The sequence below is a fragment of the Dyella jiangningensis genome, from assembly GCF_003264855.1.
Taxonomy (GTDB): domain Bacteria; phylum Pseudomonadota; class Gammaproteobacteria; order Xanthomonadales; family Rhodanobacteraceae; genus Dyella; species Dyella jiangningensis_C.
On sequence record NZ_NFZS01000006.1, the window covers coordinates 1 to 219621 of the forward strand.

Sequence of the window (219621 nt, forward strand, 5' to 3'; positions counted from 1 at the left end):
GCTCGGCCACCTCCGTAACGGGGTAGCCACGCTCGCTAACCTGCTTAACCGCTTCAGCCTTAAACTCGTCAGTGAAACGCTTGCTGGTCATAGATCCTCCGATCCTCAATAGACACTATCAGGTGTCTACGGAATCGGGGGCGTACCAACAGCTCGTCGTATGCTCTATCTCTTGGGTCTACCATATCTGTTGAAACATCAACCGTTTCTGACCAGCTTCGCTCACTCCAGCCTCCCCTAAACCCCTTAAAACGAATCTCTGGTACGGCAGCGCCGCCTTGTGGGAACATCTTTTGGAGCATCGATTTTTTCAGCGCCGCTAGCTTGTCATGCTTGCGCTGATGCAGCCCAATCAGCCGATCCAGCTCTCGGAAATATTCACCGATTTGGGTTTGCTCGCTGGCATCGCGTGGAAGCGTCACCGGCGTGCCCTTAGCTTGCTCAACTGTGTAATGGGCAATGGTGCCGATGTGGCTGATGCTTTTGAGGTATCGGCGAAAAGGGTCAGAAGAGAGAAACGTGTAGAGATAGTGGCTATTCACTGCGTCGCGAATTTTAAACCAAAGAAGATCTGCGTCCTTAAAATATAGAGGCTCATCGTTCTTGACTAAAAAGGGAATACCGATCGAGCCGCCACCAGTGACCAACAGGTCGCCTTTTTTAATGCGCCCTACCTTCGCGGAAAGCTCTTCGTAAAGCTCAATGGAAATGAAAGCCTTTGTATTGTCGTCGCCTTTAAAGTGAGAAACGACATCGCTAGATCGGAAGAACGGAACTCCCGATTTGGTCCATTCATTTTTATGGACGCGTGCGGCGGATGTAATTGGAAATAGCTCCCCAAACTCCTTTTTATCCCAATCTCCACTGAACTTTCCAAACCGGATTCTTGGCGTCCTGCTATCGGTTTGCTCTGTCATTTCAGCTCCCCGCCAGCAAGGTTTTCAATTCCGCGAGGCCTTTAAGGTCGAACTCGTTGGCATCCAATTCCCCGATCATGCCCGCTAGCTCGGTTTCGGTTTGCTGGATGTAACGGGCGTTGTCAGCGTAGGTGATTTGGTACTTTTGCACGATGGCGTCAAGCTTGCGAATCAGGCCTTCGATCTGCTCATCGGGCAGGCTGTGGAGCTCATCGTGGAAAGGGATGATCCACTTGCGTTCGAGCAGTTCGAGGACCTGCGCGTCACTCAAGCCCTCGATCGTTGCCTTGGTCTTGAGATGCAGTGCGGCGGCACTTTTTTTGATCGCCGCTTTCAGGGTTTTCTCCTCGGCGAGCCAGTCGGCAGCCTTGATGATCCTTGCCTCGTAGGAGTCGGGATCGAAGTCGCCTGATTTCTTCGCCTCGGCAAGCAGGAGCTTCGCCTCCTTGGCGACGGCGGCATTGACGAATTTGTCGCCCGCGTCGTTGACTGTGTCGTTGCCCTTGTCTTCTTCGCTCAGGCTCTCCAAGGTTTCCTCTATCGAAGCGGTGATTTCGCTGAGTCGGGCTTCCTTTTCGCGCAGCGCATCCAGCTCCTTCTTGTGAAGGGTCAACTGCACCAGCTCGAAAGGCATGATTCGACCTTTCCAGCCCTCTTGAACCTCAACGTCTTTGCCATCCTTCTTTTTGGTGACCAGATTGGGATCCACAACGCGGGAGGCATCGAAGCCTTCAGTCTGAAGGATTTCCAGATCGATGGCGATGGGTTGCCAGTGATCGTCTAGGATTTGGTAGGCGTGATAGCGGTCGATGAGCGGCAGCGGAGCGAGGCGGGCAAACAGCGCTTCGCTGATGAGCGCTTCCTGTCGGGGAATCTGCAAGGTGAGGATCTGCTCCAGCAATACGCCGCGCAGCCAGGGCGTGAAATCCACAAAGGCGGCGGTGAATGTTTTGCCGTAGTTCTTCACCTCGGGATGTTCGCGGATGACCTGGGCGAGGTCCTCCACCTGTGGCTGGGCGTAAGGCGTGCCGTTGTCGGTAAATAGGGCGGCGCGCAAGCTGGGAAACGCTTTCCAGAAATCCCCCAGCGCATCCAGCTCGCTCAGCGGGATGCCACCAAACATGGAGGCGTAGAGATCCCAGCTTTCTGCGGGCTCGGACGAATCCACATAGCGCGGGATGTTGAGGTTGTAGTCATTGGCCTGCAGCTCGGTCTTAGGCACGAGGCGGCTGAAGCGCGGCACGGTAACGCGGACGGTCACGGTATCAGCGATTTTCTTGATGTCGGACGCGCGCAGTCTGTTGTTTTTCCCCTCCTTGGTGAAACCCTTGGACGCATCCACGATGAGGACATCGCTGCTTTCGCGCTTCTGCCGGAGCACAAGGATGACGGTGGGGATGCCGGTGCCGAAGAAGATGTTGGCCGGCAGGCCGATGATCGTTTCGAGGTGGTCGTTCTCGATGAGATTTTTGCGGATTGCGCCTTCCTCACCGCCCCGGAACAGGACGCCGTGGGGCAAGACGATGGCCATGATGCCGTCTGGCTTGAGATGATAGAGATCGTGCAGGAGAAAGGCGTAATCCGCCTTGGACTTGGGCGCGAGGCCGAAGCGTGCGTAGCGAGGATCGCTGCCTTTGTATTGCGGGTCCCACTTTTGCGAGTAGGGAGGATTCGAGACGACAGCGTCGAGGTACAGCGGGTTGTAGGTATTTACCGGGTCTTGATCATCGAAATACGGCCAATCGTCTTCCAAGGTGTCGGCATTGCGGGTGACGATGTTGCTTGGAAGGATGCCGCGCATGACGAGGTTCATGCGCGTGAGGTTGTATGTGTTTTCCTTCAGCTCTTGGGCGAAGTATTTGATGTTGTCTTTATCCGCCATGTGCTTGGCGATGGACTGGCCGATATTGAGAAGTAGCGAGCCGGAGCCGCTGGTGGAGTCGTAAATCTGGATGGTTTCCCTGTCCCTCACATGGTGCGCGATGATCTCGGACATGAGCACGGAAACCTCGTGCGGCGTGTAGAACTCGCCCGCCTTTTTGCCCGCATTGGCGGCAAACATGCCAATGAGATATTCGTAGATGAAGCCAAGCACGTCGTAGCCCTGCCTGCCATCCATGGGTATGTCTTTGATGAGCTGGAGCAAGTCGCTGATGGCCTTGGTCTGCTTCGCGGCGGTATCGCCGAGCTTGCTCAAGCCGGTTTCAAGCGTCTTAAAGATGCCCTCGAAGAGCCGCTTGTGGTTTGGATGAATCAGGCGACTGAAGGCAGAGAGCGCGTCGCGCACGTGGGAAACATCGAAATCGCCCTTCTCTTCGATCCAGGTAGAAAACAGATGCGAGTAGGAGATGAAGTAGCCAATATGGCCTTTGATGTGATCAACGGTTTCCGCGTCGTCCTCTGAGAGTGCGCGGAGTTCCGCGTCACTGAAGTCCTCGTCCTTCGCGAAGCGCACCAATTTGTCGGACAGGTATTTGTAGAAGATGAACCCGAGGATGTAATCCTTATATTCGTTGGCCTCGATTTTGGAGCGCATCTGGTTGGCCGATTCCCAGATTTTGGCGGCGAGTTGTTGCTTATTCATGGTGACCGGTCATTAGTTTTTTATCACTCGGATTGGGCGAGATTCGCAGCCTCGGATGGGGTCTTAGACACGAGGGGCGGACGTTCAAACCTAGGCGGAAAAGTATCACACCCAAAACGGGCCTCAATGGACCCGCACTCCCACAGCCGGCAACTTAATGAGGCAAGAATTCCGCCGAAAGAGAAGGATTCAGAGACCTTTTTCGCCATAGGTCATAGTTCCGAACCTCACCCAAACTGCACCGCTCATAGACTCACCTAGCATTGGAATTTGAAGCCTTCCGCATGCCTGCGAAGCAAACTCAAATACTTCCCAGAAGTGGTGGGCCCACCAGGATTCGAACCTGGAACCAAGGGATTATGAGTCCCCTGCTCTAACCGTTGAGCTATAGGCCCATTGCCTGCCGGCGTTGCGCCGGCGTGGGGCGGTCATGGTAGCGGGAGCGGGGGTGGGCGTCGACCGGATGGGCGGGCCGAAGAGGCCGGTGTCGATCCCGCGCACGCTCATCCGTCGCATACATGAAGGCGGCCATGCTGGCCGCCCCTTGCCGCCAAGGAGCAGTCATGTCTTACATCGATGGTTTCGTGATCGCCGTGCCCACGGCCAACCGCGAGAAGTTCGTCGGACACGCCGGTACGCTCGACGCCGTTTTCCTGGAGTTTGGCGCCACCCGCGTGGTGGAGTGCTGGGGTGATGACGTGCCCGAGGGCAAGCTCACAGACTTCCGCCGCGCCGTGCAGGCGAAGCCGGATGAAACGGTGGTGTTCTCCTGGATCGAATGGCCCGACAAGGCCACCCGCGATGCCGGCATGGAGAAGGTGATGAAGGACCCGCGCATGGATGTCGCCAACGAGATGCCTTTCGACGGCAAGCGCATGATCTTCGGCGGCTTCGTGCCGGTGGTGAGCCTGCCGGGCTAGGCAAGCCCCTGGTCTGGCCGCCAAGGCCCGATGTCCGAGACCTCATGGTCTGGTCGCACCGGCCAGGCCATGGCTTGCCGCATCGGCTCTCTTCAGCCTGGTGGGCTCGAAGGGGTCCGCTCTGGGTCAATGGCGCATGGCAACCTGGCGGCTGCGGCGGTCATACGGGAAGCACGACGCCTGCCGATCCGGCGAAGGTCACTTCCAGGCTTCTTCGCTGCGTTGCTCGAAGTGGTCGTATGCGGTCACCAGGCCACCGAGGACTTCAGCGGTCGTTTCGAACAAGGCCTGTGCCTTCGGGTCGGTGACCTTGCCAACGTCCGAGCGGACGTGGCTGATCGACTGTTCCAGCATCGACTTGATCTTCTGCGTGTGGTGTCTCGGGTCGCTTTCGGGATAGTTGCTGGTGTTGCTCATCGTCCATCTCCTTACTGTCTGTCGAACGGAAATACACACCCTGCCCTTCAGTGGCGAAGGCGTGGCATGGGCTCGGCAAACCAGAGGAAACGAAGGGCATCGCCAGAGGCGTTGCCGAGTTCAATCACTGGCGTCGGCGCAGTAGTCGATCATCGAGAGGATGCTCAGGCGTTATAGAGAGCGGTGATCGTGCACTGCGAGGAGGCGTCGCTTCCCAACCGGCCCCGACCGTGAAACACGTCCTCCATTGAAGATGTGAGACTCGCGTGGCGCGCGTCTATGGGGCGTGACCTGGCGGTGAGCGCCACGGAAATCCATCGGCTTTTCGGTAATGGCCCGAATCACCACCCAGGTTTTTCGCAGAGCGAAGCACTGCCGTTTCGCGAACTGCCGGCGCGATCTCGCCCGGCTTGGCCGCTGTGAGCCGAAATAACCAAATCACGGGGATGATTGACACTCATCACGGGCGACTACTGCGCTCGCTCGGGCGAATGGTGATCTCCATGGATCAATGCGGAGCCGGCCACGGAACGGGGCGCCCAGGTCTCCAGTAGAACTACGTAGCCGGGTTCCGATCAACTACGGATGCCTGGCATCCGCCGCAAGGGCAAGCTGCGGTCATTTCAGACGCACAGGAGCGGCCACTGATGACCTCGCGTCTTCTCTTGGCGGCCATGGTTGCCGCGATCGCAACAGGGGCCATGCCGGTCCCGGCAAGTCCGGATACGTCGAAGAGCGCGGGGATCTCGTCCACGCCCAAGGAGTTGCAACACCGGAACATCGAGCGCCGCGCTGTCGAGGCGATCCTGTGGGGCATGCCAGCCGTCAATTTCCAGTTGATGCTCGATGCCTTCAAGGCCATGGGTGGCGGACCCAATCAGGTCGCGTACTGGTCCCGGCCGGTGAACTGGAAAGACCAGACGCTGACGCCGAATCCGGACACGATCTATTTCACGCCGTTCTATGACACGCACGACGGCCCGGTAGTGCTGGAGATCCCGGCGGCGGCGGACGGCTCCATTACCGGCAGCGCCGATGATGGCTGGCAGAACCCGCTGGAAGATGTTGGGCCGGCGGGCGTCGACAAGGGCAAGGGCGGCAAGTACCTGATCCTTCCTCCCGGCTACAAGGACAAGGTGCCCGACGGTTATATCCCGATGCCATCGCATACGTACCAGGGCTTCGCGCTGCTCCGGTCGAACCTGAAGAGTGGCAGCGACGCCGACATCGCCAGCGCCGTCGCCTACGGCAAACGCATCCGGTTCTATCCCCTGCCCCGCGATGGTGCGGCGCCGGTGGAAACGCGGTTTGTCGATGCCTACGACAAGCCTTACGAGGCGACCATTCCCTATGACTCGCGCTTCTTCGACGCGCTCGACCGCTTCGTGCAGGCCGAACCGTGGTTGCCTCGCGACAAGGCCATGATCGATCCGCTGGCCGCCATCGGCATCCGGAAGGGCGGTACCGGTGATGCCCTGGCCGCGAACAAGCCCCTCTTCGACAAGGCGGCCGCTGAAGCCAAAGCCCTCATCGCGCTGTGGACGGAAGACGTGTTCGTTCCACCGTTCTATGACGGGACCCACTGGGCCCTGCCGGCTTCTGCAAAGTTCGTGGAAGGCATGAGCACGGACTTCGCCGATCCGGACAGCTATCCGATCGACAGTCGGGCGGTTGCCTATTCCCTCGCCTATTTCTCGGCCAAGCATCTTGGCGCGGGACAGTTCTACCTGATGACCATCAAGGACAAGGAGGGCCGCCGGATGGGCCACGGAAAGAGCTATCGACTGCACGTGCCCGCGAACCCGCCGGTCAAGCTCTATTGGTCCGCGACGGCTTACGACGGGGACACGCACGCGCTCATCCGCGACACCCGCTGGTCCAGCCGGGGATCGAACACGCCAGGGCTGCAGAAGAATGCGGATGGTTCGGTGGATCTCTATTTCGGGCCGAGCGCGCCGGCGGGCAAGACAAGCAATTGGGTGCCGACCCATGGCGATGGCAACTTCGAGGTGCTGTTCCGCTTTTACGGTCCGGAGAAGTCGTTCTTCGCGAAGACCTGGAAGCTGCCGAACATCGAGGTCCAGCCGTGAGACGCGGCACGAGATGACGTCGAGCCTCTACTCCGGCGCGGAAGTTTGGCGGTACAGGCTCACAAGGGTGCCTCCGAGCTAAGGCAGCATCCCGGAACAGGTAGCACGCACTCCACGCATAGCACTGTGGATTTTCGACATCCCCAAGCCCCGTTCAACGTGCTGAGGTGAAGACATGATCCGCCCTACCGCCCTTGCTCTCGCGCTGGCCATGAGCGCAACCGCCATCGCGCAGTCGAACGATCCTGCCAAAGCAGTTCCTGTCAGTCCTGACAACTTCGCTCGCGCGGAAAGCGACATGTACTTCGCCGAGGCCATCAAGCTGGCGGGCGGCATCGGCCGGTTCGATCACCGCCGCGAGGTGATGAACGTCAACAAGCAGACGGTAGTCCGCGCCAACCGCGACACGCTGTATTCGGCGGCCGTGTTCGACCTGGACGCAGGCCCGGTCACCATCACGCTTCCGGATGCCGGCAAGCGATTCATGTCCCTTATGGCCGTCAACGAGGATGAATACGCCATCGCGGTGGACTACGGCGCCGGGAATCACACCTATACCAAGGATCAGATAGGAACGCGCTACGTGCTGATCGCCGCGCGAACCTTCGTGGATCCCGGCGACCCCGGCGATCTGGGGAAAGCCCATGCCCTGCAGGACGCCATCAAGGTGCAACAGGCGAACAAGGGAAGCTTCGAGGCTCCGCGTTGGGACCCGGTGAGCCAGAAGAAAGTGCGTGAGGCGCTCATCGCGTTGGCGGGAACGCTGCCTGATACCAAAGGCATGTTCGGCACCAGGAAGGACACGGACCCCGTTCGCCACCTGATCGGCGCGGCATCCGGCTGGGGCGGCAACCCCGACAAGGATGCCACCTACCTCACCGTGACGCCGCCGAAGAACGATGGCAAGACCGTGTATCGATTGACGGTGAGAGACGTACCCGTCGACGGCTTCTGGTCGATCAGCATGTACAACAGCAAGGGTTATTTCGAACCCAACACGTACAACGCCTATGCCATCAACAACCTCAGCGGCAAGAAGAACGCGGACGGATCCGTGACGGTGCAATTCGGCGGGTGCGACGGAAAGATTCCCAACTGCCTGCCGACCACGCCCGGCTGGAACTATTGGGTGCGCCTCTATCGCCCGCGTGCGGAGATCCTCGATGGCTCGTGGAAATTCCCCGAGCCGATACCGGCACCTTAGGCACATGGAAGCGTCACCGGCAAAGGCCGTCGATGCCATCACCTGCAAATGTCTCGAAGCGGTCGTGGTAGCTGGGCGGATTGGACGTCGCTCTGGCGGGCGCAACCGCCGTGGGGATGTGGGGATGTCGGCTTGCCGGCGCGGGTGACGTAGACTTTCCACCGACGCGCCGGGTGATGGCGCTTTGTGGATGAAGGATGCGTCATGCGCGAGCTGATCGAGCGGTACCTGGCTGCCTATAACCGCATGGACGTCGACGGCATGCTGGCGACGATGCATCGCGAAGTGGTGTTTGAGAACTACACGGCGGGCGTGATGAGCGTGCGTACCCAGGGGGCCGATGAATTGCGGCACCTGGCGCAGAGTTCGAGCTACCTGTTTTCCGCGCGGCGGCAGTTGATCCTGGCTTATGAGGAGCGGGATGGCACGGCGACGGCGCACATCCTGTTCGACGGCACGTTTGCGGTGGACCTGCCCAACGGGGTGCGGGCCGGGCAGTCGATTACGTTGAATGGGCGCAGCGAGTTTCGGGAGCGGGACGGGTTGCTGGTTTATATCGGGGATTACAGTGAGTGAGGTTTTGGGCCTGTTTTAAGGGCCGAACTTGGGGTTCGCGATAAGCGGTGACCGGGGCGCTGGGCCCCGGCCTGCGCCGGGGCGACGGGCTAAAAACTCTGGGGCGTTTCGTTAGGGGTGGAGGCTGGCGGCTTTGGGGTCGGCGGTGAGGTGGTGGGTGTCTGTTCGGCGCAGCAGGGCGTTGCGCCAGTGTTGTTGCTGCGCGCTGGTGGATTCGATGAGCCACTGCGGTTTGTTGGCGACCCAGGCGGCGACGGCCACGCCGTCTTCGTAGAGCACGCGGGTGCCGGTGACGGCGGGGAGTTTGTTGCCGGCCAGCACGGTGCCCACGAGGTTGAGCGGGTCTGAGCCGCTGACGAGTACGAGTTCGCCTTGCGGCTCTTGCTGGCGGATGGCGCGCAGGCGGCCGATGGCTTCGGGCAGGGCGAACTGTTCGCCGACCAGGCCTTCCACGAAGCGGCCGCCGCGGATTTCGCCGCGGGCTTCCAGGCGGTGGTAGACGCGCAGCAGTTCGCGCCAGCTGGGGAGCCAGGGGGCTTCGCGTTCGAGCAGCTTCCAGAAGACGACGCCGTAGCGGCGTAGGAGGGTGCGGGCGATGTGTTCGAGGGTTTCGGGGTCGGGCTTTCCGGCGCTGGCTGGGGGTTTCGCAAGACCCGCACCCTCATCCGGCCCTTCGGGCCACCTTCTCCCGGGGGAGAAGGAAGAGCTGGGGCGCACTAGCGACCAGCGACCTGCGTCTTCGACGCCGGTGAGCATGTGGCGGCGGAGGCGGCGGTGGCGGTGGGCGTCGCGTTTGGCGGCGGGCACCAGCAAGGCGCGCAGGCCGGCGAAGCTGTCGGCGGTGATGCGGCCGGCGGCGACGAGTTCGCCCAGGGCGTCTTCCAGTTCGGTACGCAGCAGGTGCGTGGCGTGCATGAGTTCGTCGAAGAACAGGGCGCCTTCGTCACGCAGGGTGTCGAGCACGGCCTGGGCGCGTGAGGACACGGGGGTGTCCTGCACTTCTCCCGCGTTGGCGGCGGTGCTGGCCCATACCGGGACGCTGCGGCGCGGCAGCAGCACGATGGGCGTGGCGCGCACGGGGCCGCCGCCACTGCCGGTGCCGGTGCGCAGACGGCTCCAGCTGATGCGGCCGGCGCGGCACAGGTCGTCCAGCCAGGTGATGGAGTAGTCGTTGATGCGCGCGGGCAGCACTTCGGTTTCCCACGCGCCGGCGGCGGCCTCGTAGCCTTCGAGCTGGGTGAGCACGGCGGGCAGCGCGTCGGGGCCGCTGAGGCGTGCGCCGGGTGCGGCGTGCTGCCATTCGAACAGGAAGCGCATGAGGTCGCGGCGGCTGACCGGCTCGATCTCGCGGCGCAGGCGACCGATGGTATAGCGGTGGATGCGCGCGAGCAGATGGCGCTCGCACCACTCGATGTCCTGCGTGCCGGGCGTGAAGTGGCCCTGCATCACGTAGCCTTCCGACTGCAGGCGCAGCAGGGTGAGGCCGATGTCGGACGCGGGTACGTGCAGCGACGCGGCGAGCTGCGGCACGGTGACAGGGCCGAGGCCGGTCAGGCGGCCGCGGACGAGTTCGAGCAGGGCGTCTTCGCGGGTCCAGGGTTGGGCGGCGTATTCGGCGGGGGCGGTGATGGGTGGATGGAGGGCGGCGTCCGGGTGGACGGATTGCCATTGGGGGAGTTTTTCGGCTGATGTCCATACGTCGGACTGAGGCAAGAGTGGCCCCTCACCCCGGCCCTCTCCTCGCTCCTCAAAGCCGCGGCCGTCCATGGCCGCTCCCCGCGTACCCCGGAGGGGAGAGGGAGCTAGGAGCGTCGCACGGTGATTCTTGGCGAGGGACTTGAGCCAGTCGTTCCAGCCTTCGTGGGTGTCGGCTTCGTGTTGGGTGATGCCGCCGAGGATGCCCAGGGCTTCGTGCATTTCGTCGGCGCTGCGCACTTGCGGCCACGCTTCTTCGCGGACGGAGGCGATGGCGTCTTCGTCGAGGCGGCCGAGGTCGTCGGCGCTGTCGGCGTCGGTCCAGCGGCGGGATTGCACGGCCTGGGTGCGGCGTTCTTCCAGCGGTGCGTCGTCGAGGTAGGCGTACGGCGCGGCGTTGAGCACTTCGCCGGCCAGCGGGCTGGGGGCGGCGAGATCGCGGGCGACGACGCGGATGGAGCCTTCTTCCAGCCCGCGCAGGATGTGCAGCAGACCGTCGACGTCCATCGCTTCGCGCAGGCAGTCGTGCAGGGTCTGGTTGACCAGCGGGTGATCGGGAATCTCGCGTTCGCCGGCAAGGTTTTCCGCGCAGGCCACCTGGTCGGGGAAGACGGTGGCGAGCAGGTCTTCGCTCTTCATGCGCTGCAGTTGCGGTGGCACCTTGCGGCCGCCCTGGAAGCGCGGCAGGGCGAGCGCGGTGGTGGCGTTCCAGCGCCAGCGCACGGGAAACAGCGGCGCATCGAGCAGCGCCTGCACCAGCACGTCTTCGGCGGAATTGGAGTGCAGGTAACGCGCCACTTCTTCCAGCGGGAAGCTGTGACTGGTGGACAACGACAGCACGATGGCGTCTTCGGTGGCGGCGGCCTGCAGTTCGAAGTTGAACTGGCGACAGAAGCGCTTGCGCAGCGCGAGACCCCAAGCGCGATTGATGCGGCTGCCCCACGGCGTATGGATGATGAGCTGGGTGCCGCCGGATTCGTCGAAGAAACGCTCGAACACGATGGTGTCCTGCGTGGGCAGCACGCCGAGCGCGGCCTTGGCGCCGGCCATATAGTCGGCCAGCTGCTGCGCGGCGGCTTCGTTGAGGCCCAGCGTGTGCATCAGCCAGTGCATGACGGCGGGCACGCCGCCTTCGTCGAGGCGCGTGGCGATCTCTTCGCGCAGGCGCGATACGCCGTGCGATAACTCGTTGGAGCGGCCCGGCGCTTCGCCCAGCCAGAACGGGATGTTCGGCGGCACGCCCTGCGCATCTTCCACGCGCAGGCGATCGCGCTCCACGCGGATGATGCGGTAGCTGGTGTTGCCCAGCTGGAACACGTCGCCGGCCAGGCTTTCCACGGCGAAGTCTTCGTTGACCGTGCCGATGATGGTGGCCTGCGGTTCGAGCACGACGAGGTAATCGGCCGTGTCGGGGATGGCGCCGCCCGACGTGATGGCAGTGAGTCGTGCATTGCGGCGCGCACGCAGTTGCTTGTGCACGGCGTCGCGATGGATGTACGCGCTGCGCGGACCATGCCGCGTGGTGAAGCCATCGGCCAGCATGCGTACGGATTCGTCGAACTGCTGGCGCGTGAGGTTGCGATAGGGATAGGCGCGACGCAGCGTGTCGTACAGCGCGTCTTCGCTCCATTCCTGGCAGGCCACTTCGGCGACGATCTGCTGCGCGAGCACGTCGAGCGGTTGCGGCGGCTGGATCAAGGTGTCGAGTTCGCCGCGACGCACGCAGTCGAGCAGCGCGGTGCATTCCACGAGATCGTCGCGCGTGGTCGGGAACAGGCGCGCTTTCGGCGTGCCGTTCACCGCGTGGCCGGAGCGGCCCGCGCGCTGCAGGAAGGCGGCGATGGAACGCGGCGAGCCCATCTGGCAGACGAGGTCCACATCGCCGATGTCGATGCCGAGCTCCAGCGATGCCGTGGCCACCAGCACCTTGAGGTCGCCGCGCTTGAGGCGCTGCTCGGCGTCGAGGCGCTGCTCCTTGGCGAGGCTGCCGTGGTGCGCAGCAACGGTCTCCTTGCCCATGCGTTCGGAGAGATGTCGCGCCACTCGCTCGGCGAGGCGACGCGTGTTGACGAACACGAGCGTGGTGCGATGCGTTTCGACGAGATGCGCCAGCTGGTTGTAGACCAGCTCCCAGCAGTCGTTGGACATCACCGATTCGAGCGGCACCGGAGGGACGACGATGGCGAGGTCGCGCTCGCGCGTGTGGCCGACGTCGATGATGTTGACGGTGTCTTTTTCGATTTCCTTCTCCCTGGGGAGAAGGTGGCCCGAAGGGTCGGATGAGGGTGCGGGGCTTGTGGCTTCGTTGATAAGAGCGGGGGTTCGCTTTGAACTAACACCATCGCGAGAGTGGCCCCTCACCCCGACCCTCTCCCCGGGGGGGAGAGGGAGTTGAGCGTGTGCGCCCACGAGAAACTTGGCGACTTCTTCAATCGGCTTCTGCGTCGCCGACAAGCCAATGCGCAGCAGCCTGCGCTGGCACAGCGACTCCAACCGCTCCAGCGACAGCGCCAGGTGCGCGCCACGCTTGCTCGACGCCAGCGCGTGGATTTCATCCACGATCACCGTGCGCGTACCCGACAGCATGCGGCGGCCCGATTCGGAGCCGAGCAGGATGTAGAGCGATTCGGGCGTGGTCACCAGGATGTGCGGGGCCTGCTTGCGCATGCTGTTGCGCTCGGCCTGCGGGGTGTCGCCGGTGCGTACGGCCGTGCGGATGTCCACGTCGGGCAGGCCCATCGCGGCGAGTTGCGCACGGATGCCTTCGAGCGGGGCTTCCAGGTTGATGCGGATGTCGTTGGACAGCGCCTTCAGCGGCGACACGTAGACGATGGAGGTGACGTCTTCTAGCGTGCCACCGTTTTCCACGCCTTCGCGCACCAGCGTATCAATGGCGGCGAGAAAGGCGGTGAGCGTCTTGCCCGAACCTGTCGGGGCGGCCACGAGCGTATGACGGCCCGCCCGAATGGACGGCCAGGCGGCTTTTTGCGGCGCCGTGGGCTCGCTGAACGCGCCCTGGAACCAGGCCGCGACGGCGGGATGAAAATCGTGCAGTGGCATGGGCTTAGGCGTGGCCGGCAGGCGGCTTCAGAGTAACCCGAGATGGGGGCGGCGGGGTCGTTTGGCAACGCGCAGGCGAAAAGTTCTACTTTCGTTAACCACCTTCTTTCGATGACAATAGCGTGACGCCGCCGTACGCCTTGGTATGTTCTTGCGGCGTACTTTGCTTGCCGTTGCCTTCCTATCATTTCCGGGGAATTTCCAATGACCGCCGCCAGCCCGACGCGCTTCGCCGTGCTTGCCCTTTCCATTGCCAGCGCCCTCGCCATGGGTGCTGCCTCCTCCGCCCACGCACAGGACGCGACGGCACAACAGAATACGGCCGCCAAGCCCAGCAAGGCTGTTGAACTGGCCACCGTGAACGTGACGGCTGAAAAGCGCGTCGAGAATCTGCAGAAGGTGCCGATCTCGATGACCGTGCTGACGCCGGCGCAGCTCGACAACTACGGCCAGTCCGGCGACACCGTGCTTCAGCTCGCCAGCCGCGCGCCGAGCGTGTACGCCGAAACCTCGTACGGCCGTGAGTTCCCGCGCTTCTACATCCGCGGCCTCGGCAACAGCGACTTCGACCTCAATGCATCGCAGCCGGTGTCGATGGTGTACGACGACATCGTGCAGGAAAACCCGATCCTCAAGGGTTTCCCGCTGTTCGACCTGCAGCAGGTGGAAGTGCTGCGTGGCCCGCAGGGCACCATGTTCGGCCGCAACTCGCCGGCCGGCGTGATCAAGTTCGATTCGGTGAAGCCGAGCCAGGACACCAGCGGCTACGCGCGCGTGTCGTACGGCACCAAGGGCACGGCGAATGCCGAGGCCGCGCTGGGCGGTTCGCTGGGCGGCCACTGGTCGGGTCGCGTGTCGGCGCTGGCGCAGCATCGCGACGGCTGGATCGACAACGGCTACACCGGCGAGAAGGATGCGCTGGGTGCCTATAACGACCGCGCCATCCGCCTGCAGGCGATGTACGACAACGATGGTTTCAACGCGCTGCTCAACGCACACGCGCGCTGGCTCGACGGCAGCGCGATGGTGAACCGCGCGAACGCAATCCCGCTGGGCAGCGACAGCCTGGTGCCGGGCTTCCAGCGCGACACGGTGTACCAGGACGGCCGCAACCGCCAGCATCTGTTCTCGTGGGGCAGCAATGCGCACCTCACCTGGAACCTGGGCGACTACACCTTCACCTCGATCACCGGCTTCGAGAAGGCCACCACGTACAGCCTGGGCGACGTGGACGGCGGCATCGCCATCCCGCTGAATCCGAGCCAGGACAAGTACGTCACGCCGTTCCCGTCCGAGACGGCCGACGCGCTGCCGCATGACAACCAGATCACGCAGGAATTCCGCCTGGCCAGCAATCCGCAGGACCAGCTGAACTGGCAGGTGGGCGCGTACTACTTCTACGAAGACATCGCGATCGTCAATTACGACTACGCCACGCTCAACAACCACGCGATGGACGGCTATGCGCAGCAGAGCCAGACCACGCGCGCCTGGGCGGGCTTCGGTTCGGTGGACTATCGCCTCACCGACAGTTTCGACGTGCGCGCCGGTGCGCGTTACTCGCACGACTCGCGCGATTTCCATGTGGACCGCCTCCTCTCGCCGATCGGCGGCGGCCCGCTGTCGCTGAGCGCCAACCCGCATGACGCGCGCTGGAGCGGCGACCTCACCGGCACCTGGACGCTCAACCCGAACGTCAACGTGTACGGCCGCATCGCCAACGGCTTCCGCGCACCCAGCGTGCAGGGCCGCGTGCTGTTCGCCGACTTCATCTCGCAGGCCAAGCCCGAGACGATCACCTCGTACGAGCTGGGCGTGAAGACCACCGGCATGGACAACCGCCTGCGTTTCAACGCGGACGTCTACAACTACATCATGCACAACGAGCAGCTCACCGCGGTGGGCGGCGACATCAACGTCACGCGCCTGATCAACGCGAAGAAGACCGAAGGCTACGGCGCCGAGTTCGATCTGGAGGCCTACCTCACGCCGAACTTCATCCTCACCGCCGGCGGCAGCTACAACCACACCGAGCTGAAGGATCCGAACCTGGCCGTGGCGGTGTGTGGCTCGGGCTGCACGGTGACCGACCCGCTCAATGCGCAGGGCAACGCGCTGGTGGACGGCAACCCGCTGCCGAACGCCCCGAAGTGGATCGGCAACCTCACGGCACGCTACGGCATCCCGTACGGCGAGAGCGGGGAGTTCTTCATCTACACCGACTGGAGCTACCGCAGCGAGGTGAACTTCTTCCTGTACCAGTCGGAAGAGTTCCGCAGCAAGCCGGTGCTCGAGGGTGGCCTGCGCGTGGGCTACAACTGGGATTTCGGCAAGCGCGAAATCGCCCTGTACGGCCGCAACATCACCAACAAGCAGTACATCACCGGTGCGATCGACTTCAACAACCGCACCGCGTTCGTCAACGACCCGCGCATCCTCGGCGTGGAGTTCCGCGCCGACTTCTAAGGTCCGGCGGACGATCGACCTCGAAGGGAGCGGCCTGGCCGCTCCCTTTTTTGGCGCTGCATGCGCCATGGCGCGCCGGCTTGATGCAGAATCCGGATCTTTCACCACGAGGCCAGCGTGTGAACCACCCGGGCGACCACCGCAACGAGCAGCTTCTCACCATGCCCGACGGGCAGCCGCTGTTCGTGCGGGATTGGCCGCATGCACGCGCGCATGATGCGGTGCTGATCGTGCATGGGCTGGGTGAGCACAGCGGCCGCTACGAGCGGCTGGCCCAGTGGTTCCACACCCGCGGCTACGCCGTGCGCAGCTACGACCAGCGCGGCCACGGCCGCACGCCCGGCACGCGCGGCGCCTTGAGCCATGCCGACGACCTGCTGGAAGACCTGGCCACCGTCTACAACGGCTACGCCGCCACCCTGCCCCGCCCGCCGCTACTGCTCGGCCACAGCATGGGCGGCCTGGTGGCTGCGCGCACCGTGCTGGATCGGCGCGTACGTCCGCCGGCGCTGGTGCTGTCGTCGCCGGCGTTGAGGACGTGGGAATCGAAGTTCATGCAGCGGTTGGCCGGGGTATTGGCCAAGGTGGCACCGAACCTGCCACTGCCGAACGGGCTGCCGTTCGACAAGCTTTCGCACGATACCCAGATCGAGCCCGCCTACCGCGGCGACCCGCTGCGCCATGGCTGGATCACGCCACGGCTGGCCGATTTCATCTTCCGCGCCGGTGACGCATGCATTGGCGACGCCACCCGCCTGGCCGTACCCACGCTGTTGCTGGTCGCCGGTTCGGACAAGCTGGTCGACCCCTCCGGCAGCCGCGATTTCTCCGCCGCCGCCTGGGCCGGCAACCACCTCACCACGCGTTATTTCGATGCGCTGTACCACGAGCTGTTCAACGAGGCGGAGCCGGCGAGAAGCCAGGTGTTGAAGCAGCTGGGGGATTGGTTGCAGAAGCGGGCGTAACGCGCGCCGTCTCTACCCTGTTGGAGCACACCCAGTGCGCGAAAAGCCTGCGGAGAGGTACGACGAATCTCCGCGATCGCGCACAGGGTGCGCTCCTACAAAAAAGCAGGATTGGGCGCGTGGGGTATCTCTGCCGTTGTGGGGGCGCACCCTGTGCGCGACAAACCTGCGAAACGGCAGCGACGAATCTTCGCGGTCGCCCACAGGGTGAGCTCCCACAAGCATTCGCTACGGCTTCGCCAAAACACTGCCCTTCACCTGTAGGAGCGCACCCAGTGCGCGAAAAGCCTACGGAGCGGCAACGGCGAACCTCTGCGATCGCGCACTGGGTGCGCTCCTACAAAGGGACCGCTCCGCCCGCGCCAAATGAATCCTCTTTTCTGTGGGAGCGCACCCTGTGCGCGACAAACCTACGAAGCGGTGACGACGAGGCGCCGCGATCGCGCACTGGGTGCGCTCCTACAAGAGAACCGCACTGCCCGCTCCACGACACCTTGTCTCTCCTTGTAGGAGCGCACCCAGTGCGCGAAGAGCCTATCCCCCAAGGGGCCTCGCGGAGCGGTGACGATGAGGCGCTGCAGTCGCGCACAGGGTGCGCTCCCACATGGTGGCGGCGTGTACACAGATCTCTCTGTAGGAGCGCACCCAGTGCGCGAAAAGCCTACAGAGCGGCCACGACGAGCCCACGATCGCGCACTGGGTGCGCTCCTACAAAGGAATGCGCAACCTACGCCACGGCGCAGAAAGAACACGGCGCGCTACAACCACTCCCGCTTGCCGGTGAACACGATGGTGAGCCACTCCACCCGGATATCACTGCCGAGGCGGTGGGCGATCTGGCTGCGGACTTCGTCGATCGATTCCATGGTGCCCAGCGGGCGCGAAGGATCGACCAGGATGTGGATGTCGATGAAGCGCATGCGGCCGATCTTGGCGACGTAGCTGCTGAAGTCGAGGTAGCCGCGCTCGTGCACCATGGCCTGCATCACCGCGCGCACGCGCTGGTCGAGCGCATCGGGGGCCAGTTGCAGTACTTCGCGCAGCGCCTGCCACAGGCTGCCCAGGGGCAGCGGCAGCAGCACGACGACGAGCAGCAGCAGGATGGCGGAGTCGATGTAGCGCGTCCAATGATCGAGCGTGCCGCCCTCGATGACCGCCGCCAACGCAAAGCCGATCAACACCGCGATGCTGATGCAGCCGCCGATCAGCCAGCCGCGCGCATCGAGTTGCACCAGCACCGAGCCCAGCTGCTTCGACTGGCGGTTCATCTGGTAGGCCATGCCCATGCTGACCACGCTCATCACCACCGCCCATGCGGCGCCGAGGCCGAAGGCGATTTCGTGGCCGCCGGTCAGCAGGTCGTGCAGGGCGGTGAAGGCGGCGTAGCTGCAGATGGCGGTGAGTACGGTGGCGTTGAACACCACCATCAGCGGTTCGAGGTGCCAGTAGCCGAACTGGAAACGCCGGCTGCCTTCGCTGGAGACCAGGCGCGACACCAGCAGCGATCCGCCGGTGAGCACGACGTCGACCAGCGAGTAGAAACCGTCGAACGCGATCGCCTGCGAACGCATCAGCAGGCCCACGGCGACACAGGCAACGCCAACGACGAAGGTGACGGCAATCGACAGGCGCAGCTGGCGTTGTTCGCGAGTGGTATCCATACGAAAGCCAGTCCCCAGGAGGTCAACGGAAACCACGGATGCACCGCCGAACACCGGCGCGATCGCCGGCGGCTTCGTGGCGAATTATATGGTGCAGTCCGCCGTCGCCGCTCCGTGAAAGTATGGCGCGGACGCGGCCTGCTCCTTCACGTTTTGCTTCCACAAAGCGCGCCAGCATGCTCGACGCCTCTGTGCCATCGCCCGGGTGTTGCCATGTCGAACAAGCCCAGTTCGCGGTCACGTCGCGACTTTTTGCGTCAGTCAATGGTGGCCGTGCCCGCGGTCACCTTGCTGGGCGGCTCGACCCTCGCGCAGCCACCGAATGCAGCGGCATCGGCAGCGGGATCGGCTTACTCGCCACGCTATTTCACCGCCGCGGAATGGGACTTCCTGCAGTCGGCGGTCGATCGGCTGATCCCGCACAACGAGGACGGACCCGGCGCGGTGGAAGCGGGCGTGCCCGAGTTCATCGACCGTCAGATGGAAGACAGTTACGGCCACGGCGGCTACTGGTACATGCAGGGACCGTTCGCCCCCGACGCTCCGCCGACGCTGGGCTACCAACTGCGCTTTACGCCACGCGACCTGTACCGCACCGCCATCGCCGACGTCGAGAGCTGGTGCCAGAAGCAGCACGGCAAGAAGTTCTCGGCGCTCTCGCCGGACGAACGCGACGGCGTGCTGCACCAGTTGGAGAAGGGCGAGATCAAGCTGGAGCAGGTGCCGTCCGCGGCGTTCTTCACCCAACTGCTGACCAATACCAAGGAAGGCTATTTCGCCGACCCTATGTATGGCGGCAACAAGCACATGGGCGGCTGGAAGATGATCGGCTTCCCCGGCGCACGCGCCGACTATGCCGACTGGATCGAACAGCCGGGCAAGACCTACCCGCTGGGACCGGTATCCATCGACGGGGAGCAGTCATGATCCGCATGAAACCGGTCGACGTGGTGATCGTCGGTTTCGGCTGGACCGGCGCGATCATGGGCATCGAGCTGGCCGAGGCGGGATTGGACGTGCTCGCGCTGGAACGCGGCGTGTTCCGCGACACCTCGCCGGACTTCACCTATCCGCACAACGCCGACGAACTGGCCTACGGCATTCGCGGCAAGCTGTTCCAGCCGCTGGCCAACGAGACCATCACCATCCGCCACGGCGTCAACGACACCGCGCAGCCTTATCGCCAGTATGGCTCGTTCCTGTTCGGGCACAACGTCGGCGGCGCCGGCCTGCACTGGAATGGCCAGCATTACCGGCCCTCGCCGGAAGACCTCGTGCTGGAAAGCCACATGCGCCAGCGCTATGGCGCGAAGTTCATGCCGGACGACATGCAGATCCAGGATTGGGGCGTGACCTACGACGAACTGGAGCCCTTCCTCGAACAGTTCGAGTACGTGTGCGGCACCTCGGGTCGCGCGGGCAACCTCAATGGCGAGATCCGCGATGGCGGCAACCCGTTCGAGGGTCCGCGCAAGCGCGAGTATCCGAATCCACCGGTGGCCGATAACTATGCCGCACGGCTGTTTTCCGATGCGGCGCGATCGCTCGGCCACAAGCCGTTTCCGCAGCCGTCGTCGAACGCGTCGCAGCCCTACACCAACCCCTACGGCGTGCGCCTGGGGCCGTGCAACCTCTGCGGTTACTGCGAGCGCTTCTGCTGCTTCATGTATTCCAAGGCGTCGCCACAGACGACCATCCTGCCGGTGCTGATGCGCAAGCCCAACTTCTCGCTGCGCACGCAGAGCCACGTGACGCGCGTGAACCTGGACAGCACGCGCAAGCGCGCCACCGGCGTCACCTACATCGACGCGCAGGGCCGCGAGGTGGAGCAGCCGGCCAACCTGGTGATCGTCGCGGCCTTCCAGATGCACAACGTGCGGCTGATGCTGCTGTCGGGCATCGGCACACCGTACGACCCGGCCACCGGCAAGGGCGTGATCGGCAAGAACTACGCGTACCAGATGATGAGCAACATCAATCTTTTCTACGACAAGGACGTGCAGATCAATCCGTTCATCGCCGCAGGCTCCGGCGGCAACGCGATCATCGACGACTTCAACTCCGACCATTTCGACCACGGGCCGCACGGTTTCGTGGGCGGCGGCTACATCCTCGGCGGCCAGACCGGTGGCCGACCGATCCAGCAGCTGTCGCTGCCGCCGGGCACGCCGGCCTGGGGCGACAAGTGGAAGCGCGCCGCCAAGGAAGCCTACCTGCACACCACCAGCGTGCAGACGCATGGCTCGGTGATGTCCTATCGCGATCGCTACCTGGATCTTGACCCGACCTACAAGGATCGCTTCGGCCAGCCGTTGTTGCGCATGACCTTCGACTGGCACGACAACGAATACAAGATGACGCGGTTCCTTACCGACCGCGCGCAGGACATCGCCAATGCGATGAAGGCCCGCCAGACCTCGCAGACCATCCGCAAGCAAGGCGACCATTACGACGTGCGCCAGTACCAGACCACGCACACCACCGGCGGCGTCATCCAGGGAGCCTCGCCGGAAACCAGCGCGCTCAACTCGTTCCAGCAAAGCTGGGACGTGCCGAACGTGTTCGTCACCGGCGCCTCGGCGTTTCCGCAGAACATCGGCTACAACCCGACCGGCCTCATCGGCGGCCTCACCTATCGATCGGTGAAGGCGATCCGCGAGACCTATCTCAAGAACCCCGGCCCCCTGGTGCAGGCATGAACGCCGCGGCCCGCCGTCGGCGTGGTGGCAGTGGCGTGCTGCGCGTCATCCTGGTGCTGATCGTGCTGGTGGTGCTGGCATGGTTTGCCACGGTGGTTTTCCAGGGTGGCGGCGGCAACGCATCGGCCGCTGCACCGGCACCCAACGACGAACTGCTGAAGCAGGGCGAGTACGTTGCACGCCTCGGCGATTGCGCGGCCTGCCATACCGCCCCTGGCGGCAAGCCGTATGCCGGCGGGCTCGCCATCGCCTCGCCGATCGGCACCATCTACAGCACCAACATCACGCCGGACGCCAAGACCGGCATCGGCAACTACAGCTATGGCCAGTTCGAGCGGGCCGTACGGCGCGGCATCAACGCCGCCGGCCATACGCTGTACCCGGCGATGCCGTATCCCTCGTACGCCAAGGTGAGCGATGGTGACATCCAGGCGCTGTATGCGTATTTCATGCATCGCGTGGCGCCGGTGGAACAGGTCAACCATCGCGAGGACATCCCCTGGCCGCTCTCGATGCGCTGGCCGCTCACCTATTGGCGCTGGCTGTTTGCGCCGAAAGTGGCGCCGGTGGAAACGGCAGCGACGGGCGATGCCGCGCTTGCACGCGGGCAGTACCTGGTGGAAGGCCTGGGCCACTGCGGCGCCTGCCACACGCCACGCGCCTTCACGCTGCAGGAAAAGGCGTTGACGCCCGACGACAGCACCTACCTCAGCGGCGGCGTGAACGACAACTGGGTGGCGCCGAGCCTGCGCGGCGAGGTGGCCAGCGGCCTGGGCAGCGTCGACCAGGAGGAGCTGGTCGCATTGCTGAAGAATGGCCGCTCCGCGCGCAGCGCGATCTTCGGCGGCATGAGCGACGTGGTCCAGCACAGCACGCAGTTCATGAGCAATGAAGATCTCGCTGCGATCGCGCACTTCCTCAAGTCGCTGCCGCCCAAGCGTGCGGAAACGGCGCTGACCTATGACCAGGCAACCCGCACCGCGCTTTACGCCGGCAACACCGACAAGCCGGGTGCGCGGTTGTACGTCGACAACTGTGCGGCCTGCCATCGCACCGACGGCCACGGCTATGGCGAGGTGTATCCGGCATTGGCGGGCAACCCCGCGGTCAATGCGACCGACCCGACCTCGCTGGCGCGACTGGTGCTGCACGGCGGCACCATGCCTTCCGGCCGCGAGGCACCCACGCAATTCACCATGCCCGCCTTCCGCGATCGCCTGAGCGACCAGCAGATCGCAGAGGTGCTGACCTACGTGCGTTCCAGCTGGGGCAACCGCGGCGGCACCGTCACCGCGTCGAAGGTTTCCGACCTGCGCAGGTTGCCCGCGCACCAGCAGAACCTGATGACGGGTTACGACCCGCGCGTAGGTGAGCAGCCGACCCAGCCCTGACGGCCGGGCGCTGCGTCAGCGTTGCGCCACTGCGGCGGTGCCCTCCACGCTGCCGGACCAACCGCCGCCCAGCGCACGGAACATGGCGACTGCCGCGCGCGCATCGTCGGCATGCACGCGGGCAAGCTGGTCGCGCGAGCTCAGCAACTGGCGATCCTCATCCAGCACTTCGATCAGGCTGACGGCACCGCCCTTGTACGCATCCTGCGCGGCGTCGCGTGCCTGTTGGTGCGCGGCCACTTCGTCGGTGAGTTCGCGGTGCTGCGATTCCAGCTCGGCGAGCGAGACGATGGCATTCTCCACGTCTTCGGTAGCGCGCAGCATCGACTGCCGGTATTGCGCCAGCGCTTCGACGTTGGCGCCCTTGGCCTGCGCTACCTCGGCGTCGACGCGGCCGAAATCGAACAGGCGCCAATGCAGGCCGAGCACCGCCTGCGGCTGGAACGCGGCGGACGAGAACAGCGAACCGCTGTGCAGCGTCTCGAAGCCGAGCAGTGCACCCAGCGATACCTTGGGGTAGTACTCGGCCGTGGCCACGCCGATGCGTGCGTTCGACGCGGCGAGCTTGCGCTCGGCGGCGATCACGTCGGGGCGGCGGCTCAACAGCATCTGCGGGCCGCCCTCCGCACCGACGGCCGGCACGGCGTACGTTGCGCCCGGTGCCTGCAATTCGCCCGCGTAAGTGCCCGGCGCCGCGCCCATCAGCACGTCGAGACGATTGAGCTGTTGCGCGAGCGTGATGCGCAACGGCGGCAAGGTGGCCCTTGCCTGCAGCAGCAGCGCCTGGGCCTGCGCGAGTTCGCGCGAGGTGGCGAGGCCGCCGGCAAGGCGAACCTTCACCAGCTCCACCAGCTGCGCCTCGGTATCGATCTGCTGTTGCGCGAGGCGCAGGCGTTCCTGTGCGCCACGCGCCTGGAAATAGCTGTCGGCCGCCTCGGCGGCGACCATCACGCGCACGCCATCCTGATTCGCCTCGGCCGCTTCAGCCTCGGCTTGCGCGGCTTCGGCGCCACGATGCAGGCCACCGACCAGATCCAGCTCCCAGCTGGCGCCCACGCCGATGTTCTCCAGCGTCTGCGTGCGCTTGTAGCCCGGCGTATGACTGGCGAGCTCGCCGAGCGGACTCTGGGTGGACTGGTACTGCTGCACCACCTGCGCATCGAGGCTGCCTTGCGGCTTGAGTTGCGCGCCAGCTTCACGGGCGGCGGCACGCGCCTGGTCGACGCGCGCGATGGCCGCGGCGAGATCCAGGTTCTGCGTCATCACGCGACCGATGATGAGGCTGAGTTCGGGATCGTCGAAGCCGCTCCACCAGGTGTCGAGTGCGGGCGCGGGACGCGTCACGTCCCGCGTTTCCAGCAGTGCCTGGCTCGCATAACCCGCATGGGCTTTCACGTCGGGGCGAACGTAGTCGGGACCGACCATGCAACCGGCAAGCCCCACCATGGCAGCGGCCATCGCCGCCAGGCGAAGGGTGAAACGACGCGACGTCCGCGACCACGGCGAACGGGCGACCGAAGAAGACGACAGCGTGGTGTTCATGAGGATGTCCTGAGCCACAGGCTCGGCTAACAAGGGAAAGGGGGAAACGTCGGGTTCAGTGCGAATCCGCGGACGGGCCGACCGGCGGCGCTACCTTGCGCATCAGCGGCACCAGCACGGTGGCGACGACGAAACAGACCATGATCACGAGGAAGGCATCGGCGTAGGACTGCGTCTGCGCCTCGCGATAGGCGAGCTGCCACAGCTGATGAAGCGCGCTGTTGGCCGCTTCCGTCGTGTTCGATCCCAGTTCGGCAATATGGCCACCGGCCTGCGTCAGCCACTGGTTCATCGCCTCGTTGTCGACATTGAGATGTTCGGCCAGGCGATAGAAATGCAGATTGGTGCGGTCGTTGAGCACGGTGGCGCACACCGCGATGCCGATCGCGCCGCCCAGGTTGCGCATCAGGTTGAACAGGCCGGATGCAAGCTTGAGTCGCGCCGGCGCCAGGCCACCCAGCGTCAATGTCACCGTCGGCGGTACCGCGAGCTGTTGCGCCATGCCGCGCAGTGCCTGTGGCAGCAGCAGTTCATGGCCTCCCCAGTCGTGCGTGATCGGCGTGAAATCCCACATCGAGACCGCAAACAACGCCAGGCCCGCCATCATGATCCAGCGCAGGTCGTAGCGCTGAGCAAGGAACGAGTACAGCGGAATGGTGAGGATCTGGAACACGCCGGTGGAGAAGATGGCTTCACCGATTTCCAGCGCGCTGTAACCGCGCACGCGTCCGAGGAACAACGGCGTGAGGTAGATGGTGGCGAACAGGCCGATGCCGGTGACGAAGGAGAACAGACAGCCCAGCGCGAAGTTGCGGTCGCCCAGCGCACGAAGGTCGACGACGGGGTGATCGTAGGTCAGGCTTCGAAACACGAACCCGATGCCCGCCAGACCCGACAGCCAAGCTGTGGTGGTGATGGTCTGGTCGCTGAACCAGTTCCAGCGCGGGCCCTCTTCCAGCGTGTATTCCAGGCAACCAAGGAAGATGGCGAGCAGCACCATGCCCAGGTAGTCGGCATGACGCAGCAGCGAGTAGTCATGTGAATCGATGTTCACCAGCAGCGGCACGGCGATGGCGACGAACAGGCCAGGCACCAGGTTGACGTAGAACAGCCAGTGCCATGACGCGTGGTCGGTGATCCAGCCACCCAGCGTCGGGCCCAAGGTGGGTGCCAGCGAGGCGATCGCGCCGATGGTGGCCGCGGCAATCACACGCTGCTTGTTGTGGAAGAACACGAACGCGGTGGTGAACACCATCGGGATCATCGAGCCGCCGAGAAAGCCCTGCAGCGCGCGGAACGCGATCATGCTCTGGATATCCCACGCGATGCCGCACAGCAGGCTGGCGATGGTGAATCCAAGCGCGGAGAACGCGAACAGCCAGCGAGTTGAGAGTACTTTCGACAACCAGCCCGACAGCGGAATCACCACGATCTCGGCGATAAGGTAGCTGGTCTGCACCCACGCCGTTTCGTCCGTGCCGGCGGAGAGACCGCCGCCGATATCGCGCAAGGAAGCCGAGACGATCTGGATGTCCAGCAGCGCTATGAACATGCCCACGCACATGCTGGCGAAGGCGAACACCTTTTGTGTCATGCCGAGCGTGGCCGGATCGACCGGCCCCGCAAACCGCATGGCGGAGGCCGTGGTGTTCATGGCGCGCTGCTCTCGTGACCGGTGCGGGTATCCACTTCCGCCACCACCGACAGGCCGGGGCGCAACACGCCCAGCGCATCGTCATGGCTGTCGAGAATTACACGCACCGGCACGCGCTGCACGATCTTCGTGAAGTTGCCGGTGGCGTTCTCCGGCGGCAGCACGCTGAACTGCGCACCGGTCGCCGGTGCCAGGCTGCCGAGATGACCATGAAATACGCGCCCGGGCATCACGTCGGCGCGCACGTTCACCGCCTGCCCCGACTGCATGCGGGCGAGCTGATCCTCCTTGAAGTTCGCATCCACCCACAGGCCATGCGCAGGCACCACCGACAACAACTGCGAGCCGGCCGCGGCATACGCGCCCACGCGCGCGCGGCGGTTGCCGATGACACCGTCGAAGGGCGCGCGCAATTCGGTATAGCCCTCGTTGAGGCGCGCGATATCGAGTTCCGCCTTGGCCTGCTCCAGCGCAGCGCGCGCCTGCAGCTTTTGCGATTCGATCACGTCGATCTGTCGCTGCGCGGCCATCAGTGCAGCCTGCGCCTTGGTCGAAGCAGCCTTGGCGGTCTTGAAGGTGGCGTCGGCGCGCTGCGCGCTTTCGGTGGAGACGGCGGAGCGGCTGGAAAGATCGCGATAGCGTGCCTCGTCCTGCTGCGAGCGCAAGGTTTCCGCATCCGCAGCGAGCACGCCGGCCTGCGCCTGGTGGATCACTTCCTGCTGCAGGCGCTCGTTGGCGTCGAGGTTGGTCAGCAACGCCTGCTCCGCGGCCACCGCGCCTTCGGCCTTGGCGACGGCGGCGCGATAGTCGCGATCGTCGATCTTCACCAGCAGGTCGCCGGCATGCACGAACTGGTTGTCGGTGACGGCGAGCTGGGCGATATAGCCGGACACCTTCGGACCGACCACGGTGATGTCACCGCCGACATAGGCGTCATCGGTGTCTTCGATGAAGCGGCCGACGCTCCACCAATGCACACCGTAGATCACGGCCGCGACGACCGCCGCACCGGCCAGGGCGCGTACGATGCGCTTTCGCTTGTTGCGCGGTTCGGCGATGGGAATGGCAGGCGTGTCCGCCCGCTCGACGACGATGCTGCTCATGAGACGAACTCCAGGGAGAGGTGGGAGGATTCAGTGCCGGTCCGCGGCGAGATGCGCGTTCCTGAAATCAACATTGATGCGCGTGCGCTCATCGGCGGACGGGCCGGCCACGATGCTGTGGCGGCCGCGCGTGATGCGCTCGCCGGTGCGCAGATCGACCTGCGCCAGCTCCACCGGTTCACCCGTGGTCGTATCGGTGAGCAGGATGCTCGGCCCTTCCGGTGCGAAGTGGCGGTTGCCCCAGGCCATCAGCGCGAGCAGCACGGGGCGAAAGTCGCGACCTTGCTCGGTGAGCACGTATTCGTAGCGTTTCGGACGCGCGCAATACGGACGACGCTGCAGCAGGCCTGCCTGCACCAGGTCGCGCAGGCGCCGGCTGAGAATGTTCGGCGCGATGCCCAGGCTCTGCACGAAATCGTCGAAGCGGCGGATGCCATAGAACGCATCGCGCAGGATCAACATGCTCCACCCGTCACCGGCCCGCTCCAGGCCGCGGGCGACGGGACACTGCATGCTTTCGAAGCTTTTGCGTTGCATGACGGGAGCCTCGCTCCGCGCTTTAGATGATGACTATCATATAAATCGAAACTTGCAGAATGCAAGCGACTTTTTGTGACGCTGGCGTCAAGGTCGGGCGCGGGCATGCAGCCGGCTTCAGCCGCCAGGATCGGCGGCAGCCCGTATGGCGAACGGGGGGAGCGGTTTTAGCTGGCGGGGATCAGCGCCAGCGCGGCCTTGCGCCCCGCGGCGAGGATGTCGTCCGACACGTCGGTATCGGCCACCGCGCGTGCCATCGCCAGCGTGCCGACCAGCGTGGAGAACAGCGCCATCGCCGTCGCGCGCCGCTGTTTGGGCTTGAGCGTCCTGGGCAAGGCATCGGCCAGCAGCGCCACCATGTGCTCGACGCCACGCGTGAATTCCTCGCGCACCACGTCGGCGCCGCGTGCAATCTCGGGTGACAGCGCGGCGGCCACGCAACCTTCGGCCATGGCATCGCGATGCCGCGCACTGAGGTAGCTGTTGATCACCGCCTCCACGCCGCCGCGCTCGGGGTCGTGCAGCACTTTTTCCAGCCGCTCGTAGGTGTTGCTCCAGGCCTGGCTGACTGCTTCGCGGGCCAGGTCGTCCTTGGACTCGAAGTGGTTATAGAAGCCGCCCTGCGTGAGACCGATGTCGCCCATGAGGTTGGCGACGCCCACCGCGGCGATGCCTTCGCCGCGAAAGCGTGCCGCCGCGGTGTCGATGATCCGCTGCCGCGTGGCTTCCTTGTGACCTTTGCTGTAGCGCATGGCTCTTTTCCTGCCGACCTCTGGCCGGCCATTGAAAACCGTCTTGCCGATCATATCAAATGACGACCATCATCCAAAACCGGTCAACCGGCCCCTCCCGTCACAAAGGTCACCCCTCATGAACATCCAAGGCTCCATCGCCCTCGTCACCGGCGCCAACCGCGGCCTCGGGCTCGCCTACGCCAAGGCGCTGCTCGCCGCCGGCGCGCGCAAGGTCTACGCCGGTGCGCGCGATCCATCCACCGTCACCCTGCCCGGTGTGATTCCGGTCAAGCTCGATGTCACCTCTCCGCAGGATGTCGCGGCGGCCGCGGCGCTATGCGGCGACGTCGATCTCGTGATCAACAACGCCGGCATCAGCGGCGGCGCGTTCCTGCTGGACGCCACCGACGGCGAGGCCACGCTGCGCCGCCTGCTGGAGACCAACCTGCACGGCATCCACGCCATCGCCGTCGCGTTCGCTCCGGTGCTCAAGGCCAACGGCGGTGGCGCGCTGGTGAACATGCTCTCCGCGTTGAGCTGGCTGAGCCTGGAGTCGACGAGCGCCTATTCGGTGTCCAAGGCGGCCGCGTGGGCGCTGACCAACAGCCTGCGCAATGAATTGCGTGCGCAGGGTACGCAGGTACTGGGCGTGCATGCGGGCTACATCGACACCGACATGGTCAGCCACATCGATGCGCCCAAGAGCAGCCCGACGGACATCGCCGCGCGGACCCTGGAGGCCCTGGCCAAGGGCGAGTCCGAAGTACTGGCCGACGAGACCTCCCGCCAGGTGAAGGCCGGCTTCGGCGCCACGCCCGCGGTCTACCTCGGCGCGGCCTGATAGACGGCCATCCGGCGGCCCCGAAACGTACCCGCGGCTCGGGGCCGCCAAGCCATTCGTCATCGAATGGTCAAAAAATCCGCGTGCGTTGCAGCGCACCACTGGACGAATGCGCTCAAGGGAGTCACCCTTACCGTCTCCCCCGCTCCAGGATCGTCCATGAGAACGCCAACCCGTGCCGCCGCCACGCTGCTTGCTGATCTTGGCGGCACCAACGTGCGATTCGCGTTGGCTGATCCGGGTCGCGCCAACCCGCTGATGGACGACAGCGTGCGTCGCTACCGCGTCAAGGACCACGCATCGCTGGCCGAAGCCATCCGCCAGTATTTCGAAGACACCGGCCACACTGCACCGCGCGCGGTGATCGCAGCCGCCGGTCGCGTGAGCGAAGGCGAGACGGTCAAGGTCACCAACAATCCCTGGCAGGTCGCCGCGCATTCGCTGCAGGCCGAGTTGGGCATGGAGTCGGTGCACCTCGTCAACGATTTCGCCGCACAGGCCATGGCAGTGCCGCTGCTCGCGCACGACCAGCTTTCCTCGGTGGGTCCGCAGGCGCTGCCGCACCTTGGCCAGCGTGAACAGCAGACGTTCGTGGTGATGGGCCCGGGCACGGGTCTTGGCGTTGCCGGCCTGATGCGTCGCGAAGGCCACTGGATCGTGCTGGAAACCGAAGGCGGCCACGCCGGTTTCGCCGCGCACACCGCGGAAGACGTGGAGATCCTGCATCGCCTCAATGATCGCTTCGGCCGCGTGTCCAACGAACGCATGATCTGCGGCAACGGCCTGGTGAACCTCTATCTCGCGCTGGCCGACATGGCCGGCCAGCCGGCCGAGGAATACACGCCCGAAGACATCACCGCGCGCGCCGAAGCGGGCAGCGATCCGCTGTGCGTGCGCACGGTGGAAACGCTGGCCGGCATCTTCGGCAGCGTCGCCGGCGATCTCGTGCTCAGCCTCGGCGGCTGGGACGGCGTGTACCTCACCGGCGGCGTGCTGCCGATCCTGCTGCCGTGGATCAAGCGCGGCGGCTTCCGCGAACGCTTCGAGTCGAAGGGCCGGTTCCGCGAAACGATGGAACAGGTGCCGACGATTGCGATGATGCATCCGGAACCGGGCCTGCTCGGCGCCGCCGCACTCGCCGTGCTCGACGCCGGCAAGCCGCTGGTTCCGGGCGCCTGAGGCGACCGCCAGCCGGGGTTTGCACTCAACGGTACTGCCGCGTGAGGGCGAACGTGGCGTCGCCGTTCGTGCGCTCGATAAAGTAATCGAGCATCACGCTGTCGGCCGCCTGCGCTGCCGGCGTCAGGCGTTCCACATCGATCGCGTGCACGCCGCAACCAATGCGCTCCGTAAGAGCTGGCTGGTCGGCACTGCAGGTCGGCTGGACGATGCGACCCTCGAAAGTGAGCCGACCACTCGTACCTTGCGCCCCTGCCGTGCCGATGCATGCGGCACATGCCACAAGAGCAAGCAGACGTTTGCGTGTCATGACGTTTCTCCGACGAAATGAAGGTGCGTCGTACGGGCCATCCGTCGAGGTCGCTGGTGGCGACATGTCGTTTCCGGCGAATGCGCCCGGTCGACGAAGACAGCGTGCGCCGTCCGCATCGCGCTGTCTGTCAGGCCCGCGATGCGCCTACATCACGATGTGCTGCGAATCACATGGACGAGGAAGCGCCTGCACGGGTGCTACTCTGTGCGTCCTGATTCGATCGAGCCAATCGCCATGCCACGCGGTGACACAGCCTTCCTGTTCGATCTCGACGGCACGCTGGTCGACAGCGTCTATCAGCACGTATTGGCCTGGAAGGAAGCGCTCGACCGCGAAGGCGTGGAGCTGTCGGTGTGGCGCATCCATCGCAAGATCGGCATGAGCGGTGGCCTGTTCACCAACATCCTGCTGCGCGAAACCGGCCTGGAGATCACCGAGGAACGCCTGACGCGCCTGCGCACCTGGCACGCCGAGGCGTACAACCGCCAGGCGATGCAGGGCTCGGTACGACCATTGCCCGGTGCGCGCGAACTGCTCGCCTTCCTTACCGAGGAAGACATTCCCTGGGCCATCGCCACCAGCGGGCGCATGCAGACGGCAGCGCACAATCTGGAAGCACTCGGTGTCGATCCATCGAAGGTGCCGGTGGTGACGCGCGACCAGGTGCGTTATGCCAAGCCCGATCCCGATCTGTTCGTCACCGCCGCGCAACGCCTCGGCGTGGACATCCATTACAGCCTCGTGGTCGGCGACAGCATCTGGGACATGCTCGCTGCGCAGCGCGCACGCGCGCTCGGCATCGGCCTGCTTTCCGGCGGCTATGGACAGGAAGAACTGGAAGATGCCGGCGCATTCCGCGTGTATGAAGACCCGGCCGATCTGCTCAAGCACATCGACGAAGTCGCCGCGCGACGTTAGCGCGAAGTAAAAATGCACGCGGTGACGCGTTGTCAGACGTGCATGTCAGGCGCGATTCATCGCCACGCGAGCGGTTGTTGCTAGTCTCGAAGACCTCTACCGATCGGAGGCCGACATGCGCCGATACCTCGCCATGCTTCCTCTCGCCCTGCTCGCCGCGTGCTCGCCCGCCTCGCCACCGCCCGACCAGAAACCGCCCAAGCCGCAAGCCGCACAGAGCGTTCCCGACAACGCGACGCTGGGCTCGACTGAATGGTACGCGTGGGTCGACGAACGCCTGCATATCACCGACGACGGCCACGGACCCGATCGCGGTTCTCCTGAATGGAACCGCGCGGTACAGCACAAGCTGGGGCAGGAGGCGCCGCAGTCACCGCCTGGTTCACCGCAGTGGCAACAAGCGGTGGATGCGTTGTTGAGGACCAGGCCGGCGATGTGAGGTTGCGGGGTGTGTCGTCGTGGCAAGGTGGCTGACGTGATATGCGCACGAATGGCGCCTGCGCCGTGTGCGTTTCTCGCTCTTTTGTAGGAGCGCACCCAGTGCGCGACCGCAGCGGTCATCATCGACACCAATCGCGCACTGGGTGCGCTCCTACAGGGAAGCGAGCCCGCTCTTGGCTCCGGCTCTTGGCTCCGGCTCTTGACCTCCACTCCCCTATGCCACGAGCAGGCGGGAGGTGGAACAGCCCGCAGGGTGGCTGGCATGGATGCCGGCCAGTGGATCGTCAGTGCAGGACGCCCTGTCGATCCACCCCGCCTCCCGTCTGCGACCCCGCAGGGGCGCGGCATCGGGGTGGCCTCTCTTTTGGTTAGGCGGTGTCAATCTAGAAGTGCATCATCGATGGCCTGAGCGAGGTCATCGCGCCCCAGTGCCCGCATGAGCATCTCCGCCGGACAGTGATAGTCGAGGGTGGCTCGTGGACGCAGGTTCATCTCCCGCGCGATGGCATCGAGCTTGCGCTGGCTGGAGCGACCCAGCAACCGCCCCAACTGCCTTGCGCTCTCGCCACGGGCCTTGCCCACCATGATCGCACCTCGCTCTTCGGCGCTCAGATGGCTGTAGTGCTGTCCCATGCATCACCTCGTCGTGGGGTGTTGCACTTGATGTTAGAGACCGCCTTACTTTTCTCTGGCCAAACAGAGAAAAGTGACCCGGGCCGCGGCAGCGGGCCGGAAGCCCGCCGCCCCACTGGACTCCTTCCGGTCACAGGCGAGCAAGCTGGCGGTATCGCGACAACCGAAGGCTGTCGCTATTGGGTCCCGGCCTGCGCCGGGATGACGAACATGAAGACCGAGGCGAAAGGCTGTCGCGCACTGGGTGCGCTCCTACATTGGAGGGGCAGTGGGGCCGCCAGGAAAACCAGAGGTTTTGGCTTGATCGTCTTCCCGGAAGAAGACGAAAAAACTTCCATCAACCTGGCGCCAGCAACGCATCCAGGTCCGCTTGATCAAAGCTGAGCCTCTCGCGCGTACCACCACCTTCCAGCACCGCTTCCGCCAACTCCGCCTTGCGCGCCTTCAGCTCCTCGATGCGCTCCTCCACCGTGCCGCCGGTGATCAGGCGGAACACGAACACCGGCTTGTCCTGGCCGATGCGATGTGCGCGATCGGATGCCTGCGCTTCCGCCGCGGGGTTCCACCATGGGTCGTAGTGGATGACGGTGTCGGCGGCGGTGAGGTTGAGGCCCACGCCGCCGGCCTTCAGCGACAGCAGGAACAGCGGTACCTCGCCCTCCTGGAACTGGCGCACCGGCTCGGCGCGATCGCGCGTTTCGCCGGTGAGCGTGACGTAGCGGATGCGGCGGCGATCCAGCTCGTGCGCGATGAGCTTGAGCATTTCGGTGAACTGCGAGAACAGCAGCACCTTGCGGCCTTCGGCGAGCAATGCCGGCAGCATGTCCATCAGCAATTCGAACTTGGCCGAGTCGCGCACGCCGCGCGCGGCTTCCAGTTTCACCAGGCGTGGATCGCAGCAGACCTGGCGCAGTTTCAACAGCGCATCGAGCACCACGATGCCGCTGTGCGCGATGCCGCGTTGCGCGATCACCTCGCGCAGTTCGTCCGCCAGCGACAGGCGCAGGCTTTCGTAGAGTTCGCGCTGGCGGCCTTCCAGCACCACGCGGCGCGTGATCTCGGTCTTGGGCGGCAGCTCGTTCGCCACCTGCGACTTCGTGCGGCGCAGGATGAAGGGTGCGAGGCGACGATTGAGGCGATCCTGGCATTCGGTGTCGCGATGACGCTCGATCGGAATGCGGTAATGGCGGCGGAACGCGCCCTCATCGCCCAACAACCCGGGCACGGCGAGATCGACCTGCGACCACAGTTCGCCCAGGTGGTTTTCCAGCGGCGTGCCGGTGAGGCAGATGCAGCGCGGCGCGCGCAGGCTCAGCACGGCGCGGCGCGCCTGCGTGCGCGGATTCTTCACCTGCTGCGCTTCGTCCAGCACGATCAACGCGAACGGCTGCTTGCGCAGCGTCACCACGTCGCGCGGCAGCAGCGCGTAGCTGGTGAGCACGATGTCCTGCGCACCCAGCTGCGAGAAGTCGCCGCCGCGCTGCGGACCGTGCAGCGCGAGCACGCGCAGCGACGGCGCGAAGCGCGCGATCTCCGCCTGCCAGTTCGGAATGAGGCTGGTGGGCACCACCACCAGGGCCGGCTCGGTGAGCACGCCGCGCTCCTTGAGCGCCAGCAGGTGCGTGATGAGCTGCAGCGTCTTGCCCAGGCCCATGTCATCCGCAAGCACGCCGCCGACGCCGGCCTCGGCCAGCGCGTTCAACCAGCGCAGGCCTTCGCGCTGGTACGGACGAAGTTCGACGGTGAGGCCGTCGGGCACGGCATCGCTGGCGCGTTCGGCGGCATCGCGCAGGCGCGCGGTGAAACCGCGCAGCACCTCGGGTGCGACCAGTTCGCCGCCGCTGGGCAGCGCCTCGACCAGCTCTTCGAGTCGACCGGCCTGCACGCGCGGCAGATGCAGCTTGTTGCGCGGACGTTCGAGGTATTCGGCCAGCGGCGCCAGCAGGCCGCGCAATTCCTTCAGGCGCACCGGCACGCGGCGGCGTTCGTCCACCGGGGCGTACCACACGGCGTCCTCGGGCTCGTTCGGCACCGGGCTCAGGTTCAACTGGTGATCGGCCAGCGCCTGCGCCACGGCGGGCAGCAGGTTGTGGCGCTTGCCTTCCAGTTCGATGCCGATTTCCAGGTCGAAGGCGTGGTCGTCGGCGTCTTCCACGGCATTGCCGTACCAGCGCACCGGGCCTTCCAGCACTTCGAACGGGAAGCTGGGCGCATAGTCGAGCACGAAGCCTTCGGCCTCCAGCTTCGGACGCAAGGCGAGCCAGCGTGCCGGCGTATTCACTTCCAGCGCGCCCGCGTAACCCTTGCCCGGGAACAGCCACGCATCGTCGGGCAGCGTGTCGGCGAGATCCCAGGGCAGGCCTTCGGTGTCCACGCCCGGCGTGAGGCCGGCGCGTTCGAGCTGCTCCATGGCCGAGAGTTCTTCGGCGCGGCGGCGGGTAATTTCCACCAGGTGGCCATTGCGCACGCGCCGCACCAGCGGCTCGCCACCGCGACCGGGCAGGCGTTCGCCGGCGTAATCGAAGGCCAGGCGCGCATAGGCCAGCGGCGGCGTACCCGCGGCCAGGCGCGCGTGACGGGTCAGCGCGTGCAGGGTGAGTACGGGCTTGGGCGCCAACTCGGCGCGGCGCATTTCACCGAGTACCTGCGGCAGCGGCAGGCGGTGCGAAAGGCGGCTTTGCGGCAACGCGTTGCGAAGGATCTGGCTGTATTCGTGTTTCAGCGGCGGCAGGTCCAGCCACTGGGTCTCTTCCAGCGGCGCTTCCAGATGGCCGAGCTCGGCGCGTTCGGCGTCCAGGTACCACAACGCATCGATGCGCAGTACACGATGGTTGGTCGGCAGGCACGGCTGCAGGCGTTGGCTGCCATCGTTCTCCAGGTGCCACTGCCAGTTGAGCTGGTGCCCCTTGCCGCGCGACAGGCGCAGGCCAGCCAGGCCCCCGAGGAAACAGGGCGCGGTGTCGAGGATCTCCGCCAGCAGTGCATCGCCGACGTGGCCGGCCAGCCGCGCGTAGCTGCGGCTCTTGCGCAGACTCTGCGGCAGGCCGAGCACGGTGGCGGCCAGCCGTTGCTCGTGCGGCTCCAGCGGCTGCTGGCCCAGATGCTTGCTGTCCAGCGGGGAGGGACGCACGAAGCGACCCTGTTCGGCCACGGCCAGAAGCACGGGCGCGACATCCACGTGCGCGTAGGACGCCCCCTCCTCCGGAACCACCTCGAGGAAGAAGCCCAGCACGCCGCGCTCCTGCGCCGCGCCAGTCGCTGACGACGCCAGCAACTTGCGCCAGACGCCGGGCAGCGTCGCGTCGCCGCTGTCGCTGCGTTGCTGGTTCTGACGGTCGTGCCGTTTATCGTCCGGTGACTGCATGCGCGGTCCGAAGGGGCGACCAAAAGATTCAGCTTAGCAAGGCTCTTGCACGTGTGCGCGTCTCAACGCCCGGTTTTTTCATACCGGGCGTTCAGATACGGAAGAGACAGCTGGAACGGGACTTACGCGGAAGGCGTGAACAGGCCCTTGGGGTATTCCGGCTTCTGCTCGCGACTCATGAGCATCTTGAGCCCCTCGGCCGGCGTGACCTCGCCGTGCAGCACGGCGCGCACGCCGCTGCTGATGGGGAGATCCAGACCATGCTTGGTGGCCAGACGCATCACTTCGTCGGCGGTGAGCACGCTCTCGACCACCTGGCCGATCTCGCGCACCGCTTCGTCGATGGCCTTGCCGCGTCCCAGCGCAAGGCCGAGACGGCGGTTGCGCGACAGGTCGCCGGTACAGGTGAGCACCAGGTCGCCGAGGCCGGCGAGGCCCATCAGCGTCTCGGGACGAGCACCGAGGGCCACGCCCAGACGAAGCATTTCGTTCATGCCACGCGTGATGAGACCGGCGCGGGCGTTGAGACCCAGCCCCATGCCGTCGGCGACGCCCGTAGCGACCGCGAGCACGTTCTTCATCGCGCCGCCCAGTTCCGCGCCCAGCACGTCGCTGCCGGAATACGCGCGGAAGTTCGGTGCGTGCAGCAGAAGCGCCATTTCATGCGCGAAGGCATCGTCGTCCGAATGCACGGTGACGGCGCTGGGCATGCCGGCAGCCACTTCCTTGGCGAAGGACGGACCGGTCACCACCGCGGCAGCACGGCCGGGGAAGCGTTCGTCCACCAGCTCGTGCAGGAAGCGGCCCGTGCCCGGCTCGAAGCCCTTGGTCGCCCAGGCGATGCGGGCGTTCGGCTCCAGGTACGGCGCGATCTCCTCCAGCATGGAGGCGAAGGCATGGCTGGGCACCACGATCAGCACGACCTCGGCGCCGCGCAGGGCGGCGGCGAGGTCGGCTTCGTAGGTCAGCTCGGAAGGCAGCTCGACGTCGGGCAGGTAGCGCTGGTTGCAACGGCTCTGCGCCATCGCGGCCAGCGCGGAGGCATCGCGCCCCCACAGCCGGGTCGGCACCTGGTTGCGGGCGGCCAGGGCCGCCAGCGCGGTGCCCCACGAACCGGCACCCAGGACGGCAAGGGTCGTACGCTCAACCATGAGCTTGGCCCTTGCGGATCAGCTGTTGAGCGTCGGGGCGGCGCTGCCGCTGAGGATGCGGCGCTGCTGTTCGGCGTACAGCGCGTCGAAGTTGATCGGCTGCAGCAGGAACGGCGGGAAGCCGCCCTCCAGCACCAGCGAGGACAGCATCTGGCGCGCGTACGGGAACAGCAGGTTCGGGCAGTAGCTGTTGAGGATGCCCGCGAGGTCTTCCTCGGCGAAACCGGCGATGCCGAATACGCCCGCCTGGTGCACTTCGGCCAGATAGGCCGTGCGCTCGCCCAGGGTGCAGGTCAGGGTCAGGCTGAGCACCACTTCATAGAGGTCATTGCCCAGGTCCACCGACTTCTGGCCGAGATTCAGCTGCACCTGCGGCTGCTGCTCGGTCTCGCCCACTTCCTGGAAGATCTGCGGGGCATTGGGGGCCTCGAAGGAGACGTCCTTCACGTAGATCTTCTGCAGCACGAGCTGCGGCGCGTTGGCCTGGCCGTTGGCGGTGGCGTCTGCCATGGGTATTTCCTCTTCGAAAAAGTGTGCGGTGCGTGAAAACGCAAAGAGTTGGATTGTTCCACACATCCCCGCGGGCCGCCATGCGGCCAGGCGCCCCAAGTGGCAAAACTTGCGCACAGCGCTGTTTCTGGGCGAGAATACGCGGCTCGACCATGCCGACCCGACCCATCGGGCACGCCCGCCACGCGATGCGGACCTCACGGCAGACGCGAAACGCTCCATCTCCAGCATCGCGTGGCGCTTGCGCCGCTGGGCCGATGCCGCCCTGGCTAACGGGTGGCAAACGCGCCCCTGGGCGCCTAACAGGAGGTCATCATGGCCCGTATTTGCCAAGTCACCGGAAAGGGTGTGCGGACTGGTAACAACGTCTCGCACGCTAACAACAAGACCCGTCGCCGCTGGTTGCCGAACCTGCATGAGCGCCGCTTCTGGGTCCCGAGCGAGAATCGCTGGGTGAAGCTGCGCGTTTCCAACCATGCCCTGCGCACGATCGACAAGAACGGCATCGAAGCCGTCCTCGCCGACCTGCGTGCCCGCGGCGAAAAGATCTGAGGATTGAGCCATGGCTAACAGCAAGCAAGACAAGATCCGCCTGATCTCTTCGGCCGGCACCGGCCACTTCTACACCACGCAGAAGAACAAGAAGAACACGCCGGAAAAGTTCGAGTTCAAGAAGTACGATCCGGTCGTTCGCAAGCACGTGATCTATAAGGAAGGCAAGATCAAGTGAGCAACGGTCCACGCGCATAGCGCGTGGCTTACCGTTGCTCACCCCTGCGAAGGCAGGGGTCCAGCGACTTTGCCTTACCCACAAAGAACCCGCCGCAAGGCGGGTTTTTTGTTGCCTGCACTGCCGCGGCCGTCATCGTGGCATAGCGACATATCCGGCACGAAGATCACCTGCGGCACGCAGTGATGATCGGCGATGAACGGGCATGCGATGTCTCGTGGAAATGCGCCATGACTTCACGTTCGTCATTCCGGCGCAGGCCGGAGGCGCTCTATAACAGCCGAAGGCTGGTCATCCAGTAGCCGACACAGCCGCTTGTCGCGTTGCCTCTCATGAGAGCTACAGGGAAGCCAAGCGACACCGACTACTGGTGCCACTGGATTCCGGCCTGCGCCGGAATGACGGGCAAAAGCTTGCCGCATATCGCGAGGCCACCGCATGATGACTCCATGCCACCCGCCCTGTTCCCTTCCCTGCTGGATGCCGCGGACTGGGCGCAACTCGCGCCACCGGTGCGGCGCGTGCACGGCGAGGGCGAGGTGCTTGAGGCCAGCGGCACGGCACAGGTCGATGGCGATACGCACGCCCTCGCACGCCTGCTGCGCCGGATCCTGACGCTGCCCGAGCCCGGTGCCGACCAGGCCATTGCCATCACCATCGAACGCGACGGGCAACGGGAAACCTGGACCCGCCGCTTCGCCCGCGGCCAGATGCGCTCCGTCCTGCAACCCGGCAGTGCGATGGCGCTGCGCGAACGGCTGGGCCCGGTGTCATTGCACTTCTCGCTGCGTCGCGACGGTGACGCGATCGACTGGCAGCTGCGGCGCATCACCTTGCTGGGCGTGCCCTTGCCGCGCGCACTTTGCGGCCATGTGCTGTCGCGCAGTGGCGCGCACGAGGGTCGCTATGCCTTCGACATCGACACACGCCTGCCAGGCATTGGCCGCCTGATCGCCTATCGCGGCTGGCTGGAGATCGACCATGTCCGCTGATGCAGGCCATCCCGTCATCGTGTTCGACGGTGTCTGCGTACTCTGCAGCCGCTGGGTGGATTTCATCCTGCGCCATGATCGCGACGGCCGCTTCCGATTGGCCGCCATGCAGGGCGTGGGAGGTCGCGCCTTGCTGGCAGCACATGGCCTGTCGCCGGACGATCCCTCATCGTTCCTGCTGGTGGAGGATGGCGTGGGTTACAGCAACACCGACGCGATCGCGCGAGTGCTGCGGCAGCTCGGGGGGCGCTGGCGCCTCGCCGGTTCCCTGATGCGCGTCATGCCCCGGGCCGTGCGTGATCCGCTTTACCGCTGGGTGGCGCGCCATCGTTATCGCCTGTTTGGCAAGCGCGACCAATGCCGGCTGCCCGCACCGGACGAGGCCTGGCGTTTCATCGACTGACGGTTTCCAGCCCCGTACGCAGCGCAAATCCATCGAAGCCTTCGATGATCTGTTCCAGCGTGAGCAGGCCCATGCAGGGCATCGCGCCTTTGGCGTCCACCAATCCATCGGCCATGCGGCGGGCCAGCACGATGGCCGGCGTCACCGGCACCTGCGGACCATCGCCCGCGTCGGCATCGAGCCACCATCGAAGATGCAATGGTGCGCCTTCGCGATCTTCGCCGCGCAATTCCACCGCCATGCCGCCGACGTCGGAGCCGAACGCCACGAAGCGCTCGCTGAGGCGTCGCAAGGCCGGCGCGTGGCGGGCAAGGTCGCGGATCACACCGAGCCGCACCAGCACGGCCAGGCTCCAGGTCGCCCATTGCAGCAGCGGCAGCTCCAGCCCCGCACGGAACAGCACGGTGCGCACCTGCCGATAGCGCGCCGGAAACAGTTCCAGATCGGGAACGTCGCACACGCCGACGCGTCGCCGGCCAAACGGAAAATGCTGGCGCCGGCTGTCCATCCAGCCATGCGCTTCATCCCAGCCGCCATTACGCCACACGCGAATGGGACGGCCGCAATAACCCAGGATCGACGCCACCGTGGCATCGCCACGTGGCGTGCGGTTGCCGGGGTTGATGGCATGCTCGATCGCTTCGAGCGAGGCGAAACGAGGCAGCAAGGCATCGACCACCGCCGCGCTGAGCGCGGGCACGCTGGAGGCACCGCTGACCAGCAGGCAGCCCGCGCGCCACGCCTGTGCATCGAGCTGCTCGAAACCACTGACGAAGCCGCGTCCATCCGCCAGATCGATGTAGTGGCTGCCGCAAGCCATGCAGGCTTCCGCGACGCGATAGTCCTGCCCCTGGAACGGGCCGGCGGCATGGATCACCAACTGCGGACGCAAGGCCGCCAGCGCGTGCGGGAAGTTCGCATGCCCGGCGTCGAGCGTGGCCACCTGCAGGCGGGCATCGCCGATGGATGCATACAGCGCTTCCAGCGACTCCGCACGGCGCGCCGCCAGGATCAGCTCGAAGCGCGCATCGTGGGCGAGCCGTCGCGCGATGCGCGAACCGAACACGCCGGTCGCGCCAATCACCACCACCCGAAGACTCATCCGCGTGCGCGCTCCCGTCGTTGGCTTTTCCGATTAAAGCCGAGCCGCGCGCGGATGGGAAACACCGTGCACAAAAAAGCCCGCCTTGCGGCGGGCTTCTTCGTTCTCATCGCATCACACCGATCAGGCGTTGGCGACCGAGTAGCTCTTCAGACGCGCGGCGAATTCCTGCAGCGCGCGGATACCGCTCTGCTCGGCCTCGGCGATCCACTGCTGCAGGCCCTTGAGTGCCTGGTCGGCACCACGCTGCTCCATCAGGGCGGCGAGGCGAGCGCGGAAATCGCACACGGTGTTGAGCGTCGGGCGCTTGGCCAGCACGGCCTGCATGCGATCGCGACCTTCGCTGTCCAGCCAGCGGCCGCCATCGGCCAGCGCACGGCGCATGCGGCGCGGCACGGACTTGATGTTCTCGCCGGCGTGCTGCGCTTCGTCACGCAGGGTCGGCATGATCACGTTGCGGTAGTAGTCGGTCATCGCGGCGAAGCGATGGGTCAGCACGCCCTTGAGCGTCTCGGCATCCGGCAGGTGCACGTTCGGGCGGACGTCGAGCGTCGGCGCCACGCGCAGCACCTTGGCCAGGCCCACGGCGCGCAGCGCGCAGATGGCGGCCCAGCCGATGTCGAACTCCCACTTGCGCAGCGCGAACTTGGCCGAGCTCGGGAAGGCGTGGTGGTTGTTGTGCAGCTCTTCGCCGCCGATCCAGAAGCCCCACGGGATGAGGTTGGTCGCGGTGTCGGCGCTTTCGAAGTTGCGGTAGCCCCACCAGTGGCCGATGCCGTTGACGAAGCCGGCGGCCCAGAACGGGATCCAGATCATCTGCAGCGCCCACAGCGCGGCACCGATGACGCCGAACAGGGCCAGGTTGATGATGAGCATCAGCGCCGGGCCCCAGTACGGATGGCCGGCGTAGAGCTTGCGCTCGATCCAGTCGTCCGGCGTGCCGCGGCCGTACTTCTCGAGGTCTTCCTTCACTTCGCTGGCGTCGCGGTAGAGCGACACGCCATCCCAGAACACCTTCTTGATGCCGTAGATCTGCGGGCTGTGCGGATCTTCCTCGGTCTCGACCTTGGCGTGGTGCTTGCGGTGCACCGCCACCCACTCCTTGGTGACCATGCCCGTGGTGAGCCAGCCCCAGAAACGGAAGAAGTGCGAGATCGACCAGTGCAGGTCCACACCGCGATGGGTCTGGCAGCGATGCAGGTACAGCGTCACCGTGAAGATGGTGAGCTGGGTCATGATCAGCATGTAGATCGTCATGCTGAGCCAACCGGCATGCGTCAGGCCGTTGGACAAGAAATTGAGAACTGCATCGAGCATCGGGAAAACACCCAGGTGTATGAAATTTCAGTCTAAACGAGGGGTTTCCGTACCCGCCAGCATGGACGTCGCAAATTATTGTCGCATCTCGCGGAAGCAGCGAGGTTAATGTGCTGTGTCACGCAAATGACGGCCTCACCCCGTTGTGTGAAGGTGGGGGCGCCGTGACAATCATGCAATGACCGCGCCGACCGCCGTACTGGAACTGGATCACATCACCCGACACCGAGCCGGGCGCCCTGCCGTTTCCGGTCTCACGCTACGGCTGGACTCGGGACAGGTACTGGGTTTGCTGGGCGTCAACGGGGCCGGCAAGTCCACCACGTTGGCGATGATCGCCGGTGCACTGGCACCGGACAGTGGTGGCATCAAGCTGAATGGAAAGGACTTTCTGGAGCAGCCGGAACTGGCGCGCCGCGTCATCGGCTGGCTGCCGGAACGTGCCCCTCTGTGGCCAGAACTGACCGTCAGCGAACACCTGGAGGCACATGGTCGCCTGCGTGGCATGCGCGGCGCCGAACTTGCCCAGGCATACCGGCGGATCGTCGAGCGGCTGGAGCTGGGAACACTGGCGCGGCGGCTGGCGGGCGTGCTTTCCCAGGGCCAGCGCCAGCGGCTGGGATTGGCTTGCGCCCTGCTGCATGGCCCGCAGCTGCTGGTGCTGGACGAACCGGCCAATGCACTCGATCCGGTGCAGGTGGCGGCGCTGCGCGAGGTGATCCGCGAGCAGGCCGCGGCCGGCACCGCGATCATTCTCTCCACCCATCTGCTGACCGAAGTCACCGCCGCGTGCGACCGCGTGGCGATCCTGCACGAAGGCCAGCTGCGCTACGACAGCGCGCTCGATGGCGCCGACCACAAGGCGCTGGAACAGACCTTTTTCGACATCGCCATGCGCGGCAACGGGAGCAACGACAGGATGCAGGCTGCATGAGCGTGATCGCCGTGACGCGGCTGGAGCTGCGCCGCCTGTTCGTCCGCCCGCTCGCCTGGGTACTCGCCGCGCTGACGCTGGCGCAGCTGGCGTGGCGCTTCACCCTGCTGCTGGGCGGTTTCCTGGCGGGACAGATCAAGCTTGCCGCACTGCCTGGCGGCCCCGGTTACACCGACCTGGTGGGCGTGCCCATGCTGAGCAGCATCCTCACCGGCGGCGTGCTTCCCTTCGGCGTGGTGGAACTGGCGCTGATCATCGTGCCGCTGCTCACCATGTCCTCGATCGCCGGCGAACGCAGCAACGGCACGCTGCCGCTGTGGTTCGCCGCCGGCCTGCCCGCCTCGCGCATCGTGCTGGGCAAATACCTGGCGCTGATGCTGTGGCTGGTGCTGTGGCTGGCCCTCGCGCTGGCCATGCCGCTGAGCCTGGCGCACGGCGTCACGCTGGACTGGGGCAAGCTCGCCGCCGCGTCGCTGGGCCTGCTGCTGACCCTGGCCGCGCTCGCGGCGATCGGCGTGGCGTGTTCGGCCTATGCCTCGCATGCCTCCATTGCGGCGACCGTGGCGCTGACGCTGGGGCTCGCGCTGGCCGGCGTGGACATCGCGGCGCAGAAAGCCGGCGCCACCAATGGCGTATCCGGCTGGCTGGCGCTGAGCAGCCATCTCGAAGCCATGCTGCGTGGACTGGTCTCCACCGCCGACATCGCCTGGTTCCTGATCGTGATCGTGGTGGCGCTCGCGCTCGCCACGCAGCGGCTCGCCGCCGACAAGGAGCGTGGCTGATGACGCGCTTCTTCCGGCATTTGAACGGATGGCTATTCGCGCTCGCGCTACTGCTCGCGGCAGGCGCGCTCGGCTACCTCACCTCGCGCTACGACCACGTCGCGGACTGGACCTACGGCGGACGCGCCAGCCTGTCATCGGAAAGCCGCGCCGTGCTGGCGACGCTGAAAGGCCCGGTGGAGATCGTCAGCTACGCCAATCCCCAAGGCGATCTGCGCAACACGGTCGCCAACTTCATGCAGCGCTACCGCCGCGTGAAGCCGGACCTGACGCTGCGCTTCGTGGATCCGCAACAGGATCCGGCCGCGATGCGCGAGCTGGGCATCACCGTGGACGGCGCGCTGATCCTGCATTACCAGGGCCGTGAGCAGCGCCTGGACGAACTCTCCGAACGCAGCCTCACCAATGCGCTGGAACGCCTCGCGCGCGGCGGCGAGCGCATCGTCGCCTTCGTCTCGGGCGACGGCGAGCGTCGCCCCGACGACAAGGGCAACGCCGACCTCGGCATGTTCGTGTCGCAGCTCGAAGGCCGCGGCATGCGCGCGGTGCCGCTGAACTTCGCGCAGGTCACCGCCGTGCCGCAGCACACCGACCTGGTGGTGCTGGCGAGCCCCGAGCTCGCGCTGCCCGAAGGCGCGGTGAAGGCGCTCACCGATTACGTCGCCAACGGCGGCAACCTGCTGTGGCTGAGCGAGCCGACCAACGACGACCTGCATCTGGAACCGCTGGCCGATGCGCTCGGCATCCGCGTCCTGCCGGGCGTGCTGGTGGATGGCCAGGGCGCCGCGCTGGGGCTGAAGGACCCACGCATGCTCGCACTGGGTGACTATCCCAAGCATGCGATCACCCGCGGCTTCACGCTCACCACGCTGTTTCCGCAGGCGTCCGCGCTGGCGCTGGCTGCGCGCACCGACTGGCAGGTGGCGCCGTTCCTGCGCTCCAGCGCGCAGAGCTGGACCGAGTTCAAGCCGATCGACAACGCGCAGGCATCGACCATTGCCTATGACGCGAATGCGGGCGAATTGAAAGGTCCGCTCGACTTCGGCTTCGCGCTGAGCCGCCTGTCGCCCAGCCCCGACAAGGCCGAGCAGCGCGTGGTGGTGATCGGCGACGGCGACTTCCTCTCCAACACCTTCCTCGGCAACGGCGGCAATCGCGCGCTGGGCGAACGCATCTTCGACTGGCTGCTCGGCGACGACGCGCTGGTGCAGTTGCCGCCACGCGGCGCGCCGGATCGCGTGCTGCAGATCTCGCAGGCACAGCTCAGCACGGTGACACTCGGCTTTCTGGTGGTGCTGCCGCTGCTGCTGCTCGTGCTGGGTGGCTGGATCGTATGGCGGCGCCGCCGCGCATGAAGCGCGCGACGCGGCAGCGAGTGGTCATGCTGGCCGTTGCGATCGCGCTCGTCGCGCTCGCCGGCTGGCAATGGCGGCGCGATCGGGACGACGCCCCGGGCACCTTGCTCAAGCTCCCTCCCTCCGACATCACGCAGGTGGAACTTCGCATCGGCAACGGCCCGGCGGAGCATTTTTCCAAGCGCGAGGGCCACTGGTGGCGCGTCGATGGCACGGCGGCCCGCGCCGATGACGGCCGCCTCGCCGAGCTGGCCGATACCGCCGCCGCCAGCGTACTGAGCTGGCGACCGCTCAGCGACTTCGATCCGACGCGCATCGGCCTTGCGCCGCCGGTCGCCGTGCTGAGCCTCGACGGCCAGCGCCTGGAGTTCGGCGAAACCTCGGTGACCGGGCCGCAACGCTATGTGCGGGTTAACGATCGCGTGGCGCTGGTTTCCGTGCGCTATACGCCGCGACCCGCCACGCAGGAAGCGACCAAGGCGCGCTAGCCTCACGCCGGCGTCGCGTCCTCCGCATCACCATGCCCTTTTGCGTCCGCCGGGAGCACTTGCACGGTGCAGGGTCCTCCCCATATCAAGGCGCATCCCCTGGCAGGAGCGACAACATGAGTCAGCAGGCAATCGGCGTCATCGGCATGGCGGTGATGGGCAGCAACCTCGCCCTCAACATCGAGAGCCGCGGGCATGCGGTGTCCATCTTCAATCGTCACCGCGAGCGCACCGACGAGGTGATGGCGCAGAATCCCGGCAAACGCCTGGTTCCCAGCTACACGCTGGAGGACTTCGTCGCCTCGCTGGAAAAGCCCCGCCGCATCCTGCTGATGGTGAAGGCGGGCGAGCCCACCGATGCCACGCTGGCCCAGTTGAAGCCACTGCTCGACAAGGGCGACGTGGTGATCGACGGCGGCAACACCTTCTTCAAGGACACCATGCGTCGCGAAAGCGAAATGCACGCCGCCGGATTGCACTTCATCGGTACCGGCGTGTCCGGTGGCGAGGAAGGTGCGCTGCACGGTCCCTCGATCATGCCGGGCGGCCAGCGCGACGCCTACGACCTCGTCGCCCCCATCCTCACCGAGATCGCGGCGCGCGCGCCGGACGGCGAACCGTGCGTGGCCTACATGGGGCCGGACGGCGCCGGCCACTACGTGAAGATGGTGCACAACGGCATCGAATACGGCGACATGCAGCTGATCGCCGAAAGCTACGCGGTGCTCAGCCATGTACTGGGTCTGTCGAACGACGAGCTGGCCGAGGTCTACGCCGACTGGAACAAGGGCGAGCTGGACAGCTACCTCATCAGCATCACCGCCGACATCTTCACCAAGAAGGATCCGGAAACGCGCAAGGCGATGGTCGACATCATTCTCGACCGCGCAGCGCAGAAAGGCACCGGCAAATGGACCAGCCAGAGCGCGCTGGATCTCGGCGTGCCCTTGCCGCTGATCACCGAATCGGTGTTCGCGCGACTGCTTTCCGCGCTGAAGGACGAACGCGTCGCCGCCAGCAAGGTGCTGCCCGGCCCCGGCCCGCAGCATTTCAGCGGCGACCGCAAGGCCTTCATTGAAGCCGTGCGGCGCGCACTCTATTTCAGCAAGATCGTCTCGTACGCGCAGGGTTTCGCGCAGCTTCGTTCGGCCTCCGACGAATACCAGTGGGACCTGCCGTACGGCACCATCGCGCGCATCTTCCGCGCTGGCTGCATCATCCGCGCACGCTTCCTGCAGAAGATCACCGATGCCTACGAGCGTGATGCGCAGCTGAAGAACCTGCTGCTCGATTCGTACTTCCGCGATATCGCCGCGCAGTACCAGGGCGCGTTGCGTGAAGTGGTGGCCGCCGCGGTGAATGCGGGCGTGCCGGTGCCGTGCTTCTCCTCCGCCATCGCGTACTACGACGGCTATCGCGCCGAACATCTGCCGGCGAACCTGTTGCAGGCGCAGCGCGATTACTTCGGTGCGCATACGTTCGAGCGCGTGGACAAGCCTGGAAGTTTCCATAACGACTGGAGCTGACCCTCTGCTTTTCTGTAGGAGCGCACCCTGTGCGCGATTGGCGTACATCGGCGCCGTGATCGCGCACTGGGTGCGCTCCTACAGTGACGGTTCCTGACCGAGACACTCCGTGCCCGAACTCCCCGAAGTCGAAACCACCCGCCGCGGCATTGCTCCCCACCTGATCGGCCGCAATGTCACCGGCGTGACATTGCGACGGCCCGATCTGCGCTGGCCGATACCACCGGAGATCACCGATCTCCTGCCCGGCCAGCGCATCCTCGACGTGGAGCGGCGCGCGAAATACCTGCTGCTGCATACGAAGGTGGGAAGCGCGCTATTGCACTTGGGCATGACGGGCGTGCTGCGCGTGCTGCCGCCGGATGCCCTGGTCGGCAAGCATGACCACGTCGATATCGCGCTGGAGCCCACTCGCAGCGAAGGCCCACGCGTACTGCGTTTCACCGATGCGCGTCGCTTCGGCTGCCTGCTGTGGCAGCCGCCGGGCGAGACGCACGACTTGCTGGCTGGGCTCGGACCCGAGCCGCTTACCGACGACTTCGACGGCGACCTGCTCTGGCGTCTGTCGCGCGGACGCACCGCTGCCGTGAAACTGTTCCTGATGGATAACGCCATCGTCGTCGGTGTCGGGAACATCTACGCCAGCGAAGCGTTGTTTGCGGCGGGCATCGATCCGCGCAAGCCCGCCGGCTCAGTGTCGCGGGCCCGCTATGCACGCCTCGCCGCGGAGGTGAAGCGCATCCTCGCCTGGGCGATCGAACGCGGCGGCACCACGCTGCGCGACTTCATCAATCCGGATGGCGCGCCGGGCTATTTCTTCCGCGAGTTGCAGGTGTACGGGTGCGAAGGCGAGCCGTGCCGCGTGTGCAAAACACCGATACGGCAGGTGGTGTTGGGCCAGCGATCGACGTTCTGGTGCCCGAGATGTCAGAAATGAGATGGATGTGCTCCCTCTCCCCTTGGGGAGAGGGCTGGGGTGAGAGGCTGCACTAGCCACGAACTATATGGTTGGACTGGCTCCAAAGCCGATAGGCCCTGGCAGGCCACATCGCGCACTGGGTGCGCTCCTACAGAAGGGCGTCGTGAGGCGCTCAGTCCGGCCAGCGGAATTCCACGAAGGTGTTGTTGAAGTCCGGCTCTTCGTCGCCACCGCCCAGGTGCGCCACCAGGCCACCATGCAGGCCTTCGGCGTCGAGCGACTGGCCTTCGACGAAATGCGCGCCCAGCGCTTCCAGTTCCACCAGGCGCTCGCACAGCATGCCGGCGCGATCGATATCCCGCTCGGGGATGTTGCGAATGCTGATGTCGGGGCGACCGAACTTGCGCATGCCGCGCGTATGCACCCAGTGTCGCCCCGCCTGCTCTTCGCCGTCGCAAAGGATCAACAGGTGGTTGCGGATGGGCGCGCCGTCGCGCACGACATAGCGCTGGCGCCAGGTGTTCGCGTCGAACAGGGTGAGGATCTGCGGATCGAGGATGGCGGTGCCGCCCACGTCCAGTAGCGCCGCCAGCACGCCCAGCGTATCGCGCAGGTAGCCCGTGTCGCCGGCATCGGGCAGGCGCCCGCGCACGACCAGCACTTCCGGGGCATCGAGCGCAAGCTTGTACGCCTCGGGCGCGTCTTCCTTGAACATGCGGCCCACGGCGCCCTTCAGCGGATAGCCTTCCCACTGGCGCAGCGCGCCGTGGTGGTGGCTGGTGAGCTCCATGCCTTCGGGCAGGCCTTCGCTGCCGTAGTCGATGGACGGTGCGCGACCGGCCTGGAACTTACCGAACACATAGAACTGCAGCAGGATTTCCTCGCTACCCGGCTGCCAGTGCGGGCGTTGCCAGGCGAGAAATGGGATCTTGGACATACCGTTCCTTAGATGCGTGCGAAGGGCTCAATGCCCCTCGCCCAGCGGCAGCACCGTCTGCTGCAACTCTATCCTGCCGCGCCCTTCCGTAATGTTCTTGAACTCGGCGCGGCTCACCGAGACATAGCGGTCGTTGCCGCCGATCTCAACCTGCGGGCCTTCGGTGACCGCACGGCCCTGGTCGTCCACGCGCACCACCATGGTGGCCTTGCGACCGGTGTGGCAGATAGTCTTGATCTCTTCGAGGTTGTCCGCCCAGGCCAGCAGGTAGCGGCTGCCCTCGAACAGCTCGCCGCGGAAATCCGTGCGCAGGCCATAGGCGAGCACCGGGATGTTCAACTTGTCCACCACATCGCTGAGCTGCCAGACCTGCGTCTTGCTGAGGAACTGCGCCTCGTCGACGAACACGCAGTGCAGCGGGCCACGCTCGTCGATGTCCGCCTGCACCAGGGCCAGCAGGTTCTCATCCGACGCGAACCGGCGCGCGTTGGCTTTCAGCCCGATGCGCGAAGCCACCACGCCCTCGCCGAAGCGGTTATCCAGCGCCGGCGTGAGGATGAGCGTGCGCATGCCCCGCTCGTGGTAGTTGTAGGCGCTCTGCAGCAGCGTGGTGGTCTTGCCGGCATTCATTGCCGAGTAATAGAAGTAGAGCTTGGCCATGGATCGCCCCGGAAAACGAGCGCACATAGTACTGCGCCACCCGCTCCTATAGCCCTTGGCTACTTGCCCGGAGGTGAACCGGGAGGCGCCACGTTCTGCAGGTTGCCCACCTCCACCGTGGGCTTGGATTCCACCTGGACCTTCCATTGCAGGTCCTTCATCCTGGTGTAGCTGTCGATGTTCCAGACCGACGAGCGATAGAACTGATCCAGGGTCATCCAGGACGGAGCGTTGGCGTTGTATGCGCTGGTGACACCAGCGCCCTGGATGGTGCCCCAGCCGATGGAACCCACCCTGCTGCCGGTGACGTTCCTTCGTACGTACTCCAGTTCCATCTCCAGGCGATGGAGCGCCACCTTGTCGTCGTACTCGACCAGGATCTCCTGACCCACGCGAAGCGCCTGTGCACGCTCGGCTTCGCTCAGCTGGCTCCAGTAGTACTCGCGCTGCGCAATGAAGCGGTTGTAGCCGCGGCTGGAAGCAAGATCCATCCATGCATAGGCGCGGGGGCGGTCGACCGGCGTACCCACGCCCTCCCAGTACATGTTGGCCACCGCCGCCTGTGAGGGTTTGTCCGCAAAGGCGCCGGCGCGCATGAACATCCTCAGTGCGCGCGCCTTGTCGCCATGCTTGTAGGCGGCCATCGCCAGGTCCCGATAGCGCAGGTCCGGGTGTTGGTTGACGATCATGGGATTGGCCATCATCTCGTCGAACCTTTGAAGCTCCTTCAACGCCCGGGGATCGGTGGCGGCACGATCGAGCAACGCCGCGGCATCAGGCGCGGCTTCCTGCGCGAATACCGCCGCGCTTGCGCCAAGCCACCAACCGAGCACCCACGCTGTCGTTCTTGTCGCCATACCGTCCGCTCCCTGACGAATCCCGTCATCGATGCACCGGGATGCGGCCATTCGGCGCGACACCCGCCCGGCCCATCATAGACTGGCGATGGTGGACCATTTCGGCATTGGGGCAGCACGCCTGTTTCTTCGCGATCACCTGGCAGGCGGCGTCGCCACGTTCTGCGCGTCACCCACCTCGACCGTTGGCCTGGACTCGACCCGCACCTGCCATTGGAGGTCCTTGAACTTGGCGTACTCGTTGATCTTCCAGACCGAGGGCCGATAAAACTCGGTGAGGCTCGCCATGGAAGGACCCATCATGTCGAATCCACCGTTCGCGCCAGACGCGCCGCCGCGCCCCCCAGGCCTCGACATACCCGTGCTACCGCCACCCGTGAATATCGTCGAGCCGCCAAAGCCCATGACCTTGCCGTTTCCCTTGAAGCCGACGTGGCTGCCGATGGGGTTTCGCCGTATGAATTCGAGTTCCATCTCAAGACGGTGCAACGCGATCTTGTCGTCGTATTCGGCATAGACGTCCTCGCCCACGCGCAGTGCCTGTGCACGCTCGGCCTCGGTCAGCTGGCTCCAGTAGTACTCGCGTTTCGCGATGAAGCGGACGTAGCCACGGGAAGCGGCAAGATCCATCCAGGCATAGGCCCGAGGACGATCCACCGAGGTGCCGATGCCATCCCAGTACATGTGGGCCACGGCTGCCTGCGAGGGTTTGTCGGCATAGCTGGCGGCGCGCATGAACATCTTGAACGCGCGTTCCCTGGCTCCATTCTTGTAAGCCTCCATCGCCAGCTCACGGTAGTAGATGTCCCGATGCTGCGTGGCCACGCCCGGCATGCTCATCATCTCTTCGAATTTATCCAGCTCCCTGAGCTCCTTGGGATTGGTGACCGGCTGACCTGTGGGCGCCTCTTGCGCAAACGCCGCGTGAGCCGCGCCGACCAGCAGCCCGAGAAGCATTGCCATCGCTTTTCCAGTCATGTCGCTCGCTCCCTGACGAATCCCTTCATCGATGCGCCGGCAGCCGTCCGTCCGGCGTCACGCCCATGCAGCCCAGTCTTGGCTGACCTGGATGGAGCGCCTCGACCTTTGGACCACACGCCCCGATGTCATTCGCGATCACTTGGCAGGCGGCGTCGCCACGTTCTGCAAATCACCCACGTCGACCGTCGGCTTGGACTCGACGCGCTCCTGCCATTGGATGTCCTTGAACCTGGCGTAATCGTTGACCTTCCATATAGACGGGCGATACAGCTCGCTCAGGTTCGCTATCGGAAGGCCCAGATCCTGTTCACTGCCCGATGTAGACGTGGCGTTACCACCGGGACGAGGCAGCCCCGTGCTGGCGCGACCCGTGTTCATCGTGTGGGTAAAGCCATAAACCTTGCCCGTCCCCACGAAGCCGACGTGACTGCCGACGACATTTCTTCGCGTGAATTCGAGCTCCATCTGCAGGCGATGGAGCGCGATCTTGTCATCGTATTCGGCATAGATGTCCTGGCCTACGCGCAGCGCCTGCGCACGCTCGGCTTCGGTCAGCTGGCTCCAGTAGTACTCGCGTTTCGCGAGGAAGCGGTCGTAGCCGCGGGTCGCGGCAAGATCCATCCATGCGTAGGCGCGAGGACGGTCGACTGCAGTACCCACGCCCTCCCAATACATATCCGCGATAGCCGCCTGCGAAGGCTTGTCGGCATAGCTGGCAGCACGCATGAACATCTTCAACGCGCGTTCCTTGTCGCCGTTCTTGTAGGCCTCCATCGCCAGCTCACGATAGAGGATGTCCTTGTGCTGCCTGGCCACGCCCGGCACGTCCATCATTTCTTCGAATTTGGCCAGTTCCCTGAGGTCCTTGGGGTCGGTAACCGGTTTACTCGTTGGCGCCTCCTGCGCTAGCGCCGCATGGCCCGCGCCGACCAGCAGCCCGAGAACCACCACCATCGTTGTTTTTGCAACCATGTCACTCACTCCTTGTGGATTCCGTGTGTCACAGCACGCGATACGTCAGCTCGCCGGGTGCGTCTTTTCGGACGAGGTCCGGATCGGCTCAAGATCGCCCACAGCAACATGCGCCTTCATCATCTGGACTTGCCACTGCAGGTCCTTCATCTGCAGGTATTGCGCTGTGTTGAGGCGTATTGCATCGCTGATCGAACTCATGTCCCGGCTGGCAGCCGTGCTTCCCAGCAGGCCTGCAACGCTTTCGCCGCCGGCGGCGCGACTGGCACTGTCGGCATGGATCACCACGCCATAGCCCGCCCATCCCAGATGACTTCCCGTGACCTGCGAGCGGATGCTGCCGAGCTCCCGCGTCAGGCGGCGCGCGCCAACGTCATCGCCATAATCAGCCTCCAGGGACTGGCGCAGGTCGCGTGTCCGATCACGCTCGTCATCGCTCAATTGCGCCCAGTAGAGATCGCGCTGGTGCTGCAGCTCGGGATAACCGCGACTGGCGGCAAGATCCATCCATGCATAGGCCAGCGCGCGATCATGCGGAGCCCCGTCGCCGGTCCAGTACATCAGGGCAACGACGGCCTGCGAGGCCTTGTCGACGTAGCGCGATGCCAGGAGGAAGTTCTCTAAAGCCTCGCGCCTGCGGCCTCCGCGATAGGCGTTCATCCCCAGGTCGCGAAAACGCAAGTCGGAATGCGCATCGACGAAGGGACCGGTAGCCATGTCGGCCAGCACCGCGCCGCTGCGCTTGAGATCGCCGGACGACACGGCAGCGTGTTGCGCCCAAGCCGACTCGGCGCCAACGGCGGCGACGAACAGCATCGAAAGCATCGCAAGCCTGCGCATCTCACGCTCCTGTGAGGCGGGCGGCGGCCGGTATCGCCGGCATCCCTGACCCGACCGGCCGAGCATACAACGGGCGGATGTGTCGGCCGGGTGGACGGCCTCTGCTACCATCGTGCGCCGCTCTCGCCTCTGCGCACACCATGCTCAATCCCCAACAATTGGCCGCCGTCGAACATTGCGACGGTCCGCTGCTGGTATTGGCCGGCGCCGGCTCGGGCAAGACCAGCGTGATCACGCAGAAGATCGCGTACCTGATCGCCCGCAAGAAGCTCGCCCCGTCCAAGATCGCCGCGATCACCTTCACCAACAAGGCGGCGAAGGAAATGCGCGAACGCGTGGCCAAGCTGATCACCAGCGAAGACGCCGCCGCGCTCACCGTGTGTACGTTCCACGCGCTGGGCCTGAAGTTCCTGCAGATGGAGCACCAGCGCGCGGGCCTGCGCAAAGGCTTCTCGGTGCTCGATGCGGACGACAGCGAAGGCATCATCAAGGAGCTCGCGCCCAAGGGTGTCAAGCCCGACGTGCTGTTCGGCATCCGCAACCTGGTGAGCCGCGCCAAGAACGCCGGCCTGTCGCCGGAAGAAGCGCTGGCCGCCGCGCGCAGCCCGCGCGAGCTGGATGCTGCCACCATCTACGACCTCTACCAGCAGCGACTCTCCGCGTTCAACGCGGTGGACTTCGACGACCTGATCCGCCTGCCGCTGCGTATCCTCGAAAGCGACGAGGAATGCCGTACAGCGTGGCGTGAGCGACTGCGTTACCTGCTGGTGGACGAATACCAGGACACCAACGACGCGCAGTACCGCCTGCTCAAGGCGCTGGCCGGCGAGCGCGGCCGCTTTACCTGCGTGGGCGACGACGACCAGTCGATCTACGCATGGCGCGGCGCCAATCCCGAGAATATCGACCAGCTCGGCAAGGACTGGCCCGCGCTGCGCGTGATCAAGCTCGAACAAAACTACCGCTGCGGCAAGCGCATCCTGCGCGCCGCCAACAAGCTGATCGCGAACAACCCGCACCTGCACGAAAAGAAACTGTGGAGCGAGCATCCGGAAGGTGCGCAGATCCGCGTGCTGGAGTGCAAGGAAAACGAGCACGAGGCGGAACGCGTCGCCGCGATCGCGGTGACGCTGGCGGAAAAGCACAAAGCGCGCTGGCACGACATCGCCATTCTTTATCGCGGCAATTTCCAGGCGCGCCCGCTGGAAAAGGCACTGCGGCTTGCACGCGTGCCGTACCACCTCACCGGTGCGTTGAGCTTCCTCGATCGCGCGGAAGTGAAGGACCTGCTCTGCTATTTGCGCCTGCTCACCAATCCCAGCGATGACGCCGCGTTCCTGCGCGTGGTGAACGTACCCAAGCGCGAGATCGGTTCGACCACGCTGGAGAAACTCGGCCAGATCGCGCAGACCAGGCACGCGTCACTGCTCGACGCCGCCCGCAGCGATGCGGTGCTGCGCCAGCTCACGCCGCGTCCGGCCGCGGCGCTTGCTTCGTTCACCAACCTCATGGACGAGTTGCGCAGCGCCTCGCTGCACAACAGCGCGGCCGACCTGGTGGAGATGGTGCTCAAGCGCACCGGCTACGCCGAGCAGATCGCCGCCAGCACCACCGATCCCGCACTGCGCGAACGTCGCCTGGGCAACCTGCGCGAACTGGCGGACTGGTTCCGCGCGATGCAACGCGGCAACAACACGGCCGGCGATCTCGCCGCGCAGCTCGCCCTGCTCAGTCACGCCGATCGCGACGAGCCCGGCAACGCGGTGCGCATGATGACGTTGCATGCGGCGAAGGGACTGGAGTTCCGCTTCGTCTTCATTGTCGGCTGCGAGGAAGGCACGCTGCCGCACGATGGCGCGATCGATGAAGGGCGCATCGACGAAGAACGCCGCCTGATGTACGTGGGCATCACCCGCGCCAAGGAAATGCTCACGCTGTCGTGGTCGTCCAAGACCAAGCGCTACGGCGAGGTCCACAGCAACCAGCCGAGCCGGTTCCTGCATGAACTGCCGCAGGACGACCTGCATTGGCAGGGCAAGGATCCGGAAGCGGACAAGGAAGTGGTGCGCGAAACGGCCGAGTCGCACATGGCGAAGATCGCGGCGATGCTGGCAGGCAACTAGCCCGCCAGCCTTTCAATCGCTCAGATCAACCGCTCGGCCTCCAGCTCGGCCTTGAGATACGCGTAATAGATCGGCCCGGCGATCAGTCCCGGCAGGCCGAACGCCGCTTCCATCAGCAGCATCGCCACCAGCAGCTCCCACGCACGGGCACGGATCTGGCTGCCCACGATGCGTGCGTTGAGGAAGTACTCGAGCTTGTGGATGAGGATGAGGAAGCCCAGCGCGGCGACACCGACGCCGAGCGAGATGGACAAGCCGGCAATGGTGATGGCGGTGTTGGAGATGAGGTTGCCGATCACCGGCAGCAGGCCGACGATGAAGGTGACCACCACCAGCGTCTTGGCCAGCGGCACATGGATGTCCATCAGCGGCAGCACGCCGAGCAGGAAGATCGCGGTGAACACCGTGTTGATCAGCGAGATCTTGATCTGCGCGAACACGATGTTGTGGAACGCCTCGGCCAGCCGCTGGCAACGCAGGCCCAGGGCCGCGGCGAGCGGACCGACCTGGTGCGCGGGACGCGTGCGGCTCAACGCGACGATGGCGCCCAGCACCATGCCGATGAGGATGTGCACGAACACGCGTGCCGCTTCCTTGCCCACCGTCTGCAGGCTCACCGAATGCTTGCGGGTGAGCTCCAGCGCCATCACGCGCAGGTCGTCCACGCTATCGGGTAGCCAGCCCACGATGGTCGCCGGCAGCTGCTCGCGCGCCTTCTCCACCAGCGGCATCAACTGCTGCTGCCAGAGCACTTCGGGGTTGCCGATCTCGTTGCGAAGGAAGCTCACCGCACTGAGGATCAGCAGCACCAGCAGGCCGACCACGATGGTGCCGAGCAGGGCCACCACCAGCACGCGTGCACGATCACCGGGAACGCGCTTGCCCAGCAGCGGCGCGGTGGACTGCACCAGTTCGTAGACGAGCAGGCCGGCAAACAGGGCCGGCAACAGGCGCAACCCGAGCACCAGCACCAGGGCGGCGGCGGCCAACATATAGCTGGCCGTGCGGATCGCCGTCGAAGGAGGGCGCACGAGGGACGGGGCGGTTTCCATGCAAATTCATGCGAAGGGTGGGGATGCCTCCGAGTCTGTCAGCCGGGCGCGGTGTTAGCCAGCCCTTGGGCCTGCCCCTATCGCCAGGTGACCCGCGCCGGGCGCTGTTGGCGCGAGTCACAAGGAAGAACGAGGCCGCGTATGTCGACAGACAACCGGGGTAATGACGCGCGGGTAATGACGCGGACGTGCGCGCAACCAGCGATAGGGAACACGCTCTGAGGAACGACATGTGGCTGTCGTAAACTTCCCCGATCCTGATCGTTCAGTCTCACAGGGAATCCCTTTCATGTCCGTTCGTTTGCCGGCGGCGCTTGCCGCCTTGATCCTGCTTGCCGGTTGTTCGAGCACGCCCAGCAAGGCGCCCGCCCCTGCCATGCCTGCACCGACGCCCGCCGCACCCGCTGCGCCCAAGACGTCCGCCGACGACAACCTCAATGCGGTGGCCTGGAGCCAGACCGCGATCGAGCATGACCTGATCTACCTGCAGACCTACCGCGACGCCCAGGCGCGCCTGCTCGCCGCCAAGGCCGATGCGAACTGGGACGCGCTGCCCAAGGGCGATCGCGTGGCGCCGGCCAAGGGCCTGCAGCCGGCCGTGGTGCTCGACATCGACGAGACCGTGCTCGACAACTCGCCCTACCAGGCGCGTCTGGTCAAAAGCGGCGGCGAATACAACGAGGCCGACTGGGCGGCGTGGTGCAAGGAACAGCGCGCCCGCGCGTTGCCGGGCGTGGTGGCGTTTACCCAGTTCGCGGCCAAGCACGGCATCGCGGTGATCTACATCTCCAACCGCGCCAAGGACCTGGACCAGGACACGCTGGCCAACCTGCGCAAGGAAGGCTTGCCGGTGTCGGGGCCTGAAGCCTTCCTGGGCCTGGGCACCTTCGTCGAGGACTGCGACCAGGTGGGCACCGAGAAGGGCTGCCGTCGCCAGCTGATCAGCCACAAATATCGCGTGTTGATGCAATTTGGCGACCAGATCGGCGATTTTGTGACCGTATTGGCCAACAACGCCGAGGGTCGCCAGAAGGCCATGGCGCCGTACATGGACTGGATCGGCACCCGCTGGTTCACCCTGCCGAACCCGACCTATGGCGCATGGGACCCGGCTTTGTTTAATAATGACTGGACGGCGCCGCGCGATGAACGCCGCCGCCAGAAGATCCAGTCGCTGCGTTTCGATTGACTATCGAAGCAAGTAAATCAGTAACTTACGCAGCATAAGCTAAAGTATTGCTTTAACTTTAACGGGGAGATAAGATCCTCCCCGCCAACACCTGCTGACCTTGATAATTCCGCAGGCAAGGCCATTTCCCTTCCGGCTCTGCCGGATTACCCCGTGAGGCCCAACGCCCGCGGGGTTTTCTTTTTGGGCGACTGAAAAGCGCTTGAACGAGCTCTCAGCTCCGCGCTCCGGCCCTTGTTAGGGCGAAGCCGCGCCCCTTACCCTCCGCCGACCGCCCGGACCTTGCAGGTCGACCGGCGCCACTTATCAGAGATTCCATGCGTCGCTCATCCGTCTTCTATGCCGTTGGCGCGTTCGTCGTCCTGCTGGTGTTGGCCACCGCGGCCGCCCTGTTCATGACCGTGCACAAGCCGGGCCCGGCACCGGTGATGGCCGGCGGCGAAACGCCGGAAGCCTCCGTGCAGCAGTCGGTGGCCCTGATCAAGACGGGTGACTTCGCCGGCTTCTGGAAGCACGCCCTGCCCCCGGCCGACTACGACACGCTGCGCACCGACTGGACCCGCCCGCGCCCCGACGATCACCCGATCTCATCGGAAGACCGCGCGGACTTCATCAAGAACATGCAGCAGCTCACCGAGCCCGATGCGGAAACCAAGCTCTACGCCCTGGCGCGCCCCAAGCTGGCCCAGCTGCAGGCGCAGTACAGCGATCAGGTGCCGGTGATGATCGGCGTCATGCAGGCCATTGCCGCTACCGGCGTGGCGCAGAGCAAGGAGCTCACCAACCCGCAGAAGCAGCAGGCCACCGAGGTGATCAACGTGCTGGCGCCCTGGGCGCAGCAGGTACCGTGGTTCGACCAGGCCCGCGCGAAGCAGGCGATCGTCGTGGCGGTGGCCACCGCGCGCAAGCTGGACATCAAGACGCCCGAGCAGCTGCGCACGATGGACTTCGACACGGCCATGCAGAAGTACAGCGCAGGCTTCATCGGCATCAAGCAGGTCCTGGCCATCTACGGCCTGTCGATCGACGACGTGCTCGACTCGGTGAAGGTCACCACGCTGGAGGATCGCAACGGCCACGCCCGCGTGCGCGTCGACTACGTGCTGCTGGGCAAGCCGCTGTCGACCGAGTCGGACCTGATCCAACAGGGCGGCCGCTGGTACAGCGCCGACGTGCTGCAGAACGTGCGCGAGTCGCACGACCGCCTGCTGGCCGCGCCCGCTCCGGGCAGCAGCGCGCCGGAACCGGCGCCCATGCCGGCACCGGCGACCACCTCCGCGTCCCGCGCGAAACCGTCGGCGACCAACGCACCCGCGCAAGCCGTGGCCACCAAGCACTGAGTCGGTGGGCCGGTTTAACCGGCTCACCGGTTACAATCAGGGGATGCTTAAGGATGCTCTGATCTATTCAATGCGGGTGTCACCGACGCTGTCTGCCCGCAGATGTGCGTTGCGGTGGCGAAGGCAGGCTGGTCGCCTGTCGAGGCAGCGCGGCGCGCAGCTGCGGGCAGACAGCGCCGGCCCTGCGGGTGATGTCCAGAAAGCCCGCACGCCGCGATGCGCGGCTTGCCCAGGCAGCCAGCCTGCACTGCGCCACGCCCCGCACCCTGCGGGCTTTCTGGACATCATGCCACCCACATTGAATAGATCAGAGCATCCTTGATATGTCGACCACGGACACTCCCGCCCGTAGCCGCGCGCCCTGGTGGTTCAACCTGGCCGGGCAACTGCTCGAACCCTGGGTGCGCATCCGCCGCGATCCCGCCGAACCCGCCGCCTTGCTGCAGGCGGGCACGCCGGTTTGCTATGTGATCGAGCGCGATGGCCTTTCCGATGCCCTGATCCTCGATCGCGCCTGCCGCGAGGCGGGCCTGCCGTCGCCCATGCAGCCGCTGTCGGGCACGCGCCGCAGGCGCTCGGTGTTCGCGCTCGCGCGCCGCGATGGCTGGCTGTTCGGGCGCAATCGCCAGCGCTCGCCCCAGGAGCCGCTCGGCCAGCTGGTGCGTTCGCTGGAAGGCGATGCGGAACGCGACATCCAGATCGTGCCCGTTTCCATCTATGTCGGCCGCGCACCCACCCGCGAATCGGGCTGGTTCAGCGTGCTGTTCTCCGAAAACTGGATCGTGGTGGGCCGCTTCCGCCGCATGCTGGCGCTCCTGCTCAACGGCCGCGACACCGTGGTGCACTTCTCCACGCCGGTGTCCTTGCGCACGGTGGTGAACGAAGCCGGCGACATCCGCCCCGAACGCCTCACCCGCAAGATCGCCCGCGTGCTGCGCACGCACTTCCGCCGCATCCGCGCGGCGGTGATCGGCCCCGACCTCTCGCATCGCCGCACCGTGGTCGATGCGGTGCTGAACGCCGAGCCGGTGCGCAATGCCATCGCCGCCGTCGCCGCGAAGGAAAACATCAGCCACGCCAAGGCCTGGCGTCGCGCGCACGACATGGTGATGGAGATCGCCGCCGACTATTCGCACCCGGTGGTGCGCTCGGTGTCGTTCCTGCTCTCCAACTTCTGGAACAAGCTGTACGACGGCATCGCCATGCACCACTTCGAGAAGGCCCGCGCCGCCGCGCCCGGCCACGAAGTGGTGTACGTGCCCTGCCATCGCAGCCATGCCGACTACCTGCTGCTGTCCTACCAGCTGCACATGTCCGGCGTGGTCGTGCCGCACATCGCGGCCGGCGTGAACCTCAACCTGCCTGGCATCGGCCCGATCCTGCGTCGCGGCGGCGCGTTCTTCCTGCGCCGCAGCTTCAAGGGCAACGCGCTGTACTCGGTAGTGTTCAACGAATACCTCGCGCAGCTGATCGACCGTGGCGTGCCGATCGAATACTTCATCGAAGGTGGCCGCTCGCGCACCGGCCGCCTGCTGGCGCCGCGCGCCGGCATGCTGGTGATGACGGTGCGCGCCTTCCTGCGTGCGCCGCGCCGTCCGGTACTGTTCCAGCCCGTATACATCGGCTACGAGAAGCTGATGGAGGGCAAGAGCTACGCCGGCGAACTTTCCGGCAAGCCCAAGGAGAAGGAATCGCTGCTCGGCCTGCTGCGTGGCCTGAAGGTGCTGCGCCAGCGCTATGGCCATGTCGCGCTCAACTTCGGCGAGCCGATCGAGCTCAACCCGCTGCTCGACGCCGCCAGCCCCGACTGGCGTGCCGCCACCGCTGATCCCGACGCGAAGCCCGAGTGGCTGGGCCGCGTGGTGGATGATCTGGCCGAACGCATCCAGGTCAACATCAACCGCGCCGCGGACGTGAACCCGATCAACCTGCTGGCGCTGGCCCTGCTCGCCACACCCAAGCACGCGATGGCGGAAAACGACCTGCTGTCGCAGCTGGAACTGATGAAGGCGCTGCTGGAAGAGCAGCCCTTCTCCGATCGCATCACGCTCACCTCGATGGACCCGGCCGGCATCATCGCCTACGGCGAGCAGATGGGCTGGATCCGCCGCGTGCGTCATCCGCTGGGCGACGTGCTGGTCACCGAAGGCGAGCAGGCGGTACTGCTCAGCTACTTCCGCAACAACGTGCTGCACCTCACCGCTACCGCGGCGTGGGTGGCGTGCTGCTTCCTCAACAACCGCCGCATGTCGCGCGCCTCGGTGCTGCGCCTGGGCCGCATCATCTATCCGTTCATCCAGGGCGAGCTGTTCCTGCCGTGGGACAAGGACGGCTTCTGCGAACAGCTGCAGGCGACCATCGACTTCTTCGTGCGCCGCGGCCTGCTCGAGGCCACCGGCGACGGCCGCGTGCTGGAGCGCGGTCCGGGCCAGGACGATGCCGCCTACCAGCTGCGCATCATCGCGCGCAGCCTGATCCAGGCCTTCGAGCGCTACTACATCACCATCGCCGCGCTGGTGAAGAATGGCCCGCACACGCTCACCTCGGCGGAACTGGAAAACGCCTGCACGCTCACCGCGCAGCGCCTTAGCCTGCTCAACGAGTTGTCGGCGCCGGAGTTCTTCGACAAGGCGCTGTTCCGCGGCTTCATCCAGAAGCTGCGCGAAAGCCGCATCGTATGGACCGACGACGCGGGCAAGCTCGACTACGACAGCGCGCTGGAAGACATGGTGCGCGACGCACGCGTGATCCTCGCCCGCGAAGTGCGCCACTCGATCCTCAAGATCACCCCGGGCGGCGACGGCGACAAGGACGCCGGCGGCAAGCCGGTGCCCGCCGACGCCTCCAGCGAGGCCCTGCACGAGCGGCACGTGGCGGCAGAGCACCATGCCCATGCGCCCACCGAAGCAACACCGGTGGAAACCGCGCCGGCGGCGCAAGAGGAAACACCAGGCGACATCGCCGGCAAGCAGTGACGGTTGTCGGGAGGGGTGACGAAAGTCACCCCTCTTCGTATCGGCCACTCCCCTAAGATGGCTGCTTCCATCCGGGGAGCTCACCATGACCACACGCGTTGCCTTCGCGATCGCCGCCGCGCTCGCTCTGCCTGCCGCCCTCGCGGCCGAGGCGCCCGCCGCCAACCACGACGTCACCGTGCTGCACTGCGCGCGCATGGTCGATCCCGCGGCCGGCAAGCTGCTGGGCGAGACCACCGTGGTGATCGAGGGCAATCGGGTCAAGGAGATCAAGAGCGGCAACGCCGACGACAAACCTTATCGCGACGCCGCCAGTGCTGCCGGTGGCCGCTTCACCCAGGTCAGCCTGGCCGATGCCACCTGCATGCCCGGCCTGATCGACTCGCACACGCATCTGTCGTTCGAGACCAGCCCCACCAGCTATTCCGACCAGTTCCGCTGGAACGTCGCCGACTACGCCGTACGCTCCACCGTATTCGCGCGCCGCACGCTGATGGCTGGCTTTACGTCCGTTCGCAACCTGGGCGACGGCAACAACGAGACCATCGCGCTGCGCAACGCGATCAACGCCGGCATCGTGCCAGGCCCGCGCATCTTCACGGCAGGCAAGCCCATCGGCACCACCGGCGGCCACGCCGACCCCACCGACGGCTACCGTTCGGACCTGGCCGGCAACCCGGGCGCGAAGGACGGCGTGATCGACAGCGTCGAAGACGCCTACAAGGCCGTGCGCCAGCACTACAAGGATGGCGTCGACGTCATCAAGATCATGCCCTCCGGCGGCGTGCTGGATGAAAGCAGCAGCGCCGACAACGCGCAGATGACCATCGAAGAGATCAAGGCCGTGGTCACCGCCGCGCACGACTACGGTTTCACCGTTGCCGCGCACGCACATGGCGCCGAAGCGATCCGCCGTGCAGTGCTGGCCGGCGTCGACTCCATCGAGCACGGCACCTTCATGAACGACGAGGACATGAAGCTGATGAAGGAACACGGCACCTGGTACGTGCCCACCATCATCGCCGGCAAGTACGTGCAGGAAATGGCCGCCAAGCCGGGCTATTACCCGCCGCAGGTCGCCGCCAAGGCGATGCAGGTGGGCCCGATCATCCAGGCCACCGCGGGCAAGGCCTACAAGGCAGGCGTCAAGATCGCCTTCGGCACGGACGCGGCGGTGTACCCGCACGGCCAGAACGCCAAGGAATTCGAATACATGGTGCAGGCCGGCATGCCGCCGATGTATGTACTGCAGGCCGCGACCACGCATGCCGCCGAGCTGCTGCACAAGAAGGACGAACTGGGCCAGATCGCCGTGGGCCGCCGCGCCGACGTGATCGCGGTACCCGGCAACCCCATCGATGACATCACGGCGATGCAGAAGGTGTCGTTCGTGATGAAGGATGGCGTGGTCTACAAGCAGGATGGAAAGGTGGCGATGTAACGCCAGCACCCTGGTTCCTCGCCCATCCGGGGTGAGGGGTCGGTGCTCGTAGTGTCCCTGCCTACCTGCCGCTGTAGGAGCGCACCCTGTGCGCGACCGCCGTTCGCGCCGGTCTTCATTTCTCGTCGTCCCGGCGTAGGTCGGGACCCAGCAGCGACAGTCTTCGGTTGTCGCGATACCACCAGATTGCTCGCCTGCGACCGAAGAGAGTCCCCGTGGGACGGCGGACTCCCGCTCGTCTGCCGACGAGCGGGTTACTTCTCTTTGCGTGGCCACGCACGCGCAGGAGCGCGTGCGAACGGCGAAGCCGGCCCGAAGGGCGGAGGGCAGGACGCCCGGAGTAAAAGAGAAGTAACCAAGAGAAAGGCCACCCCGATGCCGCGCCCCTGCGGGGCGCAGCCGTGAGGTGGGGTGGATCGACAGGGCGTCCTGCCCTGACGATCCACTGGCCGGCATCCATGCCGGCCACCCTTCGGGCTATTCCACCTCCCGCCTGCGCGCGGCATAGGGGTGGGAAGGTCAAAGGCCAGAGCTGAAGAGCGAGTCTCTTCTCTGTAGGAGCGCACCCAGTACGCGATCGGCATCGACGATGATCGCTGCGGTCGCGCACTGGGTGCGCTCCTACAACGAAACGGCGACCACATCTCTTCAACGCGATGTGCCGCGCAGCGGCACGAGCCGTCACCCAACCCCTGTGTGGCGGTGAGGGGTGGACGATCAGGCCCCGCAGGGGTGCCCGACAGGACGTCGGGCACTTTTCGTCCGGGCAGGAGCCCGGTCGAAAAGCCCGGCCGCCCCTCACGGACTGGCTGGGCGCAGCCCAGGCAGCGCCTCGCGGGGTGCCGTTCTCTTTGGCATTGCCACCTTTACGGTGGTTACTTTCTGACGCGAAGCTAATCCCTGTGGGACTTGGGCAAGCAAGAGAAAGTGACCCGGGCCGCGGCAGCGGTCCGGAAGCCCGCGGCAGGCGAGCAACCTCGCCAAACCGCGACCAAACCAACGGATGACCCGCTTTGCTGAAAACCTCCTGGTGGAGTCGTTTCGTCACCGCCCGTTATCGACAGGCATGGGTGGTGGTCAACCCACTTGACCAGCCTGCGGCTGTCGAAAGCGCCTCACGAAAATGACGAATAGGAAAGACCACCGCGAAAGGCGATCGCGCACTGGGTGCGCTCCTACAAGGGAAGGCAGCTATGGCGCAAAGGTCCACAGTCTTCCGGCCGAAGCCCACGTCCGTGAACCCCCCGATCCGCTACCATTGCCGAATGAACGAACAGCCCCAGACCACCCACTTCGGCTTCCGCGACGTCCCCGTCGCCGAAAAACAGAAGCTCGTCGGCCAGGTATTCACCTCGGTCGCCAGCAGCTACGACCTGATGAACGATCTGATGTCGTTCGGCATCCATCGCCTGTGGAAGCGCCACTTCGTGGCGGTCAGCGGCGTGCGCCGGGGTGACCGGGTGCTGGATCTGGCCGGTGGCACGGGCGACATCGCCGCGCTGCTCAAGCCGGTGGTGGGCACCGAAGGCGAGATCGTGGTGGGCGACATCAATGCCGCCATGCTCAGCGTCGGCCGCGACCGGCTCACCGATCGCGGGCTGGTTTCGGGACTGCGCTGGTCACAGCTCAATGCCGAATGCCTGCCGTTCCCCGACAACAGCTTCGACGCGGTGACCATGGCCTTCGGCCTGCGCAACGTCACCGACAAGGACAAGGCGCTCGCCGATATCTGCCGCGTGCTCAAGCCCGGCGGCCGCGCCCTGGTGCTGGAGTTCTCGCGCGTGCAGAGCGATCTCTTCAGCAAGCTCTACGACTTCCATTCCTTCAAGGTGCTGCCCAAGCTCGGCCAGCTGTTCGCCGGCGATGCCGACAGCTACCAGTACCTGGCCGAATCGATCCGCAAGCACCCCGACCAGGAAGCCCTCAAGGGCATGATGGAACGTGCCGGCTTCGGTCGCGTGGACGTACGCAACCTGACCAACGGCATCGTCGCCATCCATCGCGGTTACAAGTTCTGACCTTCGCCGCGTGACGGTCGACGGCCGACTGGACAGCCTTTGCTGCTTTCCGGGAGCATGGTCGGGTCACCGCGCCCAGGGAAGGTCATGAGCACCAACGCTTCGCAACTTGAACGACTGACGTTTTTCTCCGACGCCGTATTCGCCATCGCGATCACGCTGCTGATCATCGAGGTGCACGTGCCGCACCTGGAAACGCGCGACGACCAGGCCTATTGGCTGGCGCTGCATGCGTTGCAGCCGAGCTTCATGGGTTTCGTGCTCAGCTTCCTGGTGATCGGCGCCTTGTGGGTGGCGCATCACCGGGTGTTCGGGATGCTGGACGACTACAGTCCGTCCATCATGTGGCCGAACATGCTCCTGCTGATGGTGGTGGCCTTCATGCCCTTCGCCACGGCGCTGATGAGCTCCAATGCGCTGGCTCGCGTGCCCGAGCTGTTCTACGCGAGCACCTTGCTGGTCGCCGGCCTGCTGCAGCGCCTGTTGTTCGCGCGGGCTTTGCAAGCGCCGTTTGTCAAACCGGGGATTTCACCGGAGGATGTCGCCGCGACGCGCTGGCGATCGCTGGGCCTGCCGACCGCGGCGGCGATGTCCCTGGTGGCGGCGTGGTTCGTGCCGGGATGGAACAATTTTCTGCTGCTGGGCATTCCCCTGCTGGTGCGCGCGTATGCTGGGCTCGGTCGCCGCCGTGCCTTGCGCCTGCAGGCTGTCCCGGCGGCATCCTGAGGCACCGGACACGTCAATGCCCCGCTATCGCTCGCTTGCCGCCTTCGGCTCCCTGCTTGGCTGGTTCGGCTTGGTGCTGCAGCTGTGGTACTCGATCCGCATCACCGAGGCCAGGGGCGAAGGCGCACTCGCGGGCGTATGGCTGTACCTGGGCTTCTACACCATTCTCACCAACATGCTGGTGGCCAAGGCCCTCGCTGCCGCCGCGCTCGGGCCGGGACATGGTCCGGTGGTGCGCTTCTTTCTGCGGCCGGGCGTCCAGACGGCCATCGCGATGAGCATCACCATCGTGAGCCTGATCTACAACCTGATGTTGCGCCAGCTGTGGCATCCGACTGGCGGCTTGTTGCTGGCCGACCTGATCGTGCACGACATCATGCCGCCGCTGTACCTCTTGTACTGGTGGATCGCCGTGCCCAAGCAGGGTTTGCAGTGGCCGCAGGTACTGGTGTGGCAGAGCTATCCGGCCGGCTATTTCTTCTACGTCATGCTGCGCGGTGCGGTGGACGGCTGGTATCCCTACCCGTTCTTCGACGTGAAGGCGCTGGGCTATCCGTGCGTGCTGCTCAACGCCATCGCCGTACTGATGGCGTTCGTGGCGGTGGGAATCGTGCTGGTGGCGCTCGGACGGTGGCAGGCGCGTCGCCAACTGGCGGCCGGGCTGCGCACGGCATGATCACGCCGTGCGGAAATCCTCGGTGAGCTCGCCGTAGCGCAAGGTCTCCTGCTCGTACTTTTCCTCGCGCCAGCTTTCCTGCAGCGAGGCGTCATACCAGCGGCGCATCGACGGCAGTGCAAGCAACCGCCGTGCGTAGGCCGCTGCCGGACCGGGCAGCACCAGGCCATAGGTCTGCACGCGAAACGCGACCGGCGCGAAGAAGGCATCCACGGCCGTAAACGTGTCGCCGGCCAGGAACGGGCCGCCAAACCGATCCAGCCCTTCCGACCAGAGTTCGCCGATGCGATCGATGTCGGCCTTCAAGGGTGCCCCGATCTCGTGGAGACGCATTCGGATGCCGCAGATCATGCCGCACTGCGTGCGCAGTGCCGCAAAACCGGAATGCATTTCCGCCGACGCGCTGCGTGCCCAGGCGCGCGCCACACGATGGGACGGCCAGACGGCCGGATGGTCTTCGGCGAGATACTCGACGATGGCCAGCGAATCCCACACCACCGCGTCGCCGTCGTGCAGGCAAGGCACGCGGCCGCTGGGTGAAAAGCTCCGGAAGGCGTTACCCATCGGCCCCTGGCCGAACGGCACCAGCTTTTCCTCGAACGGAATACCCAGCTCGCTCATCAGCACCCAGGGGCGCAACGACCACGACGAATAGCTCTTGTTGGCGATGTAGAGCGTGGACACGGTGCCGCTCCTTCGGATCAGGTATCGAGGATGAGGAGCGTACCCCGACTTCCCTGCTCCACACTGTGAGGCACGCCTGCCGGCACGACGCACAGTTCGCCACTGCAGAGATGTACTTCCTCGCCGTCCAGCCTCAAGCGCAGCTCGCCATCGAGCACCAGCAGGCCTTCCGCGTAGTCATGGCTTTCCTCGGGATAGGCCGCGCCATCCATGCGCAGCACTTTCAGCCGCGCATCGCCGAACTGCGCAAGCACGCGCGACGACCATGCCTGAGGCAGCTGGCTGGCGACCTCGATGAGATGGCAGGATTTCGTCATGTCAGCTCTGTTTCGCGGCAGCGCCCACCACCGACGGCGGCGCCGCGCGACGACGCGCGTTGGCCAGCACCACGCCGCCCACCGTGATCGCGCCACCCAGCAAGGTCAGCAGGGTCGGGCGCTCGCCCAGCCACACCCAACCGATCAGCACCGCGATCGGCGGCGAGAAGTAGATGAAGCTGCTCACCTGCGAGGCCGACGCCCGATGCAGGGCCGCATTCCACGCGATGTAGCCGATGAAGGTGGGCGCGATGCCCAGCCACAGCAGCGCGCCGATATGCGAGGCCGGCGCAGTCGCCAGTGCATGCGGCAAGCCCAGCCCGAACGGCAGCGTGCCAAGGGTGCCGGCGAAGAAGGTGAAGGCGGTGACGCCGATCATGCTGTTGCGGGTGAAGAAGGGCTTCTGTCCCACGAAAAAGATCGCCGAGGCCAGCACGCTCACCAGCACCAGCGCCGCCATCGGCTCGATCTTCACGTCCTTGCCGCTGGTAAGGACGACCAGGACCACGCCCACGAGCGCGACCGCCAGGCCGACCAGCGTACGTGGCGAGAGGCGCTCGCGCAGCCAGATCGCCGACAGCGCCGCCGTGGTGGCCGGCACCAGCGAAATGAGGATGGCCGCCGTACCGCTGGCGACGCGGGTTTCGGCCGTGTTGAGGCACAAGTGGTACACGCTCAGACCGATTACCCCCAGGACGGCCAGCGACAGCCAGTCGCGCCTGGCGGGCAGTGGCACGCGCTTGACCGCAAGCAGCACGGCAAAGCAAAACGAACCGATGGCGAGGCGCGCCAGCGCCACCTCGCCGGGGCTGAAGGAGGCCAGCGCGTAGGCAATCGCGGCATAGGCCGACGACCAGGTCAGCAAGGCGACGCCGATATAGGCAAGGGCACGCCCGTCCAGGCGTTCCTGGGTCTGCATGGGAAGGATTCCGGTGGGAGAAACGTGCGCATCGTAAGGCGGACCATGCTGCGCATGAATGATGAATCAGCGTACGATGCCGATGTTTCGCCAACGATCAAAATGTCCATGAACGCAGCGACCTTTGAATCGAAACCGATCTGGGATGCCACCGACTGGCTGTTGCTGGAGGCCCTGCAGCAGGACGCGCGGCTTGGCTACGCCGAACTGGGCCGCAAGGTGAAGCTTTCCGCGCCCGCCGTGGCCGAGCGCGTGAAGCGCATGGAAGAGGCCGGGGTGATCGCCGGCTATCGGGCCGTGGTCAATCCTCGCAAGCTGGGCTACGAAATCGACGCGATGATCCGCCTGCGTTGCGACGGCGGCATCTGCGCGCGCGTGGGCATGCTGGTGGCCGACATCCCCGAGGTGCTGGACTGCCGCCGTCTGGCCGGCGAGGACTCCGCCCTGCTTCGCGTGGTGGCGATGTCCATCCCCCATCTGGAAGCCGTGCTGGATCGGTTGCTCAAGATCCACTCGAGCATCAGCACTACGACGCTGGTGGTGCTGCAGACGCCCCACGAAAACCGACCCCTCACGCGCGTCATGTGGAACGCAGCGCGGACTTTCCTGGACGATTGATCGCCGCCGCGGGAGCAAGCGGGCCAGCCATCACATTGCTTGTGTGAATCCGATCACACATCCAGACACTGTGCACGCCGAAAGGCACAGTTATTGCCTTGCTTGTCGATGCAGGAGGTCGCCAGCCAGAGGTCGTTTGGCGCGCCAACCTCAGGCTGCGCAACCTCTTGCGCAAGTGGCTGCGCTTCAATTGGGTTAGGATGTTGTGTGCATTGGGGGGCAAGCCGACGACTCGGGGGCCCCATCTGTTCGGTCGGCAGGAGCGGCGATCGTGAAGGGACGCTCCATCCAGCGGGGGTTGGATATGCAAAAGGGAACACGGATGGCGTTCTGGCTGCGCCAGATTGCAGCGGCCGTCTGCTATGCCTTACTCGTCTCGCTCGCCCGGGAACTGTCGTTCTCGCACTGGGTGCTGCTGGCCGGACTACATGTTGCCACGCTCTTGCTCACGCCCTATCGCTATTGGGCAGCATTGGTCGTTGGCGACATGCTGTCACTCGGCTACATCAGCGTCACTTGCGTAGATCAGCTCGGCCTGACCTGGTCGATCTGTAACGTGCTGCTGTCCAGCGCATGGATCACGCCCATCGTGTACGCGTGCCGCGAGTATTGGCGCGTGTTCCCCACGCGCACGACCATCAACATGGGTGTTCTCCTGTTCGGCACCTTGCTGGTCGCCCTCGTGAAGACCGGCGGCAGTCTCTTGCTGGTATCAACCGCCAAACTTCCTCCTGATTACCCGCCACTGCATTACGGTTTCCTTGCTGGCCAGTGGCTGTTGGGTAGCTACGTGGGCATCCTGACCGTACTGCCGTTCGTGCTGGTCGTGCGCGAGGTGCTGCAGGAGAGCAGTTGGCGAGAGCTGGGCGTTCGCTTCATCAAGAGCCATCTTGCACTTGAATGCGTCTTCGTATTGATCCCGACCCTAGCCTTCCTGATCGCCTTGGGACTCAACGCGTCATCTACAGGAAATACGCGTCAACTCGCGCAGATGATGATGTTCCTGCCCGTACTGTGGCTGACGCTGCGCTATGGCTGGCAGGGCGCAGCCGTGGGCGGCACGCTTGCAAGCCTGGCGGTTGTGGCCCTGATGCCTCGCCTGTTCGACCACGACACTTTGAACGCGCAGGTGTTCATCGCGTTCATCATCTCGACCATGCTGATCGTTGGTGCGCGTATTGGTGCGCTCAATCAGCAGGCGCAGCAGGAACGCACCGACTTGCGCCTCGCGCTGGCCCTCGCCCAACGCAACGTGCACATGGGCGAGGTGCAGCTGCACATGACCTCGCAGGCGCTGGAGCAAGTCCGCGAATCCGTGCATTCGGTCTACAACATGATGTTGGGTCGACTGCGAAATGTTGCACCGGTCATCGACGACCGCAGCTATCGCCGACAGGCCTTGGTGGCGCAGGACCAGCTCTACCGGCTCGCCGACAGCTTGTGCCCAGTGACCCGCGAGCGCGGCCTGCCGGCTGTCTTGCGTGAGGGCCCGATTGCCCGCGTGCTGGATGAATCAGGCATGTCGTACTGGTGCGACCTACGCGGTCCGGTGAGTCTGCTGTCCGCAACGATTCAGCTGGCCATTTACCGATTGGTCTGCGAAGCCATTGCAGACGGTTGCACGCGTCGCGACATCAGCGACATTCGCGTTCAAGTGCGTTGCGGACACCAGAATGATCGCCGCTGGACCGTGGTCAGGGTGAACCTGAGTGCTCACGCAGGGCGCTTGGACAACGTGCGATGGGACGAACTGCTGCCTCGCGTGTTGCGTACCGCCACCGGCCTGGGCTGGCCGGCCATTGAAGATCGAGCGGCGACCTTCGAAGGACGCGCCCGCGAACATCTGATCAGCAACGGGCGTTGCATCAGCGTCTTGCTGTATGACCCCGAGCAGCCCTAGCAGCGCTTAGCGCTGCCAGGGATCCGCTCGCTTCAATCAGTTAACGCGGGTGCTGCACTGAATCGGATCGCAAGTCGACGTCGCCATCAGCTGCACCGTGCCGTCGGTCTGCGGGGTCGCGGTGACCTGGACGGCGGTGTCGGTGTAGACGGTGGTCGGCGAGGTCGCTGGTTGGGCCGTCGGAGCCACGGCAGCGGGCTGCTGCGGGGTCGAAACCAGCTGCGAGAAGGCGCCGATCGGCAGGGTGATGAACTGGCCGTTGGCGGTGCCCACGGCGCCGATCACGTTGCCGTTGGCGTCATTCACCTGGATGTACTTCACGCCGCCCATGGTGAACACATAGGCGTGCCAGTTCGGGCTTGGACTTACATCCGTGGTGTTCGGCCACGCCTGGCCAAGGCCGGAAGCCGCCGGCTGAGCAGCCAGGGCCGGGCCTGCGGCGCCGGCAAAGAGCAACGCCGCAAGCGCGACACTACGCAGACGTGTGTTTGACATGGTCATTCCCCTTTCTCGATTTTGGCGGTAACGCCCCTTGTGGCGCCTTGGGACTGTAGCACCAGGCTGCATCCCGGTAAGGAATATGGTCCCGAATCCAGCGGCTTAATGCGCACGACCGCACGGATGGCACACGCCACAGGTGCCTCGACCAGTACTTTTGTCACGGTCGCCTCGTGGCCGCGTTACGCATACTCCAAGGCGAGTTATATCGATTCAGCCGTCGCCCTGGGGAGCACAATGCGTCGCTTTATGTCCCTGCTGCTGGCCAGCAGCGTTGCCCTTTCGCCGTTCACCCCCTCGCTGGCCAAGGACGTGCCAGCCGACAAGAAGGAGGCCAGCAAGGACGAGGAGGTCAAGGCCCCCACCACCGAAAACGCGGTGCGAACGAAACACAGCGTGAGCGTCGGCGGCCGTTCGGTGGCCTATACGGCTACGGCGGGCAACCTGATCATCCGCGACGACAAGGGCGAGCCGCAGGCCAGCGTGTTCTACGTGGCCTACACCGTGGACAGCGGCAAATCGGAGAAGCGCCCGGTCACCTTCCTCTACAACGGCGGCCCGGGTTCGTCGTCGATGTGGCTGCACATGGGTTCGTTCGGGCCGGTGCGCATCGAAACCGCCAGCCCCGCCGCCACGGAGCCAGCACCGTACAAGCTGGTGCCCAACGGCGACAGCCTGCTGGACAAGACCGACCTGGTCTTCATCGACGCGGTGGGCGCCGGCTACTCGCGCCCCGTGGGCAAGGCGGAAGGCAAGGATTTCTGGGGCGTGGACCAGGACGTGTCGGCCTTCAGCCGCGCCATCCAGCGCTACGTCACCATCAACAACCGCTGGAACTCGCCCAAGTTCCTGTATGGCGAGAGCTACGGCACCACGCGCTCGGGCGCGCTGGTGGATGCGCTGCAGAACAAGGGCATGGCGTTCAACGGCGTGATCCTGATGTCCTCGATCCTCAACTACGGCGTGCGCATGCCGGGCTACGACGAGATGTACATCGGTTACCTGCCGAGCTATGCGGCCGCCGCGTGGTACCACAACAAGCTCGCCAGCAAGCCGGCCGACCTCAAGACCTATCTCGAGCAGGTGCGCACGTTTGCGCGCGGCCCGTATGCCACCGCACTGGCCAAGGGACAGGACCTGCCGGCCAGCGAAGCCGATGCTGTGGCGCGCCAGCTCGCTGCACTTACCGGCCTTTCGCCGCAGTACGTGAAGGAAGCGAACCTGCGCATCGAACCCGCGCGCTTCCGCAAGGAACTGTTGCGCAACGACCGCCGTACCATCGGCCGCTTCGACGCCCGCTTCGAAGGCGTGGACGAGGATGCAGCCGGCGAAGTGCCGGGCTATGACGCGTCCGATACCGGCATCAGCGGTGCCTTCATCACCGCGTTCCACGACTACATCAGCAGCCAGCTCAACTATCACTCCGACCTCGACTATCGCCCGACCTTCGGCGACATCGGCAAGGACTGGGACTGGAAACACCAGGCGGCCGGCATCAAGCGTCCGCTGCAGACCGCGTACGTGGCCGGTGACCTCGCGCACGCGATGCGCACCAATCCGCATCTGCAGGTGCTGTCGGTGAACGGCTATTACGACTTCGCCACGCCGTTCTTCATCACCGAGTACGACCTTTCGCACATGAACCTGGAACCGTCGCTGCGCGGCAACGTGCACTTCCTGTACTACCCCTCGGGCCACATGGTCTATCTCAACACCGAGGCGTTGCGGCAGCTCAAGGGCGACCTCGCCCGCTACTACGACGACACCAACCACTCCTGATTCCACGCCGTACCGGAGACGCTTTCCATGCGCCACATGCCACTCGCTTCGCTTGCCCTCGCCACGCTGCTGGCCCTGGGCAGCCTGCCGCTGCACGCCGCCGACGAAACCAAGGACGCGCCCAAGGCGCAGTCGGACAAGGGCGACAAGGACAAGGACAAGAACGAAAAGTCGGACGAACAGCCCACACCCGCCGATCGCACGGTGGTGACCAAGCACAGTGTGCGCGTGGGCAACCGCACCATCAGCTACCAGGCCACCGCCGGCCGCATGCTGATCCGCGACGACAAGGGCAAGCCGACGGTGAGCTTCTTCTACGTCGCGTACACCGCCGATGGCGGCAAGGGCGGCAAGCGCCCGGTGACGTTCTTCTACAACGGTGGCCCGGGATCTTCTTCGATGTGGCTGCACATGGGTTCGTACGGTCCCGTGCGCGTGGCGAACGACGGCGACAAGCCCATTCCGCCGGCGCCTTACCGCTTCGTGCCCAACGAATACAGCCTGCTCGACAAGAGCGACCTGGTGTTCATCGATGCGCCCGGCACGGGCTATTCGCAACTCGTGGGCAAGACCGAAGGCAAGGACGTGTGGGGCGTGGATCAGGACGCCGATGCGTTCACGCGCTTCATCTCCCGCTGGGTCAGCACCAACAACCGCTGGAACTCGCCGAAGTTCCTGTTCGGCGAGAGCTACGGCACCACGCGCTCGGCAGTGCTGGTGAAGTCGCTGCAGGAAAAGGGCATGGAGTTCAACGGCGTCGTGCTGATGTCGTCCATCCTCGATTTCACGGTGGCGGCGCCCGGCATCGACCACGGCTACATCGTGAACCTGCCCACCGAGGCGGCGATCGCGTGGTACCACAACAAGGTGCCAAACAAGCCGGCCGACATCGGTGCGTTCCTCGCCGAGGTGCGCCGCTTTGCCTCGGGCGAGTACACGCTGGCCTTGTCCAAGGGCGACAACCTCGACCCGGCCGAAGCCGATCGCGTCGCCAACCAGATGAGCCGTTATCTCGGCCTCTCCCCGCAGTACATCAAGGAAGCGAACCTGCGCATTGGCCCGAGCCGCTTCCGCAAGGAACTGCTGCGCGACCAGCGCCTGACGGTTGGCCGTCTGGACGGCCGTTTCCAGGGCATCGATCCGGATGCCGCCGGTGAAACGCCCGATGGCGACACGGCCAGCGACGCGATCACGGGCGCGTTCGTGGCGACGTTCAACCAGTACGTGGCTACCGAACTGAAGTTCACCGAGGATCGCCCTTACCTGCCCAACAACTACGCCGCCATCGGCAAGAACTGGGACTGGAAGCGCAAGAAGAACGGCGGCTGGCTGCAGGCGACCTACGTGGGTGACGACCTGGGCGATGCCATGCGCCGCAACCCGCACCTGAAGGTGTTCTCGGCCAACGGCTACTACGACCTGGCCACGCCGTTCTACGCGACCGAGTTTGATCTCTCGCACCTGGGCCTCGAACCGGCCGAGCGCAAGAACATCACCTACGGCTTCTATCCGTCGGGCCACATGATCTACATCGACCAGCAGTCGCTGCAGCAGAGCAAGGCGGACCTGTCGCGCTTCTACGACGACGCGGCACCGTGAGCCAGCTGCCGCCCGACAACGACGCGGCAGAACAGCCGCAAGACCCGTCGCGACGCCGCCTGCTGGGCGGCCTCGCGGCAGCGGGCGCCGCGCTCGCCGTCGGCGGCGCGCCGACCCTCGCCGGTGCTGCGAGCAAAGCCGCCGCCAGCCATACCCCGCTGGATGTCGCGCTACGCAAGCACATCCAGCGCGTGGTGGTGATCTATGCCGAGAACCGCAGCTTCAACAACCTGTTCGCGGATTTTCCCGGTGTCGAGAAGCCGCTGAGCGCGCTCAAGCCGGCCGACTACCAGCAGCGCGATCGCGACGGTTCGTTGCTGAAGACATTGCCGCCGGTATGGCATGGCCTCGCGCCGCACAAGCAGGTGGTGAACCATCGCAGCTACCAGGTGATGGAAGACGATCTGAAGGGCCTGCCGAATGCACCCTGGGTGCTGCGTACGGGCGGTGGCGAGCCCTTGCCGCACGGCGTGGTGACGCGCGACCTGGTGCATCGCTTCTACGACAACCAGCTGCAGATCAATGGTGGCCGCAACGACGGCTTCGTCGCCTGGGGCGACACCGGCGCGATGGTCATGGGCTACTACGGCGACAGCGCCTCGAACCTGCGCCTGTGGCAGCTCGCGCGCCAGTACACGCTGTGCGACAACTTCTTCATGGGCGCCTTCGGGGGCTCGTTCCTCAACCACCAGTACCTGGTGGCGGCGCAACCGCCGTATTACCCGGGCGCGGATCAAAGTCCCGCACGCTTCAACATCGCGGTGACCCAAAGCGGTGAAGCCACCGACATCCGCCTGAAGCTCGCCGAGGATTCGCCACGCAGCGCGATGGACGGCAAGCCGAAGTTCGCTTCGCGCAGCTCGCTCACGCCGGATTTCTACGCGGTGAACACCATGTCGCCGCCGTACGCGCCCAGCGCCACGCAATCGGGTCACGATCCGATGCTGGCGGACGAGGAAAGTCCGAACACGGTGCCACCGCAGGAACACAAGACCGTGGGCGACGTGCTTTCCGCCGCAGGTGTCGAATGGGCATGGTATGCGGGCGCGTGGCAGCTGGCGCTGGAAGGCAAGGGTGACGGCGACGAGAAGCAGTTTCCGCAGCGGCCGAATTTCCAGTACCACCACCAGCCGCTCAACTACTTCAAGAGTTTCGCGCCAGGCACCGAGGCGCGGGCGAAGCACCTGCGCGATGCGGGCGTGGGCGAGACCGCGCAGACCAACCGTTTCCTCGCCGACATCGCTGCCGACAAGCTGCCCGCCGTGAGCTTCTACAAGCCGCAAGGCGATCTCAACATGCACGCCGGCTACTCCGACGTGGATGCGGGCGACCGGCACATCATGGCGATCGTCGACGCACTGCAGAAGTCGCCGTCGTGGCTGCACACGCTGGTGGTCATCACGGTCGATGAAAACGGCGGCTGGTGGGACCACGTGGCGCCGCCCAAAGGCGACCGCTGGGGGCCGGGCTCGCGCATCCCCGCGATCATCGTGTCGCCGTTCGCGAAGAAGGGGCACGTGGACCATACGATCTACGACACCGGCTCCATCGCGCGTTTCCTCACGCGGCGTTTCGATCTGGAGAAGCTGCCCGGCCTCGCGCTGCGCGAGCAGGCCATGGTGGCGGCTGGTGGGCCGGCGCCGGGGGATTTGACGAACGCGCTGACGTTCGAAGATTGAGGCAAGGATGAATCGCGCACTGGGTGCGCTCCTACATTGAAGCTGCCCTGTAGGAGCACACCCAGTGCGCGATCACTCTGGCGACACACCTCAACCGAACGATCCGCTCACATACCCGGTGCCATACTCCCGCGCACTTGTTCAGGGAGAAAGAACCATGCGCCACACCCGCCTGCTCGTCGCTGTCTGCGCCCTGGCGGTCGCCGCGTCAGCCCACGCCCAGATCGGCGCCGGCTACCTGGCCACCCAGATGGACGTTGCCGTCAAGAATTTCGACATCGCCGACAAGAACCACGACGGCGTGCTGACCAAGGAAGAGGCCGAGAAGGGCCCGGTGCCGTTCATTCGCGCGCATTTCGACGAGATCGACAAGGCCAAACGCGGCGCGGTGTCCAAGCAGGACGTCTTCGACTACATCCGCTCGATGCAGAAGAAGCCCGCCACAGCACCGGCGCCAGCCAGCTCCAGCCACTGACCTTGCCGGCGGACGAACGGTCCGCAGCCCGGGGAGTGACCATTCGCACCCTCGGGCCGGCGCCCGGCGGTGGCATACTCCGCGCGCCTGCTGATGGAGCTCTCCCATGCGTCTTCTCCACGCCCTCGCTGTCGGCGCCCTGGTGCTGCCGCTCAGCGCCTTTGCGGCCGACCCTCATTCCTATGCCCAGCCCGACCAGGTGCGCGTCACCCACCTGGATCTCGACCTGAAGTTCGACTTTCCCCACAAGCAGCTCGATGGCACCGCCACGCTGAAGCTGGACTGGAAGGATCCGAAGGCGCAGTCGCTGGTGCTGGACACGCGCGACCTGAAGATCGCCAGCGTGGAAGGCGTCGATGGCGCCGGCAAGGCGAGCGCGCTGAAGTACGCACTGGCGCCGAGCGACAAGGAACTGGGCAGCAAGCTGACCATCACCACGCCGCAACATCCGGCGCAGGTGCGCATCGTCTACTCCACCGTACCGACCGCCTCGGGCCTGCAGTGGCTGACGCCGGAACAGACGGCGGACAAGAAACTGCCCTTCATGTTCTCGCAGTCCGAATCCATCCACGCGCGCTCGTGGGTGCCGCTGCAGGATTCGCCGGCGATCCGCTTCACCTACAACGCCCATGTCACCGCACCGAAGGACGTGCGCGTGGTGATGAGCGCGATCAACGATGCCAGGCATCCGCTCAATGGCGATTACTCGTTCGAGCAGCCGCATCCGATTCCGTCGTACCTGCTCGCCATCGGCGCGGGCGACATCGCGGCGAAGGAAACCGGCCCGCGTTCGGCCGTCTATGCGGAACCCAGCGTGGTCGGCAAGGCCGCGAAGGAATTCGAGGACACCGAGAAGCTGATCAAGGCCGCCGAAGCGCTGTATGGTCCCTACGCGTGGGGCCGCTACGACCTGCTGGTGCTGCCGCCGTCGTTCCCGTTCGGCGGCATGGAAAACCCGAACATGACCTTCGCCACGCCGACCCTGCTGGTGGGCGACAAGAGCCTGGTGTCGGTGATCTCGCATGAGCTGGCCCACTCGTGGTCGGGCAACCTGGTGACCAGCGCCGCGTGGCGCGACATATGGCTCAACGAGGGCTTCACCACCTACGTGCAGGGCCGCATCACCGAGGCGGTGTACGGCAAGGCGCTGGCCGACGAGGAAGCGCTGATCTCGGCGCGCGGCCTGGAGAAGTCCATCAAGGACAAGTCCATTCCGGAGAATGCACAGCGACTCGCGCCCAAGCCCGGCATCGGCGCGGACGATTCCATCTCCGCCGTGCCCTATGACAAGGGCAGCTGGTTCCTGCGCACGCTTGAACAACGTTTTGGCCGCGACACCTTCGATGCCTACCTGAAGGGCTACTTCGCGCACTTCGCGTTCCAGAGCATCACCACCGAGCAGATGCTGGACTACCTGAAGGCGAACCTGTTCGACAAGAACCCGGGCAAGATGAGCTGGGAGGAAGTGCAGCAGTGGGTGTACGAGCCGGGCGTCCCGAAGGATGCGCCGCTGCCCGATTCACCGCGCTTCAACGCGATCGACAAGGAGCGCGCCTCGTTCCTCGCCGGCTCGCTCGCCGCGGACAAGCTCGACGCCAAGCGCTGGAACACGCAGGAGTGGATGTACTTCCTCGACGGCCTGCCGGACGTGACGCCGCTCGACCGGATCAAGCAGATCGACGCTGCGTGGCACCTCACCGGCACGCCCAATGCCGAGATCGGCATGCGCTGGTACAGCCACGCCATTGCCGCCGGCGACAAGGACGTGTGGAGCGCCGCCGCGGAGCACATGACACGCATTGGCCGCCTGTACCTCACCATGCCGCTGTACAAGGCTTTCGCGAAGACGCCGGAAGGCCTGACCTATGCCGAACAGGTGTATGCCAAGGCCAAGGCCGGCTATCACCCGATGACGCAGCAGGCGGTGGAGTCGGTGTTCGCCAAGGCGAAGAAGAACGCCAGCAAGTAAGCGCCGCGCGCGCCTCCTTGCAAAAGGAGGCGCGCGCCGCCATCGACGGTTGCGACCTTTTCACACGAGCTCCCCATGAAGCCGATTTCTCCCCCGCCCAAGACTGCCGCCCCCGCACGACCGCTGTGGCAGCGGCTGCTGATGCGCCGGCTCAAGTTTCTCGCCTATGTGGCGCTGGTGCTGGTCGTGGGTCTGGGCGGCTCCTATCTGTTCGCGCCGCAATGGCTGATGAGCGCCGACATCAAGCGCCAGATGATGACCGCGCATGTCGAGAAGCATTCGGTGCAGGTCGGCGACACCAAGTGGGTGTACTTCGAAGGCGGCCAGGGCCCCACCCTCGTGCTGCTGCACGGCTTCGCCGCCAGCAAGGAAGTCTGGCTCAAGCAGATGGAACTGCTCACGCCGCATTTCCACGTGATCGCGCCGGACCTGCCGGGCTGGGGTGAGTCGACCCGCGTGGACGGTGCCAGCTACAACATCGATGCGCAGGTGGCGAGGCTGCAGGGCTTCGTGGACACGCTGGGCATGCAGAAGGTGGTGCTGATTGGCCACTCGATGGGCGGCGCCATCGCCGGCGTCTACGCCGCGGAACATCCCGACCACGTGGCCGAGCTGGCCCTGCTCGATTCGTTCGGCCTCAAGGCCAACGAAAACGACTTCGCACGTCTCGCGCTGGCCGGCAAGAATCCGTTCGTGTTCGACAACCGCGAGGAGTTCGCCAAGGCGACCGCGTGGGCCTTCGCCAAGCCGCTGGATATTCCCGGCCGTTTCGAGGACGTGCTGATCAAGCGCAACCAGGCCAGCCGCGCGTTCATCGACCGCACCTTCAACGAGCTGCGCGAACCGTCGCAGTACCTGTCGGTGCAGAACCGCCTCGATCGCCTGGGCATGCCGGTGCTGGGCCTGTGGTGCCATGACGACAAGATCACCGACATCTCGGCCATGGACAGCCTGCGCAACGGCCTGAAGTCGGCCCAGGCGATCAGCACCAGCACGCTGAACGGCTGCAACCACATGCCGATCCTCGAGAAGCCCGAGGAAACCGCCCGCATTCTCACCGGTTTCGTCATTTCACACTGACGCTGTGCGTCACGTCCGGACGGCCGTCGTCTAGGCCGTCCGGCTGCGTTTGCCCCGTCCATCGCCTGGTGTAGGCTTGCCCAAGGGGAAATCTGGGATGCACCTATGCGTTGGCTGCTTGGCGTAGTCACCGCCTCGGCGCTGCTGGCCGCTCGGGCCGTGTCGGCGGGGGAATGGTCGATCCATGTCCAGGACGATGCCCATCGTCCTGTCGGCGATGCCGTGGCCACGCTCGTGCCCGATACGCCCACGCCCGCACCCGCGGCAGCGAGCTCAACCAAGATCATCGACCAGAAGAACGAAACCTTCGTTCCGTACGTGCAGGTGCTGCGCCCCGGCGACGCCGTCGTGTTCCGCAACAGCGACGCCACGCGCCATCACGTCTATTCGTTCTCGACGCTGAAATCGTTCGAGCTGGTGCTGGCGCCCGGCCAGAAGTCCGATCCGCTCACGTTCGACAAGCCCGGCATTGCTGCGGTGGGCTGCAATATCCACGACCACATGGTGACCTACCTCTACGTCTCCGACGCGCCGGCCATCGGCATCTCGGGGCCCGATGGCGTGATCGCCTTTTCGTCGCTTCCGCCAGGGCGCTACACCTTGCATGTGTGGCACCCGCAACTCCATCCGGGCCGCGCGGAACTCACGCAGGTGGTCCAGATCAGCGACAGCGCGCCGCCTGCCCCACTCAGCGTGAGCTTGTCGCTGCTGCCGGATCCGCGCACGCGCATGGACCGCGAGCACATGGAGTACTGACGGCCTATGCCTGCGCTCGGGTTCCGCATGCGGCTCACCCTGTTCGTCGTGACGACCATCGTCGCGATCCAGCTGGTGACAGCCGCGCTGGTCACCCAGATCACGCGCCACCAGCTGATTGCCGAAGGCAAGCATCAGTTGGCCGTTTCAGCCGATGCCTTCGTCAGCCAGCTCGACGATATTTCCGCCCGCGTGGCGGAAAGCGTGCAGATCCTGGCGCTCGATTACGCCTTGCGCGCCGCCATCGCCCAGCACGACCAGGACACCGTGCTGTCGGTGTTGCGCAACCACGGCCGGCGCGTGGACGCCTCGCGCATGCTGATGGTGGGGCTGGACGGCGCCATCCAGGCCGATACCGCCGGCACCGCCACACTCCAGCGCTTTCCGTTTCCCGACATGCTGGACCGCGCCTTCAGCCAGCGCACCGCCGCCGTGGTGGCGCTGGACGGCAAGGCGTACTGGATGGTGGTGGTGCCCATCTACGCGCCACAGCCGGTGGCGCTGGTCGCTGCGGGCATACCGATCGACGACGCTTTCCTCGCGCGCATGCTGCGCCGCTCCACGCTGCCCACCGACATCCAGCTCATCGCGCCTTCGGGCGCTTCGCACTGGCAGTCACTGGCCCGCAGCAGTACGCGCGCCGATCTGCTCGGAGGCCTGGCAGAGCAGCCGCTGGATGGCGAACCCACGCTGGAACGCGTGGATGGCCGCGAGTATCTCGTGCTGTCGAGGCCACTGAGCCTGCAGCCGCACAGCACGCCGGTGCGGGCGCTCATCGCCTATTCGCTGGATGACGCGTTGCGGCCTTATCGCTCGGTGCTCTCGACCTGGTTCGTGCTGCTCGCGCTCGGACTGCTGGTCGGCCTGGCGGGTGCCTGGCTGATCGCACGCGGCATCTCGCGCCCGGTGGAAGCGCTGGCTGCATCCGTGCGCCGCATCGAGCGCGGCGATTACAGCCTCCCACCGCCCATCGAGCGCAGCGATGAACTGGGCCAGCTTGGCGGTGCCTTCGCCGCCATGACGCAAGCGATCCGCCAGCGCGAGGAGCGCATCCGCTTCCAGGCGCTGCATGACGCCGTGACTGAGCTGCCCAACCGCAACGCCGCCGAGGCCACCATCCAGCAAAGTCTGCAGGAGCAGACCGGTGGCGCGCTGCTGATGGTGGGCCTCACGCGCATGCCCGAAATCATCAAGACGGTAGGCCATGCGCTGGGCGACAGGCTCATGCGCGATGCAGCGCTGCGCATCGTCGCCGCCACGCAAGGCTTCGTGGCGCGCGCCTCGGACACCGCGTTCCTGGTCTGGCTGCCGGGCGTCGATCGCGGCGGCGTGGTCGCTCAGGCGCTGCATCTGCTGGAAGTACTCAACAAGCCCTATCAGGAGCCGGACATTTCGGTGGATGCGACGCCTGCCGTGGGCATCGCGGAGTTTCCCTTCCATGCGCATACCGCCAGCGCACTGCTGCAACGGGCGGAGGTGGCGCTGCTTGCGGCCTTGCGCACGCCCGAGGCGGTGGCGTTCTACGACGCGGGCAACGACCCGCATCGACCGGAGCGTCTCTCGTTGATGGGCGACCTGCGCGCGGCGATCTCGCGCAACGAGGTCGCGTTGCACTACCAACCCAAGCTCAACCTGCGTCATGGCACGGTGGAAAGCGGCGAAGCGCTGTTGCGCTGGCGTCATCCACGGCTGGGGCCGGTGGCACCGGATGCCTTCATCACGCTCGCGGAGGAGACCGGCAACATCCACCGCGTGACGCGTTGGGCGCTCGCCCATGCGGTGGCGCAGCTGCAGCGCTGGTCCACGGACGGGCTGCACGTCCAGGTGGCCGTCAACCTCTCGGCACGCGACCTGCACGACCAGGACCTGCCGCGCCGCATCGCCGACCTGCTCGCCCTCCACCGCGTGCAGCCGCGCTGGCTGCGGGTGGAGGTGACCGAAAGCGCGGTGATCGGCGAGCCGACCGTGGCCATCCAGGTGCTGAGCGAGCTGTCGGACCTGGGCCTGTGCATCGCCATCGACGACTTCGGCGTGGGCGAATCCTCGCTGGCTTACCTGCGCCGCCTGCCGGTGCACGAACTGAAGATCGACAAGATGTTCGTGCAACGGCTCGGCACGGACATCGAAGACCGCCTGATCGTGCGTTCGATCATCGAACTGGCCCATCGCCTGGGTTACAGCGTGACGGCCGAAGGCGTCGAAGACGAAGCGGCACTGGCCTATCTCGTCGAAGCGGGCTGCGACTACGCCCAAGGCCACTACATCGCTGCCGCCATGCCGGCGGATCGCTTTGCCAGCTTCGTCGCGGAATACACGGCAGGGTCGACCTCATGAGGCACCGCGTTCGCGCGGCGCTCATGCTCATCGCGTGCATGGGCGCATCGGTGAACGCGCAGGACATCGCCGTGCACGCCTACGTCGACGCGCGCCTGGTGGCGGCACCGGATACGCCGAGCTGGACGCAAGGCGGCGTGGGCAAGACGCGCTACGGCTCGGGCGACGATGGCCTGCAGTTCGGCGGTGCCGCCGTCGCCGTCGCATGGCAGGCGACGCCGTCGTGGCTCGCCTTCGCGGACGTCCAATTCCAGACCACCGATCGCCACACGCTCGACGTCATCGAAAGCTACTTCCGCTATCGGCCCGTCTCCACCACGCCATGGCGCGCATCCGTGAAGCTTGGCGTTTTCATGCCGCCCGTTTCGCTGGAGAACGATGCCGTGGGCTGGACCAGCCCGTGGACTCTCACGCCGTCGGCCATCAACAGCTGGGTCGGCGAAGAGCTGCGCGCGAAGGGTGTGCAAGGCCAGCTGGAATGGCGCGGAGAACGACAGACGTGGGAGATGTCAGGCGCGCTGTTCAAAGGCAACGATCCGACCGGCACGCTGCTTGCCGATCGCGGCTGGTCGGTCAGCGACCTCACCTACGGGCTGGGCAGCACGCTGCGCGTGCCCGATGCCTACGCGCGTGTCTTCGGCGATCCCGATCACACGCGCTACCACCCGTTCCAGGAGATCGACGGCCGCTGGAGCTGGTACGGCAACCTTGCCTGGCAGGCGCCCGGGGTCGGCCGGGTGCAGCTCATGCGCTACGACAACCGGGCCGATCCCGCGGCGCACACGGTGTACGAAGGCTCGGCCGACGTGTTCGCCTGGCACACCGCTTTCTGGAGCTTCGGCGCGCGCGCCGATACCGGTGCAGTGACCTGGATCGTGCAGGCCATGGATGGAAATACGCGGATCGACCCCGCGCCCGGTTTCGGCGTGGAGACACGCTTCCGGTCGGCCTTCCTGCTCGCAGGATGGAATCGCGGCGCATGGCGCCCTGCACTGCGCGTGGAGCACTTCAGTACCGCCAAGCGCATCAATGGCTCGACTACGGGACGCGGCGAAAGCGGCAACGCCGTGACGGCCGCGCTCAACTGGCGCCCACGCGAGTGGTTGCGCATCACCGGCGAAGTGTTGCGGGTGATCGGCGATCGCTCGGAACTGAAGGCGCTCGGCCTGCCGACGCACGTCAACGCGACACAGGCGCAGTTGAGCGCACGCTTGCTTTACTGAGCGCGGTTTGCTGCCTGGAAGCAAACCGTATCGACAGTCAAGCCTTGAAGCCCGGATTCACCGGCGCGGCAGGCAGCCCGAGGGCTAGCGCTTGTGGTCGGCGTCTCGTTGCTCAAGCTTGATATCGCTCGCCTTTCCCTCAGGCGAGCAGGGAACGCACACAGGCCGGACACGACGAGTCTGCTCAGTCGGCGACGTCGGCGACCAGCCGATCCAGCTCAGTTTTCAGCCACGCACCGTTCAAGCGTAGCCAGTCGCGCTGTTCGCGCCAGTCGGGGAAGAGGTTTTCCACCTGCGCCCAGAAGCGCGGCGCGTGGCTACGCACCTTGAGGTGGCACAGCTCGTGCGCCAGCACGTATTTGAGTGCATTCGGCGGCGCGAGCGCGAGGGCGAGATCGAGGTTGATGCGGTCGCGTGTGTCGAGGCTGCCCCACAGGCTTTTCATCGGGCGCACGCGCAGCGCGGTGGGCGCGAGCCCGAGCATCGGCACGTAGCCGGCGAGCCAGCGCGAAACATCGCGACGGATCTGGCCTTCGAAATACGAAGCGAGCAGGCCGCGCGCCACCGGCAAGGCGCGCGTGTGCGGACGCGGTATCACCAGCGTGAGCGTGCCCTCGCCTGCATCCACGCGCGGATACGGGCCATCGGCCCAATCCAGTTGCACGGTTTCGCCGCGAAAGGGAAATTCGGTGGTCACCCCCACGCGCAATGGCGGCAGCGGCTTGACGATGAGGTGAAGCTCATCAAGCTTGCGTTCCAGCCAGTCGGCGTGATGGCGAAGAAAAGCGCTGACCTGTGACGGATGCGTGCCGTGCGGATACGACACGCGTGCGCCCTTGGGCGTCACGGTGAGCCGAAGGCGACGCGCGCGCGGATGCGCGGCCTTGAGCACGCGGATGGTACTTCCACTTGCGGTGGCCAATTCCAGCCAATCGCCTTCGAGATGCTGCGTCATATCCCCGCCTTACTGCGACTACGTGGCGTCCAGGCCGCTAGTGTCCCCTACCAAATGTGGGGGGAGCATGCAGGCTTCGCAAGACGAGTCGGTGACCGTTCGGGCGGGCTGATGTCCCTTTCCCGTCTCAGCAAGAAAGGGATTGGGCGGGGGCTTAGCCTTCGGCGGGACGGGGCAGCCCGAACCACTCTTCGAGCTTGCCCAGCAAGCGTTCCAGCTCCAGGGTCAGCAGGGCGAAGGTGGCGTCTGCCTCGGCGGCGGCGTCCGGGTGGCTGTCGCCCAGTTCGTCGGTGACCACGTCCAGAAACTTCAGCTTGCGGACGATCAGGTCCTCGCCCAGCACGAAGCTCATGCGCTCATCGAAGGTGAGACCCAGCTGGAACACCTGCTTGCCGTTGCGCAGGTGCTCCTTGACCTCTTCGCTGTCCAGGTCCTGGCGACGGCACTTGGCGATGGCGCCGGTGGCGCTGGCGGGGTCGCGCAGTTCCACCTCGTCGCCGAGGGCCAGGCCGGCCGGCAGGTTGCCGGTGGCCAGCCAGTCGGTCATCAGCACGCGCGGGCCTTCCTCCGGCGCCAGCGGCACCGCGGGGAAGCTGCCCAAGGCCTCGCGGATCTGGGTCAAGGCGTTTTCGGCCGACTTGCGGCTGGATGTGTCCAGCACCAGCCAGCCCAGCTTCTTGTCCACGTAGGCGCGCATGCGCGAGCTGCGGATGAAGGCGCGTGGCACCAGCTCGTTGAGCACGTCTTCCTTGAGGCGCTTGCGCTCGCGGCCGCCGACCTTGCGGCCTTCTTCTTCGGCGATCTTCTGCACGCGGCGGGCAAGTTCGTCGTTCACCACCGAACCGGGCAGGAGCTTGTCTTCGCTGCCCACGGTGACCATGGTGCAGGCGTTGACGGCATGGGTGAGCGGCGCTTCGTCACCACGACCCACCGGCGGCACGAAGCCCTTGGTGCCCATTTCCATCGGGCCGCAGGGACGCAGGCGATGGTCGCCCAGCGCTTCGTCGAGGCGGTTCAGGTCTTCGGCAACGGCGGGGGAAAAGCGGAACAGCGTGAGATTGCGAAAAAACATTCGGTATCCGGGTTGAGGCTACAGCGCGGAGGCGTTTGCGCCGTCATCCCGGCGGAGGCCGGGATCCAACGACGGGGCACCTATCGATGCGACACCGTCGGACCTCACACTGTGAGGCGCTGGATTCCGACCCTGTGCCGGAATGACGACCATGAAAGATGCAGGTAGGGTCAGCGGCTGACCGCGGCGACGGCGTTCACCACCGTGTCGAGGTTGGCGCGGTTGAGCGCCGCCACGCAGATGCGGCCGGTGCCGACCGCGTAGATGGCGTATTCCTCGCGCAGCCGGTCCACCTGAGCCTTGGTGAGGCCGGAATAGGAGAACATGCCCGCCTGCTCCTGGATGAAGGCGAACTGCGGCGCACCCGCCGCGGCCAGCTTCTCCACCATGCCGGCGCGCATCGCGTGGATGCGCTCGCGCATCTCGGCCAGCTCCTGCTCCCACATCGCCTTCAGCTCGGTGCTGTTGAGCACGCCCGACACCAGCGCGCCGCCATGCGTGGAGGGGCTGGAGTAGTTGGAGCGGATGGTGCGCTTCACCAGCGACAGCACGCGCGCGGCTTCGTCACGATCCTTGCCCACCACCGACAGCGCACCCACGCGCTCGCCATACAGCGAGAACGACTTGGAGTACGAGTTGGCGACGATGAATGCCTCGATGCCGGACGCGGCGAACAGGCGCACGGCGGTGGCATCGGCATCGATGCCGACGTCGAAGCCCTGGTAAGCCATGTCGATGAAGGGCAGCAGCTTGCGCTCCTTCACCAGCTCCACCACCTGTTGCCACTGCTCTGCGTTGAGATCCACGCCGGTCGGGTTGTGGCAGCACGCGTGCAGCAGCACCACGGTGCCCGGCTCCAGCTTGCCGAGGTCGGCGAGCATGCCGGGGAAATCCAGGCCGTGCGTGGCGGCGTCGTAGTAGGCATACGTCAGCACTTCGAAGCCGGCCGAGCCGAACACCACGCGGTGGTTTTCCCAGCTCGGGTTGCTGATGGCGATCTTCGCGATGGGCAGTACCTGCTTCAGCAGGTCGGCGCCGATGCGCAGCGCACCGCTGCCGCCGATGGTCTGCGCGGTGGCCACGCGGCCGGCGGCCAGCAGCGGCGAATCTTCGCCGAACACCAGCTTCTGGGTGGCGACGTTGTAGGTGGCCAGGCCGTCGATCGGCAGGTAGCCGCGCGGTTTGGCTTCCAGCGCCAGCGCCTGCTCCACTTCGCGCACGGCGCGCAGCAGCGGGATGCGGCCCTGTTCGTCGTAATAGATGCCCACGCCCAGGTTGACCTTGCCCGGGCGGGTATCGGCCACGTAGGCCTCGGAAAGTCCCAGGATCGGATCGCCAGGGACCATTTCAACAGCTGCAAAGTGCGACACGGCGTTACTCGACTGGTAGGTGGGGGGGTCACGGCTCTTCCGGCGATCCGGCGAGCCACTGATGCGCTTCGGCGCGGGCGACACCTTCGCGCGCGCCAAGCGCGGCGAAGTCGAACAGGTTGCGATCGGCAAGCTGGGACGGCGACACGTTGCCCAGCGCGCGGAAAATATTCTCGGCGCGGCCGGGCTGGGTCTTCTCCCAGTCCTCCATCATGCGCTTGACCGCCTTGCGCTGCAGGTTTTCCTGCGAGCCGCAGAGATTGCACGGGATGATCGGGAACGCGCGCGCCTCGGCGTATTCCGCGATATCCGCTTCCTTGCAGTACGCCAGCGGGCGGATCACCACATGGCGGCCATCGTCCGAGCGCAGCTTCGGCGGCATCGCCTTGAGCTGCGCCTGGTAGAACAGGTTGAGGAAGAACGTGCCCAGGATGTCGTCCCGATGATGGCCCAGCGCAATCTTGGTGATGCCGTTGGCCGCCGCCCAGTGGTACAGCGCGCCGCGCCGCAGGCGCGAGCACAGGCTGCACATGGTCTTGCCTTCGGGAATGACCCGGGTCACCGTGCTGTAGGTGTCCTGCTCGATGATGTGGAACGGCACGCCGCGCGCGGTGAGATATTCGGGCAGCACGTGCTCGGGAAAGCCCGGCTGCTTCTGGTCCAGGTTCACCGCGATCAGCTCGAAGCGCACCGGCGCCTTGGCCTGCAGTGAAAGCAGGATGTCCAGCAGCGTGTACGAATCCTTGCCGCCCGACAGGCACACCATCACCTTGTCGCCGCCTTCGATCATGTTGAAGTCGGCCACGGCCTGGCCCACCTGATGACGCAGGCGCTTGGCCAGCTTGGCGGCCTCGTAGTGCTGCTTGCGGATGGCGTCGGGCTGGGCGGCGGACATGACGGTATCGGGCGGAACGGCCCCCCATTGTAGCGGCCTGGGCGCCTCGGGTCCGGCAGGAGTAGACTTCCAGGCTGTCTTTCCAGCACGCGCCCGCCGTCATGCAGGTCCAGGACCAAGCCGAAATCGCCCACCTGCTGGCCGAACTGCGCGTCGAGCACCGCGATCTCGACGTCGCCATCGAGCACCTCGCCTCGTCGATGAGCCGCGACGAACTGCAGATCACCCGCCTGAAGAAGCGCAAGCTGCTGCTGAAAGACCATATCGCCCGGCTGGAAAGCCGGCTGATCCCCGACCTGGACGCCTGAAGGCTCGCCGACACGCCAACAGGCGACCCGAAGGGCCGCCTGTTGGCAAACGAGCTTGGCAACGCGCCCCGAAGGATCGCAAGTAAAGGAAAGAGGGGTGACGCGGTTCGCCGAATCCCGGGGTGTCATGCCTTCCTGGCAGGTCTGCGACGAATTCCCTAGCACCGCGACACGAGCGAAAGTCTAGGCGGGAGTTCCCTGTCATCCCATCAGAGAAGTCTGAGAAGCACGGCCGCTGCCCAGGCGACGGACGCGCGCCATTGTCGTCCCACCAACGCGGCTGCTTAAATCACTGCTCCCCGAACGCCGGAGCCATCATGCCCACGCTCACCCCGCTTCGCCTGGAAGATGACCACGTCGTGCTCGAACCGCTCGAAGCGGCCCACGCACCGGCACTGGAAGCCGCGGCAGCCGATGGCGAGCTCTGGAACCTGTGGTTCACCAGCGCGCCGGCACCGGGCGAAGCGGCGGACTACATCGCCAAGGCACTGAAGGGCCAGGCCACCGGCGCCATGCTGCCCTTTGCGGTGCGGGAAAAAACCAGCGGTGACATCGTCGGCACCACGCGCTACTACGACTTCGTGCCGGAACTGCCGCGCGTGGCGATCGGCTACACCTGGTACGCCAAGCGCTGGCAGAAGAGCCACCTCAACACGGCCTGCAAGCGCCTGCTGTTCAAGCACGCCTTCGAGACGCTCGACTGCGTGGCGGTGGAACTGCATACCGACCACCGCAACCTGGACTCCCAACGCGCCATCGAGCGCCTCGGCGCCCAGCGCGAAGGGGTGCTGCGCAATCATAAGCGCCGCCCCGATGGCGGGCTGCGCCACACCGTGTGCTACAGCGTGATCGACAGCGAATGGCCGGACGTGGCTCGGTGGCTGGCGATGCGACTGGAACGGCTGGCGGGCTGAAGACCCCTGTTCGTCTCTGTAGGAGCGCACCCAGTGCGCGATGGATGTTCGCGACGACCATCAACTGTGCGACAACGGCTGCTCTGCGGTCGCGCACTGGGTGCGCTCCTACACCGGTAGGGAAACGGGGCTTACAGCAGGCGTCCGATCAACCGATCCAGCCGCACGCGCCGCAACCGCTTCAGCAGCTTGCGTACTTCCGGCGGATAACTGCGCGCCCCCTCCAGATCGCGGTAATGATCCAGGCGCGTCGCATGGCGGCGCAGCGCCTGCCATTCCGCTTCATGCTGTTCGTGCAGTCGCCGTGACGGATCGCGCAGCAGCAGGCCGTTTTCCAGGTCGAGCGCCCACGCACGCGGATTGAGGTTGTTGCCGGTGAGCACGGCCCATTCCTCGTCCACGAACAGGCCCTTGAGGTGGTAGCTGTTGTTCCCGTCGCGCCATAACCACAGGTTGAGCTGGCCGCTGTCGATGGCGCCCTGGTGTCGTCGTGCGAACTGCCGCAGGTTGCTCTCATAGAGATACGGCAACAGGCCGATGCGGCTGAATGGCTGGTCGGGCGGGATGTAGAAATCGTTGGCGGTCTTGTCGCCCACCATGATGTCGAGGCGACAACCACGGCGCAGCAACTGGCCGATCGCCGCGCGCACGGGACGCGGCAGGTTGAAGTAGGGCGTCAGCAGGATCACGCGATGACGTGCCTCGCGCAGCAGCGCCAGCAAGGCATCGTTGAGCGGATTCTCGCCACGCCCGAATCCCGCGAGCGGAATCACCGTGATGGCGCCCTCGCCCGACACCTCGCTCGCACCTTCGTAGCGCGCCTGCTGCAACGACTGGCGCAGGCGGCGGATGGGCTCCTGCATGTCGCGCGGCCGGGGTAACGGCAGGCGATCGAAGCGCGGCACGGCATCGCTGTCGCGGAACTGGCGCGCGACGAAATCCACCATGCTGTCGGCCAGCGCGCGATGGCGAAGCAGGTGATAGCGATCCAGCCGGTAGCGCTCGTGCTTCGCGAGATAGACGTCATTGAGGCTCGCGCCGCTGTAGAGCACGGCATCGTCGATGATGAAGCCCTTCAGGTGCAGCACGCCGAACAGCTCGCGCGTCTGCACCGGCACGCCGCGCACGACGACACCCTCGCCCAGGCGCTGCGCGTAGTCGCGATACATCGCTGCATTGCCTTGGCTGGCGCCTTTGCCGATCAGCCCGCGGCGCGCGCGATGCCAGTCGACGTAGACCTCGATGCTCAATGACGGGTGGGCGGCACGTGCGGCGTACAGCGCATCGAGCACTTCACGACCGGCATCGTCGTCCTGCAGATACAGCGCTACCAGCACGATCCGCCGTTGCGCCTGGGCGATCAGCGCCAGCAGGGTTGCGCGAAAAGCCGCCGGCCCGCTCAGCGTGGTGATGGCCGCAGGCGGCACGGCGAAGTTCGGATGGCCGGACAGATCCAGGCCGCGACGGCGTCGCAGGGACAACAATCGGCGGGCAAGGCCGCGCGGCGAAGGCAGGGATCGATTCATGGGGCGCCATGTTAACCCGGCGCCCCGGAGCGAGCGCGCGGTGTGCGCACCCTTCTATGTTCGCCGTGACGGCACCGTCGTTTTCATGAAACGGCGCATGAAGCGCATCAGTCTTCCTTGTCCAGCACGCGCCGCGGCTTCACGTCGATGCTCGCCGTCATGCCCGCCGCCAGCACCACGTCCTTGGGCACGCTGGCTTCGTCGATCGCGATGCGCACCGGCACGCGCTGCGCGAGGCGCACCCAGTTGAAGGTGGGATTCACGTCGGCGAGCAGATCCTTGCCGGTCGGGTTGTCGCGATCGGTGATGCCGCGCGCCACGCCGATGATGCGCCCCTTGAAGTGCGTGCCGCCGCTCATGAGGCGGATGTCCACCGGATCGCCTACGCGCAGGTGCGGCAGCTTGGTTTCCTCGAAATAGCCGTAGACGCAGTAGCTGTGGCGATCGATCAGCGCGAGGCGCGGCGTACCGGTGGCGGCATAGTCGCCCACGCGCACGTCGAGGTTGGTCACGTAGCCGTCGACCGGCGCACGCACTTCGGTGCGCTCCAGGTCGAGCTTCGCCCGGTCCACCGCCACCTGTGCCTGCACCACGGCGGCCTCGGCCTGCTCGCGGGATGCATTGGCCTGGTGACCGCTGGCCTGCGCCTGTTCCCAAATGGCGCGTGCGGTCAGCGCGGCAGACTTGGCGTCAGTGCGCTCTTCTTTCGGCACGACTTCGGCCAACTGCTCGCGGCGCGTCGCCTGTTCCTGGCGCATGTCGTACTCGGCCTTGCGCGCCGCGGCGCTGGCGAGCACGGCGTCGATGTTCGCACCGGCGGCGCGTGCCGCCGCCTTGGCCGCATTGAGGTTGGCGTCCGCCTGCTGCAAGGCAATCTGGAAGCGCTGCGGGTCGATCTCGAACAGCACGTCGCCTTTCTTCACCTCGGCGTTGTCGATCACCGACACGCGCGTCACGAGGCCAGATACATCGGGCGCGATGCGCACCACTTCCGCGCGCACGCGACCATCGCGCGTCCAGGGCGAGTACATGTAGTGGCGCCATAGGGCATGGCCCAGCAACAGCGCCACGATGACGACGACGGCGGTGATGGCGAATCGGAGCAGGGCTTGGGGCTGGATTTTCATGAAGGTCACTCAGGGATACAGCAGCAGGCCGACGGCGCCGAACAGCACGAAGAACACGGCCACGCGAAACAAGGATGGATGCCAGACATAGCGGTACAGGCCATAGCGGCCGACGATGGTGTCGATCACCCACAGCACCAGCAGGCAGCCGAGGTAGACCAGCAGGATGCTGGGCACCAGCGCGTCGGCCAGGGCGATTTCACGTGGCATGGGGAATCTCCGTTGCCTTCACGATGTAGGGACCGAGCGCGGATTCGTCGTCGCGCAGCGCGGTGCGCAGTTGCAGCAGGTGCGCCAGCGCCGGCTGGCAGGTGGCGCGCATCTGCGGCAGCGTCTGCATGGTCAGGGTGATGGCGTGGTCGACCGCGCGGTCCGCCTCCTGCCAGCGCTGCCGGTCGGGGGCGTCGTAGAGGCGCGCCAGGGCGTCCACCGCGCGCTGCATGGCTTCGCACAACGGCGGCGGCAAATCGGCGTGCCGGATGTCCTGGCGCAGTTCGATGATCGCGCGACCGCTGTCGTGGACGGCCAAACCCCAGGCCAGCAGGCTGCGCGACTCCGCGCTGTTGGGCTGGGTGAACTGGACGATCTGGTGGAACAGGTCGCGGTTCGTGCTTTCGAAGCGGTACAGCAGGCCTTCCATCGGCGCGGTGGCGGCGAACGAAACCTGCCGCCGCAGTTGCTGCAGCTGGCGGCGACGAAGCCATTCGGTGCCGATCACCGTCGGGATGATCATGAACGCCACACCGCACATCATCAGGCCGAACAGCGAGGCGATGGCGTCATTGAAGAAGTGCTCCGGGCTGTACACCATCGGATTTTTCAGCGCGAGGATGTAGACGTAGCCCAGCGTGTAGCCCGCACCGATGCCGGGCAAGGTCGCATTGCGCGTGGTGAGATACGGACCAATCAACAACAGCGGCATGGTGGTCAAGACCATCATGGTGAAGCCATCGCTGCCCGGCAGCAGCCAGAACACCACGAAGTACGCCGCGATCATGCCCACCGCGTAACCGATCCAGGTATTGGCGGTGGCCGCCAGCGGCGTCGGCGACGTGGCCATCAGGCCGCTGAAGATGGTAGCCAGCAGCATCGCGCTGGGCCCGAAAGGCCAACCCGACCATAGCCAGAACACGCTCAGCGCGATCATGGTGAGGAAGGTGCGCACCACGCCGATCAGCGGCGCGGCGTAGTCGTTGGCGCGCCGGAAGTCCACGCGCTCCGCGCTTCCCTTCAGGCGTCCCTGCGTTTCACGCAGCGCGGCTTCCAGGGCGGCGAAATCGCGCAGCTCGCTCACGAAGCGATAAAGCAGCACGGTGCCGCTGTCGAACTCCAGCAGGAGTTCGGGATCCTGTCGCAATCCTTCGCGCAAGGTGCTCGCCAGCGACGGCAGCTCCGCCTCGCACGCCTCCAGCCGCGTGGCCAACGAACGCGGCGCCGCGCTCTCCGCGGCCGGCGGCGACAGCGCCTTGCCGACCGGTGCATACAGCTCGATGAGCGCACTCGCAGTGCGCGGATGGTTGTTGCGCTGCAGGCGGTTGATCAGGTGATGCAACGACTGGAAGCTGGTGGCCGCCGCCATGTAGCGCAGGTTGAGCAGCTGCATGCGACTGCTGCGTGCGCGTGCTTCCGGGTCTTCGAAGATCACCGAGGCACGCAGGTCTTCCAGCTGCACGGCGGCGCGCACGAAGTGCAGGTGCGCCTCTTCCATCTTCGCCCGCGGGATCGCGCCACCCAGGCTGCCACGAGCGAACTCAATGAAGTGCGCGTAGTGCGAGCGCGCCGCGCTTCGCAATACCTGGCGCAGTCGCTCGGGCAGCACCATGTCGCTGACCAGGCCCGCCACGATGATGCCGAGCATCACCTCGCTCACGCGCATCATGGCCGAATCGAACACGTTGTACGGGTTGGTGATGGCCGGCAGTGCCACGATGGCGGCCGTGTAACCGGCCAGCACGAAACCGTAGGACATGAAGTTGCGGTACAGCACCGCGCCACCCGCGCAAATGCCCACCCACAGCGCGAGCGCGGTCAGGAACAGTTCGCGCTGCTGCGGGAATGCCGACATCAGCAGCAAGCCCACCAGGCTGCCGGCGCAGGTGCCAATGGCGCGATAGAAGCTCTTGGCCAGCACCATGCCGCTATGTGGATGCATCACGATGGAGACCGTGATCATCGTGGTCGAGGGCTGCTCCAGCTGGAACAGCATCGACAGCCATGCGGCTATGTAGAACGCCAGCATGCACTTGAACACGAAGATCCACGCCTGGCGCTCGGTCGCGAGGAACTCGCCCAGCCATGGCAGCGAGCGTTTCGTGGCAACGTCGGAAGGCACGGCCGCCATGGCTACTGCCGCTCCAGTTGCGTGAGGAACTTCTTGAGCAGGCGTTCCAGTTGCGCCATGTCGCGCGGCTGCATGTCGCCCACCTGGCGCTCCAGCAATTCGCACACGTCGGGCAGGAACCCTTCGATCATCGCTACGCCATCCGGCGTCAGCGAAAGGGCCACCTTGCGACGATCCTCGTCGCTGGCGTTGCGCGCAATCAGCCCCTTCTCGCACAGCTCGTTGGTGAGCCGCGTGATGTTCGCCAGCTTCTCCCCTGCCGCATCCGCCAGCTCGGTGGGATGCATGGTGTAGCCCTCCGTGCCGTACAGCATCATCAGGAGGTTGTATTCCGGGTGATTGATGCCGTAGGGCCGCAGCATGGCATTGGCGTCGTCGTGCACGCGTTTATAGATGTGCTTGATCAGGCGCACGAGCACGGCCGGATCCCGCGGAAACGCAGGATGCCGCTGGCGCGTGATCGCCAGTCGCTGTTCGGTAGGAAGGAAGCTGTTCATGGGCCCGCGGCCTAAATAGTACATATATGTAATATATACATGTGTATTTTAGGCTCGCGCAGCGAGGACGCGCAAGAGCGTCATCCTGCAGACGTGAAAAAGGCGCCACGAGGGCGCCTTTCAAGCGGAGATCGACTTCCGTAGGAGCGCACCCAGTGCGCGAAAAGCCAACGGAGCGGTGACGGCACGGCTCTGCGTTCGCGCACTGGGTGCGCTCCTACGACGAAGCCAGATGGGTCAGTTGCCCTTGACCGGATACGTCTCGAAACCGCCCGGTGTCGCCTGATTGGGCTGCTGCTGGTTGGGGTTGGCCGGATTCGCCTGGCGATTGGCCGGAGCCAGCTGTGCGTTGCCGCACTGGTAGGCGCCCCACGGCTGCGAGCCGTCGGTCGGTTCGCCCAGCGGCTTGATGGTGTCGGCGTGCATCTTGGCCGCTTCATTGCGCGCCATGACTTCCAGTTCGTCGCGCACCTTGATGTCGTTGCGATTGACTGGGCCGACGTGGTCCATCACCGAAACGGTGACCTTGCCCAGTTCGCGGCACGACGAGAGATCGCCGCTCCAGGCCGTGCGTACGCCCTTGCCGGCATCGTCCAGCGTGATGCCGTAGGTGCAGGCGCCGAGCAACGCGATGGGAACGAGCAACAACAGGGTCTTGCGCATGGATGACTCCGCGACTTGAAAAGTAGAAGGCCGGGCGCTGTCCGCCCGGCCTCCATCCTAACCCGGGGACGTGAACAGGTCCCCCTATGGCATCAAGGATTACTTGGCCGGCACCGCCTTGCCGTCACCGTCGATCACCTCGATCTCGCCCAGTTTGAGCGCGCGCACGGGCTGCTCGATCTTCTTGAGATCGCCGACGATCACCCAGGTCAGCGCGGAAGGCTTGATGATTTCCTTCAGCGCCTGCTCGGCATCGGACTGATGGATCGCCTCGGTGCGTGCCTTGAGCGTCTGCACGTAATCGTCCGGACGGCCGTACTGCACGATCTCGGTCATCGCGCCGAGTACTTCCGAGCTGGTCTCGAAGCTGCCCGGCAGGCCGCGCACGTTGGAGTCCTTGATCTTGTCCACCTCCTGCTCGGTCAGCGGACGCGCGCCCACCACTTCGCTGGCTTCCTTGAACACCTCGTTGGCGGACTCGGCGGTCTTGTCGGTCTGCACCGGGGCATACATCAGGAACGGACGCTGGCCGACCGCATCGCGCATGAAGCTGAAGGCGCCATAGGCCCAGCGCTTGTCTTCGCGCAGGTTCATGTTGAGGCGCGAGGTGAAGCTGCCGCCGAACGCACCATTGGCCACATCGATCGCCAGCTCGTTCGGCGCCTTGCTCGAGGGCGCGAGCAGACCGGCCAGGATCAGCGATTGCGGCGCATCCGGCTTGTCGATGAGGAACACGCGCGGCTTGGCCTGGACGGCCACCGTGGCGATGTTCTTCTTCGGCAGCGGGCTGGACGGCGCCGTCCAGTCGCCGAAGGCGGCATCGAGCTGCGGGATGATCTGCTGCAGCGTGGTATCGCCGGCGACGAGGATCTTCACGTTGTCCGGGCGCAGCCAGTCACGCTGGAACGCCGCGAGGTCGGATGCCTGCATCGACTTGATCGCCGCCTCCGTGCCCGAACCGGTGAACGGGATGCCGTAAGCGTGGTTGGCGCCGTACAGCAGCGGCGGCAAGGTGCGCAGCGCCAGCGCGGTGGGCTGCGTCTTCTCCTGCGCGATGCCGGCCAGCCACTGCCCGCGCACGCGCTCGATGTCCTCGCTCTTGAAGGCCGGGTTGCGCACGATGTCGGCGAACAGCGCCAGCGATGGCTGCAACTGGTCGTTCAACGCATTGAGCGCCGCCGAGCACGAGTCGAGGCCGCAGCCGATGCGCGTGATCGCGCCCAGGCGCTGCTTGCGCTTGGCCACTTCCACCGAGTCGAGATCCTTGGTGCTCTCGTTCATCAGCGTGGTGGTGAAGCTGGCGGTGCCGAGCTTGCGACCCTGGTCGGCGGCGTAGCCCGCATTGAACAGCAACTGCACGTGCGTCACCGGCACCGTGTGGCGCTGCGCCAGCACGACTTCGATGCCGTTCTTGAGCTTGCCGCGCTCCAGCGCCGGGAAACTCAGGTCAGGGAAGGTGGCGACCTTGGGCACGCCCTGGCTGCGGTCGAGCTGGCTCTTGGCCACGCTGAAGTCCTGCTTGGCAGGCATCTTCGGCGCCGGCTTGCCATCAACCGGGCCGAGCGCAACCACCTTGGCGTCTTCCTGCTCGCCGTTGAAGTCGTCACCGGCAGGCAGCACGGTGAGCAGGTAGTCGCCGTGGCTCAGCCACTTGTCGGAAGCAGCCTTGACGCTGGCCTGCGTGGCGGCGTCGGCGCGCTGCAGGTCCTTCTTGTAGGCGCCCGGATCACCGCGATAGACCTGACCCTCGGCCAGGATCACCGCCTTGCCGCCGAAGCCACCGACCTTCTCCAGCCCGCGCACGAAGCCGGCGCGGTTGCCGATCTTGGCGCGCTCCAGTTCGTCGGCGTTGGGACCGTCGGCGAGGAATTTCTTCAGCTCGTCGTTGATCGCCGCCTCGACCTTGGCCGGGTCCACGCCATCCTTCACGTCGGCCTGGATCTGGAACTGGCTGGCCAACGCAAACGGCGAAATGCTCGCCGAGACGTCATCGACCAGCTTGTCCTGGTAAACCAGGCGCTGGTACAGGCGTGAGGTCTTGCCGCCGCCGAGCACGGTGGAGGCAAGGTCGAGCTGGATCGCGTCGTCCGTGCCCAGCTGCGGCACCACCCAGGTGCGGTAGATGCGCGGCTGCGCCACGTGATCGTGCTGAATGCCACGCGTGGACTTGGTGAGCGGCGTGATCCACGCCTGCTGGCGCGGCACCGGCGGGCCGGCCGGGATGTCGCCGAAATACTTCTCGGCCTTGGCCTTCGCCTCCGCGACGGTGATGTCGCCGGCCAGCACGAGGGTGGTGTTGGCGGCGCCGTAATAGTCGTGGAACCACTGCTTCACGTCGGCCAGCGAAGCCGCGTTGAGGTCGGCCATCGAACCGATGGTGTCGTGCTGGTACGGATGGTTGCCCGGATACGTGTTGGACAGGATGTTCTGGTCCACGCGGCCGTACGGGCGGTTCTCACCCTGGCGCTTCTCGTTCTGCACCACGCCGCGCTGCGTGTCGAGCTCCTTCTGGCCGATGGCGCCCAGCAGGTGGCCCATGCGATCCGATTCCATCCACAGCGCCATATCCAGTGCGGTGGTCGGTACCGTTTCGAAGTAATTGGTGCGGTCGAACCAGGTGGTGCCGTTCATGTCCGTGGCACCGGCCAGCTCGAACGGCTGGAAGTAGGTGCCCTTGTGGTTCTCCGAGCCGGAGAACATCAGGTGCTCGAACAGATGCGCGAAGCCGGTCTTGCCCTTGGGCTCGTCAGCCGAACCCACGTGATACCAGATGCTCACCGCCACTACGGGCGCCTTGTGGTCCTCATGCACCACCACGGTCAGGCCGTTGGGCAAGGTGAAGCGGGTATAGGCGATGTCGGGGACGGCGGCGGCGGACGATTCCACCGCGGCATGGGGAGCAGCGATCGCCGGCAGGCCGGCGGAGACGCTGAGCAACCCTGCGACGAGCAGGGCGAGGGGCTTTCTTGCCATCACGACACTCCTGTTGTTTCGACTTGTGAACGCCGGAGGCTAGCCACGGCTCCGGGGCTTTGGCAAATGACCAATGGCAGGGGTTTTAGTGCCCGGACCGTTGTCCGGACGACTGTCCGTCCGGCTGTCCGGCCGCGCCCGGTCGCTGTCCGCGGACAGCCATCGTGCGCAGAAGGCTTTGCGAAATTTCCAACAAACACAGTCACTTGGAGGTGAATGAAGGGTTGGCACGGCGCTTGCCATATCTACCGTGCAGGACTTACCCACTTTCATCGGAGACATGATCATGAAATTCGAAGCCTTGATGCTGCGCGGCCTGTTCGTTGCCTGCCTGCTGGTTTGTGGACTCGTGCTGGGTGCCATGGTGAACGCTTCGCCGGACGCCATCCGTCTCGCCGCTGCCGGCAGCGCCGGTCAGCTGATCGCTACCCCGGTTGCCTGCGCGCTCCCGCCCGATGGCGTGGTCTGCCCGCGCGCCAACAACGGCTGAGCAGGGACGCTCACCGTTTGGCGGGTCACCGGAGAGACCCGATAATGGCTGGATGCTGCACGTCATACTTTTCCGACCAGAAATACCGCCGAACACCGGCAACGTGATCAGGCTGTGCGCCAACACCGGCGCCACGTTGCACCTGATCCGCCCCCTGGGATTCGAGCTGGACGATGCCCGCCTGCGCCGCGCAGGCCTGGACTACCACGAATACGCGCAACTGGCCGTGCATGACGACCTCGCCAGCTGCCTCGAGGGCATCGGCCAGCCACGTGTGTTCGCCTTCTCCACCCGCGGCCGTATCGCCCATGTCGATGCCCGCTTCGCCGACGGCGACGCCCTCCTGTTCGGCTGCGAAACCGCCGGCCTGCCCGGCGAGGTGCTCGACGCCATCCCCGAAGCGCAACGCCTGCGCCTGCCGATGCGGCCGAACAGCCGCAGCCTGAATCTCTCCAACACCGTCGCCGTGGCGGTGTATGAGGCCTGGCGGCAGCTGGGTTTCACCGGCGCCGCCTGACCGCTTCCCCTGTAGGAGCGCACCCAGTGCGCGAAAAGCCAATGGAGCGGTGATGCGGAAAGGTGATATTCCCGGGACAACGTTTCATGGCCCCGCCCTGGTGCCGTGATCGCGCACTGGGTGCGCTCCTACAACCGGCACATCACGGATGGGCCAACCGCCCTCACCCGCTACAATCGCGGCATGACCGCCTCTCCCCGCTCCCTGCTGCCCCGCCCGCTGCGCGCCCTCGCCGGCCGCGCGCTGGAAACCGCGCTCAACCACACGCTCTCGCTCGATCCGGAAACCGTCGCGCGACTGCCCGCACTGGATGGCCGCAGCGTGCAGCTGCATCTGCGCGGCCCCGAGCTGGCCTTGTCGGTGACCGTGGAAGGTGATCGCCTGAAGGTCGGCCCCGCCAAGGACGACAATCATCTCCGCGTCGCTGCCACTCCGGGCAGTCTGCTCGGCATGCTGATGAAGCGCGATGACGAAGGCGTGGCGCCCGGCAAGGTGGAGATCGCCGGCGACGCCGACCTCGCGCGTCGCCTGGAAAAACTCGCCGGCAAGTTCGCCCCGGATTTTGAGGAAGCCTTCGCGCGGACGTTCGGCGACGTGCTCGGCGTGCCGCTCGCCAAGGCCGTACGCAACGGCCTCGCGCATGCGAAGGAAACGGCCAGCCACCTCACCACCGACACCGCCGACTGGCTGCGCGACGAAATCCGCGTTGCCGCGGCACCGGGCGAAGTGGAAGGCTTCCTCGACGGCGTGGACGACCTGCGCGAGCGCAGCGAACGCCTGGAAGCGCGCCTTGCCCGCCTGGAGCAGCGCCTGAAGAAAGGACCCGCCGCGTGACGATGCCTTTGAAGGTCGTGCCGCGCGTGATGCGCGTCGCCTCCGTGCTGCTTGCCTATCGCCTGGACGAACTGGTCGACGCCGCCCATCTGTTCCGCCCGCTGAAGCTGGTGCGCCCGCTGGTGGCGAAGCCGCGCGTGAACGTCGACGGCCTGTCGCGCGGCGCGCGCCTGCGCCTGGCGCTTACCGACCTGGGCCCGATCTTCGTGAAGGCAGGCCAGGTGCTGTCGACGCGACGCGACCTGGTGCCGGCCGACATTGCCGACGAGCTCGCGCAGCTGCAGGACCAGGTGCCGCCGTTTCCCGGCGCCGAGGCGCGCGCCATCGTCGAGCAGGAACTGAAGGCACCGATCACCACGCTCTACGCCGCCTTCGACGAAACCCCGCTCGCCTCCGCCTCCATCGCGCAGGTGCACGCCGCGACGCTGCACGACGGCAGCGCCGCGGTGGTGAAGGTGTTACGCCCGGGCATCGACAAGCAGATCGCGCGCGACGTGAAGCTGCTGCGCTCGCTGGGCGAACTGGCCCAGCGCTGGCACCCCAACGCCGACAAGATCCGCCCGCTCGACGTGGTGGCCGAAGTCGAGAAGATGCTGGAAAACGAGCTGGACCTGCAGCGCGAAGGCGCCAGTGCCAGCCTGCTTCGGCGCAATTTCCAAAGCGGCGTGGACATGTACGTGCCGGCCGTGCACTGGGATCTCACCGCCGCCCGCGTGCTGACGCTGGAGCGCGTCTACGGCGTGAGCTGCGACGACATCGCCGCGCTCGATGCCGCCGGCGTGGACCGCAAGGCGCTTGCGGTGAAGGGCGTGCGACTGTTCTACGAACAGGTGTTCCGCGACAACTTCTTCCACGCCGACGCACACCCCGGCAACATCTGGGTCGACACTGCGCGCCCAGGCGAGCCGCGCTTCATCGCGCTGGATTTCGGCATCATGGGTTCGCTGCCGGAAGAGGACCAGTACTGGCTGGCGCAGAATTTCATCGCACTGTTCGAGCGCGACTACGCGCGCATCGCGCAGCTGCACGTCGATGCCGGCTGGATGCCTTCCACCGTGCGCCTGGACGAACTGACCGCCGCCGTGCGCACGGTGTGCGAGCCGTATTTCACGCGCCCGCTGTCGCAGATCTCGCTGGCCGAGCTGGTGGTCAAGCTGTTCCAGACGGCGCGACGCTACGAGCTGACACTGCAGCCTCAGTTGATCCTGCTGCAGAAGACCCTGCTCAACATCGAAGGCGTGGGCCGCATGCTCGATCCGCAGATCGACATCTGGGCCGTGGCGCACCCGGTGCTCAAGCGCATCCTGCGCGAGCGCTACAGCCCGCTCCGCACGCTGCGCGAAATGCGCCGCCGGCTGCCCGAATGGTTCCACGCCGCGCCGCAGTTTCCGGAACTGATGCGCGACGCGTTGCGCCAGGTCGCCAAGGGCGAGCGGCAGCAGGTCGCTGATCCGAATGCATTGGCGCAGCGACGCGAGGAAGCACTGCGTACGCGTCGCTCGCTCGCTTTCGGCCTGCTGGGCGCCAGCTTGCTGGTCGGCAGCGCGGTGTTGTGGACGCAGGCCTCCGAGCATGCCGTGTGGCATGCGGCCGCCGCCGGCGTGGCAGGTTTGCTCGCCTTCGTCGCCGGTTGGCCGCGACGCTGAACTTCTCCCGCCGTCTTCCCGTATCCACAGGGAAGCCGGCGCTCAAGGCGAGCGACTCGCGCGCTTCGTGATCCAGACATGCTCGACATCCTCTACCAAGACGACGCCCTCATCGCGGTCAACAAGCCCGCCGGCCTCGCCGTGCATCGCTCCAAGATGGTGGGCAATGCCGAAGCATTCCTGATCGACGTGCTGCGCGAGCAGGTCGGTGGCATCACCTACCTCGCCCATCGCCTCGATCGCGCCACCAGCGGCGTGCTCCTCGTGGCGCGATCGTCGGAGATCGCCGCCGCGCTGGGCGAGCAGTTCATGGGACGCGACGTGCACAAGCAGTACCTCGCCGTCGTGCGTGGCTGGCCGGAGCCGGAAGCGATGGACATCGACTATCCCCTGCCCAGCTCCCGCGAAACCGGTCCGCGTCGCGACGCCCGCACCTCGTACCAGCGACTGGCGATGGTGGAAGTACCCATCGCATTGGGCCGCTATCCGCAGCAGCGTTACGCCCTGGTCCTGGCCGAACCGCATACCGGTCGCTTCCGCCAGATCCGCAAGCACATGGCGCATATCCACCACCCGATCATCGGCGACTGCCAGCACGGCCGCGGCGATCACAACCGCCTGTACAAACAGTACTTCAGCTGCCACCGCATGCTGCTGCACGCATGGCGGCTGACGTTCGCCCACCCGGTAACGGGCGCCGCCATGCGCATCGAAGCACCGTTGGACGCCGCCTATAGCGCCCTACTCCAACGCTTCGACTGGTCGCTGCCCGCGTAATGCGGCGCCGCGCCATGGCGGGCCGTCATGCGTGCCCGCTAAACTTCGCACCATGCTCACCGTCAGCCGTTCCATCGTCCTGCCAGAGACCGAGCTGACCGAGCGCTTCCTGCGTGCCGACGGTCCCGGTGGCCAGCACGTCAATCGCACCGAAAGCGCCGTCGAATTGCGCTTCGACGTGGCACATTCACCGTCGCTGCCCGACCCCGTGCGCGAGCGCCTGCTCGCGCGGCGCGATCGACGCCTCACCGATGATGGCGTGCTGGTCATCCAGGCGCGCCGCTTTCGCGACCAGGGCCGCAATCGCGAGGATGCACGCGAGCGGCTGGTCGAGATCATTCGCAGCGCACTGGCCGTTCCCAAGGCGCGCATCGCCACCAAACCCACTCGGGGCTCGCAAGAGCGCCGCCTCGCCGGCAAGCAGCAGCGAGGCAAGATCAAGCAAACGCGTTCGCGTGACTGGAGTCGTGAATGAGCACGCCGTTGCTCCCCCCTACCCCGCCCGAAGCCCCCAGGCTCAACAGCCGCTTCTGGCCGTGGCTGGCGCGTTGTCTGCTGCGCCTGTCGGGGTGGCGGCTGCTCGGCGAACTGCCGAACGTGCCGAAGCTGATCATCATCGGCGCGCCGCATTCCTCCTACTGGGACGGCGTGTGGGGCCTGCTGATGAAGATCGGCCTCGGCGCCGACATCAACATCATGATCAAGCGCGAGGTGCTGGACGGCCCGCTTGGCGTCATCCTGCGTCCCATCGGCATGATTCCCATCAACCGCAGCGCCGCACTCAACGTGGTGGGCCAGATGGTGAAGCGCTTTGCCGAGAAGGACCGCATGTGGCTGGGCATTACGCCCGAAGGCACGCGCAAGCAGGTCAAGCACTGGAAGTCCGGCTTCCTGCGCATCGCGCTCGAAGCGAACGTGCCGATCCAGACGGTGTTCCTCGACTACCCCACCAAGACCTTCACGCTGGGACCGGTCGTGCGCGCCACCGAGGACCACGATGCCGACATGGTGAAGATCCGCGCGCTCTTCACGCCGTATCGCGGCAAGCATCGCAACACGGAGTAATACCTAATGGTCTGGATGCAACGCCCCTTTTTCGTACTGGTCTTCGCGCTTGGTCTTCTCCCGGCCAGCGTCCAGATCCAAGCGACGGAAATCCCCAACATTCGGACGCGGGAAGCAGCGCCTTTTTTGACACTCGCACAGATTGTCGTTGCAGGTGAGGCGAAGACCTGGGACTCGCGTATTCAGCTGGACACTTACGTGGACGAACTCGTCTATGCCGTAGGAGCGGAGCACGGATGGACGCCCAAGAACGCGCTATGGCCTGAAGTAGCCGCGCGTGTCCGGACTGACATCGACAAGCATCCCGATCTCTTCTTCCAAACAAGAAGGGAGGCAACGACCCAGGGTTATGCCAAGAGCTACGCAATGAGCCTGACTGCACGACAGGCCGACGACGTTGCAACGCTATACCAATCGGAGGCAGGCCAGAAGTACTTGGCTTTCTCTGCTGACGTGCTCAATTTCTACCTGACAGTCATGCGGCGAGCCCGAGACGAGGGCCAACCAGGTGCGCTTCGTGAGGTCATGGTCAACGCATTGAAAGCACCTCCCGCGAAGGATGAGCGCGTTCTGCTTGCAGCAGGTACCCGATATCTGGTCTCGGCAATGGGCGATAGTCGGTCCAAACCGCCGGGTGCTCAACGCCTGACGCTCGAACGCATGAACATCAACATGGTAGCTCGGGCAGCCCCCAGCGAATGGAATGCATTGTTCGCGCGCTACGAGCACGACATGAATGCGATCGAACAAGTTGCAAATGATCCATTGGCTCAGCTCGAGATGGACCACTCCAGTGATTACAGGCTAACACCGGCGAATGTGCCTGCGTCTATCCAGGCTTATCTTGCTTCTTGGAAAGCGTTCTACTGGACTGCCAAAGCCAAGCGGATCGAAGCGCCCGCCAACCCCTGAACTGTTCGGAGCACATCGCTTGGCCTCACTCGGCATCCAGCATTTCGACGCCTTCCTACTCGCCTGCGTCGCGCTGAACCTGACGCCGGGCCTGGATACGTTCTACATCCTCACCCGCAGCGGTCGTGAAGGCCGCGTGGTGGGCGTGATGGCTGCGCTCGGCATCAATGCCGGCTGCATCGTGCATACGCTGGCCGCGGTGCTGGGCATCTCGGCGATCCTGATGACCTCGGCGCTCGCCTTCAGCGTGCTGAAATACCTCGGCGCGGCCTACCTGGTGTGGATCGGACTGCGCATGCTGTTGACGCGAGGTGGCGCACGGCCGACCACGGTGACGCGCGGCAAGGGCCTGGCGGCCGCGTTTCGGCAAGGCATGCTCACCAACGTACTCAACCCGAAGGTGGCGCTGTTCTTCCTCGCTTTTCTGCCGCAGTTCGTGTCGATGCAGGCTGCCCATCCACAGTTCGGGCTGTTGGTGCTCGGCCTGAGTTTCATCGGTACCGGCATGGTCTGGTCGATGGTGCTTGCGTTACTGGGCGGACACATCCATCACCTGCTCGCTACGCGGCCGCGCTTCGGCCAATGGATGGATCGCGTATGCGGTACGGTGCTGCTGGGCTTTGGCGTGAAGTTGGCGCTGCAGAGGCAAGGCTGAAGCGCAACGGCGCTCACTGTAGGAGCGCACCCAGTGCGCGACCACGGCACAACATTCCACTCCATTTGCCGGCTTCGCAGGACGGACGTCGAGTTCAGCCCCTGCGCTTATCGCGCACTGGGTGCGCTCCTACAAATATGCTCGCCGTGGTTAACGCTCGGAATGCCCTGATTCGTCATAGTCGCGATGCGTCAGCAACCCCGGCCGCACCAGATCGACGAATGCCCTCGCCTCCGCGCTGAGGAACTTGCCCTTGCGCATCACCACGCCGTAGCTGCGCTGCGGGAAATACTGCTTCATGTTTCGGACGGCCAAACGCGAGCGGTCGGCGTCGGTGATGCAGATGCCGGTGACGATGGAGATGCCCAGCCCCATCGCGACGTATTCCTTGATCACGTCCCAGCCGCCCACTTCGATCGCTACGCGATAAGGCACCTGGCGCTGCTGGAACACCAGGTCGACCAGTCGATAGGTGGAAAGCCGCTGCGGCGGCAGGATCAAGCCGTAGGGCGATAGGTCCTGCAAAGTGAGATCGGCCTTGGACGCCAGCGGATGATCCAGCGGCATGATGAGCATCGGGTCGTAGTGATAGACCGGCGCCCAGGCGATGTCGTTGGGCACGTCGAGCATGGAGCCCACGGCGAAGTCCGCCTCGTCGGCACGCAACAGCGCCAGCCCGTCCTTGCCGGTGACGTTGGCAAGCTGCAGCTGCACCTCGGGGAACTGCTCGCGATAGCGCCGTACTAGGTCAGGCAACAGGTACTGGATGGTCGAGGTGCCCGCCGCCACGGTCAGCCGGCCACCCTGCAGGCCCTTCACCTTGGCCTGGAAGTCGCGATCCAAGTTCTCCCACCCTTCAACCAGCGGACGCGCCAGCTCGTAGAGCGCCTCGCCTGCGTCAGTAAGGTTGATTCGCCGGCGACGACGCTCGAGCAGGCTCACGCCCAGTTCCCGCTCCAGCGCCTGCAGCTGGAGGCTCACCGTCGGCTGAGACAGATAGAGCGCCTCGGCGGCACGCGTCAGCGTGCCCAATTTGACCGTATAGACGAAGGCTCGCATCTGCTTCTGACGGTTGCCCTTGTAGTAGTAGCGACCGGCCTCTTCCGTCTCTCGCCCACGGCCCTTCTTACGTCTTGAAGGGCTGACACGGGCTTTTTTTGGCTTGTTCAGCCGTTTTCCTGGGTCTGACACGGCTTGTGACTCAATTAGTTACAAGATGTATTAGTAAATACAATACCAAAAATTGAAACATTTGCTTTGTCAAAGCAAATCTCCGTGACCTAGTGTCATCCCATCGTCATCACGGAGATCGGTCATGGCTGTCCCCAAGGAACGCGTCACTCTGTCGCCGGCCCAGGTCGAGGGTTCTGTCGGGCCCGGGCACAGCGCCATCCTCACCCCGGAAGCCCTCGCCTTCCTGGCCCAGCTGCACCGCCAGTTCGACGGTTGCCGCCGCGTGCTGCTGGCCGCCCGCCATGCCCGGCAGGCCCGTTTCGATGCCGGCGAGCTGCCGGACTTCCGCCCCGATACGGTGGCCATCCGTGAAGGCCATTGGACTGTCGCCCCCATCCCGGCCGCGCTGCGCGACCGCCGCGTGGAAATCACCGGCCCCGTCGAACGCAAGATGATCATCAACGCGCTGAATTCGGGCGCAAAGGTGTTCATGGCCGACTTCGAGGATTCCTCGGCCCCCAGCTTCATCAACCAGATCGACGGCCAGATCAATCTGCGCGACGCCGTGGACGGTTCCATCGAATACACCTCGCCGGAAGGCAAGCATTACCGCGTCAACGACAACCCGGCCGTGCTGATCGTGCGTCCGCGCGGCTGGCACCTGCCGGAGCGCCACATCACCGTGGACGGCGAGCCCATGTCCGGCGCCTTGGTGGACTTCGGTCTGTTCGCCTTCCACAACGCGCACAAGCTCAACGCGCGCGACCGCGGCCCGTACTTCTACCTGCCCAAGCTGCAGGCGATGGAAGAGGCCGCGCTGTGGGACGAAGTGATGGCCGCCGCCGAGGCCGCACTCGACCTGCCGCCGGAGTCGATGAAGGTCACCGTGCTGATCGAGACGCTGCCGGCCGTGTTCCAGATGCACGAGATCCTGCACGCGCTGCGCGGTCGCATCGTCGGCCTCAACTGCGGCCGCTGGGATTACATCTTTTCCTACCTGAAGACCTTCCGCGCACACCGCGACCGCCTGCTGCCGGATCGCGGTCAGGTGCAAATGACCGTGCCGTTCCTGAAGGCCTATTCGGAGCTGCTGATCCAGACCTGCCATCGCCGCGGCGCCTTCGCCATGGGCGGCATGGCCGCGCAGATTCCGATCAAGGGCAATGACGCGGCAAACGACGCCGCGCTGGCTAAGGTGCGCGCCGACAAGCTGCGCGAGGTGCAGACAGGCCACGACGGCACGTGGGTGGCGCATCCCGCGCTGGTGCCGGTCGCACGGGAAATCTTCGACAAGTACATGCCCTCGTCGAACCAGCTGAACGTGGTGCGCGCCGACGTCGACGTGCCGCGCGACCAGCTGATCGCGCCCTGCAGCGGCACCATCACGCGCGAGGGCTTCGACAACAACGTGGAAGTGGCGCTGCGCTACACCGCGTCGTGGCTGGACGGGCAGGGCTGCGTGCCGATCCATCACCTGATGGAGGACGCCGCCACCGCCGAGATCGCGCGTGCGCAGCTGTGGCAGTGGCTGCATCTGGGCCCGCTGGAGTTCACCGACCATGCGCCGATCGACTTCGCGCTGTTCGACCACTCGCTCACCAAGCACACGCATCGCCTGATCGAGGAGAAGGGCCCATACGCGCACCGCGCCGAACAGGCCGCCGCCTTGCTCAGGCAGCTCACGCACGCCGACGAACTCGGCGATTTCCTCACCCTGGCCGCCTACGAGCAGCTCGCCTGATCGCAAGCCATCTACCGTAGGAGCGCACCCAGTGCGCGAAAAGCCTACGCAGCGGAGTCGCCGCGGTCGCCAACGCGGCGGACTCCCACAACGCATCCGCACACGCAACGGAGTCACGTCATGAAGAACACGCTGCCCACCGCCGAACAGATCGCGCTCGACTGGAAAAACAACACCCGCTGGAGCGGCATCCAGCGCAACTACAGCGCTGATGACGTGGCCCGCCTGCGCGGCACCGTGCAGGTGGAGCACACGCTGGCGCGCCGAGGCGCCGAGCGCTTGTGGAAGTCGCTGCACAAGGAAGATTTCGTCAACGCACTCGGTGCGCTCACCGGCAACCAGGCCATGCAGCAGGTCAAGGCCGGCCTGAAGGCGATCTACCTGTCCGGCTGGCAGGTCGCGGGCGACGCGAACGTCGCCGGCGAGATGTATCCGGACCAGTCGCTGTATCCGGCCAACTCGGTGCCGCAGGTGGTCAAGCGCATCAACAACACGTTGCTGCGCGCGGACCAGTTGCACCATGCCGAAGGCACCGACGAGATCGACTGGATGGTGCCGATCGTCGCCGACGCGGAAGCCGGTTTCGGCGGCGTGCTGAACGCGTTCGAGCTGATGAAGGCGATGATCGAAGCGGGCGCCGCCGGCGTGCACTTCGAAGATCAGCTCGCTTCGGTGAAGAAGTGCGGCCACATGGGCGGCAAGGTGCTCGTGCCGACGCGCGAAGCCGTCGACAAGCTCAACGCCGCGCGCCTCGCGGCCGACGTGCTCGGCGTGCCGACGCTGATCGTCGCGCGCACCGATGCGGACGCCGCGGATCTGCTTACCTCCGACATCGACGACAACGACAAGCCGTTCATCACCGGCGAACGCACGGTGGAAGGTTTCTTCCGCGTTCGCCCCGGCATCGACCAGGCCATCAGCCGCGGCCTGGCCTATGCGCCGTACGCCGATCTCGTGTGGTGCGAGACCAGCAAGCCGAACCTCGAGGAAGCGCGCAGGTTCGCCGAGGCGATCCATGCGAAATACCCGGGCAAACTGCTGGCCTACAACTGTTCGCCCAGCTTCAACTGGAAGAAGAATCTCGACGACGCGACGATCGCCAAGTTCCAGAAGGAGCTGGGCGCGATGGGCTACAAGTTCCAGTTCATCACGCTGGCCGGCTTCCACAGCCTCAACTACGGCATGTTCGACCTCGCCTACGGGTATGCTCGCCGCCAGATGAGCGCGTTCGTGGAGTTGCAGGAGAAGGAGTTCGCCGCCGCCGAGCGTGGCTTCACCGCCGTGAAGCATCAACGCGAAGTCGGCACGGGCTATTTCGATGCCGTGACGCAGGCCATCCAGCAGGGCCAGTCGTCCACCACCGCGCTCAAGGGTTCCACCGAGGAGGCACAATTCCACGCCTCCCGCCACGCCAGTGCGGCGTGATCCGGTGATTCCCGTCGCGTGAGCCGGCACGGATGCTGGCGCGTGCGCGGGGAGCGCGGCCCTGTCCTGCGCTCCCTGCGCGCGCCGCGCAGGGAAGGCACGCACGTCAGTTGCTCGGACGCAGGGGTTGCGGTGGCACCAGCGCGGCAACCAGCCAGCCCGGCCTGGGTTCGAGTTCGCGCTTCACCGAGGCGATCCGCAACGCACCCTTCTCCTCGACACCGAACAGCAGCACCGTATTCGAGCCGTACTGCTCGATGAAGTGCGGCCAGTCGAACGTCGTCGTCAATCGCGTCGATTTGATCGTCCAGCCTTCGGCCAGCCGTTCCTCGAATCGCTCGTGCGTCATCGCGGCGTCGAACAGCGCGGGCGCCAGCAGATGGCCGCCCAATTGCGTGCGCTCATGCGCTTGGTGCGTGTCTTCCACCAGCAACCGGTAGACGCGGCCACGCCCGAATTCCTGGCGGTAGTACACGCAGGCGAGAGCGTTGCGCTCGCGATTGGCCGACATGGCCAGCAGCCGCCCGATGCCGGAAAGATCGAGGTGGCGCTCGGCATACGTCGTCGCCGGATGGCCGTAGAACGTGGTCAGGCCCTCCATGCGCGCCAGGCGAATGCCTTGCCACTGCTCGTCGGCAATGACGACTCGAAAGCCCGCGTCAACCAGAGCGCGAGCGACCTGGCGCGCCGCGGCATCCGCGCCATAGATGAGCACGCCGGTCGGATCGGGTTCGGCGACTTTCAGCCAGCGCGCCAAGGGCCGTGCGGTCGCACTCTGCAGCAACACCGTGCCGATGATGATCAGGAACACCAACGGCACCAGCTGCGCGGCTCCCGGCATGCCCAGTTCACCCAGGCGCAGCGCGAACACGGCGGACACCGCCGCCGCCACGATGCCGCGCGGCGCCACCCAGCCAATCAGCGCGCGCTCGCGCCAGCTCAACGCGCTGCCCACCGTCGCGATGGCGACCGTGAGGGGACGCACCACCAGCTGCGCCACGACAAAGATCGCCACGCCCGACCAAAGCACGTGCCCCGGCAGCGGCCAGGTCAGTCGTGCCGCCAGCAGGATGAAAAGGCTGGAGACCAGCAGGGTGGTGAGGTTTTCCTTGAAATCGAGGATGTCGTCGATATGCACGTCGCGCATGTTGCCGAGCGCGATGCCCATGATCGTCACCGTCAACAAACCCGACTCATGCGTAATCGCGTTGGACAGCGAAAACGCCAACAGCACCATCACCAACGCGGCATAGTTCTGCAGGTACTCGGGGATCATCTGGCGACGCAGGAAAAACGCCAGCAACCATGCCGCCACCAGGCCGACCACGGTGCCACTGGCCAGTACGGCCAGGAACACGCCGACCGTGCGTCCTTGCTGATGGGAGGCAATCGCCTCGAACACCAGCACGGCGAACAACGCGCCAAGCGGATCGATCACGATGCCTTCCCAGCGCAGCGTATTGGCGATGCGTGCATTGGGTCGCACGGTGCGCAGCATGGGCGCGATCACCGTGGGCCCGGTCACGCAGGTCAACGCACCGAACAGCAATGCCACCTGCCAGCTCAAGCCCGCCAGATAGTGCGCAGCGATCGCGAGCAGGAACACGGCGATCACCGCACCGTAGGTCACCAGTCCGCGCACGACGCAGCCAATCTCGCGCAACTCGCTGAAGCGCAGGGTCAGACTGCCCTCGAACAGGATCAGCGACACAGCCAGCGACACGATCGGAAACAACAGCGGCCCCAGCAGTCGATCGGGCTGCAACGCGCCCACCACCGGGCCCATCAGGATGCCTGCCAGCAACAGGAACAGGATGGCCGGCAACCGGACCCGCCAAGCCAGCCATTGGGCGAGAAAGCCGATACCCAGCATGCCTACCAGCAACAGCCCCAGGTCAGCCGACATGCGCGATCCCTCGAGCGACCAGACGCGGCTATCGGAGCACGCCCACCATCGTGGCGTCCACCGTTCGTTTCCAGCTGGGAAGGGAAAGAGGAAAGGGCCAAACCCCGGTATCGGACGGGGGGAGGGGGAGGGAGTACCGATACCGGGGTGGCAGGCATAGTTCAATAAAGAACTAGCGGGTACAGATAATACGCCCCGGCTCCGGCAAGTCAATACCCGTCAGTTCAAAAATTCCCGGCAGCGGCGGCCATCCCTGTAGGAGCGCACCCCGTGCGCGATCAGCCCCGCACCATCACCAGCGGCTCAAAACCGGCGATAGGTAAGGGCTTCCGCCAGATGCGTGCGGTCCAGCAAGGCCGCACCACCGTCCAGATCAGCGATCGTGCGGGCCACGCGCAACGTCCGGTGATAGGCCCGCGCCGACAATCCCAAGCGCTCCAGCGCTGCATCGAACCAGCGGCGCTCCGCCGGCCCCAGTGCGCAGTCACGTTCCAGTTCGCGCGTGCTGATTTCCGCGTTTGGCCGCCCGGCGCGCATCAATGCATGCTGCCGCGCCTTCACGACCCGCGCCCGCACGGTGGCCGAATCCTCGTCATGCACGCTGGGGGGTGCTCCCAGCTCGCCCAGCGGCACGCGTAGCACCTGGACCCCAAGATCGATGCGATCCAGCAAAGGCCCGGAAATACGCGCGCGGTATCGCTGCACCTGGTCGGGCGTACATTGGCACGAGTGGCGCGGATCGCCCGCATAGCCGCAGGGACATGGATTCATCGCCGCAACCAGTTGGAACTGGGCCGGAAACGTGGATTGCCGCGCGGCGCGCGACACCACGATGTGGCCTGACTCCATGGGCTCACGCAGCACATCGAGCACGTGGCGGCCAAACTCCGGCAGCTCATCGAGAAACAGCACGCCGTTGTGCGCCAGCGAGATTTCGCCAGGCCTAGGTACTGCACCACCACCCACCAACGCCACGGCGGACGCGGTGTGGTGCGGCGCCCGGAAAGGTCGTCGTCGCCAGTGCTGGGGATCCACGGTCTGTCCGGCGACCGACAGCACCGCGCAGGTCTCCAGGGCTTCGGACTCGGTCAGCGGCGGAAGAATGCCCGGCAGGCGCTCCGCCAGCATGGTCTTGCCGGTTCCCGGCGGACCGCTCAGCAGCAGGTGATGTCCACCCGTGGCAGCGATCTCCAGGGCACGGCGTGCCTGCAACTGCCCGCGAACGTCGGCGAGATCCGGTCCGATGCCGTCGATGCCGGGCGGCGGCGGATCCGTGGGCAAGCCCAGGTCTTGCGCACCACGCAGCCAGCCGCACACTTCCGCCAGCGTGTCGGCGACCAGCACGTCCGCGTCGGAAACCAGCGCGGCCTCGGCCGCATTCGCCCTCGGCACCACCACGCGTCGGCCGCGTGCGCGCGCACGCAGCAGGGCGGGCAGCACTCCGGAAACGCCGCGCAAGGCACCGGACAGCGCCAGCTCGCCAAGGAACTCGCAATCGTCGAGCTTTTCACGCGGCACCTGGCCGCCCGCGGCCAGGATCCCCAGTGCGATGGCCAGGTCAAAGCGGCCGCCATCCTTCGGCAACTCCGCGGGCGCGAGGTTTACCGTGACCTTGCGGTTGGGATATTCAAACGAGGTGTTCTGGATGGCCACGCGCACACGGTCGCGAGCTTCACGCACGGCCGCTTCGGGCAAACCGACGATATTCGTGCCCGGCAGGCCGCCGGACAGATGCACCTCGACCATCACCTGGGGCGCAGCCACACCTTCCTGGGCACGGCTGAGCGTGACGGCAAGACTCATACGGAACGGATGTCGGAGTGGCTGCCAGGTTGAAACACGGAGCGACTCCCTCGCGCAGCCAGCGGTGAAAATAGCCGCCCCCGACCGTTCTCGGGGTGAGGGTGACAGATCGGGGGCGGCTCCCGGGACGTGGGCCGCGCTACGCCCCGTCAGGTGGCAGCACTGGCCTCGAGTTCTGCGATTCGCTTTTCCAGAGCCTCGACCTTGGCGCGCGTACGGGCCAAAAGCTGTGTCTGGACTTCAAACTCCTCGCGGGTGACCAGGTCGAGGCGGCGCAATCCCTGCGCCAGGACATCGCCAAAGTTGGTGCGCAGATCCTGGTGCGCCTGGGCCAATCCTGTTGGAACCAACGAAACTAGACGCTGGGCAAGTTGATCGATGTCCTGCCTATCCATCATGGATAGCACCTCGAACTTGTCGGAGGTAAGTGTAGATTCATGTCTTTAAACGCCACCATCGGCCTGCTCCACTTCAATCTGTAGGCATTGTCCTACACGACACCCACCCAGGCGACAGCGATAGGGGCGGGCAGGCAAAATGCCACGTCTCGGCACCTGCCGGACAACCCACGATTTCGAGGAAGACCCATGAAGCTGGTGGTAGCGATCATCAAGCCGTTCAAGCTCGACGATGTCCGCGAGGCGCTGGCCGAGGTGGGCGTCCAGGGCATCACCGTGACCGAGGTAAAGGGTTTCGGCCGTCAGAAGGGCCACACCGAGCTGTACCGCGGGGCCGAGTACGTGGTCGACTTCCTGCCCAAGATCAAGCTGGAGGTCGCCGTGGGCGACGAGCAGCTGGATCGCGTGGTGGAAGCCATCCAGCAATCGGCGCGGACCGGCAAGATCGGCGACGGCAAGATCTTCGTCACGCCGCTCGAGCAGGTGATCCGCATCCGCACCGGCGAGCTGGACAGCGACGCGCTCTGAACCGTCTTACGCCGCGGCCTGCGCCCGCTCGAAGCGTCGGTGGTGAACCAGCAGGCCGGTGAAGTAGCAGACGTAGTAGCCGATGACGAGGCCGAAGATCGCCAGCGTCAGCGGACTGTTTCCGAAGGCGGGCGCCGAATGCGCCATGGCTGGATCCTGCAACTGCGGCATGACGACCAGGAATCGCCACGCCAGGCGTCCCACCAGCAGCACGGTGAGGATGCCGCCGATCCAGGCGTTCGGGATGTAGAGGTCGTTGCCGCTGCCATCGCGTTCGAAGCGTGTCAGGCGCAGGCCGATCGTGCCCAGTGCTGCGCCGAGCAGCGCGCCACCGAACAGGCCTTCCAGCAAGCGGGGGTTGTGCAGGCCGCCCAGCACGATCAGTCCGCCGATCAGGCTGAGGAACGCAATGCGCGCGATCATCCGGGTGCGGCGTACCGGCTGCCGACCGAAGCTTCCGCGCACGCGACGCCAGATGCCGAAGGCCATCAACGGGATCAGCAGCGCGTAGATCATGTTCGGGGTCATGCCGGCGTCTCTGGTTTGGGATGCCGTGAGCTTATCGGCTCGGTCCGGTGGCGACGACTGACGTCACGCAACCATCGCGGATGACGGCTGTCACCCGCGACGGCGTCTTCCGGCCTACTTTGCCTTGCCCTGATTGGCCACGGCGGCCATCTTCGCGGCGATGGCGTCGGCATCGCCAAGATAGTAGTGGCGGATCGGCTTGAGGTTGGCATCGAACTCGTACACCAGCGGTACGCCGTTGGGGATGTTGAGCTCGACGATTTCCTCGTCGGAGATGTTGTCGAGGTACTTCACCAGCGCACGCAGCGAATTGCCGTGCGCCGCGACGACCACGCGCTGGCCGGATCCCACCGCCGGCGCCAGCACGTCATGCCAGTAGGGCAGCACGCGGTCGACCGTGTCCTTCAGGCATTCGGTGTCCGGAATCACCGACGGGTCGAGATTCGCGTAACGCGGGTCGTGCACCGATTCGTTGCTGGCGCGATCGAGCGGCGGCGGCGGGATGTCGTAGCTGCGGCGCCAGACCTTGACCTGATCCTCGCCGTACTTGGCCGCGGTTTCCGCCTTGTTGAGGCCCGTGAGGCCACCGTAGTGGCGCTCGTTGAGGCGCCAGTCGGTGACGACGGGAAGCCACATCTGGTCCATCGCATCCAGTACGCCCCACAGCGTGCGCACGGCGCGCTTGAGCACGGAGGTGTGGGCGATGTCGAACGCGTAGCCTTCGGCCTTGAGCAGCCGGCCCGCCTCGGCGGCTTCCGCCATGCCCTGTTCGGTGAGGTCCACGTCGGCCCAACCGCTGAAGCGGTTGTCGAGGTTCCACTGGGACTGGCCGTGACGGATGAGTACGAGCTTGTACATGGCGGGTATTCGCGGCGAGAAACCTGGCATGGTGAGGCCGCGCCCCGGGCTCGTCAAATCGGCCGCCCCTGTCGAAGGTCATGCTAAACCCGGTGCGGTGCTGGCGCATCCTAGAGGGGTCAATACCCTCATGGAGTTCGTCATGCATCGCCAACTGCTAGCCCTCGCCCTTGCCCTCGCGCTGCCCCTGGTCGCGCAAGCCGCGGACAACGATATCGACAAGGTCAATGGCGCTGCCCGCGTCGAGGCCGGCCAGCATGCCGGCAACGTGAGTACGGTAAATGGCTCCGTGCATGTCGGCGACAATGCCGTCGTGCAGAAGACCAGCACCGTCAATGGCTCGGTGGAGCTGGGCGAACACGTGCAGGCTACGGCAGCGGACACCGTCAATGGCGCCATCACCATCGGTGCGGCGAGCCGCGTGAGCGGTGCCGTGACCACCACCAATGGCGGTATCCATCTCGGCAAGGGTGCGGACGTGGCCGGCAAGGCCGGCACGGTCAACGGCGGCATCAATCTCGATGCGGCACATGTGGGCGGCGGCATCTCCACGGTGAGCGGCGACATCATCGTCGGCGCCAACTCGCACGTGGAAGGCGGCATCCTGGTCGACAAGCCGGGCGGCTGGTTCAACTTCAGCACCAACAGCCGCCTGCCGCACGTGGTGATCGGCCCCCACGCCGTGGTGCAGGGCACGCTGGAGTTCCGCCGCGAGGTGGTGCTGCAGGTGAGCGATACCGCGCAGATCGGCCCGGTGAAGGGCGCGACGCCGGTGAAGTTCAGCGGTGACGTGCCGACGAACTGAGTTTCGCGGCTGATTCGACTTTCCAGCGAAGACTGGCGTCCTGCGGCTTCATCCCCCAGGGTCGCCGGGCTCCAGCTTCCGCTGGGAAGGCGAGCCACGCGACGGGGCGTTACACCCAGTCGCGCGGCTTGAGGTAGTCGTTGAGCCTGGCCTCGGCCGATCCGGCTTCGGGCTGGTAGGCATACTCGAAGCGCACGCGCGGCGGCAGGCTCATCAGGATCGATTCGGTGCGTCCGCCCGACTGCAGGCCGAACAGCGTGCCGCGGTCGTAGACCAGATTGAATTCCACGTAGCGCCCGCGGCGATAGAGCTGGAACTCGCGTTCGCGCTCCCCGTACGCCTCGGCCTTGCGGCGCTCGACGATGGGCACATACGCGTCGAGGAAGCCCTGGCCGACGTCGCGCGTGAAGGCGAAGCAGCGCTCGAAGCCGCCTTCGTTGAGATCGTCGTAGAACAGGCCGCCGACACCGCGCGTTTCGCTGCGGTGCTTGAGGTAGAAATATTCGTCGCACCACTGCTTGTAGCGTGGATAGACCTCCTCGCCGTAAGGCTTGCACAGATCGCGCGCGACCGTGTGCCAGTGCACGACGTCCTCGTCGTGCGGATAGAACGGCGTGAGGTCGAAACCGCCGCCGAACCACCACACCGGCTCGACGCCTTCCTTGCTCGCTTCGAAGTAGCGCACGTTGGCGTGCGTGGTGGGCACGTGCGGGTTGCGTGGATGCAGCACCAGCGACACGCCGGTGGCGACGAAGCTGCCACCCGCAAGATCGGGGCGATGTGCCGTGGCGCTGGGCGGCAACTGGTGGCCGTGGACGCGCGAGAAATTCACGCCGGCCTGCTCGAAGATCGCGCCGTCGCGCAGCACGCGCGTGCGCCCGCCACCGCCGGCCGGACGCGTCCAGGCGTCTTCCTCGAAACGCGCCTTGCCGTCGAGCTGTTCGATGGCGGCGCAGATGCGATCCTGCAGTTCGCGCAGGAAGGTTTCGGCTTGGTCGGCTTGCTGGCTCATCACGTCACTCGTGCTCGATCGAGAGCTGCAAGCTTAGCAAGCATGGAACGCATGGCTGTGCGGCGAGGAGTCGCGCAGGGGCTCTGTTTGCGGTTTTTTGACTGTGCCGTGCCGATTTTTGTTGTGGGAGCGAACGCGGTGCGCGACGAGCGTGCGCGGAGGAGGGTTGCGTGCTGCGGTCGCGCATTGGGTGCGCTCCTACAATGGAGGCGCTGTCAGTTGGGAAGTCCTTCGTTGTAGTGGGTTTTGCGTGCGCCCGGGACCGATTTTCCTTGTGGGAGCGCACCCTTTGCGCGACAAGCGCGCGGAGAGGCGGGTTGTGCGCCGCGGTCGCTCACTGGGTGAGCTCCTACAACGGAGGACGCTGTCACTTCGGGAATTCACCGTTGTAGTGGGTCTTGCGTGCGCGCGGGACCGATTTTCCTTGTGGGAGCGCACCCTTTGCGCGACAAGCGCGCGGAGAGGCGGGTTGTGCGTCGCGGCCGCTCACTGGGTGCGCTCCTACAACGGAGGACGCTGTCACTTCGGGAGTTCACCGTTGTAGTGGGTCTTGCGTGCGCCCGGGACGGGTTTTCCTTGTGGGAGCGCACCCTGTGCGCGACAAGCGTGGGAAGAGGCGGGTTGTGTGCTGCGGTCGCGCACCGGGTGCGCTCCTACGGGGAGGCGTATCAGCTGATGCGTCGGGCCATGCGCTGGTGGCCGATCAGCCTTGCCCAGCGCACGCCGATGTCGATCCACATCAGGTAGCCGGACTCGGTGAGTAGCCGGACTAGGTAACGACGATCGAGTTCGAGCGCCGGTTCGGCCGCGACCACTACGCTGTCGAATCCCAGCCGGCGCGCCAGCAGCTGGCAGCGCGCCAGGTGATAGCGGCTGCTCACCAGCGCCACCGGTGGCAGTACGCGCAGCACGGGTCCGTCTTCCTGCAGCAGGCTGCGCGCGTGGCGCAGGTTTTCCAGCGAATCGATGGAGGCCTGCTCCAGCTGCAGGACGATGCCGGGAGGCAGCTCGCGATCGGCCAGCCATGCCCTGCCCGCCGCCGCTTCGCTGATGCTGCCGCCACTGCGACCACCCAGCAGCAGCACGTGGTCGGTCAGGTCCGCGCGCATCAAGGCCAGCGCCCGCCCAAGGCGCAGCTGGTAGTCCGTTTCGGGTTGGTCACGCACCAGCCGGCGGCCAAACACGAGCACCGTCATCGGTCGCGTCAGGGTCAGCGGGCTGCGCGCCGCCACGTGCCACACGTGCACCAGATAGCCGACCCAGACCAGGCCCAGGCTCAGCACCAGAGCCACCAGCACGACCACAGCCGCATGCAACACGTCGCCATCGCTCAGATAGCGCCAGGGACCACGTTTGAGCGGAGCAACCGAGGACACGAAGGGCAGGGTGGCGAGGGCAGGCGGGTAAGGGAAGTGTGCGCAGCGGACTCTTCCTGCGCAATCCGCTCCATGGGCAAGATGAACGCCGCTTCGACCATTCCCGGGGCGGGCTAGGCAATGCGCCGGGGGCTGGTTAGGCTGGCGTGATGCCAGTACCGATTCAACCCCTGGCCGTCAGCGCCTACACGGCCACTTCGGCGCTCGGCCACGGTCTAGAAAGCCATGTCGCCGCCCTGTCAGCCACCCGCGGCGGCCTGCGCCCCAACGATTTCAGCAGCGCGCCCCTGGCGTGCTGGATCGGCCGTGTCGAGGGCGTCGAGGACGCCGCGCTGCCTGCCGCCCACGCCGTATGGGAATGCCGCAACAACCGCCTGGCCTGGCTGGGGCTGCGGCAGGACGGCTTCCTCGAACGCGCGCTGGACATCCGCCAACGCTATGGCGCCGCGCGCGTCGCGCTGGTGCTGGGCACGTCCACCGCCAGCATCGGCGCCACCGAGGAAGCCTATCGGCGCCTCGACGACGACGGTCACATGCCGCCGGACCTGCGCCGTCCGCTGATCCACGCACCCCACTCGCTCGCCGGTTTCGTCGCTGAAGCGTTGGGCCTGGAAGGGCCATGCCTCACCGTCTCCACTGCCTGCTCGTCGAGCGCGAAGGTGTTCGCCAGCGCCGAGCGGCTGATCCGGCTCGGGCTCGTGGACGCGGCCGTGGTCGGCGGCGTGGACACCTTGTGCGACAGCGTGCTGTTTGGCTTCAACGCGCTGGAGCTGGTGTCACCCGATCCCTGCCGCCCGTTCGACCAGGCCCGCCGCGGCATCTCCATCGGCGAGGCGGCGGGCTTTGCCTTGCTCGAGCGCACTGGCATGGCGCCGCACGCGCCCCGGCTGCTCGGCTATGGCGAATCCAGCGACGCGCACCACATGTCCACGCCGCACCCCGAAGGCCTCGGCGCGGAGCTGGCGCTGCGCGATGCGCTGGCCCGCGCCAACCTGCACGCCGACCAGGTCGACTACATCAACCTGCACGGCACGGCCAGCCTCAAGAACGACGAAGTGGAAGCAGCGCTGGTCACGCGTTCGTTTCCCACCACCACGCGAGCAAGCTCCACCAAGGGCTTCACCGGTCACACGCTCGGTGCCGCCGGCATCCTGGAGGCGGCATTCGCACTGCAGGCGATCGAACACGGGCTGGTTCCGGCCAACCTCGGCTGCACCACGCCTGATGCCGCCTGCGGGCCCCAGTTCGCCTGGGAAGTGGAGCAACGCAGCGTTGACGTCGCCGTCAGCAACTCGTTCGGCTTCGGCGGCAACAATGCTTGCCTGGTCTTCGGGAGAGCGCCCGCATGAGTGCGCTACAGGTGCATGTGGAAGGGATCGGTCTGTGGTCGGCGTCGCTGGCCGACTTTGCCGCGCTGAAGGCGCAGGAGCGCGGCGAGCCGGTGACCCCACCAGCTGCGCGACCGGCCGCGTCCACCCTGCCTGCCAACGAGCGCCGGCGTGCTCCCGAGAGCGTGTTGCTGGCGGTGGAAGTGGCGGGCCAGGCGGTGGCGATGAGCGGCCGCGGGGCCGCCGAGCTGGCGTGTGTCTTCAGCTCGGCCTACGGCGACCAGCTGATCTCCGACTACATGTGTACGACCCTCGCCCAGGCGCCGACCGAGCTCTCGCCCACGCGCTTCCACAACTCGGTGCACAACGCGCCTGCCGGCTACTGGACCATCGCCACCGGCTGCCATGCGCCCTCGAACGCGATCAGCGCGGGCCACGCGAGCTTCGGCGCCGGCCTGGTGGAAGCGGCCACGCTGTGCATCACCGAGCAACAGCCGGTACTGCTGGTGTGCAGCGACATCGCCGGCCATGGGCCGCTGGGCGAAATGAGCGGCTCGCAGCTGTCCTTCGGATGCGCGCTGGTGCTGTCGCCTCAGTCGAGCGAACGCAGCCTCGTGCGGCTGGACCTGATGCTCGAGCCGCATGCCGGCCCGATGTTGCATCCCGCGCCGCGCACCGGCGCCTGGCAGGAAGCCAACCCGATGGCCTCGGCGGCATGGCCGCTGATGCAGAATCTGGCTCGTGGCGACGGCGAGTGCACGTTGGCCGCCGCCGAAACGTTGGCCTTGCGCGTTGTCATGGAGACCGCTGCTTGAACACATCCGATGTCCGTTGGTGCGTGCTGATTCCCTGCCTCAACGAGGAGGCGGCGATCGGCGCGGTCGTGCAATCGGTGTTGGAACTGGGCGTGCCGATCATCGTGGTGGACGACGGTTCCGACGACCGCACGCCCGACATCGTGGGCGCGCTGCCGGTGACGCTGCTGCGCCACCGGCAACGCAGCGGCAAGGGCGAGGCATTGCGCAGCGGCTTCCGCGAAGCGCTGCGGCAGGGCTTCGACGCGGTGCTCACCATGGATGGCGACGGACAGCACCTCGCCAGCGATATTCCGCGCATCGTGGCCGCCGCCAAGCGGTATCCGAACCACATCGTGATCGGGGCGCGCCTGATCGATCGCGAACAGCAGCCGAAGGGACGCCGTCGCGCCAACGCAGTCGCCGACTGGGGCATCTCCTGGGCCTGCGCACAGCCCGTCGCCGATACGCAAAGCGGCCAGCGCTGGTATCCGCGCGCCGCGCTCGACCTGGTCGACCTTCCAGCGGAAAACTTCGTGTTCGAGGCGGCCATCCTCATCGCGGCCACGCGCGAACGCGGCCTGGACGTCGTGTCGGTGCCGATCGCCTCGCGCTACCAGGGCGAGTTTCGGATCAGCCACTTCAGCCCGGTGCGCGACGTCACGCGCATCACCCTCTACACGGTCGGGCAGGTGATCCGCCATGGCGACGTCATGGCAAGCTATCGCCGTTCGCGCGCGTCGCAGCCGATCGTGTTCGATGCGGCGGTGACGGGCTAGCCAGCGGCACCCGCGCGCGGCTTCGGCGATCGCTTCACGCCATGCCGCCGTTGACGCCGATGACCTGGCCGTTGATGTAACCCGCCGCATCCGAACACAGGAACGCCACCAGCGCCGCCACTTCGTCCGGCTTGCCGGCGCGCTGCGCGGGGACGATCTCGCGGATGCGCTCAGGCGGGAACTCGTCGCCGATCATGCGTCCTTCGATGACGCCGGGCGCCACTACATTCGCCGTGATGCCACGCGAGGCCATCTCGCGCGCGAGCGACCGCGTAGCGCCGTGCAGAGCCGACTTCGCCGCCGCATAGTTCGCCTGCCCGCGATTGCCCAGCTGGGCCGCCACCGAACTCACCGACACGATGCGGCCGAAACGCGCACGCGCCATCGGCAACAGCAGCGGCTGGGTGACGTGGAAGAAGCCGTGCAGCGACACGTCGATGACGCGGCGCCACGCTTCCTCCGAGAGACCCGCCATAGGCCCATCGGCGTGCACGCCCGCGTTGTTGACCACGGCATGGATCGTGCCCTCGCCCAGCAATGCATCGATCGCCTGGCGCGTGGCGTCGGCGTGGGTGACATCGAAGGCGACGGACTGCGCGCTGCCGCCCGCATCGCGAATGGCCGCAGCCACATCATCGGCACGCGCCAGCGACGCGTTCGCGTGGACGATCACGTGGTAGCCGCCCAGCGCCAGCGCGCGGCAGATGGCTCCGCCTAGATCGCCGCTGCCACCGGTGACCAGGGCGCGTCGGGAAGCGTGGACCTGCGACATGGAGAACCTCGCCATCAGGAAACGGGATGAATGACCGCCGCGCGACCGGATGCCAACAGTCGACCGCGCTGCTCCACGCGAAACGCATACTGCGCCCCGGCCTCGTCGGCGTACAGGCATTCGGCATGGACGTCCAGACGGCCGTCGGTGGCATCGACATATTCCACGGTGAGCGCCACGTCGCGCAGGCTCACCAGCCTGCCCGGTCGTGCCTCGACGATACCGTGCCCACGCGCCCTCAGCGCGCCGTGGACGGCCATTGCCTGGGCGCCATATTCGGCCAGGTGCACCGCGTGGAGCCCCTGCTCGCCACGCAGCGGATGATCGGCGTGCGCGTGGCTTTCGCTCGCCGCATGAATGGTCGCGTCGTCCCATGCGAGCACGGCATCGAGCAGGCACATCGCGCCCTGGTGCGGGATGAGATGCGCCCAGTCAGTCTTGGCGAGCATGCGGGGCCATCAGGATCGAAAGACAGAAATGGAAGGCGACGCCAAGGCTCACCGTAAGGCCGATCGCGCGCAAGACCGGGATGGAGCTCCAGGCCAGCATGCCGAACACCAGCAGGGCGGACAGCACGCATACCAGCGTGGCGTGCAGCGTGCGCCGCTGTTCGGCGGCATCACCGGTATCGCGCTCGAAGAACAAGGCGTAGTGCAAACCCAGGCCGGCCGCGAGTATCAAGGCCACCAGATGGAACAGCGAAATCTCCACGCCCGCCACTCGCTCCACCGCCAGCACCAGGAAGGTCGCCAGCGTCATCGGCGCCAGCACGTGCCAAGCGCGGCGAAGACTTCGCAACGCCACGGTGATCGCGATCACGAGCAGCACGGTCGCCGCGAGCAATGCATGCAGGATGCGCGTGCGATAGGACACCACCATCGACTCCGCGGTTTCCTTGAGATCGAGCAGGCGGACAGCGCCATGGCTGCCCTGCGGCAGCGCCTGCAGTGCCGTCACGTCATGCACGCCGCTGAGCGTGCCCAGCCCCACCCAATGATCGCCACGCGACATCAGCATCGCCGCAACGCGCTGGCCCAGCGGGGACGCGGCGAAGCGCTCCTCCGTCAGCAGTGGCAGGCCGCGTGCCTTCTGCACGTCATCGATGAATGGCACGAACAAGCCCGGCTGGAACGGCATGCCCTGTTCGGCTTCCGCCAGCGCGCGCTCGAGCGTCGCGCGATCCGGCAAGCGCTGCTGGCGCGTGCGCTGCACGGCTTCGCTGGGCAGGTAGCGCGAGGGCAACTCGATGGCATCGACCGCGTGCTTGGCGACCAATGCCTCCGCCATGGGTTGCAATCGTTCGGACAAGGCGAGCACGCCTTGTTCATCCTGCGCCTCGAGCACCAGCAGATAGCGGACGTCGGGCGCGCCCAACGCTTCGCGCAGACGCGCGTCTTCGCGCAGCAGATCCTGTGGCAGCGGCGTCAGTGCAGACAGGTCGTTTTGCCAGAACGCGCCTCGCGCGAACAGCAGCATCAGCACCGTGGCGAGCGCCACCAGCAGGGGAACCCAGCGCGGGCGCGGCAACGCATCCACCCAACGCCGCGCGCGCACCAGCCAGCCCATGCCTGCCACGTCGTGCACGCGCACCGGCAGCAGGTGTGGCAGCAGATAGCGCGTGCTGAACCCGGCCACCAGCAGGCCGGTGATGGTGAACACCGCCAGCTGCTTGAGGCCGTTGACGCCGGATGCGTAGAAAGCGAGATAGGCAATGCAGGCCGATGCGATCGCAGTGAGCAGCAGCGGCCACAGGTCGCGCACGCTTTGCAGCGCGTTTTCACCGGCGCGCCGGTGGCTGAGCACGCGGATCGGGTACTCCTGCGCCACACCAAGCAGGGTGAAGCCAAACGCGAGCGTGATGCCGTGCACCTGCGGAAACAGCACGATCAACGCTGCGATGCCCGCGAGCGCCGCACTGGCGATCGGCAAGGCCGACAACAGCAGCGAGCCGATGCTGCGGTAGGCAAGCAGCAGCAACACGATGAAACCCATCGTGGATATGCGGCCGATCCATTCCGCCTGACCGCGTGTCTGCGCATTGGCCACCACGCTGAAATAGCCCGGTCCGCTGACCTTGAGCGTCGCGCCTGCGTGTCCCGGCGACGCATCGAAGGCCTTGTGGATGCCGTCGATCGCGATCGCCTGCGCATCCGGATCGAAACCGGCGGCGCGCGTCTGCACCAGCAACAAGGCTTCGTTTTGCGACGAGAACCAGACGCCTTCGCGTACGTCGGGCGACTTCGGCGGCGTCCAGCGCTCGGCAAGCTTGAGCACTTCGAGCGTGGGATCGCGCGGCAACAGACCCTTGAGCAGGGCCGCGGCCGGTGAGGACAGATCTTCCAGCCGCTGTTCGAGTTCGTCGCGCAGGAACGGCGCATCCATCGCATGCGTGTCGAGCGTCGGCGACAGCAGATAGCGATACGGCAGCAGCTGCTCATCGAGCGCGGCGATGTCGAAGCTGCCATTGAGCACCTGGCTGTAGCGCTCGTCCTTGCGCAGCGACGCGGCAAGCTGCTGGCTAAGCGCCGCCAGCTGTTCATCCGGCTTACCGGCGATGGCCAGCAGCAGCAAGCGCGAACCCGGCCCTTCGCCCACCTGCTCCATCAGCAGCCGCTGGTCTGGGGTGGTCGGCGCAGGCATGAAGCTGCGCAGGTCGGTGCTGACGCGCAAGCCTTGCGCGACGCATACGCCAAGGGCGGCAAGCACCACCAGCCACGTCGCCAGCAGGACCCATCGACCGCCAGGCCGCATGCTCAGCCGCCCCGGCAGAGGGCGACAAGCGCGTCGCGCGTCGGCACTGCCGGCATCTTCGTGGCCAGCTGGCCCAGCAGATCGACCGCGAGATCGCCATCGGCTTCCTGCATGCGCATGCAATGCGGTTCGTTGCCGGCGCCATCGATGTCGATGCGACTGACGGTGCGTACGAGCTTGGGATCGCGTGGCGTGAGCGTGAGCGTCCAGCGTCGCTCGTCGATGCTGCTGTACTGGATGGCGAACGCCTGCTCCAGACGCGTGGCATCGCCGCCCAGCATCGCCACGAAGCTGTCGAGCAGGATCTGCAGCTGCGGCGCGCGCTTGAGCGAGAAGCGACGCGGCTCGCGCCCTTCGCGTTGCTGGCTCACCTCGCCGTCGGCGATGGTCGAGACTTCCGGGTTCGGGTGTTCGACGCGACGCTCCAGGCGATCGCCACCCAGCCATGCCAGTTCGCCGGACACCACCAGCGGCTGGTCCAGCATCTTCATGAAGCGTGCTTCGGCGAAGGGCGTGCGCGCCGGCGCCGGGCGGCCCAGCGACGCCACCAGCGCGCGTGCCGTGGCCGCGTCCTCAGGCGCCGACGCGTTCGCGCACAGCGACAGCGTCAGGCCGCACAGCAGTAGCCACAAGGGATGCCCTGCGGGCTTTCTGGGTGTCATGCCATCCATGCCGAATAGGTCAGGGCATCCCCTGCTGCCAGAAATCATAGAAGTTGAACCAGTTGTAGGGAGCCACGTGCACGTAGTGTTCCACGCGCGCCGCATAGCGGGCTATCCAGGCGTCCAGCGCCCGGGTGCGATCCTGCCGCGGGATCTCCACCGGATCCGCGAAGCGTTCGAAGACCAGGCGATAACGATTGCCGCCTTCGTACAGGCCGAAGCACAGCATCACCGGTACGCGCAGCGAATGGGCAAGCAGCCACGGTCCGACCGGGAATGGCGCCGGCTCACCCAGGAACGGCGTGCGGCGCAGCACTTCATGCTCGCGTCCGCGATCGGCGAGCAATGCAACCATCGCACCTTTCCCGCAGGCCTCGGCCATGGCGAGCGTGATGGAGGCGCCACCAAGCGAAGCGTCGATGACATTGGCGCCGATGTCGGGAGCGAGCGCTTCGAGCAGCTCGGTCATCGCCGGCGTCTTCTGCTTGTCCAGCACCACGCGCAGCGGAATGTCGGGACGACGCGAGCTGAGCGCACGCAATGCCTCGAAGCTGCCCTGGTGCGAGCCCATCAGCAGCAGGCCTCTTCCCTGCGCGAGGGTGGATTCCAGTGCATCGAGGCCTTCGACGGTAATGTCGAAATGCTTCTCGCCGTGAGCGAGCAGGAAGATGCGGTCGAGCGTGATCGCGGCAAAGGCGTGGATGTGTTTCATCACCTGCCACGCGCTCGCCGGCTTGCCCAGCACGCGATCGAGGAAGTGACGCGAAGCCTCCCGTTCCGGGCGCCGGCGCAGGTAGAAATACAGCGTGATCGGATACAGCAGCGCGCGCGCCAGCGGTCGCCCTCCGAGCAAGGCGATGCTGCGGATCAGCCAGATGGCGAAACGCCCGCCGCCTTCGGGACGACTCTGCCAGTGCTCGCTCATGCCGCGCCCTCGACGGCACCGCGCGCAAGCAGTTCGTCATCGCGGCGGATCTCGAAGCGCACGCGGCCATGGGCCTCGGTCAACGTGACCTGCGCATGCTGACCCGGCAACAACGGCGCCACGAACTTGGCTTCCTGCACGCGCGCAAGGCGCTCGCCGCGCCAAGCGTGCAGGGCCAGCGCGACCTGCTCCAGCAGCATCACGCCCGGCACCAGCGGCGATCCGGGAAAGTGGCCGGGCAGGCTGGGGTGATCGTTCGCCACGACGAATCCGCAATGGAACGTGGCGTGGCTCATGGCGCCGCCGGATCCTGCCCGCGCACCAGCTGCGGCCAGCGCGCGGCAATGCCCAGCACCAGCTCGTGCAGGCGCGGATGGGTCAGGTGACGCAGGTGCCAGCGGCGATAGACGTGCTCGAGCAGGAACGCGGCGGCGATCACCACGTAGCCGCCAATGTGCACATAGGACTGCGCCCAGTCAGACCGTACCGGCAACGGCGAGGCGATGCCGATCGAGGCGAGCAGTCCACCGGGCTCGGCGCACAGCACCAACGCCGCGAGCACCCCCGCCTGCAGCGCCGTCAGCAGCGTCCAGAACCAGGTCAGCCGGCGCGCATAGTGCGTCAGACCCGGTACCTGCAAGCGCTCGGGACCTTCCACCGCTTCGATGAAGCGGGCGATCAGGGGCGTCGAACCGTGGCGAAGACTGCGCCCGAACAGCGAGGCGACCAGCACGTTGATGGCGATGGGCACGCATTCCAGCAACAGACCTACGAAGCCGCGCATCCACAACCAGCCCATCACGGCCAGCACGAGCGTCCAGAGCACCCACGCCCCGATGCGGCGCGCGGCAAGTGCCGGCCCCATCAGCAGGGTGAGCAGCAAGGCGCAGGCAGCCAGCGAAAAGCCCTGGCGATGGGTGATCACGCCCGCCATCGCCAGCACCGGGTAGCCAAACATCAGCGGCAGCCAGCGCCGCGACGAGGACTTCGATGGAGTGGCGGGAATCGAGGACATGCGTGATTCGGCCTGTGCGCTGGGCGTCATGGCGATGGCATCAGTGTGCCGCACGCCCATGACATCATGCCCGACGGCGGTTAAACGGCACGGTGCCGTTCGACATGCTCGGACAGCGTGCGCAGGCTGGAAAAGATCTGGCGGTTCTCGGGGTTGTCCGAGCGGAGCTGGAAGCCGTAGCGCTTGGACACGGCCAGCGCGATTTCCAGCGCATCGATGGAATCGAGGCCCAGATCGCCGCCGAACAAGGGGGCATCAGGGTCGATCTGGTCGGCCGACACGGTTTCCAGATTGAGGCTTTCCACGATCAAAGTGGCCAGTTCGTGTTGTGCGGTGCTCTGCTCGGCCATGCCCGATTCCGTACCCTTTCAAGCGCCTCTCCCCCGGAGGCGGCGACCGGCGAGTGTAACATAGCGACCCCGTTTGCCCGGCTTGTTTCCCATGGTTCAGGGTTGTGAAAACGCAAGGACCGCGCTGCGTCGCGCGCCCCAGGTGTCCTATCGCCATGCCGACCCGGAGGCGGTCTTGGCCGAACCCGGCACGCTGGCTGTCTTCGGCTTCGGCGCCGGCGCCCTAGGCAGCGACGATCCACGCTGGCTGGGCGTGGACCTGGAGGGCATCGACGCCCCGGTGCCCGTGGAGATCTGGCAGGTCGATGGCGCTGTCGTGCACGGACGCGAGGGAGACGTGCAATGGTCGGCGGGCGACGGCTGGCTGTTCGCGGCGATCACGCTGGATGAGCGCACCCACGGCGGGCCGCGCGATACCGCCCACGAAGCCTATGGGCAGCTGTGCCGTCTTCTGGCCTCGCGCCGCGAGCGACATGTGCAGCGTATCTGGAATTATCTCGGCGACATCAACCAGGGCGAAGGCGACACCGAACGCTACAAGCGCTTCTGCGACGGACGCGCCACCGGCATGGGAGCGTTCTTCGCCGACGGTTTCCCCGCGGCGACGGCCATCGGGCATCACGCCTCCGCGCCGCGCTTGCAGGTCTACCTGCTCGCCAGCGACGAGGCTGGCTCGCGCGTGGAAAATCCCCGCCAGGTGAGCGCCTGGCGCTATCCGCGCCAATACGGCCGCACGCCGCCGAGCTTCGCCCGCGCCATGATGCTGCCGGCCGGCGATGCGCTGGCGATCTCGGGCACTGCGGCCGTGGTCGGCCACGCCTCTGCGCACGAGGACGACCTGCTGGCCCAGCTCGGCGAAACGCTGACCAATCTGGAAACGCTGCTGCAGAGCGCGGGCATGGCGGCGGGTTTCGACACGCAGTCGCCGCTGAAGGCTTACGTGCGCCAGCCCACCGACGCGCCGCTCGTGCGCGACTTCCTGCAACAACGCCTGCCCGGCGTGCCGGTGCTGCTGCTGCACGGCGACATCTGCCGCCAGGAACTGATGGTCGAGATCGACGGCTGGCGTTACGCCTGAGCCTCAGCCCGGCCAGCCATTCGGCGAACGGCAGGCCGGGAACGCCTGCCTGAAGTGAGCCAGCAGGTATTCGGCCGCGGCGGACTTGCCGCCAGGTAGCGCGGCATAGACGTCCGCCACGGCGAGGTCACCCTTCTGGCTGTCCAGCGCCGAGATCGGCACGCTGGTCAACACGGCGGCGTGCACGGTAAGCCCGCCGGATCGATAGCGGAACAGCGCGGTGCATTCGTCGGGACGCGACTGCCAACTCATCACCGGGTTGGTCTGGCCGAGATTGGATGGCGGCGATCCGGTGAGGGTCGCCAGGCGCTCGCCCGCGCCCGGCAGCAGCCCATTGGTTTCGTCCAGCATGCAGCCCACGCAGGCCGGGATCACCGTATAGGTGATCCACCCCGTCGAAGCGCCATCGGGCGATGTATAGGTGTAGACGGTGCCACCGTCCATGCCGATCTCGGCGCGCTGCAGCCGCCAGCCGGCCGGTACCGGCATCCAGCCCGCGACGGCGCCGTAAAACCATTGCAATGGCGATTTGCCGGCGATTGGCGCATCGCTCGGAAAGGGCGGCAGCTTTGCCGGGTCGGTGCGCAGCCAGTCGCCGCCGCCGGCATGGACATCGATCAGCGTGACGGAAGCACCGCCGTGGGTGACCGTGTGCAGCGCATAGTCGGCATCCGGTGCCGAGCGCATCTCGGGTGTGGATCGGAGCTCGCGAACCCCGCTGGTCGCATGCAATGCCGGCAGGCACAGCGACCAGAACACGACGACGATGAGCTTGAAGATGCCTGGACAGCGCATGGCTCCCTCCCTTGGCGAACGCGGCGCGATTTATACGCCGCGACGGGCCGCGCTGGCATCAGACCATTCGGACTATGCCGATCCTTTCTGCTTCACCGGCCGATGCCAGCCGTTGAGCGTCGTCTGTCGCGCGCGTGCAATGGTCAACTCGCCGGCCGGCGCATCCTTGCCGATCACCGAGCCGGCGCCGATGGTGGCCTGTGCACCGATGGTCACCGGGGCCACCAGCGCGCTGTTGGAACCGATGAAGGCGCCGTCGCCGATGGTGGTCAGGTGCTTGTTGGCGCCGTCGTAGTTGCAGGTGATGGTGCCGGCGCCGATGTTCACGCCGCTGCCGATCACCGTGTCACCGAGATAGCTGAGGTGATTGGCCTTGCTGCCTTCGCCGATCTGCGCCTTCTTGGTCTCGACGAAGTTGCCGATGTGCACGCCGGAAGCCAGCTCGGTGCCCGGGCGCAGGCGCGCGAAGGGACCGATGATGCACGGCCCGCGCGTCACGACGCCTTCGAGGTCGCAATGCGCGAGCACCACGGTGCCGGCAGCGAGATTCACGTCCTTCAGGCGCGTGAACGGACCCACGCGGACGTCGTCGCCCAGCGTCACGTCACCCTCGAAGATGACGTTGACGTCGATCTCCACATCCATGCCGGTGCTCACCGTGCCGCGGACGTCGATGCGCGCGGGATCCACGATGCGCACGCCATCCAGCGCGAGGGTCTTGGCGGTGCGTTCGCGATACCGGGCTTCCAGCTCGGCGAGCTGCCACGGATTATTGGCGCCGGCCGCTTCGAATTCGTCCGCGCATTCCACGCAGCTGGCGGCGCGATTCTCTCCGGCGGCCATCGCGAAGATGTCGGTGAGGTAGTACTCGCCCTGCACGTTGTTGCGATCGAGCTTGGACGTCCAGCGCTTGAGCGCGGCGGCCTCGGCCGCGACGATGCCGGTGTTGATCAGGTTGTTCGCGCGCTGCGCGTCATCCGCGTCCTTCTCTTCCACGACCGCGCGCACATAGCCGTTGCCGTCGCGCAGCACGCGCCCGTAACCGAAAGGATCAGCCACGCGCGTGGCCAGCAGGCTCACCGTGCCCTCTGCACGCACCAGTTGCTCCAGCGTCTGCGGACGCGTCAGCGGTACGTCGCCGTAAAGCACCAGCACGGTGGCTTCGTCGGGCACGTCCAGCAAGGCTTCGCGCACCGCATGACCGGTACCCAGGCGTTGCGACTGCAGCACCCAGCGCAGGTCGGCGTCATGCGCGAACGCGGCGCGTACCTGCTCGCCGCAGTGACCATAGACCAGATGGATCGCCGCCGGCTTCAGTGCACGCGCCGCCTCCAGCACATGGGCCAGAAGCGGCCGCCCGGCCAGCGGCATCAGCACCTTCGCCTTCTTCGACTTCATGCGCTTGCCTTCGCCGGCGGCGAGGACGATCACGTGCAGCGGGGCGTTCTTGATCATGGGCGGGTCCGTCGTAAGTGGCGAGGGAGCATAACAGCCGCTACCCGAACGACTTCAGTCGTCCGTATGGCATAAGCGGGGCGAGTCACTGCGGCTTCGCCCGCACTTCGACCACGGGCGCATCGCCGTTCATCGCGAAGCGAAATAGATAACCCACTTCGAACGGCTGGGCGTGATCGCCGACTGAATGCGCGTCGCCGTTCGCGTCGGCCGCCCATTGCTGCGTCCGCCACGGCACGAAGGTCCAGCGCATGGCCGCCGCACGCACGGCCTCGATGAACTGGCGATGAGACGGATCGGCCTGCGCTTCGTCCTTCACGCGCACTTCGCCTACCTTGCCCTGGGCGTCCACCACGAGCCGCGCCTCGATGTCCTGCGGCGGCATATGCAACACCTGCAAGGACGGCGGGTAGACCGGCACGGGTTGTTCCAGCGGCGTCGCGCCGGTCGACGTCTGTCCCAGTGCAAGCGTCACCTGACGCATCGCCTGCGCGGAGGAGGAGCCGGCCTGCTGGCGCGGCACACCGGCACAGCACGCAAGCACGACGGCGGCTGCGGCCACGAACGCCGCGCGATACAGATGGCGAAGGTGCAATCCCATGGAAGGCACGGCTCGGCTCACTCTTCGGTCGCCAGCCAGATTAAACAAAAACGCTGGCACGAGGCCGGCGTTTCCATGCCACGCTGCCGTGGACTCAGTGCTTGAGCGTCTTGCGCAGGCGCTCGAGGGCCTGCAGCTGCGTGATCGCTTCGGCGAGCTTGGCTTGCGCCTCGGCGATTTCCACCGCGTCGGTGCGGTTGGCCAGCGCCTCTTCGGCTTCCTGCTTGGCACGCTGGGCCGCGACCTCATCCAGGTCGGAGGCACGCGCGGCGGTATCGGCCAGCACGGTGACGACCTGCGGCTGCACTTCCAGGATGCCGCCCGACACCCAGAACTGCTGACGTTCGCCGTTGCCCAGCACCACGTCGACGTGGCCGGCCTTCAGGCGGGTGATCAGCGGCGCATGGCGGGGCGCGATGCCCAGTTCGCCCATCTCGCCGGTGGCGACCACGAGCTGCGCTTCACCGGAGAAGATCTCGGCTTCGGCGCTGACGATGTCGACACGAAGGGTATGACTCATGACGGTATTCCGGTGCGTTCGGTGAAAAGCAGACGATGCTGTGTGGTGCCGGTGAAGCGCGACGGGCGCGCTTCACCGTGATGCCTCACACCGATCAGGCCGCCTTCTTGGCGCCCATTTCCTCGGCCTTCTTGATGGCCTCGTCGATGCCGCCGACCATGTAGAACGCCTGCTCCGGCAGGTGGTCGCACTCGCCGTCCACGATCATCTTGAAGCCGCGGATGGTTTCCTTCAGCGGCACGTACTTGCCCGGCGAGCCGGTGAACACTTCGGCCACGTGGAACGGCTGCGAGAAGAAGCGCTCGATCTTGCGCGCGCGGGCCACGGCCAGCTTGTCGTCTTCCGACAGCTCGTCCATGCCCAGGATCGCGATGATGTCCTTGAGCTCCTTGTAACGCTGCAGGGTGCCCTGCACGCGACGGGCCACGTCGTAGTGCTCTTCACCGATCACGTTCGGGTCGATCTGGCGCGAGGTCGAGTCGAGCGGGTCGACCGCCGGGTAGATACCCAGCGACGCGATGTCACGCGACAGCACGACGGTTGCGTCAAGGTGGCCGAAGGTGGTTGCCGGCGACGGGTCGGTCAAGTCGTCCGCAGGGACGTACACGGCCTGGATCGAGGTGATCGAACCGGTCTTGGTCGAGGTGATGCGCTCCTGCAGCACGCCCATTTCCTCGGCCAGCGTCGGCTGGTAACCCACGGCGGACGGCATGCGGCCGAGCAGCGCCGACACTTCGGTACCGGCCAGCGTGAAACGGTAGATGTTGTCGACGAAGAACAGCACGTCCTTGCCCTTGCCGGTCTCGTCCTTCTCGTCGCGGAAGTACTCGGCCATCGTCAGGCCGGTCAGCGCGACGCGCAGACGGTTGCCCGGCGGCTCGTTCATCTGGCCGTACACCAGCGCGACCTTGTCGAGAACGTTCGAGTCCTTCATTTCGTGGTAGAAGTCGTTCCCTTCACGGGTACGCTCGCCCACGCCCGCGAACACGGATAGACCCCCGTGCTCCTTCGCGATGTTGTTGATGAGCTCCATCATGTTGACGGTCTTGCCCACGCCGGCGCCGCCGAACAGACCGACCTTGCCGCCCTTTGCGAACGGGCAGATCAGGTCGATGACCTTGATGCCGGTTTCCAGCAGGTCGTTCGCGGCCGCCTGGTCGTCATAGCTCGGGGCTTCGCGGTGGATGACCCAGCTGTCGTCGTTGCCGATCGGGCCGGCTTCGTCGATGGGGTTGCCCAGCACGTCCATGATGCGGCCCAGGGTAGCCTTGCCGACCGGCACCTTGATGCCTTCGCCGGTGTTGCGAGCCACGAGGCCGCGCTTCAGGCCATCGGTGGAACCGAGGGCGATGGTACGGACGATGCCGTCGCCGAGCACCTGCTGGACTTCCAGCGTGATGTCGGTGCCGTCGATCTTCAGCGCGTCGTAAACCTGCGGCACCTGATCACGCGGGAATTCCACGTCGATGACCGCGCCGATGATCTGTACAACTTTGCCCTGACTCATGGATGTGCTCCGGATGGATCTTTTAGGTTCGTTACAGCGCCGCCGGGGCGTCGCCAAAAATTAGGTTGTGTTGCCGCGCGGTTTACACCGCCGCCGCGCCGCCCACGATTTCGGAAATTTCCTGGGTAATCGCTGCCTGACGCGCCTTGTTGTAGATCAGCGTCAGTTCGCCGATCACCTTGCTCGCGTTGTCCGACGCGCTCTTCATCGCGACCATGCGCGCCGCATGTTCGCTGGCGAGGTTTTCCAGCACACCCTGGTACACCACGGACTCGATGTAGCGACCGAGCACGTGCTCGAGCACGGTGGCCGGATCGGGTTCGTAGATGTAGTCCCAATCGTGCTTCTGCTCGAGCTTGAGGCCAGCCACCGGGTAATCCGGCGAGCCGGTCTGGCCCTCGGTCACCTCACCAGCCACCACGGGCAGCGGAAGCAGCGCATGCACCGCCGGCTTCTGCGTCATCGTGTTGATGAATTCGTTGTGCGCGAGGAACACGCGGTCGAGCTTGCCGCCCATGTAGGAGTCCAGCGCGATCTTCATCACGCCGATCAGGGCTTCCAGCTTGGGACGCTCGCCGAGATTGCTCGCGGTGGCGACCAGGTTGATGCCCTTGAGGCGACGGAAGAACTGGATCGCCTTCTGGCCCACGGCCACCACGTCGACCTGCACGCCCTTGTCCTGCCACTCGCGGATGGCCGGCAGCAGGCGACGGAACAGGTTGGCATTGAGGCCGCCGCACAGGCCGCGGTCGGTGCTGATGACGATGTAACCCACGCGGGCCACGCCCTCGCGCTCGACCAGGAACGGATGGTTGAAGTCCGTGCTGGCCTGGGCGATGTGCGAGATCACCTTGCGCATCGCGCGCGCATAGGGACGCGAGGCCTTCATCAGATCCTGCGCCTTGCGGATCTTCGAGGCCGAGACCATCTCGAGCGCGCGCGTCACCTTGCGCATGTTCTGCGTGCTCTTGATCTTGGTTTTGATTTCGCGTCCGCTTGCCACGTTTGCCTCAACCTTGTGGGTTATTGCGATCCCGGTGCTTAGACCGGAGTGCGGTACGGCCGTATGGACGGCCGTACGCCCTAGTTACTGCTTACCAGCTGCCGGTCTTCTTGTACTCGTCGAGCGAGGACTTGAAGACGCCTTCTATGTCGTTGTTCCAGTCACCGGTGGCGACGATCTTCTTCATCAGGTCGCCGTGGTTCTGGTGCATGAAGGCGTGCAGGCCCTTTTCGAAGGCCAGCACCTTGTTCTGCGGCAGGTCGTCGAGGTAGCCCTTCTCGGCGGCGTACACCGACAGCGCCAGTTCGGCGATCGAGAGCGGCGCGTACTGCGACTGCTTCATCAGCTCGGTCACGCGCACGCCGCGGTCCAGCTGGGCGCGGGTGGCCGGGTCGAGGTCCGAAGCGAACTGCGCGAACGCAGCCAGCTCGCGATACTGCGCCAGGGCCAGCTACGGATACCGCCCGACAGCTTCTTCACGACCTTCGTCTGCGCGGCGCCACCGACGCGCGACACCGACACGCCGGCGTTGATTGCCGGGCGGATGCCCGCGTTGAACAGGTCGGTTTCCAGGAAGATCTGGCCGTCGGTAATCGAGATCACGTTCGTCGGAACGAACGCCGTCACGTCGCCTGCCTGCGTTTCGATGATCGGCAGTGCCGTCAGCGAACCGGTCTTGCCCTTCACTTCGCCGTTCGTGAACTTCTCGACGTACTCTTCCGAGACGCGAGCCGCACGCTCGAGCAGACGCGAGTGCAGATAGAACACGTCGCCCGGGTAGGCTTCGCGGCCCGGCGGGCGGCGCAGCAGCAGCGAGATCTGGCGGTAGGCCACGGCCTGCTTGGACAGATCGTCATAGATGATCAGCGCGTCTTCGCCGCGGTCACGGAAGTACTCGCCCATGGCGCAGCCGGAATACGGCGCGATGTACTGCAGGGCGGCCGACTCGGAGGCCGAAGCCACGACGACGATGGTGTTGGCCAGCGCGCCGTTCTCTTCGAGCTTGCGCACCACGTTCGCGATCGACGAAGCCTTCTGGCCGATCGCGACGTAGATACAGATCAGGCCGGTGCCCTTCTGGTTGATGATCGCGTCGATGGCCACCGCGGTCTTGCCGGTCTGGCGGTCGCCGATGATCAGCTCGCGCTGGCCACGGCCGATCGGCACCATCGCGTCGATCGACTTGTAGCCGGTCTGCACCGGCTGGTCGACCGACTTACGCCAGATCACGCCCGGCGCGATCTTTTCGATCGCCGCGCTCATCTTGGCGTTGACCGGGCCCTTGCCGTCGATCGGGTTGCCGAGCGCGTCGACCACGCGGCCGATCAGCTCCGGACCGGTCGGCACTTCGAGGATGCGGCCGGTGGTCTTGGCGACGTCGCCTTCGCGCAGGTGCTGGTACTCGCCCAGAATCACGGCGCCGACCGAGTCGCGCTCGAGGTTCAGCGCGAGGCCGAACGTGTTGCCCGGAAATTCGAGCATTTCGCCCTGCATCACGTCCGACAGGCCGTGGATGCGCACGATGCCGTCGGACACGCTGATGATCGTGCCTTCGTTGCGTGCCTCGGCGCCGAGCTTGAACTGCTCGATGCGGCTCTTGATCAGTTCGCTGATCTCAGACGGGTTCAAGGTGGAGCTGGACATGGGTCAATATCCTGAATTTTTGAGTCTTTTTTGAAGAGCCCAGCCGGGTCGGCTGATTTTTTCTCTTCGCGAAACGGACTTCGCTTGAATCTTTGAGTTGTCCGGCCACGCATGGCCGGTTTTGCTCGTCGCGAAACGGATTTCGCGTGAAAACTAGTGCGTCAGCGCGCTGGTCAAGCGCGACAGGCGCCCGCGGGCGGAGCCATCGATCACTTCGCTGCCCGTGTCGATCACCACGCCACCCAGCAGCGAGGCGTCGACGCTGGTTTCCAGCTCGATCTCGCGCTTGAAGCGGCGCTTGAGCGACGCCTTGAGCTGTTCGGCCTGCGCAGCGTCCAGCGCGAATGCGCTGGTCACCTTCACCAGCAGCTGCGACTCGGACTCGCGCTTGTACTCTTCGTACAGGGCGGCGATTTCCGGCAGCAGGGCCGTGCGGCGATGTTCGGCCAGCTCGCCCAGGAAACGGGCGAACGGCGCATCGGCGGCCATGCCCTGCGGCAGGTGCAGCGCCACCAGTTGCTCCGGCTGCACGCGCGGATCATTGCCAAGATTGGCAATGCGCGTGTCCTTCGCCACTTCGGCGGCGAACGCCAGCGCCTGCGACCATGCGCCAAGCGAGCCGGCCTCATGGGCCAGCTCGAAGGCTGCACGTGCATACGGGCGGGCGAGGGTGATTGCCTGCGCCATGGCTTAGATCTCGTTCACGAGCTGGTCGAGCATCGCCTTGTGGGCCGAGGCGTCGACTTCACGCTGCACGATCTTCTCCGCACCCTGGATGGCCAGACGGCCGACCCAGCCACGCAGTTCTTCGCGCGCACGCTGCTGCATGCTGACGATTTCTTCCGCGGCGCTCGCCTTCAGGCGATTGGCCTCGGCGATGGCTTCGGCACGGGCCTTGTCCACGATCTGGTTGGCCTGGCTCTGGGCGCGCTCGATGATCTCGTTGGCCTGCTGACGGGCCTGCTTGATCTCGTTGGCGACCTTGGCGTCGGCGTCCTTCAGCTCGGCGCGTGCCTTTTCGGCAGCGGCCAGGCCGTCGGCAACCTTCTTCTGGCGCTCTTCGATCGCATGATTGAGCTGCGGCCAGATGAACTTGGTGGTGAACCAGACCAGGATGGCGAAAGAGACCATCTGGCCCAGGAAAGTCAGATTGATATCCATGAGCTTTCCAATTAACTCCGGTAACGCGTTAAACCGCCGATCGCCGCAGCGCAATCACGCTGCGGCGACACTTCTGCGCCGATTAGCCGCCGACGGCGGTCTTGAGGGCAGCGATGAGCGGGTTCGAGAACGCGAACAGCAGCGCCACGGCCAGGCCGATGATGAACGCCGCGTCGATCAGGCCGGCGAGCAGGAACATGCGGCCCTGCAGCAGCGGGACCAGTTCCGGCTGGCGGGCAGCGGACTCGAGGAACTTGGAACCCATGATGGCGATACCCAAGCAAGCGCCCAGAGCGCCGAGGCCGATGATGACGCCGATGGCGATGGCGGTGAGGCCCTGGACGTGAGCGACGAGTTCGACGAGGTTCATGGAAATCTCCTGATGAATCTTTCTAAAGAGTGATTAGGGCAAAGCGATTTAAAGCGAAACCGGATGGAACAAGAACTCAATGATGCTCACGCGCCGTGGCGATATACACGATGGTGAGCATCATGAAGATGAAGGCCTGCAGCAGGATGATCAGGATGTGGAAGATCGCCCATGCGGTGTTGAACAGCACACCCGGCAGGAAGCTGATCCAGCCTGCGAACAGGCCGGCGATCAGCATGAATACCAGCTCGCCGCCGTACATGTTGCCGAACAGTCGCATGGCGAGCGACACCGGCTTGGACAGGTATTCGATGACATTGAGCGCGAGATTGAACGGCATCAGGATGATCTTGACGACCGTGTTGTCCGCATGAAATGGCGCGGTGAGCAGCTCCCAGCCGAAGCCGCCCACGCCCTTGGCCTTCATGCCGTGCGCCAGCACGATGAAGAACACGGCCAGGGCCAGGCCCATGGTGGTGTTGATGTCGGCGGTGGGGACCCAGCGGAAGAAGGTGTGATGCATCGCTTCCGCGCCGGCAACGGACTTGACGCCGAAACTCGGGGCGTCAAGCGGCAGCAGGTCCATCGTGTTGAGGAAGGTCACCCACATGAAGATGGACAGCGCCAGCGGCGTGACCGTGCGGCGGTCGCCGTGGAAGGTGTCCTTCACCTGGGTATCGACGAATTCGACGATGATCTCCACGAAGGCCTGGCCCTTGGACGGCACGCCCGAGGTGGCCTTGCGGGCCTTGAGCCAGAACCACAGGCAGAACAGCGCGCCCAGCACGAAGGCCACCAGGATCGAGTCCAGGTGGATCTTCATGAACGGGCTGTCACCCAGGCTCACCGTGTTGTGGTGCAGGTGATGCTGGATGTATTCAGTTAGTCCGCCCTGCGGCTCGCTTGCCATGTGTTAGCCCTTGAATCTGAACGCCAGCAAATTTATTGCGTAAGCAGCCACCAGCCCCGTGATGGCAGCTAGTGGCGGTAATTTCCATTGACCCAGGATCGCGATCAGCCCTCCGAAGATCACGATCCACTTCAGGACCATGCCTGACATCACGCGCCACATCGTCATGCCGCCACCACCCAACCCGGCGAAGGTACGCCACGCCAGAAGCGCGGTACCCAGCGCCACGACGGTGGCGCCGGCAGCGGCGGCCAATGCCTCGCGGCGCCCCTGCATCAGGAAGGTGAGACCCACGATCGCCGCCATGGCCAGCTGCAGCAAGATAATGCGCAGCGCCAGACGTCGACCGGAAGCAAGACTATTGAGCACGTGAGGCCCCCGCGCGGTTTCGCTCTAGGCGGCACCGAACCATCTGCGGGCCACGGTCCAATCTGAAAAAGTATATCAGCGGGGCATTTACAGCGACAAGCCGCGCTTGATGCGACAACTTGTCCAAGCGCTCGCCCGTTCACACTTCCATCGCGAGATTTCGCGAATCGGACAAAGAAAAGGGGCCGGACTGTCGTCCGGCCCCGCGACGCAACTGGGGGGAGAGGCGTTGCGCCGGTGAAGCGGTATTACTTGGCGGCAGCCGCGGCCTTCTTGACCGGCGCGACGACCGCGTCGTTCGCAGCCTGCTGCTGCTCCTGCGCCAGCGCGGTGAGCGATTCGGCGGTCTTCTGCGTCACGGCGATGATTTCCTGCGTGACGGCCACGGCGCGTTCGGCGTTCTCGCGGCTGGCGGCGGTGGCCTTTTCCCACAGGGCGCGCAGGCCGTCGATGTCACGGGTTTCGAAGGCGTCGCTGATGAAATCGGAAGCGGCTTCCGCCTGCTTTTCGAGCGCCTTGATCTGAAGCTCGGCGACCCGTTCCAGACCCTTGAGCGCCACCGACTGGGCCTTGAAGGCGCTGTCAGCCAGCTGCTTGGCGTAGGCAAAAACCTGGGTGTTGAGTTGCTGCGTCATGACTTGGTCCCTCGAAGGGAATGGGGGTAGTGGCAGAAAGCCTACCAAGTCATTTTGTGCGGTGCAATATATTTTTCCTGAACGGATCGCTGTGTCACAAAAATTTCAATTGAAACTGTTGATTACGTCAGTACGAAGAAATTTTGCGATGCGTCAAAAACTGTCGCGGCTACAACTGGCGCCCGATGTGCAGGTCTCGTGCACGACGACCTTGTCCAGTCCGGGCAGGGCCGGTTCGAGCCGGCGGAAGATCCAGCGTGAGAGCATCTCGCTGGTCGGATTCTCCAGGCCTTCGATGTCGTTGAGGTAGTGATGGTCGAGCTGGTCGTACAGCGGCGCGAAGGCGGCTTTGACGTCAGCGAAATCCATCACCCAGCCCATCGCCGGGTCGGGCTCGCCGGCGACGTGGATTTCGACCTTGAAGGAATGACCGTGCAGGCGCGCGCACTTGTGGCCCGGCGGCACGTTGGGCAGCCGGTGCGCGGCTTCGATATGGAAGACTTTGAAGATATGCATGCCGCCATTCTACCGCCTGGGCCGAGGCGGCACCCGGCCGGCGCCCACAGCCGTCCTCGTGGTCGGCTCCGGGCACAGCCGCTGCTCGTTGCGAAGCGTGCATCGTGACAATGTGCGTCCGCGCCCCGCTTCATCCGCGAGACCGTCGGCGCGGGCGACCTCAGGGCATGTACTGCCCGATGATCATCGCGTTGAGCTCCCGCCCTTTCCAGAACATGTGGTGGATGCGCTCGCTCAATTTCTCCAGCGATTTCGCGCTGATGTCGCCGAAGCTGAGCATCACGGCGGGTCGCGAGCCGTCTCCCGGAACGTGCTCGATCTCGTCCCACGCGGGAAAACCGTATTTGGCCAGGAACTCGCCCAGCTCCTCATCCGATGTCCCCGGCTCGATGTTGCCCAGCAATAGACGCAGCATGATGGCTTCTCCTGCCGCACGGCCGGCGCCCGCGCCGGATGCGTCACGGTGAGGGTCAGTATTTCTGCGGGATGTAGCGGAACGGATAGTCGGGATCGCGGTAGCCGCCGCGCTTCTGCCGCTTGGGCAGCTCGACCTTGGGCCGGTCGACTTCTTCGTACGGAATGCGGCTGAGCAGGTCGGCGATGATGTTGAGACGCGCCCGCCGCTTGTCGTTGGAATCCACCACGAGCCACGGCGCGAACTGCGTGTCGGTGGCCTTGAACATGTCGTCGCGGGCGCGCGAGTAGTCGTACCAGCGGCTGTATGACTTCAGGTCCATCGGCGAGAGCTTCCAGACTTTGCGTCCGTCGTGGATGCGGCCCTTCAGGCGGCGCGTCTGCTCGTCCTCGCTCACTTCCAGCCAGTATTTCAGCAGGATGATGCCGGACTGCACGATGCCGCGCTCCACCAGCGGGGTCACGCGCAGGAAACTCTCGACCTGCTCTTCACTGCAGAAGCCCATCACCCGCTCGACGCCTGCGCGGTTGTACCAGCTGCGGTCGAAGATCACGATCTCGCCCGCCGCCGGCAGATGCGGCAGGTAGCGCTGCACGTACATCTGGCTTTTCTCGCGCTCGGTGGGCGCCGGCAACGCGATCACGCGGAATACCCGCGGGCTCACGCGCTCGGTAATCGCCTTGATGGCGCCACCCTTGCCCGCGCCATCACGGCCCTCGAAGACAATGCATATCTTGGCGCCCGACTCCTGCGCCCAAAGCTGCAACTTGACCAGTTCGACATGGAGCCTGGCCAGTTCCTTGGCGTACTCCTTGCCGCTCAGCCGAGTGTCTTCGACCGGCGCGACCTGGTCCGGCTCCTTCTTGCCCTTTGCCTTTGCCATGGCATTGCACCTCCCGCAGTTGAGAGATCACGCAACGACCCGGTCGAACCACCCGGCGAAACCATGCACGCCGGCGCCGCCCTGCGAGGCAGCGCCTGCCGACCCACAGCCGGCTTTCCATCCCCAAGGAACTCAGCCTGACAGCAAGTTCATCAAGCCTTCGTCAAGCGACCGCGGCCATGCTGCATCCGGACCCGGGCAGACACCGGCTAGCACCATTCGATGCGGAACCAGGCAGAGAGCGTCGCGCCCGGCGCCAAAGGCGTAGCCACGCCGAGATTGAATGCATCCGGCGGCCCGGTTTGCGGCTCGACGCAGGTAGCGTGATGCGTTTCGTCATAAACGACCCAGTGGCTGCAGTCGGACGTCAGTCGGATGCGCTGGCCGCCGCGATGGAGCATCACTGGCCGATCGTTGATGAAGCAGTCGTCCCAGGGCGGAGGCGGCGGATCCATCAGCGGCAGATGGGCGATGCCGTCGGCGTCACGCGGGTAGCAACGACTGGGTTCGAATTCGAGGTCATCGGGTTTGCGGAACCACGGGTGCCAGCCGATCACCGCCGGCATGCCGGAAGCGCCGGACGTCACCGCCAGCTCCATGCGCAGCTCCCGATCGCCCACCTCGATGCGTTGGCGCGCATGGCCGCCGAAGGGCCAGCGCTCGTCCTGCGGCAATGCCAGCGACAGTTCGACGTGGCTGTCCGAGTGCGCCTCGACCTGCCACGGCAGGGCGAAGCCCACGCCGTGGATGGCGTGGCCGCCAAGATTGGCGGGCAACGCGTAGTGTTTGCCACGCCACTGGAAGTGCCCGCCACGTACGCGCCCCGCCCACGGCACCATCGGATAGCTGCCCCAGGCGATCATGGCCTGTGTCTGCTCGTCGTGCCCTACCAACCAGTCGAGGCCGCCGTATCGAATCTGGGCCACGCGACCGCCGGCAGCCGGTGCGAGTACCACTTCCAACGCGCCATGGGCGAGACCAAGCAAGGGGCCGGGAGCCATCGGCGTCAAGGCATCGTCATGCGCCGGCACGTTCGATTCACTCGCCATAGGGATGCAGGCAGACGATATCGCCGTCGGCGTCGTAGGTCAGCTCCACCATCTTGATCGAACGCAAATGGGTGACGCCGCCGGAGAGCAAAGCGTCGTGATAGAACAAGTACCAGCGATCGCCCACCGCGCAGATCGAATGATGCGTGGTCCAGCCGACCACCGGCGTGAGGATCCTGCCTCGATAGGTGAACGGACCATAGGGGTTGTCGCCGGTCGCGTAGCAGAGGAAATGCGTATTGCCGGTCGAGTACGACAGGTAGTACTTGCCGCGATACGCATGCATCCACGGCCCCTCGAAATAGCGTCGGTCGTGGTCGCCCGCGAGAAGTGGCCGGCCATGTTCGTCGACGATGCTCACCTCGCGCGGCGCTTCGGCGAACGAAAGCATGTCCTCCGAGAGCTTTGCCACGCGCGGCCCCAGCGCGGGCTCGTGCGCCTCGGGCTCCTCGTGTGCGTTGGCGTACGCGTTGTCGCGATACTTCTGCAACTGTCCGCCCCAGATGCCGCCGAAATACATGTAGAAGGCGCCGTCGCGGTCTTCGAACACGGCCGGGTCGATGGAATAGCTGCCGGCAATGGCTTCGGGCTCGGGCGCGAACGGTCCTTCCGGGCAATCCGAGACAGCCACGCCGATCTGGAACAGGCCATCGCTGCGCTTGGCGGGAAAGTACAGGTAGTAGCGCCCGCCTTTGCAGGCCGCGTCGGGCGCCCACATCTGGCGTTCGGCCCATGGCACGTCTTTCACGTGCAGCGCCACGCCGCAATCGACGGCCTCGCTCTGCGGCGACTCCATGCGGAAGACGTGGTAGTCCTCCATGCAGAAGTGATCGCCGTTGTCGTTGAACGGCACGCCGCCTTCGATGTCGTGCGAGGGATAGATGTAGATCTTGCCGTCGAAGACATGCGCGGAAGGATCGGCCGTGTAGATATGCATCACCAGCGGCTGCGAAATGGCGTGGGCCGCGAGCGCGGCAAGATCAGGGGGAAGCGTTTCGTCCGACATGGGTTACCCGTGAAGCGTCATCGATGGCGGTCAGGCCGCATGGCCGGCGGCGAGGCGGCGCGCGCCGAGTTCCTGCTCGATGCGCAGCTCCATCGACTTGTTGATGCGATAGAAGAACAGCAACGCTACTGCGAGCAGGAAGGGCAGCGAGCAGAACAGGCTTACCGTGAGGCGGATGCCGTTGACGACGCCCGGCGATTGCGAGGCCGCCTCGGCCACGTAACCGTAATGCGCGAGGATGCCGGCCACCAGCGCGCCGCCGACGCTCAGGCCCACCTTCAGGCCGCACAGCATGGCGGAGAAAATGATGGCAGTGGCGCGACGGCTGTTCTTCCACTCCGAATAGTCGGCCACGTCGGCGATCATCGCCCACAGCAGCGGAATGGTGATGCCGTAGAAGAAGCCGTGCAGGATGTACGAACCCACCACCAGGCCGATCGAACCCGGCGTGTACACATAGAACGCCAGCAGGAACACCGTGGACGCGAGCAGCGCGCCACCGAACACGTCGCGCTTGCCGAACCGGTCGGCAAGACGCTTGGAAAAGCCGATGCCGATGATCATGAAGATGATCCCCAGCGCGTTGAACAGGCTGAACGCAGAGGTGGGTGCATCCTTCGGCCAGCGGAATTCGGTCAGCCCCACATGGGTGAGCCCACTGTTGAGCGCCGCGATGAAACCGTTGAAGCCCACGCGGTCGAGAAACGCCGAGAGCTGTGCCGCGTCGAGGTAATACTTGAAGTAGTAGATGTACATGCCGCCCTTCAACGCGAGGTTGATGAACAGCAGCACGGTCACCGCCAGCATGATCTGCCAGGGACGGTTGCGCAGCAGGTCGGCGAGGTCGTCGCGCACGCTCGACGCCTGCTCGTTTACCGGCAGGATGCGCTCGCGCGTGGTGAAGAAGGTGACGAGGAAGAACACGGTGCCCACGATGGCGAAGATCGTCATCGTGTTGTGAAAGCCGCGGGCCTTGTCGCCATCGCCGAGGATCAGCACCAGCGGCAGCAGCAGTACCTGGATGATGAACTGCGCCACCATCACCGCCACGAAACGGTACGCCGAGAGGCTGTTGCGTTCGGCCATGCTGCCGGTGAGCACGCCACTCAATGCCGAATAGGGCAGATTGTTGGCGACGTAGATGAACACCAGCAGCGTGTACGTCACCATCGCGTACATCACCTTGGCCTGCTCGCCCAGCGCTGGCGTGCTGAACGCCAGCAACGACAGCGCGCCGAACGGGATGGCCGTCCACAACACCCAGGGGCGGAACTTGCCCCAACGCGTGCGCGTGCGATCGGCCACCAGGCCCATGATCGGCGTGAAGACGAACGCGCCCAGCAGGCCCACGACGAAGATGAGGGTGGCCGCCGTACCCGCAGGGATGCGGAACACGTCGGTGTAGAAGAACGCCAGGAACGTCACCAGCGTCTGGAAGATCAGGTTCGCCGCCAGATCGCCGAGGCTGTAGCCGATTTTTTCGATGACCGGCAGGGTTTGCGTAGTGTTGTTCATGCGTGCCGTTCGATGCCGCTGCAGCTGGACCAACGTGACGCACCGCCCGAAGGCCTGCCCGTCACACGTCGCGGCCCGGCCGGTGAGGGCCGGCCGGGCCGCGGATTGCACATGCGAAACCGATCAGAACGTTCCGCGCACGCCCAGCATGATCGTATAGCCCGGGGTGTAATAGGTATACGCCGCGTTGTCGTACGTGAGCGTCTGCCGGAAATTCGCCTTGGTCATGTTGATGACGTTGAAGGTGATCATCGGCTTGGACATCACATTGTCGAACTGGTAGCTCGCCGACAGGTCGAGCTGGCCACGTGCATCCGTCTTGATCTGCGCAAACGGCAGGCCGTTCTGGTTGGCGGTGGAGCTGATCTGCGCCGAGTTCCAGGTGTAGGACAGACGCACCATCGCACCGTAATTCTCCCAGTACAGGGTCGCGTTGTAGGTGTGCGGCGAGATGCCGATGGCCTGCGCCGACACCCCGCTGCCGATGCTCTTCTGCGAGGTGACCGTGTAGTTCGCCTGCACGCCCAGGCCCTTCACCACGAAGTCCAGCGGTTGCACCCAGTTCGCTTCGGCGCCCTTGATGAACAGCGTGCCGTCGGCGTTGACCTGCTGCGTCACCTGCACCTCGGCCGCCGACGGGCCGCCACGCAGGTTGATCGCCTGCTGCTGAGTGTCGGTAAGCGAGGAGAACGGAATGCCCATCTGGGAGAACGGGATCAGGTTGGTGCCGCTGACCGTGAAGCCCTTGATGCGCTTGCCGAACAAGTCCAGCGCGAGGTAACCCTCGTGGCCGGTATACCACTCACCGCCGAAGTCGAGGTTGGTCGACAGGTACGGCGCGAGCTTCGGGTTGCCCTGCGTGGCGATTTCCGCGGCCGGATCGCTGAAGTTGGTGTTGGGCACCATCGCGCTCGGATCGGGACGCGTCAGCGAACGCGATGCGGCAAGGCGCAGCACCACGTCATCGGTGGCATTGAACGCGGCGTTGAGCGACGGCAGGTAGTAGCCGTAACTGTTCTTCAGCGTGACGTATTCCAGCACGCCGCCGATGCTCGACGGACCGGCAATGGTCTGGTCGGTCGACGCATGGCGCACACCGCCATTGAGGCGCAGTTCATGGCCGCCCAGATCCCACTTGCCGTTGCCTTCGAGATACCAGGCCCAGGTCTTTTCCTGGATGTTGCCGGCATTGGCGCCACTCGCCGCGGCCGTGCCAAGCGGCGCCGTGGCATTGAGGTAGTCGTAGTTGGTGGCCGCCATCAAGGCGGCAGTGTCCATCGTGATGAAGCCGTCCTTGCCCGGCCTGATGTACTGGGACCAGCCGTTGGCGCCCACCGCCGCGTTGACCGCGCTCGCCCATGCCGAGCTGTTGTCGTACGCCTTGATCTCGCGGTTGATATCGTCGTAAGCGAAGCCCCCGCGCAGGTTGTTGCTGTCGTCACCCCACTGCAGGTCCCAGCGCGTGCCCTTGTTGTCGGTGGTGCGCGTCTCGTTCTGGATGTTGACGCGGTAGTACTGCCAACCCAGGTTGGGATCGTTGAGGTTCACGCTCGGCGAGATGGCGGGATAGTTGCCGCCAGTGTTGGCGTAGTTCACCGAGATGTTCTGGTTCATCGGCGTCTGCACGTCGATCGACGGTGCATATTGGCGATACCAGCTGCGCTGCGTGTAACCCTGGAAATCCAGTTTCCAGTTGTCGCTGGAACCGAACAGCAGCGTACCGCCCGGGTTGATGTTGTAGAACTTGGTGTGTTGGTCGTACGGGCGGTCTTCGAGGAAGTACTGCGCGTTGGCGAAGTTTGCCTGGGTGACCACGTTGTTCTGGTCGACCTGCATGTTGGTCGGAATCAGCTGACCGCTGCGGCCGATCAGGTTCATGTCCAGGCGGTCGAAGTGCTTTTCCTTCTGCGAGAACAGCGTGTCCAGGTAGAAGTGGGCCGCTTCGCTCGGACGCCATTCCAGCGATGCCATCGCGGACTGGTGATCATTGGTGCCGTCGGTGTACGCATCGCGGCCCAGGCGCGGAATGAGCGCATTGGCGAGCTGCGCGGTGGTGAGGCCCGGGTTGTGCGCGAGCAGCCATGCGTTGTCGATGACCTGGCCTTGCGTGAGACCCAGGCCCGCGTTGGCCGGCACGGTGCCCGGGATCACCCAGCTGCCGCCCGCCGGGCTGCAATGGCCAGCAGCGGTGCCGCACTGCGCAGCGGTGAGCTGCGGCGTGGTCCAGCCGATGGTTTCGAAGCCCTGCACGTTGTAGTCGCTCTTCGACGCGGTGTAGCCCACCGTGGCGCCGAAGGTGCCTTCCTTGTTGGTCCAACTGCCGATCAGCGAACCGCGCGGCTTCACGTCCTTGCCGATGGAGTTGTACTGGCCCTGCAGCGAATACGTCAGATGCGTGCCCGGGTTGTCGAACGGACGCGTGGTGCGCATGTCGACCACGCCGGCAATGCCGCCTTCGGTCATGCTCGGCGTCGGCGTCTTGTTGACGGTGAGCTGGGTGAAGAACTCCGTCGGCAGCAGGTCGAGATCGACCTCGCGATTCTGGTTCTGCGAATTGAGGCCGCCGGCCGATGCGACGGCGAGCTGGTCGCCGTTGAGCATGATCTTGGTGAAATCGGTGCCCAGGCCGCGGATCTGGATATTCACGCCCTCGCCGTCCACGTCGCGCGTCAGCTGCACGCCCGGAACGCGGGTGAGCGACTCGGCGATGTTCGTGTCCGGAAACTTGCCGATGTCTTCGGCGAACACCGAATCGGTGACGTTGGTGGCGTCACGCTTGGCGTCGGTGGAGAACTGGATGCTGCTGCGATAGCTGCCGCTGACGTTCACGGCACCCAGCGTCTTGGCCGGGCCAGCCTGGCCGCCGTTGCCTTGCGTCTGATCGCTGCTCTGCGCGTTCGACTGCGTCGGTGTTGCCGCCGGCTGCGCCTGGGCTTGTTCCTCGGCTTGTGCGGCCCCCACCGCGCCAAACAAGGCAAGACTCAGAGCGCTCGACAACAGGGTTTTTGCGAATTGGGTCTGCACCATACTCCCCTCTCGATTCTGGTGACGTAATCCTCCCCGGGGCGCCATTGCGGCACCCTGCGGGTGACTGGCTTTTGCTTGGAACAGCTACGCGGTCTTGCGTCCTCCCCGCGAATGCGCCGAAAAGGTAGCGCTAACAATTTGGTGGTGCACGCTGCAGGGCAACATTCGATTCGGCAGCCGTCCAGAATGCCAGAAAAAAGCTTGTTTTCCGCGGTTTTCTTGCTGAACAGAAGCGTGCTGCGTACCCCCGTGACTTTCGCGATTTGTCACGCCAATAATGGTAGCGCTATCACCGAACGAGCCAGCCGCGGTCACGGTGACGAGGGGAGACATCACGATGCAAAGCAGTCCACGCAGCACCGGCTCCGAACGCGCGTCGCCCGCCGTTGCTGCGCCTACGTACGAAGTGGCTGCGTCGCCAATGAGCCGCTATCGCTGGCGCGTCTGCGCCATGCTGCTGGCGGCGACGACGATCAGCTACATCGATCGCCAGGTGTTGGGCGTGCTCGCGCCGTTCCTGCAGGAAAAGATCGGCTGGAACGAGCTCCAGTACAGCAGCATCGTCACGGCGTTCCAGGCGGCCTACGCCTTGGGCCTGTTGTGCGCGGGCGCGGTGATCGACCGCTTCGGCACGCGCATCGGCTATGCGCTGGCGATCGGCATCTGGAGCCTTGCCGCCATGAGCCACGCGCTGGCTACCGGCGTGCTGAGTTTCGCGGCGGCGCGCTTTGCGCTGGGCCTGGGTGAGTCGGGGAATTTCCCTGCGGCGATCAAGGCGGTGGCGGAATGGTTTCCGCAGCGTGAGCGTGCGTTCGCCGCTGGCATCTTCAACTCGGGCTCCAATATCGGCGCGATCGTGGCGCCGATCATGGCGCCGCTGGTGGCGGCCCGGTGGGGCTGGCAGGCAGCCTTCCTGTGCACGGGCGCATTGAGCGCCACCTGGCTGGTGGTGTGGCTGCTCACCTATCGCACGCCCGACCAGCAGCCGAAGCTTTCCACCGCCGAACGCGCCCACATCGGCAGCGAGCCGGTCGTTTCCGGTGCGCGCGTGCCGTGGTCCCAGCTGTTGCGGCACCGCCAGGCCTGGGTGGTGGCGGCCGCAAAGTTCATCACCGATCCCATCTGGTGGTTCTTCCTGTTCTGGTTGCCCAAGTTCCTGCACGCGCAATACGGACTGAGCCTGCTGGAACTGGGACCGCCGCTGATCACGGTGTTCCTGCTCGCGGACGTAGGCAGCATCGCCGGCGGCTGGCTGGCCGGGCGGCTGCTCCGACGCGGCTGGAGCATCAATCGCGCGCGCAAGGGCGCCATGCTGCTGTGCGCATTGCTGGTGGTGCCGATCGTGTTCGCGGCGAAGGCGGACAACGTGTGGCTCGCCGTCGCCTTGATCGGTCTCGCCACCGCGGGGCACCAGGGCTGGTCGGCCAATGTCTACACGCTCGCGTCGGACCTGTTTCCTCGCCGCGCCGTGGCCTCGGTCGTCGGTGTCGGCGGCTTTGCCGGCGCGGTGGGCGGCATGCTCATCTCCACCGTGATCGGGCTGCTGCTGCAGCTGACCAGCAGCTACGTGCCGGTATTCATGCTTGCCGGCGGCGCCTATCTGGTCGCGCTCGCCGTCGTGCATGGACTGGCACCGTCGCTGGAGCCGGTCCATTTGGACGTCCAAACGAAACCCCAGGGGGAGTGACGCCGTGAAAGCAGGACTCGCAGGATGGTTGACGTTCGTTCTGGCCATGCTTGCCTCGCAGGTGCAGGGCGCTCCGCTGGCCGCAGGGCAGCAGAAATTCCTGGGCAGCGCCTACAGTGCCTTGCAGGCGGAAGGCTTCGCCGATGACTGGAACAAGGTGACACCCGAGAACGCCGGCAAATGGGCCAGCGTGGAAGCCGTGCGCGGCACCATGAACTGGTCGGCGCTTGACGAAGCCTATCGCTTCGCCAAGGACCACGGCTTCCCGTTCCACCTGCATGTGCTGGTGTGGGGCCAGCAGCAGCCCGCATGGGTGCGCACGCTGCCGCCGGACGAGCAGCGCAAGGCCGTCGAACATTGGTTCGATGCGCTCGCCGAGCGCTATCCCGATGCCGATTTCGTCGAGGTGGTGAACGAGGCACTGCACCATCCGCCCGTCGGCACGCGCAAGGACGGCGGCAACTATGCACGCGCGCTCGGCGACAAGGGCAGTACCGGATGGGACTGGATACTCACCGCCTTCCGGATGGCCCGGCAACGCTTTCCCCATGCCCGATTGCTGATCAACGACTACAGCATCACGCGCAGCGCGAAGAGCACGGGCCAGTACCTGGCCATCATCGAATTGCTGCAGATGGAACGCCTGCTCGACGGCATCGGCCTGCAGGAGCATGCCTTCGAAACCACGCCCGACGTGCCGATGGCCATGCACCACGCCAATCTCGACCGCCTGGCCGCGACCGGCCTGCCGATCTACGTCACCGAACTGGACATAGACGGGCGCAGCGATGCGCAGCAGCTCAAGGACTACCAGCGCGTGTTCCCGGTGTTCTGGGAACATCCCGGCGTGCGCGGCATCACGCTGTGGGGCTTTCGTCCCGGGCTCTGGCGCGACAAGCAGCATGCCTACCTGATCCGCCCGGATGGCAGCGAACGCCCCCCGCTGACCTGGTTGCGCGAGTATGTGCACGACACGCCCGTCGTCTCCTCCCACTGAATTCAGTCACGCCATCGAAGCCCTGCCATGACCACCGGACCCCAACCCCTGGCGCTGCACGACGACCGCCTGTTTTCTTCCGATCCGCTGCAGCGCGCGATCGCACGGCGCCTGTATGCGCAGGTGGCGACGCTGCCGATCGTCAGCCCGCACGGCCATACCGACCCTGCATGGTTTGCGCATAACGCACCGTTCGCCAACGCGACGGAGCTGCTGCTGGTACCGGACCACTACGTGTTCCGCATGCTGTACAGCCAGGGCGTGCCGCTGGATGCGCTGGGTATCCCGCGTGCCGACGGCTCGCGTGCGGAGGTCGATCCGCGCGAAGCGTGGCGCGTGTTCGCGGAGTGCTTCCACCTGTTCCGCGGCACGCCTTCGTCGATGTGGCTGAACCATGTGTTCCATGAGGTGTTCGGCCTGCGCGTGCGGCTGGACGCGAGCACGGCGGACCTGTACTTCGACCACATCAACGACGCGCTGCGCCAGCCTGGCTTCCTGCCGCGCGCCTTGTTCGAGCGTTTCCGCATCGAGGTGATCGCCACCACCGAGTCGCCGCTGGATCCGCTGGAGCACCATGCCACCATCCGCGAGAGCGGCTGGCAGGGCCGCGTGATCACGGCCTACCGGCCCGACGCGGTGATCGATCCGGAACACGAGCAGTTCCCTTCCGCCCTGCAGCAGTTCGGCGAACTCACCGGCGAAGACGTGCACCGCTGGGACGGCTACCTGCGCGCGCACCGCCAGCGCCGCGCCTATTTCGCGGACATGGGCGCCACCTCCACCGACCACGGCCACCCCACTGCGGCCACCGCGAACCTGTCGCGCGCGGAGGCTGCCCGCCTGTTCGACACGGTGGTGCGCGGAAACGCGTCCGCTGCGCAAGCCGAGCTGTTCCGTGCACAGATGCTCACGGAGATGGCAGCGATGAGCGTGGACGATGGTCTCGTGATGCAGCTGCATCCCGGGTGCTTCCGCAACCACAACCTTGGCGTGTTCGAGCGTTACGGGCGCGACAAGGGCGCGGATATCCCACTGCGCACCGAATACGTTCGCGCGCTGAAGCCGCTGCTGGACCGCTTCGGCAACGAGCCGAACTTCCAGCTCATCCTGTTCACGTTGGACGAGAGCAACTACAGCCGCGAACTGGCACCGCTGGCCGGTCACTATCCGTCGCTGTTGCTCGGCCCCGCCTGGTGGTTCCACGATGCGCCGGAAGGCATGTGGCGCTTCCGCGAGCAGACCCTGGCCAGCGGCGGCTTCTACAACACGGTCGGTTTCAACGACGACACGCGCGCGTTCCTGTCGATTCCCGCGCGGCACGACGTGGCCCGCCGCATCGACTGTGCGTTCCTCGCCAAGCTGGTGGCGGAGCACCGCATGGACGAAGACGAAGCGGCCGAGGTGGCGATCGATCTCGCCTACCGTCTGCCCAGGAAGGCCTACAAGCTCGGTTGATGCATGCATCCAGGCACCTCCTCGTGAGGAGATGCCTGGCTATCACCGCTCGATCGCGTGCACGCGCACGCGATAAACGTGCGCGTTGCGGGGATCCATCATCAGCTGGCGCCCCTGGTTGCTCTGGTCGCCGTTCAACCGGCGCAACGTCTGCCAGGTGTCGCCATGGCGGGATACTTCCTCGATGCTGTCGATGCCCGCCACGCGCGCATCCACGTCTGGATCGCGGCAGATGGTGACGGTAAGCCCGGTGCCGACGAGGTAGAACTCGTCCGGAGACGACTGCAGCACCAGCATCGCGCCATCCTGGGTTTCCAGCGTCCTGGCCGGCCAGGAGCGCGACAGCGTGGCTTCGAACAGGTAGCCACCCAATGCGACCGTCTGCGTCGGTCGCGGACTGCTGGCGTGCAGGACCAGACCGCGCGTGCGATGTTCGGCTTGCGCCGCCGGGAGCATGTCGCCCAGATCGCGCAATCCGCCGTACACCTGCATCAGCAATGGCGACGCGCCGTCGTTACCGGGTGCCGGCAGGCTGTCGATATCGAACGGGCTGAAGCCGAAGCCACGCGCTTCACCGTACAGATACAGCGCGTTGTACGGCCCCGCCTCCAGCCTCGCCTCAGGCACGAATACCGGGTTGCCCAGGGCCTGGTAGCGCTGCACCCAGTACGCGAACTCCGGCCAATAGATATCCGGCGAATAGAAATCGATGTGGCTGGCGACGGCCTGGTACACCTGCTGAAAGTAGGGATGCGAGCCGCCGCTGGGATATTCACCGGCGCGTTCCTGCGGTGCCGGCAGCTGCACGTTGAGATACATGGGCAACGCGTACTGCGCCTTGCCCGCGGCCGCCACCGCATCGATGTAGGTGGCATAACGCCATGCCATGAACACCTCGTCCGCGGCGTCGCCGAACACCTCTTTCCAGCTGTGCCCCTGTGGGTTGAAATGCGCGGCCAGTTCGGGCGTCATCGCGTTGCGACGTGACTGCAGGGCCTGTATCAGGGTCGCAGGCACGTCGGCGTCGAACGCACGGTTGGCCGGCTCCGAGCGATCGCGGCGCTCACCGAGCACACCCACTTCGTTCTCCACCTGCACCATCAGCACGGTCTGCTGCCTGTCCTTCGCGCGCAGATGCGCCATCAGCGCCGCGAACGCCTTGGCGTCCAGGCGCAACGTCTCTTCGCCGAAGGTGGAGAGGATCTCCAGCGGCGCGCCGTCGATGCCGCGCACGCGCGGGAAACGCCGCACGTCGGCTTTCACCCAACTCGGCGCGTACTCGGAGAAGCTGTTCTTCCAGCTGCCGAACCACAGCAACACCAGATGCATGCGTTGGGTACGGGCCACATCGATCCAGTGATCGAGCAGGCGGAAGTCGTAGCTGCCTTCGCGCGGCTCCAGCTGATCCCACGCCACCGGCATCAGCGCCGTATTGACGTGCAACGCCGCCAGACGCGGCAGGATGGCATCCGCCTGCGCCTCGGTACCCGCCGAGGAATTGCCCAGTTCGCCACCGAAGATCACATATGGCTTGCCGTCCACGATCAACTGGCTGGCACCCTGCGTCCGCATGACGCGTGGCAACTCGGCCGCCTGCGACGTCACCGCCCAGAGCGCCAGGACCCCGGTCCAGGCGACCAGGCGATTCTTCCGCTTCTTCATCGTTTCTCTCATCCGCTTGCCAAGGCCCTGCTAGAACGCTTTCAGCACGCGCGCCACCGTCGCCGGCCTGGCGTCGCCCAGCGCGCCATAGGCACGCAACAGCCATGCACGGAATCGTTCATCGCCCGAGAGCGGTGCAAAGACCGCATCCAGTGCGAGGAAGACGGGTACATCGGTTTCGGGGTCGCCATGGCACGAACGCCCCACTGCCGACAGCGTGTCGTTCAACGGATCGACCAGCGCGACCCCGCGGTGCGCCTGCCGCCGCACGAAATGCATCCAGGCCGCCACGGGCACGCACAGGGGCGCGATGCTCCGCTCCTGCGCGAGCGCCTCGCCGATGGTGCTGAGCAGGCGCACGGGCAACTTCTGCGATCCATCCCATGCGATCTGGGAGAGCCGGTGACGAATGGCCGGGTTGCGGAAGCGCTCGAGGATCGCGTCGATGTAGCTAGGCGCATCGAGGCCTTGCGGCAAGGCGATGACCGGGGCGATGTGCTCGCGCATCAAACGTTCGACGAACGCGGCCAGCGCGGGTTCGGCCATTGCCTCGCCCACGCTGTCGATCTCCATCAGCGAGCCGAGATAGGCCAGCGACGAATGCGCGCCATTCAGCAGCCGCAGCTTGGCGCGGTCGTAGCCGGCGATGTCCTGGCTCAGCGTGACGCCGGCCAGCTCCAGCGGCGGGCGGTCGTTGCAGAAGCGATCCTCGACCACCCATTGGGTATAGGTTTCACGCTGGATGGGCCACGCGTCCGTCACGACCAGCTCGTGCTGCACGCGCTCACGCAGCGCGTCGTCGGTGGCTGGCGTGATGCTGTCCACCATCGAGCAGGGAAACGCGACGTGCACGTCGATCCAGTCGGCCAGCGCACCATCGAGGCGCCGCGCGTACTGCAGCAGCGCGCGGCGCAGGCGATGTCCGTTGTCGGCCAAGTTGTCGCAGCTGAGCACGGTATAAGGTAAAACGCCCCGCGCGCGACGCAGGCGCAGGCCCTCCACAAGATAGCCGATCGCGCTGCGCGGCGTTTGTGGCGCAGCCAGGTCGTGGACGATGTCCGGATGATGCGCATCCAGGTCGGCACCCGCCAGGCAGTAGCCCTTCTCGGTAATGGTCAGCGTCACCAGCTTTACCTGCGGATCGGCAAGCCGCGCGAGCACGGCCGCGCCTTCGTCGCGCGCGCACAGCCATTCGCGTACCGAACCGATCACGCGCAGGTGATTCTCGCGACCCAGCAGCGACAAGGCGTAGAGGCCGTCCTGCGGGCGCAGCATGTCGCGCGCTTCGCTGCTGTGCAGGGATACGCCACAGATGGCCCAGTCTGGAAAACGTGCCAGCAGGTCGTCGAGATACACCGCCTGGTGCGCGCGGTGGAACGCCCCGGCGCCGATGTGCACGACGCCGATGCGGACCTCGTCCAGCGCGTAAGCCGGGGTCGCCACCGATGCAGGCAGCTCTGCCAATGCGCGCTTGGAAAGCCGCTTGAGAACCGAATCCACCATCATCAACGCTTCACCTCGAAACCGTCCTGCGCGAGATAGGCGTGGATATCCGCCTCGCGCGACAGGTTCACGTCGCCGGGAATGGAATGCTTGAGGCAGGTGGCGGCCATCGCGAAGTCGAGTGCCGCCTCGTCGCTCATGTCGCGCAGCAGGCCATGCAGGAAGCCCGCAGCGAACGCGTCGCCGCCACCAATGCGATCGACGATGCCGGTGAGCGTATGCGGCGCCGTGTGCAGCACGCGATCGCGCCGCGCCAACATGCCGGACAGCTGATGGTCATCCACGGTGCTGTGCAGACGCGCGGTCGCCACCAGGCGGCGAAGGCTCGGCCAGGCGTCGAACGCGGCGGCGGCCGCGGCGGCGAAGCGCTCGCCGGCGTCGTCCTGCGTGAACGCCGCACCGAGCACCAGCGCCACGTCACGGTCGTTGCCGAACATCAGTTCGGCATGGTCGATCACTTCGCGCAGCAGTGCCGGCGCCTTCGCCGCACGCGATCCCCACAGCTTGCTGCGGTAGTTGCAGTCGAAGGAAACACGCACGCCCTTGTCGCGCGCCGCGCGCACGGCAGCCAGCGCGGCCTCGGCGGTGACGTCGTTGAGCGCGAGATTGATGCCCGACAGGTGCAGCCATTGCGCGCCCTCCAACTGCCGCGGCCAGTGGTAGCTTTCCGCCGTGGCCTGCGAGAACACCGAGCCCTCGCGGTCGTACAGCACGTCGGTGGGTCGCTGCATCGCGCCGGGCGTGAGGAAATACAGACCCATGCGGCCGTCCGCATGGCGCATGCGCGAGGTATCCACGCCATGCCGGCGCAGCTCGCCTGCGGCGGCGTGGCCGATGGCGTTGTCGGGCAAGGTGCTGACCATGGCACTGTCGTGGCCAAGGATGGCGAGCGAGCACGCGACGTTGGCTTCCGCGCCGCCGAAGCGGGCATCGAGGCGTGGCGACTGCAACAGCAGCTCCTGGCCGGACGGCGACAACCGCAGCAGCAGCTCGCCGAAGCAGACGATGCGTGCACGTGGAGAAGGGTGGCTCATGCGAAGGTCCTCACGGCGTCACCGTGAATGTCCTGGTGGCGCGGATGTCGGTGCTGGAGGCGCCGACCTGCACTTCATAACGACCGGGTGCCACGGCGTCGGCATGCTGTTGCTCATCGTAATAGCGCAGATCCTTCGTCGCCGACACGGTGAAGCGGACCTCGCGCTCTTCGCCCGGCTGCAACGCGATGCGCTGGAAGCCGCGCAGATCCTTCTGCGCCTGTGTGTCCTTCGCCTGCAACGGGCGCAGATAGAGCTGCACCACTTCGTCGCCCGCGCGACGGCCGGTGTTCTTTACCTTCAGCGTCACGTGCATGCTGCCATCGCGCGCGATGCTGTCGCGATCAATCGCAAGGTCCGAGTAGCCGAAGCTGGTGTAGGACAGGCCGTAGCCGAACGGATACAGCGGCGTGCCTTCGAAATAGCGGTAGGTACGGCCGCGCATGTCGTAGTTGTCGAACGCTGGCAGTTTTTCGCTGGCCTTGTAGAAGGTGACCGGCAGTCGGCCGGCGGGGTTCGCCGCGCCGAACAGCACGTCGGCCACCGCGTTGCCGCCGCGCTGGCCGGGATACCAGGCCAACACGATACCGGGCACATGCTGCTTGGCCCAGTCGATCGCCAGGGCCGAACCGGAGGTGAGCACCATCACCACGGGCTTGCCGGTACGGTGCAGCGCTTCGAGCAGTTTTTCCTGCGTGGCAGGCAGGCGCAGGTCGGTGCGATCACCTCCGGCGAAGCCGGGGTAGTTCACCTTCATCTCCTCGCCTTCCACGTTGCTGTTGAGGCCGCCGACGTAGATCACCACGTCCGCACGGCGAGCCGCCTCCAAGGCTTCTTCCAGCGGCGGCTTGGCGCCCGGGAGGCGCCAGGCGAGGCGCACCTCGTGGTTCTGGTTGTTGTTGGCGTACTCCAGGCGCACGTCATAAGGCTTGTCGGCCTTGAGATCCACGAAAGCGCTGCGGGGGCGCTCGGCGGTGGCGTCGCCGCTCCAGGCGTCGAGCACCAGGCGTCCATCCACGTACAGGCGATAGCCATCGCTGGCCGGTGCGCTCAATTCGTAGCGGCCGGACACCGGCGGAAGCAGCTGGCCACGCCAGCGCACGCTGAATTCATGAATCGCCAACGCATGATCCGACGGCAGTTCGCCGCGCATGATCAAGTCATCGGTGGGCGTGCCGTGGTCCCACTGGAAGCCGATCTTTGGATCGACGCGCGTGAGCACCGGCGTCGAGGCAAAGTCGTTACCGCGGAAATACTCGGCCTGGAGGCCGTGCTCGACAGCATCCGCAGCAGGACGCAGGTAGCGCGACTCGATCAGCGCCGCCGTGCCCTGGCCATCGAAACCCTGCACCAGCGAGGCGCCGTGGGCATAGGTCACTTCCGCCTGCGGCAAGGCCTCGCGAATGCCCTGCAGGATGGTCACCGGGTCCGCCGGCGTGCCGTGGTAGTTGCCCAGCAGCGCGGTGACGTCGTCGGCGGTGGGACCGATCACAGCCACGTGCCTGAGTTCGCGCGACAGCGGCAGGATGCCATCGTTCTTGAGCAACACGATCGACGCCTCCGCTGCGCGGCGCGCCAGTGCGTCATGTTCGGCCGACTGGTTGACCGAGTACGGAATCAGCGCCCAGCGCACGCGCTCGGGCGGATCGAACATCCCCAAGCGCATGCGTGCCAGCATCAGGCGCTTGAGCGAGATGTCGATGTCCGCTTCGCTGACCAGGCCCTGGTGCACTGCGTTGACCAGTGCGGCGTAGGTGTGGCCGCAATTGAGGTCGTCACCGTTCTTCACCGCCAGCGCGGACGCTTCTTCGGCGGTCGCCACCATCTTGTGCCGCGCGAAGATGTCATCGACCGAGTCGCAGTCGGATACCACATAGCCCTTGAAGCCCCAGTCCTTGCGCAGGATCTCTCCCAACAGGCGCGGGCTGGCCGAGGCGGATTCGCCGTTCACGCGGTTGTATGCGCCCATCACCGCGTCGACGTGGCCTTCCTGCACCAGCGCCTGGAACGCGGGCAGATAGGTATCGTGCAGGTCGCGCTCGCTCGGGTGCACGTCGAAGTGATGGCGCTCCGATTCCGGTCCGCTGTGCACGGCGAAATGCTTCGCCGTGGCGTCGAGCTTGCGATAAGTCGGGTCGTCGCCCTGCATGCCGTGCACGAAGGCCACGCCCATGCGCGAAGTGAGGAACGGGTCTTCGCCGTAGGTCTCCTGGCCACGTCCCCAGCGCGGATCGCGGAAGATGTTGATGTTGGGCGACCAGAACGTCAGGCCTTCGTAGCGGCCGTGCATGTCGTGGCGCAGGAATTCCTGGTGCTTCGCGCGTGCCTCGTCGCTGACGGCGGTGGCCACCTGTCCCATCAGCGCGGTGTCGAAGGTGGCGGCCAGGCCGATCGCCTGCGGAAACACCGTGGCGCCGCCGGCGCGCGCCACGCCGTGCAGGCCCTCGTTCCACCATTCGTAGGCGGCCACACCCAGGCGCGGAATGGCCGGCGCGTTGTTCTGCATCTGCGCGACCTTCTCCTCCAGCGTCATGCGCGAAACGAGATCGGCGGCGCGATCCTCGAAGCTGCGATGAAGATCGAGGTATACCGGCGTCGCGCTCGTCGCCTGCTTCGTGCCGCCCGCGTGCGGCGCGCACGACGACGTGCCGAGCGCCACCAGTAACGCCACTGCCATGGCCGGTAGCGCCTTGCGCCTGTATGTCGTCATCGTCATCTTCATTCCGTTCCTTTCAAGGCGTGTCCAGCAGGCGCGCGTACGGTCCCAGCGTGGCGCCGACAAAACCACCGGCGACATCGGTGCTGAGCAGGCTGCCATCGGCGCCGCGCACCATCAGCTTCCACCCCGAGCCTTCGTTGTAGGCAAAGTCGTAGCGTCCGGCGTCTCCGCTGATCTTCAATTGCAGATGCGTGGGCGCCTTGTCGAACGCGGCAGTACCCATGAGCTCGCTGGCCGCACCGCGATGGAGACGCACCGTGAGCAGGTATTTTCCGCCCGCGCGGTGCACGCCGAAGGCATACCAGTAGTGCTCGTTCTGGAACGCAGCGATGCCCGCCTCGACGCCATCCTGCGCCGGCACGACCAGCTCGGTGCTGGCATCGAACGCCAGATGCTGCTGTGCATGGGCCAGGAAGGATGGGTTGTGCAGCGTATCGAGGTCCTGCGCCTGCGGTTCGATCGCCAGCTGGCCTGGATGCGAGCGCAGGTCCGCCCATGGCTTGGACGGCGTGCGGACGAACTGCCAGGAGGCATCCAGTGCGGGCTTGTCGAACTCGTCGCGCCAGGTGAAGTTGCCGCTATGCGGTGCCTGCGAGCCCGCTGCGAGAAAGGATGGGCCCTGCACCACCTGTGGTATGGCCTTGCCCGCTGGAAGGATGGACGGCCAGCCGTCCTTCCACGTCACGGGCAAAAGAAAGGTTTCGCGCCCGGTGTTGTAGTGCACGCGGTCATACGCCCGACTCGCGAGAAACACCGCCCACCAGCTGCCATCCTGCCCTTCGACCAGGTCGGCGTGACCGGCGTTGACGATGGGCTGGGCGCGGTCGGCAGGCAGATCGCGCTGGGTCAGGATGGGATTGCCCTCGTACGGCACGTACGGTCCCCACACCGCGCGGCTGCGCAGCACCACTTCCGAATGCTGCGGACCGGTGCCACCTTCGGCGCACATCAGGTAATACCAGCCATCGCGCTTGTAGACATGCGGCCCTTCGATCCAGATGGGCTTCTTCGCCGGATCGACACCGCCATCGAGCAGCACCCGACGAGGCCCCGTCAACGCATGCCGCGCCACGTCGAACTGCTGCATCCAGATCGCGCGATGGCCGTCGTAGCGCGAGCCGCCTTCAGGCACCCCGTTGTTGACGACGTAGGCCTTGCCGTCGTCATCGAAGAACAACGACGGATCGATGCCGCCGGCGAGCGCCGGCAGCCACACCGGATCGGACCACGGCCCTGCCGGATTCGTCGCGGTGGCGATGAAATTGCCGCCGCTGTCCACGGAGGTGTTGATCACATAGAACGTGCCGTCGTGATGCGTGATGGCCGGCGCATACAGGCCACGCGACATGCCCTGGCCGTCCAGCTTCACCTGCGACGGTCGGTCGATGACATGGCCGATCAGCGCCCAGTGAACGAGGTCGCGACTCTCGTACACCGGAAGGCCGGGGAAATACGCGAAGCTGGAATTCACCAGATAATAGTGCTCGCCGACGCGCACGATGCTGGGGTCGGGGCTGAAGCCGGTCAACACCGGGTTGTAGTAGTGGCCCGGCGGCAGCGGCTGTTCGAACGCAGCGTCGTGGCCGCGGTATTCGAACCAGTCGAACAATACCGGCTCCTGCGCATGCACCGCCGCCCCCAGCACCAGGGCCAGCCCAAACGCGACACCACGAAGAACGCGGCGCATCGTGCTCACCAATCCCACATCGCGCCGTCTTCCAGCCGCGCGATCGGCAGCTGCTTGGGCGCATACGGGTAGCGAGCGGCGAGCTTCTCGTCGATGGTGACGCCGTGGCCGGCGCTCTCGCCGCAATGCAGGCGGCCGGCGCGGAATTCATAGTCGTGCGGGAAGACTTCGTTCGCCTCGTCGGAGTGGAACATGTACTCCTGGATGCCGAAATTCGGCACCCACGTGTCGAAGTGCAGCGCGGCACCCATGCAGACGGGCGAGAGGTCGGTGGCGCCGTGGAAGCCCGTGCGCACCTGGTGAAGCGCGGCGAAATCCGCCAGACGACGCAAGTGCGTGATGCCGCCGCCATGCACGATGGTGGTGCGGATGTAATCGATCAGCTGGTTCTCGATCAGGTGCTTGCAGTCCCAGATCGAGTTGAACACCTCGCCTACCGCCAGCGGCGTCACCGAATGCTGGCGAATCAGCTCGAAGGATTTCTGGTTCTCCGCCGGCGTGCTGTCTTCCAGCCAGAACAGGCGATACGGCTCCAGGCTGCGTGCCAGGCGGGCAGCCTCGATCGGCGTGAGGCGATGGTGCACGTCGTGCAGCAGTTCCACGTCGTCGCCATGGTCGGCGCGCAGGCGCTCGAACAGCTTGGGCACCACGTCGAGGTAGCGCGGCGTGGACCATACCGTTTCGGCGGGCAACTCGCTTTCGGCCGGCTCGTAGGGCTTGCCGCCGACCGAGATGCCGTAGGCCTTCTTCACCCCCGGCACGCCGCACTGCGCGCGGATGGCGAGGAAACCCATCTCCCTGAAGCGTGCCACCTCGTCGCTGGCCTCGCTGATGTCGCGGCCGTTGGCGTGGCCATACACCAGTGCGCCCTCGCGCGAGCGGCCGCCCAGCAGCTGGTAGATCGGCAGGCCGGCCATCTTGCCGAGGATGTCCCACAGCGCGACGTCGACGGCGGCGATCGCGGTCATGGTGACCGGGCCACGGCGCCAGTACGCGCCGCGGTAGAAGAACTGCCAGATGTCCTCGATGCGGCCGGCATCGCGTCCGATCAGGTTCGGCACCACGTGGTCCTGCAGGTACGACGCCACCGCCAGTTCGCGTCCGTTGAGCGTGGCGTCGCCCAGGCCGGTGACGCCCGAGCGCGTCACGATCTTCAGCGTGACGAAGTTGCGGCCCGGGCAGGTCACGATGACCTTGGCCTCGACGATCTCGCGGTCGCGCGCGGAACCCTGGTGGTCGATGGGAGCGGTGCTCATGGATGCTTTTCCTGATCAGCGGAAGACGTGGAGAGCGACAGCTCGAACGGGCCTGCCGGCAGGCCCGAGCCGTCATAGAGGGTGCAGATGGGACTGTCGGCCCAGCAGTAGCGCACGCGGGCAATCGACGCCGCGGGCATCGATGCGTGCAGCACTACCTGGTTGCCATGGGTGTCGGCATCGGCGTAATGGCAGGTATTCGCCTGAACGCCGCACAGTTCGAAGCCGATCGGGTGATCCGCGCCGTACGCCACCATCGGCTCCGTGACATCGCGGAAGCTGAGCGTCACCGTGTCGCCGTCGCGCTGCGCGCTCGCGACCACCGGGCCGGAAGGCGGCAACGCTTCGCCGTACACTACGTGACGCGCGGCGCGTGCAAGGCGGCGCCCCAGTTCCTGCTTGTTGGCCGGATGGATGTCCGTGCGCTCGCCGATATCCACCGCCACGGCGAGGCCCGAGTGCTCGTCCTTCGCCGCGGCAAGACGCTGCGCCTCGCGCACTTCGGCCGAGCCGCTTTCCACGGGGTGCGTCGGCGCCGGCCCATAGCCGGCCAGCTGGATGATCAGCATGGGCAGCTGCGCGCCGAACTGTGCGCGGAAATCCTCGCGCAATCCTTCGAGCAACCGGCGGTAGTTGCCGGCGTCGCCTGTATTGGATTCGCCCTGGTACCACAACGCACCGCGCACACCGTACGCGCCGAGCGGCGCGATCATGCCGTTGTGCAGCGTGGCCAGGCCAGCGGTGGGGTGCCACGGCAGGCTCGGCGGCGAGCCGTAGGACCTGGGCACGACCTGGTATTCCCAGTCGCCCAACGGCACCGACGATCCGTCGCCCAGTCGCAGCGCGCGCTTGTCGGCCGGACCGTACAGGCCGTCGTCGCGATAGGTACCCAGCACGTTGATGGCGATCAGGTTGTCACCCTCGTGCAGCGTGCCGGGCGGCAGCTTGTAGGTACGTTCACCGCCGTAACCGGTGCCGATCCAATGACCGTTCACCCACGTCTGGTCGGTCTCGTTGATCGCACCCAGCGACAGCTCGTTCGCCTGCTCCGCCTGCGCCTTGCTCAGCTTCAGCGTGGTGCGATACCACAGCGTGCCAGTGAAGTTGGCCAGCTCCGGCACGCCCCAGCGCTGCCACGCGCCCTTGTCGAGCGGCGCATGTTGCCAGCCCTGATGCGCGACGCGCGCGGGGTTCCACGGCTCATTGCTTTCGCTCACGCCCGGCCGCGAATGCCACCACGCCTGCCACTGGCGGCTCCATTGTTCGCCGGCCTGCGCCGGATCCGTCTGGTGCATCGCCAGCAGGTCGAGCCCCTGGTCGAAGCCGCCCACCTTGCGCAGCGCCCGCATGCTCATCCACGGTTCGATGCGCGAACCGCCCCAGGCGGAGACGATCAGGCCCATCGGCACGTCCTGCGTCTTCTGCAGTTCGCGCGCAAAGAAGTAGCAGGTGGCAGAGAACTCGGCGACGGTGTCGGGCGTGGTCTTCAACCAGTGATCGGTGGCCGGGATCGCGTCCAGCGGCATGACGCTGCTGACGTTGTCGACCGTGAGCATGCGGATGCGGTCGTTGTCGGCGTTCTGCACCTCCGAGCGCGCATCGAGCGCGCGCTTGACCTGCAGCACCATGTTCGACTGTCCCGAACACAGCCATACGTCGCCCACCAGCACGTCATCGATGCGTTGCGAGGCACCGCTGGCCGTCGTCACGTTCAGCGCATAGGGACCACCGGCCTTGAGCGCCGGCAGTTTCGCCTGCCAGCGTCCCTGCGCATCGGCGCGCGCGTCGATGCGCTTGCCGGCGAATTCGACCGTCAGCTTCTCGCCGGCCTTGGCATGGCCCCACACGGGGTTCGCATGCTCGCGCTGCAGCACCGCGTGATCCTGGAACAACGGGTTGAGCAGCGTGTCGTCGGCTTGTGCAGCGAAGGCGACCAGAGGAAACAACGCGGCGAACGTCGCGACGAGGCGGCGCGTCATGGAGACATCATGGCTCATGGTCGATAACCCGGCACGAAGGGGAACGATAGCGACTCGTAGTACGACAGCGGCTGCGGCGGCGGCGCGTAGCCGGCCGGCAGCGGCAACCCGTTGAGGCTCTGGAAGTACGCGATGCTGGCATCGCGCCACCACTGCGCCTCCTTCTCCTGAATGCCGAGGAACACGGCCGCCTTACGGTAACGCTCGGCATCGATCCGCCCGTCCAGCGCCTGCCAGGTGGCGCGCATCTGCTTCACGTCATCCACGCCCTGCGTGTAATGCATGACCAGTTCGTCCCACAGCGTGCGGCCCGAGCGCATGCGATAGCTCCACGGCACGTGGTGGAACCACAGCAGGTACGCGTCCGGAATCGTCTTCAGGTCATCGAACTCGGCCGCGATCGGCGGCGCGTACTGCGCGACCGCGTTGCTGCCGGTATGACTGCGGTCGAAGCCGATGCCGTCGTGGTCGGCGCGGTGGTAGTACACCGGCGTCCAGTCGGCGCGCGGACCGCTGGCGTCCCACGGCGCCGGGCCGTAGTGATGGCCCTTGCCCATCAGGTGATGCAGGCCCAGTGGCGTCATGTAATCGACCACCGCTTCACGCGACAGCATCATCATGTCGACCACGCGCTTCACGAACGCCTCGTCGTTGCTGAAGGTCGCGCGCACCCACTCCTCCGCGATGACCCGCGACGACAGCTGCGGATTCCATGCGAGGCGACCGTAGGCGTACCAGTTGGCCTGGTTGAAATCCGAGCCGTTCCAGTCGCGATCGGTACCGATGTTGGCGACGCCGGCGATGCCGGTGAGCGTGTGCCCGTCGAGTTCGCCATCGATCACTTTCGCCACGGTCGACCCGTTGCCCTTGGCATGGGTGTCGGCGCGCAGCACTTCTTCGAACAACGGGCCGAGATACACCAGGTGCGTGGCGAAACCCAGGTATTCCTTGGTGATCTGGAACTCCATCATCAACGGCGTCTTCGGCATCGCGCCGAACAGCGGGTTGAACGGTTCGCGCGGCTGGAAGTCGATCGGTCCGTTCTTCACCTGCAGCAGGACGTTTGCGGCGAACTTGCCATCCAGCGGTTTGAATTCGGTATAGGCCTGCTTGGCGCGATCGTCCGTGTTGTGCTGCGAATAGACGAAAGCGCGCCACATCACCACGCCACCGTGCGATGCCAGCGCACTGGCCAGCACGTTGGCGCCGTCGGCATGCGTGCGGCCATAGTCCTGCGGGCCGGGCTGGCCTTCGGAGTTGGCCTTCACCAGGAAGCCGCCGAAATCCGGAATGAGCGCGTAGATCTCATCCGCCTTCGCCCGCCACCAACGCTGCACCGCAGGGTCGAGCGGATCGGCCGTCTTCAGGCCGCCGATCTCGATCGGCGCGCTGAACTTGACGCTGAGATAGACGCGGATGCCGTACGGCCGGAACACGCCGGCCAGCGCCTTCACCTTGTCCAGATAGAGCGGCGTGAGGATCGCGGCGTTGGCGTTGACGTTGTTGAGCACGGTACCGTTGATGCCGATGGAGGCATTGGCGCGCGCGTAGTCGATGTAACGCGGGTCGAGCCAGTCGGGCAGCTTCTGCCAGTCCCATATCGAGTTGCCGGCGTAGCCACGCTCCACGTGACCGCTGAGGTCGTCCCAATGGTCGAGCACGCGCAGCGACATGCGCGTGGCCTCGCGTACATCGAGGTGATCGATGGATTGCGCCGTCTGCAGCAGGCGCAGGAAATGGAAGGCACCATACAGCGCGGCCACGTCGTCCTGGCCCACGATGGCGATGACCGCATGGCCGTCCACGACGGCGTGGCGGATCAGGTAGCCATCGCGACCCAGCGCGCGCACGTCCAGCTTGAGCGCCGCGACGGCCGGCGAGGAGGCCGGCGTGCCCACCACGATGGCGCCGTCGCGATCCACGGCCGACGCCACGGCGGGTGCGTGACCAAGCAGTCCGCCCAGGCCACGCAACAGTTCATCACGCGTCGCCTGCTGGGTCGGCGTGGCGACCGGCAACACGAGCTGTGCGGCATGGCTGCGATAGACGGCGGCCTGCGTCTCGGGCAGGGGCCGATAGCGCAGCCACAGGTCGTAGCCGTCTTCGGCATGCGCCAGGCCCGTTGCGAGCAGGGCCAGCACGAGGACCAGAAGCACTCGAAATGCCGCCGTCAGTTGGCCTCCTGCATGCTTTGCGGGCCGGAATGGTAGAGAAAGCGCCACGGCAGTTATCGCTAACATATGCAAGAATGCACTCCAGATCCGACCGACATCAGGACTGACAGCGACGGTCGTGGGCGATACGGCACCGGCCTTGTCGCACCAGCTCCGCGCGAAGGAAAACGGCATTGAAGAAGACAGGCAGGAAGTCGGTTCGCCGCAAGGGGGCCGCCGTCACCATCGACGACGTGGCCGCGCTGGCCAAGGTCTCCGCCATGACGGTATCGCGTGTCGTCAACGGCCACAGCAAGGTGCGCGATGCCACGCGCGAACGCGTGATGGCGGCGGTGCGCGAACTGGGCTACATCCCCAACCTCGCGGCCAGCTCGCTGGCGGCCGCGCAGGACGCGCGCATCGCGCTGATCTACACCAACCCCAGCGCGGGCTACCTGCGCGAGCTGCTGCTCGGCGCGCTGCGTGGCTCCGCACGCACGGCGGCGCAGCTGGTCATCGACGACTGGGATGAACTCGACGCCGGTGGTGAGCGCAAGGCGGCCCGCGCGCTGGCCAAGAGCGTGGCCGGCGTGATCCTGCCGCCGCCGCTGTGCGAATCGAAGGTGGTGATCGAAGAGCTGGTCAGCGCCGGCGTGCCGGTGGTGGCCATTGCCTCGGGCCGCTTCAACCACGACATTTCCAGCGTGCGCATCGACGACTACCTGGCCAGCAAGGAAGTCACCGAGCACCTGATCCGCATGGGCCACGCGCGCGTTGCCTTCATCAAGGGCCACCCCAACCAGACGGCCAGCGCGCGCCGCTTCGAGGGCTACCAGGCAGCGCTGAAGGACGCCGGCATCGCGTATGACGCGAGCCTCGTGCAACAGGGCTACTTCACCTATCGCTCCGGCCTGGAGGCGGTGGAGCACCTGCTGTCGCTGCGCAAGCCGCCCACTGCGATCTTCGCCAGCAACGACGACATGGCCGCCGCGGCGATTTCCGTGGCGCACCGGCGCGGACTCGACGTGCCGCGCGATCTCTCGATCGTCGGCTTCGACGATACCTCGGCCGCCACCACGGTGTGGCCGGAGCTGTCCACCGTGCGCCAGCCGATCGCCAGCATGGCCGATTCGGCCATCGACATCCTGCAGCGCGCGATCCGCCGCAAGGACACTGAAACGAAAGTGGTGGTCGATCATGTGGTCGCCCATCAGTTGATCAAGCGCGATTCGGTGGCGCCGCCCGTCGGTGCCGGCACCAAGCCCAAGGGCTGATCGCCGGCGACGCGGAAGGCTGGCGCCACGCATCGCACTAGCCTTCCATCTGTTCCAGTTCCTTGCCGCGCGTTTCCTTCACGTAGCGCAGCACGAACACCACCGAGATCGCCGCCGCCACGGCATAGATGCCATACGCGCCGGCCAGGCCGATGCTCGCCAGGAGAATGGGGAAGCTCACGGTGATGGCGAAGTTGGACGTCCATTGCGCGGCGCCCGCCACCGCCAGGCCCGAGCCGCGGATCTGGTTGGGAAACATCTCGCCCAGCATCACCCACATCACCGGCCCCCACGACATGTTGAAGAAGGCCACGTAGACGTTGGCCGCCACCAGTGCGAGCGTGCCCATCGCCGGCGACAGCGCGAGCTTGCCGCTGGCATCGACGCCGGCATGCGCAAAGGCGAAGGTGACCAGTGCGAGCGTGACGGTCATGCCGACCGAGCCGATCCACAGCAGCGGCTTGCGGCCCACGCGATCGATCAGCAGCACGGCGATCAGGCAGGCGCCGATGCTCAGCGCGCCGGAGAACACGTTGATCAACAGCGCGTCGTTTTCCGAGAAACCCACGGCCTGCCACAGCACGGCGCCGTAATAGAACACCACGTTGATGCCCACCAGCTGCTGGAACGTGGCGAGTCCAATGCCCACCCACACGATGGGACGCACACGGCCACTCGTCTTGTCGAGCAGATCGGACAGCTTGGGACGATGACGATCCTGCGCCAGCGAGGCGCCGATCTCGGCGAATTTGTTGGTGGCTTCCTGTTCGCCATAGAGACGCGCGAGCACGGCTTTCGCTTCGCCGTCGCGCTTGCGCACGACCAGGAAGCGCGGGCTTTCGGGGATGAACAGCAGCGAGACCAGGAACAGCGATGACGGCAACGCCTGCATCCAGAACATCCAGCGCCACGCATCCTGGCCGAGCCACAGCACGCCGGTGGATGCGCCGGCCGCCTTCGCCAGCAGGAAGTTGCTAAGGAACGCGCTGAACAGGCCGCTGATGATGGCGATCTGCTGCACGGTGGCGAGCCGGCCGCGATAACGCGCGGGCGCCACTTCGGCGATATAGGCCGGTGCAATGACACTGGCCGCACCCACCGCGAAGCCACCCATGATGCGTGCGAACACGAAGAAGGCGGCACTGTGCGCTGCGCCGGCGCCCAGCGCCGACAGCAGGAACAGCACGGAGGAGATGATCAGCACCGAACGGCGGCCCCAGTAGTCGGCGACGCGCCCGGCGAAGAACGCGCCGAGCGCGCAGCCCAGCAACATCGAGGCCACTTCGAAGCCGATCTGCGCCGAGGTGGACTGGAAGGCCTGCTTGAGGCCATCCACCGTGCCATTGATCACGCCGCTATCGAACCCGAACAGGAAGCCGCCGAGCGTGGCGACGCAACTGATCTGGACGATGAGTCGGGTGTTTTCCGCATGCCTCGCGGCTACCGCGCCATCAAGCGTTACGCTGTTCATGCTGTCGGTGTCTCATGGTCGTGTTTCCGGCTCCCCAAGGTCGGCAAGGCACATCCCCGTGCGGCTTGCCGACCACTCAGATCAGACGCTAGCGAAGCAGGCTTCGCGAATCAGCGCAGCAGGTACTGATTCAGCAGATTCTCGTAACGCTCCTGCTTGCCGCTGCGCTTGGCGGGCTCGCCGTTCTTCGCGGCAAGGTCGCGCAGCTGCGCCAGGTTGAACTTGCCCTGCGCGAAATCGAGGCCCGGACCGTTGTCGAAGCTGCTGTAGCGCTCGGCGCGCCACTGCTCCAGCGGCGACTGCTTGAGCAGCGCATGCGCCACTTCCAGGCCGCGCGCGAACGCGTCCATGCCGCCGATGTGCGCGATGAACAAGTCGTCCAGGTCGGTGGACTCGCGACGCGCCTTGGCGTCGAAGTTGAGGCCGCCGGGTGCGAGGCCGCCCTGGCGCAGCACGACCAGCATGGCGCCCACGGTGTCGTACAGGTCGCTCGGGAACTGGTCGGTATCCCAGCCGTTCTGTGCATTGCCACGGTTGGCATCGATGCTGCCGAGCAGGCCGTGGTCGGAAGCGACCTGCAGGTCGTGCTCGAAGGTGTGGCCCGACAGCGTGGCGTGGTTGGCCTCGATGTTGAGCTTGAAGTCCTTGTCCAGGCCATGCTGCTGCAGGAAGCCGGCGACGGTGGCCGAGTCGAAGTCGTACTGGTGCTTCATCGGCTCCATCGGCTTGGGCTCGATCAGGAAGTTGCCCTTGAAGCCGATGCTGCGGCCGTAGTCACGCGCCATGGTGAGGAAGCGAGCGAAGTGTTCCAGCTCACGCTTCATGTTCGTGTTGAGCAGCGTGGCGTAGCCTTCGCGGCCACCCCAGAATACGTAGTTCTCGCCGCCCAGCTCCACCGTGGCGTCCAGCGCGGCCTTGATCTGCGCGGCGGCGCGCGCCACCACCGCGAAATCCGGATTGGTCGCCGCGCCATTCATGTAGCGCGGGTGGCTGAACAGGTTCGCCGTGCCCCACAGCAGCTTGACACCGGTGGAGGCCTGGCGCTCCTTGGCCAGCGCGACCATGTGCCTGAGGTTCTTCTCGTACTCGCCCACATCGTCGGCGTCGGGCGCCATGTCGATGTCGTGGAAGCAGTAGTACGGCACGCCGAGCTTGGTGAAGAACTCGAATGCTGCGTCCAGCTTCGCCTCGGCACGCGCCAGCGGCGCGCCATCGGCATCCCACGGGAACACGCGCGTGCCGGGACCGAACGGGTCATGGCCTGCATTGCAGAACGTGTGCCAGTAGCACGCGGCAAAACGCAGGTGCTCAGCCATGGTCTTGTCGCCGATCTTCTTGTTCGCGTCGTAGTGCTTGAACGCCAGCGGATTGTCCGAACCCAGCCCCTCGAACGGGATGCGGCCGATGCCGGGGAAGAATTCACGCTTGCCGATGAAAGGGGTGCTCATGATCGTGTGGTCCTGGTCGAGGAGTGATGAGGCAACAGGCCCGAGGGGTCAGGCGGTACCCGCCGGGTGACTGGCGTAGAAGGACTTGGCGCCGTCGAGGTGGCGCAGGAATTGGCGATAGGAAGCCTGGTAGGCAGCCACGTTCTTGCCATCCGGGCGAACGGAGAGTCCGGGGGCGATCAGCACGTGCTCGCGCGCCATCGCTGCGAGGTCCGCATCGCGGCCGTGGGCGCGCTCGTGCGCCCACAACGCCTGCAGCGCGGCGCCGAACGCGGCGCCTTCGGCCTGCAACGGCACTTCCACCGGCAGCTCGAACACGTCGGCGACCATCTGTCGCCACGCGGCGCTGTGGCTGCCGCCGCCGGTGAGGCGGATCGCATCGAAACGCAGGCCCGCGGCAAGCAGTGCGTCGTAGCCGTTGCGCAACGCATAGGTCGCGCCTTCCATCGCCGCGCGATAGATATTGCCGCGCGTGAGGTTGTTGAGGTCCATGCCGTGCAGGCTTCCGCGCGCATGCGGCAGGTCCGGCGTGCGCTCGCCATTCAAGAACGGCAGCATCACCAGGCCGCCCGCGCCGGGCGAGGTGCCCACCATCATGGCATCGCCGTCGCGCGTGCCGAAACCGAACGCCTTGGCCACGCTTTCGGTGGCGATCGTGCAGTTCATCGTGCAGATCAGCGGCAGCCAGCCGCCGGTGGAGGAACAGAACGCCGCCCAGCCCGCCGCGTCGTCCACGACCGGGTGATCGGCGTACGCGAACAGCGTGCCCGACGTGCCCAGGCTCATGCTCAACACGCCCGGCTCGACGTTGCCGGTGCCGATCGCCGCCATCATGTTGTCGCCGCCGCCGGCCGAGATCCGCACGGAACGCGGCAGTCCAAGCTCGTCCGCGATGGCGGGCGCAATGGGGAAGCTCGCGTCCGCCTCGACCAGGGGCGGCAGGCAGTCGATGAGCTTGCGGTCCGCGTCGGTGGCTGCCAGCAGCTCGGGCGACCATTGCCGCGTGCGGACATCCAGCCAGCCGGTGCCGGACGCGTCGCCGTATTCCATCCAGCGCTCGCCGGTCAGCCAGAAGTTCACGTAGTCATGCGGCAACAGGATTGTCGCCAGCCGCGCGTAGACCTCGGGACGATGCTTGCGCGTCCACGGCAACTTCGACGCGGTATAGCCGGCCAGAATGGGATTGCCTGCCAGAGCCACACAGCGCGCGGCGCCACCGGCGGCATCCATGATCTCGTCGCATTCGGCCTGGGTGCTCGTGTCGCACCACAGCTTGGCCGGCGCCAGCACGTTGCCCGCGGCATCGAGCGGCACGAAGCCGTGCTGCTGGCCGGACACGCCGATTGCCGTCACGCGCGAACGCGAGTTGGCATCGAGCTTCGCAAAGCAGGCACGGATCGCATCGATCCACCACTGGGCCTTCTGCTCGCGACTGCCGTCATCGCCGGCGATCAGCTCGAGCGGGTGGCCATGCGTGGAAACCACGCGACGCGTGGCCGCGTCATACGCCACCAGCTTGACGCTCTGGGTACCGACATCAAGTCCAACCACAAGGCTCATACGTTTTCAGGGGCCCAAGATGTTAGCGCTACCATAAATCGGTCCAATAAAACCCCCGATCCGTTTCCGCAGGGCCTGGGGGCTGCCTGCCGCTGGAAGGGGGGTGCGTGCTGCAGACTGTACTAGCGCTTTGCCGAAATGCCATGTCGCAATGCAAAAAAGCCGGAAATCCGCCCTTTGGGACGCGGCGGGAGGGCACGCAAGCCGCCGTTCCGGCGAGCATGGAACCGATCCGAACAACAACCCTTCCACCCAGGGCGGCCGTCTCAAGGGGTGGAGAGGACTTGCCCCTCCCGGAGATGGGGCGGTCGCCACGGTCGAGCGGCGTGATCCGAGAGCGCCGAGCCGGGCGCACATGCACGAATGGAAGTATAGACGTCCGTACGGCATGGAAGCTGGCACCTGTCCCCTCGGGGGACAACGGATGATGCAGCGCAGCGTGTCGCACGCCATGCAAGCCGCTAACTTGCGGCCCCATTGCCCATCGCCAAAGGTTGATGGATGTTGCCGCATCGCGTCGCGCTGCTTTTCAACGCCAACAAGGTCTATGACCGCCAGGTCATCGCAGGCATTGGGGAATACCTCACTTTTACCCGCGTGAAGTGGGATCTCTTCATGGAAGAGGACTTCCGCTGCCGCACCCTGGGCATTCGCCAATGGCGGGGCGACGGCATCATTGCCGACTTCGACGATCCGGTCGTGGCCGAAGCCGTATCCGCGCTTCCCATTCCCGTCGTGGCGGTGGGCGGCTCGTATGCCGACGACTCGCAGTACCCCACGGGCATTCCCTATGTGGCGACCGACAACCGGAAGCTGGTGCAGGCGGCGTATGGCCATCTGATCGAGCACGGCCTGGAACGCTTCGCCTTCTTCGGCAAGCCGCCGGAACCCGACAACCGCTGGGCGCACGAGCGCGAGATGTGGTTCCGTCACCTCACCGCCGCGGATGGCTTGGAAGGCATCGTCTACCACGGCGCGTCCACCAGCGCGGGCGGCTGGGGGCGCGCGCAGCACGAAGTGGCCGAATGGATCCACAGCCTGCCCAAGCCCATCGGCATCATCGCCGCCACCGACGCACGCGCGCGGCAGCTGCTGCAGGCCTGCATCGTGGGCGACGTGCCGGTGCCGGAACAGGTCGCCATCGTCGGTATCGACAACGACCCCATCGTGCAGGTGCTCAGCTGCATACGCCTCACCTCGGTGATGCAGGGCGCCGAGGAAATGGGCCGCACCGCGGCGCAGCTGCTGCATCAGATGCTGCACGGCGGCGACTGTTCCGGCTCGCGCGTGCTGGTGCCGCCTGCCGGCATCAACGTGCAGGCCAGCAGCCAGTACCAGTGCATCCGCAGCCCGCACGTGATGCGGGCGCGGCATTACATCCGCCAGTACGCCTGCATGGGCATCAAGGCCGAACAGGTGGCCGGTTACGTCAACGTATCGCGCACGCTGCTGGAAGAACACTTCAAGCGCGAGCTGAAAAAGTCCGTGCACCAGGTGATCCTCGAGCACAAGCTGGAGCGCGCGCGGCAGCTGCTGACCGATCCGTCGATGTCGCTGACGGACGTGGCCGTGCGCAGCGGCTTCACCTCGCTGCAGTACATGTATGTGGTGTTCCGCCGCGAATTCGACTGCACGCCCAAGCAATACCAGGAACAGCTGAAGGCCTGACGACCAGGCGTCCGCATTCGTTGCCGGCATGCACGGGGAGGCATCACACCGGCAACGAACGCGGACCTGCCTTCGGGGCGACGGAAACCCCTCAGAACGTGGCGCGGAACACCAGCTCGTATCGGCGATCGTTCTCGAAGATCGCTCGCGTGTACAGATGCGGGTCCACCGTGCCGTTGACGTAGGTGGCCGGCCCCATCAACACGCGCGTCGTCGCGTTGGTGAGGTTGTTCATCTGCAGGCCGACCTGCATGTTCTTGTTGATGTGATAGAACACCGACGCGTCGAGCTGGCCGTACGCATCGTTCCACATCGGCAGATAGGTATCGCCCGAGTCTTCCGCGGTGATCAGGTAGCGGCTGCGCCACGACCACGCCAGGCGGGCCGACCAGTTGGCGTACTCGTACATGCCGATCAGGTTGTAGCTGTTCTGCGACAGGCCGGCCATCGGCAGCGGCGGGTTGGTGACGACAAAGTCCGCCCCGCATGAACCATTGGCATGGTCGGGATCGCACGAGGTGGTGCCGGCGATCTTGCTGCTGCGCAGGAAGGTGTAGTTCGCCTGCACGCCCAGGCCTTTCCACGCGCCCGGCAGGAAATCGAAGAACTGCGAATAGCCCGCCTCGATGCCCTTCACGTTGCCGTCGCCGGCATTCTGCGGACCAGTGACCGCAAACTCCTGCCCGCCGATGTTCTCGGTGGTGACTTCGTTGGTGATGTAGTTCTTGATCTTCTTGTAGAACACCGTGGTGTACAGCATGCCGGTGGGCGAGAAGTACCATTCCAGCGCGGAGTCGAACTGGGTGGCCTCGAGCGGCTTCAGGTTCGGATTGCCGCCGGTGCTCGCGGTCCAGCCGGTGATCGTCGGCTGCTGGCCGGCCGGGCCGCCCCACGACGCGCCAAGCTTCATGTACGAGTTGAGCTGGTTGATGTCCGGGCGCGTCATCGCCTTGGACGCGGCCAGGCGCAACTGCAGCTCATCGGTGAACTTGAATCGCAGGTTCAGGCTGGGCAGGAAGTTGTGATAGTTGCCCTTGCCGGAAATCGGCACGTAGGCGCCGCTGAACAAGGCCAATTGTTCCGGTGTCAGGTTCGCGGTGCTGCCGCTGATATTGCTGGCGGACGGATATTGGATCGAGCCGTTCGCGCTCACGTCCGTCTTCACGTAACGCAAGCCGATGTTACCGTCGAAGGGAATGCCCAGCGCGTCCTCGTTGCCGAAATACAGCGAGCCGTAGATGGCCTGCGTGTCCTCGTTCTGGTGGTTGTTCTCACCTGGCAGACCCGGCACCTGCGCCTGCCAGCCACCCGCGGCCTCGATCGCGTACAACGCCTGGATCGCCTTCGCATAGTTGCTTACCAGCGCATTGCTGGGGAACCACAGCGTGGTCGGCAGTTTCGCGCCGCGGTAGAAGTGGGACATCGAATACTGCTCGTACATCCACGAGGGAATCTGGTTGAACCAGTCCAGGCCCGTCGAGGTGTAGCTGGAGGCCTTCCAGATCTGGCTGATCGGGCCCCAGTTGTAGTTGCCGTTGGTGTTGTTGCTGGATGCGTCGCGGTTGGTGGCGCGTACGCCGACACGGGCAAACTGCAGCCAGCTGCTGTCCTGGAAGTTATATTCCAGATCCAGCCGACCGGTGCGTTGCACGGCGTAGTCGTATTCCAGGTGATCCATCGCCGCGCCGAGGTAGTAGTTGGCGGGGTTCGCGAGGTAGCTGGGATCGGACAGCGTGAGGCTCGGCGTGCCGACCACGCTCACGTTCGCCGGCGGCATGTAGAACTGGCCGAACACCGAGAAGTCACGCATGTCGCTGGTCGACTTCACGAACTGGAAATCGCCGGTCAGCAGGACGTGATCGTTGATGTTGTACTTGAAGCCGTTCGACCAGTCCGTGGTGCGCGTGACCTGGTGCTGGATGCGGTTGTCGGTGTAATAGTTCACATAGCCATCGGGGATGCCCATCGAGGCGTCGCCACGCCACGCGTTGGACGCCATGGTGCCGCTCTGGAAGATGCCCTGGCCGTTGTAGCTGAACTGCGTGCCCGGCGCGGGCAGCACGTTGTTGTACGCGCTCTCGTTCGTCTGCACGTTGTGCTGGTTCCACTCCAGGTTGTAGTCGGAGCGGAAGAACTGCGAGTAGAACTCGAAGTCGTTGGTGGGACGCCACTGGATGGCGCCATACAGGCCGATGCGACGGCGCTGCATCTGCATTTCCAGCCAGTTGATGTCGCCCGGCACGTACACCGTGCTGGTGGAAGAACCTGCGGCGATGTTCGGCGCGTAGTACGACGAGTCGGTCGCGTCGGGCCGCATGACGTAGGGATTGGTCTGGATGCCGTCGTTGCGCGAGGCGAGCTCCGAGTAGGAGACATCGAACAACGCGCCGAACTCGCCCAGGCTGTCGCTCTTCCAGCGGTTGCTGTAGAGGAACGAAGCCGATGGCTTGCTCTTCTTCGCCATATCGCCTTCGTTGATGCCGGTGGAGAAGCTGATCACCTGGCCCGGATTGTCGAACGGCATGCGCGTGCGCAGGTTCACCGTGCCAGCGATGCCGCCTTCGATCAGCTCCGCCGACGGGTTCTTGTACACGTCCACGCCGGCCATCAGCTCGGCCGGCACATCCTCGAAACCCAGCGAGCGGCCGTTGTTGGCCGAGAAGCTGTCGCGCCCGTTGAGCTGGCTGGCCACGTAGGGCAGGCCACGAATCAACACGCCGCTGCCTTCGGACGACGGATGATCCGGATCGTTGTCGGCGAGGAAGTGGTCCACCGTCACGCCGCTGATGCGCTGCAGGGTTTCGGTCACGCTGCGATCGGGCAAGGCGGTCATGTCCGTCGCGGTGACGGAGTCCACGATCTGGCTGGCGTTCTGCTTCAGCGACTGCGCGGACTCGAGGCTGGCGCGGATGCCGGTGACCGTTACGCCATCAAGGTTCTGGACGTCCTTTTGGCCATCGTCCTTCTTCCCATCCTTCTTCTTGGCCGCGTCGGCCTTGCCGGACTCCGCCGGTGCCGGTGCCGTGACGGCTGCCGCCTGGGTGCCGTCCTGCGCCAGGGCCACCATTGGCGCGTGCATCAGCATCAGGCCCAGGGCCACGCTCGCCGCCAGACGGTGGCGGGACAGCGAAACGGTGAATCGCGGGTACGCCCCATGCTGCAAATCGGTCGTTTGCATCTTGCCGTTCATTCGAACTCACTCCCCCGAGCTGTGATGTCCCCGGCGGCTCACGCCGCCCGGTTCCGTTGTCATGTCACTACGCTGGAAGTCCTGCCTCGCAGTTCGCGAGGCGGCGCGATCCCCATCGCGCGGCCTTCGGCGTCGGCGTAGTGAATAGGACGGAGTGCGGGCAAACAATTGTCAAAAAGCGGGCGGCTCTTGATGATTCTTCGTTTGCTGTCGCCGCATTTGCCGCGAACGACGCGCTTCTGGCTGCATCAATCCACACGGAGCCTTGGTGAAAATGCGTGGTGCGCCGCATCACATCCTTGGGCCAGGGAAGCGCGGGCGTTCGGACACTGAGCGGTCCCAACATCGACCACGGGCACGCCATCTCCCGCTCGACGTCGTCGGCGCATCGTGCTTGCTTCAGCCCGACGGTCGATGCCGGATCGCCACGCGACCTGTCGGCGGATCAACCCCGGCGAGATTCGCCGCCAGCAGAAACAATAAAGCCCCGCATGCCTGCAGGGCTTTCGTGTACGCGCAATGGTGGCTATGGGTGGACTCGAACCACCGACCCCAGCATTATGAGTGCTGTGCTCTAACCGGCTGAGCTACATAGCCTTGGGTGCGTCCCAGCCCAGGGGCGTTGACGTGGCGTCAATCAGGCGGGGCGCGGCAGTTTAGTCGGAGAGGCCCTTCGGTTCAAGTGTTTGGCTTGCCGCCTCTTCGTACGCTGTGATTGAATCATCTCCGGGCGGCCTTATCTGGAAATACGCGTTTCCTTCGTGCGGCCGGCCCAGGAGGCAACATGATCGACGTCGATGGCTATCGTCCGAATGTGGGCATCGTTCTGCTGAATGCGGACGGCCGACTGTTCTGGGCGCGCCGCGTCAATCGTGACGGCTGGCAGTTTCCCCAGGGTGGCATGCGCAGCGACGAAACGCCGCTGGAAGCCATGTACCGCGAGCTGGAAGAGGAAACCGGCCTGGCCCCTCACCATGTCGAGGTCATTGGCGCCACCCGTGGGTGGCTGCGCTACCGCCTGCCCAACCGTTACGTCCGCCATCACCAGCGGCCGACCTGCATCGGCCAGAAGCAGGTGTGGTTCCTGCTGCGCCTGGTGGGCAACGAGCAGGACCTGCGCCTGGACGCCTGCGAAAAGCCCGAATTCGACCACTGGCGCTGGGTGGATTTCTGGTATCCGGCCGCCCACGTGGTCAATTTCAAGCGCCAGGTCTATGAGCGCGCCCTGCGCCACTTCGCGCCGCTGGTGGAGTCGCTGCTGAGCCTGGAGCTGGGCGAACTGCCCCAGCGTCCCGGCCAGGAATCGGGACATACGGCCCGCAAGGGTCACGCCGCGGCCTGAACGGCGGATCCTCTGGCAGTCCACGCGAATATCAGTTGACAATCATTCGCATTTGCGTTCCCATATGCAGCCATGTATATCTGCATGTGCAACGCCGTCACCGACGGTGACATCCGCCGAGCCGCCGCCGATGGCGTCCATCATTTCGCCGACCTGCAGGCGCGCACCGGTTGCTCCGATTGCTGCGGCTGCTGCGAGCAGGAAGCACGGGCCACGCTGGACAAGGCGGTGCAGCAGATACGGCTGACGATGCCGATCGCCGTCGTCGCCTGAGGCGCAGGCCCGCCGCACGAATTCCCGGAACGCGCAGCCTCGGTTGCGCGTTTTTGTTTGGGCGATCCGAACTCATTCTCGTTCCGTCATCCCCGTCAAGGGCGACGTATAGTCGCGTGCTGTAGACGCAAGGAGACTTCTCATGAAGGGCGACGCCAAGGTCATCGAGTACCTCAACAAGGTGCTTTACAACGAGCTGACCGCGATCAACCAGTACTGGCTGCATTACCGCATGTACAAGGACTGGGGCTACGGCGAACTGGCGGAGCACGAGCAGAAGGAATCGATCGAGGAGATGAAGCACGCCGATCACCTGATCGAGCGCATCCTGTTCCTCGATGGCCTCCCGAACCTGCAACACCTGGGCAAGCTGCGCATCGGCGAGAACCCGGTCGAATGCCTGCAGGGCGACCTCGACCTGGAAATGGCCGCGGTGCGCGACCTGCGTGAGGCCATTGCCTACAGCGAGGGCATCGCCGACTACGTCAGCCGCGACCTGTTCAAGTCCATCCTCCATGACGAGGAAGAACACATCGACTGGCTGGAAACCCAGTTCAGCCTGATCAAGGACATCAGCGCCGAGCGCTACCTGCAGTCCAAGATCGACAGCTGATCCGCCCGGGCCGCCTGGCCTGCGCAAGCTGTGGCGTCGTTCCTTGACGCTTTCGTCACGGCGCGGCTATACCTTGGTTTTCTCCGGGGAGGCCGCGCATGGCTTCACGCCCACCACCGCGTTTCGTCGTTCGTCCGCATGATGCGGCCGGGTGGCGGCGGCGTGCCTGGTGGCTGGGCGGCGCATGGCTGCTCAGCCTGCTGCTGACCGGGCTCATCGTTGGTGCCGGCGTACGGCATGCGACTCCCGCTGCCGTCGAACAGCGCCAGCTCAAGGCGCTGGGCAAACAGAATGACGACCTCCTGCAGCAGGTGGCCAACCTGCAGCGGGCCGACCAGGTGGCGGACATCGCCAACCAGTCGCTGCGCAAGACGCTCGCCGAGCGCGAGGAAGAGATCAGCGGCCTGCGCGCGGATCTCGGCTTCTATTCCCGGCTCACCGGTGGCGATGCGCAGCGCGAAGGGCTCAAGGTGCAGGAGGTGCGCCTCCAGCCCGTCAGCGGCTCGCATGCCTGGAACCTCACGGTGAGCCTCACCCAGAACGCCAAGCGCGGCGAGGACGTCAGCGGCAACGCGACGGTCGCCGTGGAAGGCCTGCGCGGCGACAAGGTGGTGCGCCTCGCCTGGGACGCGCTGGGCGACACCTCGCAGAACGGCGGCATGGCGTTCCGCTTCAAATATTTTCAACAGTTGCACGCCACCATCGTGCTGCCCGCCGATTTCCGGCCGACCCGCCTGGTGATCACCGCCCAGCCGGCCGGTGATGACGCGGTCAGCCGGGCCGTGACATGGGGCGACGCCCTGTCCGGCCACCTCACACCGACCCAAGGGGAACAAGATGCTCAACCGTAAGCGACCGGAGCGCACCACGCCCACCGCCCATTCCTCCGACACCAGCCTGGTCGCGCGCGGCACCGTGATCCATGGCGACGTGCGTTTCAGCGGCACGCTGCATCTGGACGGGCAGATCGAGGGCTCGGTGCTGGCCGAAGAAGAGGGCGCGGTGTTCACGCTGAGCGACAACGGTATCGTGCGGGGTGAGATCCGCGTGCCGCACGCCATCATCAATGGCCGTGTGCAGGGCGACATCCATGCGGCGCAACGCCTGGAACTGGCGCCCGAGGCGCGCATCACCGGCGATGTGCACTACCGCACGCTGGAAATGGCCGCGGGCGCCCAGGTCAACGGCCGCATGAGCCACCAGGCCGCCGAGCTGCCGCGTGAATTGCCCGCGCCGTCGCTGGCGGATGCGGAGCCGGTGCCGGCCTGAACGCGGTATCCTTGCGGGCGAGCCGCCTCATCCCCACCTGAGCATCATGGATACCGTCGTCCCCCTCCCCACCGTTCCCGACTATCGCAACGCCGGTGCGCCGCTGGTCTTCACCGAAGCCGCGGCCCGCAAGGTGCGCGAGCTGATCGTCGAGGAAGGCAATACCGAGCTCAAGCTGCGCGTGTACATCACGGGCGGTGGCTGCTCCGGGTTCCAGTACGGCTTCACCTTCGATGAAGCCCAGGCCGAAGACGACTTCGCGATCGACCGCGAAGGCGTCACCCTGCTGGTCGATCCGCTGTCGCTGCAGTACCTCACCGGCGCGGAGATCGACTATTCGGAAAGCCTGAGCGGCTCGCAGTTCGTCATCCGCAACCCCAACGCCAAGACCACCTGCGGCTGCGGCTCTTCCTTCTCCGCCTGAGCCCCGACGAGGCATGGACCGCACCACGACGCCGCGCCTCAATACCTTCGCGGGACTCAGCCTCATCCTCGACCGGGTCGCCGAAAAGCGCGACGAGTCGCTGTGGGTGAACGAGCATGGCTCCTCGGAACACGCCCGCTACCTCGTGCTCGACGCGCTCGGCCAGACCTACCTGCTGCCCGGCAGCGACGCGCTGCGCTGGCTGGACAGCGGCGAGCGCGAGCGCCTGCTCGGGGAGCTGAAGGCCACCTTCCTCGGCTTTGCCGCCGAACGTCCGCATTTCCTGCTGGCCGTCGACGACAGCGAACAGGCGGCCGCACTGGAAACGACGCTCGACGCACGACGCGCCGGCCTGCGCGACGTTGGCCTGTTGCTGGCCGCCGACGAAGCCGGCCTGTTCGCCTACGCCAAGGGCCTTGCCCACTGGCAGCGCGAAACCCGCTACTGCGCCTTCTGCGGTTCGCCGCTGATCCTGGTCGCCTCGGGCCATCGCGCCCAATGCACCAACGAGCAGTGCGGCCGCATGCATTTCCCCCGCACCGACGCGGCCGTCATCGTCATCGTGGAGCACGAAGGCGCCTGCCTGCTCGGACGCCAGGCCGGTTGGCCGAAGGGCCGCTATTCCACCCTGGCCGGCTTCGTGGAACCGGGCGAGGCGCTGGAAGACGCGGTGCGTCGCGAAGTGGCCGAGGAGTCCGGCGTGATCGTCGGCGACGTGTACTACCACTCCTCGCAGCCCTGGCCGTTGCCGCAGTCGCTGATGGTGGGCTTCACCGCCAAGGCCGTGTCGCGCGAGATCCGCCTGCGCGACCGCGAGCTGGAGGAAGCCCGCTGGTTCACGCCCGAGGACATCGTCAGCGGACTGGCCGACGGCAGCTTCCTGCCCTCGCTGCCGTTGTCCGTGTCCTATCGCCTGCTGGAGCACTGGCTGAAGCAGCGCGCGGGGCTGGATCTGGACACGCTGGTGGCGCAGGCGAAGCGCTGAGCGCGTACTCCTCCTCCCTGTAGGAGCGCACCCAGTGCGCGACCGCGGAACAGCAATCCAACATCGATACCGGATTTCCGCCACGCCACCTCCAAGTGCAGATCGCGCACTGGATGCGCTCCTACATGAGGCTGCCATCTAGCCCTGTCCGCTGCTGGCCGTCACAGCCATGACCTACAATGCGGCCAACGACCGGAGACCGTTTCATGGCTGTCAGCCTGCTCACCGCCCTCATTGCCCTTGGCCTGGTGCACGTCGCTCCGCAGCTGACGCACTGGCGCGGTGACGGCGGCTTCCGGCGCTGGGTGGCGCAGCTGGGCGACACCAGCGGACCGGCGCGCGCCACGGTGACGCTCGGCGTGCCCGTGGTGCTGTGCCTGCTGGTGGTGTGGCTGATCAGCCTGTTGCCGGCCAGCGAACTGCTGCGGCTGGTCTTCTCCCTGGTCGTGCTGCTGTATTGCTTTGGACCGCATGCGTTCGAGGCGGACCTGGAAGCCATCATCAAGGCGCCCGATCAGCCGACGCGCGAGGCCGCGGCGCAGGCGTTGTCCGACGACGGCGAAGCGGTGAGCTGGAACGCCATCGCGCTTGGCGAGGCCACCGCCTACGCCGCGTTGCGACGCCGCTTCGGCGTGTTGCTGTGGTTCTTCGTGCTCGGGCCGACCGGCGCACTGCTGTATCGCCTGGCGCAGACGCTGGGCCGCGATCCCAGCCTGCGGGTGGACGCAGCCGCGCAACGCGCGGCACGCACCTTCGCCAACATCGCCGACTGGCTGCCAGCGCAGTTGATGGTGTTCACGCTGGCGCTGGTCGGCCATTGGGATGCGGTGATCGGTGCATGGAAACAGTGGCACCAGCAGCAGGCGCCCAACAGCTGGTATGTCGAAGGCCCGGGCTTCCTCGGTGCCGCCGCGCGCGCCGACGTGCAGGTCGACATCGAAGCGGGCGACGGCTATGCCGAAGAGCGCACCGACACCATCGGCGAACTGATCCGCCTGCGCGGTGCGCTGCTTCGCGCCCTGCTGGCGTGGTTGAGCGTGGTGGCGTTGATCGTGTTGGCAGGGTGGATGAGCTGACCCTCGGCAGGAAATATCACCGCCGCGCCGAGGCAAGACCACCGCACGGAACACCTTCTTGCCGACCCCGCGATCCCTGTAGGAGCGCACCCAGTGCGCGAAAAGCCTACGTAGCGGTACGCCCAACCTCCGCGGTCGCGCACTGGGTGCGCTCCTACACGGGGAGTTGACGCTCAGGCGACATCGCCGCGCAGCTCGCGCACCCGCGCTTCCAACGTGGCCATGCGCGCATCCAGCGGTGCGATCGGCGCGCCAGCCACCAACTCCACCCTCGCGCGGAATCGTCGCGGCAATCGTGCGCGATGCAGCATCGAGTCGCGACGGCTCCACACGCTGCCCCACAGGCCACGCAGCGCGAGCGGCACCACCGGCACCGGGCGACGTTCGAGAATGCGCGCGACGCCAGGACGGAACGGCGCGATATCGCCATCGCGCGTCAACCCGCCCTCGGGGAAGATGCACACCAGTTCGCCATCCGCCAACGCGGCATCCACATCCTCGTACGCACGTTGCAGCACGGCCGGGTCTTCCTTCTGCCCCGCGATGGGGATCGCCTTCGCCGTGCGGAACACGAAGTTCAGCACCGGGATGTTGAAGATCTTGTAGTACATGACGAAACGCGCGGGACGCCGCAGGTTTGCCATCAACAGCAGCGGGTCCATGAAGCTGACGTGGTTGCACACGAGCAGCGCCGGGCCTTCGTCCGGAATCTGTTCCAGCCCATCCGCGCGCACGCGGTACAGCGTGTTCACCAGCACCCAGGTGATGAAGCGCATCAGGAACTCGGGCACCAGCGTGAAGATGTACACCGCCACCGCCACGTTGAGTACTGCCGCGGCAAGGAAGATCTGCACCGCCGTGAGCCCGAGTGCGCCAAGCGCCAGCCCGAAGCCGGAGGCGAGGCAGATCAGCAGCGCGTTGAGGATGTTGTTGCCGGCAATCACTCGCGACAGTCGCTCGCGCGGCGTGCGCGCCTGCACGTAGGCGAACAGCGGCACCACGTAGAAACCGCTGAATACGCCGATCAGCGTCAGATCCATCACCACGCGCCAGCTGCCGGCGCTGCGCAGGAAACCGTGCCAATCCAGCCCATGCACGGCGGCCAGGTGCGGGTGCGCGAAGTACAGGTCTACGCCGAACGCGGTGAGGCCGAACGCGCCCAGCGGCACCAGGCCCACTTCCACGCGGCGTCCCGACATGCGTTCACACAGCAGCGCGCCGATGCCCGTGCCCAGCGAGAACAGCGTGAGCACCAGCGTATTCACCGAGCCATCGCCGCCCAGGTTCATGCGCGTGTAGTTGGGCAACTGCGCCACCAGCACCGTGCCGAAGAACCAGAACCACGAAATGCCGAGCACCGCGTTGAACACCTTGCGGTCTTCGCGCGTGATGCCCAGCACGCGCGCCGTTTCGGTGAGCGGATTCCAGTTGAACACCAGGTCGGGCGCCGTGGCCGGTGCCGGCGGAATGCGGCGACTGGCGAGATAGCCCACCACCGCGACGAGTATCGTCACGGTGGATGCCGCCACCGGCCCATAGCCCGCGATGAGCATCAGCGAGTTGCCGGCGATCATGCCGATCAGCATCGAGAGCTGCGTGCCCATTTCCACCAGGCCGTTGCCGCCCACCAGCTCCTCGGGTTTCAGCGCCTGCGGCAGGATCGCGTACTTGATCGGCCCGAACGTGGTCGAATGCATGCCCATCAGGAACAACACCACCAGCAGCAAGGTGGTGTGATGCGTGTAGAAGCCCACGGCCGCCACCAGCATCGCGGCGATCTCGAACAGCTTCACGTAGCGGATGATGCGCGACTTCTCGTATTTCTCGGCCAACTGGCCCGCGGTGGCCGAAAACAGGAAGTAGGGCAGGATGAACAGCGCCGGTGCCAGGTTGGTGTAGAGCGACACGGTGTGGTCATCCAGCCCCATCTGGAACGCCACCAGCATGACCATCGCGTTACGGAACGCGTTGTCGTTGAACGCGCCCAGTGCCTGCGTCCAGAAGAACGGGGCGAAACGGCGGCTTCCCAGCAGTTGGAACTGGCTCATGCGGATCCCTGGCGCGATGTCGGCGCAAGCCTAGCGCGAAACCAAGGTACCCATCATCCGCACGGCAACGACCGCCGAATGGCAAACACGGCAGTTTTCAACCACGCCCGAAGCCCGTTCAATCCGTGCTACCCATGCGATGCGCGCCCTGTTCCGGCCGGCGCTCGCCTACGTGCACTGCCTTTGGTTCATCCCACGGAGAAGCAACATGGCAACCCCAGCGAAGAACACGGTGTGTCTCTGGTTCAATGGCGACGCCGAAGATGCGGCGCGCTTTTACGCCAAGACCTTTCCCGACTCATCCGTCGATGCGGTGCACCGCGCGCCGGGCGACTATCCGTCGGGACAGCAGGGCGACGTGTTGACGGTCGAGTTCACCGTGATGGGCATCCCGTGCATCGGGCTCAATGGCGGGCCCATGTTCAAGCACAGCGAAGCCTTCTCGTTCCAGGTGGCCACGCAGGACCAGGCCGAAACCGATCGCTACTGGAACGCAATCGTCGGCAACGACGGCCAGGAGAGCGACTGCGGCTGGTGCAAGGACAAGTGGGGCCTGTCGTGGCAGATCACGCCGGTGGCCTTGATCAAGGCATTCACCGATCCTGATCGCGTGGCCGCCAAGCGCGCGTTCGATGCCATGATGACGATGAAGAAGATCGACGTCGCCGCCATCGAGGCAGCACATCGCGGCTGAGCCGGTGTCGTCGATGCGCGAGGTTGCTACAGCCTGGCAGCACATTCCCATCGGAAGGAACCCGCATGGCCACATCCCACCGTCGCCCACAGGTGTGCGTCCTGGGCAGCGCCGAACCGGGCTCCGCTGCCTACGCGTTGGCCGGCGATGCAGGAGCGCTGCTCGCAAGGCTGGGCATCACCGTGGTCAGTGGTTGTGGAAGCCCGGCCACGCGGGTGGCGGCGGAACGTGCCATCGAGGAAGGCGGCCTGGTGGTCAGCGTCGTGCCGCCGGACGAGATGCCTCCGGCGGACTGGCCCGCCACCGTCGCCATTCCCTGCGGCATGGGCGATGCGCGCAACCTGCTGATGGCACTCGCCGGCGATGCGTGCATCGTCATTGGCGGTCGCGCGGGCACGATCTCCGAAGTCTGCCTGGCCTGGCTGCACAAGCGGCCGCTGCTTCCCCTGGTGGGTTGCGGCGGCTGGTCCGACGAGCTGCCATCGCATCCGCCGGACGAACGGCAGAACTCGCCCATCCTGCCTTGGAGCTCGACAGCGGAACTGGAACAGCAACTTCACGCCCTAGGCCTTGTCCACATTCGCGCATAGCGCGACGTTCGCGGCGCGACAGGCTCAGGCTCCAAACACGTCAACGATCCGGCGAGGCAACCCATGCCACGAACAGCATCCTGCAGCTGTGGCCAGCTCCGCATCGAGGTCAACGGCGAACTGCGCGGCGTCGGCATCTGCCACTGCCTTGCCTGCCAGCAGCGAACCGGCAGCGCGTTCGCTGCCCTGGCGAGTTTCGCAGCGCCATTCCGTGTCACGGGCACGGCCACCGAATACCTGCGCACCGGTGACCAGGGCGCGCGATTCCGCTTCCGGTTCTGCCCGATATGCGGAACCACGCTGTTCCACACCGAAGAAGGCGAAGAGGGACACGTGAGCGTCGCGGTGGGAGCGTTCGCCGATCCGGCGTTTCCCGGCCCCACCGTTTCCGTCTACGACTGCCGGCGCCATCCGTGGGTGATCTTGCCGCCCGGGACCACGGCATTCGACAAGGATCCGCCGTAACTCGTGGCCACGATCGGTGTCGCCATCGGCCTGCGGCGTTCCTGGTCCTGCGCACCGTGATCACGCACGCATCAGCCGATGGACACATCGTCATGACTGGCCCCGCGCTAGTGATGTGGGGTCTTCCCTCGATGCGTACGCCCATGGCAACACGCTCTCGCCATTCCCGCTCTCCGCGCGGCAAGCACCGCTGGTCCAGGCACGTCATGGAGACCAGCGACGCGCTCGACCTGAAGTCGGGCATGTTCACCCAGCACGACCCCAAGGACATCGCCCGATCGCTCAAGGCATCGGCCGAGCACAGCAAGCGGCGAAAATCCTCGCCATTCCGCTCGGCCATGTCGATGCTGAACTTCTACATCAACCGCGGCGGACGACAGTTGCCTGCACAGCAGAAGAAGCATCTGGAGGATGCCAAGGACGAGCTGCGCGTGCTGTTTGGACGACCCCGGCGGCGCGCTGGTCGCCGCATGAAGAAGCATGCCTAGGCGGGCATCGACGCCCGGTGTCGAAATCGGCGATGCTCGCTCGTCGTAAGCAGGAAACCCCACGATAGCGAGCGGACCATGTCGAAACTTCGCGTACAGAGCTTTGCCCTGTCACTGGACGGCTACGGCGCCGGCCCGCAACAGAGCGTTGACCATCCGCTCGGCGTGGGTGGCCCGGAACTCATGCAATGGTTCTTCCCCACGCGATTGTGGCGCTCGATGAACGGTAGCGAGGGCGGCGAGACCGGCGTCGACAACACCATGGCGGAAGAAAGCTTCAAGAACGTTGGCGCCTGGATTCTCGGACGCAACATGTTCGGCCCGGTACGTGGCCCCTGGCCGGATGAAAGCTGGCGCGGCTGGTGGGGCGAAGAGCCGCCGTACCACGTGCCGGTGTACGTGCTTACCCATCACCCGCGGCCTTCGCTGACGATGGCTGGCGGCACGACGTTCCATTTCGTCACCGAAGGCATCCATGCCGCGCTGGCGCAGGCAAAAGACGCCGCCGGAGGCCGCGACGTCCGGCTCGGCGGCGGCGTCTCGATGGTGCGCCAGTACCTGCAGGCACGACTGGTCGACGAACTTCATTTGGCCGTCCGTCCGGTGCTGCTGGGCTCGGGCGAGAACCTTTTCAAGGACATCGATCTGCGCGCACTCGGCTACGAATGCCATCGCAGCCTGCAGGGCGAACGGGCGCTGCACGTGTTCCTGCGCAAGCAGCCTTGAAGGCCGCATCGCCGGCTGCACGCAGCCGTGTCGATCCGTGTGCCGGCCGCTCGTCGTTGTATGGCCAGTAGGCAAATGCCCCACGCTTTTTGAATCCCAAGGAGAACCGATCATGGCCGGCAACACCGTCAAGCTCCATCGCGTACTACGCACCACGCCCGAGAAGATCTACCGCGCCTTCACCGACACGGACGCGATGGCGCGATGGCTTCCGCCCAACGGCTTCACCGGCAAGGTGCACCAGATGGATGCCAAGGTGGGCGGCACCTATCGCATGTCGTTCACGAACTTCAGCACCGGCCACAGCCACGCCTTCGGCGGCACCTACCATGAACTCGTGCCGGGCGAACGCATACGCTATACGGCCACGTTCGACGATCCGAACCTGCCCGGCGAGATGCAGACCACCATCACGCTGCGCAAGGTGTCCTGCGGGACCGAGATCAACGTGGTGCAGGAAGGCATCCCCGACATCATCCCCGTCGATGGCTGCTACCTCGGCTGGCAGGAATCGCTGCTGCATCTGGCGGCACTGGTCGAGCCGGACATCCCCGGCTGATCGACCGGAAGCGGTACGACACGCTTGCACGCGGGTCGGCATCACACCGACCAGGCGCATGCCATCCTGCGCTTCCACCCTACACAGGGACTTGTCGTGTGGACTCATGAAGAGAGCGTCGAGATCCGCGCCACGCCGGTGCGCATCTGGGCGCTGTTCGCGGATGTTTCGGGCTGGAAGGCGTGGAACGCCGGCATCGAGCACATCGAGCTGCACGGCGCCTTCGCCTCGGGCACGAGCTTTACCATGCGGCCGCCGGGCGCGGATGCCTTCGTCAGCACGCTCATCGATGTTCGCGAGCACGAAGGGTTCACCGACGAAACGGTGATCGACGGAACCCGGGTGATCGTCGGTCACCGCATCCAGCCGATGCCCTCGGGCGGTGTGCGTGTCACCTACAGCACGCGCATCACGGGTCCGTCGGCGGACGCGTTCGGGCCCATGGTGACGGGTGATTTCGCCGACGTGCTGCAGGGGCTCAAGGCCATGGCGGAGCAATCCACGCCGTAGGTTTGCGGTGGGCAGTGGCTGTTACGCGTTTCCAAAAGCAAAAGCCCCGGCGCAAAGGCCGGGGCTTTCTTTCAGGGGCCGATATCGTGCTTCAACCGCGATGGAGCGCGCGATGGGCGATGTCGCGGCGGCAGAATGCGCCTTCGTAGTGGATCTTGCCGACGGCAGCGTAAGCGTGCTCGCGTGCCGCGGCGATGTCCTTGCCCAGTGCGCATACGGTCAGCACGCGGCCGCCGGCTGTCACGACCTCGCCCTTGGCGTCGAGCTGCGTGCCCGCATGGAACACCTTCACGTCGGCACCGAAGTCGCCGTCGAGTCCGCTGATGACGTCGCCGTTGCGCACCTTGCCCGGATAGCCGCCCGCCGCCATCACGACGCCGAGCGACGGACGCGCATCCCACTGCGCATGGGTGTGGTGCAGCTCGCCGTCCAGCGCGGCCTCGATCAGTTCGACCAGGTCGGATTTCAGGCGCAGCATGATCGGCTGCGTTTCCGGGTCGCCGAAGCGCACGTTGAATTCGATGACCTTGGGCGCGCCGCTCTTGTCGATCATCAGGCCCGCGTAGAGGAAGCCGATGAAGGGCGCGCCTTCCATCGCCATGCCACGCAGGGTCGGCTCGATCACTTCCTTGAGGATGCGCTTTTCCACGTCAGGCGTAACCACCGGCGCGGGCGAATAGGCGCCCATGCCGCCGGTGTTGGGACCCATGTCGCCTTCGTCGCGGCGCTTGTGGTCCTGGCTGCTGGCCATCGGCAAGGCGTGCTGGCCATCGCTCATCACGATGTAGCTGGCTTCCTCGCCATCGAGGAATTCCTCGATCACCACGCGCGCCGACGCGTCGCCGAACTGGTGCGCGCCGAGCATGTCGTGCAGCGCCTGTTCCGCGTCGGCCTGCGTGAGCGCCACCACCACGCCCTTGCCCGCCGCCAGGCCATCGGCCTTGATGACGATCGGCGCGCCATGCTGGCGCACGTAGGCCAGTGCGGGGTTGAGCTCGGTGAACACCGCGTAGCGAGCGGTGGGAATGTTATGGCGTAGCAGGAAATCCTTGGCGAACGCCTTGGAGCCTTCCAGCTGCGCAGCCACCGCGCGCGGGCCGAAGCAACGCAGGCCGGCCGCGCGGAATTTGTCGACCAGGCCCGCCACCAGCGGCACCTCGGGACCCACCACGGTCAGTGCGATCTTCTCCGACTTCGCCAGCTTGAGCAGGCCATCGATATCGGTGACAGCCACATCCGCGTTGCGCAGCCCCTTCTCGCGCGCCGTGCCGGCATTGCCCGGCGCGACGACCACCTCGCTCACGCGGGGCGACTGCTTGAGCTTCCAAGCCAGCGCATGCTCACGCCCACCGCTGCCGATAACCAGGACTTTCATGGGGACTCCAACTGCGAAAGAAGGCGCCATGGGCGGCGCAGCCCGTCATTGTAGTGGCTGGGGTGGGTTTGCGCAGCGCAGCAAGGGCGCGCCGGGCGGGTAGCAGTCAGGTGGTTTCCCGGGCGGTGGCGAGAAGACCCCGGTCTTGGTCTCGCCGTCAGCGTGTATCGCGCACTGGGTGCGCTCCTACGGAGGTAGGCAGGGCTTGCGCGCCCCTTCACCCCAGCCCTCTCCCCTGAGGGGAGAGGGAGTACGCGGCATCCGAGCCTCCTCTCCGCGAAACGAAGCTGCTTTAAGTCCTCTTCGCATCGGCGCGTTGCGGTGTAGCCGCTTCGTTCGAGGTAGTAACGAGCGCATCCCGACTAACCTCGGTACTCCGACGCTTCTATCCCTCATATCGCTACGAGCCCTGGCTCTGAAGGCCATTTTCTTTGGGTTACTTTTCTTTTGGGCCAGCAAAAGAAAAGTGACTCGAGCTCCGGCAGGAGATCGAAACGCCCGCTGCGTAGGCGGCAGGCTTGCGGCAGCGTGGCTACCGAAGGCGATAGCTCGCTCCCATTAAGAGCAATAAACGTGAAGACCGGTGCGAAAGGCTGTCGCGCACAGGGTGCGCTCCCACAAGGAGGGGCATGCGCCGCGAAGTCCTTTGCGCGCAACGCGGACGGAAAACCTACAGCAACGCCAACAGCGCTGCCCTGGGCAACTTCCCCGTCTCATTCCGCGGCAACGCGTCGACCAACTTCAGCGGTCGCGGCAGGAACACCGGATCCACCGCGGATCGCAGCGCATCGAGGATGGCGTGCTCGGACATCGCCGGCGCCACCGCGAGCGCAGCGATGCGCTGCACGCCCAGCGCGTCGCCGTCGTCGAGCTGGAACACCACGCCGTCCTTCACGCCAGGAATCGATAGCAGGCGCCGTGTCAGGTCGCCCAGCGAGGCACGCTTGCCGGCGATCTCCAGCAGGTCGGCATGGCGGCCGCGCAGGCGGAAGCGGCGGCCGCCGTCATGCAGGGTCACGATGTCGGCCAGCGTCATCGGCTCGTCCAGCTGCGGCGCGCGCACCTGGGTGCCATCGGGCTGCGGGTGCAGGTGCACGCCGTCGAACAGGGTCCAGGGTTCGTCCGCCGCGGCACGGCGACTGGCGAACACACAGGTTTCGGTGGAGCCGAACACTTCCAGCAGGGGCGCGCCGTAGCGCTGCTCGGCCACCTGGGCCAGCTCCACGGGCATCGGCGCCGTGGCGGACACCATGGCGGCGATCGGCGGCAAGGCCACGCCGGATTCGATCAGCGCACGCAGGTGCACCGGCGTCGTCACCAGCACGCGCGGCGCGGGCACCTCGGCGAGGGCGGCCGCGACATCGGCCGGAAACAGGGGCCGTCCCGCATGCACGCTCACATCGTCCAGCAGCGGCAGCAGCACGGACATCTCCATGCCGTACATGTGCTGCGGCGGCACCGTGGCCACCACGTGGAAGCCCTTGCCGACGGCGGCATGCAGCATGCGCAGGTTGCCGGCATTGCTGGCGTGGAAGCTGCCCCAGGTCTTGACGTTGCCCTTGGGCACGCCGGTGGAACCGGAGGTGTAACCGATCGCGACCACCTGGTCGGACGGGAGGGCCAGCCAGGCGCAGCCGTCGTCCGTGTCGGGCGTCACCGACAGGGCGGGCAGGTGACGGTAGTGCGGGGGCGGGTTTTGCAGCGCCAGCTCGCCCACGGCATAGCAGCCCGGATGCGCCGCCATCACCTCGGCCACTGCCTGCGGCGCGCGGGAGGAGGGCAGCAGGTTGGCCTGGCCACGGAGCGCGATGGCACAGAAGGCGACCAGGAAGGCGTAGCGGTCTTCGCACAGGTTCACGGCGGTCGCGGCAGGCGGGAGCTGGGCGGCGATGGCCTGCACATGGGCCATGAATCGCGCGGCGCTGACCGCCTCGCCCTGATGCCAGGCCACGGTGCGCTCCGGTTGGCCGGCGACCAGCAAGGGCAGGCCATGGGCCGCCTGGTCCCGCTGGAAGCTTTCGAAAACGATGGCCAAGCTCATCTCCCAAACGCTGACATGACACCGGCAAGCCGGCTCGCGCAGACCGCCGTGCGGACGTAAACACCGAGAGCCCACGAGGTCCCCATCCTCAGGGCAGCCACTGAATCCGCCTTTACCGGCGGCCTGTGGCATGCGGAGGTCGTTCATGATTCGCAAGATCTGGCGAACCGAACAACCTCAATCAGGATCGGATGATAGCGCCTGAAATGGCGTCGCGGATGACCGTAGGCTTTTGCTGATCGCCCAGGGGGGCGTCGAGCAGGCCGTCGAGCCGGTCGCCGAAATACGTATCGAGCATGGCGGCACTGCGGGCCGGCGCCTCACCGTGGGGGTTGGCGCTGGTGGATACCAGCGCGCCGCCGAAGGCCTGGCAAAGCGCGGCGGCGGGGGTATGGGCAGTCACGCGCAGAGCGATGCCGGCATGGGCGCCGGCGACCCAGTCGGGCACGGCCGCGGAGCGAGGGAAGATCCAGGTGTGAGGACCGGGCCAGCTGGCCTGCACCTGGGCGAGTACGTCGGATGGTACGGCCGCCAGGTCGATGTAGCGCTCGACCTGGGCGAAATCCGCCGCGATCAGCAGCACGCCCTGGGTGGCCGGGCGCTGCTTGAGCGCGAAAATGCGCTCGAACGCGGCGCGGTCATGCGGATCGCAGCCAAGGCCGAACACGGCCTCGGTGGGATAGGCGAGCACACCGCCGCGGCGCAGCAGCGCGGCGGCGGCATCAAGCTCGTCGAGGGTGAAGCGGACCGCCACTCAGGCGGTCGTCTTCTTGCTGGCCGCCTTCTTGGCCGTGGCCTTCTTTGCCGTGGTCTTCTTGGCGACCGTCTTCTTGGCAGCCGTCTTCTTCGTCGCTGCGGCCTTCTTGGTCGCCGCCTTCTTGGCGGTCGCCGTCTTGGCCGTGGCCTTCTTCGTCGCCGGCTTCTTCTCGGCCGGCGCCTTCTTCGCCGCCGCCTTCTTGAACGCGCCACGGCCCTTCTTGACCGGCGCCGCGGCGAGCAGCTCGATGCACTGGGCCTCGGTCAGCTCCTTCGGCTCCTGGTCCTTCGGGATGCGCGCGTTCTTCTCGCCATCGGTGATGTACGGGCCGAAGCGGCCGTTGAGCACCTGCACGCCGTTGCCGAAGTCCTTGATGATGCGGTTGGCGATCATCTCCAGCTTTTCCTGCACGATCTGCAGGGCGCGCGGCAGCTCGATGGTGTACGGATCGTCCTCGGCCTTGAGCGAGGCATAGGTGCTGCCCTGCTTCACGAACGGACCAAATCGGCCCACACCCACGCTCACCTCGTCGCCGTTCTCGGCCTGGCCGAGCTTGCGCGGCAGCTTGAACAGCTCCAGCGCCTCGTCCAGCGTGATGGTGTGCATGCTCGTGCCGGGACGCAGGCTGGCGAACTGCAGCTTCTCGTCGGTGTCCTTGTCGCCGATCTGCGCATACGGCCCGTAGCGGCCCAGCCGCACCGACACCGGCTTGCCGGTCTTCGGATCCGTGCCGAGCTCGCGCGCGCCGGTGGCTTCGCTGCGATCGACTGTTTCGGTCTTCTCTTCCACCTGCTGCTTGAACGGCTGCCAGAAGCGCTCCATCAGCGGCACCCACGCCTCTTCGCCGCGGCTCACCGCGTCCAGCTCGTCCTCGAGCTTGGCGGTGAAGTCGTAATCGACGTAGCGCGTGAAATGCGAGGTGAGGAACTTGCTCACCGCGCGGCCCACGTCGGTGGGCTTGAAGCGGCGGCTGTCGAGGAACACGTATTCGCGGTTGAGCAGCACCTGGATGATGCTGGCGTAGGTGGACGGACGCCCGATGCCGTATTCCTCCAGGGTCTTCACCAGGCTCGCTTCGGAATAGCGCGGCGGCGGCTCGGTGAAGTGCTGGTCGGCCACGATGTCGTGCAGCGCGACCTGCTCGCCGACGTCCAGCTTCGGCAGGCGGCGGCCTTCGTCGTCATCGTCCGCGCTCTTCTGGTCGCGGCCTTCTTCGTACACGGCGAGGAAGCCCGGATCGACCACGGTGGTGCCGGTCGAACGGAACGCGGCATCGCCGCCGGCGACGTGCTTGAGGTCGAAGTCCACCGACACGGTGTTGAGCGTGGCGTGGATCATCTGGCAGGCGACGGTGCGCTTCCAGATCAGCTCGTACAGCTTGCGCTGCTCGTCGTTGAGGAACGACGCCACCTCGCGCGGCGTGCGCATGGCCGAGGTCGGGCGCACCGCTTCGTGCGCTTCCTGCGCATTCTTGGACTTGGCCTTGTAGGTCTGCGGATGATCCGGCAGCGCCTTGCGGCCGAAGTCGCGCGCGATCAGCTCGCGCAGCTCGCCCACGGCGTCTTCGGACAGCGCGACCGAGTCGGTACGCATGTAGGTGATCAGGCCGACATTACCCTCGCTGCCCAGCGAGACACCTTCATACAGGCCCTGCGCGATCTTCATCGTGCGGCTGGTGGAGAAGCCCAGCTTGCGCGCGGCTTCCTGCTGCAGCGTGGAGGTGGTGAACGGCGGCGCCGGACGGCGCTTGCGCTCCTTGCTGCCCACTTCGCTGACGGTGAGGCGGCCATGCGCAGCCTCCTTCAACGCCGCGCGCGCGGCCATCGCGTCGTGTTCGTTGGTGAGGTCGAACTGCTCGAATTTCTTGCCGTTGAGCTTGGTGAGGCGGGCAGTGAAGTCGCCCTCGGCATGGCGCAGCGCGGCCTCGACGGTCCAGTATTCGCGCGCCTTGAACGCCTCGATCTCTTCCTCGCGCTCCACGATCATGCGCAGCGCCGGCGACTGCACGCGGCCGGCGGAGAGTCCGCGCTGCACCTTGCGCCACAGCACCGGCGAGAGGTTGAAGCCCACCAGGTAATCCAGCGCGCGACGCGCCTGCTGCGCATCGACCATGTCCAGCGAGAGCTGGCGCGGCGCCGCCACGGCGGCCTTGATCGCCTTGGGCGTGATCTCGGAGAACACCACGCGATGGAGCTGCTTGCCCTTGGTCAGGCCGCGCTCCTTGAGGATCTCGCTGATGTGCCAGGAGATGGCTTCACCCTCGCGATCCAAGTCGGTCGCGAGATAGATGTCGTCAGCCACCTTGGCTGCCTTGGCGATGGCATCGACGTGCTTCTCGTTGCGATCGATCACCTCGTAGGCCATGGCAAAGCCGTGGTCGGGGTCGACGGCCCCTTCCTTCGGCTTGAGGTCACGCACGTGACCGTAGGAGGCCAGGACCTGGAAGTCCTTGCCGAGGTATTTGTTGATCGTCTTGGCCTTGGCCGGCGACTCGACGATAAGCAGGTTTTTTGCCATGAAACTCGGTATCCGCCATCAATGGCCGCCCATCCGGGGCCGGCCTCTATATTTAGTTAAAGGCATGCCGACTCAACCTCGTCAAGCTCGGCCATGTGAAAACGAGTGGCGGTACGGCTTTGGCTAGCCCGGCAACCGCTGGTAGCGATTGCCGGGCAGGGCTTCGACCTTGCCGTCCAGTTCCAGCAACAACAACGCAGTCGTCAGGCCGGCGACAGGCTGAGCCACGCGACCTGCCAGCTCGTCGAGCGCCATGGGGCCATGCCCGAGCGCATCCAGCACGATCTGGCCGGCCGCATCCGTTGGTGCGGCCGGCGCGGGATCGGTGGGATCGTCAAGCCGGCTGGCCAGCTCCCGGCCCAGCGCCACCGCGGCTGGCGCCAGTGCGTCCACGATTTCGCCAGCTGTCTCAACCAGCCGTGCGCCATCGCGAATCAACTGGTGGCAGCCGCGCGCGAGCGGATTATGAATGGAACCGGGGAGGGCGAATACCTCCCGCCCCTGTTCGGCCGCCAGCCGGGCCGTGATCAGTGAGCCGGAAGGCAGGCCGGCTTCCACCACCAGGGTGCCCAGCGCCAGCCCGGACAGCAGGCGATTGCGGCGCGGGAAGTGGTCCGCCCGGGCCGGCGTTCCGGGCGGAAATTCGCTGACCAGCGCCCCCTGCCATGCGATGCGGCGGGCCAGCGCGTGGTGCTTGCGCGGGTAGACACGGTCCGGCCCGGTGCCGATCACCGCCACGGTCGGCAGCCCGGCATCCAGCGCCGCCTCATGTGCCGCACCGTCGATCCCGTCCGCCATGCCGCTGGCGACGACAAAGCCTGCCCGCCCCAAGGCCTGGGCGAACGCCCGGGCATGCGTGCGGCCGCTCAGGGTCGAAGCACGCGCACCCACGATGGCTACCTGAGGATGAAGCAGCAGCTCTGCACTGCCGGCCACGAACAAGGCAGCCGGCGGTTGCGGGATGGTTTCCAGCAATGGCGGGAAATCCTCGTCGGTGCAGCACAGCAGGCGATGGCCTGGCTGGTCCAGCCAGGCCAGGTCCGCGGCGAGGCGCTTTTCGCAGGGGTGCCGCAGCCAGTCGCGGGCGGCATCGGGCAGCGAGTCGGACTGCGCGCTCAGGGACCGCAGCGCCGCATGGATGTCGCCGGCCTGGCCGGCCAGGCACTCGCGAAGGCCTGCCGGCCCGAGGCCGGGCGTACGCAGCAGGATCAGCCACGCACGGAAAAAGTCGGTATCGATCATGGCCGCCAAGCCTAGGGGCGGCCACAAAAAGAAACGGCGCGGTCATGACCGCGCCGTTCTGTCATCCATTGCCGCGAGGCTTACTCCGGCAGTTCGAGCTTGTCGTGCTTATGCACCGGGCGCAGGCCGTCCATGATCAGGCCGTAGCTCACGCGATCGAAGGTGCGGAACACCATCACGTGGCCGACGAACTCCTGCGGCAGCGTCACGCTCTTGCCGGTGCCGCGGTTCCAGCTGTTGCTGGCCACGTCGTCGGGAATGGATTCGCCCGGCTGGTAGATCGAATAGGTCTGGCCGTTCTCCACGCCGTCCTGCGCGCCGATGTTCAGCGCGACCACCTGGCGCGGCCCGACCGCGTCGTGGGCATCGGCGAATGCGATCACGCGCGCGTTGCCCGGCAGCGACTTCGGCGCATGCGGGTAGTAGTACGGGTCGTACGGCTTGTCGTCGATCGGCAGGATGCGGTCGCCCTTGCGGATCTCCAGCGTGGAGTCGAGCAGCAGCAGGGTGGTCGGATCGCCGGTGCGCAGCACTTCGGCGGTGCCGATCACGCTGACTTCGGTGCCGATGTCCTCGCCCTTGCCGTAGTAGCCGTCGTTGCGCGATTCCTCGTACCACGGCGTGCGCACGGTGGACACGTCGCTGTCCAGCGGATGCGCCAGCAGGTCGCCGCCGTTGTCGCGGCCCTTGCTGCCGTTGTAATTGCGGAAGGTCTGCGACGGGCGAACGATGGCGACGCGCTGGCCCGGCTCGGCCTGCAGGTTGCGCACGTAGACGTTGCGGCCCACGGTGCCACGCAGGTCGGCTTCTTCAAAGCCCACCACGTACGGCAGCGACTTCACCTGGTTGGTGTCGAGCACGCGCATTTCCTTGAGGAACATGCGCAGGTCGGACAGCGGAATCGCGGGAATCGGCTCGCCTTCGGTGCGTACGCGCGGCTGCAGACCCACGCGCGGACCATTGATGAAGGACAGGTTGAGCACGTCACCCGGATAAATGAGGTGCGGGTTCTGCACCTGCGGGTTCGCCTGCCAGATCTCGGGCCATAGCCACGGCTTGGACAGGAAGCGTGCAGAGATCGCCCAGAGCGTGTCGCCCTTGCGCACCGTATAGGTATCGGGGTGATCGGCGCGCAATTGCGCACCCGCAGCGTAAACAGCCACCGTGACCAGCATGCCGGCCAGCAGCCCAATGGACTTTCTGATCATAAACGGGAATCCCCCATCCCCCGACGCTCGGGCGAGTGTAACCGAACCACTTGTTCACGCAACCGTGTCCAGTTGGCAAAACGGCATGCCTTCCGAGGGTTTGGCGGCGTACAATAAGGCGCATTCTAGATCGCGCGCGGGCTTGGTTTTCACCAAATTGCCCGCAGTTTGAGCGCCTGAGGTAAAGCCATGTCCGTCCTGACCATCATCGAATTCCCCGACCCCCGCCTGCGCACCAAGGCCGAGCCCGTGCGCGTTTTCGACGCGGATCTCAAGCAGTTCGTGGCCGACATGTTCGAGACCATGTACGAAGCCAACGGCGTGGGACTGGCCGCCACCCAGGTCAACGTGCACCAGCAGGTGCTGGTCGCCGACATGAGCGAGGAGCGCAATGAGCCGCTGGTGCTGATCAACGCGCAGATCGTCGCGAAGGACGGCGCGCAGGTCTATCAGGAAGGCTGCCTGTCGTTTCCCGGCATCTATGCGGACGTGACGCGCGCGCTGAAGGTGAAGGTCAAGGCGCAGGACGTGGACGGCAATACCATCGAACGCGAGTTCGAAGGCCCGCTGGCCGTGTGCATCCAGCACGAGATGGACCACCTCGCCGGCAAGGTGTTCGTGGACTACCTGTCGCCGCTCAAGCGCTCCATGCTGCTCAAGCGCCTGGAGAAGCAACGCAAGCAGGCGGCCAGCGCTTGAAGCTGCGCGTCGTTTTCGCGGGCACCCCCGACTTTTCCGTTCCCTGCCTTGAAGCCTGCCGCGCCAGCGGCGCCGAGGTGGTGGCCGTCTATACGCAGCCCGATCGCCCCGCGGGTCGCGGCCGCAAGCTGACGCCGAGCCCGGTGAAACAGGCTGCCGTTGCGGCCGGCATTCCGGTCGAGCAACCCGAATCGCTGAAATCCGCTGAAGCGCAGGCGACGCTCGCTGGCTACAAACCTGACCTGATGGTGGTGGTGGCCTATGGCCTGATCCTGCCGCGCAAGGTGCTGGCGATGCCTCGCCTGGGCTGCTGGAACGTGCACGCCAGCCTGCTGCCACGTTGGCGCGGTGCCGCGCCGATCCAGCGCGCCATCCTCGCGGGCGATGCCGAGAGCGGCGTCGACCTGATGCAGATGGAGGCAGGTCTCGACACCGGCCCGGTACTGCTGGAACGCCGTACGCCGATTTCGCGCGACGACACCGGCGGCTCGCTGCACGACCGCCTCGCCGCGCTTGGCGCGGACGTGCTCGCCGAAGGCCTGGCCCGCGTGATGGCGGGCGAAACACTGGCTTCGCGTGCGCAGCCGGAAGAGGGCGTCACCTACGCGCACAAGCTGGACAAGGCCGAGGCGCGGCTGGACTTCGCACGACCGGCGATCGAGCTGGAACGCCAGGTGCGCGCGTTCGATCCGTGGCCGGTGGCCGAAGGCGAGGTGGCGGGCGAAACGCTGCGTATCTGGGCCGCACGAGCCATCGACGGGCAGCCTGGCGCCGCGCCCGGCAGTGTGTTGAACATGGCTCGCGACGGCATCGACATCGCCTGTGGTGAAGGCGCCTTGCGCGTGACGGCGCTGCAGCGCGCCGGCGGCAAGCGCGTCACGGCGGCGGACTACCTCAATGCCATGAGAACCCGCGACGCTTCATAGCCGCCATTCCGACGCAGGCCGGAGGCGCTTCGCAACAGCCGAAGGCTGGTCATCCAATGGAGATATCGCTGGGTGATCGCCAAAGCGTACAAGTCGGTTCCCTCGCGACAGCCTGGCCGTGCCGCTACTGGATTCCGGCCTGCGCCGGAATGACGGCCATGAGGGCTTTCGCCTTTACTCCCGCTTCTCACCCCTCTCCGCTACTTTCTTCCCCATGACCGACACCCGCGCCCTCGCCGCCCAGGCCCTTGCCGATGTCGCCCTGCGCGGCGCTTCGCTGCGTGACGCCATGGAGCGTTACGCGCCCAAGTTGCCCGACGCGCGTGACCGCGCCCTGTTGATGGCGTTGCTGAGCGACGGTGCGCGCTGGTGGCTGCGTTTCGATGCGGCACTGGATCGCCTGCTCGACAAGCCGCTGCGCCAGAAGGAACCGGCCATCCACGCATTGCTGGTGCTGGGGCTGGTGCAGCTGGAGATCCTGCAGCTGCCCGACTATGCCGCCGTGGCGGCGACCGTGCAGGCCGCCAGGGCATTGCAGCGACCGCGGTTCGCAGGGCTGGTCAATGCGGTGCTGCGCCGCTGGCAGCGCGAGCGCACCGAGTTGCTGGCCGCGCTCGATGCGAAACCGCAGACGCGCCATGCACACCCGGCGTGGCTCGCCAAAGCCATTGCGCGCGACTGGCCCGCGCAGGCGGATGCCGTGATGGCCTCGGACAACCTCGAGCCGCCGCTGATGCTGCGCGTGAATCGCCGGCGCACCGATCGCGAGTCGCTGATGGAGCGCCTGCGTCTGGATGGCTATACGGTGGACGCGCACCCATGGCTGGCGGATGGCATCGTGCTTCCGCACAGCAGCGACGTCACGCGCATGCCCGGCTTTGCCGCCGGCGAGTTCGCCGTGCAGGACGGCGCCGCGCAGATCGCGGGCGACCTGGCGGATCTTCGCAGCGGGCAACGCGTGCTCGATGCCTGCGCCGCGCCGGGCGGCAAGGCCTGTCACCTGCTGGAACGCGAGGACATCGCGCTCACCGCGCTGGAGTTCGAGCCCAAGCGCGCGCAGCGCATCACGCAGAATCTCGAACGCCTGGGCCTCACGGCCGACATCGTCATCGGCGACGCCGGCGATCCGTCCGCGTGGTGGGATGGCAAGCCCTTTGATCGCATCCTGATCGATGCTCCCTGCTCCGCCACCGGCGTGATGCGCCGCCGGCCCGACGTGCGCCTGCACCGGCGCGACAGCGACATCGCGCCGCTGGCCGCCCAGCAACGGCGCATCCTGGAGGCGCTGTGGCCGTTGCTCGCACCGGGCGGCAAGCTCGTCTACATCACCTGTTCGCTGCTGCGTGACGAGAACGAGGCCGTGGTGAACGGCTGGCTGGAAGGCCGCCAGGACGCGCGCGCCGCAAGCTTCTCGTTGCCCGCGGGACAGCCGGCGGCGGTGGGTTGGCAGGTGCTGCCCGGCGATGGTGACCTCGACGGCATGTACTATGCGGTCCTCGAGAAGTCCTGAAGCCGCCGCTTTGCGCGCCGCGCGCATGGCCGCCATGCCCACGCGGCTCAGCACGCCATAAGCGGCGGCCCGTTACGCTTTGGAACTGCTTGTGACGCGGCCACGCCGCCTCCGGAATCCACGCATGCTCACCACCTCCCAAGCCACCACGCAGGAACGCCGCCAGTTCTGGCTGCTCTTGTTGATCGCCCTGGTGGTGATCGGCGCCGGCATCGGCCTGCGCGATCCCTGGCCGTCGGACGAGCCGCGCTTCGCGCTGGCCGCCAAGCAAATGGTGGAGAGCGGCGACTGGCTGTTCCCGCATCGCGGCAGCGAGCTGTATTCGGACAAGCCGCCGATGCTGTTCTGGCTGGAGGCCGCCAGCTACAAGGTGATCGGCAACTGGCGCATCGCGTTCCTGCTGCCGTCGCTGCTGGCCGCGCTCGGTTGCCTGCTGTGCGTGTACGACCTCGGCCGACGGCTGTGGAACCGCCAGGTGGGCCTGTATGCCGCCTCGGCGCTGCTGATCACGTTCCAGTTCGTCTACCAGACCAAGCGTGCGCAGATCGATCCGCTGGTGATGTTCTACATCACCGCGGCCAACTGGGGCCTGCTGGTGCACCTGCTCAAGGGGCCGAACTGGCGGGCATTCTGGTTCGGCTGCTTCTGCGCGGGACTGGGCGTGATCACCAAGGGCGTGGGTGTGCTCGCGCTGCTGATGCTGGTGCCCTACCTCGTCGCCAGCTTCGGCCAGTGGAACGGCGTGGCGCGCATGGGCGCGGGCGCGTGGTGGCGCTGGGTGCTGGGACTGGTCGCCGTGCTGGCGGCGATCGCGGTGTGGCTGGTGCCCATGCTGCTGGGCGCGAAGGCCCACGCGAACGACCCGGCCTACGCCGCCTACGTCAACGACATCCTGTTCCACCAGACGGCGGGGCGCTATGGCAAGTCGTGGGATCACCACCACAACACGCTCTACTACGTGCCGATCGTGCTGTTCACCTGGCTGCCGCTGTCGCTGACCTACCCGGGCACGCTGCCGCGCTGGTGGCGCGCACTGAAGGAAAAGGATGCGCGGATCCTGCTGCCTCTGGGCTGGATCGTGCTGCTGCTGGTGTTCTTCTCCATCCCCAAGGGCAAGCGCGACGTCTACATCATGCCGGCGCTGCCGATGCTGGCACTGGTGACCGCGCCGTACCTCGGCGAGCTGCTGCACAAGCGCTGGCTGCGCATCGCCGGGCTGGTCTTCATCGGCGTGATGGGTGCGGCGATGCTTGTCATGGGCATCGCCGGGCTCGCGGTGCATCCGAAGGCCACCACCAATTTCGCCATCGCCCGCGGCTTCGAGGACGGCGGACGCGCCCTGTGGTGGATGGGCACCACGCTCGGCGCCATCCTGTTGCTGCTGGTCGCCGCGCTGCGCGTGCGCCGCGCCGTGGCCGCGGTGGCTGGCGGCATGGTGGCGATGTGGCTGGTGCTGGGGTTCTGGGCGTATCCGATCCTCAACGATTCCAGTTCCGCCGCGGGCGTGATGCAGGAAGTGCGCGACCGCCTACCTGCCGGCGACCAGCTCGGCATGGTGGCGTGGAAGGAGCAGAACCTGTTGATGCTCAACCGTCCAGCGGTCGATTTCGGCTTCACCCAGCCGTGGCACGACCAGTACGCCGCCGGCGTGAAGTGGCAGGCACAGGATCCCGCGCATCGCTGGTTGTTCGTGCTCGACCCGGTGATGGGGCAGTGCGTGGACCGCAGCAAGGCGATCAGCCTGGGCCACGCGAATCGTCGCGAGTGGTGGATGTTCAAGGCCGATGCAGTGACCCCGGGCTGTCTGCCGGACGAGAGCATCGATCGCCTGCCGGCGGCCGCCGTCGACGAGTAAGCATGCAGGGGCGGCGCCGCACGTGGCGACCGTCCTGGCTATCCGGCCAGCAGTGCCTGGTAGATCGCCTCGGTGCGCTGGACGAACAAAGGCAGCCCGAAGTCGCGCTCGGCATGCGCGCGTGCGGCCGCGCCCATGGCGGGCAGCGATGCGCGTTGTTCCAGGATGGACGTCACGGCAGCGGCGATGGCCGCCCGGTCGCGCACCGGCACCAGCCAGCCATCCTTGCCCGGCTCCAGGTTCTCGGGCAGCCCGGCGTAGTCGCTGAGCAATACCGGCTTGCCCATCGCCATCATTTCGCGACATGCGAAGGAGATGGTTTCGACGTCGTAGGACAGTACGAAACCCGCATCGAGCGCCGCCACCATCGGCCGCGGATCGGTGAGCACGCCCGGGAACACCACCGTGTCCTGCAGGCCCAGCGCCGCGACGCGCTCGCGTTCGGCGGCCTTGGGCGGCACGCCGGCGATCACGATACGCAGGCGATGTCGCAGCTCGGGCACAAGCGTGGCGACAGCCTCCAGCAGATCCATCCAGCCCTTGTAGGCTGCGGTGCCGGCATTGCTGCCCAGCAGCAGCATGTCACCGTCCACGCCCCAGCGTTCGCGCAACCCGACTGCCTCGCCGGTCGGCCGGGGCGACCAGTGCTCGATGTCGATGCCGTTGTGGACCGTCGACAGGCGGCACCGCCGATAGGCCGTCGTGGCCAGTTCGCGGCGGGTGTCATCGCACACGGCGATCACCTGGTCGGTGCGACGCGCACGCAGCCAATGGCCGATGCCGCGCACCGGCTTGGAGTTGTGCTTGGTCCAGACCACGGCGGGCCGGCTCGCCGGCATCGCCGACAGCACGAGCCGGTGGTCGGCCGAACCGTTCACGTGGACGATGTCGAAGGCGTGCGTGCGCAGGTAGTCCGCCAGCTGCGAACGGGCACGCCGCCGGGCGCGCCAGCGGCCCAGGCCATTGGGAAAGGGCTGGTCCAGCACGAACACGCCGGGCAGCGCGCGCGCCTCGTGGTTGAGGCGGCTGCCGGGCGGGGCGGCGACGTGAATCTCGTGGCGCGACGCCAGCGCCGCGGCCAGCGTGCGGATGTACGTGGTGTGACCCCCACCATCACCCGAGTGGAAGTTGGTGAATAAGAGCTTCACGCCCAAGCCTCAAGGAAAGACAACGAACCCGCCGCAGGAATCTGCCGGGATATGAACCCTATCTCTCTTGTACTAGGGGAAGGATCGGGTTTTCCCCATAGAATGTCATAGATTGTACAGGCGGATTCCTGTTCCCTTCGGCATGAGTGGAGCAGCAGCCACGTCGGTATGCACGGCGTAGGACTGGCTTCGCTGGCCGGAATTGATCGAGGATGGAATGAGAGAAGTTGCACCTGCCACCGTGGCCGCGCGTACTGCCCCGCTGGTATCCACGCTGTTGCTTGCGCTGCTTCCGCTCTCATTCGCGACTCCCGGCCGGGCCAAGGTGACCCTGGTGGGCGTGCTGTTCTTCTATGGCTTGTATCTGCTGATCGCCGACCGGACGGCCCGCGCCATCTATCGCGGGGCGCGCCCCATCACGTGGTTGTGCTGGGCCGCCGTGCTGTTCGCGGCGGCGAACATCCTGGGCCATGGCCTGCACTGGAACGAGTTCGACCTGCCCTCGCACATCCTGCTGTTCCTCGGCATCACCGCCGTCTTTACCCGGCCACTGCGGATGGCGTGGTTCTGGCGCGGGCTGAGCATGACGGCGGCGGTGCTCGGCCTGGTCTGCATCTACCAGCACTATTTCCAGGGCGCCGAGCGCGCCTCGGGCATCGATGGCGGCGACTGGGGCGTGATCGAGCTGGCCATGTTCATGCTGGTGCTGTCGCTGAGCAGCGTGGTCCAGTTGCTGCGGCCGCAGCTCGCGCTGACGGAACGCGTCTTCCATGCGCTCTGCGCCGCGCTCGGCATGTTCGGCGCGCTGCTGACGCAGAGCCGAGGCCCGCTGCTGGCCTGCGTCCCCGTGTTCGCCCTGGTGATCGGCTGCTCGATCTATCGCACGCGGCAGTGGCGCGCACCCCTGGTCGTGCTGGCGGGCGCCGTGCTGGTGGCCTCGGGGGCGGTGCTGCTGATGCGGGGCGAGATCGTGGCCCGCTTCGACGCGATCGGCCATGAAGTGCGCACGTACAGCAGCAACGATACGCAGGGTGCCGTGCGCGAACGCCTGGAAATGTGGCGGGTCGCCACGCGGGCCTTCGTCGAGCACCCCGTGACCGGCGTGGGCATCGACCAGTTCGGCAAGTACACGCAATCGCAGGTGAAGCTTGGCCTGGCCAGCGATTCCATCGCCAAGTACGAACACCCGCACAGCGAATACCTGGAGGCGGCGGTGGCCGGCGGCGTGCCCGGGCTGATCCTGTTGCTGCTGTTGTTCGGCATGCCGCTGGTGCTGTTCGCGCGGCGTGTGTTCGACCGGGATGACGCGGTGGCCATCTCGGCCATGATCGGCCTGCTGACGGTGCTGATGTATGTGCTGTGCGGGCTGACCGACAATGTGTTCTATCGTTCCATGCCCCATTCGCTGTTTTTCTTCCTGGTGCTGGGCATGACGGTGCAGATCAGCCGCCTGCGCGCGACCGGAGCCTGACCGCGCCGTCATGGCGCCGGTGCCACTTCCACCTTTCAGCGCGACTCCATGGCCCGCATCAACCTCATTGCGTGGGACAACAACCGTGGCCTGAGCCATGACATCCGCCTGCTGCGCGACGCGCTGCGCGAGCTGGGCCACGAGGTGAGCTTCACGCCGGCCAGCGCGCCGCGAAAGCGCCGCTGGTGGCAGAAGCTTGCCCTGCGCTGGAGCGCCAGCCGCAAGGCACCTCGGTACGACCTCAACATCACGCTGGAACACGCCAGCCCCGAGCACCTGCCGCTGGCGCGGCTCAATGCGTTCATCCCCAATCCGGAATGGTTTTCCCAGCGCGACCGCAAGCAACTGGCGCGCTATGACGTCGTGCTCACCAAGACGCGCGAAGCGACCGGGATCTTCCAGCGGCTGGGCGTGCGCACGCTGCCGATCGGCTTCCACAGCACCGATTGCCTGCAGCCCGCCCGCGAACGCCAGCCCACCTTCCTGCATCTGGCCGGTGCCAGCCGGATGAAGGGCACGGAGCGCCTGCTGGCGACATGGCGGCGGCATCCCGAATGGCCCGTGCTGCACGTGCTGCAGGCGCCGGGCGTCGGTCCGGATGTCGACCTTTCGGCGGCCAACATCGTGCATCGCCGCGAATACGTGGCCGACATCGCCGAGATCCGCACGCTGCAGAACAGCCACGCGTTCCACCTGTGCCTGTCCGAGACGGAAGGCTGGGGCCATTACATCGTCGAGGCCTTGAGCTGCGGCGCCGTGGTGCTGACCTGCGATGCGCCGCCCATGAACGAACTGGTCACGGCCGCGCGCGGCGTACCGGTCGCGGCGACCCCGGACGGCCCACTCAACCTCGCCATCCGTTACCTGTTCGACGAGGTCGCACTGGAGGCCGCCGTCGAGCGCTGCCGTCGCATGGAACAGGCCGAATGGGAGCAGTTGGGCGCTGCCGCCCGCGGCTGGTACGTGGACAACCAGCAAGGTTTCGGGGCACGGCTGGACGCGGCGCTGCAGCAGTTGCTCTGACCGGGTAATACCCGCGTCATGGCGGCCCGTCCAGCGGAATGCGTGGCCTTGGCCTTCCTGCCGCCTCTAGAATCTCGCCATGCCTACCTTCCCCCTCACCCTCGTGGTCATCACCTACAACGAGGCGAACAGCATCGCCCGCTGCCTCGACAGCGTGCCGTTCGCGGCCGAGAAGCTGGTGATCGACAGCGGCAGCACGGACGACACCGTCGCCATCGCGCAGGCGCACGGCGCGCGCGTGGTGCACCAGGACTGGCTGGGTTTCGGCGCGCAGCGCAACTTCGCCACCACCCAGTGCAGCCATGACTGGATCCTGGCGCTGGATGCCGACGAATACCTCTCGCCGGAACTGGCCGCCGAACTGGAGCGCCGCCTGCCCGAGCTGATGGCCAGCGACAACAGCGCCGTGATCCTGCGCCGCGCCACCATCTACATGGGCGCGCCGATGCGCTGGTACCTGCCGTCGATGGGCGAGAAGATGGCCCGCCTGTTCCACCGCGACCGCGCGCGCTGGAAGGACGTGCGCGTGCATGAGTCGCTGGTGTTCGATGGCCCGTCGGTGACGCTGCATGCGCGCTTCAACCACGAGAACAACCCGAGCCTGCCGCAGAAGCAGATCAAGGTGCTGCGCTACGCGGAGCTGAAGTGCCGCGACTGGCTGGAGAAGAACAAGCCGGTGCGCATGTGGCAGACACCGTTCGTGTATCTGCTGGCCTTCATCAAGGATTACTTCTTCCGCCTCGCCTTTCTCGACGGCTGGCGCGGCTTCGTAATCGCCCAGACAGCTGCCTCGTACGCGGCCTACAAGCGCATGCGTTACTACGAGATGCGCCGCAACCCCGCTTCGCTGGAAAGCGCCGCGGACGCCCTGATTCGCCACGGTATCGATCGATGAGCAAGCAGCACTATTTACTCTACGGCTCGGAGCGCTACGCGCTGGCCATCCTCCGTCCGGTGCAGGAAGCCATCCGCGCGCGCGGCGACGAGGCCGCCTGGTTCTTCGATGGCCCCGGCGCGGAAGACCTGGTGGAGGGCGAGCGCCTGCTCACCGTGCAGGAGGTGCGCGCGTGGAAGGCGCGCGCGGTGATCACTTCCAGCAATGCCGTGCCGCACTTTTTTCCGGGCGTGAAGGTGGAAACCTTCCACGGCTTCGACGCAGGCAAGCCGCGTCACATCTACGTGCGCGGCTTCTTTGACCTGTACTGCACCACGGGCCCGCGCGACACGGCGAAGTTCAACGAGATCGCCGACCGCGTGGGCCATTTCTCGGTGGTGGAAACGGGCTTTCCCAAGCTCGACCCTTTCATGAAGCAGATCAGCGGCCCCATCCCGCCGGTGCGCCAACCGCCCGTGATCCTTTACCACTCCACCTTCTCGCCGTCGTGGAGCGCGGCCGAAACGCTGTATGAAGAGGTGAAGCGCCTTTCGCGCGACGGCCGCTGGCGCTGGATCGTCACCTTCCATCCGAAGATGAATCCGGAGACGACGGCCAAGTTCAAGGCGCTGCAGAACGAGTACCTGAGCTTCGCCGAGAACGACAACATCCTCGAACTGTTCCCGCAGGTCGACATGATGTGCTCGGACACCTCATCCGCGCTCAACGAGTTCCTGCTCACCGGCAAGCCGGTGGTGACCTTCAAGAACCGCCGCCCGGGTCCGCAGCTGATCGATATCGACGAGGTGGCGCAGTTCGAGCCGGCGATCGAGCGGGCGCTGGCGCGGCCGCCCGAGCTGATGCAGGCCATCCGCGAGTATGGCGACGCCATCCATCCCTACCGGGACGGCCACTCCAGCGAGCGCATCCTGAAGGCCATCGATGGCTTCATCGCCGCCGGCGGCCGCAACCGCCGCCGCAAGCCGTGGAATTTCTGGCGGAAGCTGAAGATTCGGCGGCGCATCGGCTACTGGGGGCCGGTCTGAAGCGTCAGGACTGAGAGGGGCCCGTACCCTCACCCCAACCCCTCTCCCGAGGGGAGAGGGGCTGACGCTCGAGCTCTTCCCCCGATAAAAGTTGAGCCTGACCCTTGAACCCTTCTCCCTCCGGCGACCCGAAGGTAGTCCCTGTGGGAGAGAAGGTACCGGCCCCACGGGACATCCTTCGGTCGCAGGCGGATGAGGGTCCGGGGCGGAGCGAAGCACGGCCCTCTTGCACTCCCTGAATTCCCGTTCGGACCGGCCTGCGCGGCTCGGGATAGAATCGTCTCAACACCATCAAGAAGACTGCCCGTGGCATCCAGCAGCTACAGCCGCTCCGAACACCTGCGCTCCCTCTGGCCCTGGCTGCCACTGTGGGCCCTGGCCGCTTTGCTGGCGATCTTCTCGCACGGTCCGATGCCGCTGTACTCCACCCGCACGCTTGCCGTCGCGTGGGAGATGTGGAACCACCATCACTGGCTGGTGCCGCACATCAATGGCCAGCCGTACAGCGAGAAGGTGCCGCTGCTGTTCTGGCTGATCCACGCCGGCTGGGCGGTGTTTGGCGTCAACGACATCTGGCCGCGCGTGCTGGAAGTGATCTTCGGCGGCGCGCAGCTGGTGCTGGTCTCGGTACTGGCGACGCGGCTGTTCCCCAACCGCCCGTGGGTGGCCAAGGGCGCGCCGTGGATGCTGCTGGCGCTGGGTTATGCGTTCCTGTTCGGCCTGCAGATCATGTACGAGGTGCTGCTGGCCGTCTGCGTGCTGGCCTCCCTGCTGTGCCTCACGCCCAAGCCGCAGCGCGCGGAGCCGCGCTGGGTGCTGTTCGGCCTGTGCGTCGGCGCCGGCCTGCTGACCAAGGGTCCGGTGATGTTCCTGCACATCGCCTTCCCGTGGCTGCTGGGCCCGCTGTGGAACGACTGGGCCCGTGACAACCGCGCGCGCTGGTACGGCCGTGGCGTGCTGGCCCTGCTGCTGGGCGGCGCGATGCTGCTGGCGTGGGCGCTGCCGGCCGGTTTCTCCGGTGGCGAGGCCTACCGCCAGCGGCTGTTCTTCACCCAGACCGCCGGCCGCGTGGTGGATGCGTTCGACCACGCCCGCCCGTTCTGGTGGTACCTGCCGATGATCCCGGCGCTGCTGTTCCCGTTCAGCGGCTGGCCGCGCGCGTGGGCGGCGCTGATCACGCTGCGTCGACCGCTCGACAGCGGCATCCGCTTCGCGCTGTGCTGGCTGCTGCCGGTGATGCTGTGTTTCTCCTTCATCAGCGGCAAGCAGCTGTACTACCCGTTGCCGGAATTCGCCGGTGCGGCCTTGCTCATCGCCGGCGCGGTCGCGGTGCTGCGCGACCAGCGTGCGCAGCTCGCCAACAATGCCTGGCTGGGCACCTGGCCACTGGGCGTGGGCGGCATCCTGTTCGGCGTGTTCCTGTTCGTGCTGCCGGTGCTGGTGGCGCACAACGACCTGCACGGCGAATGGTTCGACAGCACGCAGCGCTACAGCCGCTTCTTCAGCATCGTGTTCGTGCTGCTCGGCGGCCTGTTGCTGGTGCGCGGCCGCGGCGAAGTACGTCGACTCGCCTTTGCCGGCCTGCTTGGCACGCTGGCGCTCAATACGCTGTTTACCCTGACCATGTGGCAGAACTTCGACCTGCGTCCGTCCGCACACCTGCTGGGCGCTGCGGATGCCGAAGGTCGGGCGATCGGCTACCTGGGCAATTACGAGGGCCAGTTCCACTTCGAAGGCCGCATCACCCGTCCGATCGAGCGGCTGAGCGAGGGTGAGTCCCTGCAGAAGTTCGCGCAGGAGCATCCGGACGGCCTGGTCGTGGCCCGTCCGGAGAAGCTGGAGCCGACCGACCTGCGCTACCCGCTGCTGGTGCAGCCGTTCCGCTCCTCGTGGGTGGTGATCTGGCCGGCCAAGTCGCTGGCGGACCTGCGTGCCGGCCGCGTGCCGGCCGAGCCGCCGCATCCGACGCGGATCTACCAGGTCGACGAATGGCGCTTCCGCGCCCTGCAGTAAGCCCATGAACGACACGCTGATCGCCAACCTGCGAGCGCAATGCGGCGGCCCACGCGATGGCGCGTTGCTGCGCTTCTCGCTTGGCAACGCGTTGCTTGGCGCGGGCGATGCGGCGGGCGCGGCGGCCGAACTGAAGCGGGCGCTGGCGTTCGATGCGAACTATTCGGCGGCCTGGAAACTGCTGGGCAAGGCCCTCCTGGCGCTGGACGACAGGGCGGGCGCCGCCGAGGCCTGGCGGCAAGGCATGGCTGTGGCGCAAGCGCGCGGCGACAAGCAAGCCGAGAAAGAAATGACGGTGTTCCTGCGGCGGATCGAGAACCCGTAGCCCGCAAACGTGCGGTCATTCCGGCACCGGTCGGACGAGCGCGAAGCGCGCAGAACACCTGAAGGGCAGCGACCGAAGCGAGCCACCCAGTGGCGGCGATGCGTGTTTTTCGCGCGGTACTTGATGACCGCTCCCGCGAAACCCTGGCACTCAGGCAAGGCGATGCCGGCCTGCGCCGGCATGACGGCGCCGAAGGAGGCTTGCTCAGTCGTACGGGCTACGCCAGGCGTCCGCCGAATAACGCTTGTAATGCCACTGGTACTGCGTAAAGGCCAGTTCCACGCATTGCTCCACGCCACGATTGAGGGCGCGGCAGGCGACGGCCAGGTCCGCGTCGTCCAGCCCCGCCGGTGCGGGCAGCAGGTGGATGCGAAACCCCTCGCCGCGCGGCAACCGCTCGGCGAACGCGAACAGCACGGTGGCGCCGGTGCGCGCCGCCAGCCGCGGCAGCAGCACCATGGTCAGCGCCTGCTGGCCGAAGAACGGGGCGACCTCGCCTTCGCCCGCGCGCGGCTTCTGGTCGGGCAGGATGCCGACGGTGCCGCCCGCGGCCAGCCGCTTGTACAGCGTGCGCACGCCCGCGCCTTCGGCGCGCACCTGCTCGGGCGCCAGCGCGCCGCGCACCTTGCGCAGCAGGCCCTCCACCGCGGCGATGCGCGGGGGGCGATAGAGGATGGCCATCGGCGTCTTGCGGCACAGCCAGTAGTTCAGCAACTCCCAGCAGCCCAGGTGCGGCGCGGCGATGATCACGCCCTTGCCGGCAGCCAGCGCGGCGTCGAACAGCGCCTCGCCGCGCACGTCGCGCACCAGGTCGAGCGCGCGCTCGGCGTCACGCCCCCAGATGCCGGCGATCTCGATGGCCGACTTGCCGCTTTCCTCCATCACGCTGCGCAGCAGCGCCGCGTGGGCGGCTTCGTCGAGTCCGCGCCGGACGATGCGCAGGTTGACCGAGGTGATGTGCGCGGTCCGGCTATGGCGCCACAGGGAGAACCGGCCGATGGCCGCGCCCAAGCCGTGCAGCGTGTGCAGGGGCAGCTTTCCGAGCAGACGCAGGACGAGATAGAGGAGGGTGATGTCGAATCGCATGAGCGCCGCAGTGTAACCGGCCGCCGTGCCGCTTCACGGTTCGGTGACGTCGCCGCCGCTTCCATTCCTGCGCCCGAGGCTACCGCCGCTGGTAGCCAGGCCCTAAGCTTCCGGCCACTCCAGCCGTTATGCCTTCCATGATCGCCCTGATTCAGCGCGTCCTGTCCGCCCGCGTGGATGTCGACAACGAAACCGTGGGAGCCATCGGCCCCGGCCTGCTGGCGCTGGTCGCCGTGCAGCCCGGCGACGACGAGCCGCGCACGAAACGCATGCTCGAACGGCTGCTCGGTTATCGCGTGTTCGCCGACGAGCAGGGCCGCATGAACCGCTCGCTGGTCGACACCGGCGGCGAGCTGCTGCTGGTCAGCCAGTTCACCCTCGCCGCCGACACCCGTTCCGGCATGCGCCCCAGCTTCACCAGCGCGGCGACGCCCGAGGAAGGCCGGCGCTGGTTCGATCGGCTGGTCGAACTGGCGCGTGCCGCGCACCCCAGGGTGGAAATCGGTCGCTTCGGTGCCCATATGAAGGTGCATCTGGTCAACGATGGTCCGGTCACTTTCTGGCTGGAGACACCATGACCGCCGGTCCGCACCGCGCACCTCCTTCCTCGTCGAGAAAATCCCCGGAAGATGCCTATTTGGCGCGATTTTTGCGTGTCGGCCGTTCCGTTAATTTCACTTGAAAACTGGTCAAAAAAGCATCACATGGGTATACTGATCGGTTCCTGCATACGCGGCGGTAGGTATGAATAGCAAAGCTCCTGAGCAACAGTCTGAAATCAAGGCGCTCATCTCCAAGGGTCTGGAGCAGGGCTACCTGACTTACGCCGAGATCAACGACCACCTGCCCGACGACATCGTCGATCCGGAGCAGATCGAAGACATCATGGCGGTGCTCAAGGGCGTCGGCATCGAAGTGCACGACGCCGCGCCGGATGCCGACCCGCTGTCGGACACCGCCCCGGGCGCGTCCACCGACGATGAAGCCGCCGCCGAAGAAGCCGTGGCGCTGCTGTCGGCCGTCGACTCCGAAGTGGGCCGAACCACCGACCCGGTCCGCATGTACATGCGCGAGATGGGCACGGTCGAGCTGCTGACCCGCGAGGGCGAAATCGCCATCGCCAAGCGCATCGAGGAAGGCCTGGGCCAGGTGCAGACCGCGCTCGCCAGCTTCCCGCTGACCATCGAGCTGCTGCTCGAGGAATACGACCAGCACCTGGACGGCAAGCGCCGCCTGAGCGAGATCCTGGCCGGCTTCGCCGACCTGGAAGAAGCCGCCGATGCTGCCCAGGCCGCCCTGGCTGACGCCGCGGTGGACGACTCCGATGCCGAGGTCGAGGAAGAAGACGACGAGGCTGCGGGCGAAGACGAAGAAGCCGGTCCGACCGGTCCGGACCCGGAAGAGGTCAAGCGCCGCATGGAGCTGCTGCGCGACTACTACGGCAAGTTCCAGAAGGCGGCCGCCAAGGCCACCGACATCAATGACAAGAAGGTCACCAAGCTGCGCGACCAGATGGCTGAGGAGTTCCTCAAGCTCAAGCTGCCGTCCGCGCTGATCGACGGCTTCGTGCGCAAGCTGCGCGAAGTGGTGAACGACATCCGTCACCACGAGCGCGTGCTGATGGACATCTTCGTCAAGCACGTGAAGATGCCCAAGGCCGAGTTCCTCAAGGCGTTCCCCAGCAACGAGGGCAACCTCGAGTGGGCGAACGAGCTGGGCCGCAAGCGCCAGAAGTGGTCGCCGAACATCAAGCCGCACAAGGAAGCGATCGACGCCGAACAGGACAAGCTGGGCGCCATCGAGCGCAAGCTGTTCCTGCCGCTCACCGACATCAAGGAAATCAACCGCACGATGTCGATCGGCGAGGCCAAGGCCCGCCGCGCCAAGAAGGAAATGGTGGAGGCGAACCTGCGCCTGGTGATCTCGATCGCCAAGAAGTACACCAACCGCGGCCTGCAGTTCCTCGACCTGATCCAGGAAGGCAACATCGGCCTGATGAAGGCGGTGGACAAGTTCGAATACCGCCGCGGCTACAAGTTCTCGACGTACGCCACGTGGTGGATCCGTCAGGCCATCACGCGCTCGATCGCCGACCAGGCGCGCACGATCCGTATTCCGGTGCACATGATCGAGACGATCAACAAGATGAACCGCATTTCCCGCCAGATGCTGCAGCAGTTCGGCCGCGAGCCGACGCCGGAGGAGCTGGCCAAGGAAATGGACATGCCCGAGGACAAGATCCGCAAGATCCTGAAGATCGCGAAGGAGCCGATCTCGATGGAAACGCCGATCGGCGACGACGACGATTCGCATCTGGGCGACTTCATCGAGGACACCAACGCGTCCTCGCCGATCGAGTCGGCTACCGAAACGGGCCTGATGGAAACCGTGCGCGACGTGCTCGCCGGCCTCACCCCGCGGGAAGCGAAGGTGCTGCGCATGCGCTTCGGCATCGACATGAATACCGACCACACGCTGGAAGAGGTCGGCAAGCAGTTCGACGTCACCCGCGAGCGCATCCGCCAGATCGAGGCCAAGGCGCTGCGCAAGCTGCGTCACCCGAGCCGCTCGGAACAGCTGCGTTCGTTCCTCGACATCGACTGAGCACTACGCTGGTGCAAGTTGCAAAAAGCCCCGCGAGAGCGGGGCTTTTTGTTTGGGCTCGCGCTGCACCTGTAGGAGCGCACCCAGTGCGCGATCGCGGCGTCGGGACATCCCGCAGATCGGCTTTCGCCATAACCCTCTGCCGACCCAAAGGCCCATCGCGCACTGGGTGCGCTCCTACAGAGAGCAAGAGCACCCTCAACCCATATCGTAGAAAAACTGCTCCGAATCGATCTTGTCGTCCTTGACGTGGTACACGCAGACCTCGGTCATGGTGTTGCGCCCGTATTCCTTCATGGTCACGTCGAGTGACATCGTGATGGTGAACCAGTTGCCCGCGACGAGCGGCTCGCTCACCTCAATGCCGTGGATTTCCTGCACGCCGGCCTGGAAACGCTTGCCCTTCTCCAGGATCGCATCGAGGCCTTTCACGTTGCCCAGCGGGCCATTCGCCGCCGCCTCCGGCTCGGTGCTCACGGCATCCTTGGCGTACAGCTCATGTTGCGCCTCCTCGAACTGGCCATGGCGACACATGGCGACCAGGCGTTTGGCGACGGCTTCGGTACTCATGGCGGGAACTCCGACAAAGTGGGTCTCGCGAGACTAGCGCCGCGCCCGGAAGCCGGGCGTGAAGGCGCGGCGGTTGTCCGCCGCACCTGGCCGATCAGTGCTTGCCGACGTTGTCGGTTTCGCCGATGAAGCGCGCCACGTTGTCATGCAGCTGCTTCAGCGAATCCTCGTGCGCATAGACCATGTGGCCCGACGGGTACCACGAGTACGAGATGTTCTTCTGCAGCGTCGCCGGGATCGGCATGTGGTGCATCTCGTAGTCGGCCGCGAAATACGGCGTGGCGAGATCGTAGTAACCGCCATGCAGCGACACGCGCAGGTTCGGGTTGGTCTTCATCGCCGTGGCGAGATCGGGCATCACGTTGGTGGACTGCTGCAGCGACTCGGTGGCGCCCGGCGCCTTGTGCGCGAATTCCCAGTGGTCGATGTCGGCGAACAGGCGGTAGCTCTGGCCATCGCCGAACTTCAGGTCGCGTCGCACGTAGTCGTTGAACGCGGCCACGTAGGCCGAGCTGATCGCCGAGGACTGCGGATCGTATTCAGACGACTTGCTGAGCGGATCGAGCGACGGACCGGAGAAACGGGTGTCCAGACGGCCGGTGGTGATGTCGCCGTCGGCCTGCAATTCGTGCTCGAACATGCCGCCGTCGACGCGCAGGTTGGCCTTCACCAGGTAGGCCACCGGCAGGCCAGTGTACTGATGCAGGCGCTGCGCCACCGCCTGCTTGCGCGCGTCATCCAGGCGCGAGCCGGCCATCAGGGCCGAGGCGTAGTCGGTCAACGCGAACTGTTCCACCTCGCGCAGGAACGGTTCCAGTGCGGCCGGCTGCTGCGGCAGCTTGTGGTGGTAGTAAGCGGTGGCTGCGTAGGTGGGCAGGCCCACGACATACGGCAGGTCCACGCCGGGATTGTTGGCCGCGCCGTCGATACTGGTGTCGAAGGCGAGGATCTGCGAGAGCAGGATCACGCCATTGAGGTCGACACTGTCCTCGTTCTCCAGGATGTTCGCCACCACCGCCGAACGCGTGGTGCCGTAGCTTTCGCCGAACAGGTATTTCGGCGAGTTCCAGCGGTTGTACTTGGAGAGGAACTGCGTGATGAACTGCGCGAAGGCGTGGCCGTCGCCATCCACGCCGTAGATCTGCTTCTTGCGCTCCTTCATCTGCTCATCGCGCTTGCCCTTGTCCTGCTCGTCGGCGATCAGACGGCTGAAACCGGCACCCGGCGCATCGATGAAGACGAGGTCGGAGGCATCGAGCAGGCTGTAGTCGTTGTTGACCAGGCCGTAGGGCGCGGCAGGCGTATGCGAGTCATCGCTGGTCACCACGCGCTTGGGACCGAACGCGCCCATGTGCAGCCACACCGTGGCGGAACCCGGGCCGCCGTTGTAGATGAAGGTAATCGGCCGCTTGCCCGGTTCCACGCCCTTCTTGAAATAGGCGGCATAGAACATGCTCACCTGTGGCTCGTTCTCCTTGTCGCCGCTGCCATGCAGCACCAGCGTACCCGCTACCGCCTTGTAGTCGATGCTCTTGCCCTCGACCTTCACCGTGCCCGAGGTCTCCGACGACTGCGGCTTCAGCAGCGCGGCCTCCGGCTTGTCGTCGGGCTTCTGGTCCTTGTCGTGCTTGTCCGCGGCATAGGCGCCGGTGCCGAGGGTCAGTGCCGCCAGGGCAATGGCGAGAGGGAGCTTGCGCATGGAGGATGGAACCTTTGGAGGGCGCGGGGCGCGAAGACGCCCAGATTAGGGAGCGCGGGGGAGGGTTTTCATACGCCAGAAGTCATTGGGGATGGTGGAAGGGCCGGGTCTTTTCGGGGCTTTGTGGGGTGCAGGCTGTGCGCGGGCCCTTGGCCCCAGTCCATCGCGTTCCGCATTTTTTTGTAGGAGCGCACCCAGTGCGCGATCGCCGCCCGCCGCGGTCTTCACTCTTCGGCTTTATCGAAGCGCTCGGTTTACGACGGCTCAACTGTGGGGTTTTCGCGATCGGGCTCGTCTGCGGCGGGCTTCCGAGCCGCTGCCGCGGCCCGGGTCACTTTCTCTTGCTTGCCCAAGTCCCACAGGGATTAGCTTCGCGTCAGAAAGTAACCAAAGAGAACGGCACCCCGCTTTGGCGCTGGCCGGGCTACGCCCGACCAGTCCGTGAGGGGCGGCCGGGCTTTTCGACCGGGCTCCTGCCCGGACGAAAAGTGCCCGACGTCCTGTCGGGCACCCCTGCGGGGCCTGTTCGTCCACCCCTCACCGCCACACAGGGGTTTGGTGAAGGCTCGTGCCGCTACGCGGCACATCGCTTCGCGAAGCCTGCGGCCTCGTTGTAGGAGCGCACCCAGTGCGCGACCGCGGACTGGCATGGTTGCCTCGGTCTCTGGTCGTCGTGAGTGTGCAGGGCGAGGTACGTCGCCACGCGGCGGTCGCGCACTGGGTGCGCTCCTACAGAGGTAGGTAACCCTATCGCGAGCACCCGCCTCTCACCCCAGCCCTCTCTCCCACAGGGACTACCTTCGGGTCGCCCGGAGGGGAGAGGGAGAAGGGATGGCCGCGCCCAAGATTCCCTCTCCGTGCAACGAAGCTGCTTTAAGTCCTCTTCGCTTCGGTGCGTTGCGGTGTAGCGGCTTCGTTCGAGGTAGTAACGAGCGCTTCCCGGCTAACCTCGGTCGTCAGGCTCTATCCTTCATATCGCTACGAGCCTTGGCTCTCAAGGCCATTTTCTTTGGGTTAGGCGGTGTCAATCTAGAAGTGCATCATCGATGGCCTGAGCGAGGTCATCGCGCCCCAGTGCCCGCATGAGCATCTCCGCCGGACAGTGATAGTCGAGGGTGGCTCGTGGACGCAGGTTCATCTCCCGCGCGATGGCATCGAGCTTGCGCTGGCTG

The 219621-nt window shown here is 65.8% G+C and carries 190 protein-coding genes, 2 tRNA genes and 4 pseudogenes; 93 read left to right on the top strand and 103 right to left on the bottom strand.

The annotated features are described in order from the left end of the window. From CA260_RS19255 to CA260_RS19270, 4 genes are all read right to left on the bottom strand, one after another. A partial coding sequence (locus tag CA260_RS19255; RefSeq protein ID WP_146745389.1) for a transposase occupies positions 1 to 91 on the bottom strand: 91 nt, incomplete at its 3' end. Further along, a complete protein-coding gene (locus CA260_RS19260; protein ID WP_111984699.1) occupies positions 69 to 917 on the bottom strand; it encodes a restriction endonuclease subunit S in 849 nt (282 codons plus the stop codon). The genes CA260_RS19255 and CA260_RS19260, both read right to left, overlap by 23 nt. Position 918: 1 nt before the next feature. Next, entirely contained in the window at positions 919 to 3501 is a 2583-nt protein-coding gene (locus tag CA260_RS19265) for a type I restriction-modification system subunit M (RefSeq protein ID WP_111984700.1), read from the bottom strand. Between the two features lie 319 nt (positions 3502 to 3820). Then, a tRNA-Ile gene (locus tag CA260_RS19270) sits at positions 3821 to 3896 on the bottom strand. Between the two features lie 168 nt (positions 3897 to 4064). Here CA260_RS19270 and CA260_RS19275 point away from each other — a divergent pair. After that, positions 4065 to 4421, top strand: a complete 357-nt coding sequence (locus CA260_RS19275) for a DUF1428 domain-containing protein (protein ID WP_111984701.1) — start codon at positions 4065 to 4067, stop codon at positions 4419 to 4421. A 198-nt stretch (positions 4422 to 4619) separates the two neighbouring features. Here CA260_RS19275 and CA260_RS19280 read toward each other — a convergent pair whose 3' ends face one another. Continuing rightward, on the bottom strand, positions 4620 to 4838 hold the full coding sequence (locus CA260_RS19280; RefSeq protein ID WP_111984702.1) for a hypothetical protein: 219 nt from the start codon (positions 4836 to 4838) through the stop codon (positions 4620 to 4622). A 647-nt stretch (positions 4839 to 5485) separates the two neighbouring features. Here CA260_RS19280 and CA260_RS19285 point away from each other — a divergent pair. The 3 genes from CA260_RS19285 to CA260_RS19295 all read left to right on the top strand — a co-directional run bounded on the left by CA260_RS19285 (position 5486) and on the right by CA260_RS19295 (position 8708). Continuing rightward, positions 5486 to 6928 carry a DUF1214 domain-containing protein gene (locus CA260_RS19285; RefSeq protein ID WP_202864116.1) on the top strand — a complete coding sequence of 481 codons (1443 nt, stop codon included), beginning with the start codon at positions 5486 to 5488 and terminating at the stop codon, positions 6926 to 6928. Between the two features lie 175 nt (positions 6929 to 7103). Then, positions 7104 to 8132: a DUF1254 domain-containing protein gene (locus CA260_RS19290; RefSeq protein WP_111984703.1), complete on the top strand. Its 1029-nt coding sequence runs from the start codon at positions 7104 to 7106 to the stop codon at positions 8130 to 8132. 204 nt (positions 8133 to 8336) lie between these two features. Then, entirely contained in the window at positions 8337 to 8708 is a 372-nt protein-coding gene (locus CA260_RS19295; RefSeq protein ID WP_038622114.1) for a nuclear transport factor 2 family protein, read from the top strand. 111 nt (positions 8709 to 8819) lie between these two features. Here CA260_RS19295 and CA260_RS19300 read toward each other — a convergent pair whose 3' ends face one another. Then, the gene (locus tag CA260_RS19300; RefSeq protein WP_111984704.1) at positions 8820 to 13463 is read right to left on the bottom strand and encodes a DEAD/DEAH box helicase; all 4644 of its coding nucleotides are present in this window, start codon (positions 13461 to 13463) and stop codon (positions 8820 to 8822) included. A 204-nt stretch (positions 13464 to 13667) separates the two neighbouring features. On the opposite strand from CA260_RS19300, the gene CA260_RS19305 reads away from it, so the two are divergent. Next, positions 13668 to 15929: a TonB-dependent receptor gene (locus CA260_RS19305; RefSeq protein WP_111984705.1), complete on the top strand. Its 2262-nt coding sequence runs from the start codon at positions 13668 to 13670 to the stop codon at positions 15927 to 15929. 161 nt (positions 15930 to 16090) lie between these two features. Next, the gene (locus CA260_RS19310; protein ID WP_425479758.1) at positions 16091 to 16894 is read left to right on the top strand and encodes an alpha/beta hydrolase; all 804 of its coding nucleotides are present in this window, start codon (positions 16091 to 16093) and stop codon (positions 16892 to 16894) included. 758 nt (positions 16895 to 17652) lie between these two features. On the opposite strand, the gene CA260_RS19315 is transcribed toward CA260_RS19310, so the two are convergent. Continuing rightward, positions 17653 to 18555 (bottom strand): cation diffusion facilitator family transporter, encoded by a 903-nt coding sequence (locus tag CA260_RS19315; RefSeq protein ID WP_111984706.1) that lies wholly within the window; start codon positions 18553 to 18555, stop codon positions 17653 to 17655. A 213-nt stretch (positions 18556 to 18768) separates the two neighbouring features. Between CA260_RS19315 and CA260_RS19320 the strand changes: the two genes are divergently transcribed. Genes CA260_RS19320 through CA260_RS19330 form a run of 3 tightly spaced genes read left to right on the top strand, consistent with a single transcriptional unit; the run spans position 18769 to position 22645 of the window. After that, on the top strand, positions 18769 to 19482 hold the full coding sequence (locus tag CA260_RS19320; RefSeq protein WP_111984707.1) for a gluconate 2-dehydrogenase subunit 3 family protein: 714 nt from the start codon (positions 18769 to 18771) through the stop codon (positions 19480 to 19482). Further along, the gene (locus tag CA260_RS19325; RefSeq protein ID WP_111984708.1) at positions 19479 to 21254 is read left to right on the top strand and encodes a GMC family oxidoreductase; all 1776 of its coding nucleotides are present in this window, start codon (positions 19479 to 19481) and stop codon (positions 21252 to 21254) included. Before CA260_RS19320 ends, CA260_RS19325 begins: the two co-directional genes overlap by 4 nt. Continuing rightward, entirely contained in the window at positions 21251 to 22645 is a 1395-nt protein-coding gene (locus tag CA260_RS19330) for a c-type cytochrome (RefSeq protein ID WP_111984709.1), read from the top strand. Before CA260_RS19325 ends, CA260_RS19330 begins: the two co-directional genes overlap by 4 nt. A gap of 15 nt (positions 22646 to 22660) precedes the next feature. Here the strand turns inward: CA260_RS19330 and CA260_RS19335 are convergent, their stop codons facing one another. The 5 genes from CA260_RS19335 to CA260_RS19355 form a co-directional block, all read right to left on the bottom strand. After that, positions 22661 to 24187 (bottom strand): efflux transporter outer membrane subunit, encoded by a 1527-nt coding sequence (locus CA260_RS19335; RefSeq protein WP_238149848.1) that lies wholly within the window; start codon positions 24185 to 24187, stop codon positions 22661 to 22663. A 55-nt stretch (positions 24188 to 24242) separates the two neighbouring features. Next, positions 24243 to 25841, bottom strand: a complete 1599-nt coding sequence (locus CA260_RS19340; RefSeq protein WP_111984710.1) for a DHA2 family efflux MFS transporter permease subunit — start codon at positions 25839 to 25841, stop codon at positions 24243 to 24245. Next, a complete protein-coding gene (locus CA260_RS19345; RefSeq protein ID WP_111984711.1) occupies positions 25838 to 26944 on the bottom strand; it encodes an HlyD family secretion protein in 1107 nt (368 codons plus the stop codon). Before CA260_RS19345 ends, CA260_RS19340 begins: the two co-directional genes overlap by 4 nt. Before the next feature lie 30 nt (positions 26945 to 26974). Then, entirely contained in the window at positions 26975 to 27481 is a 507-nt protein-coding gene (locus CA260_RS19350) for a winged helix-turn-helix transcriptional regulator (protein ID WP_111984712.1), read from the bottom strand. Positions 27482 to 27648: 167 nt separating this feature from the next. Then, the gene (locus CA260_RS19355; protein WP_111984713.1) at positions 27649 to 28233 is read right to left on the bottom strand and encodes a TetR/AcrR family transcriptional regulator; all 585 of its coding nucleotides are present in this window, start codon (positions 28231 to 28233) and stop codon (positions 27649 to 27651) included. 118 nt (positions 28234 to 28351) lie between these two features. Between CA260_RS19355 and CA260_RS19360 the strand changes: the two genes are divergently transcribed. After that, complete coding sequence (locus tag CA260_RS19360) at positions 28352 to 29056, top strand: SDR family oxidoreductase (protein WP_111984714.1); 705 nt, start codon at positions 28352 to 28354, stop codon at positions 29054 to 29056. A 159-nt stretch (positions 29057 to 29215) separates the two neighbouring features. Next, positions 29216 to 30235: a glucokinase gene (gene glk, locus CA260_RS19365; protein ID WP_111984715.1), complete on the top strand. Its 1020-nt coding sequence runs from the start codon at positions 29216 to 29218 to the stop codon at positions 30233 to 30235. Between the two features lie 25 nt (positions 30236 to 30260). Here glk and CA260_RS21015 read toward each other — a convergent pair whose 3' ends face one another. Further along, positions 30261 to 30545, bottom strand: a complete 285-nt coding sequence (locus CA260_RS21015) for a hypothetical protein (protein WP_146745390.1) — start codon at positions 30543 to 30545, stop codon at positions 30261 to 30263. Between the two features lie 237 nt (positions 30546 to 30782). Between CA260_RS21015 and CA260_RS19370 the strand changes: the two genes are divergently transcribed. Both CA260_RS19370 and CA260_RS19375 read left to right on the top strand, forming a co-directional pair. Next, entirely contained in the window at positions 30783 to 31466 is a 684-nt protein-coding gene (locus tag CA260_RS19370; RefSeq protein WP_111984716.1) for an HAD family hydrolase, read from the top strand. A 115-nt stretch (positions 31467 to 31581) separates the two neighbouring features. Next, the gene (locus CA260_RS19375; RefSeq protein ID WP_111984717.1) at positions 31582 to 31905 is read left to right on the top strand and encodes a hypothetical protein; all 324 of its coding nucleotides are present in this window, start codon (positions 31582 to 31584) and stop codon (positions 31903 to 31905) included. Between the two features lie 380 nt (positions 31906 to 32285). Here CA260_RS19375 and CA260_RS21535 read toward each other — a convergent pair. The 5 genes and pseudogenes from CA260_RS21535 to secB all read right to left on the bottom strand — a co-directional run. After that, positions 32286 to 32432: pseudogene (locus CA260_RS21535) on the bottom strand (IS30 family transposase); the annotation flags it as partial. Positions 32433 to 32444: 12 nt separating this feature from the next. After that, a pseudogene (locus tag CA260_RS21540) lies at positions 32445 to 32540 on the bottom strand (helix-turn-helix domain-containing protein); the annotation flags it as partial. Positions 32541 to 32877: 337 nt separating this feature from the next. After that, on the bottom strand, positions 32878 to 35904 hold the full coding sequence (locus CA260_RS19385; protein WP_111984719.1) for a DEAD/DEAH box helicase: 3027 nt from the start codon (positions 35902 to 35904) through the stop codon (positions 32878 to 32880). A gap of 122 nt (positions 35905 to 36026) precedes the next feature. Continuing rightward, entirely contained in the window at positions 36027 to 37055 is a 1029-nt protein-coding gene (locus tag CA260_RS19390; protein WP_111984720.1) for an NAD(P)H-dependent glycerol-3-phosphate dehydrogenase, read from the bottom strand. Positions 37056 to 37073: 18 nt separating this feature from the next. After that, positions 37074 to 37565: a protein-export chaperone SecB gene (gene secB / locus CA260_RS19395; protein ID WP_111984721.1), complete on the bottom strand. Its 492-nt coding sequence runs from the start codon at positions 37563 to 37565 to the stop codon at positions 37074 to 37076. Between the two features lie 315 nt (positions 37566 to 37880). Here secB and rpmB point away from each other — a divergent pair, with 315 nt between their 5' ends. From rpmB to CA260_RS19415, 4 genes are all read left to right on the top strand, one after another. Then, the gene (gene rpmB / locus CA260_RS19400; protein ID WP_026033649.1) at positions 37881 to 38117 is read left to right on the top strand and encodes a 50S ribosomal protein L28; all 237 of its coding nucleotides are present in this window, start codon (positions 37881 to 37883) and stop codon (positions 38115 to 38117) included. A gap of 10 nt (positions 38118 to 38127) precedes the next feature. Further along, positions 38128 to 38295: a 50S ribosomal protein L33 gene (gene rpmG / locus CA260_RS19405; RefSeq protein ID WP_008211962.1), complete on the top strand. Its 168-nt coding sequence runs from the start codon at positions 38128 to 38130 to the stop codon at positions 38293 to 38295. Positions 38296 to 38744: 449 nt separating this feature from the next. After that, positions 38745 to 39287, top strand: a complete 543-nt coding sequence (locus CA260_RS19410; protein WP_172461928.1) for a DUF4166 domain-containing protein — start codon at positions 38745 to 38747, stop codon at positions 39285 to 39287. Next, on the top strand, positions 39277 to 39690 hold the full coding sequence (locus tag CA260_RS19415; protein ID WP_111984723.1) for a thiol-disulfide oxidoreductase DCC family protein: 414 nt from the start codon (positions 39277 to 39279) through the stop codon (positions 39688 to 39690). The genes CA260_RS19410 and CA260_RS19415 overlap by 11 nt, the downstream gene beginning before the upstream one ends. Here CA260_RS19415 and CA260_RS19420 read toward each other — a convergent pair. Beyond that, complete coding sequence (locus CA260_RS19420) at positions 39680 to 40792, bottom strand: saccharopine dehydrogenase family protein (protein WP_111984724.1); 1113 nt, start codon at positions 40790 to 40792, stop codon at positions 39680 to 39682. The two genes, CA260_RS19415 and CA260_RS19420, sit on opposite strands and share 11 nt — an antisense overlap. Before the next feature lie 123 nt (positions 40793 to 40915). After that, positions 40916 to 42109 carry a DesA family fatty acid desaturase gene (locus CA260_RS19425; protein ID WP_111984725.1) on the bottom strand — a complete coding sequence of 398 codons (1194 nt, stop codon included), beginning with the start codon at positions 42107 to 42109 and terminating at the stop codon, positions 40916 to 40918. Between the two features lie 178 nt (positions 42110 to 42287). On the opposite strand from CA260_RS19425, the gene CA260_RS19430 reads away from it, so the two are divergent. The 6 genes from CA260_RS19430 (at position 42288) to mutM (ending at position 48131) form a co-directional block, all read left to right on the top strand. Next, positions 42288 to 43043 (top strand): ABC transporter ATP-binding protein, encoded by a 756-nt coding sequence (locus CA260_RS19430; RefSeq protein WP_111984726.1) that lies wholly within the window; start codon positions 42288 to 42290, stop codon positions 43041 to 43043. After that, the gene (locus CA260_RS19435; RefSeq protein WP_111984727.1) at positions 43040 to 43825 is read left to right on the top strand and encodes an ABC transporter permease; all 786 of its coding nucleotides are present in this window, start codon (positions 43040 to 43042) and stop codon (positions 43823 to 43825) included. The genes CA260_RS19430 and CA260_RS19435 overlap by 4 nt, the downstream gene beginning before the upstream one ends. Then, positions 43825 to 45180 carry a GldG family protein gene (locus tag CA260_RS19440; RefSeq protein ID WP_111984728.1) on the top strand — a complete coding sequence of 452 codons (1356 nt, stop codon included), beginning with the start codon at positions 43825 to 43827 and terminating at the stop codon, positions 45178 to 45180. Before CA260_RS19435 ends, CA260_RS19440 begins: the two co-directional genes overlap by 1 nt. A 26-nt stretch (positions 45181 to 45206) precedes the next feature. Continuing rightward, positions 45207 to 45668 (top strand): hypothetical protein, encoded by a 462-nt coding sequence (locus CA260_RS19445; protein WP_338065750.1) that lies wholly within the window; start codon positions 45207 to 45209, stop codon positions 45666 to 45668. Positions 45669 to 45784: 116 nt separating this feature from the next. Beyond that, entirely contained in the window at positions 45785 to 47194 is a 1410-nt protein-coding gene (gene gndA, locus CA260_RS19450) for an NADP-dependent phosphogluconate dehydrogenase (protein WP_111984729.1), read from the top strand. 109 nt (positions 47195 to 47303) lie between these two features. After that, positions 47304 to 48131, top strand: coding sequence for a bifunctional DNA-formamidopyrimidine glycosylase/DNA-(apurinic or apyrimidinic site) lyase (gene mutM / locus CA260_RS19455; RefSeq protein WP_111984730.1), 828 nt, complete (start codon positions 47304 to 47306; stop codon positions 48129 to 48131). Positions 48132 to 48285: 154 nt separating this feature from the next. Here the strand turns inward: mutM and CA260_RS19460 are convergent, their stop codons facing one another. The 6 genes from CA260_RS19460 to CA260_RS19485 all read right to left on the bottom strand — a co-directional run bounded on the left by CA260_RS19460 (position 48286) and on the right by CA260_RS19485 (position 53471). Then, positions 48286 to 49050 (bottom strand): hypothetical protein, encoded by a 765-nt coding sequence (locus CA260_RS19460; protein ID WP_111984731.1) that lies wholly within the window; start codon positions 49048 to 49050, stop codon positions 48286 to 48288. A gap of 27 nt (positions 49051 to 49077) precedes the next feature. After that, positions 49078 to 49710, bottom strand: a complete 633-nt coding sequence (locus CA260_RS19465) for a thymidine kinase (protein ID WP_111984732.1) — start codon at positions 49708 to 49710, stop codon at positions 49078 to 49080. Between the two features lie 59 nt (positions 49711 to 49769). Then, a complete protein-coding gene (locus CA260_RS19470) occupies positions 49770 to 50567 on the bottom strand; it encodes a sel1 repeat family protein (protein ID WP_146745391.1) in 798 nt (265 codons plus the stop codon). A 135-nt stretch (positions 50568 to 50702) separates the two neighbouring features. Continuing rightward, the gene (locus CA260_RS19475) at positions 50703 to 51530 is read right to left on the bottom strand and encodes a sel1 repeat family protein (protein ID WP_111984734.1); all 828 of its coding nucleotides are present in this window, start codon (positions 51528 to 51530) and stop codon (positions 50703 to 50705) included. 153 nt (positions 51531 to 51683) lie between these two features. Continuing rightward, on the bottom strand, positions 51684 to 52520 hold the full coding sequence (locus tag CA260_RS19480) for a sel1 repeat family protein (RefSeq protein ID WP_146745392.1): 837 nt from the start codon (positions 52518 to 52520) through the stop codon (positions 51684 to 51686). A gap of 45 nt (positions 52521 to 52565) precedes the next feature. Beyond that, on the bottom strand, positions 52566 to 53471 hold the full coding sequence (locus CA260_RS19485; RefSeq protein ID WP_146745393.1) for a sel1 repeat family protein: 906 nt from the start codon (positions 53469 to 53471) through the stop codon (positions 52566 to 52568). 29 nt (positions 53472 to 53500) lie between these two features. Between CA260_RS19485 and CA260_RS19490 the strand changes: the two genes are divergently transcribed. Continuing rightward, positions 53501 to 55483 (top strand): UvrD-helicase domain-containing protein, encoded by a 1983-nt coding sequence (locus tag CA260_RS19490; RefSeq protein ID WP_111984737.1) that lies wholly within the window; start codon positions 53501 to 53503, stop codon positions 55481 to 55483. 20 nt (positions 55484 to 55503) lie between these two features. Here the strand turns inward: CA260_RS19490 and CA260_RS19495 are convergent, their stop codons facing one another. Then, positions 55504 to 56535: an AI-2E family transporter gene (locus CA260_RS19495; protein WP_111984738.1), complete on the bottom strand. Its 1032-nt coding sequence runs from the start codon at positions 56533 to 56535 to the stop codon at positions 55504 to 55506. Positions 56536 to 56824: 289 nt separating this feature from the next. On the opposite strand from CA260_RS19495, the gene CA260_RS19500 reads away from it, so the two are divergent. The 7 genes from CA260_RS19500 (at position 56825) to CA260_RS19530 (ending at position 66900) form a co-directional block, all read left to right on the top strand. Continuing rightward, a complete protein-coding gene (locus tag CA260_RS19500; protein ID WP_111984739.1) occupies positions 56825 to 57724 on the top strand; it encodes a 5'-nucleotidase, lipoprotein e(P4) family in 900 nt (299 codons plus the stop codon). A 317-nt stretch (positions 57725 to 58041) separates the two neighbouring features. Further along, positions 58042 to 59064, top strand: a complete 1023-nt coding sequence (locus tag CA260_RS19505; protein ID WP_111984740.1) for a hypothetical protein — start codon at positions 58042 to 58044, stop codon at positions 59062 to 59064. A 323-nt stretch (positions 59065 to 59387) separates the two neighbouring features. Next, positions 59388 to 62039, top strand: a complete 2652-nt coding sequence (plsB, locus tag CA260_RS19510; RefSeq protein ID WP_111984741.1) for a glycerol-3-phosphate 1-O-acyltransferase PlsB — start codon at positions 59388 to 59390, stop codon at positions 62037 to 62039. 85 nt (positions 62040 to 62124) lie between these two features. After that, complete coding sequence (locus CA260_RS19515) at positions 62125 to 63480, top strand: metal-dependent hydrolase family protein (protein ID WP_111984742.1); 1356 nt, start codon at positions 62125 to 62127, stop codon at positions 63478 to 63480. A gap of 1265 nt (positions 63481 to 64745) precedes the next feature. Next, on the top strand, positions 64746 to 65498 hold the full coding sequence (gene ubiE / locus CA260_RS19520; RefSeq protein ID WP_111984743.1) for a bifunctional demethylmenaquinone methyltransferase/2-methoxy-6-polyprenyl-1,4-benzoquinol methylase UbiE: 753 nt from the start codon (positions 64746 to 64748) through the stop codon (positions 65496 to 65498). A gap of 87 nt (positions 65499 to 65585) precedes the next feature. Beyond that, complete coding sequence (locus CA260_RS19525; RefSeq protein WP_172461929.1) at positions 65586 to 66224, top strand: TMEM175 family protein; 639 nt, start codon at positions 65586 to 65588, stop codon at positions 66222 to 66224. A gap of 16 nt (positions 66225 to 66240) precedes the next feature. Further along, complete coding sequence (locus CA260_RS19530) at positions 66241 to 66900, top strand: Pr6Pr family membrane protein (RefSeq protein ID WP_111984745.1); 660 nt, start codon at positions 66241 to 66243, stop codon at positions 66898 to 66900. Here CA260_RS19530 and CA260_RS19535 read toward each other — a convergent pair whose 3' ends face one another. From CA260_RS19535 to CA260_RS19545, 3 genes are read right to left on the bottom strand one after another with little or no spacing between them, the layout of a single operon-like run. Further along, positions 66901 to 67584 (bottom strand): glutathione S-transferase, encoded by a 684-nt coding sequence (locus CA260_RS19535; protein WP_111984746.1) that lies wholly within the window; start codon positions 67582 to 67584, stop codon positions 66901 to 66903. Between the two features lie 17 nt (positions 67585 to 67601). Further along, a complete protein-coding gene (locus tag CA260_RS21455) occupies positions 67602 to 67901 on the bottom strand; it encodes a cupin domain-containing protein (protein WP_111984747.1) in 300 nt (99 codons plus the stop codon). A gap of 1 nt (position 67902) precedes the next feature. Further along, positions 67903 to 68820: a DMT family transporter gene (locus tag CA260_RS19545; RefSeq protein ID WP_111984748.1), complete on the bottom strand. Its 918-nt coding sequence runs from the start codon at positions 68818 to 68820 to the stop codon at positions 67903 to 67905. Positions 68821 to 68928: 108 nt separating this feature from the next. On the opposite strand from CA260_RS19545, the gene CA260_RS19550 reads away from it, so the two are divergent. Together CA260_RS19550 and CA260_RS19555 are read left to right on the top strand one after the other, a co-directional pair. After that, positions 68929 to 69438: an Lrp/AsnC family transcriptional regulator gene (locus CA260_RS19550; protein ID WP_111984863.1), complete on the top strand. Its 510-nt coding sequence runs from the start codon at positions 68929 to 68931 to the stop codon at positions 69436 to 69438. A gap of 271 nt (positions 69439 to 69709) precedes the next feature. After that, positions 69710 to 71338: an MASE1 domain-containing sensor histidine kinase gene (locus tag CA260_RS19555; RefSeq protein WP_238149849.1), complete on the top strand. Its 1629-nt coding sequence runs from the start codon at positions 69710 to 69712 to the stop codon at positions 71336 to 71338. Positions 71339 to 71374: 36 nt separating this feature from the next. Here CA260_RS19555 and CA260_RS19560 read toward each other — a convergent pair whose 3' ends face one another. Further along, a complete protein-coding gene (locus CA260_RS19560) occupies positions 71375 to 71833 on the bottom strand; it encodes a hypothetical protein (protein ID WP_238149850.1) in 459 nt (152 codons plus the stop codon). A gap of 252 nt (positions 71834 to 72085) precedes the next feature. On the opposite strand from CA260_RS19560, the gene CA260_RS19565 reads away from it, so the two are divergent. The 9 genes from CA260_RS19565 (at position 72086) to CA260_RS19605 (ending at position 84730) form a co-directional block, all read left to right on the top strand. Further along, positions 72086 to 73615, top strand: coding sequence for a S10 family peptidase (locus CA260_RS19565; RefSeq protein ID WP_238149851.1), 1530 nt, complete (start codon positions 72086 to 72088; stop codon positions 73613 to 73615). 27 nt (positions 73616 to 73642) lie between these two features. Further along, the gene (locus tag CA260_RS19570) at positions 73643 to 75214 is read left to right on the top strand and encodes a S10 family peptidase (protein WP_111984752.1); all 1572 of its coding nucleotides are present in this window, start codon (positions 73643 to 73645) and stop codon (positions 75212 to 75214) included. Further along, complete coding sequence (acpA, locus tag CA260_RS19575; protein ID WP_202864117.1) at positions 75211 to 76893, top strand: acid phosphatase; 1683 nt, start codon at positions 75211 to 75213, stop codon at positions 76891 to 76893. The genes CA260_RS19570 and acpA overlap by 4 nt, the downstream gene beginning before the upstream one ends. A gap of 157 nt (positions 76894 to 77050) precedes the next feature. After that, on the top strand, positions 77051 to 77368 hold the full coding sequence (locus tag CA260_RS19580) for an EF-hand domain-containing protein (RefSeq protein WP_111984753.1): 318 nt from the start codon (positions 77051 to 77053) through the stop codon (positions 77366 to 77368). A 106-nt stretch (positions 77369 to 77474) separates the two neighbouring features. Further along, a complete protein-coding gene (locus CA260_RS19585; protein ID WP_111984754.1) occupies positions 77475 to 79337 on the top strand; it encodes a M1 family metallopeptidase in 1863 nt (620 codons plus the stop codon). Positions 79338 to 79412: 75 nt separating this feature from the next. Then, complete coding sequence (locus CA260_RS19590; protein WP_111984755.1) at positions 79413 to 80417, top strand: alpha/beta fold hydrolase; 1005 nt, start codon at positions 79413 to 79415, stop codon at positions 80415 to 80417. 105 nt (positions 80418 to 80522) lie between these two features. Further along, positions 80523 to 81173 carry a hypothetical protein gene (locus CA260_RS19595; protein WP_111984756.1) on the top strand — a complete coding sequence of 217 codons (651 nt, stop codon included), beginning with the start codon at positions 80523 to 80525 and terminating at the stop codon, positions 81171 to 81173. A 27-nt stretch (positions 81174 to 81200) separates the two neighbouring features. Beyond that, positions 81201 to 83507, top strand: a complete 2307-nt coding sequence (locus CA260_RS19600; protein WP_172461930.1) for a putative bifunctional diguanylate cyclase/phosphodiesterase — start codon at positions 81201 to 81203, stop codon at positions 83505 to 83507. Beyond that, complete coding sequence (locus tag CA260_RS19605) at positions 83504 to 84730, top strand: hypothetical protein (RefSeq protein ID WP_146745394.1); 1227 nt, start codon at positions 83504 to 83506, stop codon at positions 84728 to 84730. Before CA260_RS19600 ends, CA260_RS19605 begins: the two co-directional genes overlap by 4 nt. A gap of 184 nt (positions 84731 to 84914) precedes the next feature. Here CA260_RS19605 and CA260_RS19610 read toward each other — a convergent pair whose 3' ends face one another. The 4 genes from CA260_RS19610 to ttcA all read right to left on the bottom strand — a co-directional run bounded on the left by CA260_RS19610 (position 84915) and on the right by ttcA (position 89022). Further along, complete coding sequence (locus CA260_RS19610) at positions 84915 to 85685, bottom strand: M48 family metallopeptidase (RefSeq protein WP_111984759.1); 771 nt, start codon at positions 85683 to 85685, stop codon at positions 84915 to 84917. A 154-nt stretch (positions 85686 to 85839) separates the two neighbouring features. Then, positions 85840 to 86757: a recombination-associated protein RdgC gene (locus CA260_RS19615; protein WP_111984760.1), complete on the bottom strand. Its 918-nt coding sequence runs from the start codon at positions 86755 to 86757 to the stop codon at positions 85840 to 85842. 170 nt (positions 86758 to 86927) lie between these two features. Continuing rightward, complete coding sequence (locus CA260_RS19620; RefSeq protein WP_111984761.1) at positions 86928 to 88127, bottom strand: aromatic amino acid transaminase; 1200 nt, start codon at positions 88125 to 88127, stop codon at positions 86928 to 86930. A gap of 28 nt (positions 88128 to 88155) precedes the next feature. Beyond that, entirely contained in the window at positions 88156 to 89022 is an 867-nt protein-coding gene (gene ttcA / locus CA260_RS19625) for a tRNA 2-thiocytidine(32) synthetase TtcA (protein WP_111984762.1), read from the bottom strand. Positions 89023 to 89123: 101 nt separating this feature from the next. Here ttcA and CA260_RS19630 point away from each other — a divergent pair, with 101 nt between their 5' ends. Together CA260_RS19630 and CA260_RS19635 are read left to right on the top strand one after the other, a co-directional pair. Then, positions 89124 to 89330 (top strand): YdcH family protein, encoded by a 207-nt coding sequence (locus CA260_RS19630; RefSeq protein WP_111984763.1) that lies wholly within the window; start codon positions 89124 to 89126, stop codon positions 89328 to 89330. 317 nt (positions 89331 to 89647) lie between these two features. Continuing rightward, the gene (locus CA260_RS19635; protein WP_111984764.1) at positions 89648 to 90244 is read left to right on the top strand and encodes a GNAT family N-acetyltransferase; all 597 of its coding nucleotides are present in this window, start codon (positions 89648 to 89650) and stop codon (positions 90242 to 90244) included. Between the two features lie 131 nt (positions 90245 to 90375). Here CA260_RS19635 and pssA read toward each other — a convergent pair whose 3' ends face one another. The 7 genes from pssA to CA260_RS19670 all read right to left on the bottom strand — a co-directional run bounded on the left by pssA (position 90376) and on the right by CA260_RS19670 (position 99371). Then, positions 90376 to 91770, bottom strand: coding sequence for a CDP-diacylglycerol--serine O-phosphatidyltransferase (gene pssA / locus CA260_RS19640; RefSeq protein WP_111984765.1), 1395 nt, complete (start codon positions 91768 to 91770; stop codon positions 90376 to 90378). A 107-nt stretch (positions 91771 to 91877) separates the two neighbouring features. Next, entirely contained in the window at positions 91878 to 92897 is a 1020-nt protein-coding gene (locus CA260_RS19645; RefSeq protein ID WP_111984766.1) for a biotin/lipoyl-binding protein, read from the bottom strand. Between the two features lie 9 nt (positions 92898 to 92906). Next, positions 92907 to 93107, bottom strand: a complete 201-nt coding sequence (locus CA260_RS19650) for a DUF1656 domain-containing protein (protein ID WP_111984767.1) — start codon at positions 93105 to 93107, stop codon at positions 92907 to 92909. Further along, entirely contained in the window at positions 93097 to 95238 is a 2142-nt protein-coding gene (locus CA260_RS19655; RefSeq protein ID WP_111984768.1) for an FUSC family protein, read from the bottom strand. The genes CA260_RS19650 and CA260_RS19655 overlap by 11 nt, the downstream gene beginning before the upstream one ends. A gap of 2 nt (positions 95239 to 95240) precedes the next feature. Beyond that, positions 95241 to 95735, bottom strand: a complete 495-nt coding sequence (locus tag CA260_RS19660; RefSeq protein WP_111984769.1) for a MarR family transcriptional regulator — start codon at positions 95733 to 95735, stop codon at positions 95241 to 95243. Between the two features lie 237 nt (positions 95736 to 95972). Continuing rightward, positions 95973 to 96398 (bottom strand): DUF4156 domain-containing protein, encoded by a 426-nt coding sequence (locus CA260_RS19665; RefSeq protein ID WP_111984770.1) that lies wholly within the window; start codon positions 96396 to 96398, stop codon positions 95973 to 95975. 99 nt (positions 96399 to 96497) lie between these two features. Beyond that, a complete protein-coding gene (locus CA260_RS19670) occupies positions 96498 to 99371 on the bottom strand; it encodes a M16 family metallopeptidase (RefSeq protein ID WP_111984771.1) in 2874 nt (957 codons plus the stop codon). A 286-nt stretch (positions 99372 to 99657) separates the two neighbouring features. Between CA260_RS19670 and CA260_RS19675 the strand changes: the two genes are divergently transcribed. The 9 genes from CA260_RS19675 to CA260_RS19715 all read left to right on the top strand — a co-directional run bounded on the left by CA260_RS19675 (position 99658) and on the right by CA260_RS19715 (position 106267). Continuing rightward, positions 99658 to 99861, top strand: a complete 204-nt coding sequence (locus CA260_RS19675) for a hypothetical protein (protein WP_111984865.1) — start codon at positions 99658 to 99660, stop codon at positions 99859 to 99861. Positions 99862 to 99913: 52 nt separating this feature from the next. After that, entirely contained in the window at positions 99914 to 100378 is a 465-nt protein-coding gene (gene trmL, locus CA260_RS19680) for a tRNA (uridine(34)/cytosine(34)/5-carboxymethylaminomethyluridine(34)-2'-O)-methyltransferase TrmL (protein WP_111984772.1), read from the top strand. A gap of 183 nt (positions 100379 to 100561) precedes the next feature. Then, positions 100562 to 101212: a ubiquinone biosynthesis accessory factor UbiJ gene (locus tag CA260_RS19685; RefSeq protein WP_111984866.1), complete on the top strand. Its 651-nt coding sequence runs from the start codon at positions 100562 to 100564 to the stop codon at positions 101210 to 101212. Between the two features lie 2 nt (positions 101213 to 101214). Then, on the top strand, positions 101215 to 102858 hold the full coding sequence (gene ubiB, locus CA260_RS19690; protein WP_111984773.1) for a ubiquinone biosynthesis regulatory protein kinase UbiB: 1644 nt from the start codon (positions 101215 to 101217) through the stop codon (positions 102856 to 102858). A 78-nt stretch (positions 102859 to 102936) separates the two neighbouring features. Further along, a complete protein-coding gene (locus CA260_RS19695) occupies positions 102937 to 103635 on the top strand; it encodes a pseudouridine synthase (protein WP_111984774.1) in 699 nt (232 codons plus the stop codon). 52 nt (positions 103636 to 103687) lie between these two features. After that, on the top strand, positions 103688 to 104110 hold the full coding sequence (arfB, locus tag CA260_RS19700) for an alternative ribosome rescue aminoacyl-tRNA hydrolase ArfB (protein ID WP_111984775.1): 423 nt from the start codon (positions 103688 to 103690) through the stop codon (positions 104108 to 104110). Beyond that, entirely contained in the window at positions 104107 to 104700 is a 594-nt protein-coding gene (locus tag CA260_RS19705; protein ID WP_111984776.1) for a 1-acyl-sn-glycerol-3-phosphate acyltransferase, read from the top strand. The genes arfB and CA260_RS19705 overlap by 4 nt, the downstream gene beginning before the upstream one ends. Positions 104701 to 104706: 6 nt before the next feature. Next, on the top strand, positions 104707 to 105612 hold the full coding sequence (locus CA260_RS19710) for a hypothetical protein (RefSeq protein WP_111984777.1): 906 nt from the start codon (positions 104707 to 104709) through the stop codon (positions 105610 to 105612). A gap of 19 nt (positions 105613 to 105631) precedes the next feature. After that, a complete protein-coding gene (locus CA260_RS19715; RefSeq protein WP_172461932.1) occupies positions 105632 to 106267 on the top strand; it encodes a LysE family translocator in 636 nt (211 codons plus the stop codon). Between the two features lie 150 nt (positions 106268 to 106417). On the opposite strand, the gene CA260_RS19720 is transcribed toward CA260_RS19715, so the two are convergent. Beyond that, positions 106418 to 107326 carry a LysR family transcriptional regulator gene (locus CA260_RS19720; RefSeq protein ID WP_425479755.1) on the bottom strand — a complete coding sequence of 303 codons (909 nt, stop codon included), beginning with the start codon at positions 107324 to 107326 and terminating at the stop codon, positions 106418 to 106420. 256 nt (positions 107327 to 107582) lie between these two features. Between CA260_RS19720 and aceB the strand changes: the two genes are divergently transcribed. Further along, positions 107583 to 109181 (top strand): malate synthase A, encoded by a 1599-nt coding sequence (aceB, locus tag CA260_RS19725; RefSeq protein ID WP_111984780.1) that lies wholly within the window; start codon positions 107583 to 107585, stop codon positions 109179 to 109181. Between the two features lie 120 nt (positions 109182 to 109301). After that, positions 109302 to 110606 carry an isocitrate lyase gene (aceA, locus tag CA260_RS19730; RefSeq protein ID WP_111984781.1) on the top strand — a complete coding sequence of 435 codons (1305 nt, stop codon included), beginning with the start codon at positions 109302 to 109304 and terminating at the stop codon, positions 110604 to 110606. 106 nt (positions 110607 to 110712) lie between these two features. Here aceA and CA260_RS19735 read toward each other — a convergent pair whose 3' ends face one another. The 3 genes from CA260_RS19735 to CA260_RS19745 form a co-directional block, all read right to left on the bottom strand. Next, the gene (locus CA260_RS19735; RefSeq protein ID WP_111984782.1) at positions 110713 to 112512 is read right to left on the bottom strand and encodes a cation:proton antiporter; all 1800 of its coding nucleotides are present in this window, start codon (positions 112510 to 112512) and stop codon (positions 110713 to 110715) included. Positions 112513 to 112815: 303 nt separating this feature from the next. Continuing rightward, positions 112816 to 114315: a YifB family Mg chelatase-like AAA ATPase gene (locus CA260_RS19740; RefSeq protein WP_111984783.1), complete on the bottom strand. Its 1500-nt coding sequence runs from the start codon at positions 114313 to 114315 to the stop codon at positions 112816 to 112818. 149 nt (positions 114316 to 114464) lie between these two features. Beyond that, complete coding sequence (locus CA260_RS19745; RefSeq protein WP_038624911.1) at positions 114465 to 114713, bottom strand: accessory factor UbiK family protein; 249 nt, start codon at positions 114711 to 114713, stop codon at positions 114465 to 114467. Positions 114714 to 114902: 189 nt separating this feature from the next. Here CA260_RS19745 and glnK point away from each other — a divergent pair, with 189 nt between their 5' ends. Then, positions 114903 to 115241, top strand: coding sequence for a P-II family nitrogen regulator (glnK, locus tag CA260_RS19750; RefSeq protein ID WP_111984784.1), 339 nt, complete (start codon positions 114903 to 114905; stop codon positions 115239 to 115241). 6 nt (positions 115242 to 115247) lie between these two features. On the opposite strand, the gene CA260_RS19755 is transcribed toward glnK, so the two are convergent. Together CA260_RS19755 and gpmA are read right to left on the bottom strand one after the other, a co-directional pair. Next, positions 115248 to 115769 carry a DUF1453 domain-containing protein gene (locus CA260_RS19755; protein WP_111984785.1) on the bottom strand — a complete coding sequence of 174 codons (522 nt, stop codon included), beginning with the start codon at positions 115767 to 115769 and terminating at the stop codon, positions 115248 to 115250. Between the two features lie 114 nt (positions 115770 to 115883). After that, on the bottom strand, positions 115884 to 116627 hold the full coding sequence (gpmA, locus tag CA260_RS19760) for a 2,3-diphosphoglycerate-dependent phosphoglycerate mutase (protein ID WP_111984786.1): 744 nt from the start codon (positions 116625 to 116627) through the stop codon (positions 115884 to 115886). A gap of 142 nt (positions 116628 to 116769) precedes the next feature. Between gpmA and CA260_RS19765 the strand changes: the two genes are divergently transcribed. Beyond that, entirely contained in the window at positions 116770 to 117432 is a 663-nt protein-coding gene (locus tag CA260_RS19765; protein ID WP_111984867.1) for a hypothetical protein, read from the top strand. 109 nt (positions 117433 to 117541) lie between these two features. On the opposite strand, the gene hemF is transcribed toward CA260_RS19765, so the two are convergent. Beyond that, on the bottom strand, positions 117542 to 118444 hold the full coding sequence (hemF, locus tag CA260_RS19770) for an oxygen-dependent coproporphyrinogen oxidase (RefSeq protein WP_111984787.1): 903 nt from the start codon (positions 118442 to 118444) through the stop codon (positions 117542 to 117544). A 668-nt stretch (positions 118445 to 119112) separates the two neighbouring features. Further along, positions 119113 to 119763, bottom strand: coding sequence for a YdcF family protein (locus CA260_RS19775; protein ID WP_111984868.1), 651 nt, complete (start codon positions 119761 to 119763; stop codon positions 119113 to 119115). 206 nt (positions 119764 to 119969) lie between these two features. Between CA260_RS19775 and CA260_RS19780 the strand changes: the two genes are divergently transcribed. From CA260_RS19780 to CA260_RS19790, 3 genes are read left to right on the top strand one after another with little or no spacing between them, the layout of a single operon-like run. Then, complete coding sequence (locus CA260_RS19780) at positions 119970 to 121169, top strand: beta-ketoacyl-[acyl-carrier-protein] synthase family protein (protein WP_172461933.1); 1200 nt, start codon at positions 119970 to 119972, stop codon at positions 121167 to 121169. Beyond that, a complete protein-coding gene (locus tag CA260_RS19785) occupies positions 121166 to 121963 on the top strand; it encodes a beta-ketoacyl synthase chain length factor (protein WP_111984788.1) in 798 nt (265 codons plus the stop codon). Before CA260_RS19780 ends, CA260_RS19785 begins: the two co-directional genes overlap by 4 nt. Next, a complete protein-coding gene (locus CA260_RS19790; RefSeq protein ID WP_111984789.1) occupies positions 121960 to 122721 on the top strand; it encodes a glycosyltransferase family 2 protein in 762 nt (253 codons plus the stop codon). The genes CA260_RS19785 and CA260_RS19790 overlap by 4 nt, the downstream gene beginning before the upstream one ends. Before the next feature lie 34 nt (positions 122722 to 122755). On the opposite strand, the gene fabG is transcribed toward CA260_RS19790, so the two are convergent. From fabG to CA260_RS19830, 8 genes are read right to left on the bottom strand one after another with little or no spacing between them, the layout of a single operon-like run. Beyond that, positions 122756 to 123493, bottom strand: coding sequence for a 3-oxoacyl-ACP reductase FabG (gene fabG, locus CA260_RS19795; protein ID WP_111984790.1), 738 nt, complete (start codon positions 123491 to 123493; stop codon positions 122756 to 122758). A gap of 14 nt (positions 123494 to 123507) precedes the next feature. Beyond that, a complete protein-coding gene (locus CA260_RS19800; protein ID WP_111984791.1) occupies positions 123508 to 123942 on the bottom strand; it encodes a phosphotransferase in 435 nt (144 codons plus the stop codon). Continuing rightward, a complete protein-coding gene (locus CA260_RS19805; RefSeq protein ID WP_172461934.1) occupies positions 123926 to 126244 on the bottom strand; it encodes an MMPL family transporter in 2319 nt (772 codons plus the stop codon). Before CA260_RS19805 ends, CA260_RS19800 begins: the two co-directional genes overlap by 17 nt. Positions 126245 to 126246: 2 nt before the next feature. Next, complete coding sequence (locus tag CA260_RS19810; protein ID WP_111984871.1) at positions 126247 to 126906, bottom strand: LolA-related protein; 660 nt, start codon at positions 126904 to 126906, stop codon at positions 126247 to 126249. A gap of 19 nt (positions 126907 to 126925) precedes the next feature. Continuing rightward, positions 126926 to 127831, bottom strand: coding sequence for an acyltransferase (locus CA260_RS19815; protein WP_111984792.1), 906 nt, complete (start codon positions 127829 to 127831; stop codon positions 126926 to 126928). Continuing rightward, complete coding sequence (locus CA260_RS19820) at positions 127828 to 128127, bottom strand: hydroxymyristoyl-ACP dehydratase (protein ID WP_111984793.1); 300 nt, start codon at positions 128125 to 128127, stop codon at positions 127828 to 127830. Before CA260_RS19820 ends, CA260_RS19815 begins: the two co-directional genes overlap by 4 nt. After that, positions 128124 to 128900: a xanthomonadin biosynthesis protein gene (locus CA260_RS19825; RefSeq protein ID WP_238149852.1), complete on the bottom strand. Its 777-nt coding sequence runs from the start codon at positions 128898 to 128900 to the stop codon at positions 128124 to 128126. Before CA260_RS19825 ends, CA260_RS19820 begins: the two co-directional genes overlap by 4 nt. A gap of 26 nt (positions 128901 to 128926) precedes the next feature. Further along, on the bottom strand, positions 128927 to 129196 hold the full coding sequence (locus CA260_RS19830; protein WP_111984794.1) for a phosphopantetheine-binding protein: 270 nt from the start codon (positions 129194 to 129196) through the stop codon (positions 128927 to 128929). Positions 129197 to 129287: 91 nt separating this feature from the next. Between CA260_RS19830 and CA260_RS19835 the strand changes: the two genes are divergently transcribed. Next, positions 129288 to 130274, top strand: coding sequence for a pteridine-dependent deoxygenase (locus CA260_RS19835; RefSeq protein WP_111984795.1), 987 nt, complete (start codon positions 129288 to 129290; stop codon positions 130272 to 130274). 3 nt (positions 130275 to 130277) lie between these two features. On the opposite strand, the gene CA260_RS19840 is transcribed toward CA260_RS19835, so the two are convergent. From CA260_RS19840 to CA260_RS19935, 20 genes and pseudogenes are all read right to left on the bottom strand, one after another. After that, on the bottom strand, positions 130278 to 131069 hold the full coding sequence (locus tag CA260_RS19840) for a DUF4850 domain-containing protein (RefSeq protein ID WP_111984796.1): 792 nt from the start codon (positions 131067 to 131069) through the stop codon (positions 130278 to 130280). A 72-nt stretch (positions 131070 to 131141) separates the two neighbouring features. Further along, the gene (gene glmU / locus CA260_RS19845) at positions 131142 to 132524 is read right to left on the bottom strand and encodes a bifunctional UDP-N-acetylglucosamine diphosphorylase/glucosamine-1-phosphate N-acetyltransferase GlmU (RefSeq protein ID WP_425479756.1); all 1383 of its coding nucleotides are present in this window, start codon (positions 132522 to 132524) and stop codon (positions 131142 to 131144) included. 85 nt (positions 132525 to 132609) lie between these two features. Further along, complete coding sequence (locus tag CA260_RS19850; protein ID WP_238149853.1) at positions 132610 to 133125, bottom strand: energy transducer TonB; 516 nt, start codon at positions 133123 to 133125, stop codon at positions 132610 to 132612. 94 nt (positions 133126 to 133219) lie between these two features. Next, positions 133220 to 133645, bottom strand: coding sequence for a F0F1 ATP synthase subunit epsilon (locus tag CA260_RS19855; RefSeq protein ID WP_111984797.1), 426 nt, complete (start codon positions 133643 to 133645; stop codon positions 133220 to 133222). 94 nt (positions 133646 to 133739) lie between these two features. Then, positions 133740 to 135152 carry a F0F1 ATP synthase subunit beta gene (gene atpD / locus CA260_RS19860; RefSeq protein WP_111984798.1) on the bottom strand — a complete coding sequence of 471 codons (1413 nt, stop codon included), beginning with the start codon at positions 135150 to 135152 and terminating at the stop codon, positions 133740 to 133742. An 82-nt stretch (positions 135153 to 135234) separates the two neighbouring features. Beyond that, positions 135235 to 136155, bottom strand: coding sequence for a F0F1 ATP synthase subunit gamma (gene atpG, locus CA260_RS19865; RefSeq protein ID WP_111984799.1), 921 nt, complete (start codon positions 136153 to 136155; stop codon positions 135235 to 135237). A 91-nt stretch (positions 136156 to 136246) separates the two neighbouring features. Continuing rightward, positions 136247 to 137799 (bottom strand): annotated as a pseudogene (atpA, locus tag CA260_RS19870) (F0F1 ATP synthase subunit alpha). 153 nt (positions 137800 to 137952) lie between these two features. Further along, positions 137953 to 138486: a F0F1 ATP synthase subunit delta gene (locus tag CA260_RS19875; protein ID WP_111984800.1), complete on the bottom strand. Its 534-nt coding sequence runs from the start codon at positions 138484 to 138486 to the stop codon at positions 137953 to 137955. 3 nt (positions 138487 to 138489) lie between these two features. Further along, positions 138490 to 138960, bottom strand: a complete 471-nt coding sequence (locus CA260_RS19880; RefSeq protein WP_111984801.1) for a F0F1 ATP synthase subunit B — start codon at positions 138958 to 138960, stop codon at positions 138490 to 138492. An 82-nt stretch (positions 138961 to 139042) separates the two neighbouring features. Then, entirely contained in the window at positions 139043 to 139330 is a 288-nt protein-coding gene (atpE, locus tag CA260_RS19885; RefSeq protein ID WP_038622390.1) for a F0F1 ATP synthase subunit C, read from the bottom strand. 76 nt (positions 139331 to 139406) lie between these two features. Next, positions 139407 to 140240 carry a F0F1 ATP synthase subunit A gene (atpB, locus tag CA260_RS19890; RefSeq protein ID WP_111984802.1) on the bottom strand — a complete coding sequence of 278 codons (834 nt, stop codon included), beginning with the start codon at positions 140238 to 140240 and terminating at the stop codon, positions 139407 to 139409. 3 nt (positions 140241 to 140243) lie between these two features. After that, positions 140244 to 140609, bottom strand: coding sequence for a hypothetical protein (locus CA260_RS19895; RefSeq protein ID WP_111984803.1), 366 nt, complete (start codon positions 140607 to 140609; stop codon positions 140244 to 140246). A gap of 248 nt (positions 140610 to 140857) precedes the next feature. Further along, complete coding sequence (locus tag CA260_RS19900) at positions 140858 to 141244, bottom strand: phasin family protein (protein WP_111984804.1); 387 nt, start codon at positions 141242 to 141244, stop codon at positions 140858 to 140860. A 153-nt stretch (positions 141245 to 141397) separates the two neighbouring features. Further along, positions 141398 to 141760, bottom strand: a complete 363-nt coding sequence (gene queD, locus CA260_RS19905; protein ID WP_038622408.1) for a 6-carboxytetrahydropterin synthase QueD — start codon at positions 141758 to 141760, stop codon at positions 141398 to 141400. Positions 141761 to 141920: 160 nt separating this feature from the next. After that, positions 141921 to 142175: an RNA-binding protein gene (locus CA260_RS19910; protein ID WP_111984805.1), complete on the bottom strand. Its 255-nt coding sequence runs from the start codon at positions 142173 to 142175 to the stop codon at positions 141921 to 141923. Positions 142176 to 142230: 55 nt separating this feature from the next. Continuing rightward, positions 142231 to 143058, bottom strand: coding sequence for a polyphosphate kinase 2 (gene ppk2, locus CA260_RS19915; protein ID WP_111984806.1), 828 nt, complete (start codon positions 143056 to 143058; stop codon positions 142231 to 142233). Positions 143059 to 143267: 209 nt separating this feature from the next. Further along, entirely contained in the window at positions 143268 to 144107 is an 840-nt protein-coding gene (locus CA260_RS19920) for an aldose 1-epimerase (RefSeq protein WP_111984807.1), read from the bottom strand. Then, the gene (locus CA260_RS19925; protein ID WP_111984808.1) at positions 144097 to 145113 is read right to left on the bottom strand and encodes a glycoside hydrolase family 43 protein; all 1017 of its coding nucleotides are present in this window, start codon (positions 145111 to 145113) and stop codon (positions 144097 to 144099) included. Before CA260_RS19925 ends, CA260_RS19920 begins: the two co-directional genes overlap by 11 nt. Before the next feature lie 30 nt (positions 145114 to 145143). Continuing rightward, complete coding sequence (locus tag CA260_RS19930) at positions 145144 to 146628, bottom strand: MFS transporter (protein WP_111984809.1); 1485 nt, start codon at positions 146626 to 146628, stop codon at positions 145144 to 145146. Positions 146629 to 146751: 123 nt separating this feature from the next. Next, on the bottom strand, positions 146752 to 149652 hold the full coding sequence (locus CA260_RS19935; protein WP_111984875.1) for a TonB-dependent receptor: 2901 nt from the start codon (positions 149650 to 149652) through the stop codon (positions 146752 to 146754). A gap of 424 nt (positions 149653 to 150076) precedes the next feature. On the opposite strand from CA260_RS19935, the gene CA260_RS19940 reads away from it, so the two are divergent. The 3 genes from CA260_RS19940 to uxaC are packed head-to-tail and all read left to right on the top strand — an operon-like array spanning position 150077 to position 153794. Beyond that, a complete protein-coding gene (locus tag CA260_RS19940) occupies positions 150077 to 151342 on the top strand; it encodes an MFS transporter (protein ID WP_111984810.1) in 1266 nt (421 codons plus the stop codon). A gap of 46 nt (positions 151343 to 151388) precedes the next feature. Further along, positions 151389 to 152339, top strand: a complete 951-nt coding sequence (locus tag CA260_RS19945; protein WP_111984811.1) for an endo-1,4-beta-xylanase — start codon at positions 151389 to 151391, stop codon at positions 152337 to 152339. A 27-nt stretch (positions 152340 to 152366) separates the two neighbouring features. Further along, positions 152367 to 153794, top strand: coding sequence for a glucuronate isomerase (gene uxaC, locus CA260_RS19950; RefSeq protein ID WP_111984812.1), 1428 nt, complete (start codon positions 152367 to 152369; stop codon positions 153792 to 153794). 42 nt (positions 153795 to 153836) lie between these two features. Here uxaC and CA260_RS19955 read toward each other — a convergent pair whose 3' ends face one another. The 8 genes from CA260_RS19955 to CA260_RS19990 are packed head-to-tail and all read right to left on the bottom strand — an operon-like array spanning position 153837 to position 167790. Further along, complete coding sequence (locus tag CA260_RS19955; RefSeq protein WP_172461935.1) at positions 153837 to 155456, bottom strand: DUF5597 domain-containing protein; 1620 nt, start codon at positions 155454 to 155456, stop codon at positions 153837 to 153839. A gap of 30 nt (positions 155457 to 155486) precedes the next feature. Beyond that, positions 155487 to 156962 (bottom strand): mannitol dehydrogenase family protein, encoded by a 1476-nt coding sequence (locus CA260_RS19960; protein ID WP_425479757.1) that lies wholly within the window; start codon positions 156960 to 156962, stop codon positions 155487 to 155489. Then, positions 156962 to 157993 carry a sugar kinase gene (locus tag CA260_RS19965; protein ID WP_111984814.1) on the bottom strand — a complete coding sequence of 344 codons (1032 nt, stop codon included), beginning with the start codon at positions 157991 to 157993 and terminating at the stop codon, positions 156962 to 156964. Before CA260_RS19965 ends, CA260_RS19960 begins: the two co-directional genes overlap by 1 nt. A gap of 10 nt (positions 157994 to 158003) precedes the next feature. Continuing rightward, on the bottom strand, positions 158004 to 160703 hold the full coding sequence (locus CA260_RS19970; RefSeq protein ID WP_172461936.1) for a glycoside hydrolase family 3 protein: 2700 nt from the start codon (positions 160701 to 160703) through the stop codon (positions 158004 to 158006). A gap of 22 nt (positions 160704 to 160725) precedes the next feature. Continuing rightward, positions 160726 to 162399: a glycoside hydrolase family 43 protein gene (locus CA260_RS19975; RefSeq protein WP_111984878.1), complete on the bottom strand. Its 1674-nt coding sequence runs from the start codon at positions 162397 to 162399 to the stop codon at positions 160726 to 160728. A gap of 5 nt (positions 162400 to 162404) precedes the next feature. Beyond that, a complete protein-coding gene (manD, locus tag CA260_RS19980; protein WP_111984815.1) occupies positions 162405 to 163655 on the bottom strand; it encodes a D-mannonate dehydratase ManD in 1251 nt (416 codons plus the stop codon). Further along, complete coding sequence (locus tag CA260_RS19985; RefSeq protein WP_238149855.1) at positions 163652 to 165652, bottom strand: sialate O-acetylesterase; 2001 nt, start codon at positions 165650 to 165652, stop codon at positions 163652 to 163654. Before CA260_RS19985 ends, manD begins: the two co-directional genes overlap by 4 nt. Further along, a complete protein-coding gene (locus CA260_RS19990) occupies positions 165649 to 167790 on the bottom strand; it encodes an alpha-glucuronidase family glycosyl hydrolase (RefSeq protein ID WP_238149856.1) in 2142 nt (713 codons plus the stop codon). Before CA260_RS19990 ends, CA260_RS19985 begins: the two co-directional genes overlap by 4 nt. A 191-nt stretch (positions 167791 to 167981) precedes the next feature. Here CA260_RS19990 and CA260_RS19995 point away from each other — a divergent pair, with 191 nt between their 5' ends. Continuing rightward, complete coding sequence (locus CA260_RS19995) at positions 167982 to 169061, top strand: LacI family DNA-binding transcriptional regulator (protein WP_111984818.1); 1080 nt, start codon at positions 167982 to 167984, stop codon at positions 169059 to 169061. Between the two features lie 37 nt (positions 169062 to 169098). Here the strand turns inward: CA260_RS19995 and CA260_RS20000 are convergent, their stop codons facing one another. The 3 genes from CA260_RS20000 to xylB form a co-directional block, all read right to left on the bottom strand. Next, a complete protein-coding gene (locus CA260_RS20000) occupies positions 169099 to 170532 on the bottom strand; it encodes a sugar porter family MFS transporter (protein ID WP_111984819.1) in 1434 nt (477 codons plus the stop codon). Positions 170533 to 170642: 110 nt separating this feature from the next. Then, on the bottom strand, positions 170643 to 171980 hold the full coding sequence (gene xylA, locus CA260_RS20005; RefSeq protein ID WP_111984820.1) for a xylose isomerase: 1338 nt from the start codon (positions 171978 to 171980) through the stop codon (positions 170643 to 170645). 48 nt (positions 171981 to 172028) lie between these two features. Beyond that, a complete protein-coding gene (gene xylB / locus CA260_RS20010; RefSeq protein ID WP_111984821.1) occupies positions 172029 to 173540 on the bottom strand; it encodes a xylulokinase in 1512 nt (503 codons plus the stop codon). Between the two features lie 501 nt (positions 173541 to 174041). On the opposite strand from xylB, the gene CA260_RS20015 reads away from it, so the two are divergent. Further along, positions 174042 to 175208 (top strand): XylR family transcriptional regulator, encoded by a 1167-nt coding sequence (locus CA260_RS20015; protein WP_111984822.1) that lies wholly within the window; start codon positions 174042 to 174044, stop codon positions 175206 to 175208. Between the two features lie 91 nt (positions 175209 to 175299). Here the strand turns inward: CA260_RS20015 and CA260_RS20020 are convergent, their stop codons facing one another. After that, positions 175300 to 178386 carry a TonB-dependent receptor gene (locus CA260_RS20020; RefSeq protein ID WP_238149857.1) on the bottom strand — a complete coding sequence of 1029 codons (3087 nt, stop codon included), beginning with the start codon at positions 178384 to 178386 and terminating at the stop codon, positions 175300 to 175302. Positions 178387 to 178918: 532 nt separating this feature from the next. Next, a tRNA-Met gene (locus CA260_RS20025) sits at positions 178919 to 178995 on the bottom strand. Positions 178996 to 179182: 187 nt separating this feature from the next. Between CA260_RS20025 and CA260_RS20030 the strand changes: the two genes are divergently transcribed. From CA260_RS20030 to CA260_RS20065, 8 genes are all read left to right on the top strand, one after another. After that, positions 179183 to 179740, top strand: a complete 558-nt coding sequence (locus CA260_RS20030) for an RNA pyrophosphohydrolase (RefSeq protein ID WP_111984824.1) — start codon at positions 179183 to 179185, stop codon at positions 179738 to 179740. Between the two features lie 84 nt (positions 179741 to 179824). Next, complete coding sequence (locus tag CA260_RS20035) at positions 179825 to 180013, top strand: (2Fe-2S)-binding protein (protein ID WP_238149858.1); 189 nt, start codon at positions 179825 to 179827, stop codon at positions 180011 to 180013. A 142-nt stretch (positions 180014 to 180155) separates the two neighbouring features. Then, positions 180156 to 180626 (top strand): bacterioferritin, encoded by a 471-nt coding sequence (gene bfr / locus CA260_RS20040; protein WP_111984826.1) that lies wholly within the window; start codon positions 180156 to 180158, stop codon positions 180624 to 180626. 98 nt (positions 180627 to 180724) lie between these two features. After that, positions 180725 to 181477 carry a DUF6776 family protein gene (locus CA260_RS20045; protein ID WP_111984827.1) on the top strand — a complete coding sequence of 251 codons (753 nt, stop codon included), beginning with the start codon at positions 180725 to 180727 and terminating at the stop codon, positions 181475 to 181477. Further along, positions 181464 to 181895, top strand: coding sequence for a bactofilin family protein (locus tag CA260_RS20050; RefSeq protein ID WP_111984828.1), 432 nt, complete (start codon positions 181464 to 181466; stop codon positions 181893 to 181895). The genes CA260_RS20045 and CA260_RS20050 overlap by 14 nt, the downstream gene beginning before the upstream one ends. Positions 181896 to 181941: 46 nt before the next feature. Next, entirely contained in the window at positions 181942 to 182319 is a 378-nt protein-coding gene (gene erpA / locus CA260_RS20055) for an iron-sulfur cluster insertion protein ErpA (protein WP_111984829.1), read from the top strand. A gap of 13 nt (positions 182320 to 182332) precedes the next feature. Continuing rightward, complete coding sequence (gene nudC, locus CA260_RS20060; RefSeq protein ID WP_111984830.1) at positions 182333 to 183304, top strand: NAD(+) diphosphatase; 972 nt, start codon at positions 182333 to 182335, stop codon at positions 183302 to 183304. A gap of 206 nt (positions 183305 to 183510) precedes the next feature. After that, entirely contained in the window at positions 183511 to 184380 is an 870-nt protein-coding gene (locus tag CA260_RS20065; RefSeq protein ID WP_111984831.1) for a cobalamin biosynthesis protein, read from the top strand. 173 nt (positions 184381 to 184553) lie between these two features. On the opposite strand, the gene CA260_RS20070 is transcribed toward CA260_RS20065, so the two are convergent. Beyond that, positions 184554 to 186428: an MFS transporter gene (locus tag CA260_RS20070; protein WP_111984832.1), complete on the bottom strand. Its 1875-nt coding sequence runs from the start codon at positions 186426 to 186428 to the stop codon at positions 184554 to 184556. A 208-nt stretch (positions 186429 to 186636) separates the two neighbouring features. Between CA260_RS20070 and CA260_RS20075 the strand changes: the two genes are divergently transcribed. The 7 genes from CA260_RS20075 to CA260_RS20105 all read left to right on the top strand — a co-directional run bounded on the left by CA260_RS20075 (position 186637) and on the right by CA260_RS20105 (position 190460). Further along, positions 186637 to 187122: a VOC family protein gene (locus tag CA260_RS20075; RefSeq protein WP_111984833.1), complete on the top strand. Its 486-nt coding sequence runs from the start codon at positions 186637 to 186639 to the stop codon at positions 187120 to 187122. Positions 187123 to 187187: 65 nt separating this feature from the next. Further along, positions 187188 to 187712, top strand: coding sequence for a Rossmann fold nucleotide-binding protein (locus CA260_RS20080; RefSeq protein ID WP_111984834.1), 525 nt, complete (start codon positions 187188 to 187190; stop codon positions 187710 to 187712). Between the two features lie 63 nt (positions 187713 to 187775). After that, positions 187776 to 188177, top strand: a complete 402-nt coding sequence (locus CA260_RS20085) for a GFA family protein (RefSeq protein ID WP_111984835.1) — start codon at positions 187776 to 187778, stop codon at positions 188175 to 188177. 143 nt (positions 188178 to 188320) lie between these two features. Continuing rightward, the gene (locus CA260_RS20090) at positions 188321 to 188665 is read left to right on the top strand and encodes a DUF3175 domain-containing protein (RefSeq protein WP_202864119.1); all 345 of its coding nucleotides are present in this window, start codon (positions 188321 to 188323) and stop codon (positions 188663 to 188665) included. A 78-nt stretch (positions 188666 to 188743) separates the two neighbouring features. After that, positions 188744 to 189391 (top strand): dihydrofolate reductase family protein, encoded by a 648-nt coding sequence (locus CA260_RS20095; protein ID WP_111984837.1) that lies wholly within the window; start codon positions 188744 to 188746, stop codon positions 189389 to 189391. Between the two features lie 112 nt (positions 189392 to 189503). Beyond that, positions 189504 to 189950, top strand: coding sequence for an SRPBCC family protein (locus CA260_RS20100; RefSeq protein WP_111984838.1), 447 nt, complete (start codon positions 189504 to 189506; stop codon positions 189948 to 189950). Positions 189951 to 190046: 96 nt separating this feature from the next. After that, positions 190047 to 190460 (top strand): SRPBCC family protein, encoded by a 414-nt coding sequence (locus tag CA260_RS20105; protein ID WP_111984879.1) that lies wholly within the window; start codon positions 190047 to 190049, stop codon positions 190458 to 190460. A 91-nt stretch (positions 190461 to 190551) separates the two neighbouring features. Here the strand turns inward: CA260_RS20105 and purD are convergent, their stop codons facing one another. The 6 genes from purD to CA260_RS20135 form a co-directional block, all read right to left on the bottom strand. Next, positions 190552 to 191835: a phosphoribosylamine--glycine ligase gene (gene purD / locus CA260_RS20110; RefSeq protein ID WP_111984839.1), complete on the bottom strand. Its 1284-nt coding sequence runs from the start codon at positions 191833 to 191835 to the stop codon at positions 190552 to 190554. Between the two features lie 670 nt (positions 191836 to 192505). Further along, on the bottom strand, positions 192506 to 193870 hold the full coding sequence (locus CA260_RS20115) for an AMP-binding protein (RefSeq protein ID WP_111984880.1): 1365 nt from the start codon (positions 193868 to 193870) through the stop codon (positions 192506 to 192508). Between the two features lie 187 nt (positions 193871 to 194057). Further along, entirely contained in the window at positions 194058 to 194630 is a 573-nt protein-coding gene (locus CA260_RS20120) for an L-threonylcarbamoyladenylate synthase (protein ID WP_111984840.1), read from the bottom strand. Continuing rightward, complete coding sequence (locus CA260_RS20125; protein ID WP_111984841.1) at positions 194631 to 197150, bottom strand: DNA topoisomerase I; 2520 nt, start codon at positions 197148 to 197150, stop codon at positions 194631 to 194633. It lies immediately after the preceding gene. 123 nt (positions 197151 to 197273) lie between these two features. Then, positions 197274 to 198392, bottom strand: coding sequence for a DNA-processing protein DprA (gene dprA / locus CA260_RS20130; protein WP_111984842.1), 1119 nt, complete (start codon positions 198390 to 198392; stop codon positions 197274 to 197276). An 80-nt stretch (positions 198393 to 198472) separates the two neighbouring features. Beyond that, positions 198473 to 199600, bottom strand: a complete 1128-nt coding sequence (locus CA260_RS20135) for a LysM peptidoglycan-binding domain-containing protein (RefSeq protein ID WP_111984843.1) — start codon at positions 199598 to 199600, stop codon at positions 198473 to 198475. Between the two features lie 189 nt (positions 199601 to 199789). Here CA260_RS20135 and def point away from each other — a divergent pair, with 189 nt between their 5' ends. From def to CA260_RS20155, 4 genes are all read left to right on the top strand, one after another. Next, a complete protein-coding gene (gene def / locus CA260_RS20140; RefSeq protein ID WP_111984844.1) occupies positions 199790 to 200299 on the top strand; it encodes a peptide deformylase in 510 nt (169 codons plus the stop codon). Further along, entirely contained in the window at positions 200296 to 201225 is a 930-nt protein-coding gene (gene fmt / locus CA260_RS20145) for a methionyl-tRNA formyltransferase (RefSeq protein ID WP_111984845.1), read from the top strand. Before def ends, fmt begins: the two co-directional genes overlap by 4 nt. Positions 201226 to 201439: 214 nt before the next feature. Next, entirely contained in the window at positions 201440 to 202735 is a 1296-nt protein-coding gene (rsmB, locus tag CA260_RS20150; protein WP_111984846.1) for a 16S rRNA (cytosine(967)-C(5))-methyltransferase RsmB, read from the top strand. 124 nt (positions 202736 to 202859) lie between these two features. Further along, positions 202860 to 204590: an ArnT family glycosyltransferase gene (locus CA260_RS20155; RefSeq protein ID WP_111984847.1), complete on the top strand. Its 1731-nt coding sequence runs from the start codon at positions 202860 to 202862 to the stop codon at positions 204588 to 204590. Positions 204591 to 204628: 38 nt separating this feature from the next. Here the strand turns inward: CA260_RS20155 and CA260_RS20160 are convergent, their stop codons facing one another. After that, positions 204629 to 205738 (bottom strand): glycosyltransferase, encoded by a 1110-nt coding sequence (locus CA260_RS20160; protein ID WP_111984848.1) that lies wholly within the window; start codon positions 205736 to 205738, stop codon positions 204629 to 204631. 217 nt (positions 205739 to 205955) lie between these two features. Here CA260_RS20160 and CA260_RS20165 point away from each other — a divergent pair, with 217 nt between their 5' ends. The 6 genes from CA260_RS20165 (at position 205956) to CA260_RS20190 (ending at position 212490) form a co-directional block, all read left to right on the top strand. Next, entirely contained in the window at positions 205956 to 207209 is a 1254-nt protein-coding gene (locus CA260_RS20165; RefSeq protein WP_111984849.1) for an O-antigen ligase family protein, read from the top strand. Between the two features lie 48 nt (positions 207210 to 207257). Then, positions 207258 to 208232, top strand: coding sequence for a glycosyltransferase (locus tag CA260_RS20170; RefSeq protein ID WP_111984850.1), 975 nt, complete (start codon positions 207258 to 207260; stop codon positions 208230 to 208232). A 79-nt stretch (positions 208233 to 208311) separates the two neighbouring features. Further along, positions 208312 to 209127: a glycosyltransferase family 2 protein gene (locus tag CA260_RS20175; protein WP_111984851.1), complete on the top strand. Its 816-nt coding sequence runs from the start codon at positions 208312 to 208314 to the stop codon at positions 209125 to 209127. After that, positions 209124 to 210152: a CDP-glycerol glycerophosphotransferase family protein gene (locus tag CA260_RS20180; RefSeq protein WP_111984852.1), complete on the top strand. Its 1029-nt coding sequence runs from the start codon at positions 209124 to 209126 to the stop codon at positions 210150 to 210152. The genes CA260_RS20175 and CA260_RS20180 overlap by 4 nt, the downstream gene beginning before the upstream one ends. A 306-nt stretch (positions 210153 to 210458) precedes the next feature. Continuing rightward, positions 210459 to 212165, top strand: coding sequence for an ArnT family glycosyltransferase (locus CA260_RS20185; RefSeq protein WP_111984853.1), 1707 nt, complete (start codon positions 210459 to 210461; stop codon positions 212163 to 212165). 4 nt (positions 212166 to 212169) lie between these two features. Continuing rightward, entirely contained in the window at positions 212170 to 212490 is a 321-nt protein-coding gene (locus CA260_RS20190; RefSeq protein ID WP_111984854.1) for a hypothetical protein, read from the top strand. A 204-nt stretch (positions 212491 to 212694) separates the two neighbouring features. On the opposite strand, the gene CA260_RS20195 is transcribed toward CA260_RS20190, so the two are convergent. Beyond that, complete coding sequence (locus CA260_RS20195) at positions 212695 to 213576, bottom strand: lipid A biosynthesis acyltransferase (protein ID WP_111984855.1); 882 nt, start codon at positions 213574 to 213576, stop codon at positions 212695 to 212697. Between the two features lie 137 nt (positions 213577 to 213713). On the opposite strand from CA260_RS20195, the gene dtd reads away from it, so the two are divergent. Both dtd and rpoD read left to right on the top strand, forming a co-directional pair. Then, a complete protein-coding gene (gene dtd / locus CA260_RS20200) occupies positions 213714 to 214154 on the top strand; it encodes a D-aminoacyl-tRNA deacylase (protein WP_111984881.1) in 441 nt (146 codons plus the stop codon). 166 nt (positions 214155 to 214320) lie between these two features. Next, positions 214321 to 216180 carry an RNA polymerase sigma factor RpoD gene (gene rpoD / locus CA260_RS20205; RefSeq protein ID WP_111984856.1) on the top strand — a complete coding sequence of 620 codons (1860 nt, stop codon included), beginning with the start codon at positions 214321 to 214323 and terminating at the stop codon, positions 216178 to 216180. A gap of 198 nt (positions 216181 to 216378) precedes the next feature. On the opposite strand, the gene CA260_RS20210 is transcribed toward rpoD, so the two are convergent. The 3 genes and pseudogenes from CA260_RS20210 to CA260_RS21545 form a co-directional block, all read right to left on the bottom strand. After that, the gene (locus CA260_RS20210) at positions 216379 to 216750 is read right to left on the bottom strand and encodes a nuclear transport factor 2 family protein (protein WP_111984857.1); all 372 of its coding nucleotides are present in this window, start codon (positions 216748 to 216750) and stop codon (positions 216379 to 216381) included. A gap of 94 nt (positions 216751 to 216844) precedes the next feature. After that, the gene (locus CA260_RS20215) at positions 216845 to 218449 is read right to left on the bottom strand and encodes a S10 family peptidase (RefSeq protein WP_111984858.1); all 1605 of its coding nucleotides are present in this window, start codon (positions 218447 to 218449) and stop codon (positions 216845 to 216847) included. Between the two features lie 1024 nt (positions 218450 to 219473). Beyond that, a pseudogene (locus CA260_RS21545) lies at positions 219474 to 219621 on the bottom strand (IS30 family transposase); the annotation flags it as partial.

What these genes read in the sequence shown, in the direction of transcription:
- CA260_RS19605 (WP_146745394.1), top strand. Translation starts at nt 83,504, where the DNA reads ATGAGGCACCGCGTTCGCGCGGCGCTCATGCTCATCGCGTGCATGGGC.
- CA260_RS19465 (WP_111984732.1), bottom strand. Translation starts at nt 49,710, where the DNA reads ATGGCCAAGCTCTACTTCTATTACTCGGCAATGAATGCCGGCAAGACC.
- CA260_RS19835 (WP_111984795.1), top strand. Translation starts at nt 129,288, where the DNA reads ATGGTTCAGGGTTGTGAAAACGCAAGGACCGCGCTGCGTCGCGCGCCC.
- CA260_RS20155 (WP_111984847.1), top strand. Translation starts at nt 202,860, where the DNA reads ATGCTCACCACCTCCCAAGCCACCACGCAGGAACGCCGCCAGTTCTGG.
- CA260_RS20100 (WP_111984838.1), top strand. Translation starts at nt 189,504, where the DNA reads ATGGCCGGCAACACCGTCAAGCTCCATCGCGTACTACGCACCACGCCC.
- CA260_RS19430 (WP_111984726.1), top strand. Translation starts at nt 42,288, where the DNA reads ATGACCGCGCCGACCGCCGTACTGGAACTGGATCACATCACCCGACAC.
- CA260_RS19670 (WP_111984771.1), bottom strand. Translation starts at nt 99,371, where the DNA reads ATGGCAAGAAAGCCCCTCGCCCTGCTCGTCGCAGGGTTGCTCAGCGTC.
- CA260_RS19880 (WP_111984801.1), bottom strand. Translation starts at nt 138,960, where the DNA reads ATGGATATCAATCTGACTTTCCTGGGCCAGATGGTCTCTTTCGCCATC.
- ubiE (WP_111984743.1), top strand. Translation starts at nt 64,746, where the DNA reads ATGAACGAACAGCCCCAGACCACCCACTTCGGCTTCCGCGACGTCCCC.
- CA260_RS19360 (WP_111984714.1), top strand. Translation starts at nt 28,352, where the DNA reads ATGAACATCCAAGGCTCCATCGCCCTCGTCACCGGCGCCAACCGCGGC.
- CA260_RS19265 (WP_111984700.1), bottom strand. Translation starts at nt 3,501, where the DNA reads ATGAATAAGCAACAACTCGCCGCCAAAATCTGGGAATCGGCCAACCAG.
- CA260_RS19285 (WP_202864116.1), top strand. Translation starts at nt 5,486, where the DNA reads ATGACCTCGCGTCTTCTCTTGGCGGCCATGGTTGCCGCGATCGCAACA.
- CA260_RS19615 (WP_111984760.1), bottom strand. Translation starts at nt 86,757, where the DNA reads ATGTTTTTTCGCAATCTCACGCTGTTCCGCTTTTCCCCCGCCGTTGCC.
- CA260_RS19275 (WP_111984701.1), top strand. Translation starts at nt 4,065, where the DNA reads ATGTCTTACATCGATGGTTTCGTGATCGCCGTGCCCACGGCCAACCGC.
- CA260_RS21455 (WP_111984747.1), bottom strand. Translation starts at nt 67,901, where the DNA reads ATGACGAAATCCTGCCATCTCATCGAGGTCGCCAGCCAGCTGCCTCAG.
- CA260_RS19650 (WP_111984767.1), bottom strand. Translation starts at nt 93,107, where the DNA reads ATGCCACGTGAAATCGCCCTGGCCGACGCGCTGGTGCCCAGCATCCTG.
- CA260_RS19445 (WP_338065750.1), top strand. Translation starts at nt 45,207, where the DNA reads ATGCTGGCCGTTGCGATCGCGCTCGTCGCGCTCGCCGGCTGGCAATGG.
- CA260_RS19840 (WP_111984796.1), bottom strand. Translation starts at nt 131,069, where the DNA reads ATGCGCTGTCCAGGCATCTTCAAGCTCATCGTCGTCGTGTTCTGGTCG.
- CA260_RS19745 (WP_038624911.1), bottom strand. Translation starts at nt 114,713, where the DNA reads ATGATGGATAGGCAGGACATCGATCAACTTGCCCAGCGTCTAGTTTCG.
- CA260_RS20065 (WP_111984831.1), top strand. Translation starts at nt 183,511, where the DNA reads ATGGCTGTCAGCCTGCTCACCGCCCTCATTGCCCTTGGCCTGGTGCAC.
- CA260_RS19315 (WP_111984706.1), bottom strand. Translation starts at nt 18,555, where the DNA reads ATGGATACCACTCGCGAACAACGCCAGCTGCGCCTGTCGATTGCCGTC.
- CA260_RS20070 (WP_111984832.1), bottom strand. Translation starts at nt 186,428, where the DNA reads ATGAGCCAGTTCCAACTGCTGGGAAGCCGCCGTTTCGCCCCGTTCTTC.
- CA260_RS19965 (WP_111984814.1), bottom strand. Translation starts at nt 157,993, where the DNA reads ATGAGCCACCCTTCTCCACGTGCACGCATCGTCTGCTTCGGCGAGCTG.
- CA260_RS19710 (WP_111984777.1), top strand. Translation starts at nt 104,707, where the DNA reads ATGGTCTGGATGCAACGCCCCTTTTTCGTACTGGTCTTCGCGCTTGGT.
- CA260_RS19800 (WP_111984791.1), bottom strand. Translation starts at nt 123,942, where the DNA reads ATGCTCGCCAAGACTGACTGGGCGCATCTCATCCCGCACCAGGGCGCG.
- CA260_RS20015 (WP_111984822.1), top strand. Translation starts at nt 174,042, where the DNA reads ATGTTGCCGCATCGCGTCGCGCTGCTTTTCAACGCCAACAAGGTCTAT.
- atpB (WP_111984802.1), bottom strand. Translation starts at nt 140,240, where the DNA reads ATGGCAAGCGAGCCGCAGGGCGGACTAACTGAATACATCCAGCATCAC.
- CA260_RS20080 (WP_111984834.1), top strand. Translation starts at nt 187,188, where the DNA reads ATGGCCACATCCCACCGTCGCCCACAGGTGTGCGTCCTGGGCAGCGCC.
- CA260_RS19260 (WP_111984699.1), bottom strand. Translation starts at nt 917, where the DNA reads ATGACAGAGCAAACCGATAGCAGGACGCCAAGAATCCGGTTTGGAAAG.
- CA260_RS19645 (WP_111984766.1), bottom strand. Translation starts at nt 92,897, where the DNA reads ATGAAAATCCAGCCCCAAGCCCTGCTCCGATTCGCCATCACCGCCGTC.
- CA260_RS19435 (WP_111984727.1), top strand. Translation starts at nt 43,040, where the DNA reads ATGAGCGTGATCGCCGTGACGCGGCTGGAGCTGCGCCGCCTGTTCGTC.
- CA260_RS19580 (WP_111984753.1), top strand. Translation starts at nt 77,051, where the DNA reads ATGCGCCACACCCGCCTGCTCGTCGCTGTCTGCGCCCTGGCGGTCGCC.
- ubiB (WP_111984773.1), top strand. Translation starts at nt 101,215, where the DNA reads ATGCCTTTGAAGGTCGTGCCGCGCGTGATGCGCGTCGCCTCCGTGCTG.
- CA260_RS20215 (WP_111984858.1), bottom strand. Translation starts at nt 218,449, where the DNA reads ATGCGCAAGCTCCCTCTCGCCATTGCCCTGGCGGCACTGACCCTCGGC.
- CA260_RS19830 (WP_111984794.1), bottom strand. Translation starts at nt 129,196, where the DNA reads ATGGCCGAGCAGAGCACCGCACAACACGAACTGGCCACTTTGATCGTG.
- gpmA (WP_111984786.1), bottom strand. Translation starts at nt 116,627, where the DNA reads ATGTACAAGCTCGTACTCATCCGTCACGGCCAGTCCCAGTGGAACCTC.
- CA260_RS19570 (WP_111984752.1), top strand. Translation starts at nt 73,643, where the DNA reads ATGCGCCACATGCCACTCGCTTCGCTTGCCCTCGCCACGCTGCTGGCC.
- hemF (WP_111984787.1), bottom strand. Translation starts at nt 118,444, where the DNA reads ATGAGCCAGCAAGCCGACCAAGCCGAAACCTTCCTGCGCGAACTGCAG.
- CA260_RS19425 (WP_111984725.1), bottom strand. Translation starts at nt 42,109, where the DNA reads ATGCTCGATGCAGTTCTCAATTTCTTGTCCAACGGCCTGACGCATGCC.
- CA260_RS19810 (WP_111984871.1), bottom strand. Translation starts at nt 126,906, where the DNA reads ATGACACCCAGAAAGCCCGCAGGGCATCCCTTGTGGCTACTGCTGTGC.
- CA260_RS19930 (WP_111984809.1), bottom strand. Translation starts at nt 146,628, where the DNA reads ATGAACAACACTACGCAAACCCTGCCGGTCATCGAAAAAATCGGCTAC.
- CA260_RS20090 (WP_202864119.1), top strand. Translation starts at nt 188,321, where the DNA reads ATGGCAACACGCTCTCGCCATTCCCGCTCTCCGCGCGGCAAGCACCGC.
- CA260_RS19595 (WP_111984756.1), top strand. Translation starts at nt 80,523, where the DNA reads ATGCGTTGGCTGCTTGGCGTAGTCACCGCCTCGGCGCTGCTGGCCGCT.
- bfr (WP_111984826.1), top strand. Translation starts at nt 180,156, where the DNA reads ATGAAGGGCGACGCCAAGGTCATCGAGTACCTCAACAAGGTGCTTTAC.
- CA260_RS19900 (WP_111984804.1), bottom strand. Translation starts at nt 141,244, where the DNA reads ATGACGCAGCAACTCAACACCCAGGTTTTTGCCTACGCCAAGCAGCTG.
- CA260_RS19920 (WP_111984807.1), bottom strand. Translation starts at nt 144,107, where the DNA reads ATGGCGAGTGAATCGAACGTGCCGGCGCATGACGATGCCTTGACGCCG.
- CA260_RS19525 (WP_172461929.1), top strand. Translation starts at nt 65,586, where the DNA reads ATGAGCACCAACGCTTCGCAACTTGAACGACTGACGTTTTTCTCCGAC.
- def (WP_111984844.1), top strand. Translation starts at nt 199,790, where the DNA reads ATGTCCGTCCTGACCATCATCGAATTCCCCGACCCCCGCCTGCGCACC.
- fabG (WP_111984790.1), bottom strand. Translation starts at nt 123,493, where the DNA reads ATGTCGCAGGTCCACGCTTCCCGACGCGCCCTGGTCACCGGTGGCAGC.
- CA260_RS19705 (WP_111984776.1), top strand. Translation starts at nt 104,107, where the DNA reads ATGAGCACGCCGTTGCTCCCCCCTACCCCGCCCGAAGCCCCCAGGCTC.
- CA260_RS20125 (WP_111984841.1), bottom strand. Translation starts at nt 197,150, where the DNA reads ATGGCAAAAAACCTGCTTATCGTCGAGTCGCCGGCCAAGGCCAAGACG.
- CA260_RS20170 (WP_111984850.1), top strand. Translation starts at nt 207,258, where the DNA reads ATGGCCCGCATCAACCTCATTGCGTGGGACAACAACCGTGGCCTGAGC.
- CA260_RS19545 (WP_111984748.1), bottom strand. Translation starts at nt 68,820, where the DNA reads ATGCAGACCCAGGAACGCCTGGACGGGCGTGCCCTTGCCTATATCGGC.
- CA260_RS20035 (WP_238149858.1), top strand. Translation starts at nt 179,825, where the DNA reads ATGTGCAACGCCGTCACCGACGGTGACATCCGCCGAGCCGCCGCCGAT.
- erpA (WP_111984829.1), top strand. Translation starts at nt 181,942, where the DNA reads ATGGATACCGTCGTCCCCCTCCCCACCGTTCCCGACTATCGCAACGCC.
- CA260_RS19410 (WP_172461928.1), top strand. Translation starts at nt 38,745, where the DNA reads ATGCCACCCGCCCTGTTCCCTTCCCTGCTGGATGCCGCGGACTGGGCG.
- CA260_RS19500 (WP_111984739.1), top strand. Translation starts at nt 56,825, where the DNA reads ATGTCCGTTCGTTTGCCGGCGGCGCTTGCCGCCTTGATCCTGCTTGCC.
- CA260_RS19660 (WP_111984769.1), bottom strand. Translation starts at nt 95,735, where the DNA reads ATGAACAGCTTCCTTCCTACCGAACAGCGACTGGCGATCACGCGCCAG.
- CA260_RS19375 (WP_111984717.1), top strand. Translation starts at nt 31,582, where the DNA reads ATGCGCCGATACCTCGCCATGCTTCCTCTCGCCCTGCTCGCCGCGTGC.
- CA260_RS19955 (WP_172461935.1), bottom strand. Translation starts at nt 155,456, where the DNA reads ATGAAGAAGCGGAAGAATCGCCTGGTCGCCTGGACCGGGGTCCTGGCG.
- CA260_RS19590 (WP_111984755.1), top strand. Translation starts at nt 79,413, where the DNA reads ATGAAGCCGATTTCTCCCCCGCCCAAGACTGCCGCCCCCGCACGACCG.
- CA260_RS20085 (WP_111984835.1), top strand. Translation starts at nt 187,776, where the DNA reads ATGCCACGAACAGCATCCTGCAGCTGTGGCCAGCTCCGCATCGAGGTC.
- CA260_RS19335 (WP_238149848.1), bottom strand. Translation starts at nt 24,187, where the DNA reads ATGAACACCACGCTGTCGTCTTCTTCGGTCGCCCGTTCGCCGTGGTCG.
- CA260_RS19635 (WP_111984764.1), top strand. Translation starts at nt 89,648, where the DNA reads ATGCCCACGCTCACCCCGCTTCGCCTGGAAGATGACCACGTCGTGCTC.
- atpD (WP_111984798.1), bottom strand. Translation starts at nt 135,152, where the DNA reads ATGAGTCAGGGCAAAGTTGTACAGATCATCGGCGCGGTCATCGACGTG.
- CA260_RS19550 (WP_111984863.1), top strand. Translation starts at nt 68,929, where the DNA reads ATGAACGCAGCGACCTTTGAATCGAAACCGATCTGGGATGCCACCGAC.
- CA260_RS19960 (WP_425479757.1), bottom strand. Translation starts at nt 156,962, where the DNA reads ATGATGGTGGATTCGGTTCTCAAGCGGCTTTCCAAGCGCGCATTGGCA.
- CA260_RS19565 (WP_238149851.1), top strand. Translation starts at nt 72,086, where the DNA reads ATGTCCCTGCTGCTGGCCAGCAGCGTTGCCCTTTCGCCGTTCACCCCC.
- CA260_RS19305 (WP_111984705.1), top strand. Translation starts at nt 13,668, where the DNA reads ATGACCGCCGCCAGCCCGACGCGCTTCGCCGTGCTTGCCCTTTCCATT.
- arfB (WP_111984775.1), top strand. Translation starts at nt 103,688, where the DNA reads ATGCTCACCGTCAGCCGTTCCATCGTCCTGCCAGAGACCGAGCTGACC.
- CA260_RS20210 (WP_111984857.1), bottom strand. Translation starts at nt 216,750, where the DNA reads ATGAGTACCGAAGCCGTCGCCAAACGCCTGGTCGCCATGTGTCGCCAT.
- CA260_RS19470 (WP_146745391.1), bottom strand. Translation starts at nt 50,567, where the DNA reads ATGGCGACAAGAACGACAGCGTGGGTGCTCGGTTGGTGGCTTGGCGCA.
- CA260_RS19685 (WP_111984866.1), top strand. Translation starts at nt 100,562, where the DNA reads ATGACCGCCTCTCCCCGCTCCCTGCTGCCCCGCCCGCTGCGCGCCCTC.
- rsmB (WP_111984846.1), top strand. Translation starts at nt 201,440, where the DNA reads ATGACCGACACCCGCGCCCTCGCCGCCCAGGCCCTTGCCGATGTCGCC.
- queD (WP_038622408.1), bottom strand. Translation starts at nt 141,760, where the DNA reads ATGCATATCTTCAAAGTCTTCCATATCGAAGCCGCGCACCGGCTGCCC.
- CA260_RS19340 (WP_111984710.1), bottom strand. Translation starts at nt 25,841, where the DNA reads ATGAACACCACGGCCTCCGCCATGCGGTTTGCGGGGCCGGTCGATCCG.
- CA260_RS20020 (WP_238149857.1), bottom strand. Translation starts at nt 178,386, where the DNA reads ATGCAAACGACCGATTTGCAGCATGGGGCGTACCCGCGATTCACCGTT.
- CA260_RS19600 (WP_172461930.1), top strand. Translation starts at nt 81,201, where the DNA reads ATGCGGCTCACCCTGTTCGTCGTGACGACCATCGTCGCGATCCAGCTG.
- CA260_RS20075 (WP_111984833.1), top strand. Translation starts at nt 186,637, where the DNA reads ATGGCAACCCCAGCGAAGAACACGGTGTGTCTCTGGTTCAATGGCGAC.
- CA260_RS20180 (WP_111984852.1), top strand. Translation starts at nt 209,124, where the DNA reads ATGAGCAAGCAGCACTATTTACTCTACGGCTCGGAGCGCTACGCGCTG.
- CA260_RS19490 (WP_111984737.1), top strand. Translation starts at nt 53,501, where the DNA reads ATGCTCAATCCCCAACAATTGGCCGCCGTCGAACATTGCGACGGTCCG.
- trmL (WP_111984772.1), top strand. Translation starts at nt 99,914, where the DNA reads ATGCTGCACGTCATACTTTTCCGACCAGAAATACCGCCGAACACCGGC.
- CA260_RS20045 (WP_111984827.1), top strand. Translation starts at nt 180,725, where the DNA reads ATGGCTTCACGCCCACCACCGCGTTTCGTCGTTCGTCCGCATGATGCG.
- CA260_RS19585 (WP_111984754.1), top strand. Translation starts at nt 77,475, where the DNA reads ATGCGTCTTCTCCACGCCCTCGCTGTCGGCGCCCTGGTGCTGCCGCTC.
- CA260_RS19355 (WP_111984713.1), bottom strand. Translation starts at nt 28,233, where the DNA reads ATGCGCTACAGCAAAGGTCACAAGGAAGCCACGCGGCAGCGGATCATC.
- glk (WP_111984715.1), top strand. Translation starts at nt 29,216, where the DNA reads ATGAGAACGCCAACCCGTGCCGCCGCCACGCTGCTTGCTGATCTTGGC.
- CA260_RS19910 (WP_111984805.1), bottom strand. Translation starts at nt 142,175, where the DNA reads ATGCTGCGTCTATTGCTGGGCAACATCGAGCCGGGGACATCGGATGAG.
- CA260_RS21015 (WP_146745390.1), bottom strand. Translation starts at nt 30,545, where the DNA reads ATGACACGCAAACGTCTGCTTGCTCTTGTGGCATGTGCCGCATGCATC.
- secB (WP_111984721.1), bottom strand. Translation starts at nt 37,565, where the DNA reads ATGGCAGACGCCACCGCCAACGGCCAGGCCAACGCGCCGCAGCTCGTG.
- CA260_RS19925 (WP_111984808.1), bottom strand. Translation starts at nt 145,113, where the DNA reads ATGTCGGACGAAACGCTTCCCCCTGATCTTGCCGCGCTCGCGGCCCAC.
- CA260_RS19735 (WP_111984782.1), bottom strand. Translation starts at nt 112,512, where the DNA reads ATGTCGGCTGACCTGGGGCTGTTGCTGGTAGGCATGCTGGGTATCGGC.
- CA260_RS19515 (WP_111984742.1), top strand. Translation starts at nt 62,125, where the DNA reads ATGACCACACGCGTTGCCTTCGCGATCGCCGCCGCGCTCGCTCTGCCT.
- dprA (WP_111984842.1), bottom strand. Translation starts at nt 198,392, where the DNA reads ATGATCGATACCGACTTTTTCCGTGCGTGGCTGATCCTGCTGCGTACG.
- CA260_RS20190 (WP_111984854.1), top strand. Translation starts at nt 212,170, where the DNA reads ATGAACGACACGCTGATCGCCAACCTGCGAGCGCAATGCGGCGGCCCA.
- CA260_RS19780 (WP_172461933.1), top strand. Translation starts at nt 119,970, where the DNA reads ATGCCAGTACCGATTCAACCCCTGGCCGTCAGCGCCTACACGGCCACT.
- CA260_RS19320 (WP_111984707.1), top strand. Translation starts at nt 18,769, where the DNA reads ATGTCGAACAAGCCCAGTTCGCGGTCACGTCGCGACTTTTTGCGTCAG.
- CA260_RS19480 (WP_146745392.1), bottom strand. Translation starts at nt 52,520, where the DNA reads ATGGTTGCAAAAACAACGATGGTGGTGGTTCTCGGGCTGCTGGTCGGC.
- CA260_RS19325 (WP_111984708.1), top strand. Translation starts at nt 19,479, where the DNA reads ATGATCCGCATGAAACCGGTCGACGTGGTGATCGTCGGTTTCGGCTGG.
- CA260_RS19295 (WP_038622114.1), top strand. Translation starts at nt 8,337, where the DNA reads ATGCGCGAGCTGATCGAGCGGTACCTGGCTGCCTATAACCGCATGGAC.
- CA260_RS19940 (WP_111984810.1), top strand. Translation starts at nt 150,077, where the DNA reads ATGAGCCGCTATCGCTGGCGCGTCTGCGCCATGCTGCTGGCGGCGACG.
- uxaC (WP_111984812.1), top strand. Translation starts at nt 152,367, where the DNA reads ATGACCACCGGACCCCAACCCCTGGCGCTGCACGACGACCGCCTGTTT.
- CA260_RS19820 (WP_111984793.1), bottom strand. Translation starts at nt 128,127, where the DNA reads ATGAGCCACGCCACGTTCCATTGCGGATTCGTCGTGGCGAACGATCAC.
- aceB (WP_111984780.1), top strand. Translation starts at nt 107,583, where the DNA reads ATGGCTGTCCCCAAGGAACGCGTCACTCTGTCGCCGGCCCAGGTCGAG.
- CA260_RS19785 (WP_111984788.1), top strand. Translation starts at nt 121,166, where the DNA reads ATGAGTGCGCTACAGGTGCATGTGGAAGGGATCGGTCTGTGGTCGGCG.
- CA260_RS19630 (WP_111984763.1), top strand. Translation starts at nt 89,124, where the DNA reads ATGCAGGTCCAGGACCAAGCCGAAATCGCCCACCTGCTGGCCGAACTG.
- CA260_RS20135 (WP_111984843.1), bottom strand. Translation starts at nt 199,600, where the DNA reads ATGATCAGAAAGTCCATTGGGCTGCTGGCCGGCATGCTGGTCACGGTG.
- atpE (WP_038622390.1), bottom strand. Translation starts at nt 139,330, where the DNA reads ATGAACCTCGTCGAACTCGTCGCTCACGTCCAGGGCCTCACCGCCATC.
- CA260_RS19310 (WP_425479758.1), top strand. Translation starts at nt 16,091, where the DNA reads ATGCCCGACGGGCAGCCGCTGTTCGTGCGGGATTGGCCGCATGCACGC.
- CA260_RS19985 (WP_238149855.1), bottom strand. Translation starts at nt 165,652, where the DNA reads ATGAGCCATGATGTCTCCATGACGCGCCGCCTCGTCGCGACGTTCGCC.
- CA260_RS19850 (WP_238149853.1), bottom strand. Translation starts at nt 133,125, where the DNA reads ATGGGATTGCACCTTCGCCATCTGTATCGCGCGGCGTTCGTGGCCGCA.
- CA260_RS19560 (WP_238149850.1), bottom strand. Translation starts at nt 71,833, where the DNA reads ATGTCAAACACACGTCTGCGTAGTGTCGCGCTTGCGGCGTTGCTCTTT.
- CA260_RS19390 (WP_111984720.1), bottom strand. Translation starts at nt 37,055, where the DNA reads ATGGTTGAGCGTACGACCCTTGCCGTCCTGGGTGCCGGTTCGTGGGGC.
- CA260_RS19875 (WP_111984800.1), bottom strand. Translation starts at nt 138,486, where the DNA reads ATGGCGCAGGCAATCACCCTCGCCCGCCCGTATGCACGTGCAGCCTTC.
- CA260_RS19330 (WP_111984709.1), top strand. Translation starts at nt 21,251, where the DNA reads ATGAACGCCGCGGCCCGCCGTCGGCGTGGTGGCAGTGGCGTGCTGCGC.
- CA260_RS19695 (WP_111984774.1), top strand. Translation starts at nt 102,937, where the DNA reads ATGCTCGACATCCTCTACCAAGACGACGCCCTCATCGCGGTCAACAAG.
- CA260_RS20030 (WP_111984824.1), top strand. Translation starts at nt 179,183, where the DNA reads ATGATCGACGTCGATGGCTATCGTCCGAATGTGGGCATCGTTCTGCTG.
- CA260_RS19385 (WP_111984719.1), bottom strand. Translation starts at nt 35,904, where the DNA reads ATGCAGTCACCGGACGATAAACGGCACGACCGTCAGAACCAGCAACGC.
- nudC (WP_111984830.1), top strand. Translation starts at nt 182,333, where the DNA reads ATGGACCGCACCACGACGCCGCGCCTCAATACCTTCGCGGGACTCAGC.
- CA260_RS20175 (WP_111984851.1), top strand. Translation starts at nt 208,312, where the DNA reads ATGCCTACCTTCCCCCTCACCCTCGTGGTCATCACCTACAACGAGGCG.
- CA260_RS19300 (WP_111984704.1), bottom strand. Translation starts at nt 13,463, where the DNA reads ATGCCACTGCACGATTTTCATCCCGCCGTCGCGGCCTGGTTCCAGGGC.
- plsB (WP_111984741.1), top strand. Translation starts at nt 59,388, where the DNA reads ATGTCGACCACGGACACTCCCGCCCGTAGCCGCGCGCCCTGGTGGTTC.
- CA260_RS19505 (WP_111984740.1), top strand. Translation starts at nt 58,042, where the DNA reads ATGCGTCGCTCATCCGTCTTCTATGCCGTTGGCGCGTTCGTCGTCCTG.
- rpmG (WP_008211962.1), top strand. Translation starts at nt 38,128, where the DNA reads ATGGCTAACAGCAAGCAAGACAAGATCCGCCTGATCTCTTCGGCCGGC.
- pssA (WP_111984765.1), bottom strand. Translation starts at nt 91,770, where the DNA reads ATGAATCGATCCCTGCCTTCGCCGCGCGGCCTTGCCCGCCGATTGTTG.
- ppk2 (WP_111984806.1), bottom strand. Translation starts at nt 143,058, where the DNA reads ATGGCAAAGGCAAAGGGCAAGAAGGAGCCGGACCAGGTCGCGCCGGTC.
- CA260_RS20195 (WP_111984855.1), bottom strand. Translation starts at nt 213,576, where the DNA reads ATGCGATTCGACATCACCCTCCTCTATCTCGTCCTGCGTCTGCTCGGA.
- CA260_RS19945 (WP_111984811.1), top strand. Translation starts at nt 151,389, where the DNA reads ATGCTTGCCTCGCAGGTGCAGGGCGCTCCGCTGGCCGCAGGGCAGCAG.
- CA260_RS19495 (WP_111984738.1), bottom strand. Translation starts at nt 56,535, where the DNA reads ATGGAAACCGCCCCGTCCCTCGTGCGCCCTCCTTCGACGGCGATCCGC.
- CA260_RS19665 (WP_111984770.1), bottom strand. Translation starts at nt 96,398, where the DNA reads ATGCGCAAGACCCTGTTGTTGCTCGTTCCCATCGCGTTGCTCGGCGCC.
- CA260_RS19805 (WP_172461934.1), bottom strand. Translation starts at nt 126,244, where the DNA reads ATGCGGCCTGGCGGTCGATGGGTCCTGCTGGCGACGTGGCTGGTGGTG.
- aceA (WP_111984781.1), top strand. Translation starts at nt 109,302, where the DNA reads ATGAAGAACACGCTGCCCACCGCCGAACAGATCGCGCTCGACTGGAAA.
- CA260_RS19460 (WP_111984731.1), bottom strand. Translation starts at nt 49,050, where the DNA reads ATGTCCAAGATCCCATTTCTCGCCTGGCAACGCCCGCACTGGCAGCCG.
- CA260_RS19655 (WP_111984768.1), bottom strand. Translation starts at nt 95,238, where the DNA reads ATGGCGGCCGTGCCTTCCGACGTTGCCACGAAACGCTCGCTGCCATGG.
- CA260_RS19675 (WP_111984865.1), top strand. Translation starts at nt 99,658, where the DNA reads ATGAAATTCGAAGCCTTGATGCTGCGCGGCCTGTTCGTTGCCTGCCTG.
- xylB (WP_111984821.1), bottom strand. Translation starts at nt 173,540, where the DNA reads ATGAGCCTTGTGGTTGGACTTGATGTCGGTACCCAGAGCGTCAAGCTG.
- xylA (WP_111984820.1), bottom strand. Translation starts at nt 171,980, where the DNA reads ATGAGCACCCCTTTCATCGGCAAGCGTGAATTCTTCCCCGGCATCGGC.
- CA260_RS19420 (WP_111984724.1), bottom strand. Translation starts at nt 40,792, where the DNA reads ATGAGTCTTCGGGTGGTGGTGATTGGCGCGACCGGCGTGTTCGGTTCG.
- CA260_RS19280 (WP_111984702.1), bottom strand. Translation starts at nt 4,838, where the DNA reads ATGAGCAACACCAGCAACTATCCCGAAAGCGACCCGAGACACCACACG.
- dtd (WP_111984881.1), top strand. Translation starts at nt 213,714, where the DNA reads ATGATCGCCCTGATTCAGCGCGTCCTGTCCGCCCGCGTGGATGTCGAC.
- CA260_RS19755 (WP_111984785.1), bottom strand. Translation starts at nt 115,769, where the DNA reads ATGACCCCGAACATGATCTACGCGCTGCTGATCCCGTTGATGGCCTTC.
- CA260_RS20165 (WP_111984849.1), top strand. Translation starts at nt 205,956, where the DNA reads ATGAGAGAAGTTGCACCTGCCACCGTGGCCGCGCGTACTGCCCCGCTG.
- rpmB (WP_026033649.1), top strand. Translation starts at nt 37,881, where the DNA reads ATGGCCCGTATTTGCCAAGTCACCGGAAAGGGTGTGCGGACTGGTAAC.
- CA260_RS19440 (WP_111984728.1), top strand. Translation starts at nt 43,825, where the DNA reads ATGACGCGCTTCTTCCGGCATTTGAACGGATGGCTATTCGCGCTCGCG.
- CA260_RS19765 (WP_111984867.1), top strand. Translation starts at nt 116,770, where the DNA reads ATGCATCGCCAACTGCTAGCCCTCGCCCTTGCCCTCGCGCTGCCCCTG.
- CA260_RS20000 (WP_111984819.1), bottom strand. Translation starts at nt 170,532, where the DNA reads ATGAACAGCGTAACGCTTGATGGCGCGGTAGCCGCGAGGCATGCGGAA.
- CA260_RS19970 (WP_172461936.1), bottom strand. Translation starts at nt 160,703, where the DNA reads ATGACGACATACAGGCGCAAGGCGCTACCGGCCATGGCAGTGGCGTTA.
- CA260_RS19610 (WP_111984759.1), bottom strand. Translation starts at nt 85,685, where the DNA reads ATGACGCAGCATCTCGAAGGCGATTGGCTGGAATTGGCCACCGCAAGT.
- glnK (WP_111984784.1), top strand. Translation starts at nt 114,903, where the DNA reads ATGAAGCTGGTGGTAGCGATCATCAAGCCGTTCAAGCTCGACGATGTC.
- CA260_RS19475 (WP_111984734.1), bottom strand. Translation starts at nt 51,530, where the DNA reads ATGGCAATGCTTCTCGGGCTGCTGGTCGGCGCGGCTCACGCGGCGTTT.
- CA260_RS19345 (WP_111984711.1), bottom strand. Translation starts at nt 26,944, where the DNA reads ATGAGCAGCATCGTCGTCGAGCGGGCGGACACGCCTGCCATTCCCATC.
- manD (WP_111984815.1), bottom strand. Translation starts at nt 163,655, where the DNA reads ATGAGCACCGCTCCCATCGACCACCAGGGTTCCGCGCGCGACCGCGAG.
- glmU (WP_425479756.1), bottom strand. Translation starts at nt 132,524, where the DNA reads ATGATCAAGAACGCCCCGCTGCACGTGATCGTCCTCGCCGCCGGCGAA.
- CA260_RS19975 (WP_111984878.1), bottom strand. Translation starts at nt 162,399, where the DNA reads ATGCGCCGCGTTCTTCGTGGTGTCGCGTTTGGGCTGGCCCTGGTGCTG.
- purD (WP_111984839.1), bottom strand. Translation starts at nt 191,835, where the DNA reads ATGAAAGTCCTGGTTATCGGCAGCGGTGGGCGTGAGCATGCGCTGGCT.
- CA260_RS19350 (WP_111984712.1), bottom strand. Translation starts at nt 27,481, where the DNA reads ATGCAACGCAAAAGCTTCGAAAGCATGCAGTGTCCCGTCGCCCGCGGC.
- CA260_RS19485 (WP_146745393.1), bottom strand. Translation starts at nt 53,471, where the DNA reads ATGGTAGCAGAGGCCGTCCACCCGGCCGACACATCCGCCCGTTGTATG.
- CA260_RS19720 (WP_425479755.1), bottom strand. Translation starts at nt 107,326, where the DNA reads ATGCGAGCCTTCGTCTATACGGTCAAATTGGGCACGCTGACGCGTGCC.
- rpoD (WP_111984856.1), top strand. Translation starts at nt 214,321, where the DNA reads ATGAATAGCAAAGCTCCTGAGCAACAGTCTGAAATCAAGGCGCTCATC.
- ttcA (WP_111984762.1), bottom strand. Translation starts at nt 89,022, where the DNA reads ATGTCCGCCGCCCAGCCCGACGCCATCCGCAAGCAGCACTACGAGGCC.
- CA260_RS19370 (WP_111984716.1), top strand. Translation starts at nt 30,783, where the DNA reads ATGCCACGCGGTGACACAGCCTTCCTGTTCGATCTCGACGGCACGCTG.
- CA260_RS20095 (WP_111984837.1), top strand. Translation starts at nt 188,744, where the DNA reads ATGTCGAAACTTCGCGTACAGAGCTTTGCCCTGTCACTGGACGGCTAC.
- CA260_RS19530 (WP_111984745.1), top strand. Translation starts at nt 66,241, where the DNA reads ATGCCCCGCTATCGCTCGCTTGCCGCCTTCGGCTCCCTGCTTGGCTGG.
- CA260_RS19815 (WP_111984792.1), bottom strand. Translation starts at nt 127,831, where the DNA reads ATGAGCGAGCACTGGCAGAGTCGTCCCGAAGGCGGCGGGCGTTTCGCC.
- CA260_RS19290 (WP_111984703.1), top strand. Translation starts at nt 7,104, where the DNA reads ATGATCCGCCCTACCGCCCTTGCTCTCGCGCTGGCCATGAGCGCAACC.
- CA260_RS20050 (WP_111984828.1), top strand. Translation starts at nt 181,464, where the DNA reads ATGCTCAACCGTAAGCGACCGGAGCGCACCACGCCCACCGCCCATTCC.
- CA260_RS19415 (WP_111984723.1), top strand. Translation starts at nt 39,277, where the DNA reads ATGTCCGCTGATGCAGGCCATCCCGTCATCGTGTTCGACGGTGTCTGC.
- CA260_RS19740 (WP_111984783.1), bottom strand. Translation starts at nt 114,315, where the DNA reads ATGAGTCTTGCCGTCACGCTCAGCCGTGCCCAGGAAGGTGTGGCTGCG.
- CA260_RS19855 (WP_111984797.1), bottom strand. Translation starts at nt 133,645, where the DNA reads ATGAGTCATACCCTTCGTGTCGACATCGTCAGCGCCGAAGCCGAGATC.
- gndA (WP_111984729.1), top strand. Translation starts at nt 45,785, where the DNA reads ATGAGTCAGCAGGCAATCGGCGTCATCGGCATGGCGGTGATGGGCAGC.